The sequence below is a fragment of the Chitinophaga rhizophila genome, from assembly GCF_019492185.1.
Lineage (GTDB): Bacteria > Bacteroidota > Bacteroidia > Chitinophagales > Chitinophagaceae > Chitinophaga > Chitinophaga rhizophila.
Genome location: NZ_JAICCF010000003.1, coordinates 115,344 through 346,029 on the forward strand (window position 1 = coordinate 115,344; position 230,686 = coordinate 346,029).

The window sequence follows — 230,686 nt, forward strand, 5'->3', positions numbered from 1 at the left end:
AATACCTACGCAGCAGCTGCGCTTGAGAAAGGGGCTGCGTTTGCTGTAGTGGATGAGGAGGCGTATTATACGCAGCCGGACAAAATGATGCTGACCAATGATGTGCTGGAGACGCTGCAACAGCTGGCACTTTATCACAGACAGCGCATGAATATTCCAATCCTGGCTATTACTGGCACTAACGGTAAAACAACCACGAAGGAACTTGTAAGCACTGTGTTATCATCTGCTTTTAAAACAACAGCTACAACGGGCAATCTTAACAACCACATAGGGGTACCGCTTACAATACTTCGTATTCCTGCTGATGCAGAAATAGCAGTGATAGAGATGGGAGCTAATCATGAACGTGAAATAGCCGCTTATTGCCAGGTAGCCCTTCCTACGCACGGAATTATTACTAATATAGGTAAGGCCCACCTGGAAGGCTTCGGAAGTCCGGAAGGTGTGCGCCGGGCTAAGGGAGAACTATACGATTTTCTGCGAAGTACCAATGGGACTGTATTCGTATGTAACGAATATGATTATTTACTGGATATGAGTAAAGGTATCCAGACTGTTATTACCTATGGTCAACGGTCGGCAGATTATACTGGTCAGCCGTTGGCAGACAGCGCGTTGCTGAGTGTTAAAGTGACTTCGCACGAAGAAATCGGGCAGATTGATAGTCAGTTGGTAGGTGCGTACAATTTCCCTAATGTGATGGCAGCGGTTGCTGTGGGATTGCATTTTGGAGTACCTGCAGATAAGATCCGTCAGGCAATTGATGCATATACGCCCTCGAACAACCGTTCACAGGTAATCAGGCAGGACAGTAATACAATCATCATGGATGCATATAATGCAAATCCGTCGAGTATGAAAGCCGCTGTCGAAAACTTTGCCGGCATCGTTGCTGAGAAAAAGGTATTACTATTGGGCGCTATGATGGAGTTGGGCGAAGATAGTATCAAGGAACACCAAGCCTTGATAGACCTGTTGGAACGTACTCACTGGCATGCCGTAGTACTGGTAGGAGGCGACTTTATAAAAACAACACATCCATACATCTATCTGGAAAATGCAGCTGCAGCAACAGCATGGCTGAAGCAACAGCAATTTACAAATACACACTTGCTGATTAAAGGTTCGAGAAGTATGGGTATGGAGAAGGTAATTGCCTAGTAATTGAGACAAAATATTATCGGAATATAGTAAGGGGCTTCTTTATGGAGCCTCTTGTTATTTAAGATTGTCTTAATAAGATGCACATATCAGAGATATGACGATTATCAGAAAGAGAAGAAAGTTGTCTATCTACCTGGTATGAGCTTAAGAAGAGCAAATAAAGAGGAAGGTTTACATACTAAGTATGAAAACAAGGCGTTTTATCTACTCATTCTTTCCATGTAAGCTGACCAACTTTATAAAAAAAAAGAGACCTGCAAGCTGGAAAGCCCGCAGGTGTTCATAACCTATGCCAACTTTAGAGTATCTTATAAAGAAGTTTTATCAGTTACGTCTTTTTGAAATTATATGTATGTGTAATGATTGTTATTATAGTGATGATTTAGTTTTTATAAGGCATATGAGACTATTGGCGTCAAATTATTCGCTCAAGAGGCATACTGATCTTTGAGTTTTGAGGGCAATTGTCCAGGGTAAAGCTTTGGTTTAATAAGATAATATAAGGTATATCATATTGCTGCTAATACACTTGATAACACTTTCGCGCTCTCTATACCAACAACTTGTGCGTCTATTTGTTTAAAATCTATAGTTATTCTGATTGATATTTCTCCTAACGTGTCTGTCTACATGTGTCTGAAATATATCTACGAAGACTATAATCTTCTGGATTTCGTTATTTGAAAAAAATGTCAGATTTCCTGGCAAAGCTCCACCAGTACGCCATTTGTACCTTTGGGATGTAGGAAACAAACCAACTTATTATCTGCTCCTTTTTTAGGTTCAGTCTGCAATAATGTAAACCCTTCTCGAGATAACCTTTCCATCTCAGCGTAGATATCTGATACTTCAAATGCTATATGATGCATGCCCTCCCCCTTTTTGTCCACAAATTTCGCAATAGTACTGTCGGGATTGGTAGCTTCCAGCAGCTCGATTTTCGTCTCTCCTTTTTGGAAAAAAGCGGTCTGTACCGATTCGCTTTCCACAGTTTCTTTTTTGTAGCAATCGCTGTTCAGCAGCTTCTGAAAGAGGGGTATTGAGGTTTCCAATGACTTGACGGCTATACCGATGTGTTCAATTTTGAGCATATAGCAATATAGCATTATTCGTACAAATAAACGTTGTCTATGCGCTTATCATCACTTACAATGATCGTGGTAGGGAAGCAAAGCAATTAAGCATTAAATTTGTATAGGACGAATCGACATTTACAACTAAAGACTAACAGATATGCTAAAGTTGCCTGTTTACCTGGACTATAATGCTACTACCCCCTGTGACCAGCGCGTTGTAGAAGCCATGCTTCCCTATTTTTCAGAGACGTTTGGTAATGCATCCAGCCGTAACCATTCATTTGGATGGGCAGCTGAAGCTGCAGTTGATCTTGCCCGTGAGCAGGTAGCTGCATTGATTGGCGCAGATCCGAAGGAAATCATTTTCACTTCGGGGGCGACAGAAGCTGATAACCTTGCCATGAAAGGTGTATTTGAGATGTATGCGGACAAGGGTAATCACATTATTACGACAGAAATTGAGCATAAAGCTGTACTAGATACCTGCAAGCACCTGGAAAAGCTTGGTGCGGATATCACCTATCTGAAGGTGAACAGTGACGGCTTTCCTGATCTGAAAGAACTTGAATCTGCCATTACAGCAAAGACCATACTGGTATCTATCATGTATGCGAATAATGAAATAGGTGTCATCAATCCAATAAGAGAGATCAGTGCTATAGCTAAAAAGCATGGTGTACTGATGATGAGCGATATCTCCCAGGCTGCCGGCAAGGTACCTGTGGACGTAAACCATGATGGTATTGATCTGGCAGCATTTAGCGCTCATAAGCTATATGGACCAAAGGGAGTAGGCGCTCTTTATGTACGCCGTAAATCACCTCGGGTGAAAGTCACCGCCCAGCTGGACGGTGGCGGGCATGAGAGAGGGATGCGCTCGGGCACATTAAACGTACCTGGCATCGTTGCTTTTGGTAAAGCTTGCGAAATATGTCAACAAGAGATGGAAACAGAAGGAAAGAGACTTGCTGTACTACGTGACAAACTTGAAAATGCATTATTGCAGCTTGAAGAGACTTCCGTCAACGGATCAAGAACCAACCGTTTACCGCATGCCACTAACATTTCCTTCCGTTATGTGGAAGGAGAAGCCCTGATGATGGGATTTAACAAGAATCTTGCGCTATCATCCGGTTCTGCCTGTACCTCAGCCTCTCCGGAACCCAGTTACGTATTGAAGGGTCTGGGCCTCAGCGATGATATGGCCCATTCGTCTATCCGATTTGCACTGGGACGCTTTACAACTGAAGAAGAGATCGACTATGCGATTCAAACCGTTATTGATACGGTGAATAAACTTAGGGAAATAAGTCCACTATGGGAGATGTTTAAAGAAGGCGCAGACATGGGCTCAATAGAGTGGTCCCGTCTTTGATACAGTGAACATATTGGGGACAATTATTGAAATCTTTTATACTTATGCTTATGGCTTACGCTGAAAGAGTTCTAGATTATTACAACAATCCAAGAAATGCAGGGACGCTGGATAAGTCCAGTCTGCAGGTGGGTACGGGGCTGATACATGTGCCGGAGTACATCGAGGTGGTAAGGATGCAGATTGAAGTGAGTCCCAAAAGGCATGTTATTATGGATGCGCGCTTTAAGACCTTTGGGTGCGGCGCAGCCATCGCAGCTACCTCCATTACTACGGAGTGGCTAAAAGGGAAAACCATAGAGGAGGCCGCAAGGCTTGATCACATGGACATTGTTGAAGCCCTGAGTCTTCCTCCCGCCAAGATTCATTGTACCATACTTATTGAAGATGCAGTAAAAGCAGCTATCAATGATTATCGATTCAAAAATGGGATGGAAGCACTCAGTGAAGAGGAAACAGAGGAAGAGGAAGAAGAGCTGGAGTTTGGGAATTAACAGGTAACTATCCTCAATAAGATATTGTTTTAACAGGTAGCCCAGCCGGGCCTGCCCGTATAAGAAATATTGTGCTTTAATGTACAATAGTAAGCTGTATCAGTTAACTGATACAGCTTTTTTTATTACTACAGTCAATAAAAAACCTTGATTAGCGTTAACACCTATTCCATTCAAATTACTAATCCTTAATTCCTAATTGATCATTTTTAATTATATATATTTGTGCTTTCTGTCGCACTATGCTAGCAATTTATAAAAAGGAAATACACCAGTTTTTCAGCAGCATAACCGGATATGTCGCCATCATCCTATTTCTGCTGGCCAACGGCCTGCTGTTATTCGTTTTTCCCGATACCAGCCTGCTGGATTACGGATATGCCAACCTCGACCCGCTTTTTGAGCTGGCACCGATGATCTATTTACTACTGATTCCAGCTATTACCATGCGCAGCTTTGCGGATGAATTTAAGAATGGCACAATGGAACTGGTAAGTACAAAACCATTGACCTGGTGGCAGGTCGTGATGGGTAAGTTCAGTGCCGGACTATCCGTAGTACTGATTTCCTTGTTACCGACACTTGTATACTACATTGCTGTCAGACAATTGAGTGCAGATCCGGCTAATCTGGATAATGGTGGTATGGCCGGGTCCTATGTTGGGCTGTTCCTGCTTGGGGCTGTATTTACTGCCATAGGTGTGTGGTCGTCATCACTGACTACTAACTCTGTAGTGGCGTTTCTTGTAGCCATATTTACCTGCTACATATTCTATAATGGTTTTGATGCATTAAGCAAAGTGCCTGCATTTAGTGGCAGCGCAGATTATTACCTGCGTATGGCGGGTATCAAGTTTCACTACACTTCCATCAGTCGTGGTGTGATCGATAGCCGGGATGTTATTTATTTTCTGAGTGTGATAGGATTGATGCTTTACCTGACAAGATTGTCATTACAGCGCAGAATCTGGGACTAAAAGTGTCCGGAATAATACATGACCGGCTAAAAGGGCATGTTTCCAGGCCTAACAATCATCCTGATGCTTAATTGCTAAACAATTAATTTCTCTAAATTATCTCTTGTGGCTATCAATAGAAGAAAAAAGTACTTACAACGGGCTATTCTTGTGGTGGGCGTTCTCATAGGGATCAATATACTGGCTGCTTATTTCCATACCCGCTGGGACCTAACGGCGGAAAAAAGATATACACTTACTCCGGCTACCAAGAACCTGCTTCGCGGATTAGATAGCACAGTTACTATAGAGGTTTTCCTGAAAGGCGACTACCCGGCCAGCTTCCGGCAGCTGGCACAATCAAGCCAGGAACTGCTGGAAGAATTTAGAGAATATGGCGGCAATCGCATACAGTTCTCGTTCCAGAATCCGGGCCAGGGATTGCCTGATTCTGCCCGTATGGCATTTCAGCAATCACTGGTAGAACGTGGTATTATGCCATTCAATATGCAAGTACAGGAAGATGCTAATCAGGGGTATTCCGAAAAGCTGATCTTTCCAGGTGCACTCGTACACTATGGATCTAAAACTGTAGGCATTAATCTGCTGAAAAATCAGGGAGGACTGAATCCGGACGCTGCTATGAACAGCTCTGAATCCCTGCTGGAGTATCAATTTGCCAATGCGATATTTCAACTGCAACAAAAAGAGCCTCCACTGGTAGGCTATATGCTTGGTAACGGCGAGCAATTGGGTGTGGAAGTCTACGACGCACTCACCACACTACAGAACAATTATCTGCTGGATACGCTTACCCTTCAGTACATCTCTTTTATTCCGAAAGAATTTGATGCAATCATCTTTGCAAAGCCTGCTACCCGCTTCTCTGATGAAGACAAGCTGAAAATTGACCAATATGTTATGAATGGTGGCAAGGTGCTTTGGTTTGTGGATGAACTGAATGCATCAATTGATAGTCTTGCACATCAGGAAAGCTTTGTAGCATTTGATAAAGACCTGAACCTGGAAGACATCCTCTTCAGATATGGCGTACGTATCAATCAGGACCTTGTACAGGACATGCAAAGCGATTTTGTACCGCAGGTAGTAGACCGTACAGGCCAGATGCAGCCACTGGCATTTCCATACTTCCCTCTGCTGGTGCCAACAGGCGCACATCCTATTGTAAAGAATATGGATCTGGTACTAAGCCATTTTGCCAGTTCCATTGATACGGTTAAAGGTGGTAATATTACTAAAACAGTGCTGCTGACCACGTCCAGCAATAGCCGTAATGTAAGCTCGCCTGTTGAAGTAACATGGAACAGCCTGCGGGTGAAGCCTAACCGACGCGATTTCAATAAGAAGTTCCTGCCGGTAGCAGTATTGCTGGAAGGACAATTTACGTCACTGTTCCGTAACCGGCTCGATCAGCCGGCACAACAGGCTATTCAGCGTGTTTCGGGGCTTCCATTTAAGAATAACAGCGACACTATCAATAAAATGATTGTTGTGAGTGATGCTGATATTATAACCAACTCATTCTCCCAGAAAAGCGGTCCCCTGCAGATGGGAGTGAACCTATACGATCAATCCATGGTATATGCCAACCGCGAGTTCCTCCTAAACTCCCTCGGATATCTTACCAACAACACGGGCATACTGGATGCACGCAACAAAGAATTAACGCTGCGCCTGCTGAATCCTCAGAAAGTCAAGACTGACAAGTTCAAATGGCAGGTGATTTGTTTTGCTGTTCCTATCGGACTGATCCTATTATTCGCCTATATCTTCTATGAAATAAGAAAAAGGAAATTCGAAGTATAACCGTTAACCTTTCCCAGTCTGGATCACAGCAGATGAGTCTTACCCATACTAAAGGTACATTGCCTGTAAATAATTGATTTATAGACAATACACAATCAGTACCCGGCGTTGGAAAGGTATGACAATACCATGTAACGATCACAGCTGCGGACGATCCCGGATAGCCGGCAGGTACATATTGAAAACGGGGATGTATAGACGGAAGTCTATCGACTATGGACTATTCCGACTATATTTGCCCAACGATACATTTAAAAGCGACTACTTGAACCCCTGAAATAGAAGAGTCAACTTTTAAATAAATAGTACCCGGTATACCCGGAATCATTAAGGGAAGCAGTGAAACGCAAACACGCTTTTCACATCAAAATTTAACCACACGTGTACAACGCAGAAAGTATCAGCAAAGTGCTGAAAGGTGAACTATTGCAGCAGACGGGTAACCCGGAGATTGAACACATTTTGCTGGACAGCCGGAAACTCAGCTTTCCTGAAACATCTCTTTTTATACCACTGGTAAGCAGCAGGCGCAACGCGCATCAGTATATACCAGAGTTATACGAAAAAGGTGTTTCCAATTTTATAGTTAGTGAACCTGTGCCAGAAGGGAAGTACCCTAAAGCCAACATCATACTGGTAAAAGACACTATGCAGGCGCTGCATTCACTGGTAGCCTGGCACCGGCAGCAGTTCCATATTCCTGTTATCGGGATCACGGGTAGTAATGGTAAGACCATTGTAAAAGAATGGCTTTATCAGCTGCTGGAGAAAGACTATAACATCATTCGCAGTCCTAAGAGCTACAACTCACAGATAGGCGTCCCGTTGTCTGTATGGCCTACAAAGCAGGAGCATACACTGGCAATCTTTGAGGCTGGCATCTCCCAACCTGGGGAAATGGAGCACCTGGAAAAGATCATCCGCCCTACTGTCGGCATCTTTACGAACATCGGAGAAGCACACAATGAAGGTTTTCTGAATATACGTCAGAAGATCAATGAAAAGCTGGTATTGTTTTCAAAGAGCGAATTACTGATCTATTGTAAAGATTATCTTGCCCTGAATGAATGTGTACTGAACTTCCACAACCTGGTGGGCAAGAAAGATAGTCATGAAAGCGGCTTACAGTTGTTTTCCTGGTCCCGCAAAACAGAAGCTGATCTGCGTATTACCAGTGTAGATAAAAGTGAGCATGATTCACGGATCAATGCGCTATACCAGACCACACCTATCCACATAACTATTCCTTTTGTAGACGAAGGTTCTGTAGAAAATGCGATCCATTGCTGGGCGCTGATGCTGCACCTGGGTATGTCCCAGTCAGTGATACAGCAACGCATGGACCAACTGGGCAATATTGCCATGCGCCTGGAACTGAAGCAGGGTATTAATAACTGCTCAGTAATCAATGATAGCTATAATTCTGACCTGGGGTCCCTGACTATTGCACTCGAGTTCCTGCAACAACAGCAGCAACATCCTTCGCGTACGGTAATTCTCAGTGATATACTGCAGAGCGGCAAAAGTGATGCTTCCTTGTATGAGGAGGTGGCCAGCCTGTTACTGCAGAAAGGTATTAACAAAGTCATCGGAATAGGTAAAAATATTACCAGGGAGAAGAAGTCCTTTCAGCAGATCACCGGTCTGAAAAGCAGCTTTTTCCTGACAACAGAGGAATTTATCCAGCAGTTTAATCAGCAGGACTTCCAACATGAGACCATCCTGCTGAAAGGAGCCCGCGTGTTTGAGTTTGAGCGTATTGGCAAGCTACTGGAACAAAAGGTTCATCAGACTATCCTGGAGATCAATCTGAGTGCGGTAGCCCATAACGTAAAGCATTATCAATCCCTTCTGAAACCGGCCACCAAACTGATGGCAATGGTCAAAGCATTCTCCTATGGAAGCGGAAGTTTTGAAATTGCAAATCTGCTGCAGTTCCATGGTGTAGATTACCTGGCTGTTGCTTATGCCGACGAAGGTGTAGAACTAAGGAGAACAGGTATCACCATGCCAATCATGGTGATGAACCCCGAACCAGCCTCTTTTGACGCTATTCTGCAATGGAACCTGGAGCCGGAGATATACTCTCTGCAATTACTTAAGCTGTTTTCAGAGGAAGTACAGCTGGCAGGCAAAACCGGTTTCCCGGTGCATATTAAGCTGGATACCGGTATGCACAGGCTCGGTTTTGAGAAAAAGGACATTCCTGAGCTGGCCCGTATACTTAGCGAAAGCAGTCTGCTGAAGGTCAATTCAGTATTCAGTCACCTGGCGGCAAGCGAGGATCCGGCGATGGACCATCTCACTAAGCAACAAGGGCAACTGTTTTTCGAGATGAGCCATGAATTGCAGAAGGCATTAGGTTATGCGGTCATCAGGCACATTGCCAATAGTGCTGCCATCGAGCGACATCCTGACCTGCAGCTGGATATGGTGCGACTGGGCATCGGAATGTATGGAATAGACAGTGCCAATACGATACAAGACCAGCTGCGCCCTGTAAGTACGCTCAAAACTACAGTGGCACAGGTAAAACACCTCGCCGCCGGAGATACTGTAGGTTATGGCGCAAAATGGGTGGCAAAAGGCCCTTCGGTAACCGCTACGGTTCGTATCGGGTATGCAGATGGGTACCCCAGAAGGCTGAGCAACGGGCAGGGAAAGATGCTTGTACGCGGCCAACTTGCCCCGGTTGCGGGAATTGTAGCGATGGACATGGTAATGCTGGATGTAACACATATTCCTGACGTTACAGAAGGCGACGAGGTAATAGTCTTCGGCGATACCCTGCCGGTACAACAGCTGGCTGTATGGGCAGACACTATTCCTTACGAAATATTAACAGGAATTTCGCAACGTGTGAAACGAGTATATTTCGAGGAATAACCAGAAATTCCGATTTTGCACATTATTATTATTTTTGATAAAATTTTAAACCTTGAAATATCGTCACGTAATCTGGATTGTTGCATTGGTGCTGGTGGTGGACCAGGCATTGAAATTCTGGATAAAAACCCACATGAACTTCAGCCAGGAATTTATCATCTTCCCTAACTGGTTCCGTATTCACTTTACAGAAAACCCCGGTATGGCCTACGGGCTGGAACTGGGAGGCGAATGGGGCAAGGTAATTCTGACACTTTTCCGTCTTGCTGCCGTAGTTATCGGCTTCAAGTATATGAGAACCCTGGTGAAGCAACAGCACCATACAGGCCTGCTGATCTGCGGCGCACTGATACTGGCAGGTGCTGCCGGCAATCTCATAGACAGTATGTTTTACGGACTGATCTTTTCAGAGACTAATTTCTACGACGTCGCTACCTTCATGCCTAAAAACGGAGGTTATGCTCCTTTCCTGCATGGGAAAGTGGTAGATATGCTGTATTTCCCGGTTTACCGTGGATATCTGCCTAACTGGATACCGTTCAAAGGAGGCGATTACTTCGTTTTCTTCAATCCTATCTTCAATATAGCAGATGCGGCTATCTCCGTCGGAGTAATCACAATACTTTTATTCCAGAAACGTTTCTTTCACAAGCATCTGGCGAAAGAAAACGCTGACAAAGAAGCAGTTGCAGCTACTAAGTAAGGCTGTCACTATACATTATCAGCGGTCCTGTCTATGACGGGACCGCTTTTTTTTGCCCTTTTCTTTGAAAAATTGAATCACCGTATTACATTTGTCCACAATTCCGATAGACTAATAGAGGTTGATAAGGGCTAAAAGTAGTATTCACCACCAATTCAATACAAGATGAACACTTCGTTACGATGTTGTTACTGACTCCTCATCTTTATACACTGACCGCCTGGTCAGCGTATTTCCCCATCATTTCACATACAAGACCAATTTCACATATAATCAAACTATAGTTATGTCCGCAAGAAGACGCACTATTCGTATCTCATACTTATGGATGCTGCTATTATTATTACCCGTCCTGGCCCAGGCACAGCTGAACGGCTCCTATATCATTGCCGGAAAGATATCCGGAGATGGGGGAGAAGCCCTTCCAGGTGCCAGTGTTCAAATTAAAGGCACTTCCTTCGGAGCTACCACTGACAGCTCTGGCAAGTTTGAAATTACAGCTAATACCAAATTCCCTTTCAAATTACAGGTGCGCCTACTGGGATATCAGCCACAGGAGTTTGATGTAAAAAATACCAACAGCCGGCTGCAATTCCAGCTGGTAACTCAGTCCCTGCTGGTCAATGAGGTAGTTGTATCGGCTTCGCGGCAGCAGGAAAAGCTGATGCGCTCTCCGGTTGCCATTGAAAAACTGGATGTAAGAGCCCTGAAAGAAACGCCCGCAGCTTCTTTTTATGATGCTATCGGTAATCTGAAAGGCGTACAAATGACAACTGCCGGCCTGACCTTTAAAGTATTTAATACACGCGGATTCAATGTACCTAACAACTTTCGCTTCATGCAGCTGATAGATGGTGTGGATAACCAGGCTGCCTCTCTCGGCGTGCCACTTGGTAACGCGATCGGGCCAACAGAACTGGATATCCTCAGTATAGAAGTAACTCCCGGCGCATCCTCTGCACTATATGGTATGAATGCACTGAATGGCATGTCCAACCTGATCACCAAAAACCCTTTCCAATACCAGGGACTGAGCGTCTATCAGAAGGTAGCTGCCAACCATTTCGGCGGTAGTGCCGGTTCTCCCAAGCCCATCACAGAAAGTGCTATCCGCTATGCGCAGGCCCTGAACAAGAAACTGGCTTTTAAGGTGAACTTCTCCTATATGGAAGGTACTGACTGGTATGCCGACAGCCATAATGATTTCAACCCTGGCAGCAAGGCCAATCCTGATTTTCCGCAGCTGACCGGCGCTGATAATACGGCTAATGATGCGTGGAATAAGTATGCAGACCAGAGCAGTTTCCCTATTACAGACAAAAACGGCAAATCTTACAATGTATCCCGCACGGGGTACTGGGAGAAAGACCTGGTAGGCGACTATAAAGTAAGGAATATCAAGTTTGATGGTGCACTGCACTACAAGATAACGCCGAAGATTGAAGCCTCTTATACCTACCGGGTAGGCAAGATGGACGGCTTCTTCCAGCGTGGCAACCGTATCGGATTGAAGAATGTAGTAGTACAGAACCATAAAGTAGAGGTAGTAGGAGAAGACTTTACCTTCCGCTCCTATATGTCACTGGAAAACACCGGCGACTCCTACAATATGAACCCGCTGGCAGATAACCTGGAAAAGTCTTTCAAGACGGACAAACAATGGCAGGCAGACTATAAGACCGCGCTGGATGCCGCGTTAGACGCCACCGGCAGTAACGTTGCTGCCGCCCACAGGGCCGCCCGCACAGCTGCCGATCAAGGCCGGTGGACGCCCGGTACTGCCGCTTTTAATCAGCAGTTAGCCAAAATCAAAGGCATCAATGACTGGGATATCTACCCGGTATCAAAAGATAGTACCAACAAAAGCGGTGGGGCCGCCCTGCTGCAAATGAGCCATTTCTATCATGCGGAAGGTACCTGGAATCTCAGGAAGTATATTCATTTCATGGATGTACTGATAGGCGCTGACTACCGCACCTACGAAATTATTCCTGATGGCAATAACTTTGTTGATCTGACAAAGCCGCTGGATAAACGGAATACGCCCGGTGGTAAAAATATCTGGTATGGTAAAGCAGGTGGTTTCATACAAGGCAGCAAGCTATTCCTGCACGACCAGCTGAAACTTACCGCGTCACTGCGTTTTGATAAAAGTGAATACTTCGCTGGTAAATTCAACCCACGTATTGCCGCTGTATATACTACTCCTAACCAACGCCATAACTTCCGCGCCTCCTGGCAGAACGGCTTCCGCTTCCCCTCCTTATTTGAAGCATATTCTTTCGTGAATAACGGCGGAGTAAGACGTGTAGGCGGACTGGCATTCATAGAAGAAGGCCTGGGCTATTTCCAGAACTCTTACCTGACTTCCAGTGCTACAGCTTTCACCACGGCCGTTAACAAGGCTACCAATGCCGATCCTACACTCAGCCGTGCAGAAGCCGAAGTACGTCATGCCAACGTGTTGAAAGTGGCTAATTTAGAAGCCATTAAACCTGAGCAGATACAGTCATTTGAAGTGGGTTATAAGAGCGTACTTTTTGACAACAAGGTGTTCATTGATATAGACGGATATTATAACACCTACAATCACTTTATCGGGCAGGTAGAAGTAGCAGTTCCTAAAACGGGTAGTGTAAACAATCCTACCCAGGAAGTGCTGAACCAGATGTATGATAAACAATTCCAGAACCGTTACCGCGTATGGACAAACAGCAAATCCACCGTTCAGAACTATGGTTTTGCAGTAGGAGTGACCTATAAATTCCTGAAGACATATACCATCAGTGGTAATGCGAACTATAATACGCTGGCGCAGGATAAAACCAAAGATGATGCGCTGATCCCAGGCTTTAACACACCGAAATGGTTCACCAATGTAAGCTTTGGCAACAGGCAGGTAATACGCAACCTGGGCTTCAACGTGGTATGGCACTGGCAGGATAATTTCTACTGGCAGAACCTCTTTGGTAACGGAGACGTGCCTGCTTATAATACAGTCGATGCACAGCTGACCTATACCTTGCCTAAACTACATACTTCCATCAAAGTGGGAGGGTCTAACATCTTCAATACTTCTTATTTTCAGTATGTTGGCGGACCAACCATCAAGGGCCTGTATTATATGGCATTCACCTACGATCTGCCCTTTAAAAAGAAATAATTACTACAGATAGAAAATGCAACCCGCCGGCAGCCACGGTTGTCAGGCGGGTTTATCCCCGCTTTTTTCATCACATTTTAATCTCTCTTATTTGGATATACCACCATTTCCCCCTACCTTAGTCTAGCATATCTATAGACTATATAACTAGTTAATACATGACTCATAACGAGGAGATAGACCAACTTGAAAAGAAGTATGCTACGGTAGAACGTCAGGAGATGTTGATTGACCTTGTGAACGAGGAAAACCGTCACCGCCCGTTCCTCTGGCTACTGATAGGCCTTATCAGTGTGGCGGTACTGGCCGGTATTGGTATTCTTACCTATTATGGTACGTCTACGGCTACGCATACAAAGGTTTTTGAGTTTACACAATCTCTTTTCACCCGGGAATTACTGTTTTACGTGCTGGTAGGATTGGCTGCGCAGACAGTAGACGGTGCGTTGGGTATGGCTTACGGTGCTACTTCTTCTTCGCTGTTACTGGGAATGGGCGTTCCGCCATCTATTGCCAGTGCAAGTGTACATGTTGCAGAAGTATTTACCACAGGGGCTTCCGGTATCTCGCACTTCCGGTTCGGCAATGTCAATAAGAAGCTATTCCTCTATCTGCTGGTACCTGGTATACTAGGAGCAATTGCAGGATCCTTCCTGATTTCCAATATGAATGCTATTGCTGAAGCGATTCCTTTCTTTTCCTACTTTACTGAAGATAATGTAAAACCGTTCATCAGTGCATATCTGCTGGTACTGGGCACAATTGTACTGAGGAAAGCATTTCTGCCTAAAAAAGCCAAAAGCAAAACCAAACGCCTGGGATCACTGGCTTTCTTTGGCGGCTTTATGGACTCTTTTGGCGGCGGAGGATGGGGACCAATTGTAACGTCTACCTTGTTGAGTAAAGGCCGCTCTGCACATTATACTATCGGTTCAGTCAATGCAGCAGAGTTTTTCATATCTCTTTCCAGTGCCGGCACCTTCCTTATTTTCGGGGCTATTGCCGGTTGGCCGGTGATTGTAGGACTGATTATAGGCGGTGTAATTGCATCTCCTTTTGCTGCGCTGCTGGTGCGGAGGTTCAAACGTAAACCACTGATGATCATGGTCGGTTCACTCATTATCCTGCTGAGTCTTCGCACAATTATTCTGACACTCCTGCATTAATATAGACCGGTTAACCGGTAAAAGCAAAGGGGTACCTGTACTAACAGATACCCCTTTATTATTATAAAGTGTTTGTAATCACTTATTTGATATCACCCACCATGTTGATCGGGTTTACCCACTCGTCAAATTCCTCTGGTTTAACGTAGCCCAGTTTAACCGCCATCTCTTTCAGGGTAGTACCTTCTTTATGGGCAGTCTGCGCAATCTCTGCTGCTTTATAGTAACCTATTTTAGTATTCAGTGCAGTTACCAGCATCAGGGAGTTATCTACGTGCTTTTTGATATTTGCCTCTATTGGTTCCAGACCTTCTGCGCATTTATCATTGAAGCTTACGCAACCATCACCGATCAGGCGTGCGGAGTGCAGGAAGTTATAGATCATTACCGGCTTGAACACGTTCAGTTCAAAGTGGCCGGTAGCGCCACCAATGTTGATAGCCACATCATTACCCAATACCTGTGCAGCTATCATGGTGAGGGCCTCACACTGCGTAGGGTTTACTTTACCTGGCATGATGGAAGAACCTGGCTCATTATCAGGGATATGCAATTCACCGATACCGGAGCGTGGACCGGAGCTGAGCATACGGATATCGTTAGCGATCTTCATCAGGCTAACAGCTACAGTTTTCAGTGCACCATGAGCTTCTACGATTGCATCGTGTGCAGCCAGGGCCTCAAACTTGTTTTCAGCGGTGATGAAAGGCAGTCCTGTCAGATTAGCAATATGTTTAGCTACATTCTCAGAATAACCTTTGGGAGTATTGATACCGGTACCTACTGCTGTACCACCCAGTGCAAGTTCACTCAGATGTTCCAGGGTATTTTTGATAGCTTTCAGGCCGTGGTTCAGCTGGGATACGTATCCGCTGATTTCCTGTCCGAGTGTGAGCGGCGTAGCATCCATGAAGTGAGTACGGCCGATTTTCACAATATTTTTAAACTTCTCAGCTTTAGCAGCCAGTGTATCCCTCAGCTTTTCGATACCCGGAATGGTTGTTTCGATCAGCATTTTGTATGCAGCGATGTGCATAGCAGTCGGGAAGGTATCATTTGATGACTGTGATTTGTTCACATCATCATTAGGGTGTATAACTTTATCTTTATCAGTCAGTTTACCACCGCTGATTACGTGTGCGCGGTAGGCAACCACCTCGTTTACGTTCATGTTTGACTGCGTACCGGAGCCGGTCTGCCAAACTACCAGCGGAAACTGATCATCCAGTTTGCCGGCCAGTATTTCTTCACAAGCCTGTGCGATTAAATTTGCTTTCTCCTGCGTCAGCACACCCGCATCGAGGTTAGTCAGCGCGGCTGCCTTTTTCAGGTAAGCGAATGCCTGGATAATTTCCTTTGGCATTTTATTGATATCCTGAGCAATCCTGAAATTGTCGATAGAACGTTGAGTTTGAGCACCATAGTAAGCATCTACAGGTACTTTAACTTCGCCCATCGTGTCTTTCTCTATTCTATATTCCATATGCTTGATTTTTTGCGGTACAAACCTACACAACTATTGGGAATTAGGTATTACGAATTAAGAATTGGTGAGCCTGATTATAGAAAAAATCCGTTTCTTCTTAATTCCCGGTGAACTGCGCCGGTCTTTTCTGGATAAAGGCCTCTGCACCTTCCTGCATGTCTTTGGTACCAAAGCAGGCTCCAAATTCGTTCAGTTCTGTCTCGTAGCCGTCTATATCTTTATCCAGGGCGGCATTAGCGCATTTAATGACCCGGGCAATGGCCAGGGGTGCCTTAGCATGTATCTTCTGCAGTAGTTCAGTGGCTTTCAGCAGCAGATCGCCGGGTGCTACCACATGATTAACAAGGCCCCACTGGAGGGCTTCTTCGGCGGTGATAATATCTCCTGTCATCATCAGTTCCATAGCTTTCCCTTTGCCGATCAGGGCTGTAAGCCGTTGCGTACCGCCATAACCAGGAATCAGGCCAAGATTGACTTCCGGCTGTCCGAATTTAGCATTGGTAGCCGCTATTCTGAAGTGGCAGGCCATCGCCAGCTCACATCCACCACCCAGGGCGAAGCCATTCACCGCAGCGATAATAGGTTTTGGACAATCTTCTATATGCTTGAAAATAACGTGTCCTTTTTTAGCCAGGTCAGTACCCTGTTCTGTAGAGAGGGTCAGAAATTCAGAGATATCTGCCCCTGCTACGAAGGCTTTTTCGCCTTTACCTGTAATTACTGCACTTTTGATCTCTTTATTAGAGTACACCTCATCAATGGCGAGCGCCAGTTCAGACATTACCTCCTGATTCAGAGCATTCAGTTTATCGGGGCGGTTAATGTAGATAAAGAGCGTATTATCAGTAAGTTCTGTTTTGATAGTATGATACATGGAACTCTGGGTTTTGTTGGATAGCTAATTTAAGGTTTTAATTATTGTCTTGGGTAAACATCAATACTGATACTATTTTCACATAGCGCCTGGATATTTCTTGTTCGTCGCTTCTTCGCCGCTAATTCGTCCTTAGTTCGTCCCTTGTTCGTTCCGGGTATACGGGTAAAATAACAACATCATTACAAAGCAGGGCGTTGCGGAGAGAACCGGTGGGAGGTATAGAAAGAGGAATGACGGTAAATGGAGGCTGTGAAGCTCATTTACCGTCATTTCCCGGAAGTATATTCGCAGATAAGAAAACCGCAATATTTAATCAGGATAGTGTTGTGGCAGGCAGGCGCTAGAAGTTTTTCTCTATCCGGCGGTGGAAGCGGGAATGCCGTTTCTGTGCATGCTTATGGTAGTAATGGCCGCGAAATTCGCAGGTAAAACTAACAAAGAACAGTTGTGCGTCCAGGTTCTGGTAGGGGTAAGCGCTACCACCACTGTTGCCTGTTTCTTTATATTCTTTGTTAAAGAAGTTGTTGGGATAGTACTGTACTTTGACACCAAAACCCGGTGACATTCTGAGACCGGCAAAGAGGGAAGGCATCAGGAGGGGCGTGCGGTCACTGAACCACTCATTGAATTTTTCCTTTTTATCTCCGTTGATGAACTTTTTCTCTTTGTAGTTGAATGCCAGGTCATACGATCCGCCGGCGAAGAAATAAAAGCCTCTTCTGAGATCGCCTATTTTGAATCCGAGGGGTACACCCAGGGTATACACACGGCGTTTCAGCTTTACAGAATCGATATCATCTTTGGTAATCATCCCAATGTTTTTCAGGTTGATGCCAGTGAACATACCCACATTTCTGCCAAAATCATAGTTCCAGTTAGTTCCTATATTGAAAAAGAAGGTAAAACGCGGGATGCTGCGGACATGGTTGCCGGATTCCCGGATATCGTTAGGGAATGACAGTAGCGGACCATCGCCACCCCAGCTGGTATAGGATCTGCTTTTCCGTTTTTTAACTTGCGTAATAGTGATGTCATCTTTTGTCTTCCCGGTACTATCCGTCTTATTATCCTGGGAGAATGCGGGTAACTGCAACAAACAAAGTAGCAGTGGAATCAGGTAAAGCTTACGTTTCATAATAGTCAGTCTGTTTTGAATCGGATTGTTTATATAGGAAAGACGCATGGCATCAGGAAAAGTTTCATAAAATCAGATTTTTCTAAAAATTTCTGTGTGCAGCGACCCAATCGGTGATGTAAACTGCGATATCTTCTGTTCTGGTGCCGGGGGGAAATAGTTTACCGACGCCTATATCGTTAAGTGCGGACATATCCGTTTCCGGTATGATGCCTCCGCCGGTGAGCAGTACATCATCCATCCCTTTTTCTTTCATAAGGGCCATAATCCGTGGAAAAACTGTCATGTGTGCGCCGGAGAGGATACTTACGCCAATGGCGTCAACATCTTCCTGGAGGGCTGCGCTAACGACCATTTCGGGGGTTTGGCGCAGGCCGGTATAAATCACTTCCATACCGGCGTCTCTGAGGGCTGCCGCGATAACTTTAGCGCCGCGGTCATGTCCGTCAAGTCCCACCTTGGCCACCAGCACACGCACAGGACGTTGCAGGGGGTTGATCATAATAGTGGATTGTTAAGTTTGTAAATATAGGTTTTTTGGTTTGTCTGTGGCAGCCTGATGGCATAGACTACTATCTGAAAGGGTCTGTAGACTTTTTACTACCTTTGCCGTCCGAAATATAATAAACCTTATGAGTGAAGAAAGGACCCTCAATTTTCTGGAACAGATCATAGAAGAGGACATTGCCAACGGCGTAAATGGCGGCAGGGTGCTTACACGCTTCCCTCCTGAACCAAATGGCTACCTGCACATCGGGCATGCCAAATCCATCTGTCTTAACTTCGGCATCGCCCAGAAGTACAATGGTAAAACCAACCTCCGCTTTGACGATACCAATCCCGTTACGGAGGATACTGAATATGTGGATTCCATTAAGGCCGACATACAATGGCTGGGCTTCCAATGGGCGCAGGAACTGTATGCTTCAGATTATTTCGAGCAGATATACAACTTCGCAGTACAACTGATTAATAAAGGACTGGCTTACGTAGATGATTCTACCGCTGAAGAGATTGCGGTATCAAAAGGTACGCCTACCGAACCGGGTAAAGGTACCCCTTACCGGAACCGCAGTGTGGAAGAGAACCTCGACCTGTTTGCCCGTATGCGTGCAGGAGAGTTCAAGGACGGAGAAAAGGTATTACGTGCAAAAGGCGACCTGGCGTCTCCGAATATGCACATGCGCGATCCTATCATTTATCGTATTAAACATGCGCATCACCACCGTACGGGTGACAAGTGGTGTATCTATCCGATGTATGACTTTGCCCACGGACAGAGCGACAGCATCGAGCAGATTACCCATTCCATTTGTACACTGGAGTTTATTCCTCACCGTCCGCTGTATAACTGGTTTATTGAGCAACTGGAAATATTCCCTTCCCGTCAGTATGAGTTTGCCCGTCTGAATCTTACCTATACGGTAATGAGCAAACGTAAGCTGTTGCAGCTGGTGAATGAGAAACATGTATCTGGCTGGGATGACCCGCGTATGCCGACTATCAGTGGTCTGCGCCGTCGTGGTTATACACCTGCTAGTATCCGCGCATTCTGTGAGCGTATTGGCATTCAGAAGCGTGATAACATGATTGATGTAAGTCTGCTGGAATTTTGCATCCGCGAAGAGCTGAACAAAACAGCCAATCGTGTATTTGCAGTAATGGATCCGGTGAAGCTGGTGATCACCAACTATCCTGCAGATCAGGTAGAGGAAATGACGGCGGAAAATAACCCGGAAGATCCGAACAGTGGCACACGTATCCTGCCATTTAGCAATACACTGTACATTGAGCGGGAAGACTTTATGGAAGAGCCTCCGAAGAAATTCTTCCGTCTGGGCCCCGGGCTGGTAGTGAGACTGAAAAATGCATACATCATTAAGGGCGAAAGCTTTGAGAAAGATGCAGATGGCAATATCACAACTATTTATGCTACTTATTTCCCTGAGAGCAAGAGCGGTGGAGACTCCACAGGTTTGAACGTAAAAGGAACCATTCACTGGGTAAGTGCAGCGCATGCAGCTACGGCTGAGGTAAGACTGTACGACCGCCTGTTCAAGGTGGAAGATCCGGGCAACGAGGAAGGTGATTTTAAATCTTACATCAACCCGGATTCCCTGCAAGTTATTTCAAAGGCCTATATTGAACCTAGTCTGCTGAATGCAAAACCGGGTGAGCGCTTCCAGTTCCTGCGTAAGGGCTATTTCTCTGTTGATAGCGACAGCACCGCAGAGAAAGTAGTGTTCAACCGTACGGTAACATTGAAAGATGCGTGGGCGAAGGAAGCCAAGAAAGGATAAAAGTATTTATCTGTATAAAACGGAAAGGAGAAGGCGCTTGCTTTCTCCTTTTTCATTTGAAGTAAAGCATATATATATTTGTCTATTATTAATTTGTTACCCGAATATCTATTAAAAAGCAAGTATTTACATTGGGCCTGGTAGTAGCCGGCGTACTGAGTTTGTTTTCCTGTTCTTCCGCGCACCGATAGATACTGTTGGTCTGATGCTGTACTTTGAGGACCATATTACTGGCTGGGCTAGTGATTAAAGAGAAGATAATCACAATTACTCTGTTGATATGCAATTGGGAGCAAAATTACCTGCAAGTGCAGGCACATATGAAATGGAGCAGATGGATTTGAGCGGTGTAAATGAATCCTGGAAGGGAAAGAACGTTAAATATACAATTACAAGGCATCCATCAGCATTCAATGATACGATTGAATTATCGTTCACTGGCATACTGAAACAGGTATTACCGGCAGATAAGAATGACTCTGCGGTGATTACAGGAAAGATGCGGGCGGTATATGTATCTGTACCATAAAGCGGGTATGCATATAAAAGAGGAAAGGCCTTGTCAGGTAGACAAGGCCTTTCCTCTTTTATATGCATTAGCAGGATACTAATAATTGTCAGTCTGGGCTTTCGGAAGCGTAGGTTACGCGTTGATAGCATCCAGTCCTTTCATGATCCTGGCGATAGTTTCGTGTTTGCCGAGGGTTTCAGCGATATTGAACACCGGAGGGCCGAACTTTCCGCCACACAGCATGATACGGAATGGCAGCTGTAGTTCACCTGGTTTGATGTTACGGGAGCTGGCCAGCGTCTTGAAGCTTTCTTCGAGAGCGGTCGCTGAGAAATCGGACAGATCTTCTACGATACCGGCCCAGTCACGGAAGAACTGTGTTTTATCGTCATTCCATTTAGGCTTTACGGCAGCGACGTCAAAGTTGTCAGGTGCCTGGAAGAAGAAGAACGCGTGATCCCATATATCGTTCACGAAATCGCAGCGTTCTTTAACGAGGCCTGCGATGGTTGCTACGTATTCAATAGAGGCATTGACATCCTTTTCTTTGAGTACGGGCATGAAGAGTTCTGCCAGCCGGTTATTATCGGCATGCAGCAGGTATTGGTGGTTGAACCATTTGGCCTTTTCAAAGTCGAATTTAGCACCGGCTTTGTGTACCCTGTCGAGGGAGAAGCGGGCGATCAGTTCGTCCATCGTAAAGATTTCCTGTCCGGAGCCGTCATTCCATCCCAGCATAGCCAGCATATTGATGAAAGCTTCTGGCAGGAAGCCTTTTTCGCGGAAGCCGGTGGTCATTTCACCTGATTTAGGATCAGCCCAGTTCATGGCGTATACGGGGAATCCGAGGCGGTCGCCATCGCGTTTGCTCAGTTTACCGTTACCATCTGGTTTGAGGATAAGTGGCAGGTGAGCCCATTGAGGCATCTGTGCTTCCCAGCCCAGGTATTTCCAGAGCAGAAGGTGTACAGGAGCTGATGGCAGCCATTCTTCTCCGCGGAAGGCGTGGGTGATTTTCATCAGATAGTCGTCTACAACTACTGCGAGGTGATAGGTAGGCATACCATCTGCTTTGAGCAGTACTTTATCGTCTACAGTGCTGGTATTGAATTGTACATGTCCGCGGATCATATCGGTGAAACCGACGTCTTCGCCTTGCGGCATTTTGATACGGATAACATGTGGTGTTCCTTTCTCCAGGAGTGCAGCAGTTTCTTCAGCAGAGAGGCTGATGGAGTTACGCATCTGGGCGCGGGCAGCAGCGTTGTACTGAGGAGAAGGGTTTTGTTCCGTCTTCAGTTTAGCGCGCATTTCTTCCAGTTCTTCCGGTGTATCGAAGGCGTAATAAGCGTAACCATCTTTCACCAGTTGTTCTGCATACTGGCGATATTGAGGTTTACGTTCACTCTGGCGATAGGGGGCATAGGGGCCGCCTACATGCGGACCTTCATCCGCATTAAGTCCGCACCAGCGCAGACATTCTATAATATATTCTTCCGCGCCCGGCACATAGCGGGTCTGGTCAGTATCTTCTATTCTAAGCACAAATTCACCATTGTGCTGCTTTGCAAATAAATAATTGAACAAAACCGTGCGTACACCTCCGAGGTGCAGGCCACCTGTTGGACTGGGTGCAAAGCGGACCCTTACTTTCTGATGTTGCATGGCGCAAAGGTAAAGAAAGATTTAGCTACCTTTATTTTTCAATCGCTACATCCATGTTTTATCTTACGAAAACACCCGGGCTGCTGAAGGCGCTGTATAAAAGTTGTACCTGGAACTTTTCTCCGGCCCGTCCTACTGTATACCTCACTTTTGATGATGGCCCTCATCCGGTGGCTACACCATTTGTGCTGGAACAGCTTCGTAAATATGAGGCGAAGGCGACGTTTTTCTGTATAGGGAAAAACGTTATTGAGCATCCTGAGATCTATCAGCGTATACTGGAAGAGGGGCATCATACCGGCAATCATACGCATAATCATCTGAATGGCTGGAAGACGGGGACGGATAAGTATATCGAGAATATCCTGGAAGCGCGCAAGTATATTGATTCTCCATTGTTTCGTCCGCCGTACGGCAGAATCACCCCTTTCCAGGTGAAGCACCTGAAGAAAGTAGTTCCTAATGCACAGGTGATCATGTGGGATGTATTAAGTGCAGATTTTGATACGGAGAAGGATGGAGAAGCGTGTGTACAGAATGTAGTATTTAAGGCGAAGGCGGGGTCTATTATTGTATTTCATGACAGTACCAAGGCCTGGGACAGGCTGGAATATGCCTTACCGCGAGTACTGGAATATTTCCGCAAGCAGAAGCTGGCGATGGAGGCTATACCTTATTAAAAAACAAAAGCCCGGATTACTCGTCCGGGCTTTCTGATGAATTATTATGCTTATTTAGGCAGTTTAATGCTTTTCACTTTATCACCCAGATCGATAGATACTGAGTCATCGCAGATACCGTTACCGTAGTTTACGTTTGCGGTGAGGTTACCTACAGTTACCAGCGCTTTACCTTTGCTGAACCATGGGCATTCTATTCTTCTTTCCAGGGCATCAGCTTCACCTACTACGATGGCAGCAGCAGTTCCATTCGGGTAGAGCAGAGAATCAGTACCATAAATGCTGAAAACGTCATCTGTTACGTCAGTGAGCGTAGAGAGGCCGTCAGTCTGAGTAATAGTAGCGTTGCTTTTATAGTTGACAGTAACAGTATCCAGTTTCAGTACACCGTCGTTCATTACAGCGCTGTATTTGTAGATGCTGTTGGTGCTCAGGTTAGTGATCACTTTAGTACCCTGTACAGCAATACCGTTAACCGTATAGCTCAGCGGTTTGATAGTGATAACAGCGCCTGGGTAGTAGAAGTAGTTAGTATAAGTAACCTGGATATTACCAGCGCGTACACGACCGGTGAGGTCAGCGCAACCAGCGCCGAATTTAATCAGCATAGTTTTAGGCCACTGACCCTGCGATACGTCGTCAATTTCGGGAATTGCGCAGGATCCGAGTTTACCACCCAGTTCTGAAGCCTTGCGGCCAGCCTGGTTCATACCTTCTTTGGAACCTATTTCAAGAGCAATACCGAACAGGTCATCATATATTCCGCTAACAATTGCCTGATCGGCAGCAGCATTAATAGTAATATTATCAGCCTGGTTAGCATCCGGTTTAGCAGTTTCGGTAGCTTTGGAGCAGGCAAAGAAGAAAGTGGCCATGAGGAGCAGGACTACGACACCTGCAAGGATACGGTTAAAGCAAAAATAGCTTTTCATAGAAATAGTATAGTTTTAAATGAGGTCTTTCGCTGTACTTTTGCACAGCCCTTGCTGAAATATAAATATTATACAAATGTAATATTTTTACTAATTGAATAAAAAAATTTAATATAATAGAGATGAACTGGATTGATACACATGCCCATTTGTACGGAGAGGAGTTTGCGGCAGACAGGACGGCAGTTGTAGAGCGGGCGTTAGCGGCGGGCGTGTCACAACTATACTTGCCAAATATCGACAGTAATTCGATCGGGGGCATGCTGGAGCTGGAGGAGCAGTTTCCTGGGCATTGTTTCCCAATGATGGGGGTACATCCGTGTTATGTGAATGAGAATGTAGACCAGGAGCTGGCAATAGTAACTGACTGGTTATCTAAGCGGGCATTCAAGGCGATAGGAGAGATCGGACTGGACTTTTACTGGGACAAGACACATGTTGAGCAGCAATACAAAGCTTTCCGCAGGCAGCTGGAGCTGGCACGTGAATACAGTATACCTGTCGCTATTCACAGCAGGGAGAGTACCCGCGAGTGTATTGACGAGGTGAAGGCATTACAGGACGGCCGTTTGTCAGGCGTGTTCCATTGCTTTTCCGGCACGCTGGAGGAAGCGAAAGAGATCATTGACCTCGGCTTCTACCTGGGCATCGGGGGAGTGGTGACATTCAAGAAATCGGGATTGGATAAGATACTGGAAGACATCGACCTGCAATATGTGGTATTGGAGACAGATGCGCCATATCTGGCACCGGTATCCTATCGTGGAAAAAGGAATGAGAGCGCCTATATACCATTGATCGGCGAGAAGATTGCAGATGTAAAAAATCTAAAAATTGCGGATGTAGCTGCAATTACGACGAACAACGCGCTGAAATTATTCAAAACCCTTTAACCTTTTAGGCGGTACATTTGCAGGCAATTTGGAACAGCAGTATCAATGAGTAAAATCCTGATTATTTATACAGGGGGCACCGTTGGGATGATCTATGATGAGAAAACCAAAGCCTTGCGTCCTATCGGTTTTAATGAAATACGTAACAATCTTCCGGAGTTGTACCGCATGGGGATTGACTTTTACGTGTACGCTTTTAATCCGCCTATCGATTCTTCCGACATGCAGCCCGAGATATGGGTGGAACTGGCGTCTATTATTGAAGACCGCTACGACCGGTATGACGGATTTGTGATTTTACATGGTTCAGATACCATGTCTTTTACTGCTTCAGCATTAAGTTTCATGCTGGAGAACCTTTCAAAGCCGGTAATTCTGACCGGTTCCCAACTTCCGATCGGCAAGATCCGTACAGATGCAAAGGAGAACATCATCACTGCTATGGAGATAGCTGCTACTCGTCACAATGGGCAGGTAGTAGTGCCGGAAGTGTGTATCTATTTCGACTTTGCCCTCTTCAGAGGCAACCGTTCCAAGAAGTATAATGCTGAGAAGTTTGAAGCGTTTTACTCCATGAATTATCCACCGCTGGCAGAAGCAGGCATTGATATCAAGTATAAGACGCAGTTTATATTACCTTGTCCGGAGAAGCCGCTGAAGGTACATAAGCAGATGGACGAGAATGTGACGGTGTTGAAGATGTTCCCGGGTATCACACGCAAGGTGGTGGAAGCCATATTAGGCGTTAATGGCCTTCGCGGGGTCATTATGGAGACTTTTGGCAGTGGAAATACTAATACCCAGCCCTGGTTTATAGAGTGCCTAAAAAAGGCTATTGACAGGGGTGTAGTCATAGTAGACATAACGCAGTGTGACGGTGGTTCTGTAGAATTGGGTAAATATGAGACCAGCTCGGCGCTGCAGCAGATAGGCGTGATCAGTGGTCATGACATGACTTTTGAGGCCGCTATTACTAAGTTGATGTTCGTGTTGGGGCAGAATTTAGATGCGGCATCTACTAAAGAGATGATTGAGACGTCATTAAGAGGTGAGCTTACAGCAAACACGAATGACTGGGAGGCGATATAAATATTTATTTTGGTAATCCCGGATAAAGGGCTACCTTTGCCATCCTGAAATAAAAATTCAACCGGAGAAGTGCAGGAGTGGTTGAACTGGCACGCCTGGAAAGTGTGTAAACTCGAAAGGGTTTCAAGGGTTCGAATCCCTTCTTCTCCGCAAAACAAAAAGCCCTGATGACTTAATAGTTGTCAGGTTTTTTTCATTTTGGGGATAAAGGTTGTTACTGGTAAAACAGGATCAAGTTGAAAACTTGGGGGATTGTCATTAGGCATATAGTTTAACAAGCCTAAAAAGAAATAAGTTCACGTCCCTGACTCCTCTCATAGCGTTCCTAAATGATTTTACCTTCGCATTAAATGATTCTGCGGCCGCATTGGTGGCTCGGTTGTTAAAGAAGTTCAGGATACCCAGGTAATGATTTTGCACAGTCCTGGACAGGGTTTTGAAGGATTGTATTCCTGAAGTGTCTACATCATTGTACCATAGTGCGAGCCTTTTAAAGGCTTGTTCTTTGCTAGTGCATATTCTGAACACGTCTCCTAAGCCCAACGATAGTTGATAGGCTTTTTGGATAACAGGATATCTGGTAAATAATAGTTCTGCCCGTTGCTGCTGCTCTCTGGTCCATAATCGTGGCTGTTTGAACAGTAAGTATCTGCTTCGGGCTAGAAGCTGTTTGACAGTATCTCCATTATGCAGCACTTCTGGCTGATAGGCAATTTTCTGCTTTCTAGCTTGTTCATAGGCCTTATTCTCTTCCTCAAGGGCTTCCCATCTATATTTTATACGGGTTTCCTGTACCGCATCGAAGGCCAGTTGTTGAACATGAAAACGGTCAATTACACGGTCTGCATTAGGGAAGCACCGCTTAATAGCCAGGTTTAGGCTTGCAGACATATCGATCGTTACTTCCAATACTGTCCTGCGAAGCCGTTTGGGGATCTTGTTCAAAATATTAATCAGATAGTCCGCCTGTGTTCCTTTAATCATTGCTACAATAGAGCCCCTGCGGCCTTTTGCAGCCTTATTCGTCACTATCGTATACAGTTCTCCACTGGAAAATGCTGTTTCATCAATGCTTAAATAGGGGCCGATATTTTGCTCAAAGACCATCCAGTGTTCAGCATGGTCCTTCTGCTTCCATTGATGATAATCGCTTAAATGATTCTTGTATTGTTGTTGTAATTGTTTGCCATCCACCTGAAAAAAGTGGCCTAGTTGTACGGGACTGATGGGATAATTATCCAAATATCCCTTTTAAAAAAAGCCCGAACTCTGTTGTCATTCGTGCTCCTGCTCTTACTAGCGTCCAGTCTCTGGTTACTATTTCTCCTGTCGATTGCACCTCCCAGCGTCTGCGTTTGATGCATAGGGCAACCTTATGCCCCCTAATAGGAAAGTCCTGTACTTGTATTTCTGGTAGAAAACCTTTGGAGTGAAGTAATTGATCTTTGTATTCCTCTGGGACAATATTTTTCTCTTCCAGGAAGATATTAATTCCTTTAGAATCCTTTGTGGTATTGGTTAACTCGAAGTATTCCAAAATGCCTGCTGGAAGCATTAATTCTATTAACTGACGGTAATTCTGATCCAAAATGTCGATTTATACAGCAAAACAACAGCTTTTGATCTAATCCCCCAAGTTTTCAACTTGATCCGTAAAACAGCTAAATAAACAGACCAGTTTCGCAGAATAAAAAAGCCTCCAGATTTCACATCTAGAGGCTTTTTTTATTTGAGACAGAATTAGGCCATTTTTTTGCAACGGTTATTATGTTGCGAAATACTTAATAGAAATATACACAGTTCCTAATTTATTATTTCCTAAATATACTGTCTATGTATATTTGACAATTCTACCATCCACACACCTGGGTCTTTAAAATAGTTAATATAGGCAACACGATGACCTGGTATCAGATAGAACCAGATGCATTTCCCATCTGCTCTTTTAATAACCAAATATGGTGGATCTTTTTTCATGGAATAATCCACATCAATAAGCTTAGCCCTGGGAGCATAAGGTTTATTTGTTATAAGCATAGAATTGTAAATAATACTATCATCTAACATCACCATAATACTATCATTGAATTCCTTTTCAAAAATCAGGCGTATACTTTTTTTTAAAGTATCTGTATAGTCCATCTCCCCTGATTCTGCTTCCCTAAAAGCTTCAATAAAAGGTTTGATTTCTCTATCGCAACAACTATGTTGCTGCCCTGATAACTTGAGAAAATAAAAAAGTAAGGCAAAGATTAAAAGTACTCTCCTATTTCGTTTATTGCTCATCGATATCTATTTGATTAATAATTTGAAGTACCTGTCCTGGACTTACCTTACTTCGATCAAATTTATTGGGTACATATTCGCTTATTTTTTTCCCTTCAAGCTTAATACCAGGATAGCTCATTATGTTATGTATTATTAAATCCAAACTGGCTCCAGGAGCAATCTTTCTGTCTACTCTTATCAGGGATCCGTCGAGAGCCATGATAGGTGTTGCGATTATTTGAATATCTGTGGCCTGATTTACGTCATCTGTGTGATTTGGTCCTGCAGTATGAATTAATTCATGAAGTATATCTCGTGCTACAGTGGCTGCGTCACGAGGAGTATTAGGAGCTACGCCACTTCTGGAATCATATGGATTAACGGTGTTCGCATTAACTTTTGTATTTATAAAAGTTGTCAATCCTCCTCCAGGTGTGTTTGGATCGTCAACAAGAGCTGTTCCAAAATCTACACCCTTCCTCAGTTCATCTACAAATTCAACGCTAATGGAAGCAGAATAGGTAGTATTACCGTCTCTTACATCTTTGAACACACCTGGAAACTGTTTAATTATTTCATTACGCAATCCTTCTAAATCCTTAAAAACTTCAGACTCGTTCTTAAGTTTCAACTTTACCTGAAAATCCACGTTAGTAATACCAGATTTAGGATCATAAGTCTTTGACTTGTACCATTCCAATCCATCAAGATCAATTCCATCTAATGGCCTGTTACTGGCGAACTGATAAGGTGTTAACTCTGGAAATTTAGTGGTAAGAGGATCTACAGAAAGAAAACGTAAGATATCCCTGCTTGAAATGTTTGTTTGACTGAGGACGATTGAATCTCTGCTATAAAGTCGCACTTCTCCCTTTTCAACATCAATTACCATTCTGGAGGTACTATCGGTGGCATCCTTATTTTCAATTACATAACCCGGAGCGGTAGATATATACTTATTCCGAGGTACATATCCAAAATCATTGTACGGGTTAAGTACCTGTCCTTTCGCTATGGCAATTGAGGTATTATATAATATCAGGAATGATAGCAATTTATTCATAAGTTATTATTTCTTTACTATTTTTTGTTTGTCATTTTCGTGTACCCATTCTTCATACTCTTTTTGAGATGGCTCTTTATACCCTAACTCCCCTAACTTTTGCTCAATATCCGCCATTTGCTTTTTAAAGGTTGCTTCTGATTCAGGCTGTTGCAGTTTTCGTGCTTTTAATAATTTTATACGATAATGCTCAAATTTCACCAGATACAGGTGTATGCCATTCGGATAATAGTGCAGACCGGTGTTGATTATCCTTTCGTCAAATTCAACTGCGCCAAATTGCATTTGATAATTCGCAGCCAGATCTTTTAATATAAGCGATAAGGATTGCTTTTGAGATAGCGCATTCATATATATTCCCGAACTAATCTGCTCTACAGTTACGCCTGTTTGTTGTATGATCCAGGCATCCCTCGCAAAACTACCACTTGTCATTTCAAGATTTACCCAATTACCTTTTTCATCTTTGTGCTTTATGAAACAATGAAAAGGAGCCAGAGCAAGAGACGCAGCTCCTCCACATTCCTCCACTAATAGTTTATAAAGAAAAGGAAGTGAGTTACAATTTCCTTTTCTTGTTTTTAGCAACTTTGAAACAAAACCTACTTTGGGATCATTACTGGATATGAAATGCTGAAAATCATAAGCATATGGATGATAATCATTTGAAGCAACGGAATCGACCATATAGGTAAATACAGCCCAATTAGCAGCAGTTCGGTAACCTTCAAGATTTCTCTCTTTAATCAGGGTGCGCAATTTTGTAGCAATAGTAACAATTTCATTATTAAACTGATTATAATTCAGTGTATTATTCAAATAGGCATTTTCCATCAGGAATATCGCCCGTTTAAACTGTAGGGTCGATTTTCCTTCAAGCATCTGATTAATTTCATTGAAAGCCTTTATATATAGGATTCTATGCTGTTCATTTGACTGGCCTAAGAGAGGGATTGAAAAAAAACATACATACAAAATAGAAAAGAATAAAATTTTAAATTGACTACTATTACGAACAAACCATCTCCAACAAATCTTTGACAACTTTAATCAGATTTAAGGACTCAAAAATAAGCTTTTTAAGACATGGAAGGAATTTAAATATCAATCATAAATTATCACTATTGCCCATTAAAACAGAGCGTAAATAATTTCTCCTGTAGCTCCATTACGCAATGCTGTTCCTGGTAATTTACGTATACCTGCATTATTCTCTTCCAGCTTTTGTCGAATACTGACAATTGAGTTGGTGTTTAAAAATCCTTTCTGCCTGATAAAACTGAATCCATATCAAGCTGCTTCCCGATAGCGAAGCACCTCCTTCGTTGCCGGATCAATTAAGGATGTATCACCAGATAATGCCTGATAAAGTTTATCCTGAGTGGTAATAACATTTTCAATCTCTGAACTGGCAATTGCTTCTTTTAATATAACTGCATTGAGCAAAATATTGGGGTTGGGTAAAATATTGACCAATCCTTTTAATTCAGCCAAAGCCACTGACGAATTAACCAATTGCCTTAATATAGGCAGAGTTTCTATCATCGCTTTTTTGTGAAGGCAATGGAATAAAATCATTATATGGTTTATCAAGTTTCATACATAGAAATTATACATGAGGCATTTGTCATGTAAAGTTTAATCACTTTTTATACATGACAAGTATTAAATAAAGAAAATTACGTTTTAATAATTCATTATCAATAATATAAAAATATTATCAGATGTAGATATAGCGTAGCCAGTCGCTGATTCTTGGAAGGTGTTTGGTAACACTGATGTTTCGATATCAAACCAAGTATAGCCCTAAGATGTAAATGAAATTTGATCGTTATCTGGCTTTCAACAGATTTTTAATTTCATTTCACCAATAAAGTTGTGAATTGCAGATAAATCTTCCATAAACTGGTTCGAAAGTTGTTCCCTCCAGCCCGCAGGCAAAAATTTAAAGAAAGGGTTGCTCGGAATCGAGCAACCCTTTCTATTTGATTGTCAATGTACCAAAGTCAAGGCCGCTGTTAATTTGAGGTGCTCTAAACATATATCCTGAATAGGTCTTTTTGCTCATCATAATTTTTCAGCAGAGTATCTTAACTTTGATTGATAATGACCCAAGCCGCTACAATTCCATCCTCAGATAACGGTTCAGTTTCCATCCTCCGTTACCGCACCGGTCAGCCTGCTGCCCGTGCACGCATTGTACTACAGCAGAATCTTTTTACGTTTCTCCTCAGTGGCGAGAAAACGGTTCACTTTGCAGGGGAATGGGTGTCCGTACTGCCTAACCAATTCGTGATGCTCACAGCCGGGAACTGCCTGATGACTGAAAAAGTTGTTTCGCCTGAAGCTGACTATCACAGCATTCTGTTGTTTTTCGATAGCAGTTTCCTGAATGATTTTTTTAATCGGCATATACATTTATTCTCGAGGCAGCCTGACCCTGTTAGCGCCCGTCCATACCTTTTACTGAAAAAAGATGCCTTCCTCGAAACATTTGTACGTTCCCTTGACAGTATGCTGGTAGGGGATGAACCGGTATTTAACGATCTGCAAAGACTTAAACTGGAAGAGTTGCTACTTTATCTAGCCGCTAAGTTCCCGGACAAGTTACAGGAAATCAGGAATACCAGCATTCAAGCTAATGATGAACTACTGGTGCGGCAGGTGGTAAGCTCACATCTAAATAGCCGGGTCACTGTTGAGGAGTTAGCGTTTTTGTGTAACATGAGCCTATCTACTTTTAAACGTCGGTTTGCGGTTATCTACGGTAAAAGCCCTAATAAATGGTTGCTTGAAAAGCGGCTCGAACAGGCTGTTAAAATGCTCATACAAAGCGATAGAAAAGCCAGTGAAATATATTATGAGTTAGGCTATGAAAACCTGTCAAGCTTTATTCAATCCTTTAAACGACAGTACGGGTTGACGCCCAAGCAATATCAACTTTCCCGATTGGACGTTTAGCCATACTTTTTGGACGAGCACCCTTCCTTCCTATCCTGCTACCCGGCTTACCTTTGAGCTATGAAATAGCAAAAGGACAAATCATGAAATCATATTTTTTAAAGCTTGCACAGTACAATCTTTGGGCAAATAGTAAAATATTTGCATGGTTAGATCAGATTGACGACACACAATGGGAAACAAAGATTACCAGCAGTTTCAGCAGCATCCGGGAGACCGCTACCCACATTGCCAGCGCTGAAAAGATCTGGGTTGATTTTTGGACGAAGGCAATGAAGCCGGTTTATCTGTCAGCACAATTCAGCGGGTCCAAAACGGAACTGATTTATATATGGCAACAGGCATCAAACGATCTTAAAAGTTTTATAGAAAATTATCAGGAAAGCGAGTTAGAGCGACCGGTGTCTTTCATATATCCAAATGGCACGGAAGGGCAAATGAAGTTCTGGCAGACTTTTTCTCATATCATCAACCACTCAACTTATCATCGCGGACAATTAGTTACTTTGCTACGGTCGTCAGGTTTTACTGGTCTATCATCACTCGACTTAGCTACATATTACCTCACTTGTGGCAATTTAGAAGAAGTATAATGATTTCTTCCATAAAGAACAGAGCTTGGTTAATAATTAGCCAGGCTTTTTTATTTCAGCGGTTCCAGCCCTCTTATACCGTTCCAACATTCGGCAGCTTCAATACATTTTGCATAAATAGCCCACTCCTTCCTCGCGGCCTTGTTGCCTGCCATTTTGCAGTTCTAAGGTATTCACCTTATCTCTGCAAGTGTAAAAGGACTTCAGGTCGATAGAGTTAAAGGCATTTTTGTTTATTATCAGTGAGTGGTGGACTAAACATCCAGATAGCAAAATGCCTTAGTAAACTAAGAGTCTGCTCATCTTTAATGCGATGAAAGCGGAACTTAAGATTTAAGCGAATGTGTTCTTTCATTAATTGCAGGTACTTAGCAATTCCTTGGGTGTAACCATCTCATTGGTAATCTATTCTTGTTTCAGCTCATCTTTCAAAGTAACGAACATGAAGCCTAAGTAGTTGAACTGTTCCTATAGAACTACCAATTCTCCAATGCGTATTTTACCCCTTCTGGCAGTCTTGCATTATTAGCAAAGCTGGAAAAGGCATCCAATCACTACATATGCTGTAAGTTTTGATTGGCAACATCACATTAACTATTTAATTATACCTTATTCGGCATCACCCACTACCTCTTCTTTCTCCTCTTCTACACTCCTTCCATAGCACTTCACCCACTTCTTTAACCGCTTAATAATCTTCTCGCTAAAAGCGCCTTTCTCCATACGCCATGTCCAGTTATTACTTGGAGTGGCGGGAATATTCATCCGTGCGGAACCTGGTAAAGCCAATATATCCTGCATAGGGAGAATGACAGTATTTGCAACAGAAGCATAAGCCAGTTGACTTAATATACGCGGTGCAGTACGGGCAGTAACTTCTTGCCCGGTATAAGCACGAACGTTCTTCCTGGTTTTCTTATCAGCTTCCTCTTTGAACCATCCCCTCGTTGTATTATTATCGTGTGTACCGGTCAGCAGTACTGTATTACGTTCCAATTGGTGTAGTATATGTTCTGAGGTAGGCATATCGTCTCCAAAAGCGAACTGTAACACGCGCATACAGGGAATGTCATAGTCATCCCGGAGCTTACGCACATCATCATCGATCAGGCCCAGATCTTCTGCTACAAAAGGCAGGTCCGGGAAGGCCGACTGAAGCGCATCAAATAGATCATTAGCAGGTCCAGATACCCATTCTCCCTCAATAGCATCCGGGGCATTGGCAGGTACCTTCCAATAGGCAGAAAAAGCCCTGAAGTGATCCAGTCTGATGACATCAAACCATTCCAGGTTTCTTTTGATACGTTGTATCCACCAGTCATAGTTCCTTTCCTTCAACAGCTGCCAGTTATAGATAGGCATGTTCCATAATTGCCCTTTTTCATTGAAGTAATCCGGAGGCACCCCAGCTACTTCCTTCATCTGCCCTTGCTCATCCACCTCAAACAGATCCGGATGTGCCCATATGTCGGCAGCGGTTGATGATATATAAATAGGAAGATCTCCAAACAATTGTACTCCCAACTGATTACAATGCGCTTTTAAGGCCTTCCATTGCTCATCAAACAGGAACTGCCACCATTTCTCTTTTAGCATAGCCTGCTGTTGTGTAGGGTTTAAGGTGCAGTTCTTGTAACAATGTCCCTTGTCCCATTCTGGCCAAGGCTTATTATCGTAATGAGCACATAAGACCCTGTATGTAGCATAGTCATTCAACCAATAGCCAGCCTCCTCAGTATACTGCCGGAATGCCTTTTGATAAGGATGATCAGGCTGCTTCTGGAATGATGCGTAAGCCATTTCCAGTAACGCCGACTTCGCATTTTCCGCATGTTGATAGTCTACCTTTTCTGATGCATCAGTAATGTATTCATTGATCTGTTGCTCTGTCAGCAAACCTTCTGTGACAAGCAGCTCCGGACTTATAAACTGTATATTACCTGCCATGCTGCTAAGAGCGCTGTAAGGTGAATGATCTGAGCCGGAGACAGGATTTACAGGCAGTAACTGCCAGTAACGCTGACCGGATGCTGCTAATTGTTCCGCAAACTTGTAAGCCTCGGGACCAATATCTCCTATTCCAAATGGTCCAGGTAAAGATGTAATATGCAGTAATACCCCTGCGGATCTTTCTTTTCTCATGCTAATTGTCATTCTTACAGAGCTACTACCAGTATCATACCGTTAACGTTACTACTTATTTCAGCGCTTATGCAGCCTGTATGGGGTCAGCGATAAACACTCTACCAAAACTGCCGGGAATAAAAAGCCTCACTCGCCGGTGCGGCAGGAAATATGATGGGCCTACAAAAGCTCTTAAAGCAACAAGCCTTCGTGTCTATGGTGCGAAGGCTTGTTATTATATCAAAAGGTAAGTACCACGTCAAGGGTTGTGCTAATATCTCACTCTCTGAGTATACTCACTCCTAGAGCGTCCTGGTGAAATGTCAGCCGGGCTGTATAGCCAGGATGTATGGTATAGCAGGGTTTACTATTAACGGGGAATCTGAATGACCGTACTATATACCTGTTTCTCCGCTTACATTACCCTCTATATACATTACCGCAGAGTCTTCAATATACCTGGCCGGATTAAAGGACTTACCAAACTTATCCTTCACCAGCTCTAAAGTCTTGCTAAGTTCCAGTACTTTCATGGTAAATGTAGGAGGGAAGATCGTGCTATCTGAGTAGTCAGTGATCAGCTCATTATACCGGCTGATGTTGATCATCATTCTGGCTGTCAACTGACCAAAGCGCATACGCAACGACTGCACTTTATACATGAATGTCTCTATCTGACCAGGCCACTTGCCTTTTGTCAGCGTATCTGCCTCCATCGCCAGTATCTTCCTGGAAATAGCCAGTCTGCATTCATTCTTATAAGCCTCTCTTCTGGAATCCAGAGTAGCCAGAAAGTAGTCTTTCCGGTACTTGGCGGTATCCAGTCCGTAGTAGGCCAGCTGCTGACTTAACAGTTCCTGGTTCTCATGCTGGAGTTGATTAAGCTCGTTGGTAATAGCATCCCACTCATGATCTATCACCGATTTCTGTTGCTCGAACTGACTGGCTATATTAAGAATACGCAGCATAGAAGGTGTTCTGGACTTCAGATCCCTGTTTTGACTACCTACAGACATGATCAAGGTATTTACGCCGGAAGACACTGTCTGCACCACTGAGCCATACAAAGGCACCTTGTTAGCCACATTGCTGACCAGCGACAGGGATGAGTTCAGGAACTCAAACATCTGATCGCCTGATCCTTTTTTAGAGTACCACTTATCATACTCTGCCTTCCAGTCACTGAACTCCTTGTATTGCTGAATGTTACTGATATTACCAAGCTGAGAAAAGAACTGCTGGGATATCAGGAAAAGGTCTGCCGGCTGCACGTCCCGCTGTATGCTTAACAACTCGGTAAATGCCAGCTGCCCATTGAGGCCAACCCTGATCTTAGGCGTTTTCTCAAGGATTGCCAGCCTGCTGTCTAATGCAACCTGCAGGTTCTCCATTGCCATCATCTTCTTCTTTGTTTCGTTGGTATTGATTCCGATAAGTTCTGACTTAAGGTTCCTGATCTCGTCTTCATTCTGTTTAAGTTTGTCATTCAACTCCTTTAACTGGTGATCCCTTTCCAGTTTAATCTTATCGACTACCGTAGAATCCTGTTGAGCAAAAGAGGTGGCTGTGACAGAAATGCCGATTAAAAAAAGTAGAATTGCTCTTTTCATGCGTATTATTTAAAGGTATAGGTTGTATGGGATAATGGCGGAACTTTAGCTGACAATACTATATCAATTAAGATCAAATATATACAAACGGAAGATAATATACCATACGCTACCTAAGTGTCTGACTACTAACTCAGCCACTTTCTCAATGCAACAGACTTCTCCCGGCTTACTACCACCTCTTCCGCAGGCGGATAAAGATCCAACTTTAGTTTACCATTGAACGTCTGATGGATTTTACGGATGGCTACGGCTGACACAATGTACTGACGGGTAGCTCTGAAGAACTCCCTCGGGTTCAGTTCCTGCTCCAACTCTTCCAATGTCTGGTCAATAGCATAGCGGTCGCCCTGGTTAGTAACCAGATATACCAGCTTATGCTCCGAAAAGAAGTAAGCGATATTGTTGACCATCACCGGAATAAACATATCCCTGTATGATACCAGGAAACGCGTTCTATATACATCCTCCCGCTGCTGCATCTTCCTGATCACCTCCAATAAATCGGTATTACTGGCTTTGTTCACCAATGTCTTGATACGGGTAATACTCTTTTCCAGCTGTGTTTCGTCCAGTGGTTTCAGTAGATAATCTATACCATTCACTTCAAAGGCTTTCAATGCGTATTCGTCGTAGGCCGTGATGAATATCACATGCGAACGCACCTCTACATGATCAAATATCTCAAAACTAAGTCCGTCGGTAAGTTTGATATCCATACAGATAATATCCGGATGGTTGTTGGCCTGCAACCAGGCAATGGCACCCTCTACCGTCTGTATGTCGCCCACTATTTCTATGTTCCTGTCTATCTGAAGCAGCAGTTTCTTCAAACGTGCGGCATTCGGCAATTCATCTTCAATAATCAATATGCTTAACATCATCTTTCGTGTTTGTTTTCAGCAATGGTATCTTCACTTCAAAGTAGTCCGGGCCGTCGTCAATCAGCGGTTTTTGACCACATAATAAGACATACCGCTGGGTAATATTCTTCAGTCCTAGCTGTGCCCCTGGTTCTTTAGTACGTTTAGGTTTTTTGTTATTCCTTACTACCAGCCATGTATTCTCTTCCAGATAGATATTAATTGTCAGCGGGGCATCGCCGGAGAACTGGTTATGCTTGATAGCATTCTCTATTAACAATTGCAAGGTCAGCGGCGCTATCTCACCTTGCAGGTCTTCAACAGCTGCTGCGATATTCACCTGGATCGCCTGTCCGTATCTTGTCTGATGAAGAAATAGTATGTTTTTTATGAAGTCCAGTTCTACCGCTACAGCAATAGTATTTTGTGTGCGGTTGTTCATCATATAACGGTAAATAGAAGAGAGTTTCACCACATAATTGACAGACAGGGACTGGTTTTCTTCTATCAATGAAGTCAGGGTACTCAAATTATTAAAAAGAAAGTGCGGGTCCAATTGTAGCTTCAGTGCGTCCAGCTGCGCCTGTACGGCCAGTTCATTCAGCTTAGCGGCCTCAATTCTGGCATTATTGAGGCGGAACACCAGGTATTCAGCGGCAAAGATAGAGGTGATCACCAGGCAGAATATCATGCCTGTAATGGACGACTGACGGTACAACAACTGGTTAAAGGCAAACTTATCCGGGAATGGGATCAGAAAGAAGAGGTTTAGGATCAGCAGTACGATACCCATATGAACGATCAGCTGCACTATAAAGCGTGTTTTCATATTCCGCTTCCAATGCAGGCGCTTATTCAGGAGATACGTCAGCCATATACCTGTCTCTATCACCGCCAGGGGAAAAAGCAGCGAAATCAGGGTGTTGATAAAGAAATCCAATACGGTGAACTGCCTCCAGGCGTTGAAGGTGCGTTCGTAAGGATTGATCAGAAAGAAGATCAGGTTTGTCAGCAGGCAAAAGATAGGATATCCATATAATCTCAGAAACTTATAATTGGATGCAGCCATAGTGTATACTCGGACTTATCTGCCTACCCGGCTGCGCTATCTTTTAAATGGTTAACCAACAGTAACACGGTGATGTGCCGGTCTTGTCAGTAACTCCCATACCAGATAAAGTGTGCCTAATGATACGACAGACAGTACTACTTTAACGATTTTCAGCAATTTAGCTATTTTATAAAGCTGGGAGACGTATTGAATCTTTTTAGTCATAATCTTTCCGTTATATGTTGATAAAGGCAATTTGCCTCAATTGCCACATATCTGCCGGACCAATCTGACTGAACTAACTAAATTGGCTACCCAACTTAAAATAAGCGCTACTGAAATATTCGACCGTTAACCTACCTGTCAGCAAAATAGGGAATGCCCCTCCGCCAACATCTACGGTCTGGTGGAGGGGTCTGTGGGAAGATACCTGATCTATATGGGATAAGGACCGTCTTCAAATATCTCTTCGTGGTAACCTTTCGCGCCCACGTCTAGCGTTAGCGGACTTCTAAAATCCTTGCCAGCTTTCAGCAATTCTATGATATAACTGAAATCGTATCTGGGTTGCCAGCCTAGTTCCTGCCTTGCTTTCTCATTAACATACACTCTATCTATTTCACCGAACATGCGCCAGTCCCTGTGTTGATATTCAGTCAGATATGCAGGTATCAGCTCATTGACCACCCCTATGGCGTTATTCCGAAGCAACTGCATATGTGCCTGACGGAATGGGGTTGTCGCACTGATGATATATTTACCGAAACCAATCTCTTTTGCCCGTTTAGCTGCCAGTATATGCGCTTCTACGACATCTTCCAGATCTACCCGGCGGCAGAGGAACTCATTGATTTTCAGATTGTCATCCGCGTAAGCACCTCTTCTTGCCCTGTTATCATCCTCTTCGGGAAAGAACCGGGAGGTACGGAGTACGATGCAGGGCAATCCGTGATTACGGAAAAATAACTGGCACAGGTCTTCAGCAGCAGTCTTTGTCACACCGTAAATGTTCTTAGGTACGGGGGTCACAGCCTCGGTGATCCATGCTGCTGGCATACCCGCCGGGGGTATCAGGGCATCACCAAATACGCTCGTGGTACTGGTAAATACGAACGCTTCCACACCAGCAGCTACAGATGCCTCCAGTAGATTGAGCGTACCTGTAATATTAGTGTCTATAAACTCCTGCTTACTATGTGTGGCAACATGCGGTTTATGCAAGGTAGCGGTATGGATGACTGCCTGTATACCATCCAGGCAGCTTTCTACAAACTCGCGGTCGGCTATCGAACCCACACGGGTCGTAAACAGGGATGTTTTAATGTCTATGCCTATGACATCGTACTGACGTGCTTTCAGGGTACGTACCAACCCTTCACCGAGATGTCCGGCACTACCGGTAACTAAAACTTTCATATGTTAGTATTATCTTCAGTTTGTACACCGAAGTTAAATGGTGGAAATCCAATTTTCGGGACATTTGTCCTATTTACAGCTATGATCAAGACAAATTTGGCGCTCTTACAGCTGATGGAGAAGTTGTCTGCAGACAACAATACCAAAGGTGCCATTACACTGAGAAACCTCTCTGTCAGACAGCAACTGATCCAACAGGACCAGTCCCTGCAGCATGTCTATGTGATCCGGTCAGGAGTAATCAAATGTTTTATGACTGAGGAGAATGAGAAAGACTATATACTGGACTTCCTGGGAGAAGGCGAACTACTGGGTGAGATTGAGGCTATCAGGCGCATGCCCGCCTCCTGTACGGTAGAAGCTATTACGCCGTTGACAGTTTATGTGATCAGTAATACGCAATTCAGGCATTTCCTGGAAACGGTGCCTGCTTTCAATGCAGCGATCATGGAACTGCTGGTTAACAGGGTAATGAGGATCTCAGAAAAAGCTTCCAGGCAGCAGTTATATACCCTGGCAGAGATACTTCCGCAGTTACTGCATACATTACAATCCCAGCATATCACTTTTACAAAACAGGACCTATCGGAGTACCTGGGCATATCTGTGCGCAGCCTGAACAGAATGCTTAAAGATATTGGTCAGACAGCTATCTGAAGCGTGACAGTATCTTCCTGGTTGCTTCGGGGTACACGGTGATCAGGTGTGTACGCATAGAGTCTGGCGTAGGACTTGCCTGTCCATCGGTTAGGAGGGTAATCTTCCCGGAGGGTGATACGGGCATATGGCAATCAATACAATTTGCTGCCAGCTTAGCAGCATTAGCATCTTTCAGTTTACAGAAGGTATGGTTCTCCTGTTGGTGGCAATTCATGCAGCGCCGGGAAAGCAGCTCCAGCTGATCCCGTTCATTCCTGTGGGGATTATGACAGGAAGAGCAGTTCATATTGTTGCTTTTCACGAAGCACTTACTGGCAGTAAACAGCTGGTATTGCTTGCCATGTACATCTACTTCTGCCGCCCTTACAGGACGGGTATAGTCAGGAAAGAAATAATCAGACAGCGCATCTCCTGGTCTATAGTCAAAAGCAGACTTTTGCGGCGTTCCTAATCCTGAATGACACAATGCACACATATCCAGCCGTTGTTGGTTTTTTAGGCCTCCTATACGCGTTATATGCATAGCATTCTTCTCCGCAGGATGGCTGGTATGAAATACTACGTGATCAGCCGCCGGACCATGACATCTTTCGCAGTCAATACCATATACCAGCTGATTTTTTTCAAATTCCTCTGACAGGCGCATGCCTTCCATCTGTACGTCTCTGATACCTACCGCAGCGCTGTGACAACCGAAACAGGTACCAGGTATTATTCTGTCAAATTTGGGGTAAGCAGGGGGAAAACCGGGGCTGTTAGCCCAGCTATGTACGGGAACGAAGTAAGAAAGTGGTAACTGGTAATATTTGCCGTCCTTCCATGATAAAAAGGATTGCGCTTTCCGGCCGGATCCCATAACAATATCAAAACGGTGAGCGGCCTGTAAGGCACTGCCCTTGTATTCCACCTGAAACAAGCCACTATCCCTCGACTCCATTATCACATGAGAACCATTAGTATATGAAAAGGTATTATGGTCAGGCGCAAAGCTGCCTTTAACCGTCTTCGCAGTAGCAGGAGCAGAGGTATTAAAATGGCCGGTTGAGGCGTAGGTATCGTAAACTTGCTTATGACAACTGATACAGCTGCTTGACCCGGCAAACTGTTCTCCCCGGATATCCGTGTTGTCCTTTATGGACGATTGACGGAAACATTGGGAAAAGATGAAGATACTGGAAAGTATAAGAAAGGATACATAGAACTGGCGCTTATTCATAACAGTGGAATCTGACGGCAAGATATAAATTCATTGTTCTTTTCACAAAATGAAGCGGCACACTTGAAGCAATAGTGCTTGGCCGTCGCTTGTTCGTCGCTTGGACTACCCTTAGACTACCCTTGGACTACCCTTGCAGTATTCAAGTCCACCTCTTGGCCGTCGCTTGGACTACCCTTGGACTACTCTTGAAGTATTCAAGTCCACCTTCTCGCCGTCGCTTGGACTACCCTTGGACTACTCTTGAAGTATTCAAGTCCACCGCTTGGCCGCTGCTTGTTTCTCCCGTCTTTAGGCCAGGGATATCAGAAAACTATAAATACAATTACCCCGGAGGGTGGTGGAAATATTAGAACCAGGGGTAAAGACCCGACCATCTGCAGCAGCGAGGAAGGAGGACACAAGAGGGCCGACCATTCCGGCCAGCCCTCTTATCGTACTGTTTTCAGTAGAAAAACATTGATATTTGGTTCCTTCGGGATGCTAATTATATCAGGCTGATAAACAATAGCAGCAGTCCCGGCAGGGCTACCGTCCACAGGCCAAAGTGAGCGGCCAGGAAAGCACCGGCTACGCAGCCGATCAGGAAGCCTCCGATGATGATAAACTGCTTACCAAACGCGGGACGTTTGTCACTGTTCCATACCCCAGGCATCAGTATCTTGGCAATGTCGAGCGTCAACTGTGTCACATTGCCGGTCATCATGGTGGTAGGAGCATAGGCAGCGGTAGCAAACAAGCGTCCGAAAGCATTCTGGATACCCATCGCCAGCACCACTACATAGGGTAAAACGGCAGACCAGGTAGTACCAGGCCTGTCGAATGCTATATCGAAGGCTCCCGCAGATAGCAGGATGACCCCTTCGATAAAAAGGAGGGTATAACCACTTTTCAGCTTTGGCGCATACCAGCCGGCACTTACAACTGCCAGGGTGAATACCGGGAAAGACAATAGCTTTAACCAGGACTCAGTTTCCGCCCCACGGATCAGATCATATGCAAAAACCACAAAGTTACCCGTTACATGCGCAGAGAATAACTCTTCTGCTGCCGTAAAAGTTGCCGCATCGCAGAAACCGGCTGAGAAAGCAAGTATCAGGCTGACGTAGGCAATATTTTTTTTCTCATCCATATCCGTTATCTTAAATGTGCTCTTAACATCCACGCCATCTTCTCGTGTGTTTCCATCAAACCGGTGATGTAGTCACTGGTACCTGCATCATGCCACTCATTAGCGAAACGGTTAACGTTTTCACGCAGGTGGATGATGATGCTTTCATGATCTGCAAGCAATTCACCGATAAAACCAGTACCATCATTTGCGGCACGGCTTTTTTCTGTCAGGTGTGTCAGCGCAAGATATTCTTTCAGCGTAGCAGGAGAGTAGTGACCGATAGAACGGATACGTTCAGCGACACTATCCATGATCTCGTCCAGTTGTTCATATTGCGCTTCAAAGAATACGTGTTTGGAGTGAAAATCCGGTCCTTCCACATTCCAGTGAGCATTACGTGTTTTGGTGTATAGTACAAATTCGTCTGCCAGGATCTTAGTCAGTTCATGTGCTACTGAAGAAAGATGTTCTTTTTTAATACCGATATTTGGTTCCATCTGCAAATAGTTTTATTGTGTAAGTAGTGAGTAAATGTAATGGTCTGCGGAGAGCGTTCCCGCTCCTATACAGAGAAGAAAGAGAAAACAAAGCGTGTACATGAATGGCACATCCCGCACTTCGGCGTTATCATGGCGGTGCACTACAAAATATCCCACGGCAGTCACACCAATGATGGGTAATACAACCAATCTTGTAGCGATACCGATTATGACCAGGAAAGGTGCTACGATATCTGCCAATGTTGCCATCATCCCATTTATTCTTTCAGGAAGATGCAGTGGATTGGGCACATGTTCACGTTCTCCGTTCACTACGCGGAATTTCTTTAATCCGTGTACCCTGAATAATTGTACAGCCAGCAAAATTCTGAATAGTAACAATACCCAGTTATTGAAATCACTGCCTGCATCTGTATATAGCAATTGTGTAATTATCTCGACCATTCTCTTGTTATTGGATTAAAAAGCAAAGCAGGAACAACCCAGTGCACCCCAGAATGCTGTATAGTTATTAACAGGCACCTCACTCATACGAGCTTTATCATGATCATGTCCATGTACGCCACAACTGCCGATGCACTGATGCACAAAGGCGCTGATATCTGCAGCAGGTGCAGCGCCGGTTTTGGCAACAGGCGTTTTAGCGCTTAACTTATTAGCGTTGTAGTAGCCATTATATATGGCAGTAGGAGACCAGTCAGGCAACACTGGTATAGCGGGAGGGGCCCATTGCTGGAAATCGTCTTTTGCATATACGATACGTCCGTCTACTATGGTCAGCGCTGCTTCTATTGATTTGATGTCTTCTTCTTCAACAGTGAAATAGTCTTTATCAAGTACAGTCAGATCAGCCAGCATACCTGTTTTCACCGCACCTTTTTTCTGTTGTTCATTAGAGAACCATGCACTGCCACGGGTATAAAGTTCCAGTGCTGTTTCTCTGCTCAGGCGTTGCTGATCATTATAGAGTTCCAATCCGCCGACAGTTCTTCCTGCACTCAGCCAGTACAAGCCAATCCAGGGATTATAACTTGATACGCGCGTAGCATCTGTACCAGCGCCAACCGGCACTTCCATTTCCAGCATTCTTTTCACGGGTGGTGTTTGTGAGGCAGCGGCCTTTCCATATCTATCAGTAAAATATTCCCCCTGAAAGGCCATTCGGCTTTGCACAGCAATACCGCCGCCCAGTTTCTTTACCCTTTCAATATTTTTCTCGTCAATGGTTTCCGCATGATCAAATATCCAGGGCAAACCATCAAAGGGTATGTCACGGTTGACCTTCTCAAATACATTGAGGAAGCGGGTAATGCTTTCGTTATATGTAGCATGCAGGCGGAAAGGCCAGCGGTTGCTTACCAATAGTCTTACAACCCTTTCCAGTTCCTGTTCCATCACTGCTGGCAGATCAGGACGAGGATTCATAAAGGATTCAAAGTCTGCAGCAGAAAACACCAACATTTCACCAGCGCCGTTATGCCGGTACATATCATCACCCTGATATAGTTTCACTGATTTCACCCAGCTGTCAAAATCTTCTTCTTCATGCTTAGGACGCTGGGTGAACAGGTTATAGGCGATACGTACTGTTAACTCGCCATTTTTGTGCAGTTCATCAATGACTTTATAATCATCAGGGAAGTTCTGAAATCCGCCTCCGGCGTCAATCACGCTGGTAATACCCAGGCGGTTCATCTCGCGCATATAGTGACGTGAAGAGTTCAGCTGATATTCGTAGGAAAGCTTAGGACCTTTTGCCAGTGTAGCATACAGTATGGCAGCACTTGGAGAGGCCAGCAACAGACCTGTAGGCTCGCCGCTGATAGTGCGCTGTATTTTACCACCGGGAGGATCAGGCGTATCTTTGGTATAGCCTACCGCTTTTAATGCAGCTCTGTTCAATAACGCACTATTATACAGATGCATGATAAACACCGGTGTATCGGGAGCCGCGTCATTGATTTCTTCAAGTGTAGGCATTCTTTTTTCAGCGAACTGAAACTCACTCCATCCACCGATGATCCGCACCCACTGTGGCGTAGGAGTACGGGCTGCCTGTTCTTTCAGCATCCTCATAGCATCGGCTAGTGAGGGCACACCATCCCAGCGTAACTCAAGATTATAATTCAGACCGCCGCGTATCAGGTGCGTATGAGAATCGTTGATACCGGGAATAGCACGTTGGCGCTTCAGATCAATTATCTTAGTTTCATCCCCGGCCAACTTCATCACGGTGCTATCGGCACCTACGGCTACAAATTTGCCATCTTTAATGGCAACAGCTGTTGCAGTAGGATTTTCCCGATCAACTGTATGAATATTCCCATTATAAAGTATTAAGTCTGCTATCATGATCTTGTATTTGAACGACCACTGTTTTATTAAAACCTGGAATTAGTGGGGCATCAAGACGATGGATCTGTGAAGGAGAGGCACATATACTGCGCCTCTCTCACAGATAATGAAAGGCCCTGTCCTGTTGTGATGTATGCAGCGAAGCGCTGCTATAAAGATGGCTGTTAGTGTTTCAGCATATTGTGTGCATAGTGAATACCGATACCGTAACCACCGGAATGTTTCTTCATCAGGGTAGTAACTGCTTCATAGGTACCTGTTCTTGCCCAGTCGCGTTGCAGTTCCAGTACATATTGTACAGAAGTTACCGGAATAGCACCCGCCTGAATCATACGTTGTACAGATCTTTCATGCGCTTCGGTAGTCACGTCGCCGCAGGCATCAGTGATGATGTATACTTCATAACCTTCAGCGATGGCTGATAATGCAGGACCTACTATACATACACCTGTCCACAGACCACCCAGCACAAGTTTTTTCTTTCCTTTACCAACGATTGCTCTGTAGGCATTAATATCTTCCCATGTGTTCATAGATGTTCTGTCAATGTAACCGGAAGTAGCTTTAGGGTATGCTTCTTCCAGTTCCATAAATACCGGACCACTGAAGCTATCTTCGGCTACGGTGGTTACAACTGTAGGAACATTGAAGATCTTTGAGCCACCGGCTACCAGTGCTACGTTCTGACGCAGCTCAATAAGATCAATGCTTTTGGTAGCAAAACCCATTTGTCCTTCGTAGTCGATCAGTACGAGTGTGTGGTTATCTGGAGACAGCAGTGCCGGAGATGGTTGAGCTTCTTTTTCGGTGTGTTTAGTCGCAATAGACATGATGTATAATTTAGTTAGTGAATTATTACATCAAAGGTATTTATGCGGCGAGAGGGGGGCAATTGCCATATGCCCTGAAATGTTGTATAAATTATCGAAGGGGTAAATCAGGTTTTTTTTAAAAGGTAGTGCGTGTTTCTGCCACTGAGTGGTGCTTTTTCCAGCATACCTTTTTCAACAAGGTATTGTATGTCGCGCAGTGCTGTATCCTGGGAGCATTTTGAGAACAGCCTGCTCTTGTAAGGGTACACCGAGCATCTCCATTTGTCCCAATATCTTTCCCTGCCGGTGCCTTACAGCTCCCAGCTTAACCGTAAGCTGGTCGTTCTTCCAGGTAAAGTTAGGCCATTCATTAAGCTCGTGTATATAAGTGAACATTCTCCGCAAATTATGCGGTGAATTTACAGATTCTACAGTAACCAACCTTATTCACCGCATAATTTGCGGAGAATAAGCGTGTTATTCACCGCACATGTCCTTCTTTAAAATTATTCTTAAAATCCATTACAGACTTGTTATTTTTACTATCAAACCTGATTAATCGAATGATTGTCAATTAACTCAACATAATAGAATCTTATCAACAGGTCCAATGAACATGAAAAAATTCGCCGGAACCCGTAGCTATGTCATGCTTTGCATAGCTGTATTCGGATTAGGCACTCAGGCCTTCGGGCAAGCCAGTAAGACGAAAGCCAACACGATTATTTACAAAAATCCAGCTGCTCCGGTCGAGTCCAGGGTGAAAGACTTGCTGAAAAGAATGACGCTTGAGGAGAAGGCAGGCCAGATATGCACCTTGCTGGGATGGGAGATGTACGAGAAGAACGGTGATTCTGTCGGTATTAGCGAGACGTTTAAGTCGGTGATGGATAAAAGACATATTGGTAGTTTCTGGGCGACGCTAAGAGCTGACCCATGGACTAAAAAGACGTTAGTAACGGGGTTATCGCCGAAGCAGGCTGCTATCGCCACTAATGCTATGCAGCGGTATATGATGGAAAATACCCGCCTGGGGATTCCGCTGTTACTGGCTGAAGAATGTCCTCATGGGCATATGGCGATAGGTACTACAGTATTCTCTACCTCCATCGGGCAGGCCAGTACCTGGGATCCTGCACTGATCCAGGAGATGGCAGGCGCTATTGCAAAAGAAGCGCGTGTACAGGGCGCTCATATCGGTTATGGTCCTGTATTGGACCTGGTACGTGAGCCCCGTTGGTCAAGGCTGGAGGAAACTTACGGAGAAGATCCTTATCTGATCAGTCAGATGGGTATATCTATGGTGAAAGGCTTCCAGGGGAATAACCTTCGTAGCGGCAGCAATGTGGTTTCTACGCTTAAGCACTTTACAGCTTATGGCTCTCCTGAGGGAGGTCATAATGGCGGCATTGCATTGACCGGCGTACGTGACCTCTATTCTTCTTACCTGCCCCCTTTCCAGGCAGCAATTAAAGCCGGCGCGCAATCCATCATGGCTTCCTACAACTCCATTGACGGGGTGCCGTGCAGCGCTAACAGCTTCCTGCTCAAAGACGTACTCGTAAAGCAATGGGGCTTCCGTGGTTTCTCAGTATCTGATCTTGGCGGCATTCCAGGTGTACGCTCTACCCACCGTGTGGCGGCCACTATGGAAGAAGCAGCAGCAATGGCTATTAACGCCGGACTGGATGCAGATCTTGGTGGAGAAGCATACGGCGATGCGCTGATCAAAGCTGTAAATAATAAGAAGGTGGCTATGGCTACATTGGATTCCGCTGTTGCACATGTACTGAGACTGAAGTTCAACATGGGACTGTTTGAAAATCCTTATGTTGATCCGGCAGCTGCTGAGAAAGCAGTGGGTACCGAGACAACCAAGGCACTTTCCAGGCGTGTAGCGGCAGCTTCTATCGTGTTGATGAAGAATGAGCAGGAACTGCTGCCATTGAAGAAGACAATTAAAAATCTGGCTGTAATAGGCCCTAATGCCGACAATATCTATAACCAGCTGGGGGACTATACCGCGCCTCAACCAGATGAGAAGATTGTTACTGTTTTAGAGGGTATTAAAGCAAAGGTATCTCCTGACACCAAAGTTACTTATGTAAAAGGTTGTGCTATCCGTGATACGGCACATGCTAATATCAGCGAAGCGGTTGCTGCTGCTGAACAGGCAGATGCAGTTGTTATAGTACTGGGAGGTTCCAGTGCACGTGATTTCGGTACTACCTTTCAGAGTACCGGCGCTGCGGAAGTGAAAGCATCAGAAGTAGCAGTCAGCGATATGGAAAGTGGCGAAGGGTATGATAGGGTAAGCCTGGATCTGATGGGATTACAGAATCAGTTGCTGCAGCGTATTGCTGCTACCGGCAAACCGGTAGTGCTGGTACTGATAGAAGGACGCCCACTGAATATTAACTGGGCTGCACAAAACGTACCTGCTATTATAAATGCATGGTATCCTGGTCAGGAAGGTGGTCATGCGGTAGCTGATGTACTGTTTGGCGATTACAATCCTGCAGGCCGTCTCCCGATATCAATTCCTAAATCTGTTGGCCAATTGCCTGTATATTATAACTATAAGCATGCTTCCAGACATGACTATGTTGAGATGGACGCCAAACCTTTATATAGTTTCGGCCATGGTCTGAGCTACGCTAAGTTTGATTATCAGGATCTGAAAACAAACGTACAGGCTTCCGGCAATAATCTGAAGGTAAGTATCAGCTTTAAATTAAAGAACACGAGCAAAGTAGCTGGTGATGAGGTGGCACAATTGTACATCCGTGATGATGCAGGAACTGTTGTTACAGCGGTAAAGCAACTGAAGAAGTTTCAGCGTATCCACCTGGCACCAGGAGAGGAGCAACAAGTCACTTTTGAGCTGTTGCCCGATGATCTCAGGCTGCTGAATATTGATATGAAATGGGTAGTAGAACCGGGTACATTCAGTGTGATGGTAGGCGCTTCTTCCGAAGATATCCGCCTAAACGGAAGTTTTGAGGTAAAACAAGAAGTAGTGTGTAAATACTGATCTATCGTATTATAACAAGAGCGGCCATCTCAACTGAGATGGCCGCTCTTGTTATAATGAGTTTGATGTTTATTCCATTAGCGTCAAATTCGCCGGTTTAGCCTGTTTTTCAGGTAGTCCGATAATAAAGGTTGACCCATTATCTATCTTACTGGTTGCGGTAATGAACCCATTATGCTGCTCCATGATCTTCTTACATATAGATAGTCCTATTCCGGTACCTTCTATCTCGTGATAGCTATGCAGGCGTTTGAACACAACGAAGATGTCATTCACGTACTGGCTCTCAAAGCCGATACCGTTATCCACTACAAAGATCTTGTAGTAGTTACCATCAGGCCGCTCTTTTATCTGCGGATCAGGGGATGTTACACTTTCTGCATATATGCGTACTTCAGGCGCTATTTCCTTTCTGCGGAACTTCAATGCATTACTGATCAGGTTATAAAACACCTGCCGCATTAATGTCGGTATAACCTGTATAGACGGTAGCTTTTCAATCCTGATGCTGGCATTATATTGCTGCACCTTAATTTCCAGTTCTGTTAAAGCGTCTTTTACCAGTTCATTCAGATCACATACGGTAAAATCGCCACCCTGTATGGAATGACGGGAGAAGCGTAAGAGATCACTTACCAGTTGCTGCATACGGATTGTTGCGTTGGTGATCTTCTCCACATATTTGTCTACATCACCTACGGCACTTTTCTTTTGCAGGATGATATCGCTGAATACCCTGATCTTGCGGAGTGGTTCCTGGAGGTCATGAGAGGCGATATAGGCAAAGCGATCCAACTCTTCATTGACGGCTTTCAGGTGAATATTGTTCTGTATCAGTTGTCTGTTCAGCTCCCGGACTTTCAGTTCGGAAGCCTCTCTTTCCTCAATCTCCCGCTGCAGGGAAGCATTAGCCGTCAACAGCTTCTGTTCCTGTGCAATGAGGGATTGTGTTTTACGATACAATTCAACAAACAAGCCTACTTTGACACGCAGTAGTTCCGGATTGATAGGTTTGTAGATAAAATCTACCGCACCAACCTTATATCCTTTGAAGATAGCTTCTTCCTCATGACTGTGTGCCGTAATAAATATGATCGGAATATCCTTGAGCTTATCCCGCTGATAGATCAGTGCAGCTGTTTCAAATCCGTTCATATCCGGCATCTGCACATCCATCAGTATTAATGAAAAATCAAATTCCTTCAACAGGATTTTAAGCGCGGCCCTACCTGAATTTGCTTTTACGATCGTATAGCTCTCCCTTTCCAGTATGGACTCAATAGATAACAAATTGTCCAGCCGGTCATCAACAACTAATATTTTAATTAAGTCCTGTTCCTGCAAAATCATTTAATTTTTCAATTGAATACTTTATACATTATCTATACAACCAAACACGCATCAACGATAACAACTGATCAATTTTTAATGGTTTAGTAATGTAATCTGAAGCACCCGCTTCCAGGCATTTCTCCCTGTCACCTTTCATAGCCTTAGCTGTAACAGCTATGATTGGCAGTGCGCTGTTCTTATGCTCTCTTCTTATTTTCTGCATCGTTTCATATCCATCCATTTCCGGCATCATAATATCCATGAGTACAATGTCGATATCATTGTTCTCACTCAGGATATTCATAGCTTCCTTGCCACTTTCTGCTGTAATAGTGTTAATATGGAAACGCTCAAAGGCGGTAGTTAAAGCAAACAGGTTACGCACATCATCATCCACCACCAGGACATTTTTATGAATCAGCACGTCTTTTTGTGAACGCAGATCTTCTATTAACTTCTTTTTTTCCGGCTGTAGGGATCCATGATTGATATGCAGCTGCATGATAGTTTCTTCAAGCAGCAGGTCCAATGAATTAACGCCTTTGAGTAGTATTTTATTGGCATACTGCTTCAATTTGGACTTCTCAGTGGTCGTGAAGTCTTTTGCGGAGTACACGATCACTGGTGTAGTACTATATCTGTTTACAGTATTCAGACTGGCTACAAATTCAGCTCCGTCAATATCCGGCAGCATATAGTCAGCGATGATACAATCATACACGGTACTGCTGATTCTATCAATAGCAGCGCGCCCGTTCTCAACAAAGTCCATGTCTATCAGATCTCCGTTGTCAAGTATCCTGGCTATCTGAGATGCATCCGGTTCATTGTCTTCCACGACAAGTATCTTCTTGGTTTTACGGCTGTCGTGTTCTACGATACTGGTAAACAATACATTGAGCGCTTCTGCTTTTAATGGCTTCAGGCTAAAACTCCGCGCGCCTCTGTGCATAGCCAGCAGGCGATTCTCCTCTCCGGATATGAGGTGAATAGGAATATGCCTCAGGTTAATGTCATTCTTGAACAGGTCAAGCACGCGCCATCCGCTGGCATCCGGCAGTTTTACATCCAGTGTTACTGCTATCGGATTGTATTTATTAGTAAGATCGAATACATCGCCGAAGCTGGTAGCTACAACTACCTTCAATCCCATCTCGTGGGCTTTCTCCAGCATGATCTTCGCGAACCGTACGTCATCTTCTACGATCAGTACTACCTTATCAGAGTCGATGATATGTGTTCTATCATCGCCTATTTCGTTGATGATCTCATTCAGTCCTTCCAGATCTTTTGTCTCAGGCAGTTTTACCGGCGGCTGATGCTGTTGTATCAATGTCGTTTCGTAGCCTTCAGGCAACTGGTACTGTCCTACTGTCAGACTGCTCTGCTTCTCTTTCTTAATGGCAGCCGGATTGTAATGTAGTGGGAGATAGAGTGTAAATACGCTACCTCTTCCTACCTCGCTTTCCAGTTGAATAGAACCACCTAACAGATCGGCCAGTCCACGGCTGATGGACAATCCCAGACCAGTACCTCCGTACTTACGGCTGGTAGACCCTTCGGCCTGCTGGAAGGCTTCAAAGATAATATTCTGCTTGTCTTTAGAAATACCAATCCCAGTATCTCTGATTTCAAAGGCTACTACTCTGTCTGCGCTGTCAAGGCTTCCATTCAGCAGACGCCAGTTGCGTTTCGCTTCGTAGATACGCAGCTTCACTTCTCCTTTCTCTGTAAACTTGAAGGCGTTGGACAACAGGTTCTTCAGGATCTGGTTCAGACGCTGTACGTCAGTTTCCAGCGACTGAGGCAGCTGTTCATCCATCTCAATACGGAAGCGCAGATTTTTACTTTCTGAGATATGTTTAAACGTAGTTTCCACAAAGGATACCACTTCATTGAAACGTACCTTGATAAAGTCAGTAGAGATATAGCCTGACTCGATCTTGGACAGATCAAGAATGTCATTAATCAACTGTATCAGGTCATCACCACAGCTATGGATGGTCTTCGCATAACGTACCTGTTTCTCATTCAGGTTGCCATCATGGTTTTCATATAGTTGTTGTGCAAGAATCAGTAATGAGTTGAGCGGCGTACGTAGCTCGTGCGACATATTCGCCAGGAACTCTGATTTATACTTGGAAGTAAGCTGTAGCTGTTCGGCTTTTTCCTCAAGTGATCTTCTTGCCTCTTCCACCTCTTTGTTCTTCTCTTCTACCTCTTCTTTCTGTTTCACCAGCAGGTGGGCTTTGTCCTGCAGCTCTTCATTTGTTCTTCTCAGCTCGTCGGCGAGGGACTGCGACTGTTCCAGCAGATCTTCCGTTCTTGAGTTAGCCTCGATAGTATTCAGTACGATACCGATACTTTCCGTCAGCTGGCTCAGGAAGTCAAGGTGTGTCTGGCTAAAGGTATCAAAGGAAGCCAGTTCGATAACCGCTTTAATTTCGGTCTCAAACAATACCGGCAGTACGATAAGGTTCACCGGCGTAGCTTCTCCCAGTCCGGAGCTGATCTTGATATAATTAGACGGTACGTTGGTGAGCAGTATACGTTCTTTCTCAACAGCACACTGTCCTACGAGGCCTTGTCCGAGTGCAAACTCGCGGGATACGCTTACCTCATTACCATAGGCGTATGCAGCAAATAATTTCAGTTTTGGATTCAGCAGGTTCTCTTCCTGTTCCAGGATGTAGAACATACCTTTCTGTGCGTTTACTACCTGTGCCAGTTCTGACAGGATACGGCGGGTTACCGTATTAAGATCCTTTTGCCCCTGCAACATCTGAGTAAACTTGGCCAGGTTGGATTTCAGCCAGTCCTGTTCCTGGTTACGTAATGTTGTTTGTTTCAGGTTGGCAATCATCTGGTTGATGGTATCTTTCAGTTCTTCCACCTCACCTTTCGCTTCTACTCTGATCATCTGGGTCAGGTCACCTTTGGTTACCGCAGATGCCACCGCAGAGATGGCACGTACCTGGGTAGTGAGGTTTTCCGCCAGCTGGTTCACGTTTTCTGTCAGGTTTTTCCAGATACCGGATGCACCTGGTACACTTGCCTGGCCGCCCAGTCTACCTTCCACACCTACCTCCCGGGCTACTGTCGTTACCTGATCAGCGAAGAGGGCCAGGGTATCGATCATTTCATTAATCGTTTCTGTCAGCTGAGCAACCTCGCCTCTGGATACGATGGATAATTTCTGTTTAAGGTTACCGGTTGCCACCGCCGTTACTACTTTGGCGATACCACGCACCTGGTTTGTCAGGTTAGAGGCCATCATATTCACGGAATCTGTCAGATCTTTCCAGGTACCACCAACGCCCTGTACTTCCGCCTGACCTCCCAGCTTACCTTCTGTACCTACTTCACGGGCCACACGGGTTACCTCAAAGGCGAAAGAGTTCAGCTGGTCCACCATGGTATTGATGGTGTTTTTCAGATCGAGGATCTCGCCTTTTACGTCAATGGTTACTTTTTTAGACAGGTCACCGGATGCTACCGCCTTGGTTACTTCGGCGATATTACGCACCTGGGATGTCAGGTTACCGGTCATCTGGTTTACGGAGTCTGTCAGGTCTTTCCAGGTACCTGCTACACCAGGTACGAAAGCCTGTCCACCCAGTTTACCGTCAGTACCTACCTCACGGGCCACACGCGTAACCTCAGAGGCAAATGCACGCAGCTGGTCCACCATGGTATTCAGGGTTTCTTTCAGCTGCAGGATCTCTCCGCGTACGTCTACCGTAATCTTGCGGGACATATCTCCGTTGGCCACGGCAATTGCCACATCCGCGATATTACGTACCTGTGCTGTCAGGTTACCGGCCATCTGGTTCACGGAGTCTGTCAGGTCTTTCCAGGTACCACCGACACCTGGTACAAATGCCTGACCACCCAGCTTACCGTCAGTACCTACCTCACGGGCCACACGCGTTACCTCAGAGGCAAATGCGCGCAGCTGTTCCACCATGGTGTTGATGGTATTTTTCAGTTCAAGGATCTCTCCTTTAACGTCTACTTCAATTTTACGGGACAAGTCACCGTTGGCCACCGCTGTGGTCACCTCGGCAATATTACGTACCTGTGATGTCAGATTGGAGGCCATGATATTCACAGAGTCTGTCAGATCTTTCCACAGACCTTCCACACCAGGTACATCTGCCTGTCCACCCAGTTTACCTTCAGATCCCACCTCACGGGCCACACGGAATACTTCAGAACCAAAGGAGTTCAACTGATCCACCATGGTATTGATGGTGTTTTTCAGTTCAAGGATCTCTCCTTTTACATCCACCGTAATCTTACGGGAGAGGTCTCCTTTTGCCACCGCGGTAGTTACCTCGGCAATATTCCGCACCTGAGCGGTCAGGTTGGATCCCATCTGGTTTACTGACTCTGTCAGATCCTTCCAGGTACCACCTACGCCCTGTACTTTAGCCTGGCCTCCCAGCTTACCCTCTGTACCTACCTCGAGTGCCACACGGGTTACCTCAGAGGCGAATGAGTTCAGCTGATCCACCATGGTATTGATGGTCTTTTTCAGTTCAAGGATCTCACCTTCCACATTTACGGTAATCTTTTTGGAAAGGTCACCGTTTGCCACCGCTGTTGTTACCTCAGCGATGTTTCGTACCTGGGCTGTCAGGTTGGATCCCATCTGGTTTACAGAGTCGGTGAGGTCTTTCCAGGTACCTCCTACACCCTGTACTTTTGCCTGGCCACCCAGCTTACCTTCTGTACCTACTTCCAACGCCACACGGGTTACTTCGGAAGCGAAGGAGTTCAGCTGGTCCACCATGGTATTAATCGTATTCTTGAGCTCCAGGATCTCACCTTTTACATCCACCGTAATCTTACGGGAAAGGTCTCCTTTTGCCACCGCTGTAGTTACATCGGCGATATTACGCACCTGGGCTGTCAGGTTACCTGCCATCTGGTTTACAGAGTCTGTCAGGTCTTTCCATACCCCACCTACACCTTTTACAGTTGCCTGTCCGCCGAGCTTACCTTCAGAACCTACCTCACGGGCCACACGCGTTACCTCGACAGAGAAAGAGTTTAGCTGGTCCACCATGGTATTCATGGTATTTTTCAGCTCCAGGATTTCCCCGCGTACATCCACGGTGATCTTACGGGAGAGGTCGCCTCGGGCTACTGCTGTGGTTACCTCAGCAATGTTACGCACCTGGCCAGTCAGGTTAGACGCCATCTGGTTTACAGAGTCGGTCAGATCCTTCCAGGTACCTGCCACTCCTTTTACCTCGGCCTGACCACCCAGTTTACCATCTGTACCTACCTCACGGGCCACACGGGTCACCTCTGAGGAGAAGGAGTTCAGCTGGTCCACCATGGTGTTGATCGTATCTTTCAGTTCAAGGATCTCTCCCTGCACATCTACTGTAATCTTCTTCGACAGGTCTCCTTTTGCCACCGCAGTCGTTACATCTGCGATGTTACGCACCTGGGCTGTCAGGTTACCTGCCATCTGGTTTACGGAGTCTGTCAGGTCTTTCCATACCCCTGCTACATCTTTTACTTTTGCCTGTCCGCCCAGCTTACCTTCAGAACCCACCTCTCGGGCTACACGGGTTACCTCACGGGAGAAGAGGTTCAGCTGTTTTACCATGCCGTTCACTTCCGTAGCAATACGCGCAAATTCTCCCTGCAGTACGTGATCTTCGATCTGTAACGGCATTTCCTGCGAGAGGTTACCCTTGGCTACAGAGCTGATTACGTGTGCTATTTCGATTGTCGGGTGAACCAGGTCAGATATTAATGTGTTGATAGAAACAACGGCTGTATCCCACGAGCCTCTCGCAGTACGTGGCATCACTACACGGTGGTTCAGGCGTCCCATTTTACCAATGGTGTTCCTGGCCAGTGTAAGCTCTTCTACCAGCGTTTCATTGAGCGAAATGATCTCATTGAGGGTATCACAGATCTTACCGCTCAGACCGATATTATCGGCGGGCATCCTTGCAGAGAAGTTACCGCTTCTGACCTCTGAAAGTACCTGCAATAGTTGTCGCAAATCCAGTTCATCGGCTACAGGCTCGTATACTTGCTTGGTTTCTTTCTTGCGCTTGGTTGTGGAAACTTGTGGAGTCTTTTCCACATCTGTTTCGGACAAGGCAGTATTATCGGGATTTTTTCTCCGCGTGTTCATGTTGAAGGTGTTAGGCTAAGACCTTATATAAGTGAGTTAGAATTTTCTTTAAGTTGTGTCTATCAATCGATACGGATCTTTTGACTATCGCATATAGATGTTATGTATTATGTGGTTTGAGTTGATTATTTTTGTTTCTTTAAAAACAACTTAACAGATGCAACTTTCAGGCCATTCGAAGAGGCTGATCCTGTTGGCAGAAGATGATATAGATGATCAGGAGCTGTTGGAAAACGCTATAGAAGAAATTGATCCCACCTGGCAACTGGTGTGCATCCCTAATGGCAGAAAATTCGTTAAATATCTGGACAGCATGGGCGAAGGAGATGTTCCTGCACTCATGATCCTGGACTATAACATTCCTGAATTAACCGGTGTTGAAGTAGTAAAAGAACTGAATGACCAGGGACGATTTATCGATATTCCAAAGATTATCTGGAGCACATCAACGTCTCCTGTATTCAAAGCCCGAAGCATTGAGCTTGGCGTAAAAGACTATATCACAAAACCTAATGATCTTGCTTCTTTCCTGACCACCGCACGGTATATGCTTTCTTTTGTCAAAGAATGATCGGAACTTGCACCAGACATGGTGAATCATTCTTTTTATACTGAGCAGTATTATTCCCTCGATGCCGATACCCGCATCGTGACAGACGTATTGTCCATATACCTCTACCCACTGGAGCGTTATACCTTCATTGATGCGGTGAACCGCGTGCAGGAAATGCCGCAGGACAGGATACTGGACATACTGGAATTACTCAAAGAAAAAGGACTGGGCTATTACAACCCTGCTGGTAACTACGCACTCATTCCTGAACTCGGCTTTCTGCTGTTTCCCGTAAACATCAGAAAGCCGGTATATCTCCGGCTACTGGATCATGCCAAACCATACTCATTCTACAGTACCAGCGCACGCCTGCAGGAACTGCAACAATTACTCACTGCTTTCTTTACCGGAGACAGGTCTTTGCTGCTGCAACCTGTCAGGAAGATCAGCTTTGAACTGGCTGAGTATTTTCCCTATCTCTGCTACCTCTTATATTACCCGGAATATGAAGGATTGGTCCAGCTATTTGATACAGATAGTGTTATCAGTATCTATCACGCAGCAGTAAAGCAACACCTGCTGGCAATGAGTGCCCCGGAGGCATTACAGGCATTACAATTACGGGTTGCCAGCCTGATAAAAACGGATCCTGCCACATTGGCTCAGGCTGAAGTGACACTACATACCGGGAATATCAGGGAAGAAATTACCGGCACAGACGCCATCTATGCACAGGCTGTCATCCATCTATATGAAGGCGCTCCAGCAAAGGCCCTGACCACATTTGAACAGGGTATCAAACAGCAAAGGCAACAAGATAAGAAACATACCATTCCAACCTCGCCACTGTTTGCATTCCTATACGCATATACGCTGACTGTTTCTCCGGAAGAAAAGTCCTATCCTGTGATCAATAAAGTGGTCGCCGCATACGATAAGAAACTCTTCCAGGATATCACACCTGCTATTGCCTTGCTGCATTTCCATAATGGCCGGAAGGAAAAAGCAGAACACATCCTGCAGATACTGCTGGAAACTACGTCCCGGCAACCGGAGAAATACTTGCTCTCCTTTCTGTCGCTGATCTGTCTTCAGCTATTCTACCCCAAAAGCAAACTGCTGAAAAACTATGCGCCTTTCCTGAAGGTCGTGCTGCATCATGGCATCCAACGCCGGTACCGACTGCTTACCTACGAATTGCTGTACCTGTTCCGTGATCAGGCGTACCTGAATAATGAAAAGACTTTCCGGGAATTATCCGCATATATATCCAAAGAACCGGTCTTCGCACGTACGCAACCTGTACCCGATTGGGAGCGGCTGTTAAATGTGCTGATCCTTCCGGAAACGTTGAAACCGCAAAAAGAAAAAGTACCTGTCATCACCCGCCTGGCCTACCTGGTAGATATTATCAAATCAGAGATCGTACCTGTTGTACAAAGCCAGTCAGATACCGGTTGGAGTAGGGGCAGGACAGTAGAACTACGCAAGCTGAAAGACGCACAGATAGAAAACATGACCGACCAGGATATCAGGATAGGCGGCTGTGTTGTGAAGGAAAGTTATCATACCTATGGCACTGAAACCTATGCCTTCGGAGAGAACGTATGGCATGAGCTGAGCGGCCATCCCTATATATTCATGATGGATAGTCCCGAGATCCCGATAGAGATCCTTAAAGGACAACCCGAACTGGTGGTCAATAAAACAGGGAAGGGGTATGTATTCAGTACCAATATAGACGACTATAGCAATGAAACGATACTCGTCAAAGAATCGGCTACCCGGCTGAAAGTGATCAGGCTTACTTCGCAGCAGCGATCTGTCCTGCTGACTTTACGGCAGATAGAAACCGTGCCGGCAGAAGGAAAAGATAAGTTGCTACAGGCATTGCGCAATATCGGTGCACACATCACTGTGCATTCCAATCTGGATGACACCGCGGTCTTAAATATCCGGCAACGTGCCGGCGATGCCCGTATACGCGTACAATTGCAGCCGACAGGAGATGCGCTGAAAGCCTCATTCTTTGTGAAACCATTTGTCAATGACCCTCCTTACTGCAAACCAGGAGAAGGGGCCCGGCATCTGATCGGTGTGACCAATGGAGAGAGATGTCAGGTTACCCGCGATCTGGAGGCAGAAAAGCAACATCTGGCCCAGCTGATGATACACATACAGGAATCTGTCGTACAAGAGATAGTAGATGATACTATCATTTTCGACGATCCGCTGGATTGCCTTCATTTGCTGGAAGTCATACAGCGACACCCGGAACTGGCTACTGCAGAATGGCCTGAAGGCCAGCGGCTACAGGTACGTACAATAGAACATCAGACGCAGTTACGGGTTAACATCAGAAAGGTAGATGGCAAATGGTTTGCCGCTAACGGAGACCTGCGAGTAGATGAAACGACTGTACTATCTCTCAAAGACCTGCTGGATGCGGTCAAAAACAGCCATTCCCGCTTTATAACTATCGGGAAAGGCGAGTACCTGTCTCTAACCGGCAAACTATACCGGCAGCTGAATGAACTGGCTACCGTGGCCATAGAAGAACAGCAGCAACTCAGAATACAACCTCTCGCAGCACATATGCTGGACGAACTGCTGGAATATGCCGGCAGCGTAGAAGCAGACGAACACTGGAAGGCCTTACGTGCCAGACAGGCAGCTGCTGCAACGATACATGCCGACATACCTGCTACTTTGCAAACGCAGTTACGCCCCTACCAGGAAGAGGGCTTCCGGTGGATGGTGCGACTGGCCGCATGGGGTGCAGGGGCCTGTCTCGCTGACGATATGGGTCTTGGTAAAACTGTACAGGCTATCGCACTATTACTGCATAGGGCACAGGAAGGACCTGCCCTGGTAGTATGTCCGGCATCCGTATTGCCCAACTGGACCAACGAACTATACAAATTTGCACCCTCCCTGCAGGTACGGCAGATAAGCAATACCAAAAGGCATACAATGCTGAAAACAGCCGGCCCGTTTGACGTAATACTGATCACATACGGCATATTACAGTCTGAAGGTAAGCTGCTGGCAGGTATACCCTGGCATACAGTTGTACTGGATGAAGCGCATACCATTAAAAATTATCAGACAAAAACATCCAAAGCGGCTATGTCTTTACAGGCCGATTTCAGGCTGATACTGACGGGTACTCCGGTACAAAATCATCTGACAGAGATCTGGAACCTGTTCAATTTCATCAATCCAGGCTTGCTGGGCAACCTGCCTTATTTCAACAAGCAATTTACCACACCTGTCATCTACAATGCAGAAAGCAGTGTTACAAAACACCTGCGTAAGTTGATCAGCCCATTCATGCTGCGCCGTACGAAAACCGCAGTGTTGGATGAATTGCCTGAAAAAACAGAGATTGTAAAAATGATATCTCTTTCTCCGGATGAAGCCTCCTTCTATGAAGCTTTACGCCTGAAGGCTGTCGAGAATATCAAAAAGTATAGTCAGGATAAGAATAGTAAGCATAATCTGAATACGCTCACGGAAATAGGGAAGTTGCGCATGGCTGCCTGTAATACTCAGATGATAGACCCTGAGATACGGATACCATCTTCTAAACTGGCAGTATTCCTCGAAATTGTACGGGAACTTATCGACAACAATCACCGTGCGCTTGTATTCAGCCAATATGTACGGCACCTGGACCTGGTAAGGACTGCGCTCGATGAGATGAACGTGTCCTACTGCTACCTGGATGGCAGTACACCTATTCCGGTAAGAGAAAAGGTAGTACAGCAGTTCCAGTCAGGCGCCGGCTCATTATTCCTTATCAGCCTGAAAGCCGGTGGTACAGGGCTGAACCTCACCGCGGCGGATTATGTAATACATCTTGATCCCTGGTGGAACCCGGCAGTAGAGGAACAGGCGTCTGACAGGGCTTATCGTATCGGACAAACCAGGCCGGTAACCATCTATAGACTGGTCACAAAACATACGATAGAAGAGAAAATTATTGCCCTGCACAATAGTAAAAGAGACCTGGCTGACAGGCTGCTGGAAGGGACAGATATCAGCGGGAAATTATCTACTGAGGAGCTACTGTCACTTATTTCAAGGGCAGATAAATAATCATTTCAGGCTGTATATCCACAGCAATACTGATAGTTATGCTGCAGGCTGGCATCCTTGCTTCAAATGTGACAACGCATTTTTCATCATTTTAATATTAATTATTTTAAAAAGAGAAGAAATAATTACCTGATATCAAAATTTGATTATCTTTAGCGTGTACTATTATCCTATGAAACACTTTTCTACTTCGGCTCGGATCCCGCTATAGCGAGGCATTTGAGCCGAAGCATTGCTCTCCCCAAATCTTACTTTTTTACTATCCTTTGAAACGCCTGCTTTCATAAAAAAGGCAGCGGGAAAACTGTGTTTTCTTCTCACTGATTTGTCCATTTATTCCCCGGATAATACACCCACCATCCGAGGTAATCTTTCACAAATTGAAAAAAAGCCGATAGCTACAAAATCGTTTCCCGGAGTTTCGATTAGCAGTCTGCTGTCAGGTTTTGCCCATTTCTTCCCCGGATAATACACCCACTATCCGAGGTAATCTTTCACAAATTGACAAAAATCCGATAGCTACAAAATCGTTTCCCGGAGTTTCGGTTAGCAGTCTGCTGTCAGGTTTTGCCCATTTCTTCCCCGGATAATACCCCCACCATCCGAGGGAATCTTTCACAAATTGAAAAAAAGCCGATAGCTACAAAATCGTTTCCTGGAGTTCCTGTTAGCAGCCAGCTGTCAGGTTTTGCCCATTTTTTCCCAGGATAATACACCCACCATCCGAGGCAATCTTTCACAAATTGAAAAAAAGCCGATAGCTACAAAATCGGTTCCCGGAGTTTCGGTTAACAGTCTGCTGTCAGGTAAGGCTTCAATATTCATATTGTAGGTATATCAATAGGTCACTTAAAGGGCACCTCAATATCCCCGGGATATTGAAGTGCCCTTTAAGTGACCTATTGGTGACGGGATGAAATGAAATATTAAGCGATATTTAGCAGGGAAATGTGCCTATGTCATGCAAAAAATCATCATTTATTCTACCACATGACCTCATTTTACCTGAATGATAAGATGGAAAATGCCAATTAACCCTGGTTTAAGGTTATATTTGGGTCCGGTGGATGGATAGCTTTTACCGGCTCCATACATTTTCTTGATAGCATGGTGGCCTAAGAAAACGGAAAAAGTATGTCAGTAAAGGTGACTTTTGATGCGGTGATAATGCAACATAACGGCATGAATGCAGGTTATGTAGTGTTTCCTTATGACGTACAGGAGCTGTTTGGAGTAAAGGGCCAGGTCAAAGTGAAAGCACTGATTGATGGGAAAGTTTCCTACCGGGGCAGTCTGGCCCGGATGTCTATGCCCTGCCATACCCTGGGTATTACGCAGGCGGTCAGGAAAGAACTGGGGAAAGATTTGGGTGATACTATCCATATTGAACTTGAACAGGATCTTACACCACGGGAAGTACCCTTAACAGATGAGGTAATTGCTTTATTTATCCAATATCCGGAAGCAGAGAATTTTTATAATAAATTATCCTATACTGATAAGAAAGAGTACATGGTCTGGATCACTTCTGCAAAAAAAGAGGAGACCAAGCAAAACAGACTTAAACTCATGATAGAGAAGCTGCTAGGCGGCAAGAAAGTGACGGAGAAATAATTATTCAGTAGCATTTTTTTAACTTGTACCTTCACAGGACTGCCAGTGAATCATGAGTGAAATTACAAAACCCAATCCTTCTATCCCGCGGGACCAGGAACTTCAGATAAGATTTGCATTACATGCCGCCGGGATCGGCACATGGGATGTAGATATGAGCAGCAGGCAGGTAATACTGGATGAACGTTGCACAGCACTATTCAGACTGGATGCAAAAGAAGTACCTACCTTTGAAAACATCTTTCAGCATATCCATCATGCTGACCAGGGCGCCATCCTGCAGGCAGTAAGACAGGCATTACAACCTGACTCAGATCCTCAGTTCAGTGTTATTTTCAGATGTATTACCGAAGAAGGAAAAGATACCCGCTGGCTGAATATAAAAGGACAGGCGTATTTTAATAACGAGGGTAAAGCGGTCCGTCTGTCGGGCATCGGGCAGGATATTACCACGGAAATGGCTGCTAACGAGAAAGCCGAAGCGGCAGAACGGCTCGCTGCACTGGCGATAGAAGGCTCTGACGCGGGTATTTTCACCGTCGATCTCAGCACCGACCACGTTGATTTCTCGGCCAATCTTCATTACATCATGACTGGTGTGAGAGAAGCGGTTGTCAGAGACAGGAATGCTTTGGTAAGTCATATACACCCTGATGATCTTACCATCAGAACACAGGCTTACGCGCTGGCAGCACATACCGGCAGCCTTAATTACGAAGCCCGTTTTATCTGGAACGACGGCTCTGTACATTGGGCAAAGATTCGCGGTAAGTATTACTACGATATCAATGGTACACCGGTTTCATTGTCAGGTATATGCCTGGACATTACTGCTCAGAAAGAACAAGACAGACTACTGAAAGAGGTCGAACAACGTTTCGCACTTTCTTTTAATAATGCCGCTATTGGCATGGCCTTCATCGACAACCAGGGAAGGTTCAATATGACCAATAAATCGTTTGCCGGCCTGCTGGGTTGTACCGCAGAAGAATTGAACGGACAACGGTATATTGACATTGTACATACTGAACACCAGGTGGAAAACACGTTGCTGTTTGAAGAACTGATGCAGGGAAAACGCGATGTATTCAATCAGGTAAAGCGTTACCGGATAAAGGATGGGGCAGAAAGGTGGGTACAGGTGAATACCGCCCGCATTATCAGCCACGACGATCACCAGGAGAATATCATGGTGATTGCTTTTGATATCAGCAACGAAGTGGCCGCCCGCCAGGAACAGCAGAAACTACTCACACTGGTCGAAAACAGCAGTGACCTTATCGCTGTTGCTAACCTGGATGGTACCATTACTTACGTGAATGACGCAGGTATGAAACTGCTGGGCCTCGGACGTAAGACTTCCGCCATTACCCGCAATATCAGGGATCTGTTTACCCTGGAACACCTTGTACATCTTGAAAAGAATATACTTCCTGCCGTACTGAATGATGGTAAATGGATAGGAAGGCAGTATTATTCACAACAGGAAACAGGCGAGCTGGTTCCGTTTCATACCAATGCATTCAGGCTGGATAGCTCCATGCATGGAGAACCGATTGCCTTTGCGTGTGTGGCCAGAGACCTGAGAGCAGAGCTGGATGTGCAGCAGGCCTTACTGGAAAGTGAATACCGTTTCCGCTCACTGGTAGAGGAAGCGCCGGTAGCTACTGCCCTTTTTGTGGGCCGGAACCTGGTCATTGAAGTGGCCAATGAACCTATGATTGAGATCTGGGGTAAAGGGCATGCCGTACTTGGAAAAGAACTGGGCGCGGCTGTGCCGGAACTGAGAGATCAACCCTACCTTCAGCTGCTGGATAAGGTATTTACAACCGGAGTGGCGCATCACGAGAAGGAAGCAGAAGCTATGCTGGTCATCAATGGCGTACCCAAGACGTTTTACTTCAACTTTACCTATAAACCTATCATGAATGCTGCCGGTGAAGTCTATGCTATTGTGGATATGGCTATAGATGTAACCGCACAGGTGATGGCACGTAATAAACTGCTGGAGCACCAGAGCATCCTGGAAATGGAAGTAGCAGAGCGCACAGAAGAACTGGCCGCCTCTAACGAGGAGCTGGCTGCAATGAACGAAGAGTTGCAGGATGCTAATATGAGCCTGATAAGATCTAATCAGGAACTGGAACAATATGCGTACGTGGCAAGCCATGACCTGCAGGAACCTTTACGTAAGATCCGTATCTATGCCGATCTGCTGAACCGTCATGAAGACCTGCCGGCACAGCATCAGAAGCTGATTGAGAAAATTAATCAGTCGTCAGAACGCATGTCCATGCTGATCAAAGATCTGCTGGACTTCTCCCGTTTGCTGGAGAAAGGTAATATGATGCGGCCGATTGATCTGACATTCGTGATTCAGAATGTGATCAGTGACTTTGAACTGATCATTGAAGAAAAAGAGGCAGAAGTAATTGTAAGTCAGTTGCCCAATATTCCAGGTATACCACTGCAGATCAATCAGCTGTTTTATAACCTGATGAGTAATGCATTGAAATTCACTCAACCCGATGTACGTCCACGTATTGAGATCAGTGCCAGCATGATTACGCGGGAGGTAGCAGGGAAATATATCGGGAAATCAGATCCATACAAAGATTACTTCCAGATTTCCTTCCGGGATAATGGAATTGGTTTTGAGCAGAAATATGCCGACCAGATATTTGAGGTATTCAAGCGCCTGCATAACCGTTCTGTGTACCCGGGTTCAGGTATAGGGCTGGCCCTTTGCAGACGCATAGTTGCTAATCATGCAGGCCATCTGTATGTGGAGTCTGAAGCAGGTAAGGGAACGACATTCCATATTATCATGGCTGGCTTATAAAAGAGGAAAGCAGGAATCAGGAAGTAGTAACACCGCCTGATTCCCGTTCATAGATTAGTTTGTGCTTATCCTGTTCACTCTCAGGTTATCATAGTAAATATAGCCGTCTGTACCTGACTGCCAGTAGGTTTGACTACCGCCTCGGAAGGTATGAAAGGTAAGTCCTCTGATCAGGCGCTTACTATCATTGGTGGTCCAGCGGATGGGCTGATCCAGTACAACCGTGTTGTCAATCACATACTGAATGTGCCCGTTGGTATTGCTACCCGTGTTACTTTTCACATACAGGTGAACATGGTAGGTCTGCCCTTTGTTGAGACTGCCTGAAGAAGGATAGGATTTACCAAAGGTTTCTCCATACTGACCTGACTGATCCTTAAAATACACATATGGCTGGAAGAATACTCTGCCGGCATCTGTCTGATACCACATCAGACGGGCAGTACCACCATTGCCATCCCAGCCGGGATCACCACCGGTATTCCCATCACCGATGGAGAAGCCGAAGCCCAGTTTTCCGCCTCTGCTCCAGTCAAACTGGCTATGGAATCTGACATCATAGTCTACCTCATAGGCAGTACCGTCAGAGATGTCGATGTTGGCGACTACGCCGCCAGCGCCGGATAAGGCATTCTTTAAGAGGGTGATACGGAGGTTTCCGTTGGAGATCATAGCCCGGCTGTCTACCCAGCCGGTTACATTACCAAAATCTGTAGCGCCATTATTGGCGGAGTAGGTAACGCCATGGGCATAATTATCCCAGTTGACGTTCCAGCTATTCAGAATAACGTTGCCCACTGCCTGGGCTTCCAGGCTACTGCCTGCGGCAAGACGTTCTTCCTGAATAACACTTTCTTTTGCACATGCAGACAGCAATACGCTAATGGAGAGGGCTGCGGCCCTGGTTACTTTGACAAGGTTTTGTCTGTTCATTGTAGAATCGGTTTTTTAAGAGGGAGTGAAAAAAGATAACGGGCTTTCTACTAATCAGTTAGAAGATTAGCATACTTAAACAATCGATTGCATCTATACTGAAGCAGTTAACGTGGATCCGGACTGTAGGTCTTGACAGGTGTCGGATGAAGGAGCAACTGGTACCATCTGAAAATAAAAAAAGTGGCAGCCTCCTTTTCGGGAGACTGCCACCTGGCATAACAGCCAATAATATGGATTAGCGTGAGGTGGTATTATTTACCACAAACTTCTGCTTATGAATGATCTGGTTATTATCAGTCACCGTAAGAATATATACGCCATCAGGCAGGGAGGAGATGTCGAGTTGGTTATAGTTGCCTCTGATACGCTGAGAGAGTCGTTTTACACCACCGATATTGTATATATCCACCGCATATACCTGGGCAGCATCCGGCAGGGACAGGTTTAATGTCTGACTGGCAGGGTTAGGCCATATATTCAGCACAGCAGCCTTCTTTTCTGCTACTGCCGCTACCGTACGCGCTAACAGCGGCTGCGGATAGGTAAATGGAAAATCTATCTGGGCCTGTCTGAACTGCATTTCCAGCTCTTTATCCCAGCCAAACGCAGTATCTGCCTGCTGTTCCAGGCTGAATTGTACAGCGCCGCTCCAGAAGTGAACAAACTCACCAAGGTTAAGGTCGCGGGTATAGCCACCGTTATGTTGCGGGAAGTATTCTGATAACAGCTGGAAATAACGGTTCAGTGCAGCACTGGAATCTCCTTTTTCATAGATAGGCATGAACCAGTCACGGAACCAGTAAGTATCGTGTCTTGGGAAACCTTCCGATTTCACAATGAAGTCATTATAAGCCTGTTGCGCATCAGCTTCCCAGCCGAGGCGTTTCATCACATCATAAATGAAGATTTCACACCACTTGCTATCACCCCAGATAGGGAACGATGGCGAGTGATGTACACCTTTACCACCACCTTCTACAATGTGACCTACTTCATGAATAGAGGCATGCAGGTTCCATCCTTCCCTTGCAGCCCAGCTGCCACCGAGGTCGCCTGCATTTGTGAAATCGTGATCACTGTCAAATACAGTAGCAGGGTGGCCGCCTGAGTAACCAGGTTTACCATGGAATACCATGTTCAGCTTAGGATCGCTGAAAGAGCCATAGTTCTGTTTTACATATTCCCATACCTGTGTAAAATCCTGGTTCATCCAGCTGATAGAAGGGTCTACCGCAGCATCAAAATAGATGTTCACACTGCTATTTGAGTAATTCAGCGACAGTGATTCAACATGATTGTGCCAGTGTTCCTGCCAAGGTACTCTTGGAGCGGCAGTCAGCGTTGTATTGCTACCGGTTACCCAGGCAGATGCGCCATTGGCATTCTCTGCTCTGAGGCGGTAGTAATACCTGGTTAACGGAGAAAGGTTCAATGAATAGAAATGAGTCGTATTAGGAGCCAGTTCAAAGGAAGTATTCCAGTTCAGCGTATCAGTTGTTCGTTCCAGGCGGTAGTTTGTTTCTGTAGATGTATTATCCTGCCAATCAAGCTGTATCTGGTTGCCCGATACCGCCTGTGTGGTAAAGCCTGTAGGCGCAGCAGGAATACCGTTATTTATCACCCCATTACCGGTACCGGTTATTTCCAGTTCGGCCAGTTGTGTGATACCTGCACCATTATTCGCAGTAATATTTAACCTGTAATACTGATAAGATGTAGTATTTGGAAATACGTAAGTACGTTTCTTAAAACGGGTCGTGAATAACTGGTTAGTCTGTACCTGAAGATTTACCCAGTTAGTACTATCGTTGGAGCCCTGGAATGCCCAGTCTTTCGGGTCTCTGTCAGCAGCATCATTTGCAGCAGTGATGCTATACTGTGTAGCTACAGCGCCACCTGGGAAGGACGCGCCAATAGCAGTTACCGGGTTCCAGGCAAGGTATTTACTATAGATATTATTGTCTGTTACTTTTGCAAGACCTTCGGCTCCGGTAGTATTGTAAGGGTCATTGAACCTCGCATTCTGATAGTTGGTAAGGTCGAAGCCACCAGGAGCAGCGCCGGTTTTGATAGCAGCAGAGGTATCAGCAATGGAGAAACCAGCTGCATTCACTGCACGTACGCGGTATACCAGACTAGTAGCAGCACTCAACGCAGTATCGGTAAAGCTGGTAACATTAGCGCCCACCGTACCACGGGAAATGAAGGTGATAGCATCCAGTGAGCTTTCGATACGGTAGTTTGTCTCATTGGTTGCATTATCAGACCAGGAGACGCTGGCTTTATAGCCTGGCAATACCGTTACCGAAACATTGGTAGGCCGGGAAGGCGTTGCAGGGAAAGAACCGGTTAATTTCCACTCTGAGAACTGAATAGCGTTTGCACCGTTGTTAGCAGTAATATTCAGCCGGTAAAAGAGATAGGAGGTTGTGTTGGTGAAGGAATAGGTTTTTGTCAGGAAGCGTGTAGCAAATGTCTGGTTAGTCTGTACGTCCAGGCTGGTCCAGGTCTTGCCATCATTAGAACCTTGCAGGTTCCAGCTTTTAGGGTCTCTGGTTGCGAAGTCGTTCGCAGAAGTAAGGGAGTACTGGTTAACAACCGCAGATCTGGTAGCTTCAAACTGTATCCAGAGAGATGTTCTGTCTTTGTAGTACTTGGTACTAGTGTTGTTGTCAATCAGTTTAGGGAAGTTTTCAGCAGCATCAGCATTTGCATACTGAGCAGTCAGCAGACCCGCTGTCGATGTGATATCAGTCTGCGCTAGTGCCGGTATGGTACCGCATAGCAATGCTGTATACAAAGATAGCTTTGTAAAATTACGCATAGTAATTGCTCATTTAAGGTTTATGAATAAGAGATACCTGAGTTTTTAGGCATCATAGATCATAGGTTGACATATTGTTTTTCAAAGTGGGTGTGCTTTTTTGGTTGATGTGTAATGAATCGCTCACGAAACGGGTAACACAAAGGCGATATACGATTCTACTAATATCGTATTTAGACAGCTGCAAAGCTGTCAACAGATCTCAAACGGAATGTTAACAAATATTAAACCTGGCAGGCTACAGGCGGATGCCGAAAACGTCTTTCAGGGCTTTCTTTGCCGCGTGGTATCCGCACATTCCATGTATACCGCCACCAGGAGGTGTGGAAGAGGAACATACATAAATACCTTTTGCTGGAGTAGTATAGGGCGACCAGCGCATAGCAGGACGTGTGTACAACTGTGTAATATCGAGAATACCTCCGTTAATATCTCCGCCGATATAATTAGGGTTATAGGCTTCTACATCCGCCGTATTCATCACATGCCGGTCTATGATCAGATCTTTGAATCCGGGAGCAAAACGTTCTACCTGGTTTTCTATTGCCGCCGTCATATCTTTTGTAGAACCGTTGGGCACGTGGCAATATCCCCAGGCTGTATGTTTACCCTCAGGGGCGCGTGTTGAGTCAAATATGCTATGCTGTACAAAAAGAGTATAGGGATTATCAGGATGATGGCCGTTAGCAGTATGTTGCTCATTCGCAGCTATCTCTTCAATGGTATTACCGAGGTGAATAGTTCCGGCTTCTCTGCATCCGGCCGCTGTAAAAGGCACAGGTCCATCCAGTGCCCAGTCTACTTTGAATACGCCCATACCATAGCGGTAGCGTTGTAGCTGCCATTTATAGAAGGAAGTAAACCGCTCTCCGGCTATCTGTAATAATTGTTTGGGCGTCACGTCTAATAGTACTGCTTTGGAGTCGGGCAGTTCTTTTAGGCTCTTTATGTATGTACCTGTTACAATATGCCCGCCAAGAGATTTGAAATAAGCGGCTAATGCTTCTGCAAGTCCTTTTGCACCACCTTTTGGTGCAGGCCATCCGCCGGCATGGCTATTCAGGATCAGCACTAAACCTATAGCTGCCGTAGCAATATTGGTTAGTGGCTGAATAGCATGAGCGGCGACTCCGCCAAACAGCCCTCTGGCTTCTTTGGTATGGAAGCGTTTAGCCAGTTGCATGGCAGAAGGCAGCGCTTTTAAGCCGAATTTGGCCATTGTAAGCGGATGCTTTGGTATTTGCAGAGGACCAAGTATATCTTCCGTCAGCCCTTTAAAATCGTCCAGTAAGGGCTTAAAAAGCGATTCATAGGCCTTCCGGTCGCTGCCTAGTAACGCAGCAGTCTTTTCCAGTGATGGATATAGTACAGCCGCCGTACCATCATCAAATGGGTGAGCTGCATCAGCCACGGGGTATACGTAAGATAGTCCAAACTGTTCCAATGGCAGCTGACTATAGAAAGGAGAGGTTACTGCCATCGGGTGGATAGCAGAGCAGATATCATGCATAAATCCCGGCCTGGTTAGTTCTTTAGACCGCAAGCCGCCACCAATTTCATCACGCCCTTCTATTAACAGAACTGACAACCCCTGTTGCTGCATAGCAATGGCTGCTGCCAGACCATTAGGACCAGAACCGATGACGATTGAATCATAAGATGAATTCATGCAAAGAAATTAGGATTTAGGAATGAGGGTTGTAACAGGATCTACAATTTACCAAAATACATGTTTTAACGTAAACTATATAAAGATCCTGGTTTAAAATTCCACTGCCACAAGCTGGATACTGTAGACATATGATGGTCCCTGATTCCTGGTCTCTTGTCAGTATTGACCTGCAGACAGTTTACCTGGAGATAGCAGGTACTCTTTTTCTACCTTATCCAGGACGACGTAGATAGAGTCTTTGTTTTCGTTAAGACCTGAAAGGATGATACGTCCGGGAGAAGGTCTGTCATAATGTAATACGTATGGCGGATCTTTCTTCAGGCTGGTATTCGGACGATCAGTTGCATTACGACGCTGCCGTTCCCTTCCCTGGTTAGCAGGATTTCTGTTTTTATCCCGTAGAGAGAGTTCCTGTCTGACAGTATCTGCTTCGTAGTAGAAGAATCTACGTCCACCGGCTACACCAGCCAGTTCAAAGTTCCGGTCTACATCATTTTTAGGCGAGCCGCCGCCATTACTGAGATCCAGCCATACAGGCTTATTAACCTGATAAGTAATAGTAGACCACTTCTCAAATGTCACATTCTGCCAACGTACGGTATCAAGCGGAGAATAAGGAATGACCTGGTTGTTCAGTCTGAACTCGGTAACATTGTAGTATCCCTTAGTATCTGCAATACCTTTGTGTACAGGTTGCTTATATGGATCATAGAGATAGTTCCACATCTGCAGATAGAACAGGATGACTACAAATAAGAGGATAGCGCTGGTTTTAAGACCATATCGTACATATCGCTGCCATTTCTCCTTAAAGGAAGGGTAGTAATGTACAGGCACCGTATACTTTTCTAATACCAGCAACCGGTATATTTTCGGGATATCATATGCCAGTATAAACAACCCCAGTAATACGAAGTAGGCGCTGTATACATGTACACCGCCATCGTAAGCAAAGTTCACAAAGGTGATATTAGCCAGTGCGCCCGCCAGCAATACAGCACCAATAGCAGCCGTACCCCGGAAGAACAATAATACGCCAGCAGCTACTTCTACAACACCTGCAAATACCTGGTACCAGGGCACAATACCTATAGACAGCCAGTATATCTTCTGCGCAGTGAAGTCACCGAAGTTGGTGTGCAGGTTCGAGATAGACGGATAAGGCATCTGAACCGGAAAGAGCTTGGTATATCCGAAACCAATGATACCAATACCAGCACGATATCTTACAATAACACGCAACCAGTAATACAGGATGTTATACTCCTTACGGCGATCTATCAGGCTCCATATTACAGCGCCTGCAACAGCAATACCAAGGGCAGCCAACCAGCTGGCATAACTGGCAATACCCCATCGTCCGCTTTCAGAGGTTATGTTCCAGAGATTAGGCTGGAAGCGGGCAATATCATATACATCCCTGTACTTCAGGTGTACCCAGTCCATGGTGAACAGGTGCGTGTACCAATTCCAGCTGGTAGGAATGCTCATAATCACAAAGAAGATAAAGGCTATACGGAAGGCCACTCGCTGGTAAACAGGCCAGGGCCTTACAGGCGAGGCCGTATGTTGCTGCGCGCTAACAGGAGGTGCGGATGGCTTGACAATAGTGGAATGAAGTATCTCTGCCATAAGGTTAATTTTAAAGTTGAAGCGGTTTACGCCGACCAATTATCAGCGGATATTTCTTATCAATTTTATCGAGCACTACATACAAAGTGTCGTGTCTTTCATTACTGCCTGAAAGGATAATACGATTACTGTCAGGCCGTGTATATTGTAATACCAGCTTTTCCTGCTGATGGTACTTATTCTTATTATACATGACGAGCAGCTGCCTGGAGGTATCAATATTATAGCTGTAGTAATGCCTGCTCACAGATCCTGCTAGCTCGTAGTTCCTGTCTGGATCATTGGTAAAGATCTCTTCGGTATTAGCCAGATCCGGATGTACGTAGCGGTTTGCACGTATACTGATAGTCGCCCATGTTTCAAATACTACATCTTTCCAGCGTACACTATCTGTCAGTGAGTAAGGCAGCTCCTGGTTGTTGATGCGGAATGTGGTTACGTTATAGATGCCGGCAGCCTCTTTTAGACCAGGTGTATGCGGATATTGATACCCTAGTTGCCGGTAGCTGGCATAGGTCTTATATCCATACAACCCGAAAAAGAAGAATATGAATAATGCTTTGACTGCCAGCTTTGCTGCACGGTGCCATGGATGTGGGAGATAGGGGCGTATATTACCAGGCGCTGTAGGGCGCTCAAGCGTCAGCAGGTTGATAATCCGGAGTATATCATAAGACAGCAGGAACAGGGCGAGTATTACAAGATAGAAGCTATAGACATATTCACCGCCTTCGTATGCCAGATTAGACATAAACACATTACCTGTAAATGTAATAATGATACCAGCACCGATAGTTGCAGTTCTTCTGCTTAGCAGCAACAAACCGGCAATAGTTTCTACCAACCCCAGGAATGTTTCCATAGAAGGTACAACACCTGTACTCATGGCAAAGATTTTCCAGGCAGAAAGGTCGCCGTAATGCGTGTTCAGCTGACTGATAGAAGGGTAGGGTAATTGCTGAGGAAAGAGTTTCAAAAGGCCATAGGCAATTACCCCTATAGCCAACCGGTATCTGACAATAGCGCGCAGCCAGTAATAGAGTTGATTGTATTCCTTACGCTGTCTGTCAAGATATGTCCATACCAGCGTGCCTGTTAAAGCAATAAACGCCGCTATACCCCAGTCAGTAAAACTACCAAATGCCCCCTCACCAGGTATAAAACGCGGCGTATACCGTGTCAGGTAGAAGATGTCTCTGAAGCTCAGTTCCGTCCATTGAATGTGCAGTAAGTCTGTATAGTATCGGATATCCAATGGTACACACTGGATAACAAAATAGATGAAGAAAAAGCGGAAAAGCACCTTCCAGGATGCTTTCCACGTTTGCGGAGGTAATAAATTGGCCGGATGTGTCATACCTGCAGGGTTTATAATAGAAGATAGATTAGTATTTAATAACCAGGATTAGGTTCCAGTGCATCATCTGCACTTAGCTCAATAGCCGGAATGGGCATTACATATCTTTTCTCGTCTGTCAGACCAAGTACAGCAGCCGCTCTTTTAGTTCTGACCAGATCGTACCAGCGATGTGGTTCAAAGGCAAATTCCAGTCTGCGTTCATGCTCTATGGCCAGTAGTATTTCGTTAGCCGAAACTGCTGTACTACCTGTAAGTCCAGCCCTGTCTCTGACAGCATCCAGATCCTGTAGAGCGCCTTCAAGATTACCTTGGTGGGCACGTGCCTCAGCACGGATCAGGTATTGTTCTGCAATGCGGAGTATATAAGCTGGGTCCGTTGCCGGACTGCGATAATAGAAGTTGCCGTACCATAGTCCCTGATTGGTGATAGCGACAGCACTACTACGGTTACCGCCAATTAAAGGATTATTGATCAGTGCAATGAATGCGTCATTAGGTGCCCACTGGCGGGTACCGTTATTGGCCGGCGGCTGCCAGTAACCACGATGAGCGTTGGTATTGTTAGCACTGTAAGCAATCTCCAGTATGGATTCTTCTGTAGCTACAACGTTGTTGGCAAAGAATGCGCTATAGGGCTTTATAAGGCGATACCGGCTGTCTGTTATCAGCCTGGACGCTGAGGCCTCCGCTTGTGTCCAATTGCCCTGATAGAGGTAAAAACGGGCTAATAACGCCCATACTGTTTTACGGGTAGCCCGGTAACGGTTTGTTGTTTCGGGTAACAGCGGTTCTGCTGTTTGCAGGTCTTTCAGTACCTGCGCGTATGTCTGTTCAAGTGTACTGCGTTGTAGGCCTTTGGTATCGCTGATGTTGGTAGCAGCTTTTACCACTAATTGTACACCGCCCCAGGTGCGGGCAAGATCAAAGTAAGCCAGCGCGCGTATGAAGTAAGCCTCACCAAGAAGTGCATTTTTCTCATCAGCACTCAGCGTAGCATCGTTCACCGCAGGTAATTTATCAATTACCTGGTTAGCCCTGTTAATAGTAGCGTATATACCTGACCATACAGTGGCCACATTGGCATTATCACCTTTCACAGCATGTGAGATAAACTGTTGAATTACAGACTGAGAGCCTGTCCATTGGATATTGTCGCCTGAAAGGTATCCAATGGTCTGGAACAATGCACCGTAATAATCATCATCACCCAGCTGTCTGTAGATTCCCCGTACGGCGGTTTGTGCAGAAGCTTTGTCATTAATTGTTGTTTCATCTGACACAGCATCTTTAGGCGCTACGTCGAGGAAGTCGCTGCACGATGTCAGCAAATATACTATTGGTAATATGCGGATAAACAATTTCATAGCTCTTGATTATTAGATCATAATTCCTGATTCACATTCCGGCTGCTCGGTTGAATGCTTCATTGCAGGTACTTGGCTCTTGAACTTTTTAGCGTTTACAATGTGACATTCAGTCCAAACTGTAACATTCTTGACTGTGGTGGCGTACCCAGATCAATACCTTGTACCGTCTGTGATGCAGTCACATTTGCTTCCGGATCTGGCCCTGTATATTTGGTCAGCAGCCATAGATTATTCCCTGCGAAGTATATCCGTAATGCATCTATATTCCAACGGCTGGTAAGGGCTTTAGGTAACGTATACCCTACAGTCAGCGCCTGAAGGCGCAGGAATGATCCATTTTCGATAAAGCGGCTGTTTTGTTCAAGCGTGTAGTTGTTGCCTGCTTTGGTTAACCGTGGTACATCTGTCAGATCACCTTCCTTTTGCCAGCGCTTGAGCTGACTTGCGAATAATATTCTGTTAGCATCACGTGTACCACCACCTTCTCCGAAGAATCTGTTCAGGTTTAATACCTTATTGCCGTATTGAAAATTGAACTGCACCGATGCATCAAATGATTTCCATGAAAAGCTGTTGTTTATACCACCAAAGAACTTGGGCAACGCATTACCTACTATCTGTCTGTCAGCTACTGTGATACTACCATCTCCATTGACGTCTTCAAATATGGCATTACCCGTCTTCGGATCTACTGAGAGCTGCTTATACATCCAGAAAGAGTACATAGCATACCCCTGTTGCATCCTGATCCAGTCCCGGTTGTATTGCGTGATTGGTACAGGTAGTTTCTCGACGCGGTTCCTGTTTCCGGAAATACTGAAAGAAGTGTTCCAGGTAAAATTGCTACGTTTGATGTTTTCTGACCGGACAGCGACTTCATAGCCTTTATTACTGATTTCTCCGGCATTGGAGTAGTAAGTGCTATAACCGGTATTGGAAGGTACAGGCAGCTGTAACAGTACGTCAGAGGTTTTCTTTGAATAGACGTTCACTTCTAATGTTAAGCGACCATCCAGGAAGACAGCATCCAGCCCTATATTAGCCTGTTTTGTCTTCTCCCAGCGCAGGTCCGGATTAGATAACTGGAGAGGTGCTGTAGCTGGTTTATCTCCACCGGTTTCACTATCAGGATAACCGCTGGCTCCTGTCCACAGACCACGTGCGGCAAAATCATTGATACCGCTCTGGTTACCTGTTATACCATAGCTTGCTCTGAGTTTCAGGTCACTGAATAGTCGTACATCTTTCAGGAACTGCTCTTCTTTTAACCTCCATGCAGCGCCGACAGCAGGAAAGTACCCCCAACGGTGGTTACTACCGAAACGGGAGGAGCCGTCTGCCCGGAAGCTGACTTCGAGGTAGTACTTGCTGTTATAGTTATAGTCAAGACGGGAAAAGAAGGATGCTAATGTAGCCTGCGTCCAGGTTTGTCCGGAGGTACGGTTGGAGGCAGAGGAAATATCCTCATAAGAGTTATTCGGGAAACCCGTACCCTGTGCAAAAGTTCGCTTCAGGGTATTTTGTTGTATAGTATTACCAGCAACAGCGCCTAATGTATGTCCCTGTCCCAGCTGCTTGCGATAAGACAAGGTTTGTTCATTAATCCAGGTGCTGTTTTGTGTTATGGACGATGTGGCCAGTCCGTAGGTAGGCGCAGCTCCCAACTGAGTTTTATCATTCCAGTATTCTGACTCATCATAGTTGTTATAGTCGGCACTCCAGCTGGTACGAAACTTCAGATCAGGCAGTATTTCAGCTTCAGCATACAGATTACCTATATAACGCAGGCTGACAGTATTGACATCGTAGTTGTCCAGTAACACCTGCAGGTTGTCAAAACCGGCCCAGCGTGCAGGAGTACCATCGGGATTAGTTTCTGGCAGATAAGTAGGCGTGTGCAAAGCCGATTGCAGTAATCCTCCCTGCGGACCATCACCTGCACGCGCCTGATTCCTGTAAGAACGGGTGATACCATTACTTACGCCTACCTGTACGCGGTCGCTGATCCTGTGGTCTATGTTTAGTTTAAGACTAGCTCTTTCAAAGAAGACCGGGCGGATATTTGCCTCCTGTTTGGTATAGCCAGCGCCTATATAGAACTTAGTTTTATCAGAACCGCCATTCAATGACAGGTCATAGTTGGATAACTGGCCGGTACGGAATAGCTTACCCAGCCTGTCGTATGTTTGTTGTTCTTCAGGCAGGCCGCGTCCACCTTCACTTACCGGCCGGAAAGGCCTGTTAGCAAATGTCTGATTAGACGCAGGATTGTCTATACCAGTATTGATCCAGTATTCATTGATCAAAGCGGCATGTTCAGCACCAGTGGTCAGGTCCCACAGTTCAGGCGCTGTTGCAATACCATGGGAGGCATTAACATTTACCTTTGTTTTCTGGCTGTAATTACCTCGTTTAGTAGTTACGATTACCACACCATTTGCACCACGTGAACCGTAGATAGCCGTGGCACTAGCATCCTTCAATACCTCTATACTGGCAATATCGCCTGGATTAATATCAGCAATAGGAGAAGTAGCACGGCCACCAGTACTAACTGACTGAAGACTGGTATTATTTACAAATACGCCATCAACAACATACAGCGGATCATTTCCTGCATTGATGGAAGTTGTACCACGTACCCGTACAAATACTCCATCACCAGGTACACCAGTATTTGAGTTGATCTGCAAACCGGCAGCCTTGCCTTGTAGTTGGGCATCAAAGCCAGCTACGGGAATATTCTTTGTTTCTGAAGTATTGATAGTTGATACAGAGCTGGTGAGGTTACGACGTTCCTGTATACCATAACCTACCACAACTACTTCACTAAGTTTCTTATCATCTGTTTCCAGTTGTACACGCAGCTGAGAAGTACTACTGATTTTCACTTCCTGTGATTTGTATCCGAGATAAGTAAAAATGAGTATTGCATCTGGGGGAGCACTTAATTCAAAGGAGCCGTCAATACGGGTAAGGGCACCACGTTTAGAGCCTTTCACAACCACACTTACACCTGGCAATTGCTGGCCATTGCTATCAGTAACTTTTCCTTTGACAGGGATATCTGCGGGGAATCTGTCTGTAAAAGCAGGTAGGGGAGGGGAGGTAGTAATTGACGCATGCACACCCGGACTACCAAGTACAGCGGGTATCAGCAGGAAGCCGGCATTTCTTGCAAGTCTGCGCATAACAGGGTATTGAGCTTGATCAAAGATTGACATAATGCTGATTGGTTTTATACTAATGATGTTATTTCCACTGTTCAGGTTTGTATACAACTTGTCCGTCCCGTTTTACCAGCCATGCTGTAACAGGGTTAAGATGATAACCCGTTCCAATACCGCGGGCTTTGATCAGTTGTTCCAGGGATGGTTGTATATAACCTGTTTCATCAATGGCTCTGCTCATGATTTCGGTTGTGTCTCCATTCCATTGCCATAGGTATCTGAAATAAGTATGAGCTTTGTCCAGAACAGGTTCCTGTAATTGAGCGATGTTCCATGTTTTACCTGCATTGGTACTGATTTCTACACGAGCTATTTTCCCACGGCCACTCCAGGCAAGTCCTCTTATTTCGACCCATCCTTTCTGCACCTGTACGGGGTAAGCGGGATACGTGATAATAGAGCGCGCATCCATGGTAAAGCTGAACTGACGAATCTTACCATCCTTTACTGGCTCAGTGTATTTTGAAGTCTCTTCTCTGGTCATAAATGGGCCATCAGACAGTTCAATGCGGCGTAACCATTTAATGCTGGTATTGCCTTCCCACCCCGGGAGAAGCAGTCGGGCCGGGTATCCTTGTTGTGGGCGAATGGCTTCCCCATTTTGTGCATAAACAATCATAGCCTCTTCCCATCCTTTACTAACAGGAATACTGCGGGTCATTACAGCAGCGTCTGATCCCTCGGCCAGAAACCAGGTAGCTTTAGGCTTGACGCCTACCTCCCTGAACAGAGTGGATAACATGACACCTGTCCATTCACTTTGGCTGGTGAGTCCGCAGATATCTTGTGGAGTAATACTTTCCTTATCCGGCTTTCTGAAATTACCCGAGCATTCCACAAAACATATCCTCGATACTGAGGGAAAGCGTTTGAGATCTGAGAGCGAGAATATAGTAGGTCGGTCTACCATACCGTGTATCAGTAATTCATAGGTATTGGGATCAATAGCGGGCACACCAGCATGATGACGTTCAAAGTGTAAATCCGATGGCGTGATAATACCATATAAGTCCTGCAGGGGAGTCTGCGAGGAGGTAAGTGTTGCTTTTCGCTGAGGATGTTCAAATGGGGATCTTGTACCTAAGGCGCTAGGCAATGGTCCTACATGTTTAGTAGGATCTAAAGCAGCTTCAGGAATACCAGTCTGCACCATTTTGCCAAAGGAGGTCTTTACTATTGCGACAGCAGCAGTAGCAGCACCTCCAAGCAAAAGGCGACGACGCGTCATCTTTTGACTCATAGTAAAATTGAATTATGAATTACAGTTTCAAGCGACACATATGTTATTCGTATGGTCCGTTCCCGCCTTTCCTGTTATCTGTGACATAGTACTTTCTTGCCGGCATGACAATAGCCGGTAGTGTTTTTGCATTGATAATAGTCGTAGTATCTATAAGTTTGTTTGCATACAATAGCCAGGCTGTGACGCTATACACTTCTTCATCTGACAATGACCCAGGTGCGTTATAAGGCATAGCCCGACGTACGTAATCAAATACAGTCGTGGCATAAGGCCAGTAGTTACCGATTGACTTCACACGTTTTGGCGCACGGTCAAATGGTATAGCATTCGCTGTATCCGGAGCAACAAGTATGTTAAAAGGACCTTCAACACCGGTTACTCCATGACAGGCTGCACATTTGGAAGCATATACCACAGCGCCTTGCTGAACAGTTCCATTACCAGGAGGCAGACCTATTCCGCTGGGAGGAATAGCAATTGCTTTACCGGCAATTTCATTAGCAGTAGCAGCACGACCATAACCAAAATGTATAGGCACTGCATCGGCACGCTGTTCACATGAACTCATAGCGATGCCTGCAACGCAGGCCCAATAAGGCATTCGTAGCTTAAACATCAGATACTTGAGACTTGGATTATTTGGTTGATTACAATGCGCAGAGTGTAGCTGTTTAAGCTACTGCATTCGTCTCTTGGTGGGAGCACAATAATAATCTGGTGCAAATATATACTGTAGAAATTTAAAAGTCTACTATTTATGTAGACTTTTATTTGGGTAGTATTTTTTTGCCTTCTTTAGTGGTAATTATAGGCAAACCGAATCAATGTTCCATCATATCGAGGATGTCTGTCCAGATGATACGGGCGATCTGCTCGCTTTCTATAGTTCTGACACGTTCTTCGGCAGTAATCATGCGGTCTTCCTGCCAGTCTATGTCTTCGGGCATGAAGTCCCTTAGTACATTTCCACTGGTGATCACTTCGTAGGTAGTCTCCTGAGCCACGTCATCAACAGTAATGGCAAGCTGATAGGATCTTCCTTCAATATAAACTGTAATTGTACGCCTTTCCATAACAAACAATTAAAGGAGTGCTACTACGGGATATTCCGCAGCAGATAATGTTGAAGAGATACGATGATATATTGCTATCGGCTGTTAACTGCCTTGGGGGAGTAGTGATTGTCACTGTTCGATAAAGAATCTGCTTTTGCTTCCTCAGCTCCTCTTTTCGCCGTCTCTTTACCCCTGTTTGAATACTTCTTCATAATCTCACATTTTTAATGGGTTAGTTAAAAGCTGACATACTGAATAGAACAAATTATTTGCCAGTATGTTGCTCATTCTCAGTCATGCGATAATTCTCCCCAACTCCTAACCAAAAGTGTGTAAATCCCGGTAAATAATTGCCATATATACTTGACCAATAGTAAAAAAACAGACTCTAAATATTGACAATCAATAGATAACAGAAAACTAGGCATAACTAATCATTGATTTATAGTCTACTTATTACTTGATGGAGCAACAAATTCCTTAAACTGCCGGCTTAGCACTGACTTATTGTGGTAATATCAGCTATGTGATCATTTTCCACCTTCAGACGCTTTCAGGAATTAGTACAAGTTCAGGTAATACTTGCGGTGATATTATTCCTACCGGAATCTTGGGGAATGGATTGCGGATAATGATAGACAGAATAGTTGTAGATAGCAACATTAACGCTAAAAGAGCGTATCTGCCGAAATGCTCAAACAAAGTGAATAGCATTCCACTTAAAACTGCTTCATATTAATAAAAACAGCCTGCACCCGTATCACCGGTGCAGGCTGTAATACAATAGTTTACCCTCTCAAGGTATCTATGCAAAAGCTAATAAACAATATTCGGGAAGTTCTGCCTCGCTTGCTGAAACTGTGTTTCCCAGGCGGCAGGCCAGCCAAAGGCGATAGTCGCCTGCGCTTTTAGGTTTACACCTGCAGCTCCGCTCCAGAAATGTACGAACTCTCCCCAATTCATATTACGGGCATAATCAGTTCCATTTTTAGGAAAATGCTGTGCAAGCAGGGTAAAGAACCTGTTAAGTGTAGCAGTGCCGCCATATTGGCTATAAATAGGGTAGAACCAGTTCCTGAACCAGCGGGTATTGGCAACCGGGAAATTATCCACCTTATTCCACATACTATTATACCAGGCATTAGCGACAGTAGTCCAGCCCAGTGATTTGTAGACATCATATTGGTAGATTTCCATCCACTTACTGTCTCTCCATAGCGAGAATGCGGGGGAGTTATGATAACCTTTGGATGCCAGTTCTACGATATGTCCTACTTCATGTGCTGTAATATGAAGAGGTTGACCAGTACTGTCTGCCCAGGAGCCGGTCAATCCGACGTCAATTACATTGCGGTTATCGTGGCTGGCATCAAAATAAGTTGAAGGATGTCCGCCACTATACTTATTTTCATGCAGGATTACGAACAGGCGTTTATCCGTACCAAAATCACCGTATACTCTTTTTGTATAGCGCCAGATGCTGTCAAGGCGCCGGTAAGGCCATGTCACATTAGTGGGCATGTCATTATCATAATATACAGCAATATGATCATTGTAGTAAACACGCTTCAGGAGTTGTACGTGTTCAAACCAATGTTCCTGCCAGGTAGCAGGCGGTATTTCTGCCGCTGCTTCTTCGGTTACAGGTTTCTTAGTATTTGGAAGGGCATTGTCTTTTTTACAACCTTCCACAAACAATACGGATGCCATCAGGCATAACAAAATGATTAGTTGAGGGCTCTTTTTCATTGGAGTCTGGAATTAGGGTTTATGAAGTGAATTAAGATAAACAAGCTACAAGCCGCACAGGACGTACGGCCTGTAGTTTGTTACTTTTTTCTCAATAGATAGCTGAGTATGTGATCGTGGTAATTAGCACAAAGGTCTGGGACGCTTTGCTGTGACAGTTAAACAATTTGGCTGATAATACTATTCTAAAAAATGGATGACCGACAATCGAAATTAAAAAAGCAGGTGCAGAAAAGTTGCAAATGGAAAGCAAACAAAGTGTAAACAATCTTAAACGAATTGTGAACGAAAATTAAATTTCCGATATTTAAATATGATCAGAAAAGTATGGAGTTTGCTAAAACTGCCGGTTGAAAGGATATATTTGTTCTTCAGGAATTTTTTCATGAAGCATCCTTTTAAGATCTATATCACCACATCTGTCATTTGCTTTCTAGTCCTGGCACTGGTACAGTTTATCCTGGTATATAACACCTATGACCTGCTGAACCGCCGCTTTTATTATGACAAGAAAAGTAAGATCAATGAGGAGTATTCAAAGGCAATTACAAACGATAAACTCTTCCCCGGCGGACAAGCCATAGTAGATTCAATACTGATGCCGCAGCTGCGAAAGCTGGAAGAAATATATCAGGCTGATACTACAAAGTTTAAAGCATATTCACAAGAGTTATTAAACGATGTATTTCATAAGCTGATCAGGCAGGAAACTGCTGATAGCCTTATGCATGTAATCCGGCAGCGGAATAATATTACAGACTCCCTGCGATACGCACTGACTATTACCAGGATAGATATCATGACTGGTGACAGGAGATATATCAATATCTATAACAACCGACGAAAATATGAGCTGATAGATGATTCACTGCAATGGTCGGACGGCATACGTATCTTCGGCGATCTGAAAGATCCTGATGACCGCAGCCAGGTGCTTGGACTCAATGTCAGTACCCCCGTACCTTATACCTACGCAATGGCGTTTACCCTGCATGCCGAGCCCTACAACCGCAGACAGATGGTATTCCGGCAAATGAGGCTCATGCTGACTATGTCCCTTTTGTCAATGTTTGCGATAATTATATTATTTTTCATCACGATGCGGAACTGGATTAAGCAGAAACACCTTTCGGATGTAAAGACTGACTTTATTAATAACATTACGCATGAATTTCATACGCCATTATCAGCCATTATGGTGGCTAATAAAAATATTCAGAATGAAAAGATCCTGGATAATAAAATGGCCATACGCTCTTTGTCAGAAATTATTGACCGGCAGTCACACCGGTTGAAGCTATTGTTCGGACAGGTACTCGACCTCGCAACAGTCGAGAAGTTATTCGTTCAGAAAAAACCTCACCACCTGAATATGCTGGTAAGTGAAATACTGACCGATTTTAGTATCAAATTTTCCACATCTAACGTTCAGATAGACTTCCAACCGGCAGATACTGACCTGATTGTAGAACTGGACAGCTTTCATTTCACTACATTGATGCTCAATATACTGGACAATGCCGTGAAATATAATGTGCAGCAGGTGAAAGACCTGATAGTCGCCATAACCACTGATAATGAGCAGATCTGCATTACAGTTGCCGATTCTGGCATCGGCATGTCAAGAGAAACATTGAAACACATTTTTGAGAAATTCTACAGGTATCAGAAAGACCTGACACAAAATACTAAGGGACTGGGACTTGGGCTGCACTATGTAAAGCAGTGCATCGACGCCCATAAATGGAAACTGAAAGTAGATAGCGAAGTAGGAAAAGGGACTACATTTGTAATCGTAATTCCTAATTGACAATAGTGAACTATTAACGTAAACAGGTCGCCCGCTTCAAACTAAAAATTGTAGCTATGAGACACCGAATTTTATTGGTCGAAGATGAAGCAGATCTAGGTAATGTTGTAAAGCAATACCTGGAACTAATGGACTTTGAAGTAAACTGGCAGCAAAGTGGAAGCGATGCGCTGGAAGATTTTAAAAACGCTCCTGAATCTTACCATATTCTGCTGATAGATGTGAATCTTCCGGGTATGGACGGATTTGAACTGGCAGAACATGTAGTAAAGATTAACAGCCATGTTCCTTTTCTTTTCCTGACTGCACGTGGTGAAAAAACTGATCGTCTCAACGGTTTAAAGATAGGTGCAGATGACTATGTTGTAAAACCTTTCGATATAGATGAACTGGTCCTGCGTATCAGGAATATTATCAAACGTAAGCAGCCGGCTACTAATCCCGACGCTGTAAAAGCAAAAAATGTCATTACTATAGGCAATACACAACTGTTTGTGGATTCGCTTAAACTGGTAACAGAACAAGGAGAAGAAATTGTACTCACTCCCCGCGAATGCGACCTTCTGGTGCTCTTCTTCCATAATGTGAACCGGGTTATTAAACGGGAAGAGATCCTTACCAAGGTATGGGGGTCTAACGACTACTTTGTAGGACGTAGCCTTGATGTATTTATTTCCCGGTTCAGAAAATACTTCCAGCAAAATCCAGGTATCAGCATCAAAAATGTATACGGAATCGGATTTGTCTTTAATGTAAAATAGTATATCGTATCAGATGGTTGGCTGCCTCCTGCTGACTAACCGGCGGCAGAATCAGCTAACCATCCGATACAGTTATAATATCCTTCCTACTGCTCTTTCTGCACGTCTATGAGCAGTCTTCATCTTATAATCAAACCATTTCCTGCCCAATATCTTCCTCATTGCATCATCAAAACGACGGGTGATAAAGATATTTCTTACACCAACTGCCCTTTTCAGCATAGATACTGGAAGTGCCCTGTAAGCCACTGAATACCCTGCCGTTTCATACTGTATATAATGCCAGTATCCTGAAGGAATGAACAATGTTTCCCCAAAATGTAATGTACACTCCCATCCGTCCAGCTGACTCAATGCCGGAAAAGCTGCATAGTCAGGATTTCGCAAGTCTGCTATACCGTGAAAGTTCCAGGGCAACCGATATAACAGGTCAGACTGTTCATTAGGGAATAACCATACCTTCTTTACTCCCTGAAACTGGGACAGAAATACATGTGACATATCGATATCGTAATGGTACCTGACAGAAGAACCTTCTCCACCAAAGAACAGGAATGGCAGCCAGGTAAGAAGGTTGTCTGCAATCTTACGTACCGCTAGTTCCTTCTTAATATCAGGCCTCTCCCGCAGCAGATTAAACAGGAATAGCCGCCTCACGGTCGGCTGTGATTCTATCAGGTTAAGATAGTCTCCAAACTTCATCTTCTCTGCCGGTTGACTGGTAGCCTTGTCAAGATGCGCGTTTTCCTCGCTGTGTACTTCTACCATTACATCACCAGCTTGCTGCCGGAAATAGTCATAGTCCCATTTCTTCAATGCCTCGCAATCCGGATCAATGAAATCTTTGATAAGCACCGGAATGCCAGTTTCCAGATATTCCGCGGCAAACTGCTCACGGTTGTAACCACTGATGGCTTTTACAGGTTTCAGATGCATGATTTATTCTGTTGTTAGTTTGCAAAAGTTCTTATTGATAGCAACTCCTGTCGCCGCTTTCTGATACTCCATGCAGAAATACTGTATCAGCCTTATCTGCTTCAAGCGACACATCGGCAAATACTTCCTAATCTTTTGACGATGGCGTCTGACCTGCCGAAACCTGTATCACACGCTAGAAGTATCTACAGGTACTTCTACAAACGGGCTCCAATGACCTGGCCTCGAGGCTATCATCTGTGAGCACCGAGCTACTGCCAAGGCCGTACTCTTCGTTGTCAAACAATTTTTTGCGCTTCGCCACTCTGTTGCAACAATACCTGTACCGCAGGTATATCAGGTGCGAGATGCAAAAGTCTGGATACCGATATTACCACTCAGCACACCCACAATAGTAGACGCTATCATTCCCTAATACGGTCACCAGTATAACTACCCAATGCCTTGAACGCATTATTCAATCCAAGCAATACCCGCGTCTGCAGCATAATATGGTATCCTGCCGAACTACCAGTTACCCATATTACAGGAAGCCGCTGAAGGAAGGGGAAAGATAGCATTTAACGCTGTTGCCGTAATTACAGTGCCAAAATAAACTGTGTGTAACAACACGCCCCATTTCCGAGTCTAATAGACGCCCTAAAGGGTGATTTTCTGCTGTGGTTTATTCATAATTATCCCGGCTCTTTCTGATGCTCAAAAGGTGGTATAGTGACATAATTACAATTAGCCCCTGTCGGAAAGGATATTGGCTCTTTATGCAACAATACCTTAAGACCGTCTTTACACTCAATACCCCGAGCGAGGATACTGAAGACAATAAAGAAGTACTTGGTTTGCATCGCAGCTGTCTGTAGCTCCAAACTCCTGATAGCCTCTGGCATATTGCCAACAGTCCAGTCTATAAATAATCCGGGATCAACGAATAGCTTTTCCCCGAGGGTTACCGCCTAAGCGGTTTTTTTGAATGAAAGACCGGCTATAAAACAACTGGCAATTACATACCTATAATAGCTCTCCTTTTTTCTTACTGCGCGTTAGCAACAAGTATAATATCCAGATCAAAGTCGTCATAAATTGCCTTATCCCCCAGATTCTCAAAGTAATGCTTAGAGCGGTATTTGATATCATACTTTGTCCTGTCTACGCTGACCTTTGCCTGGGCAGTCAGTTTACTCTTATCCATGGTTACGGTAGCTGGGAAAGCGATATTATTGGTAATTCCTTTAATGGTTAATGTACCAGTCACCTCATACTGATTAGTGCTATGAGGCTTGATACCGGTGATGAGGAAATCTGCTGATGGGTATTTTTCTACTGCAAAGAAGTCATCACCTTTCAGGTGACCGGTCAGTTTGGCGTTACCTTCCGCATCTTTGATATCAGTGACGGTAATACTACGTGTATCCAGTTTAAAACTGCCACTTTTCAGGGAATTGCTTTCGACATTCAAGGTTCCGCTACTAATAGCGATAGTACCGGTGTGCGTCCCTGTTACTTTACGGGCTGTCCATACCAGTTTGCTGTTTTTACTATCAATCTGGAAAGCGATCACGTTATGAGTAGCTGCTGATACCGGCGTAATGGTTATCGGCAGGGCAGATGATGTACTATTGACCTGAATAGTAAAAGCTGTAATCACAGCGATAACACCTACAGATGCAAAGGAGGCAGCGTGCTGTAAAAGTTTCATTGGTAGTGTGTTTTAAAAGACCTGCAGGGCCGGGCCGGCCGACCCCACAGGTCTGACAACAGAGAACAACAAATAGCAGGTAACGTATGTCACTATTATGCGCAGCTAACTAGTTGATGATAGCGACTTATGTCGCCATTAAGATCTATCGTGATGGTTGTAGGGAATGCCATCATACGGTTGAGTGACGGAAGTGTTTCCGAAACCACTTTCTTATCAGCAATGCTACCAAAAGGAATATCATATTCAATACTGTATTTATCTTTTAAATTTCTAAGTGTATAACGGGCATATTCAACCTCTTCTTTCTGCTCAAAACCAGTGGCAATCACCTCGACGCCATGTGCTTTGTTCTTCCTGAACCTGGGAGCAAGAGAGGCGGTATGGTATATACAATTAAGATACCAGGCGCTTGTAACCTCCTCATTAACTGCTTGACCTTTACACAGCGCATCACTTAATGATATCTGCCCACCATTCAGATCAGGTAGGGGAAAGTCAGGTTCCTTATTGCCTTCTTTGAGATAAGTCAGCTTGTTGAGATCAGGCAGTTCCGCATAAGGGTTTTTATTACCGTCCAGCTTTACATTGTTATCTGTCCCCAGACTCAGCTCCCCCGTAAAGGACTTGTCATTATTAATATGCCCTTTTATGTATATAGGACTAGGACCTGTAAAGCCTGAAAGCTCAAACTCATTTCCCTGCACTGTTCCTTCCAGTTCCCGGCTATCACCCAGAACAGACATAATCACACCTGTCAGCTTATTACCGTTCTGCTTCAATAGCCCTATGCGGTTAGGAATCGGTTCTTTACCATAGATTTGTAACTCCCACTTACCTGATAAATCAGCACCGGGCTTTACATCTTTTCCCGGTTCAGTAAACCGATACTTTTTGCCTGCTTCTGCAACAAAGGGCAGTGCGTTTTCTCTGAAATCCGGCGTCAGCTTTCTGTATTCACCAGTAATACGTCCATCAGATTCTATCCTGGCAAACAAAGCGGCATCATAGGTATTCATTTTTATAAATAGTGAGTCATCTGCAATACGCTTTACCATAAAGTCGTCGCGGCGGGAGCCCGTGATAAGCGAGAATACTACATGCTCAGGATCTTTACCTTTAAACTCAAAATTGAAAGGCACACTGGCTTCATTTACAGTAAAGACGCCACGCCATACCCCTTCTCTTACAAACAGGGGTTTTCTCTCAGTCGCAAATACAGCACTACCGAACAGTACAGTGATCAACAGGCCTTTCGCTACAATGCGGGTTATCGTGTTCATGAGCGTAAGTTTGATTTGGGTGGTTGATAGTTTAAGGCATAGCTTTCTCCTTCCGGTTACCGGTCATTTAACAGAACAGATATGATCATAGAAGAAGATATAGCCTTGATAAGGCAGATTAGCCACAACAAGAAGGCATACAGCCGGAAGAACGAAGAAACTTGTTCATGTTCAAAAGTGTTAGTTAATTTTTATAAATCAACTAATTAATGGTGGCTTAATTAGGGTGGTAATAACAAAGATAGAAGAGCCCATCTGAATTTCCAAATAATAGTCCATTAATTTTATGGACTATTTACCGAATACATACAACTGATTGTTACTGAATAACATTATGCGCAGGAGGATTTGCGATGTATTCAGTACAAAGACACGTATTCATATAACTCAGGGGGTTACCTTATGCGTGGCGCTTATAGCTGCTCATTGTTCTCCTTCCAGTTGACGCTTGTCTTGTGACCGTAGAATCTATTCACCAAAATAAACATAACTGTAATGCTCGCAATGATAACGTAATGTAAAACGATTGACGGCATGATAATAAAAGCTGATAAAGTACTATTGATAACTGTTGTTACTGTTGTTATTGAGCTAAATCTACATAAAACAGGTTGAAAATATACAGCAGTCTCTCCAAATAGAAGGCATACTGATAAATTCATCAACAAAAGTTAACACAGCTTTGCGACTCTGACAATACCACGATCGTTTAATATAGGTCTAAACACGCTACCACAAAGAAAAAATCCCCCGTTAGGAACGGGGGATTTGTAATAAAGTATCTGTCTGTAAAGGCTTCCCAAACACAGGCCAGCCCGCTTCATCCCAGCGAAACCGCTGTATCCGTGGCGATCTTTTATTTCCACACCCATCACCCGGATGGTCATTCGCGTGATATAAAATCCAATGTTCCTTCCCGTCAGGAGACGTAAAAAAAGAATTATGCCCCGGCCCATACACCTTATTCTCAGGCGATTGCCTGAAAACAGGCTCTGCTCTTTTCTTCCAGGATGACGGATCCAGCAGATCACTGTCTTCAGCTGCTACCAATATTCCCAATGCATAATCGTCTGTCCAGCAGGCAGATCCTGAATATACAATAAAAAGCTGCTTACCATATTTCAGCATCTGCGGCCCCTCATTCACATCCAGATGCTTCAAATTTGGATCTCTTAGGTCCCCCTTGGTTTCCCAGGTATACTGCGGCGACGATATCTTTACCCTTTTCCCCTGAATAGTAAGCGGATCTTTCATGGCCGCGATATAGATATCCTGACGGCCATTCTTGTCACCTTCCCATCCCGACCAGGTCATATAGAGCTTACCACGGTGTTCAAATACACTCGCATCTATCGCCCATTTATCTTCTATGTCCGCCACCTTACCCTTAAACTCCCACACGCCAAGCATCGGGTCGGGTGAACTGTTCTCCAACGCATAAATCCTGTGATACTGATTGTCACCATTATCTGCTGCAAAATAAACGTACCATTTACCCTTTATAAAGTGTATCTCCGGTGCCCATATCTCTTTGGAAAATGCACCTGAAGCAGGAGGTGTCCAGATCGTTTTATGCGGTGCATCTTTCAGAAAAGCAATGTTCTTCGTCTTCCACAACTCCAGCCGGTTACCCATCGTATGCATATAGTAGTAATGCCCGTCCTTATAAGTACACCACGGGTCGGGGCCTCCCGGCAACACCGGATTACGGAAAGTATCCTGTGCCTGTACGGCAGATGTCAGGAATACCAGCAAGCAAATAAGTGATCTTAACATATCTATTTCAGGTTAATCTGTTGTACCTCCGAAAATAACAGATCTTCTACTCCGCTAATTTTCACACCAACACGGGCAAATACATAATCCTGATTACCAGTGGCTCCATTACCGGAGATCACATCAGGTATATTCACCTGCATACTAATATTGGCCGGATCTGTAATATTGCCGCCATCAAGTACAGTACGGGCAATGTAGTTAGTACCATCCACAAACTGCGTCTGGTTCAGGTATAAAAATACTGATTCAATATTTCTCTCATCAGGCCCTGTCAATATCTTCTCCAGCCGGAAATTACCCGTCACTACATCAGTTCCACTCAACGCCAGTTTAGCCTCCCTCACCATATAGTAAGGCATTACCTCAATATTCATCTCCTGGTTACCACGGATGGTTAACAACATGGTATCTGTCTTTGTCTCTGCATCTGTAATGGAGCGGAACGGGCCCTGAGAAGGAGGAATGATCAGCTTATAATTACCATCAAACAATAACGCCGAAAAGGAACCATCCTCTTTTACGTTGACTGTAATCGCGCCGTTCTTACCCCATCCAGGCTCCCATAACTCGAACGTTACATCTTTTGAACTGACGTTCACCGGTACTCCTTTATAAGTAATAAAACCAGAAAATGTAGACGATGGCGGATCATAATTGTCTTTCTTGCATGAAAACGCTGTCAGCGCCAATGCTATATATGCGAATATCTTTTTCATGTGGCATGTTTTACAAATAAGTACTATTGATTCGGGTTCTTCACCAGTCTGGGATTGTTACTGAGGATATCTGAGCCGATCAGTGAATAATAATTGCCCAGGTTAAAACGATGTGCTGCGGTAACATTAGAAGGCTTCACTATCCTGTATACCCACTTACCATCATTCACATTACCAGGGTGATAGACTTTGTACCCCCACAGCCCGTAAATCATGGTACTCACCTTGTCTGCTTTACCAAGATTGCTCACCAGGTCTGTAGCAGAGATCGTTTCCCCGTTCCATACTCTGTGGGCCAGTCTCCAACGCTTGTAGTCAAACAACTGATGTCCTTCAAAAGCCAGTTCTACTCGTCTTTCGTGTACTATTCTGTCAAAAGTGATCTGTGCAGCGGTAAGCTGGGTTGTAAAGCCTGCACGATCGCGTACCTGGTTAATATAATCGGATGAAAGACCGGGATTTCCCAGCTCAAAAGCAGCTTCTGCTGCATTCAGCAATACTTCTGCATAACGAAAACGTACCCACCATACATCACTACGGGTACCTATTTGACCGGAGCCTACTGCGGGATCCATAAACTTGCGTACATAGAAACCTGTCTGTGCGCTATATTGCAAACCATCTACCGGACCGTCTGTACCTACTACCTGGGAGCTTTTTGGCGCGCCAGCTACCGGAATACTATCCCTGTCGCCAAAGTTATCACCAGTAATAATATTGTATTTACCATCCTTCCAATACATCACACCTGCCCATATATCCAGCGGCACTCCTTTAAATCGGGTACCTGGCAACATGATAGTGCCTCCCAGCCGCGCGTCTCTTCCGGCAAAGATGTCTCCGGGATTATCATAATACACATAGTCATTGCCATTGTTAGTCGCAAAAGGACTCAATGTATTATCCAGCTTTTCATATTGCAGTGCCAGATTCAAAGACGGATTCACTCTACCTCCCTGCTGCTCTTCTGCCGATGACCAGGGCTGATTAGCAATCGTCCATTCCTGCGTCTTGCCAGACTTCAGCTTAAAATCCAGTGCAAAGATGACCTCGGGGTTATTCGATTTATCATAAAAAAGAGAAGCAAAATTCTCCTGCAAATCTTCTGGCTTCTTCCTGTAAAGCGAATACTTCCCTCCGGTGATTAACGCCTGTGCTGCTTCCAGCGACTTGGTATAATAAGCGGTTGCCTTATCGGCAGGTATACCTACTTCCCATCCCGGCAGTTTTACTGCAGGTGTACCTGCGCCATACTTGGCAATAGAAGCTGCATACAAAGCGGCTCTTGCCTGCATAGCCAATGCCAGTCCCCTTGTTGCTCTAGCTTTGATATTAGCATCATCCGGCAGAATACTCTTTATAGTATCCAGCTCTGCGATCACGAAATCATAAATATCAGATTCTTTCGCACGCGGATGCCGCAGATAAGTAGGATCTCCACTGAAGTCGTATTCCATCGGCTCCAGTATCAACGGTACTCCTCCCACACGTTTCACTTCTTCAAAGTAAATAGCTGCCCGCAGGAAACGTGCTTCTGACAGAAAGCGTGCCTGCACATCCGGAGCCAGCTCAGTGGCTGCCTTACACTTCTGCACAAATAAGTTCAGATCACGGATATAACCGTAATCCCACAGTCCCCACCAGTCTACAGGATAGTCCACCTGTTTCGTTCTCCAATACTGGCCTGCTTCGGAAGGAAATGCTTCATCAAAGTTGGTAAACTCAGCCCAGTTGGTAATCGTCTGCTGGTCAGGATACCGGTTATACAGATCTGCCAGTACGGATAAAACCAGATCAGGACTTTTCCATACTTCTTCGTCAGGTAATACATTGGTAGGATCCGTCGTCAGAAATTCATCATCCTTTACACATCCTGTTATTATTGTAACTGCTGTTGCCAGTATCAGCAAATATTTTTTCATGCTGCATGTAATTAAAAGATCAGAGAGAGATTTCAAAGCCCACGTTTACGAATTTGCTCTGCGGATAAGTCAGACCGTTATCATCAACGATCTCTGCATCTATACCCACATTCTTCATGTTATCGATAGAGAAAAGGTTAGACGCATTGATGTAAAAACGCGCTCTTTCTATCTTTGCACGACCAAGCAAATTCTTGGGAACACTATATCCAAGCTCCATTGTTCTTGCACGGATATATTTAACATTTATCAGCCAGAAATCTGAATTTCTGCCAAAGCTGCTATGACCACCATCATTGAAACGTAATGCAGGATATCTGCCAGGAATCCAGCGGCTGTTCAGATCCAGCGGATTCTCCCTGTGCCAGCGGTCTTCATACAGATCTGCCATCAGGTTACCGCCGTTCTGAAAAGGATTACGCATTTCCCAGTTACGGTTAAATGAATAACCTGCACCTCCTGAAAAATCAATGCGTGCATCAAAACCTTTCCAGTTGGCTGAGAAACTAAAGCCAAAATTCAGTATAGGATTTCTGCCGGTACCATAACCAATCGGACGTTCATCCAGGTTGTTGATAATACCATCATTATTGATGTCTTTGTAAATAAGATCTCCCGGCAATAATGTCTTGTTACCTGTACCATCTATATTCACACCATACTTGTTGATCTCTTCCTGCGATTGAAACTGACCAACTACCTCATATCCCCAGAAAGCATTCACATAACGCTCTTCACTTGAGTTGCGATAGTGATCAAGCGAGTTGTTGAACACAGGTTTATACGTATGTAAAGTCCTGGCTCTGGCTACAGAAAAGTTACCGCCAATATTGAAGCTCACTTCGCGAACCTTACCTGAATAAGCAATGGAACCTTCTATACCGGCTACCTGATCGCTATTCACATTTTCCGAAGGCAAACGATAACCCAGCTCATTAGGTACCAGGATATCATATTTAGCGCCTAACAGGCCTGTCCTTCTCCTGTTGAATACATCGATGGCTCCTGTGATCTTATCGTTCAGCAAGCCATAATCCAGCCCGATATCAATCGTTCTGCTGATGAACCAGGATATATTTCTTACCGGCACTCCCTTATTACTGGAACCAATTACCGGATTGCCATCCAGTATTACAGTGGATGAATTATAGTTATATCCTGCCAGATAATCATACGCTCCAATTCCTACATCATCATCTCCCAGTTTACCATAAGATGCTCTCAGTTTCAACTCGCTTACTGCTTTCTTGCTCACAGCACTGAAAAATGCTTCCTCACTCAGTCTCCATCCACCGGAAACTGAAGGGAATGTACCCCATCTTTTGTTGGGCGCAAACTTCCATGAGGCATCGCGGCGTGCTGACATTTCTATGTAATACTTACCTCCATAGTTATAGTTCAACCTGCCGATATAACCCAGGCGGGCCTCTGTTCCATCGCCGTCATTGTAGGTATCCATTGTAGAGAAATAGATCAGCGGTAACTGGTTCAGTGTAGGAACGGAATGCACATAAGAACTGATATCTCTTCTCTTAATCCTCTCTGCTACTAAAGTTGCACCTACTGTATGCTTACCAAAGGTTTTGTTATAATTCAGCTGCACCTGTACTGTTGGTGTCAGGATAGTTCTGTTACGTCTTTCACGATACGGATTGGAACTACCGCCAGTGACGTTGTACTTGTCATTTACAGGATCGTAAGTATACACTTTATAAGTATACTCGTGACCATTCATGATCTCATTCGCATAATAATAGGAGAAGAGCCCTTTTGCCGTCAGCCCTTCCAGCGGAAACTGATATTCTGCTGTGAGGTTGGATTGCAACACTCTCCAGTCGCTGCGCCAGTAACCAGACAGTTTCTTATTCTGCAATGCCCAGTTCTCCGTATTATGACCGATATCATTCGGATAGTCAGGATTGTCATTAGCATAAGGACGTTCTGTAGGTCTGTTACGCAACAAAGCAAAACGTGCGCCCCAGTAATCATCAGTACCTGGCACACCTGGCTGATCGCGTGTCTCTATACGACCATTGATCTGCGCACCAATCTTGAAGCGGTCTGATACACGTGCTTCAATATTGCTTTGCACATTGGTTCTTTCAAATGTAAACTCTCTGCCAAGTACAGAGTTTTGATTGAGGTGTGTGGCAGACACGTAATAGTTAATTCTTTCTGAACCACCGGTAAAATTGAGGTTAGCCTGTGTAAGCGGAGAGTTTCCCTTTACAATAAACTTATACCAGTCAAAACTTTTGTAACCGTCTTCTGTACCTTGTTGCCATTTATCCAGTTCTTCCTGTGTGATATTGGTCCTGCCTGACTGGTTCATATCAGCATCGGCTTTACCTACCATCCACTCGTAAGCATTAACTGTTTTCGGGAAACGGGTCCAGTTCTGCCATCCTCTGTAAACGTTTACATTGATGGTATTACGACTTCCCAGCTTACCGCGCTTAGTGGTTACCACTACCACACCATTCGCAGCCCGCATACCATATATAGCGGCAGAAGCGTCTTTCAGAACAGTGATACTTTCAATATCAGTTGGCGCGATGTTGTTAAACTGGCCTTCATCCTGCTGTATACCATCAATCACATATAAGGGGTTACCCATATTCCTGATCTGTATAGATGCACTGGCACCAGGGCGGCCATCAGAGAAACGAAAAGACACGCCGGCTATCTTACCTGCCAGTCCTGCACTTACAGTAGAACCGGCATGTACACCATTGAGATCTTTACTGGTGACAGATGATATAGCACCGGTGAGAGACTCTTTCCGCTGTGAACCATAACCTACCACTACGACATCTCCCAGTGAGGTGGAAGAAGATTCCAGGGCGGCATTGACCGTATGCTTCCCATTGATCTCAATCTCTTTGTTAGCATAACCTACATAGGTAAATATGAGAATACCACTAAGAGCAGGCACATTAAAACCATAAGCACCGTTAGCATCTGTGGTGGCCCCTGTAGAGGTACCTTTCAGCTTAACGCTTACACCAGGCAACGGTGTGCCTTTATCATCGGTTACCTGCCCGCTGATCCTTACAGGTTGCTGGCCTGCCTCGGTTACAGCGCGTAATCGATTAAGTACAATTTGCCGCCCTGATACATGATATTGCAGCTGCATCGGATGGAGTAATTGATCCAGGATGATGGCTAATGTTTCGTTATCTGCCACCACATCTACTTTGCGGTCAGCCTGTATAAGAGAGGAACTATAGAGGAATTTCACATCTACCAGTTTCTCAATCTGGCTGAGGATCTTCCCTATTGGTTGTTGTTTTGCTTCCAGTGAAATCTTTTGCTGGAGCACTTCCTGGGCGTTGCCGGGCGTGGCAAATGCAATGGTTGTAAACGACAGGGCTATCAGCAGCTGATAGGCGCAAGTACGCATAACGTGGAAGATTAAATCACGGATTCGTAATCTTTTTTTCATAACTTGGATTGTGTTCCTTATTAAATAATGGGAAATGGAATGGCTGTCTTATCCCAGTGGAGCGGGCATAAGGCAATTGTGATCTTGGTTGTAGCCAGTGGTACGGCCATACCGCTGGCTATTTTCATTAAGTACTACTGGTCATGAGTAATAATCGTGGTTTAGTTTTCAATAACATTCGGGTGACATCCTTTGGCTGTCAGCGTGATTTCATCTCCTTCGATAATACATCCCGCTTCCAGGGCCTTACATATAAGGCGCATTTTCTCGTATAATGGTTCGTCTGTCAATGATGCAGTTAACCGGCAACCGGATAACAAGGCTTTGTCATAGCGGATATGCACACCATAGGTTTGCGATATTGCAGCCATAACACTATCTACCGGCGCATCATCAAATTCAAATGAGTAACTCATTACATCGTCCGTTTTCTGCGTACTGACTTTCGGCAGGTGCCGCAATACGGCTACAGACAGGGTATTTCTTTTCAATACAGCCTGCTGGTTGGCAGAAAGATTAGCTAGTACATTAGTGCCCAGCGGTTTTGCTGACACTGCTATTTTACCTGTTTTAACGTGAACTTCTATGAGACTATCCGCTTCATACGCTTTCACATGAAAGCTGGTCCCGAGTACATTAATCACCATTTCATTAGCATATACTACAAACGGCTGTAACGTGTTTCGTGATACTTCAAAGAAAGCCTCGCCGGATAGATATACTTCTCTTTTACTATTGCGGTCCAGCGTAGCAGGATAACTGATCCTTGCGCCTGGTTGCAATATAATAGAACTGCCATCAGGCATACTGACTGTCTTCGGACGTGCCGCAGTATTGATCTCTTCGATACGCTTGTTACCCTCCAGGTGGGCTTCTTCCAGCAGACGAACATATGCAGCGGGCGCTTTTTCAGTACGCATCCACCAGAGCGCTGCACCAGCAGCAACACATAGTAATGCGGCTGCCCAGTACCATACTTTGAACCGCGACACAGTTACGGGCTTAGCCTCTTTCGGGTCCATCAGCAACTGAATGTCGTTCCACAGATCCTGTTCATCTTTTTCTTTCAGCTGAAATGCAGGTAACTGTGCGGCAGCCATGATGATAGCCCTGGCTTGCTGCATAGCTTCTCTTTGAGCCGGATACCTGGCAATGACCTGTTCCCAGTAATCGCTGTCCTTTCCTTCTTTTACCCATGCCACAAAAGCGTCATTACAGATAAAATCTGCTGTATCGTATAGTGAATAATCCATAACGGTATGTGCCTTCCGACAGTAGTTATAATGATAAAGGCAGGTACTTGCTGTTTTAACTCACTTCACAGCAAATAAATTTTCAGGAGCAGGTATTATTTCCAGTTTTCCCTCATTTTGACAACGGCTCTTTGTACGAGGTTACGAACAGATTGTTCATTAATCTGCAGGATACCGGCTATCTCTTCCCAACTGAAGTTATCGTAGAAACGCAGCCTGATTACTTCCTGCTGTCGTTCGGGTAAGCGGGACATGGATAGTTGCAGACGTTGCATCAGCAGGGTATATTCTTCCGTCCTGATCTTGAGGTCTTCGATAGATTCTGTTTGTGAGGGGGTGATATAGGGAATGGGTTTGATATCTGCCAGCCTGTACAACCTGCGGCGTAGCGAGCGGAATAGGTAGTATTTGACAGAGCTGGTTTCAGAAAGATTATTTCGGGTGCGCCAGAGATCGGCAAAGAGGTCCTGCATGGCATCTTTTACGAGGGAGGTATCGGGTAGGAGGTGGTAGCCATAGTTATACAAGGCGCCTGCATGACGCCGGTACATTTCGTTGAAAGCTGACACATTCCCCTGTTTGAAAGCCGTCCATAGCTCGTGGTCCGCTATGGCCTTCTGGTTGATGATATTTTCGGACCCCGCCAATTTACCTCGTTTAAAGCTATTGCCTTTAAACTACAAGCTATAAAATTTATATGAGAAGGTATAGAAAATAAAAGGGGCCTGATGAAAATCAGGCCCTCCCCAAATTAACCATTAAAAAAACTCATTTGAATTTTGCTGTATCAAAAATAGGAGGATTCCCCCGCTCATCTGTTAATCATAAGTTAATGATTGCAAATAATTTTTGATAATAGCGGGTCAGTTTGATTGTCTGGAGTCCGTTAAGATTCGGTCAATGTCTTATACCGTTGGGCTACCAATTCGTCACTTCAAGGGCACCTGGATATCCCCGGGATATTGAGATGCCCTTGAAGTGACGAATTGGTGTGGGGTAAATATGGAGTTCTAAGCGAAACTGGGCAAAAGGTGGATGAACACAAAACCGATAATTATTTTATATAATCTGAGAGATGAGGCGGGTGCTGTTGGAAATGCTTCGCGATATCAGGAATGGCCTGGTCAGGCTATGAGGGCAAAAATGTTGGGCGTTTATGTGGAATGGCCTGGAGCCGCTCAACTGAAGGTCTGAATTACGATGAGGTTAGCGTAAAATGACTGCTGGGAAAGGACAAAAAAAGGCCCCCGCAAGAAATTGCAGGGGCTTACCATTTAACCTATATTCTGTACTGTAGCATCAAATTTTCAAATATTCTCCAGGGTATATCAACATTTTAGACTTGTCTATATTCACTTATATCTATCACTAAAGTGTCTCCCTCAAATATTTACTGTATCTAAGACTGCAGTTTATAACGGAAGTTTAATCGGGGTCAGAAAATTTTTTCAATTTTATTCTAACTTGCTCCAACTATGAACAGGATAGACCGACTTTCTGCCATTCTGATACAGTTACAGGGCAAAAAAATTGTGAAAGCAGCTGAAATAGCAGAACGCTTTGACATCAGCCTGCGTACTGTATACCGGGATGTCAGGGCACTGCAGGAAGCTGGTGTGCCGATAGGTGCAGAAGCAGGTACCGGCTATTATCTGGTAGAAGGATATCACCTGCCGCCGGTTATGTTCAGCAGGGAAGAGGCCGCTGCCCTGCTGACTGGGGAGAAACTGATGGCTAACCTGAGCGATCATTCCAATAAGAAGGAGTTTAGCAATGCCATGCAGAAGATCAAAGCAGTATTGCGAGGAAGCGAGAAAGACTTCCTGGAATCACTCGAAGACAATATTGCTGTGGTAAGTCGCCGGCCACCGGTAGGGGATGAATTTCCTAACCGGTTCCTTTCAGATATCCAGCATGCATTGGGTAAGCAGCTGATCATGGAGCTGGACTACTTTGCACTTCATAATGAGACGCTGACCAAAAGATCGGTAGAACCGATTGGTATCATTTATATGAGTGGCTATTGGCACTTGATTGCCTGGTGCCGCCTGCGGCATGGATACCGGGATTTCCGGATGGACCGCATTAAAAATGTGGCAGTGTCAGCAGACCCGTACGATAAGACCCGTCATATTACCCTGAAAGAGTACACTGACCGTTATGGCGACTATGAATCAAAAGCTCATGTAGTTAAAATACGTTTCCCCAAAGCCTTCGGCCGTCGTATTGGTGATCAGAAGTTTTACTATGGATTGGTGGAAGAGCAGACGGTAGGAGAATGCCTCGAAATGACCTTTCTGGCTCCCTGCCTGGAATGGTTTGGCCGCTGGCTATTACTTTGGGGAGCAGCGCCGGAGATAGTTACCCCTGTCGAACTGACCGAGAAAATGCAATTGCTCGCTACAGAAATAAAACAACACTATTTGTAATTCCCTACTGACATAAGGCTGTCACTTCCCCTTATTTACTTTGTATCAGTAACAATAAATGATTACTGAATGAAGCTACACCTGTGGGGCCATTGGCTATTACTGATCGTCGGCATTGTGCACCAGTTTACAATGTCAGATCCGGGAGGCATTGCCACGCATAAGCGTAAACGTATTTCTGATACATGCCATACTAAACTATCTGTTATGTCAAAAACCGATCTCACCAAAGTACACAAGGAACTGTATACAGCAAAAGCGCAACCGGCACTGATCTTTGTGCCTGCAGGACATTATGTGGCTATTACAGGGAAGGGCGATCCCAACGGACAACTGTTTGCAGACAGTACACAGGCCTTGTATACGGCAGCATATACTATCAAGCAGGCTTATAAGCAACTGGAGCAGGACTTTGTGGTCAGCAAACTGGAAGGCACATGGTGGGTAGAGCAGGAGGGATATCCTTTGGATGTACCGCGGGAAGAGTGGTGCTGGCAGTTACTGATCCGTATGCCGGACTATGTAATGAGAACGATTGTTCAGCAGTCGCTGGATGCAGCCTTTACAAGGAAGCAGTTGCCTTTGTTACGTCAGGTATCGCTCATTACATTGGCAGAGGGAAAGAGTGTGCAGATATTACATAACGGTCCGTATTCGGAAGAACCGGCTACGTTGAAAGTCATGGAAGCATTCATTACCGGGCAGGGGCTGACCTATAATGGGCGGCACCATGAGATCTACCTGTCAGATCCGCGCAAGACAGCGCCCGCCAGGATGAAGACCATTCTGCGGCAGCCGGTAAAGTAAGTAAGAGAGATTATTTTTCGCCGAGTCCCAGCAGGTCTATGGCCTGCTGTGCAGCGATCTGGCTGGCATCTTTTTTATTGAATGCCTTGCCGCTACAGATTAGTTCACCATCTACGACAGCTCCTACAGTAAAGATGCGACGGCCATTATCCATCTGTTCTTCCAGCAGGTCGAACTCGAGGGTTTTACCATGTTTATTCGCCCAGCCGTACAGTTTGTTCTTATGGTTCATCTCTACATTTTCGAGTTGTTCAAGGTCAATGTAGGGAACGATGAGACGTTGGTGTACGAACTGTTTGGTTCTGTTATAGCCTTTATCAAGGTATACAGCGCCAACGAGTGCCTCCAGAGTGTTACCGAAGATCTGGCTGATTTTGAGGAAGCTGTTGTATTTATCGTAGATAGTCAGTTTACGCAGGCCCATTTTGATAGCGATATCATTGAGCTGCTGACGGTTAACGATTTTGGACCGCATTTCGGTCAGGTATCCTTCAGTTTTATAAGGATACTTTTTGAAGAGGTAATCTCCTATGATAGCGCCAAGGATTGCGTCGCCCAGATACTCCAGGCGTTCATTGCTTTCAAGGAACTTCTCTTTGCTGGAGCGATGGCTTAACGCCACCTCATACAATGAGAAGTTGCCTGGGGCAAATCCCAGCAAATTGTAGAGGTCCTTGTAAAGGCCTCTCTTTTTCGGAACGAATCGATATAAAAATCCTGGCAGTAATTTCACACAATCAAGCAACAAATTTTTTGAAAATAACAGAAGCATTATGGCCTCCGAAACCGAAGGTATTACTCAATGCAGCGTTGATTTCTCTACGTTGTGCGACGTTAAAGGTAAAATTTAATCCCGGATCCAGATCGGGATCCTTTGTGAAATGATTGATTGTAGGAGGTACAATACCATGTATTACGGACATAATCGCAGCGATGGCTTCAATTGCTCCAGCGGCGCCCAGAAGGTGCCCGGTCATAGATTTCGTGGAACTGATGTTCATTTTGTAAGCATGTTCCCCAAATACCTGCTGTATAGCTTTTACTTCCGCGACATCACCGAGTGGTGTGGAAGTGCCGTGCACATTAATATAATCAATATCATGGGGTTGCAGTCCCGCATCTGATAAGGCCAGTCTCATTACGTTCATAGCGCCGAGTCCTTCCGGATGTGGTGCAGTAAGGTGATAGGCATCTGCAGTTGCGCCGCCTCCGGCCAATTCAGCATAAATTTTGGCTCCTCTTGCCGTCGCATGTTCATAGGATTCTAACACCAGCCCGCCAGCGCCTTCCCCCATAACAAAGCCATCTCTGTCAAGATCGAAGGGACGGGATGCTGTAGCCGGGTCATCATTTCTTTCGGACAGGGCTTTCATTGCGTTAAAACCACCTATGCAGGCTTCGTTTATAACGTTTTCTGATCCTCCGGTGATCATCACATCTGCTTTGCCGTACTGAATATAGTGCATAGCTTCAATAATAGCATTTGTTGCAGAAGCGCAGGCAGAGACTACTGAGAAGTTAGGGCCTCGGAAGCCGTGACGGATAGAGATATGCCCCGCGGCAATATCAAGGATTAACCGGGGAATCAGGAAAGGGCTGAAACGAGGAGTTCCATCACCCTGGCCAAATTCTTTCATTTCCTGGCAGAAATTGATCATTCCGCCTATACCAGACGCCCAAATAACCCCAACCCTGTCCATATTGACAGTATTGCGGTCAATTCCGGCATCTTGTACTGCCTGGTCAGCAGCAATGACAGCTGTCTGGGTAAAAGGATCCATTTTACGGGCATCCTTTTTGTCCAGATAATTGGTAGCGTCAAAGTTCTTCAGTTCGCAAGCAAAACGGGTCTTGAACTTGGCAGCATCAAAATGTGTAATAGGGCCGGCACCGGATACACCGTCCGTCAACCCCTTCCAGAAATCGGATACGGAATTGCCGAGCGGTGTAAGTGCGCCTAAACCTGTAACGACTACTCGTCTTGGTTGCATTAAAACAAATCTGATTAAGTAGGATTATTTCACATGTTCTTCCAGGTAAGCAACTGCCTGGCCAACAGTAGTAATAGTTTCAGCTTGTTCGTCAGGAATGGAGATGTTGAATTCTTTTTCGAATTCCATGATCAGTTCTACCGTATCCAAAGAGTCAGCGCCCAGGTCGTTGGTAAAGCTGGCTTCAGGAGTTACCTCGGCTTCGTCAACGCCCAATTTGTCAATAATGATCTTTTTAACTCTTGATGCAATGTCTGACATAATTTTAAGTGTTTTTGGTTTAAAACTTGAGTGCAAAAATATAATTTTTATTGAATTGACAACAAAGCACACAAATTTTAGCCCTTATACTTTAGTTGTATACGCTCAAGATGCCCGACAGCAAAGGATCTAGCCACTAATTAATAATAACAGCAATCACTGGTTTCACCCCTAAAATGCATATTATGACACTTTTATACACCTTTATATATGCAACATCTGCTCAAACAGCGGCATGTTGCCACTCAACAGCCTAATCAGCCATCTATATACCTGAACAACACAATTAACTTTAATTAACACTGCAGCTATCGCCGCAGCAATCCCATTTATTAAATTTGCCCGGATTTATCCCTACTATATTAAATTAACATAAGCTCATGGCCGGCAATAAGAAGATCCTGAAAATGGTTTTATTCGTGATAGTGGCAGCCGTCATTATCGGTTTTATTATTAACAAAGCAACAGCTCCGGGGAAAAAATCGGAAAGTGCTCCTAAAAAACCTGCTGCCAAAGGCGGCAGTAATGCTAAGAATCTCCTCGTGGATTACTATGTTATTAAGACTACCTCTCTCAACGAAACCATTGAAGCGAGCGGTACCCTGCAAAGTAATGAAGAAGTACAGGTACAGGCAGAAATAACCGGTCGCGTTACAGGCCTCTTTTTCAAAGAAGGTACACAGGTAGCCAAAGGTGCTTTGCTGGTGAAAATCTTCGATGAAGATCTTAAAGCTCAACTGCAAAAACTCGAACTGCAGCGTGAACTGGCTAAGACTACTCTCGAAAGACAGGAGAACCTCCTGAAGATTAATGGTATCAGCCGCCAGGATGTAGACGTAACCCGTAACCAGGTGAGCGCCTTCGGTGCTGATATCGAATTTACCCGTACACAGCTGCAAAAAACTGAACTACGTGCGCCTTTCTCCGGACGTCTTGGGCTTCGTAACATCAGTCTCGGCGCTATCGTTACGCCTGCAACTATTATAACTACCCTGCAACAGATAGATCCGCTGAAAGTGGATTTCTCAGTTCCTGAAAAATACCGTACCGCTATCAGCCAGGGTGATGCGGTAGACTTTAAAGTAGCAGGAGATAAACAAATGTATAAGGGCACCATCTACGCTATTGATCCGAAAATAGACCTTTCCACCCGCACCATCAGGATCAGAGCTATCGTACCTAATGCTGGTAAACTATTGCCAGGTGCCTTCGCCAGTGTAATGATTGCATTGAAAAATATGCCCGATGCTATCATGATACCAACCCAGGCAGTAATACCTGGCACCCGCGATAAAAAGGTAGCTATTGCCGACAGCGGAAAAGCGAAATTTGTAGTAGTAGAAACTGGTATCCGTGATGCAAGTAACGTACAGATAATAAGCGGACTCAACGTCGGTGATACTGTTATCACCAGTGGTATTATGCAGCTGAAGCCAGGAATGGTACTTAAATACAATGGCGTTAAATAGCCCGGACAATTAAAGCATTTAGATCATGAGTCTCCCTTCACTATCTCTTAAACGTCCTGTATTTGCCATCGTGATGAATATCATAATCGTGATATTCGGCCTGGTGGGATTTAACTTTCTCGGGGTAAGGGACTTCCCCGCTATTGACCCGCCTATCGTGAATGTGCGAACATCCTACGCAGGCGCTAACTCTGATATCATCGAAACCCAGATCACCGAACCATTGGAGAAATCCATTAATGGTATCGCGGGTATCAAAAATATATCCTCCAGCAGCAGTCAGGGGAGTAGTAATATTACTGTTGAGTTTGAGCTCAGCATTGACCTCGAAGCTGCGGCCAATGACGTACGTGACAAAGTATCACAGGCATTACGTAACCTGCCCCCCGATATTGATGCTCCTCCTGTTGTCTCAAAAGAAGATGCTAACTCTGACTATATCCTGTCTATGACAGTGCAGAGTAATATCCGTAACCAGCTTGAAGTAACCGAATATGCCAACAACGTATTACTGGAAAGACTGCAAACTATTCCGGGTGTCAGCTCAATCCGTATCCTCGGTGAAAAGAAATTTGCCATGCGCCTCTGGATGGATCCTGCACGCCTCTCTGCGTACAGCCTTACTCCGACAGATGTACAGGCTGCATTAGCCAGAGAAAACGTAGAGCTTCCCTCCGGTAAGATTGCCGGTAACGCAACGGAACTTACAGTGCGTACTTTCGGCAGACTGAACACAGAGGAAGATTTTAATAACCTTATCATCAAAAATGACAACGGAAGGGTTATCCACCTCCGGGATATCGGACAAGCAGTACTAGGGCCGGAAAATGAGGAGACTATCCTGAAAGAGTCAGGCGTTCCAATGATTGCTCTGGCCCTTACGCCCCAACCAGGCTCTAACTATGTAGCCATCACTGATGAGTTTTACAAACGTTACGAACAACTCAAGAGGGATCTCCCTGATGATATCATCACCAATATTGCAATTGATAATACCAAATTTATCCGTAAGTCTATTGAGGAAGTAGAAGAGACCCTCATCATTGCACTCGGACTGGTAATCATTATCATCTACCTCTTCTTCCGTGACTGGCTGATGGCATTCCGCCCACTGGTGGATATACCTGTATCACTGATCGCGGCATTCTTTATTATGTACGTCTGCGGCTTTACCATCAACATCCTTACATTACTGGCCATTGTACTGGCAACAGGTCTTGTGGTGGATGACGGTATTGTCGTTACAGAAAATATATACAAGAAGATCGAAGCAGGGATGCCGCGTATGAAAGCGGCGAAGGAAGGATCTGAAGAGATCTTCTTTGCGGTAATCGCAACGTCTATCACACTTGCCTTTGTATTTCTTCCTATTGTTTTCCTGCAGGGCTTCGTGGGAAGACTATTCCGGGAATTTGGTATTGTCGTGGCAGGCGCAGTATTGATATCTGCGTTTGTATCATTGACCCTGACGCCGGTGCTTAACGTAAAATTGGGACGCAAAACACATAAGCACTCCTGGTTCTATGAGAAAACGGAACCATTCTTTACCGGAATGGAAACAGGTTACCAACGCGCATTAGAAGCATTTATGAAGATCCGCTGGATGGCTACGCTGATAGTACTGGCTTGTCTTGCAATGATCTATTTAGTCTTCCAGAACCTTAAGTCTGAACTGGCCCCAATTGAAGATCGTAGTCAGTTCCGTTTATCCATCTCTGCTCCGGAAGGTACTGCCTTTGACTATATGGAAACATACATGAACAGCCTGACTGACTTCATGAATGACTCCATTCCTGAAAAGAAAATACTGATATCTGTTACATCACCCGGCTTCGGTGGTGGCGCGGTGAACTCCGGCTTTGCCAATGTTGTACTGACTGAGCCTAATGAACGTGAGCGCTCACAGAAACAAATCGTGGACATGGTCAACCGCAACATGTACCGCTTCCCGGAGGGTAAAGTATTTGCTATTGAACAACAAACTATCCAGGTGGGACGCCGTGGTGGTCTGCCGGTATCGTTTGTATTACAGCATATCAACTTTGATAGCCTTTCTACTGTACTGCCTAAGTTCCTGGAAGAAGCTAATAACAATCCTACTTTCGGGGCAGTAGACGTAGACCTGAAATTCAACAAGCCAGAATTACGCATCCAGATCAATCGTGCAAAAGCAAGTGAACTGGGCGTATCTGTAGATGATATCTCCCAAACCTTACAGCTGGCATTGAGTAACCTTCGTTATGGTTATTTCATCCGTAATGGTAAACAGTACCAGGTAATGGGACAGGTATACCGCGGCGCACGTGATAAGCCAACTGACCTGCAGAATATCTATGTGCGTAACAGCCGGGGTGAAGCGATTCAGCTGGACAACGTAGTATCGATAGAAGAGGAGACTAGTCCGCCAATCATCTATCATTACAACCGTTATAAATCTGCTACCGTATCTGCGAGCCTTGCTCCAGGTAAAACTATCGGTGATGGTATCGAGGCTATGTACGGCATTTACGATAAGCTAAAAGAACAAGGTGTTCTTAACGATAACTATGTATCCGCACTGGCTGGTTCTTCCCGTGATTACGCAGAAAGTGGTTCTAATACTATGTTTGCACTCATACTTGCACTCGTACTGATTTATCTGGTACTAGCCGCTCAGTTTGAGAGCTGGGTCGATCCTTTTATCATTATGCTGACGGTACCGCTGGCATTTGCCGGAGCATTATTGTCACTATGGATATTCGGACAAACCTGGAACATCTTCTCACAGATCGGTGTAATTATGCTGATAGGGCTTGTTACAAAGAACGGTATCCTTATCGTGGAATTTGCCAATCACAAACGTGATGAAGGCATGTCTAAAGCGCACGCAGCTATCGAAGCATCCGCTATGCGTCTGCGCCCCATCCTGATGACAAGCCTTGCAATGGCGCTGGGTGCATTACCTATTGCGATGTCACTTGGTGCTGCTGCTACCAGCCGTATTCCACTTGGTATTGTGATTGTGGGTGGTATCGTGTTCTCACTGGTACTGACACTATTTGTAATTCCAGCCATGTACACCTTCCTGTCCAGACGTAAACCTTTGGCAGAGAGAACTAATGAAGAAGAAGAGGAGATGGCTACTGTGCACGCATAAATTATCAGCAACTACATGAAACGAACACTTTTATATTTCTCTTTGCTGCTAGGTACTGCTGCACACGCACAGCAGATACTGACGCCCGATCAGGCTATAGACGTCGCACTGAAGAACAACTATGATATCCGTCTGGCAAAAAACGACGCTGCCATCACGGCCAACGACTTCGCTTACGCTAACCTGGCTTTTGCGCCCAGGGTGAGCGGAGCGGTTAATAAAGTATGGAATACTACACAAACCAAACAGGAGTTTGTTAATGGTAACAAGCGCGATACGAGTGGTATTCGTCAAACTTCTCTAAGCGGAAACGTAACACTTTCATGGACACTGTTTGACGGTCTGAAGATGTTCGCTACACGTCAGAAACTGGAGTCTCTCCGCGATCTGGGTGAGATGGCTGTAAAAGACCAGGTAGTGAATACCGTTGCCAATATCATTGCCGGCTATTACAATGTTGTACAACAGAAACAACAGCTCCGCAATATCTCTGAACAGCTGTCTATTTCTGAAGAAAGAGTGAAATTGTCTGATGCTAAGTTCCAGACCGGCCTTGGACCAAAGACAGACTGGCTGCAATCAAAAGTAGACTACAACGCGCTAAAGGCATCTTATCTGCGTCAGCAAACACTGATAGAACAGAGTAAAGCAACGCTGAACCAACTGATGGCGATAGAAGCCGGTAACACGCAATACGACGTTTTGGATACTATTCCACTGAACCTGGAACTGTCATACGGCGGATTAAGGCAACAGGCATTACAGGAGAATACGGGCATTAAAGTGGCAGAGCAAAGCCTGAAAGTGTCCCAGCTGCAGCTGAAGGAAAGTAAAGGCGACTTCTTTCCTATCATTAACTTCAACTCAGGCTATAACTATAACCGCATCAATTCAAATGCGGCTACCAACTCTTTTAGTCCGGTGTATAACCAGAATGGAGTGCTGAACTATGGATTTTCTGCAACTGTACCCATCTTCAATGGATTGAATGTAAGGAGACAGGTGAATGCGGCCAGACTGAATGTCGGCTTCCAGCGATTGTCCCTGGAAAACACCCGTACATTGGTAGATCTCTCACTGACTACAGCCTTTAAAGATTACGAGTATTATAAGACAGCTGTAACACTGGAAGAAGAAAACCTTGGTCTGGCAAGAGAGAATGTAATGGTGGCGATGGAACGCTTCCGGCAGGGAGTTAGTACCGTAATTGAAATGAAAGAGGCACAACAAAGCCTGGAAGATGCATTTAACCGCCTGATCAATGCCCGCTACAATATCAAGCTGGCAGAGACAGAACTGCTCCGGTTGAATGGCATGCTGGTTAAATAAGGAAAATGTAAAGGTTCAACATCAATCAACACAGGTGTTTACGCCTGTCTGGATATACAAAAAAGCGGCTGTTTCAGATAGTATGAAACAGCCGCTTTTTTGTATATCGTGTAGCAGTAATCACTCATCAGGTTTTCTTGCAGGTGGTGCAATTGCCCGTTCCTGCTGATAGTGCTTAAAGCTTTCTTTGATGAACAACATCAGGTCATAATCCGTGGCATCCTGCAGGAACTGATACCCTGGTCTGTATCGCAGCATAAAGGTATCCAGTTCATCGCCGCTCAGCTTTGTCATTCGTTCTACCAGTTCAGGATTATATCGGTTGTCTATATATTTTTCCTTTTCCCAGTATACCAGCTGCTCCTGGAAATGCTCCTTACGCTTTCGCGTTTTGCTGGGTACGAGATACGTCAGGGCTGTGATGGGGTTGGAGGGTAGTGTTTTTAACACATCCATAGCGCCTGGTTTATGATAGTTAAAATACCTGCCGTATTCCTGACGGGTAGCAAGAGAGTCCTGTTTATAGTCTTTACCTACTACATTTACCTGTGTCAGTCCGATTACCTGGCGGGTCAGGTATACGTTGATGAACATGGAAGTGGTAGGTACTGCAAGATCTTTTTTGTAATAGCCCAGCATCGAAAATTCCAGTGTGTCGCCGGGCATTGCATCTATGGCAAATCGGCCGCTTTCATTACTCACCACACCCGAACGTGTAGACTTATTAACGATAGTAACACCCGGTACGCCCGTTCTGTTATCTGCTTCAGCAACCATACCCGACACTCTCACTTGCGCGCTGGCATGCTGCAGAAAGAATAACAGGTATAATAATAGTACTCCGATGCAACCGGAAAGTTGTATAAATCGTCTAGGCATCGCTCAAATTTAGTTTTCCCAGCGCAAATGAAAAGTTAAAAAATAGTTCTCTGACGACAGACTACAGTCTATAGCTTATAGGAAACAAGCAATAAACTTAGGATTTTTATTTCTAATTAACGGACTCTTCCCGGTCAACTACAAATAAATTGCGCTCTTCCACTGTCAATCGTCGGTATCTACTAACTATATTATTATCTTTATTCCTTATTCCAAAGACTATGCCTCACAGGATTTTATTTGCAACACAACGGTATCAGTATCTGAAAAACAGATTGTTAGCGCTTGCTCCGGATTGGGAAGAAGGTGTGCTGGACATCCGAGATTTCCCGGATGGAGAACACTATCACAGAATAAAATCCAGCGTAACAAATAAAGACGTGATCTTACTGGGAGGTACTATTGACGATAAGGAAACATTAGAACTTTTTGATATTGCGCACGGCTGCATACAGGAAGGTGCCTGCGCCGTTAATATCGTTATACCGTTCTTCGGTTACTCTACCATGGAACGAGCAGTGAAATCAGGAGAGATTGTCAAGGCAAAAACGCGGGCTATTCTGTTTTCAACATTGCCACCTACAACAGCGGGGAATAAAATTCTGATGGTGGACCTTCATGTAGACGGTATTACTTACTATTTTGAGAATAGCATCCGTCCTGTACATATCTATGGCAAAGACCTGGTTAAAGAAGCAGCACTGGAAATAGCCGGCAACAGAGAATTTGTACTAGCCAGCACAGATGCAGGTCGCGCCAAATGGGTCGAATCACTGGCCAATGATCTCCATGTATCCGCAGCCTTTGTATTCAAAAAACGCCTCTCCGGAGAGGAAACGCATATCACTGCTATCAGCGCAGATGTTCAGGATAAACTGGTCATTATCTATGATGATATGATCCGTACCGGCGGATCATTGATAAACGCAGCAGCAGCCTATCTGCAAGCCGGCGCTTCGGAAATAGCAGTCATTACCACACACGGAATTTTTGCAGGAAACGGGTTTCATAAGATCAAAGAAAGCGGCATTATCAGCCGGGTGGTCTGCACCGATACCCATCCCAATGCACTTACCATCAATGATGAAATGCTCACAATAAAATCAGTGGATAAGATTATAGCCGACTACTTCAATTAGCAATACTCACTACCAGTCTGCATTTTTAGAGTAAGCCATTGGCAAGATGTTTGATATACAGCGCAATAGAAGGGATTGCTGTGTAGAGGGATAATAATGCCCGGGCGTTTCATACTACCAACAAACGGGGAAGGACAATATTTTAATGGCTGTTGCATCCTTCTTTCATCTAAGCTAAATAATTATAATACCATTAGTGCCGAGTGGCTGTCCATACGCAATTCAGGCATGGATTTGTAGTGCCAACTGGTGAATATTCAGTGCCTTACATCACAATGAAGCAGAAATAATAAGGCACAGGCTCATTGTGAAGCGCGATTAGATTGTATTATAAGAGTTAGCGAAGACGATTATCTAAGTATCATAAACATATAGATAGAAGCAGGGACCTGCTTCAAAAAAATTTGTAACCAAATCTTACTATAATAAGATGAGAAGCCATGTACTCAACTGGTTGTGGCTGTGCTTTGCCTTTTTCTGTAGTGTAAGACCCGTTAAAGCAGGCACACGCGTTAACCACCCCTTTTTAGAGACCAGCGCTGAGTTAACCAGACATCAGCCCACAATTACAGCCGCTGTTAACTTTCAACAGAAAGACACCACTGTAAAACCCACTGCCAGCCCGGTAGTTATCACACCATCAACTGCTCCGAAAGATACTTCGGGTAAAAAGACAGGCGATACTACCAAACCCGCTGCTGCATCTCCAGTAGTCATCACACCAAACAATGCTGCGAAAGACTCCTCCGGCAAACAGGCAAAAGATACCAGCGCTCCCGCAACGGCATCTCCTGTAGTGATCACTCCCAATGCAGATACCAGCAAACCCAAAACTGACTCCTCCACAGCCACACGTACTGATAGTACACGTGCAACTACAGCGAGAGACACAACCGCAAAACCTGCAAGCGATACAGCGCTGATTCTGCCTGCTGACTCCAATACACTGAAACAGGAAATGGGTCAGTTCAGCTTGAAAGGCACTGTAAAAGAATCAGGCGGTACGCCCGTTCCAGGCGCACAGGTAGTTAACCTGAGCACCAAACAAGGTGTTGCTGCAGGCCCCGATGGTACATTTACTTTAAAGGCTTCTCTGCAGGATACCATCAAGATCTCAGCGCCGACTTTTGCAGAGCAATCGATTCCGCTTGACTCTAAAGAGCCATTGGCAGTAAGTCTTACACCTGCCTCTGCCGGTAAAAAAGAACTTAAGGAAGTGGTCGTAACCGCTCTCGGTATACAAAAGAATACACGTGCCGTTGGTTACGCTGTTGAAGAAGTAAATGGTAACGCGGTGCAGGAGGCAAAAGAAGTAAATTTCGTTAATGCCCTGACAGGTAAGGTGCCTGGTTTACAGGTTAATACCAACACCGGTTCCATGGGCGGTTCTACCAAGATCACTATCCGTGGCGTAAAATCCATCCTGGGCGATAACAACGCATTTGTGGTAGTAGATGGTACCCCATTCATTAACAACAATACTAACCAGGCAGGACAGCTGAATGGTGGTGGTGGTTATGACTTCGGTAGCTCTCTGCAAGATATAAATCCGGAAGATATTGACAACATCTCTATCCTGAAAGGCGCTGCTTCTACTGCATTGTATGGTAGCCGTGGTGCAAACGGTGTGATGCTGATCACCACCAAGAAACGTCCTGAAACATCCGGCGGCATTGGTGTTACTTACAGCATCAACGCACAGTTAGACCAGGTATATGTGCTGCCAAACTACCAGAACCAATATGGTGGTGGTACCGGTGGCCAATTTGATAGACTCTATTACAATGAGCACCCAGAAGCATTTCTCAACGAAGCTGCTGCTACCTACGATGACAATGATGGTAAAGGCCGTTATGACTTGTTGGTAAGATATTATGACGATGCCTCCTGGGGTCCTAAATTGGATGGTCGCCAGGTACGCCACTACTGGTCATGGGACAAGGAGAAAGGTAATCCGGACTTTGGTAAAACAGCTCCATGGACAGCTAATCCTAACAATGTGAGGGATTTCTACAGAACGGGGTTAACGCTCACCAACAATATTGCCATGTCTGGTAATAACGATAAAGGTTATTTCAGACTTTCTTATGGTAATATGTCACAAAAATTTGTACTGCCGAATGCTGATCTTAACCGTAATAACTTATCATTCAATGGGGGTTACGAGGTAGCACCAGGTTTAAAGGGTGTAGCCTCCATCAACTATAGCGCAACAAGCGCAAATGCACGTCCGGGCACCGGTTTTACTGGTCCTAACCCTGCGTTGCAATTCACAATGTATGGTCAGCGCCAGCTGGATATGGAACGTCAGAAACAATATCAGTATGCTGATGGATCACAGATCACCTGGAACCGTAAATCATGGAATGACCCAGCTGTAGCCTCCAGTAATGGTCCATACTGGAACCGTTATATGGACTACGAGACTGACAGCCGTAACCGTCTGTTTGGTAACGCTGGTCTTGACTGGGATGTATCAAAATGGCTGAGCATCAGCGGTAGAGTTTTCATGGATGATTATAATACACTGGAAGAAGAACGATCCGCTAAAGATTATCTGATCGGTGGTTACATCAAACGTGTACGTACATCCAGAGAAATGAACTATCAGTTAACTGCTAATATCAACAAAGACTTCGGTAAAGACTTTAAATTGAATGCAGTAGTTGGTGGTAACATTATGCATCGTAAATGGACAACTACCGGCGGTAGCACTGTAGGTGGTCTGATCCTGCCGGGTGTATATAACCTGAGTAACTCTCTGCAAACAGCACAGCCAATTGATGAATACTTTGAAAAACAGATCAACTCCGGATTTGCAACAGCAACACTTGGGTATAAAAACTTCCTGTTCCTTGAACTAACAGGACGTGCTGACTGGAGCTCTGCACTTTTCAGTGAATCTAACCCGTACTTCTATCCATCAGCTTCTGGTTCCTTTGTGTTTTCAGATTTGATTAAAGACTGGAAATGGCTGAGCTTTGGTAAACTACGTGCCAGTGCGGCACAGGTAGGTAGCGATACTGATCCTTACCGCATTTATGATACTTACCAGTTCATTCCACCATTCGGCAACTTCCCATCTACAGCTTTGGCGCCGGTGAAATACAACAAAACACTCAAACCCGAGCGTACAACAGAATATGAAGCAGGTGTCTCTCTGAAATTTCTCGATGATCGTATTGGCGTAGATTTCACTTACTATGACAGAACATCCAGAGACCAGATTATATCACTGCCTATCTCTACTGCCAGTGGTTTCACCTCGGCAGTCGTTAATGGTGGTTCAGTGCAGAACCGTGGTGTGGAAATTGGTTTAAACCTGAATCCTATCCGACTGAAAAACGGCTTCCGATGGGATATCAACGCTAACCTGGCGCGTAACCGTAACAAGTTGCTAAACCTTGACATTCCACAGTACAATACATCACTGCCAGTGTTGCTGATCGGTACAGATCGCAGAACAACAAAGGTATCTGTAGCCGCAAATGTAGGAAGTGCATTAGGTACCATCCTTGGTACTGACTATGTATACGATGCACAGGGCCGCAAGATCGTAGGTGCAGATGGTTTGTACAAAATAACTGACAATCCGGTTCCTATCGGTAACGCCTATCCCGACTTTGTAGGTGGCGTAACCAACAGCTTCACGTTTAAAGGTATATATCTGTCTGCGCTGGTAGACTTCCAGAGCGGTGGCGACTTCTTCTCCTACACCAACATGTATGGTAAGGGTTCAGGGCTGTTGGATGTTACTGCCGACAATGGTGTTAGAGAGAATGGTATTATTGCCGAAGGTGTAACTGAAGATGGTAAACCGAACGAAGTAGTACTCGATGCAGCCACCCACTTCCAGAATAACGAAGGAAGAAATCTGAGCCGTGCGAATCTGTACGATGCCAGCTACATCTATCTGCGTGAGGTAAAATTAGGATACAATCTGCCAGAAGCATGGTTCAAAAAAGTACGTGCACAGAGCGCACGCTTGTCATTGTACGGACGTAACCTGTGGCTGATCAAATCTAACGCACCTAACGTAGACCCTTCAAACATTATCAACTCTTCCTCTAATATCCAGGGGATTGAAGGTGGTGCGTTACCATCACTGCGTTCGTTTGGTGTTAACCTGAATATTTCATTCTAAAATTGAGATCAATGTTGAAAAGATTTTTAATAGGTACGTTGCCGTTATTATTCATCTTTGTGATGATGACAGGTTGTAAAGATCTGGATGAAATGAATAATGACCCTACCCGACCTACCACGACAGAACCGCCGTTCTTGCTGACAGGCGCTGAGAAAAATGCGATGGATTTCCTTTATAGCTCTTTACAAAATGGCTACATAGGCATGCACTACGCACAATACTGGTCTGCTAATTCCAGGGTGAATGACAGCCAGTACGCCATTGATGAAAATAATAATACTGCTTTCTGGAATGCTTTGTATAACTCATTGCACAGCCTCGACAGATTAATTTACATCAACAACTCAAGAGGTACTAACCCTGCGGCTAAAAATCAGAATGCGATAGCAGGCATTTTGAAAGTATGGTTGTATCAGATACTTACAGATAGTTATGTAAATGTACCTTTTACAGAAGCACTGAAAGAAGGTGAAAATATTACGCCGGCATATGATGATCAAAGTAAAATTTATGCTTCGCTGATCGATACGTTGAATGCACAGATTACAGCATTGGATCCCGCGCAACCGACCTTTGATGGTGGAGACGTGATCTATAATGGTGATGTAGCAAAATGGAAAACATTGGGACATTCACTGATGCTGCGACTGGCTATCCGTATGGCTGATGCTGAGCCGCAAAGAGCAAGGACTGTGATTGAGGCTAACTATGCAGCAGCTATGAAAGGTAACGCAGACAATGCTGAATTTGCGTACATCAATGCCGCTCCGAATAAGTTTCCCCTGAATGATTCTGAGCGTGAGGTACTGGACTTCTTTGTCAGCACTACGTTAGTTGATTATATGAGGAGCACCAATGATCCACGTCTGACAGTCTATGCACGACCACCGCAAGATGGCGGCGAAATCAAAGGTTTGGAATACGGCAGAAGTGCCAATGATTCGACCAGGCTGCCACAGCGAAAATATTCTTATCCAGGTACAAGAATCTATTCAGCTACTATGCCGGGCATTCTGATGACGTATCCAGAAGTAGCGTTTATACTTGCAGAAGCAGCAGCGAGAAATTGGAATGTAGGAGAAGCTGCTCCGGCACTGTATGAAAAAGGTATCCGTGCTTCTATGGAATACTGGAATGTGACAGATAGTGTAGAAGAATACATTGCCTCAGTACCATATAATGCGGGCAACTGGAAAAATGTGATCGGCACACAAAAATGGCTGGCATTATACCCACAGGGTTTCCAGGCATGGTTTGAGCGTTTGCGCCTCGATTTCCAAAAACCATCAGGCGACTCGCTGTTCATTGCTCCTTATTCAGGTTCACTCGACCAGAATGTGGCTTATGTACCTGCCCGTCTGACTTATCCACTGGCAGAGCGGTCACAAAATGCGGCAGCTTACCAGAAGGCGGCAGAGGCTATTGGTGGAGATACCAAGGCCAGCAAAAACTGGTGGGACAAATTCTAAGGACACAACTATCCTCCATAAACTCCGCTGTCAGGGATGACAGCATCAGCCCCGGTGATATGCCGGGGCTTTTTTATTGCCCGCAATACAGGATGTTAATAAAGTATCATTTTGAAAAGCCCCGGAAATTAGCCCCTTGACAGTAGCGGCTTTCAGCGGCTGGACGAACAAGGTTCGAACAAGCGACGAAGAAGCGACGAACAAGGGACGAAGAAGCGACGTCCAGAGACCGGTGATTGATAGTTAAAATCGATACTATTTTACCAGATCCAGGTTTGTAATATTTGACGAACGACAGGGGAAAGTGAATATTAGGTGTATTTGTAACCCGACAGCACGGGAGCGGTGAGAGGCTTGCTGGGAGAGGGGAGGGTTAAGCTCCCGGCAGCTCATGGTGGTAATGACCTGGCAATATAGATACAGCAGGCTGATAACGACCAGCCGGAAGAGAAAGGATCAGATGAATACTGATAGTAGTAAGGCTGTTAGTTGATGTTATTATTGGCCAGGCGGCTAAATTCCTGTTGTGCATCAGGAGTTTTGAATGCGCTGGTAGGTACCAGGAAGAAGTTCTTTTTACCCCTGTAGAGGAAGAAGAAGTTCTTGGCTTCAACTACTTTAGTAAAGGTATTCCAGGAGAGCAGCCGTTGTTGTTCGCTATTGCGGGTTGAGATGGTGATACCTTCTTCTGAATATTTCAGGTGGATATCGTCTTTAAAGGTGGCAGCTTTATTATAGATGGAAACGGGCAGCAGGAACCAGAACACCATTATGATGAGTACAATCATAGCGACTATTCCTATAAGGGCGCCGGTGGTAACGATTTTGAAAGCGAATCCGGCCATTGTGAAGGCCAGCAGGATGAAGAGAGTGTTGCGAAATACTTTTATTTCTCCGAGCTGCAGAAAATGATAGCGTAATGCATTCAATACCTCCTCCTTATTGTAACTAAACTCCAAATGCATTATGGCAAGGCAATCTTTTTTATTTATTAACAGGGAGGGTCATCTGACTCTCCATATCATCTCTACGGCTGACAGGTGCGTATTTTTTACGGTTTGCAACTGGCTTTTTAACAGCGGAGGCAGGATCTGAGAGATCGTCCTCACTTAAGCCCGGAAAGTTATTTTTTACGAACTGAAAGTACTGTTGCAGCGTTTTTGGATCGACTTTGAACGGAAAGGCCAGCTCATTGCCGGTCATTTTCAGCAGTTCATTGTTATTAATCCGGGATTCATTCTGAAGGTACCATTTATACAGATCTACGATACCTTTCTTCAACTCCTCCTCGTACATTTTATCACCATCCTGATCTTTGGGTAACATCCATGCGTATTCCTCTACCCTCGCAGGGCGGGATACTTTGTTTAATGTTACCGACTTATCATCGCAATTAGCATTCTTATTTCCGGCCTTTTCGCCTTCTTTTTCCTTCTCTTTCTCTTTATTGGCCTTGGTTTTATCCTCGTCCTTCCATTTTTCGCTATTTGCGCTTGCTGATGCGGCTGAGGTTAAAGATACCAGCAGCAGGAACAACAGCTTTTTCATAGTGTAAAAAATTTGTAAGACTAAAAATACAAAATCATAATTATAAATCCCAAACTAAATGTCTAACGTAGGGTAGGATCAGGGCGCTAAAAACAAAAGCAATGGATAAACCATTGCTTTCGAGAGTCATTTTACATCGCATGATGATTCACGCCTGTAGTAATATCTGGTTTCTCATAGGACAGTAACCATAATTAAATTAATACAATAACAAATATAATAAATATTAATCTCAGCAACAGGAGGCTACTGAATATTTGAAATCCTTCAATTCGAGATAGCTAATATTAAAAAGTGGAAAAAAAAGAGAATTGTTTCTTAGAAATCCAAAAGCGTACTTTTTACGGATATATTCAAATAAATCAGCATAGCCCCTATTGCATTGTATGGGATATTAGCATAACATGACCAAGCCAACTGTGAATTGTATGATGAAAACCGACTGTAAATGTGTTAAAGCAACCAGGTAGAGGAAGAAATTAAAATCTTAGATAAGAAGGGTAGCGAGAGCGACCCGGGTAAAAACAGTAAGGGCACCTGGAAAGGCGCCCTCAATTTGTTACTATCCTATGAAAACCCTATTTGAATACAAATGTAAGGGCATGTTATTTTTCTTTGAAATTTTAAAGGCACAATAACAAATCGTTAACAAAGGAAGAGGTCGGGCCTTCCCCCAAGGCCTTTACAGTATTGATTTCAGCTTATTCGTACTTTTTTGCTAAATTCGTTAAAGAAGCCTCGAACATAATTGCTGGGTTTGTCTGAGAAAGCATCATTTTGTCTGTACAATTGTCACCATTATCTATTATCCGGGAATTGCACAATCGCTCATTTAAGTACTTGACTGCAGGGTTAAAAAAGTATAATTTTATTTGATATGATACTGATTTAATCTTTTTACTTTCATAGCATTACGAAGAAGAAATGGCCTGAAGATTGCTTTAAAATCGGACACAACCCTTACTGGACGGGAATTTGGTCGAATAGAAAATGAATAATATGCATATTCATTTAACAATGTGACTTATTACCGAAAAATTTATACATTTGCGACAACCGGAACAATGCTATTTTAATGCACAATAAAATATACAATTCTTTTATCGATAGGAAAGCGAAGGGCATCAAGTCATTCGCAGTTCTGATTGATCCGGATAAGGTAACTCCTGCTGACATAGCAGACCTTGCGGCGAAATGTACAGCAGCAAAGGTGGATTATATCTTCCTGGGCGGTAGTCTTGTGATCACCAACCACCTCGATGAATGCGTACAACAGTTTAAAACACTCTGCGATATTCCTGTAGTGTTATTTCCTGGCAGTCCTTCGCAGGTCTCCCGTTATGCTGATGCATTACTTTACCTGTCCGTGATATCCGGACGTAACCCCGAGTTGCTGATAGGCCAACATGTGCTGTCTGCCCCGGCTGTGAAGAAAAGCGGCCTGGAAGTTATATCTACCGGTTATGTCTTAATAGATGGTGGTGCACCTACTACTGTGTCCTACATCAGTAATACAACGCCTATTCCTTCAGATAAAGACGATATTGCCATGTGTACAGCAATGGCAGGCGAGATGCTGGGAATGAAGGTAGTGTTTATGGATGCCGGCAGCGGTGCCCGTAAGCCTATTACCGAGAGCATGATCTCTCGCGTAGCAAGTCAGGTAGCTGCTCCGATTATTGTGGGCGGGGGTATCCGTGATGCCGAAAAAGCTTATCTGAACTGTAAAGCAGGCGCAGATATCATAGTGGTAGGTAATGCCATTGAAAAGGAAACTTCACTGATAAAAGAGATCGCTGATGCAGTACATGCTGCTGCGCCAGTCCTGAAATAATTTCTGCTTAAAAGAAGAAACGCTGATCATCGTAGCAATTACGGTAATCAGCGTTTCTCTTTTAATTGTATGATAGCCTCAGAGACTCATCATTTCTTTGAATTTTACGGCCTGTCTGCGGCTTACTTCTATCTTTTCTCCTCCACGCATTTCCAGCAGCAATCCACCATTAAAATAGGTGTCAATTTTCTCGATCATCCGCAGGTTGACGATATGCTTCCGGTTAGCCCTGAAGAATGTACGCTCATCCAACCGTTCTTCTAATGCGTTCAATGACTTCAGGATCAGCGGCTTATTACCCTCAAAATATACTCTTGCATAGTTGCCTACGCTTTCAAACAGGCGGATTTCCTGTAGCTTGACAAACCAGCATCGATCCCCGTCTTTTACAAAGACCTGGTCATTTTCAGATAAGATAGTGCGAATAGCGCCCGCCTCTGCCTGTCTTTCCTTTTCCTCCAGCTGGTGCAGCTTATGAATGGCATCAGCCAGTCTTTTCGGCTCTACAGGCTTTAACAGATAATCCAGGGCATTGTACTCAAATGCTTTTAATGCATGCTCATCATAAGCAGTGGTGAAGATCACCTGTGGCGCTTTTTCCAGTTCTGCCAGCAAGTCGAATCCTGTCTTATCCGGCATTTGTATATCCAGGAAAAGCAGGTCCGGATGCAGCGTTTCAATTTTTTCCAGTCCGTCCTTTGCATTTACGGCTTCCCCCACTATAACTATCTCTGGGTGGTCTGCCAGTAATTTCTTCAGCTCGCTTCTGGCCAGGCGTTCGTCATCGATTATCAATGCTTTTTTCATGAGCAACTACTTTTAAACTTGGCGCGAAATACTACATTTAAAATAACGGCATCAGCACTTTGGCTTCTACCGTCTCCTCATTTTTATTATAGATATTAAATGATGCTTTATTTCCATACAACAGGCTCAGACGCGTCCTGGTGCTTTGCAGGCCGAAACCATGACCTGTTGAAGCCTCTCCGCCGATCTGCCCTGTATTTTCAATAGTAATCTCGTGGTGCGTCTCCCTTATATGAGAGCCTATTGTCACTGTTCCTCCGCTGATAGTCCTGGAAATACCGTGTTTTATAGCATTCTCCACCAATGTCTGCAACATCATAGGAGGAATAGGTAGTTCCAGCGTCTCAGGATCAATGTCATACTGCACTTTCAGTCGTTCCTCAAACCTGATATTCTCCAGTGCAAGGTAATCTTTTACTATATCCAACTCGTTTTCCAGGTTCACAGTTTCTGCTTTTTCTACCTGCATGGAGCTCCTGAGAATATTAGAAAGCTCTGTGATAGCCGTTCTGGCCCGCTGAGGGTTCTCATCTACCAACGCCCGGATACTGTTCAGTGCATTAAAAATAAAGTGAGGATTCAGCTGAGATTTGATTGTTTTCAGCTCCAGTTCCTTCACGGTACTTTCCAGTTTCAACTTATCTACCTGGCTGTTCCGGCTCCGTTCAATATAGTGCCACACGAAGTAAATCAGCCACCAGATGGAGGTGATCAGAAATATCGGTAACAGGAATGTCAATGTCGCCTGGTCTGTTAAGGCTCTTTGCTGCCAGGAATACCGGTATAGGTTACCAGCAATTGTATTCCCCACATATATAATAACGCCTGAACTGACGGTTAGTGCGAAAAAAAGCAGCATCTGGCTCTCAAAACTATACTGGAACCAGTTCAGTCGCTTGATAATGCTGCGTAGCAGATGCGTGGCCAGCATTCCAAAAAACATGATCAGCAGCAGGTTTATCAGGAAATAAGAGCCCAGAGAGCCGGCAAAGGAATAGGCAAAAAACAGATTGACTACTGCGTATGCCGTCCAGCCCAGGATCTGACACCACCAATATCTTGATATTCGTTTAAACATCTATCTGAAAATTAGTAAACTACTGCTATATTTCAAAAATACCGATGTGCTTAGCCCACCCGGGGCTAATTGTTATGAATGGGTGCCTTACATGTCAGAACGCCTAAATGTGCTGATGTATGGAATAGCTGTACATTAGCACATTATTTGTACTTTTGTTTACTTAAATCCTGCATCAAGAAGTATGAATATTACGCCGGGCCCTCTTTTGGGCAAGATCGAAACCCCTGCTGATCTGCGGAATCTCAGTAAAGAGCAACTGCACGAAGTAAGTGAAGAACTCCGCCAGTTCATTATTGATGTTGTCAGTGTGCATGGAGGCCATTTCGCGGCCAGTCTGGGAGTGGTAGAACTAACTGTCGCATTACATTATGTGTTTAATACGCCCTATGACCAGCTGGTATGGGACGTAGGTCACCAGGCGTATGGTCATAAGATCCTTACCGGTAGAAGAAGTGTTTTCCATACAAACAGAAAATATCACGGCATCAGCGGTTTTCCGAAAAGGGAAGAAAGTGAGTATGACACCTTCGGCGTAGGTCACTCCTCTACTTCCATCTCAGCAGCCCTGGGTATGGCAATCGCTTCCAAATATAAAGGCGAAACTGATCGTCAGCACATTGCTGTAATAGGCGATGGAGCCATGACAGCGGGTATGGCCTTCGAGGCGCTGAATCATGCCGGCGTGGCCAATGCAAATGTTCTGGTTATTCTCAATGACAACTGTATGTCTATTGACCCGAACGTAGGCGCGCTTAAAGAGTACCTTACCGATATTACTACTTCTCCGACTTATAATAAACTGCGCGACGATGTGTGGAATCTGCTGGGCAAATTGCCCGTAGGTAAACGCTTCACCCGTGATATGGCCTCCAAACTGGAAGCTGGTCTTAAGGGGGTCGTTTCCAGTTCAAGTAACCTGTTTGAGTCTCTCAAGATGCGCTACTTTGGTCCGATTGATGGCCATAATATCGTAAAACTGGTAGATACTCTTCAGGATCTGAAAGATATTCCCGGACCAAAACTGCTGCATATCGTTACTACAAAAGGTAAAGGGTACGCACTGGCAGAAAAAGATCAGACTACCTGGCATGCGCCAGGCCTGTTCGACAAGATTACCGGAGAGATCTTCAAGAAATTACCTGATAAACCACAGCCGCCTAAATACCAGGACGTATTCGGCCATACCATTATCGAACTGGCAGAAATGAACAAGAACATTATGGGTATTACCCCTGCAATGCCTTCTGGTTCCTCCCTGAAGTTCATGATGGAGAAAATGCCTGACCGTGCCTTCGACGTAGGTATCTGTGAGCAGCATGCCGTTACCCTGTCTGCCGGTCTGGCAACCCAGGGTATGCGCGTATTCTGTAACATATATTCCTCCTTCTTCCAGCGCGCCTATGACCAGGCTTTACATGATGTAGCCATCCAGAAATTGCCTGTTACTTTCTGCCTCGACCGTGCCGGTCTGGTAGGAGAGGATGGACCTACCCACCATGGCGCTTATGATATCGCTTACATGCGTTGCGTACCAAACGTAATCATCAGTTCTCCGATGAACGAAGAGGAACTCCGCAACCTGATGTATACCTCCCAGCTGCCTACCCAGGAGTATCCTTTCGTGATCCGCTATCCGAGAGGACAAGGTGTAATGCCTGACTGGAAGCAGCCGTTTAAAGAAATTGAAGTGGGTACCGGCCGTAAACTGCGTAGCGGTAAAGACGTCGCTATCCTGTCCCTGGGCCCAGTAGGAAACTTCGTATCAGAAGCCTGCAAAGAACTCCTGACAGATGATCTGCAACCCGCCCATTATGATATGCGTTTCGTAAAACCACTGGACGAAGCCCTGCTGCATGAAATCTTCAGCCAATTTGACAAGATTGTTACAGTAGAAGATGCCGCCATCACAGGTGGCTTCGGCAGCGCTGTACTTGAGTTTATGGCTGCACACGGCTATAAAGCTGAAGTACGCATCCTGGGTATCCCAGACCGTATCGTTGAACATGGTAAACCGGAAGAACTACACCGCGAATGTGGTTACGATGCCGCCGGTATCGCCGCCGCCGCACGCGCTATGCTCAGAGAAAAAATAACTGTCACCGCCTGATAACAGGTTGTTACAGCAACATAACAGAAAGCCACCGGATATGACCATTGTTCATACAGGTGGCTTTCCTATTTTTATCACATGGATGAATTGTACATATACCTCCGCATAAAAGAGGTTATAGCAGAAACAGCAGATACAAGGACTTACAGGCTGGAGACAGTTAATGGAGAAGCATTGACTTATCTGGCAGGCCAATTCATTACATTTCTCATTCATCTTCATGGTATAGAATACCGACGGTCATATTCCCTCAGTTCCGCCCCTGGTATAGACCCTTACCTTGCAGTAACGATCAGGGAACAACAGAATGGAGAGATCTCCCGGCATATATTGCGCAGCTGGAAGGCAGGAGATCATCTCACAGCATTATTACCGTCTGGCCGTTTCACATTACCCGGTTACAGTACATCTCCCAGAGATATATTCCTGTTGGGGGCGGGAAGTGGTATTACACCGCTATATGCAATATTGAAGGATATCCTTCATCATGAGCCTTCTGCTCATATAAAACTTGTCTATAGTAGTCCTTCGGAACAACGGACTATCTTTCATAAACAACTGCAGGAGCTGGCCTTAAGTTACCCCGACCAGTTGCATATCATCTATCTCTATAGTAGCGAATCGCCTGACCATATGATCCGGCGGTTAAGTAACCTCACGCTCGAGCCAATGGTACTACAGCACCTGCGCTATAATAAGCAGGATGCACAATTCTTTGTATGCGGCCCACCCGAATACATGCGTATGGCGCTCTTAACGCTCAATTTTATGGGGTTTGAAGAGGAACAGCTACATAAGGAGAACTTTGTCGTAAATACAGCTCCGCAGCTGGCTAGAATAGGCATACCGGAGGATGCGTCCTTAAAGGACGTGGAACTACATTTCCGCGGAAATGTGCATAAGCTGACCATCCCTGGCAATCACAACATACTGGCTGCTGCGCTCGCAGAGGGCATTAGTATCCCATATAGCTGTAAAGGAGGAGTATGTGGTTCCTGCACGGCGCATTGCACAAAGGGAAAGGTGTGGATGGCCCTGAACAATGTATTAACGGACAAAGAGATAGCTCAGGGCTTTGTCCTCACATGCACCGGTTATGCTGCCAGCGCAGAGGTAGTGATAGAGATCTGACTACCTGGATGCAGGTCTAGGAGAACGATTTAAAATTCTCAAATTCGTCCTGCAGTTCATTGTATAACTTTCTGAAAGTGTCCATGCGGTCCTGCATTACATCAAAGTCGTCAATTGGACGATCGTCATGTAATATAGCCGGCTGACCGTTGTTGGATATCTTTTTAGCAGATTGCTTCAGATCATGACGTAACTCATCTGCTTTTTCTTCCTGGCAGATAAACTGGTTTTGGAAATGCTCGATTTGAGCCAGGGTTTCATCATCTGTTTTTTGGCGGGAAAGCAGTTCTAACTGACTGCGCATTGACCGGATAGACTCCCTGGATGCAATCACTTCGTCTCTCCAGTTACTGATCTGTTCGATGTCTGAGGTTTGTGCGGAAACTTCCATGTGTATTGATTTTAACGTGAAATAATTAAGCAATACAATATTCGTCCGTTACTCATTTCTAAGGTACAAACCTTTTTTCAATTAGGCATCACCTATTAAATATGGCGCTACAGGCAGCTAATGCACCTATTTTTAGAAAACTGCGACGTTCGTTATAGGACCAATTCTCAATAGTAATGCTGCCTCATTACTGATGGACAATTGGTTATATTCCTATGCAGAAATGCGATGGCAGCGGTATTTTACATTAGAAAAACAGCTATCTTTCTATCAGGCTTTAATGTGCCTTACATACATGCTGGTACAGGATATCCACTGCTTCCAATCTGTGCAGAACATGCTATCTGAATATTTTTTATAGATAGAAATCGAAAAGAAATTAGGTTAGTATATAATAAATCCTATCTTTGCACCCTCATTGTGAGGTAGAGCAGTGGTAGCTCGTCGGGCTCATAACCCGAAGGTCAGAGGTTCGAATCCTCTCCTCGCTACAAAAGCAAAAAGAGCCGAAGTTAATTCGGCTCTTTTTATTTATGGTCATCTTTGCAAGTAAGTATTCAGGTCAATGCTTAGTATCACTTTGCCTAGATATAAGCAACCAGTAAGCAGTCTTTTCTTATCCCCCAATCGGCCTGAATGTTACCCGACAGTTTCCTTTGCTACTCACCGTAAGTCCACATTACTAATAAGCTGCACAGTAAAACAGCAAAGCTGCCATACAGAACTATCGCTCTATACAGCAGCCTTGTAATTATCTTAATCAAGTATTGTCTACTAGATCAGTTATTTCCGATTCAACAAACCTGATTACTTCAGGTATGCATTATACATCCAGACCATTTTCTCTTGCTCACGGATATAAGTAGTGATCAGGTCATTGGTACCATCGTCACCTACTTCATTGCTCAATGCAGATACCTCTCTTTCTATCTCGATCAGCGTCTGTAAACCGGAGAGTACATGTTGTACACAGGCTACATCTTTACTTTCATGTTTTACTTCAGTAATGATTGACTGTTCTATATAGTCAGTAAATGCATGTGTTGGTGTAAATCCAAGCGTCAATATTCTCTCTGCCAGTTCGTCTATTTTCGTCAGTGCATCTGTATATAATTCTTCAAATTTCACATGCAGTGTAAAGAACTTATCACCACGGATATTCCAGTGAAACCCTCTAACGTTCATATAGAACAACTGGTAGGTAGCCAGCAGTACATTCAGCTTTTCAGCAAGCTCTTTGGATGTCTTCTTTTCAAGACCGATATTGGTAGTTGCGGAACTCATATCATATTTTTTTAGGGTAATGGTAATCAAATCATTGGTACATCAATCAACAAAAAGTCTGCCGCTTTGAGTGTTCTGATTGTCGCACTTTCGTAATTACTCAGGCCTATAGCATCGCGCCGTTTCAGTGTTTCACCTGCTATTTCAACTTCTCCGTCCAGTACAAAAAGATACGTACCATGGTGCTGCATTTTCGGCGCTATCTCCACACTTTGTCCCTCGTCAAAATGGCCGAGTGAGAACCACGCATCCTGATTGATCAATAAGGCATTACTATCAGCCTCGGGAGATACAACAACCTGCAATTTATTATGCCGGTCAGCAATATCAAATGCCTGCTGTTGGTATCGTGGTGTTATGTTTTTAAGTTTAGGGAATACCCATATCTGCAGAAAGTTAACAGGATCTGTTTTAGACGCATTGAACTCTGAGTGAGCTATTCCGCTTCCGGCGCTCATGATCTGCACTTCGTTATTACGAATGATCTCATGCCGGCCTGTGTTATCTTTATGTTCCAATGCACCGGTCAGTGGTATAGATACAATCTCCATATTATCATGCGGATGAGTGCCGAACCCCATACCACCTTTTACTATATCGTCATTGAGTACACGTAATGCGCCAAAGTGTATACGTTCCGGATTATAATAACCTGCGAAGCTGAATGTATGATAACTCTGCAACCAGCCATGATTGGAAAAGCTACGGGAATCTGCCCTGTGAATGATTTTTTCCATATTGTGTTCCTTTTACAATACAAATATCCTCATTCAGCAAGGCCTGGAAAATGGATAGGTTGATGAAAAGGGTGTACTATTTATATCAAAAGAAAAGTCCCGTGCTGTATTCACTAGCACGGGACTTTTCTTTTGATATACTTTGATGATTACGCCAGTGATGCATCCAGTGTAATCTCAGTGTTCAGCAGTTTGGAAATAGGACAATTGGTTCTTGCCTCTTCTGCCAGTTCCAGGAATTTAGCCTGATCAATACCAGGAACAGTTGCTTTCAGCTCCAGATGGCTGCTGGTGATAGCGCCATTGTCAAGTGTGATTGTTGCCTTTGTATCAATGTTCTCAGGAGTAAAACCAGCGCCGGAAAGTAAAAAGCTGAGCTTCATAGTAAAACAACCTGAATGCGCAGCTGCTATCAGCTCTTCAGGATTGGTGCCAGTACCTTCTTCAAAACGGCTCTTATAGGAGTATGCTGTATTGTCCAGTACACCAGACTGTGAACTTACTGTACCTTTTCCATCTTTACCTGTACCTTTCCAGTTAGCGGATGCAGATCTTTTCATAATAAATGCGTTTGATTAAATGATTGAATTATGTGAATGATTGAGGTTATATCAACTACCTGAAATTACTATTCTTTTTCTTTCGGAACATGTAATTACACGTAGATTTTTCTCTACATATCATTACACAACAAAAAGCCGGATGAATTACTTCATCCGGCTTACACTGTTACTGGCAATCATCCTCAAAAAAACATCTTTCAACACGCCATTGCCCCCCGCTGTTTTCCCTATGTCTGTATATCCTTATTCCAAGCTATTCACAATAAATATCGCAATGGTCGATTGCCAGTATTACACGCACTAAGCCTGTTTCACTAATTGTACGCTGGCCTGCAACTTTACTTCTTCACCAAGCATTACACCACCATTGTCAGTCACCGCGTTAAATGAAACTCCGAAATCCTTTCTGTTAACTTTTCCTTTTATTTCAAAACCAGCTTTGGTCTGGCCATATGGATCTTTTACGATACCACTAAATTCTACAGCCAATTCCACTGGTTTGGTAACGCCACGCATAGTCAGGTCACCAATTATTTTGTAGTTCTCATCGTCCACTTTCTTCACACCGGTAGATACAAAGGAGATCTTCGGATACTGTGCAGCATGAAAGAAGTCTTCTGCCAGCAAGTGCTGATCACGCTGTTCATTCTTTGTAGTAATGCTATTAACATCAGCTTCAAAAGAGATCTTCGCATCGGTAAAATCATCACTGCTGCTTTCAGCTGTACCTTCATACTTTCCGAAGTATCCGGTTACGTTAGTGATCATCAGGTGTCTGATCTTAAATTCTACATCGCTGTGAGTTGGGTCGATTTTCCAGATTGCCATAACTTTAAGTGTTTTAGTTTAATGTTTTTTTAAGTACGTTTTTTCTGTTGATGATGTCTTCTGCCAGCTTATGAACAACCGCCGGGTATCCGGGTCTCTTCCATCTCACTACCTTCTTTCTGCTCATCTGTCGTTGTCATATCCGTTTCATTAAGACAGTACAAAGTTATATGTTGCAACAAATGTTAGGAATGGATTAAAAGACATTATTGGTGGACTTTTTTCTGTTGAGATTGACAAGCTAGTAGGAGATATATAGGAATTAAGGGGCATCAAGCTGTCAATAAGAATTGAAAACCAGTCAGTTCTACTAATAAGTAGGTACTCTTGCCTAGAATATCAGGCTTTAATCCTTCGCCGGCTCATTGGCGCGTGAGGCATCTTTAAACTCGGACGGTGTCTGGCTGGTGTATTTTTTAAAGAAACGGCTGAAATAGTGGGGGTCCTCAAAGCCGAGTTTATACGCTATCTCTTTAGCGGAAAGGTCTGTATTATATAAATATCTCTGCGCTTCCAGGATCACCCGGTTGCGGATATGCTCTCCGGCAGTAATACCAGACAGCTGTTTACTTATTTCATTGAGTAGTACCGGCTTAATATGCAGAATACCGGCATAATCTGATACATTCTTAAGTTCTGTGTACTTTTCCTCGATCAGGTTCTTAAACTGCAGGAAAAGTGAGCTATTGTGTGTGGCATGCTGCTCCGGAGCCGCCAACATGCTACTTCCTTTAATACGGGAAGCCATTACCAGAAAATAACGCAGCAGGCCATGGAAAGCGGTCTCATATTCAGCCTCCTGCTGCTGCACTTCCTTCATCATCATATGCACGACCATCTCAAAATCCTTCTCCTGCTCTGCCGTAAGGGTAATGACACTACTAAACTGATTATTAAAAAAGAGGGACGAATTGATACCCATCAGGGTAGCCGCCTGGTCCTTTAGACACATAAACGCATCCTGAAAGGCAATCATGTATCCTTCGACCTTGTCACTGAAATCCATTTTGTGCACCTGTCCCGGAGCAAGAAAGAAAAGGGTGTTCTTCTTTACCGCATAGGTAACTGTATCAATAGTATTGATCAGCTGTCCTTCCTTGATCCAATATATTGTATAGAAATCATGTCTGTGGGCAACGCCATTACTGGAAAAAAAACCATCACCCAGTTCACACAGTCCCGACACAACAAATTTTGGGTCTGTCTGTGCATACCGCGGTAAAGACACTAGTTCTATATGTGCACGTTTTTCACTCATTCCAAGGTACCGGCAACTTCTACCTCCCGGTCTTCAGGTTCAATATAGTCAATGATAAAATTATTCCGGCCTTCTCCCACCATGATTCCCAGGTATTTCATCTGTACCAGCTCTAGCATGCTAAGGAAAAGAAAAATAGCATGTACTCTGTCCCGGCACAGGTCAAAGATTTTCTCGAAGGAGAGCGTCTTTTCATCCCGGGCGAGGTCTATCATGTACTCACGGGAGCCTTCCATTGTATATTCATACTTATAAACAACGTGTTGCGGCTTGTTTTCCCGTTGCTTTACCCGCTGCATGATCTTTTCAAAGGTCTGTGTCAGCTTAAATAAGGTAAGTGTCTGTATTTCAGTGCCTTCACTAGTAGCTTCTCCGATGCTCGCCAGCTCTTTGGCTATATTTCCGCGTTTAATCTGCAGCATTCTCTCCGCTTCCCGTTCTGCCAGCTCCGCCGCTGCCTGCTTATAACGCTTATATTCCAATATTTTATCAATCAACTCCTGACGAGGATCTATCTCTACCCCCTGCTCATCTAACTCCTTCCGTGGTAACAACATCTTTGCCTTAATACGCATTAATGTAGATACGAACAGAATGAACTCGCTGGCCAGCTCAATATTGAGTGACTCCAGGTGATGAATATAATCAAGAAAATCGTTGGTAATTGTGGTAATCGGGATGTTATAGATGTCCAGCTCATCTCTCTCAATGAAAAAGAGCAGCAGGTCAAATGGCCCCTCAAACTGGGGTAATTTTATCTTATAGGAGTTGTCATTCATGTTGTTATGTATGGCTTTCACTTCAGTTTCCAGTAGCTTAGCCGCAACCGGAGCACAAGTGAAAGCCATCAAAATTAACGAAAATTCCCGCTCATCAGAATTTGGCAGTAAATCCTACCCCGATCACCTGTTTAACCTGTAATCTAGGCCCTAATACGCCTGTTTTCTCATTTTCAAATACACGGACATCATCATCATAGATCATATCTACAGAAACATTCGCTGTAATATATTTATTAACCTGCAGGTTCAGGCTGTTGGTCCAGAAAAGGTCTACGTTCTGCGGATTGTGTTTATAATCAGAGAACAGATCAAGCCTGGTTTTGTATACAATATTCTTTGCGAGCGTCTTTACCCAATTCACCGTCAGGTAAGCACCTAATTCGTTTTTCACATGTCTGCCACTGTCTACTCCAAATGCCCCCTGCGCTGCCAGACGGTCATCCATTACAATGACATAACGGGCAGTAACAGGAGAGAAAAATACTGACAACTGATCACTTGGTTTATAGTCAAGACCCGGAGACATCAATACATAGGCAGGAGAAAAAAAGCGGGATACCAATGTCGGTTTAACTGAATCAACTGTTGAATACAGGTAACCATCTGTAAACTGCGTACGCAAATCGAGCAGGGCGCTTAAATATAGATTTCTGCCGATCTCATATCCATATTTCGTAGTAACTCCAATACGGTCATCGCTTTTACGACCGCCAAGGCTGGTAGTATTAACATAACCGTATGCCAGGTCCAGGACGTTATCCCAGTTATTTTTTCCCTTTTTATAAAATGCGTAAGCATTCAGATTGGATGCTACCGAGAAGGAGAACTTATCACCACCCGCAGCCCAGTTGGTCAGGCTTCCCTGGTTAATATTCAGGTTAAAGGTCCCACCTTTCTTCCACAGAGAGGGAACTGTGTCGCTGGCATCTTTCTTTATTCTTCCGCTGGCTTCTTCTCTGGATGTTTTCATCCAGTCACTCTGTGCATATAGCGCCTGAAAACATAATAATAAGCCAATAATAGTCAGGACGGATCTTCTCATCAGTGTAAATAGTTAATGCTATGGATAATTTTGCCGTTATATGGACGATACGAACATACCACGTTGTGACAACGTGGCCGCAAAAATAAAAAACTAAAAGGGAAATTTGAGGCAAGGGAGTAAGCAGCCGGATGCGGGGATACACAATCCGGCTACCAGCGTATGTCTATTTATTTTTCAGCGCATCACGGATCTCCATGAGCAGCTTTTCTTGTGTTGTTGGCGCTGGTGGCGCTGCAGGAGCAGCTTCTTTCTTCTTACGCATGCTGTTCATAAATTTAACCAGCAGGAAGATGCAGAAGGCTATCAATATAAAGTCAATAACACTCTGTACAAATGCGCCATAGGCAAATATGGGTGCTCCGGCTTCCTTTGCCTTTTCCAATGAAGGAAAGTCTGTGCCCTTGCTTGTATTAAGCAACCAGAACTTATCTTTAAAATTAATACCTCCGGTTACGATACCTAGTACCGGCATAAAAATGTTATCAACCAACGATGTTACAATCTTCTGGAAAGCACCACCGATGATCACACCGACAGCAAGATCCATTACATTGCCACGCGTGGCAAACTCTCTAAATTCTTTGAAGAAAGACATAATACAGCTTTTTTTAAGGGTGAAGACAATCTGTCGCTAAGATAGTTATTATTATAAGTTATAACATATACTCTCAGCTGGTTTTTACTGTTTCAGCGGAGGATACTGCATTTCAAACGAACGAAGTGTATCCCTCAACGTTTGTGCCACCACATGTTCCTTATACCAGTTCTTATCCGCCGGTATGATGTTCCAGGGTACATCACTGCAATGTTCAAAGGCATCTTCGTACATCCTTCTATACTCTTTCCAACGTTTTGCTTCGGCTGAATCAGACTTATTGTATTTCCACATCTTACGCGGATCTTCCAGTCTTTCCTGCAGGCGTTTTGCCTGCTCTTCCTGTGATATATGCAGGTAGAATTTAAGTATGGTTGTATTATTATCTTCATTCAACAGCTTCTCAAAATCATTGATTGCCTGCATCCTTTTTTTTGCAGTATCGTCATCTATCCATTTGTGTACACGCTGTATCAGAATATCTTCATAATGAGAACGATTGAACACCTGAATCATACCTTTCGCCGGTACATGCCGATGGATACGCCAGAGAAAATCATGCTCCTTTTCCTCATCTGTAGGTGTCTTAAATGACTTCACATTAACGCCCTGCGGATTCATATTCCCTAATACTTTCCGGATCAGCCCATCTTTTCCACTGGCATCCATCCCCTGTAATACGATCAATACAGCATGTTGATGCTGCGCATATAAAAGGTTCTGGAGTTCATCCAATTCTTTTACAATTTCTTTGGTCATTAACTTGACTGCTTCTTTTTCCAGTCCTTCGGGTGGGGTAGTACTAATTTCTGTTAATCTTATCTTACTCATGCTAAAAGGGTTAATGCTTGTATCTGTAACAAATTACACTCCGAAGTGTTGCGGTACAACGAAATTCTACTTATCTGTGTAGTAAAATATTCGGACCTTGCATCCTTAAATCAACCAATTGTGAACAACCGTGCTATTCACTGGAGTATTTTCCTTCTTTTATCATTAACCTGGGGTAGTTCCTTCATCCTGATGAAGGTCGGTATGGAAGCCCTTTCCCCATATCAGGTAGCCAGTCTGCGCCTACTGAGTGCCGGTTTAGCCTTGCTTCCTTTCTTCTTTAAATTTATCCGCAAGACTCCTGTCTCCAAAATACCTATGATCATTCTTTCGGGTATTCTGGGTAACCTGCTGCCGGCATACCTGTTTTGTATTGCTGAAACACGTATAGATAGTTCGCTGGCTGGCATATTAAACAGTCTAGTTCCGCTGATGGCTTTACTGGCTGGCTTCTTCCTGTTCCGGGCACCGATTGTAAAGCAACAGCTGCTGGGTATATGTGTAGGATTGCTTGGCGTTGTAATGTTATTTGCGGTAAAGGGACTTGATGCCGGTTATTGGTACTATGGCTTATGGATAGTACTTGCAACTGTGTGCTATGGAGTGAATATCTCCCTGGTACACCATCACCTGAAGGGATACAGTTCTTTACAACTGGGATCAATTGCCCTGTTCTTCTGTGCGTTGTTTGCGCTGCCCGTACTATGGCTGACCAATTTCACTGAGGTATTGTCAGGACCGGCAATTCCCTGGAGATCGCTTGCGGCAAGTGTAACATTAGGGGTGCTGGGTAGTGGGATAGCTTCTGTATTATTTTATATTCTGATCAACAAGGCAGGGGCGATGTTTGCCTCGATGGTTACGTATGCGTTACCGGTTGTGGCGATAGGGTGGGGGCTGCTGGCAGGTGAGCAGATATCTGTTCTGCAGATTCTCTGCCTGATGATCATTCTGGCAAGTGTATATACCGTCAATAAAGCAAAACGCTGATCTTTCGATCAGCGTTTTGGATAACTTTCAATCTGTATGTTCGATGTATTAGATAACCATAATTTCCTTCTCTTTCTGAGCAGTATGTTTATCTACCAGTTCAATATATTTGTTGGTCAGGTTCTGTACATCTGCTTCAGCATCCTTCGCAGTGTCTTCGCTTAAACCGTCTTTCTGCAATTTTTTGATACCTTCGATCGCATCTCTGCGGATATTTCTGATCGCAATTTTTGCCTGTTCACCTTCACCTAATGCACGTTTTACAAATTCTTTCCTTCTTTCTTCGGTCAATGGCGGCAGGAACATACGGATGATTTGTCCGTCGTTTTGCGGGTTAATTCCGATGTTGGAGGCGATGATAGCCCTTTCAATTGGCTGCAGCATGTTCCTTTCCCATGGCTGTACAGTCAGGGTACGGGCGTCAGCAACGGCGATATTAGCTACCTGCGCCAGAGGAGTGGGCGCACCATAGTAGTCTACCGTAATTCCATCCAGAATCTGCGGAGTGGCTTTACCGGCTCTGATCTTGGTAAGTTCCGATTCCAGGTGGCCGATTGCCTTGCGCATGGTTGCGGTGGCATCTTCTATAATTAACGTTAGATCATCTTGCATAGCAAAAAATAATTAAGTGCCTGCAAACCTACAGGATTTATCTGAATTTGGAAAGTTGTAACAAAGGGGAGGTCCCGGTTCAGGATGACCGGGCCTGTAGCTATTTATCCTGAAGAATACCTTTCTTGTTCACACGGAGAATCTTCGGATGACTGATAGCAGCCTGTGCCTCATTGGCAGCATCACTGATTGCAGCAACTGCGATAGCGCGCAGTATAGCTTCTTTCCTTTTCTTCATCTGATACAGGATGCCGGTTAGTAACAACGCAGATCCAAGAATCACACTTAACAGGTAGGCCGAGCCTATATCCTGCAAGGCAAATGCCAGCGCAATATAACCAGCATTAATCGATACTATCACTACAGTAGTCTGCCGGTGGTTCAGTCCTAGCTCCAGCAGATAGTGATGTATATGATTGCGGTCAGCAGAGAACGGAGACCTTCCCTGCATCATACGGATAGCAAAAACACGAAGTGTATCAAAAAGCGGCATCACCAGGATAGCAATCGCCACTATAGGAACAGCATTTACCGGTAGTTTACCAGCCGGATTACCAGCTACCTCAATGAATTTAATCACCAGGATAGCATTCACCAGTCCTACCATCAGAGATCCGGTATCTCCCATAAAAATACGTGCTGGAGATATGTTATATATCAGGAATGCAGCCAGGCCACCTGCCATAGCAAATCCCATCACCGCATACAGGAGTTCGCCTGTATACAGAAAATAAGTACCCATTACACCAGCTACCAGCATACCAATACTACCTGCCAGACCATCTACGCCATCAATCAGATTAAAAGCATTGATAATCACAAGGAAAGTAAAGTAGGTAAGTAACAAGCTAAAATGAGGAGGCAGGGCATCTATACCCAGAATGCCATACATGCTGCTGATCTGTAAATTACCGAGATATATTACTGCAAAGGACGCCATTAGCTGTCCTACCAATTTCTTAAGCGGGGAAAGACCAACAATATCATCCTTCATGCCCACCATGAAGATAACAATAAAAGCAGCGACCATGTACTGAAATGGAGAATCGGCAAAAGCAGGTACGCATACCGCAGATGCCATCACAAATCCAGAAAAGAAACCGATACCCCCTAAGGTTGGTATACGAGCTTTGTGAGATTTCCGTTCGTCCGGTTCGTCATAAAGGTGCTTCAACTCTGCAACCCTTATTAATACAGGGATTGCAAAATAGGTTATAACAAAACTCAGGACAGTCGCAATTAAAACATTCTCCATGTTGGGAGGGGCTTGATTATTACAAAGATATTAATTTCAACCAAATGTGTATCATAAAAATAGGAAATTAAAAAGAATTGAGCCTTAATCACTAAAATCTATTAGCTTAGGGACTAATTATGCCAGATTCTATCTAAATTCTATTAATTTAGCAATCTCAAAATTTGCAATTATCATGCCTCAGTTGAAAGACATAGCAACACAAATAAGACGGGATATAGTTCGTATGGTGCATGGCTGCCAAAGCGGCCATCCAGGCGGTTCTTTAGGATGTGCAGATTTCTTTACTGCCCTCTATTTCAAAGTGATGCAGCACAAGCCGCAGCCTTTTGAAATGGATGGTTTAGATCAGGACCTGTTTTTCCTTTCCAACGGGCACATTTCTCCAGTATTCTACAGCACTTTAGCCCACGCAGGCTATTTTGACAAGTCAGAACTGGCCACTTTCCGTAAACTTAACTCCCGCCTCCAGGGTCACCCTACTACACACGAACACCTGCCAGGTGTAAGGGTAGCTTCCGGTTCCCTTGGCCAGGGTATGAGCGTAGCCATCGGTGCTGCTCTCTCTAAGAAATTAAATAATGACGATCGGCTGGTATTCTCCCTCCATGGTGATGGTGAACTGGAAGAAGGTCAGAACTGGGAAGCGATCATGTTCGCTCCTCACCATAAAGTTGACAACCTGATCGTAACAATCGACTGGAACGGTCAGCAGATAGATGGTACAGTGGAAGATGTTGCCGGTCTCGGAGACCTGGAACCTAAATTTGCTGCTTTCGGCTGGAAAGTACTGCACATGGATGGTAACAACATGGATGAAGTAGTAGCAACACTCGAAAAAGCAGTTAGCCTGACAGGTCAGGGCCAACCAATCGTGATCCTGATGAAAACAGTAATGGGTCAAGGCGTTGACTTTATGGAAGGTCACCACGAATGGCACGGTATCGCTCCAAGCGATGAGCAACTGGCTAAAGCACTGGCTCAGTTACCAGAAACACTGGGCGACTACTAGTAGTCTGAGAATCTGGCAATTACTTAGAAAAATCAATCGCAGTAATACAATACTGTGTACAATATCTATAAAATATTCAGCAAGAGGCAGTTTCTGATAAAGGAACTGCCTCTTTGCTATTTATATGCTACCACCCTCGTCTCTTACTACTGCTCATTTAATTAACCAGCTGATTATCAATATTATTATCTTATATACTATTCCTGCCATCATAAGAAAAAATCAGCTGATCACCGGACGAACAAGCGACGAACTAGCGACGAACAAGCGACGAACAAGAGATCTGCCTGAACACTTCTCCTCATAAATAAAGGACGAGCTAGCCATATCCTTGTAAAATCACATGCCCGATTATTCCAGTTACAATAAAAAAGCCCCCGGAAACCGGAGGCCCATACTATATATCTTAACTATAAACTCAGGTCGCTTTTAAAGCTATCTGCTCCCGGCCGGCCCTTCTTGCCGGATACCAGCTGGCCGCTCCACCTATCACAACAATCGTTACACACACCAGCACGAAATCTGAAAACTGCATACTGACCGGATAAGCATTTACCAGAAAAGATTCCTCCTCCAGCCTTATCAACCCGAAATGCTGCTGCAACAAACAGAACGTAATACTAATCCCAAAGCCAATCAATGTTCCCAGTCCGGCGATAATCATTCCCTCTGCCAGGAATATACGTGTAATCAACTGCGGACGCGCACCCATTGCTTTCAGAATAGTAATATCCTTCTGCTTCTCCATTACCAGCATATACAAACTGCCAATCATATTGAAAGCAGCAATGACAAGAATGAAGCTCATAATGACATATACCGCCCATCGCTCCGTCTGCATAATAGCATACAATGCCTGGTTCTGCTCATAACGGGTCTGAATTGTATACTGCGGCCCCAATACTTGCCCGAGCCGGCGCTTCAGCACTTTATCATCCAGGCCTGGCGTGCCTTTTACCTCTAATGCAGACATCTCATCTTCGCCCATGCCCAGCAGTCCGCGCATAAAAGCGATATTGGTCAGTACATACTTACTGTTAAACTCCTGCTGGATATTAAATGAGCCCGCCGGATACAATATACCGCTACTGAGCGCATCTTCCGGTGTAGTAACACTCGATACATTTCTGCGTGGCAGATATACGCTAATAGGAGTAAGATCCCGTTGTACGTCAACCCCCAGCGCCATTTCCAGTTCCAATCCCAGAATAGCGTTGTATCCCTGACTCTCCTCACCGGTATCAAACTTTCCTCTGGACATGCTTTTGTCCACAGCCGCTACTTTGTTATAGTTGCTGTCCACGCCCTTGAGGATAGCAATAGTCTGATCTCCCTGGCCGTAACGCAGTACCGCTTTCTCTTCTACTACCTCTGTCATAAAGGCTACACCTTTAACACCAGCAATCTGTTTTAGCTGAGCCGGTGTAAGCACAATGCTTTTTCCACTTACTGCACTGACTTTGACAGAAGGATAGAAAGTAGAATATAAGGATTTCACCAGGCCTTCAAATCCATTGAATACACTGAGTATGATAATCAGCGCTCCTGCTCCTACCGCAATTGCTGAAACACTCACCCAGGCAATGATATTGATGGCATTGGTACTTTTTTTTGCCCTGAAATAACGGGATGCGAACTGCCAGATCAATTTTTAAACTGTTTTATTTGTTTTCCCTCCCTGCGTCGTCTTCCTTGATCTTCTTAAACAGTTCTTCCATCTTGAAGATATATTCCAGTGTATCGTCCAGGAACAATGTCAGTTCCGGAATACGACGTAGCTGCTTTCCTACACGGTTACCCAGTTCTTTTTTGATCTCACCCATTCTTTCCTTGATCCTGTTCACCATCTCATGGCTATCTGCTATCTTGAACATACTCAGATACACCCTGGCTTCCAGCAGATCGGGAGTTACCTTTACGGAAGAGATGGAAATCATTCCACCATCTATCACATTGAATCCCATACGCTGAAATATTCCACTCAGTTCCTGTTGTAACAACTGTCCTATTTGTTTCTGTCTTTTGCTTTCCTGCATAATGTTTAAAGATTTGAGATTGTATTAACTTGCACCCTTAATTCAATCTTCTCCGGCAAAGATAAGGAAACAGGCATGTGCTGACAGATATAAATCGGTTCCTGCCCCGGAAAAGCTAAACAGATAAGATAAATAATCGTAAGATGAAGACTTTTATTAGGTTGCTGAGTTTGTCGAGGCCCTATCACCACTACATTCCGGAATATATCGTATACATCTTCCTGTATACATTATTCAGTCTGATGAATTTCACCCTGCTGATTCCTTTACTGGATGCACTGTTTAACACAGGTACATATGATGTAGTGGAGCAGTTGCCAGCTTTTACTCTCTCAATGTCCTATTTTAAAGACCTCTTCTATTATTATCTGAATGAATTACTGGTCATGTACAACGGCAATAAGTTCGCCATACTCGTCTACGTATGTGTCATTCTGTTTATCACTGTACTACTGAAGAATTTATTCAACTTCCTGGGTCAGCGCGTACTTACCCGTGTAAGGGTAGAAATGGTAAGAAAAATGAGGGAGAAGGCCTTTTATCAATATAGTAATCAATCACTTAGCTTCTTTCAGAATGAGCGCAAAGGAGATTTGTTGTCTGTGATCAGCAGTGATGTGGTAGAGGTGGAAAACTCTGTCGTGACGTCCATGCAAACCATCCTAAGAGATCCATTGGTAATTATTTCTACATTTATTACGCTCTTCTACATATCTAAAGAGCTTACCTTCTTCACCATACTCTTTTTCCCTTTATCTGGCCTGGTGCTAAGCTCTGTATCTAAGAAGCTTAAGAAGCAATCCACCGTTAGCCATGGGTTACTGGGTAAACTGTTGAATATCAGTGAGGAAACGCTTTCCGGTATCCGTATTATTAAAGCCTTCAATGCCGAGAAATTCATCAATAAGAAGTTTGAAGAAGATAACAGAGCCTATGCACGCACTGCCAGAAGCATACAGGAGCAACGTGAAGCTGCTTCTCCGGTATCCGAAGTACTAGGTGTGCTTGTGGTTATTATCATTATGCTGTATGGCGGTCGTCTCATTCTTTCAGGAGCGAGCGACGCACTGACCGGTACTACCTTCATCGCATACCTGGGCTTCTACTTCCAGATCCTTGCACCGGCTAAATCTATCGGTACTGCATTTACAGCGCTGCCTAAGGGTATTGCGGCCGGCGAACGTCTGCTACGTATCATCGATGCTCCTATTCCTATTACGGATAAAGAGAACCCGGCTGATTTGAATGGCTTTGAAAAGAACATTGAATTTAAAAACGTCTCTTTTGCTTACCAGGATAAACCTGTGCTGCAAAACGTAGAACTAACAATAGATAAAGGCCGTATGATTGCATTGGTAGGAAAGAGTGGGGCCGGCAAGTCTACTATGGCAGACCTGATCCCTCGTTTTTACGATGTCACTACTGGTTCCATACTCATAGATGGTAAAGATATACGCGATGTTAAAATGAGCGATCTGCGCAATTTAACAGGCATTGTATCACAGGAAGCTATTCTCTTCAACGATACTGTATTCAATAATATCGCTTTTGGTCTTGAGAATGCTGACAGAGAAAAGGTCATACAGGCTGCTAAAATTGCCAATGCACACGAGTTTATTATTCAACTGGAAAACGGATATGATACTTTCATCGGTGACCGTGGTATGAAACTCAGCGGCGGACAACGTCAGCGTCTTACCATTGCACGCGCCATCTTCAAAAATCCACCTATCCTGATTCTCGATGAAGCAACATCAGCGCTTGATACAGAATCAGAGAAACTGGTACAGGATGCACTGGACAAGCTGATGAAGAATCGTACTACCATCGTTATTGCTCACCGGTTGTCTACTATCCAGCACGCAAATGAGATCATAGTGCTCGATCAGGGTGAAATCAAAGAGCGCGGTACGCATGATGTGCTGATAACACAGGATGGTATATACAGAAAGCTGGTAGAAATGCAAGAATTTAAATAAATGGGGAGCGGGGCATTTCATTGATGGAAGTGCCCCGTACTCTTTCATAAAGATTTAATTATACAATAACATACCCTGTCTCCCCTTACGGAACGTTACCCCTACCTTGTTTGTAACTATCAACATGGCACTCTGATGCTCCATTAACCTGCCATCTCCTCTGCCGTGGCTGCTATGGTACCATTTTTGTGGCCTACTGCGCCTATGTCCATGTGGTCTGTGGTATTTTTACTATAGACCGATTATTCACATTAAACAAGCATTCACCTATGATTTCCATTATCATTCCGGTTCTGAATGAAGGGGCTACATTACGTCAGGTAATCAAAACCATCAAAAAGACAACAAGAAAAATTGAGATCATTGTGGTAGATGATAATTCCAATGACAATTCTGTCGAGGAAGCATTGAAAGAAAACGTGCGTGTCATTACCAGCAGTCAAAGGGGTAAGGGAATTTCCATGAGAGAGGGTATGATGGCAGCCAAAAATGATATTGTCATGTATGTGGATGGCGACATCCTGACCTATCCGGATAACATAGTGGAATTACTGACCGATCCTATTGTTGAGGGAAAGGCAGACTTTGTCAAGTCATACTTTGAGCGGCAAGCCGGCAGAGTTACCCAACTGGTAGCTAAACCATTGCTGAGCATCCTTTTCCCGGAACTGGCTACTTTCAATCAACCCCTTAGCGGAATGATCGCTGCCAGAAAATCACTCCTATCAAATGTGCAGTTTGAAAATGACTATGGCGTTGACATTGGCATTTTGATAGATCTGCATGTGCAAGGTGCCAAGATCACGGAGGTTAATATCGGCCGTGTGGAAAACGCTATGCAAACCTGGGAACAGCTCAGCAAAATGTCAAGAGAGGTATCACGCACCATTCTCCGTAAAGCGGAAAACATACCACAGGAAAACCTGGAAACACTGGGGAATATCAATATTATCCGCGAGCAGATGGAGTATTCCATCCTGGAATCGATAGATAAACTTCACAAGATGGTTATCTTCAACCTGGACGAAGCAATCCTTCGTGAAGACTACCTTATGGCTGCTGCCACCGAGTTTGGTTTTGAAGGAACGCTCAGGCAGATCAGGGAACATTTTACAGATCCGGCCACGGTAATAGAACATACTGCTACCTTATTCCAGGATAGAAATCTGGCTGAACTACTGGAAGTAGCAGACGAGGTATCAATGGTTCCGGATATCAAGGCAGTAATACGGGAATTGAAGAAAAGAGGTTATACCTGTGGACTGATCACTGACGGATTTGAATGTGTAGCTCGTCATATCAGAAATAAACTGGGCATGGACTTCGTTTTTGCCAATAAGCTGCATCTCTTTAACAGCGTAGCAACAGGAGAGGTTACCATTCCGGAGTATTTCCTTTGTACAGATAAAAATGTTCCTGCACAGCCACCTGTGTATTGCAAGAGCAATATATTAACCTATATTGCAGACAAATACCATGTTGCACCACAAAATATCATATATGTTGGCAGCGGCGCAGATGGTAATACACTACTGGAAGGCGCAGGTATCGGCGTCGCATTTGATGCAGTAAACCCCATAGCAGAGAAAGTCGCAGATAAAATTATTCCCGGCCCATGGATGGAACCTTTGTTGCAGATTGCACAGGCTAGTCCCGAGAAGTTCAAGCTTCGACTACCCGCAATCAGCAAGAAACAAGCTAGACGTATAGGCGTAGGCAGCCTTATCGGACTCGCGTCCGCAGGGCTGGTTTACCTGGCGGCCAGGCAACTTACGAAAAGCAAAAAACAAGAGGTTTCATAAAGACAGTCTCCTTGAACCCCCTGTTTATTTACACTGGCGTTCCTTCTTCCAAGAAGGGACGCTTTTTTTTGGACATACGTACCCAATAAAAAAAACCTGATCTTTCCTCCGCAGCGACTTTCTGGCATTGCCATACTGTGCTTAACGGATTATAGATCAGGACTTTTATCCTATGACCGGATGGGTAGTTCTTTTATTTGCTTTTCGCCAGTTTCGCTTCGATGCTCAGCGTTGCGTGCGGTACGGCGCGCAGTCTGGCTTTATCGATCAGCTTACCGGTTACACGACAGATACCGTAGGTTTTGTTTTCGATACGTACGAGTGCTTTCTCGAGGTGATCGATGAACTGGATCTGGCGGCTGGCCATCTGGTTAAGCTGTTCTCTTTCCTGAGAACCGCTACCATCTTCCATGCTCATGTATTTGTTTTCAGTATCATCGGTGCCCGCTTCATCCTTACGGGTGATCAGGCCCTGCAGATAAACCAGTTCCTTTTTAGCTGCTTCCAGCTTTTTCAGGATCAGTTCTTTAAATTCCTGCAGATCGGTGTCACTATAACGGTAAACAGGACCGGACGGCTGTTCTGGCTGATCCAGAACAGACTTAGTAAACTCTGGCTGGTAGGTTACTAATGTGGCTGCTTTGGAACCGCCTTTTTTGTCAGCTTTGTCAGTACGGTCAGCCGAGAGCTTTTCTGCTTTTGCAGGAGCCTTCTCAACTTTCTGTACTTTATCCGCTGTCTTTTTAACGGCGTCTTTAGCAACTACTTTTTCTTTATCGTCTTTTTTATTTACTGGCATTATTACTTCTTTTTCTTCTGGCTTGGAAATTAGTTTTTCTTTATCTGCAGTAACGCTTGGCGTCACCACTTTCTTAGTATCAGGCACTTTCGCGGTATCTGCAGGCTTAGCAGGAGCCACAGCTTTTTTTACTTCAGATTGAAGCACCGCCGGTGCTGCTACGGGTGCTTTCTTTACTACAGATTTACTTGACGAAGCCGTCTGGGTAACTGCTGATTTTTTGGCAACAACTGTCTCCGTTGTAGTAGGCTTGACTTGCTTAGTGGCGACCTTCGGCGCTGCTATCTTTGCTGCTGGTTTAGCTGATGTTACTTCTGCTTTCTTAACCGTTGGCTTTGCTGCCGTGGTGCTTTTTACAGAAGATATCTGCTTTACCGATGCCTTTTTTGCCGGCGCAGCTGTCTTTTGGGCCTGTTTACTAGCAACTTTCTTACTTGTTGCCATGGGATTAGCTTTTTTTGTTAACTAATACGTTGAATGTCAGATCATTTACTTCAATTTCAATTCCATCCTGTAATTCCGGCACTAATTCCAGACTGTCTGCCAAAATTTCCGTGCAAATATAGTCATTATAGTTAATAATCGCCGATTTCAGGCTATCGATTACTGCCACTTTTACCTGTATTCTGTCAGTTAGTTCAAAGTCATTGTCCTTCCTGATCTTCTGAATACGGTTGACTAATTCACGTGCGTTACCTTCATCAAGCAGCTCTGGTGTAATAGTAATATCAAGCGCTACAGTGAGTGCGCCCTTGTTGGCTACTGTCCAGCCGGGAATATCTTCTGAGATGATCTCTACGTCAGATAAATGTATAGGCAGTTGTTCATCGTCAATCTGAAGGATAAATTCTCCGTTACGTTCGAGGGATGCGATATCGGTAGCCGAGAATGCACTGATCGCAGCAGCTACTGCTTTCATCTTTGCCCCCATTTTGCCACCCAGGGATTTGTAGTTGGGCTTGATCTTTTTCTTGATAAAACCCTCCGTTTCCGTAAGATAGTCAATACCTTTCACATTCACTTCACTTTTTATCAGATCTTCAATTTTTTCGACCTGATCCTTTATATGAACGTTCTGTACTGGTATCAGGATCTTTTGTAACGGCTGACGTACCTTGATATTTACCTTCTTCCGGAGAGAAAGTACCAGCGAGGATATATCCTGCGCCAGCTGCATCCTTTCCTCAAGATCTGCATCAATCGCTGCAGTAACAACGGATGGGAAATTCATATGATGAACTGAAGCCTCCCCATGGCGACCACTTACGCTGTTAAGGTTGCCAAATAACCAATCTGCAAAGAACGGTGACACTGGTGCCATTAAACGGGCCAATGTTTCGAGGCACTCATACAAGGTCTGATAAGCAGAAATCTTGTCCTGAGCATATTCACCTTTCCAGAAACGGCGACGGCACAAACGTACATACCAGTTACTCAAATGCTCATCCACAAACGTTTGTATTGCTCTGCCGGCCTGGGTAGGCTCGTAATCTTCCAAATATCCTGTAACGTCTTTCACCAGTGTATTCAGCAGGGATATTATCCAGCGGTCTATCTCCGGGCGTTCCTCCAGTTTGACATATGCCTCCTTAAATGAGAAGTTATCCAGGTTGGCATACATCGCAAAGAAATTATACGTATTGTACAGGGTCGAGAACAGTTTACGTTGAACCTCCCGAATCCCTTCAGTATCAAATTTCATGCTATCCCAGGGAGATGCATTGGTAATAAGGTACCAACGGGTTGCGTCCGCCCCAAACTGTTCCAGTGTAGCGAACGGATCCACAACATTACCCACACTCTTACTCATCTTGTTGCCGTTCTTGTCAAGTACCAGGCCGTTTGATACTACTGTTTTGTAGGCAACACTGTCAAATAACATCGTACCGAGCGCATGCAGTGTATAGAACCAACCTCTTGTCTGGTCAACACCTTCTGCAATGAAGTCAGCAGGGAAATTCTGAGCAAATGTCTCCTTATTTTCAAATGGATAATGCCACTGTGCATAAGGCATAGCTCCACTGTCAAACCATACATCTACCAGATCCGGCTCACGATACATCAGCTGACCTTCATGATCAAAGATGAGATTGTCAACCATAGGTTTATGCATATCAATATCTGCTACTGACTCTTCAGTTACAGGTATACAATACCCACTCACCAGCTCAGTCAGGCTGAAATTGGCTAGACCTAAATCTACCAGCGTTACCTCTTCAGTAGCGATCTTCTTTCTGATCTTATCAATATTGATGATATTCTTCTCCTGCTCTTCCTTAGTGGCACCATCAAACTGTGCATTGTGTGCTGCCACACGTTTGCTCAATTCGCTGTTTTCATTCAATACATCCGTCTTAAACTCATCTTTCTTCACAAACAGCAGTGCGCCGATCAGTTCCTTTTTTGCACTGAGACATTTTTGTACAGCGCCTTCCGGACTATCTTCTTTCACTGCCACAGTTCTCCATACAGGAAGCGGGGTTCCCCAGAAGCGACTACGGCTAAGGTTCCAGTCCACAAGGTTCTCTAACCAGTTACCAAAACGGCCAGTACCTGTAGTGGCCGGTTTCCAGTTGATAGTCTTATTAAGCTCTACCATCTTTTCCTTCGCAGCAGTTGTACGGATAAACCAGGCATCCAGCGGATAATATAATACCGGTTTATTGGTACGCCAGCAGTGAGGATAAGTATGCTCGTATTTTTCAACTTTGAATGCACGGTTCTCTCTCTTCAGCTTTACCGCAATATCAACGTCTACATCTTTATATTCCGGATCGTTCTTATAATTCTTTACATAGCGGCCACCAAATTCACCAACGTCGTCCAGGAATTTACCCTGCCGGTCAACCAGTGTCATGATACCAATATTGTATTTCTGTCCCACACGATAGTCATCCGCACCAAAGGCAGGCGCGGTATGTACTATACCTGTACCGTCTTCTGTAGTAACGAAATCACCCAGGATAACACGGAAAGGATCGCCGGTTTCAGGCTGTACATATGGCAACAGCTGCTCATAACGGATGTTCTCCAGCTGGCTTCCTTTAAATACTGACAGGATCTGCCATGGAATCACTTTATCGCCTTCTTTATAAGCGGCAAAATCACCATCTTCCCCTTCCTGCTTGAAATATTTTCCCAGCAGATCTTTCGCCATTATAATAAACTGCGGAAGATGAGTATATGGATTGAAAGTGCGTACCAGCGTATATTCTATATTCCCACCAACGGTAAGACCAAGGTTAGAAGGGAGTGTCCAGGGGGTAGTGGTCCAGGCCATGAAAAATACTTCAGCAGCTGCGTCCACTTTCCTTGCAGCCTCAAACAGGAAAGCCGATTTATCAGACTCAACTGCTTTAAACTGTGCTACTACAGTAGTATCTTTTACTTCTTTGTAACAACCTGGCATGTTCAATTCATGAGAACTGAGACCCGTACCGGCAGCCGGAGAATATGGCTGGATACTTACACTTTTATATAACAGGTTCTTCTTATAGAGTTCACTCAGACACCACCACAGACTTTCAATATAGTTATTGTCAAAGGTGATATATGGAGAATTGAGGTCAACCCAATAACCCATCTTTCGGGTCAGGTCATCCCATTTATCTTTGAATTTTAATACTTCAGTGCGGCAGGCCTTATTATAATCTTCAATAGAAATTGTTTTACCGATCGCTTCTTTAGTGATCCCGAGCATTTTTTCTACACCCAGTTCCACAGGCAAACCATGGGTATCCCATCCACCTTTACGTTTCACCTGGAAACCGCTCATTGTTTTGTAGCGGCAAACAAGATCTTTCAGGGTACGGGAAATAACGTGGTGAATGCCGGGCATACCATTCGCACTTGGCGGACCTTCATAAAATACGAAAGGAGTAGCGCCTTCGCGTATGGATACGCTTTTCTCGAAGGCCTGGATTTTTTCCCAGTGCGCCAATATATCCTTTTCTATCTGCGGTAAGTTCAGCTGATTATATTCCTGATATTTGCTGGCCATAAAACAATTCTCCGCCCTTTGACGTTATTAAAAATAGTTGATTAAAATTCTGCAAAGTTACGGATTTTACAGCAGCCTTAGAAGAGACCGTGTCACGAAAAAGATGGTTTTGGCTTTTAATTGTGGATTTTTTTAGTATTTTTACACAGCATTAGTTCGTTGTTTACTTTTTGGCATTGTTTTGGTAATTACGACGGAAGAATAAAGTTGAAAGACTCAACCCAATTGAAAAACCATATCTGATTATTTATGAAAAAGTTAGTATTAATCATTTGTGTGGCACTCATATCTTCCGGCACAACTTTTGCACAAAAGAAATCAGCAAAAAAAACAAAGAAGGCAGTTGCGAAGAAAGAGGTAGTAGCTCCAGTAGTTGTTAAGGATGCTTTTCAGCAGAACTTCTCAGGTACTGACGCGAAGTGGTCAAAGAATTTCAGTGGGCATTGGGTTGCAAACTTTACGAAAGAAGATGTAAAGACTGCGGCAGAGTATGACGCTGATGGTAAGTGGATAGCAACTCGCAGTACATATGCAGCAGACAGGTTACCAGAAACGGTAGCTACGTCGCTTCGATCTAAATATCCGACCGCTACTATAAAAGACGGCTCGAAAATTGAAAGATCAGATGTCGCTGCATATTACAAAGTTAATATTCAGGATAACGGTGTAGAGAAATCAGTGTTGGTGAATGAAGGTGGTACCGTTACAGAATAATTAACTCATTAATTACGTATTTCATAGGTATAGGGATAAATAGGACAGACCCTGCTCTTTTGGGCGGGGTTTTCTTTTTTTACAAAGTGTCAGTCATCATTACATAATGGCAGCACCAACGACTATGTGACGCATGTGCTGTCACTCTACACTTCAGGCTGGTGGCATACCCAACTTCCCCACTTTTCTACAATCGCCCCCTCCAGTCATCTACATAATAAGCGTCAAACAACTTTCTCTAACATACATTTCTTCCTTCAGGCAGATTATTTTAGTATAATAATACATGCGTGCAATGATAATCCTACGCTGGTATTACATCTCCCCAATATTACATGATATCTTCAACCGACTTACAGTACATGATTTACCCTTATGCCACTTATACTCCTGATTGGATAATTCCCAGGAAAGGATCTCATTGTTATAGGCCATAATTTACTTCTCATTTAATCTGATATACATAAATATCCCACCTAATAAATGCTAGTCTCTAATCCATAGCAAACAATGGCAGGCACCTGCTTAACCATCCATAGCACTCAGTTTATTTCGCTTACATAGACATAATTTGTAGTATTTAATAATGATACTATTAGCGGCTATACCTAAGCACCCTCTTCACAACACATTCTGGATAATTCCTTCGCGTACACATAAAGCGAGCTGTTCTAGCTGTAGTGGGTTTATTAGGACTCGGTTAATGTCTTATACCATCCTGCCTAAAAAAGGGCACTTCAAGGTCACCTCAATATCCCGGGGATATTGAGGTGACCTTGAAGTGCCCTTTTGGTGCCGGTAAAATGTGAAAACTAAAGCGGGAATATATCAGGAAAAGTTCAATGCTGATAACGAAGGAAAAAACGCGGATCGGAAGTGGTGGAAAAACAAAAACCGTCTCGTGAGACGAGACGGTTTTTATGTAATTACGGTAGAAAACTTACTTGTCAAAAATGCACTTTTCCAAAAGGTCAAAATTGGTGTTTGATGAGGTGCAAAAATTGATGGCTTTACTAATTTTTTTGCCAAGTAAGCTTTCCCCATGGTCAAATCTGATAAGGAAGCTTATAAAGAAGATCAGGATAGATATCTGCCGATCGTGATACAAAGAAACGCCAATAATCCGGGTAGTGTTTTTGTATTCGGGAAAAGTAATGATCAAATCGGGAAAAGAAATAAATCAGGTAATATTCAACGAGGAAACTTATCAGATAGCATTTGATTATCAATCAATTATATAAATTACCAATCACAAAAAAGCCTGATCGGGAAAGACCAGGCTAATAATTATTTTAAGGAAGAATATACTAATAAGAAGTGTTATCTCAGCAGCAGTTCACATGGCTTCAGACCTGTGTGTTTTTTAAACGCTGTAGAGAAGTGAGAAATACAGGAATATCCCATCAGGATCGCTACTTCAGAGACCGACATACCTCGCTCATACAAAAGGCTTTTTGCCTTCTCCATTCTTTCCTTCTGGAAGTAATCGTAGATGGTAGTACCATACATAGCTTTGAAACCCTTCTTCAGGTAACATTCATTCATTGCTATACGGCGTGCAAGATCCCGGATAGTGATAGGTGCATCGAGCTGCTCCAGCAATATATCTCTGGCTTTTTCTATCTTTTCACGATCTTCCAGCTGTGTCAGGAAGCGGCAACCATAACGGTCATCAGTATCATTCTGAACAAACTGATCAGAGCTGAACAACAGCAGTTCCAACGCCTTACTTTGCAGGAAGATATTTTTGAGGGCACCATCGTAATTATGATGTACCATCTGATCCAGCACTTCCTTTGATTTGGTACTTGGCTGGATAGTCTTAACAAACGGCTTGCGGGACTGCATATCAAAAAGGGTAGAAGTAGTAGACCCTTTCTGCAGTGATTGTATGAAAGAAGGTTGAAACCGAACGGTGATTATGTCGATGGAAGGCGACTTCTGTATACAGTTGTCTCTATGACCATCTGCACAAACCTGGTCAGTACATCCAGGATTCTGACAATATTTATTACCAGCTACACAGTAACGCAACTCGATGGCAGCAGTCTGACCTCGTTTGGCCGGCTGATATACCACCATAGCAACATCTTCCACCGGTAACGGACGATCGTACGTAAACCGTTGTAAGGTAAAATCCAGGCAGTCCGGCACCGCAACGGAGTCGTTCTCTGCCAGCTGCAGCTGATCGCTCATAGCGGGCTGTCTGATAGCTAATGATAATATGTCCTGTACCTCTTTCACGCCATTCTTTTGTTAAATCCGTCACAAAAATAGGCATTCAATATTTATTCAGAAACGTTTTGACACACAGGTTACAATCCTCTGAGTGTCAAAACACTGTTTACAAATACCTAATAAACTATAACCCAGTAACTTGTAATTCATTGATAAATTTCAATATTTTTTACAAGCGGTAGAAAAGAGACACTCACTTTCTATTTTCTACCATCCCCGTATAGGGAACTATGGTATGAATTTCGTTTAATTGTATATGATGCAAAAGAAATCATTCTTCCAACAGCTATGGGTCAAAATACTATTGACCTTCTTCATATTGATATTCCTGATACTGGGCGCAGCCTGGTTTATCGGTCAGCGCTGGAATCGTCAGATCCAATGGCAGCTGCGGTCTTACATCCAGGAGATGTCAGATAGTCTGTATACCCTCCGGTATGCCGATATGGACCTGAACCCTATTACGGGTAGCCTGTCACTGGAAAAGGTAAGCCTGATCAGGGACGAAAAGGTGTATAAGCAATTACAGGAGCAGCAGAAAGCACCTAAGCTTATTTACAGTTTTACGGCCGACAGGATCTCTCTGAGCTACTTCAGGGTGTGGCGATATTTTATGAAAAAAGAGCTGAGCGCAGGTTCTCTGTCATTTGACAATCCTGTTGTATTACTGGAATACAATACTACCAACAAGGATACTACTGCACCTAAGAATGCCTATCAGAATATATCTTCCAAGATAAAATCCCTGTCACTCGGTACACTCCGGCTGGATCATACCAACCTGAAATACACGGTAATTAAACCTGATAGTGGGCTGGTAATGACACACCTTGAGGATATGCGCATACAGGTGAAGGACTTTCTCATCGATTCTGTAGCGCTGGAAGACCCTAGCAGGTTCCTGTATGCCCGTAATTATGAATTTGGGCTAAAAGAATATCGCTACCGTACGCCCGACAGCCTGTACTGGATGCATGTAAAAGATGTGGAATACAGTGCTGGCGAGCAGACGTTACGTATTGGTCAGTTTGCCGTTGAGCCGCGTTATGCAAGAGCCCAGTTTGACATTAAGGCTAAAACACAGCGCGACCGGTTTGATGTACATTTAAACGATATCGAACTAACTGATTTACAGCCACGTTTGCTGCTAGAACAGCAGGTTATCTGGGCTAGAAAGCTGACCATTAACAGTGCTAACCTGGATATTTACCATAACCGTAAGCTACCGGATGGCCCGGGTAATAAATTGGGAGGGTATCCTAACCAGATGTTCAAAAGGCTGGCGGTACCTATATATATAGATACACTGATAGGCAAAAAAACGGATTTGCTGTATACGGAGATCAGTCCGAAGTCAGATGAAGCCGGTAAGTTAAGTTTCAAACATGTACACGGCACCTTTAGGAATGTGACTAATATTGACAGTATGATTGCGAAGAACGGTCATATCACGGCTGATCTGAATGCTATATTAATGAATAGTGGTAAGCTGAAGGCTCATTTTGACTTCTCAATGGTAGACTCTTCCGGTGCCTTTGCCGTATCCGGGCAACTTAAAAATATGGATGGCAGGGAATTGAACCCGGTATTAAAGCCATTAGGGATGGTAGAAGTTAAGTCCTGCCAGATCGAGGATTTGACATTTAGTATGCAAGGGAATGAACGCAGAGCTTCAGGGGAGGTTAAGTTTTTATACAATAACCTGAAAGTCAATATATTGAAAAAGGAAGATGGTACGCATGAGTTCAAAAAGAAGGGTTTGATGAGTTTCCTGGCGAATGCGCTTGTTATCAAAGATGCTAATCCGGATGGAGGGGAAACGAGGCTGGCGCACCCGAAGTTTGAGCGGGATATCACGAAGTCTTTCTTTAATCTGGTGTGGAAGACATTATTTACAGGTATTAAGGAGACTGCCCTGGGAGAAAACTCGCCTATCTAATTTTCGCAGTAGAAAATGTGGATATCAACGATTCAAAAACCACGTGTTAAATATGGAAATAAGGCTCAATTTTCGTATTTTTGCACAATTCACGAGGATTCAAATCTAAACACATTTTACACCCAAATATGAGCGAAGAATTAGTGCAAGCACCTACCCCTGCCAGCAGTGGCTATGATGCGGGTAGCATACAGGTATTAGAAGGCCTGGAAGCGGTGCGCAAGCGCCCGGCCATGTATATAGGCGACATTGGTATCAAAGGGCTGCATCACCTTGTATATGAGGTGGTAGATAACTCCATCGATGAAGCCCTCGCCGGTTACTGTAAGAATATCAGTGTAACGATCTGTGAAGATAACTCTATCATGGTAACGGATGACGGTCGTGGTATCCCGACCGGCATGCACCCTAAGGAAGGCCGTTCTGCGTTGGAGGTGGTAATGACTGTTCTACATGCTGGTGGTAAATTTGACAAAAACACATATAAAGTATCCGGTGGTCTGCACGGTGTTGGTGTGAGCTGCGTAAATGCGCTCAGTGACAAACTGCATGTAACTGTGCGCCGTGAGGGTAAGTTATTTGAGCAGGAGTATGAGCGTGGTGTTCCACAGTATGCGGTTCGCGAGATCGGTACTGCTGACATTACCGGTACTACCGTTCACTTCAAGCCTGACAACGAGATCTTTAAAGATACTGTTTACAATCGCGAGATCCTGGCAGGACGTCTGCGTGAACTGGCTTACCTGAACCGTAAGATTAAGATTACGCTGACTGACGACCGTGAGAAGGACGAAGCAGGTAATGCTATTACCGAGACGTTCTACAGCGAAGGCGGTATCATTGAATTTGTTCAGATGCTGGATCGTAACGGCCGTCGTAACGGACTGCTGCCTGATCCGATTTTTATAGAATCACACGATGCTGCCAGTAATGTAGCTGTTGAAGTAGCAGTGATCTATAACGACTCTTTCAGTGAGAACATTTTCTCTTACGTTAACAATATTAACACCATTGAAGGCGGTACACACGTAGCAGGCTTCCGTCGTGCTATTACCCGTGTATTTAAAAGCTATGGTGATAAGAACAAACTGTTTGAAAAGACCAAAATTGAAGTTACCGGTGATGACTTCCGTGAAGGTCTGAGTGCTATCATCAGTGTAAAAGTACCTGAACCTCAGTTTGAAGGTCAGACTAAGACCAAACTCGGTAACTCCGACGTAATGGGTGTAGTTGACAGTTCTGTTGCTGAAGTACTGGGTGCATACCTGGAGGAACATCCGCGTGAAGCCAAGATCATCATTAATAAGGTGGTACTGGCAGCACAGGCACGTGAAGCAGCGCGTAAAGCGCGTCAGATGGTACAGCGTAAGAGCGTATTGAGTGGCAGCGGCTTACCGGGTAAACTGGCTGACTGTTCTGAGAACGATCCTCAAAAATGTGAACTGTACCTGGTAGAGGGTGACTCCGCAGGTGGTACGGCTAAACAGGGACGTAACCGTAGCTTCCAGGCTATCCTGCCGCTGAGGGGTAAAATCCTGAACGTGGAGAAGGCAATGGAGCACAAAATATATGAGAATGAGGAGATTAAAAACATCTTTACTGCACTGGGTGTAACTATCGGTACCGAAGAAGATGATAAAGCCCTCAACCTCTCCAAACTGCGCTATCATAAGCTGATCATCATGACGGATGCTGATGTGGATGGTAGTCACATTGCTACCCTGATCCTGACCTTTATATTCCGTTATATGAAGGCAATGGTTGAACAGGGATATGTTTACATTGCGCAGCCACCACTGTATCTTGTTAAGAAAAGCAAGGAACAGATCTATGCATGGACAGAGGAAGATCGTAAAGCCGCTATTGCGAAAATTGCAGGCGGTAAAGAAGACAGCGTAACCATCCAGCGTTATAAAGGTCTTGGTGAAATGAACGCAGAACAGCTGTGGGAAACTACTATGAACCCTGACAACCGTACACTGAAGCAGGTAACTATTGAAAGTGCTGCTGAAGCAGATCGCGTGTTCAGTATGTTAATGGGTGATGAAGTTCCTCCAAGAAGAGAATTTATTGAATCACATGCCAAATATGCTAAGATCGATGCGTAAGCATTGTGCTGGCAACAAGGAGTGGGTAATATATGGATGATTGCTCTTTATATCTTCCAGATGGCCTGATTCCCATGTGATAGTTAGATAATTAATCAGTTTAGCTGATACCAGATAAGGGTGCCGCAATAAATGCAGCACCCTTATTTATTACAGGCAACTTCCCTGTTACCTCCCACATCATTTTCGGTACATAATCTTTAGCAGCAATACTCAAACACTCAATGGTTGCTAAGTAATACATGATGGCTACTAACTCTTTCTAAGTCAGACAGTTCCTTCCGTATTGCATCATAGAAGTTAAAAAACTTATAAATATTTTATCTAATTCATTAGAATTGGAGTAATTTGCAGTCCTATTTATCACTATACCTTAAGAAACGACCTATCCTATGAAACTCTATTCCCTACTGGGGTTCCTGTGCCTCTGCCTCGTAACCTTCACTGCATGTGAAAAGGATAAAGCAGTATTGGCATCAGGTTCCTGCGACTTCAAGTTTGATGGCAGATCATATTCTGCCAACACCGCATATGGTGAAGCATTTGACACTACAGTGATTGGCAAAAAGGTATTATTAATACAAGGTGTAACCAGCAACATGAACAGTGCTATCATGATGATGGTGGTATTCCCTGACACGCTGGCGACAGGTACATATTCTGCTGCAGATCATGCAAGCCTTGTATTTACACCATCTCTGGTTAGTTCTGATGCATTTGAAACTAAAACAGCGACGATAAAAATTACAAGCATAAATAGTAAGTACGCCGAAGGTACATTCGACGGCATTTTAATCAATGGTGACACAGAAAAGCCATTAACGGACGGAAAATTTAAAGTAAACATTAATTGATCATCGTTTTTTTGAAATCTTTTTCCATTATGTCCTGCCTTTCAAGGCGGGACTTTTTTTTGGTTAATATCCGTCTATAGATAGTCAAGAATCATAAAAAGGTTAGCCCCCTTCCAATATTACATTTGGGTACACATCTATATAAGTCATTTGCGCAGATGACGGGATCAGTTATTTAGAGGGGAAATCACAAAAACCAATATCTAATCTCGTTGTATGAAAAGAAACGTATCTAACCTGCTGGCGTTGCTCGCGGGACTGCTGATCTATTCCTCTGCCTTTGCTCAGACCAGGGGAATAGAAGGGACAGTGACCGACGAAAAGAAACAACCCGTCAGCTTTGCTTCTGTTATTATCAAAGGAACAACCAAAGGAACAACTACTGCGCAGAATGGCTCATTTAAATTGGAAGTACCCCCTAATGCCATATTGGTTATACGCGCCGTAGGCTACACAGTAAGGGAAGTTCCCATTGGCAGTGAACAACAATTTACTATCACGCTGACAGAAAACGCCAGCGACCTCAATGAAGTAGTAGTCACCGCATTAGGCGTGAGAAAAGAAAAAAGAAATCTCACCTTTAGCGCACAGGAAGTAAAGAGCGATGAAATATTACGTGCAAAAGAACCCAATGTACTGAATACGCTGACCGGTAAAGTAGCCGGTGTACAAATCACAAGCTCGTCTGGTATGCCGGGCAGCTCAGCGCGTATAGTCATTCGCGGTATTACTTCTATCTCCGGAGAAAACCAGGCATTGTTTGTAATGGACGGTGTACCTATCAACAATGATGAAAGTGGTGGCACCTACAATGGTGGTTCTGGTACCAACCGGCTGGCCGACATAGATCCTGCTACCATAGAAAGCGTCAATGTGCTGAAAGGTGCTGCGGCCACCGCATTGTATGGCTCTGCCGGCGCACGTGGCGTAGTGCTCATCACTACCAAAAAAGGAACAGGCAGTCGTAAACCAACCGTAACACTATCTTCCGGCCTTTCATTTGAAAAGACAATTTATCCTGACCGGCAATACCTGTATGCACAGGGAGATAAAGGTGTGTTCTTCGACGGAGAAACACAGAAAAGCAGTACCTCCTGGGGACCACGTATGGATACACTTACCCGTAATGGAGAGAAAGTACCGGCACATCACCCGCTGGATGAATTTTTCCAGACAGGCGTTACTTCAAACAGCACCATCAGTGTGTCAGGAGGAGGGCCGGTATCCAACTACTTCATGTCATACTCCTATTTCGATCAGAAAGGCACTATTCCGGTCACTTCTTATGCGCGGCATAGTACATTTGCCAAATACAGCACACAGATCCTGGATAAGCTCAATGCGACCTTTCAGCTCACTTACTCCAGCGCCAATAATAAGAAAGTGCCGGAAGGCTATGGATTGGAATCACCATTATGGACGGTATTTACTGCACCTGTGTCATACAACCTTAAACCGTACCTCAACGATGATGGAACACAACGCCTGTACCGCTACAGCCGTAACAACCCCTACTGGGTATTGGATAATATCCTGAATACAACCGTAGTAAACAGATTCCTGCCAGTATTCACATTAGTATACAGTCCGTTTGAATGGCTCTCAATTACAGAAAGAGCTGGCGCAGATATCTATACCGACCAGCAAACGTATCATGTGAACATGAATGACATCACGTATGCAACAGGGCTGACTTATAATGCCAATAAGAATTTCCGACAGTTCAACCACGACTTCATTGTACAGCTCAGAAAGCAGTTTAATAAAACAAACGTAAGTCTGATGCTTGGTAACAATGTGTATTCAGAACACGGAGACTTTATGACCGTATTGGGTCTCGGACTGGCAAAGCCAGGCTATTACAACATGGCCAGTGCCTCAGCTATCACCTACACCGGCACCGAATACCTGCGTAGGAAGGTAGGCTTCTATGCCCAGGCAGAATTAGACTATAACCGCATGCTTGTATTATCACTTACCGGCAGATATGATGGCAGCTCTGTATTATCCAAAGAAAACAACTATTATCCTTATGGATCAGTAGCAGGCGGATTTATCTTCTCTGAACTATTCCAGCATGAAGGACTGAAAAAAGCTATCAACTTCGGTAAGATAAGAGCTTCTTATGCTACCGTGGGTAATGACAACGTAAAAACATATGCAACAACCACTCCTTACTACCAGGCTATTATCTATGGTGATGCCAGCAGTAATCTTACCTTCCCTTACAATGGCAGAAACGGCTTCCTGATCAGTAGTTCTCTTGGTAACCCTAACCTGAGAAACGAACTACAGAAAGAGTATGAACTGGGACTTGAAATGAAATTGTTGAACAGCAGAATCGGCATCGAAGCGTCCTATTTCAACAGACGTATGTCACAGGGTATTGTTGAAAACATCTCACTGGCTAATTCTACCGGCTATGCAAGTACAACTATCAACTCTGCAAGAATGTCCACCAAAGGAATAGAAGTATTATTGAACCTGTCACCAGTCAGAATGAAAGACTTCGGATGGGATGTCACTGTTAACTATACCAGGCTGAGACAACGTGTGGAGGAGATTGGCGGCAACCTGCAGCAAACAAGTATAGGAGGAATTTACGCTAAAAACGGAGAACCATGGGGACTGTTGTTTGGTACTAAATATGCGCGCACCGCCGATGGACAGTTACGTATTAATGACGCAGGTCTGCCATATGCTTCCGGAGAATTTGAAGCAGTAGGTAATATTACGCCCGACTGGATTGGTGGTATTACTAATCAGCTACGTTACAAACAGTTTAATCTGAGCTTCTTCTTTGATACCAAGCAGGGCGGATACGTACTCAATTCTGATGACGGCTATGGCTTATACTACGGATCTTCCAAACAGACTGAAAAGAGAGAAGACAGGGTGGTAGCAGGTGTGAGCGATGCGACCGGAGCACCTAACAAACAGGTAGTAACCGGACAGGCATATTTTCAACAGATCAGTGGTATTACAGAAGCATTTATTCAGAACGCCTCTTATATCAAACTACGTAACGTAAGTCTTTCCTACACCTTCAGGAAAGGGGCTTCTAACCGCATTCCCTTCAAAGATGCATCCATTGTACTCACGGGACGTAATCTCTGGATACATAAAGATGCATCATTCACAGGAGGCGACCCTGAAGTTAACTCCTGGGGCGCTGGCAACGGCGGGTTAGGTGTGTACACCTTCTCTGCACCAACAGCACGCTCTTTTGACTGCACGCTAAAATTCACGTTCTAGTAAACTCATTTATTATGAAAAGACCATTCATCATCATAGCTATGCTGACAGCTTTCACACTGTCTGCATGCAGCAAGTTCCTTGATGTGAACGACAATCCAAACGTACCTTCAGATGTATCTGAAGCGTTACTGCTGGCTCCACTGGAAGCAGGCGTCTCGCAATATATTGCAGCTGGCAATGCTGCTACACTGGTCAACCAATGGATGCAGAACTGTGTACCAAATCAACCCATGCCTAACACGGCCAATTATATGGTGACCAGTTCAACCTTTGATGACTACTGGAACTCTATGTACGTAGTTGTGCTCAATAACCTGAGTATACTTGACAAACAGGCTACTGCAAATGGTAATCCTAAATACGCAGGCGTTGCGAAAGTATTAACCGCTTACACTCTCGGCACAGCCACTGCACTATGGGGAGATATACCGTACTCTCAAGGCTTTACCGGCACCGGCAATACAACGCCTACCTACGATAAACAGGAGGATATTTACAAAAGTATTCAGGCGCTGCTGGATGCTGCTATTCCTCTGTTACAGTCAGATCAGGGGAATACACCTGGTTCCGATGACTATTACTATGCAGGAGACATGAATAAGTGGGTAAAAGTAGCTTATACACTAAAGGCCCGTTACTATATGCATCTTACCAAAGCACCAGGATATAATGCAGCAGCACAGGCTGATCTTGCCTTAACCGCTCTTACCAATGGTATGAGCAGCAATGATGATGACTGTGCATTCAGCTATAATGGTACGTCTACTTCTTCCAACGCCTGGTACCTGCACTTCTATAATACATCTACGTTGGTGCTCTCGTCCCGTTATGTAGATTCATTGTTAATGCATGCGGATCCAAGGTTGCCGTATCTTGTCAGCAAAGCTGAAAATACCGGTAAATACAATGGGAATACCATTGGATCAGGCGCTGGCGCATTGCAGGACTACTCTGTAGCCGGCAGCTTTTATGGCGGCATCGCTTCCAAAGTATATATACTGAATGCTGCTGAAGCCTTATTCCTAAAAGCCGAAGCCACTTATATCACCGCAGGATATACGGCTGCGCAACCTGTATTCAGACAAGCTGTTGCAGGCAACCTGGTAAAACTCGGCGTTGATACCAACAGCGCAGCCGCACAAACATTTCTGGCAAAAAGAGGGGTACTTACGGCTGCCAATGCCTTACAACTGATTATTGAAGAAAAGGCAACAGCCAACTTCCTGTCTATAGAAAACTATACAGACTGGAGACGTACAGGTTTCCCGCTTCTACAGATGATCCCTAACAATACAGTTACCAGTCTGCCACGCAGATTCCTGTATCCGCTGAACGAGATTACTGCAAACCCACAGGCGTTACAGACAGCAAAATTAACAGATAGGGTATGGTGGGACCGGAGTAACTAGCAGCGAAGCCTGTAAGCGCTATGCAAAGAAAACATGCTGGCGCGGGACAGCAAATGATAAGAGTGACCACTAATAAAAAAGGGAGCAGACATAGCCTGCTCCCTTACTATTATACGATAGTGAAAAACTATTTGATGAAGAACACCGCTCTTACTTCAGCGCGAACTTTAATCTTCTTGAATGCAGAAGGATTAGGTGCTGCATCAGTTGCTGCTACACGGGCAAAGGAATTTACTGCCATCATTTCAGGCTGTACATCTGCGTAGTTGTCTGTGTTGATTTCCTGTACTTCCAGTACACCGTCAATTGAACTACCGATTGCTTCCAGCATGTAAGTAGCTTTTGCTTTTGCAGCCTGTAAAGCCTTTGTTTTTACCTGTTTGCGGTAATCTTCCATTTTGCTGTGTGTGTAGCTGCTGATATTTACACTTTCAATACCTTCATCGTCAACAGCACCCAGGATGCTGTTCACTTTATCCAGATTACTCAGTTTCAGACGGTACTGCTTACGTGCCATGAAATCAGGATCTTTCTTCTTTTTGCTCCACCACTGGTCATAATTGGTACCAAACACATTGGAAATAGTCAGATCTCCTGCAGGTATACCCGCCTCTTTTACTGCTTTCTGCAATTGTGCTTCCAGTGTACCTATCTCTACCTTGGTAGTTTTATTTTTAAATTCACGCAGAGAAATGTCCAGATAGATCTCATCAGGAGTGATCTCGATTTCTGCAGAACCTGTTACTTCAATCTTCTTAACCGGAGGTTTATTATCAGTTTGTTGTGCCTGTGTTAAAGAAGCTACGAATAAGCCGGCCAGTAAAAACATTACCTTTTTCATACTGTTGTGATTTGTTGTTAAAATGAATATTTGTTTCCGTATTTGCCTATATGATGCGATAAAATATACTGATTCCATAAAGGCATAAAAAAATATTTTCCCAGTATACCAGCCCTCAACACTTGACGATTAAAGATATATGGGATATCTGCCTTTAACGTATCAATCTCCGATATGTTACACTGATTATTTTTTTTATTTTACTGACATAGTATAACGCCTATGACCCGGTTATTGTTGGTTTTAACAGGATTGTCATGGCTTCTATTCTTATCCTATACACCAGCAACCGCTCAGCTACAAACGCCATATATACTAAACGGGGCAGCCACTCAACGTACCTGCAACTGTTATGTACTTACTGAAGATCAGCTCACATCAAGCGGTACTGTATGGAATAAAAATAAAGTCAGCCTGAATAACTCATTTGATTACTTTTTTGATGTCAATCTTGGCTGTAAAGACCAGGACGGTGCCGATGGCATAGGCTTTATTCTCCAAACGCAAGGTACTAACCTGGGTGCCACTGGTCAGGGCGTAGGCTTTCAGAACATCCGTCCTTCTCTCGGGGTCATTATTGATACCTGGCAGAACACAGATGACGGCGATCCCTATTATGACCATGTATCTGTCCAGATCAATGGCGACATCTCTCACAGTAGTGCCAACAACCTGGCTGGCCCGGTCACTGCCCTGGCTAACAGTGATAATATTGAAGACTGTAACTGGCACATCTTCCGCATCAAATGGGATGCGGTTACCAAACAACTTACCGTCAGTATTGACGACTCTATCCGTTTAAGCATACAAAAAGACCTTGTTGCCGACGTATTCAGCGGAGACCCAATGGTATACTGGGGCTTTGGCGCTGCTACGGGCGGCTTCTCCAACAAACAACAGTTCTGCGCAGCCCTTCGTCCTGAACTACAGTTTGACAATAACCAGCTGTTCTGTGACGGCTCACCCATCGTATTTGCTGATGACTCCCGCTCATTTGGTACCATTACACGCTGGCGCTGGGACTTTGGAGATGGATCTACCTCCGCCTTAGCTGATCCTCCGCCACACCAATATCCACGGCCAGGCAAGTACCAGGTTAAACTGGTGATCGAAGACAACAGCGGATGCATATCTGATACTATGAAACAGGATCTGACGATTAGCAGCTATCCAATACCCGATTTCAGCTATGACTCCCTCTGCACTGACCGTGCTATAACCATAAAGGACAACACGCAGGTAGACTTTGGCACTATCACCCAATGGAACTGGGACCTTGGCAACGGTACAACCGATCAGTCATCCACTCCGGCCGCCAATTACACCAGTACCGGCACTTACACCATACAACTACAAGTGATGACTGCCGAAGGCTGTGGCGCTGATACCGCTAAAACTGCAAATGTATATCCAACCCCTGCAATCGCAGCAACAGGAGAAAATGTCTGCATCGGAGAACCGATCGCCTTCTCAGGCACTGACATTACTCCAGCCATCCCATTGTCCGGATGGTACTGGAACTTCGGCAATGGTCAGCTGCAAACTGGCCAGCACGCCGACTATATCTATCCGGAAGGCGGCGACTATCGGACGGGGGTACATGCTGTCAGCAATAAAGGCTGTTTCAGCGACACGGTATATGTGCCAGTGACTGTCACGGATATTAATCTCTTTGCTGGCAATGATACGCTCATTGCCCGTGGTCAACCATTACAACTTAACGCTGTTACTACCGGTAACAATCTCCAATTCAGCTGGACACCCGACATAGGTCTTACTGATCCCTACGCACCTGCCCCGGTAGCAATGCTTACCCGCGACCAGACATACCATCTTACTGTAACTTCCCCCCAGGGCTGCATCGCTTTAGATACCGTAAATGTGAAAGTTTATGCTGGCCCGGACTTCTATGTACCTTCAGCATTTTCGCCCAATAATGATGGCTTAAATGACGTTTTCCGGGCTATCTCACCCGGTGTATCCCAACTGGATTTCTTCTGCGTATGGAACAGATGGGGCCAGGAACTATTCCGCACACAATCTCTCTCCGGCACATGGGATGGTACCTACAAAGGCCAACCTATGCCTGCAGGCTCCTATGTATGGATGATAAGCGGGAAGGATTACCTGGGAAGAGCATTCAGCAGACAGGGAACTGTAACCATTGTAAGGTAAGCATAAACGCTGCCGGCAGCAGAAAGAACTGCTAGGTACGACAGTAAACTGATTAACTATTACCAGATGATCGGAGGTACAGTCGGATTAGGTATCTTAATGCCGGTATACCTGCACTTCTTCCCCGTTGCCAGGCTTGTACCCGATATGAAAGACACTATCTACCTGTTACTACTATCACTACGCTGCACTGTAGCGTTATACGTCATATTCGCAGAAACACTGAAGAAGTTATCAGCATTCACTGTCAACCTAAGCTTCAACCTGGAGCCAATTTATGCGATCGTCATCGCCTTTATTTTCTTTGCTGAGGGCAAAGAGGTAAATGCATCCTTCTATGTGGGCCTGCTGTTTGTAGCTGCGTCGGTAGTACTACAAGCCATTATATCCGGAAGGAAAAACTAACACGGTATGTTGGCCTTGAATAATTAACACGAACAGATCTTCAATATAAAAAAAGCAGTCGTATGCTGATCATACGACTGCTTCTCTATTTAAACCGGAATGTCTAATACCATTACGTGTAAAGGCTATTTACACCTATCGCTGACCTGCGCTCCATATCGCTCTTCACATACCGATCCCGGAACTATACATCCTAGTTGTTCCTTGCATCTTCCATATTCTTCAGGAAGTCATACAAATCACTCATCGACTTTATCCTGTCTACCGCCAGAATAAAATTCTTACCTACCTGTTTCAGTTTTGCATTGTTTACTCTGGTTTGCAGATATGTGAGAATATGATTAAAAGTAGGCGATTCAAAATAAGGTGAATCAGGATTGTTGATGAAATAACAACGAAGCTTCTCATCCTTGAGCATCATTTTCTCAAAGCCCAGTTTAATGGCCATCCAACGACAACGGATCATACAGAACAGGTCTTTTACCGGTTCAGGCACAGGGCCGAAACGATCCTGCAGCTGCGTCTCAAAATCCTGCAGTTTACTTTCCAGCATGATGTTATCTAACTCCTGGTACAGATTCAGACGCTCCTGAATACTTTCCACATAACTATCCGGGATAAGTATTTCCATATCTGTATCGATGGTACAGTCGCTGACAAAGTCCTTCTTCTCTTCCAGCTGCTCCTTAAAGAGATCCCGAAACTCGTTCTGCTTGAGTTCACGGATAGCCTCATCCAATATCTTCTGATACATATCAAAGCCTATCTCTGCCATGAATCCGCTTTGCTCTCCACCTAACAGATTACCGGCTCCGCGGATATCAAGATCGCGCATTGCTATCTGGAAACCACTCCCTAGCTCACTATGCTGTTCCAGTGTCTGTAACCGTTTGCGGCTGTCGCCCGGTAACGTACTGATAGGCGGCGCTAACAGGTAACAGAATGCCTTTTTATTACTACGTCCTACACGGCCACGCAACTGATGCAGATCACTTAATCCGAAGTGGTGTGCATTGTTGATGATGATAGTATTGGCATTCGGAATGTCCACACCACTTTCGACAATGTTGGTACACACCAGTACGTCGTATTTACGATCGATAAAGTCAAGTATTACTTCTTCCAGCTGATGACCTTCCATCTGGCCATGCGCGGTAGCAATAGAAAGATCAGGACACAGTCCTTTGATCAGACTACTCATTTCTCCAAGCCCTTTCACCCGGTTGTATACAAAGTACACCTGCCCGCCACGCTCTGTTTCATAGTATATCGCATCGCGTATCAGGTCATGATCAAAGACATGTACTTCTGTTTCTATCGGCTGCCTGTTAGGCGGTGGCGTATTGATTACTGAAAGGTCTCTGGCTCCCATTAATGAGAACTGTAAAGTTCTCGGTATAGGTGTTGCCGTTAGCGTAAGTGTATCAACGTTTACTTTCAGTTGCTTCAGCTTTTCTTTAGCAGATACCCCAAATTTCTGTTCTTCGTCCACTACCAGTACACCAAGGTCTTTAAACTTCACTTCTTTACCTAACAGTGCATGTGTACCGATAATGATATCTATCTTTCCTTCAGCCAGTCTTTGCAGTGTTTCTTTTTTCTCTTTGGCTGATTTAAAACGGTTCAGATAGTCAACAGTGCACGGGAAGTCTTTCAGACGATCAGCAAAAGTCTTGAAGTGCTGGAATGCAAGAATAGTAGTAGGTACAAGTACTGCAGCCTGCTTACCATCTACGATGGATTTAAAGGCAGCGCGTATTGCAATCTCTGTCTTACCAAAGCCCACATCACCACACACCAGGCGGTCCATTGGTGCAGGTGACTGCATATCTCTTTTTACATCAGCAGTAGCCTTACTCTGGTCAGGCGTATCTTCATACAGGAATGATGCTTCCAGTTCCGTTTGCAGATAGGTATCTACAGAGTGCGCAAACCCTTCCTGTGCTTTACGTGCTGCATACAGTTTGATCAGATCTTTTGCAATATCCTTTACCTGTGTCTTTGCTTTCTCTTTCAGCTTATCCCAGGCATCACTACCAAGCTTATTCACACGGGGCTCTACACCCTCTTTACCGGAATATTTACTGATCTTATGCAGGGAGTTAATATTCACATACAAGAGGTCATTGTTCTTGTAGATAATACGGATAGCTTCCTGCATCTTTCCGCCTACTTCAATCTTCTGTAACCCACTATATACCCCTACGCCATGATCAATGTGCGTTACAAAGTCGCCTGCCTGTAACTCACGCAGGGTCTTCATGGTAATTGCCTTATTCTTGTTGTACGCCTGCTTGACCTTATATTTATGATAACGCTGAAATATCTGGTGGTCTGTATAACATACCAGCTTCAGCGAATGATCAATAAAACCATGGCTGACAGGCGAAGGGATAGGGTAGAAGGTGAAATCTGCTTTCAGATCTTCAAAGATGCTACGCAACCTTTCCAGCTGACGTGCATTTTCTGCGAAGATAAACAGCGTATATTTGTTCTTGTTATGCGTATCCAGATCTTTGATGAGCATATCAAACTGCCTGTTAAAAACAGGCTGTTCCTGCGTTTCAAAGTTGAGCGGCGTAAAAGACCTGTTAGTATCCTGCCACCACTGACGGCTGCCGAATAATATACAATGTCTACGCAGCAACTCCTGCATCAGAGGATGCGCCTTTATAAAGTCTTCTTCCGTAAGTGTGATGGTTTCGTCATCACCCGTCTTTACCGGCTGACCGGTCTGCAGAAATGAATCCAGCCGCTCTTCCATCTGCAGGATTACGTCCTGTACATATCCGGGATCTTTCATCCACACGACTGTATTGGCAGGAAGAAACTCCAACAGAGAAGCCTTCTGATGCTTCACTCCCTGCGTATCCATATTGGCAATAAGCGTTACCTGCGTCAGTTTACGCTCACTGAGCTGACTCTCCGGATCAAAGAGGCGGATAGAGTCAATATCTTCCCCAAAAAGCTCAATACGATAGGGCTTTTCGTTACCAAAAGAGTAAATATCAAGGATACCTCCGCGTAATGCATACTGTCCCGGCTCATACACGAAGTCGGTGTACTCAAAACCCCAGCTAACAAGTTTATCCAGTAGTTCATCCACTTTCAGTACATCGCCTACCTTCAGTTGCACCATGTTGGTCGTAAAGGCAACAGATGCCGCTACTTTCTCCCAAAGTGCTTCCGGATAGGTAATCAGTACTTTCTTATGCACGGTATCGCCGGAGAACTTCATGAGTGCTTCCGTACGCAGCATGCTATGGCTACTGTTGATCTCGTTGAAATAGCCGGCCTTCTTGAAAGAGTCCGGAAAGTAGAAGATATCCAGCGCCTGCGTCAACGACTCCAGGTCGTTATGGAAATAGGCAGCCTCTTCTCTATCGTTGAGAATAAAAAGATGGTTAACGGAATTGGCCAGCTCCCAAGCTCCCGCAGCTACGAACGTAGTGGCACTTCCTGTTAAACCTGTTAATTGAAAATACTGTGGATCGGACAAATGTATCCCTTTCACCAGCTGTTGCAGGCGGGAATCTCGCTGGTACAGTTGTAAAACAGCCTGTATATTCATGAGGGTTGCAAAGATACGTAATTAGTGTTATCCCTCCGTCAACACCACTCGCTAATGCGGTAAACTGTTTCCGGACGAAAATGGTTATATTTAGTATAACTAAATTCCACTCAAATGGCGGACCAATGGTATAAGGGGCTGGTGACCCGTATCGTACAGGAAACCCATAACACACGCCGGTTCTGGATACAGCTACCGGAGATGGAGCGCTTCAGTTTCAAAGCAGGGCAGTTTGTCACCCTCGATCTTCCCATACATGAGCAAAAGAATAAACGCTGGCGTAGCTACTCAATCGCATCGCCACCTGATGACAGTAACGTCATTGAGCTGGTCATTGTATTATTGGAAGGAGGCGCAGGTACCAATTACCTGTTTAACCATATAGGGGAGGGGAGTGAACTTATACTGAAAGGGCCCCTGGGCCATTTTACCCTGCCCGATCAGCTGGACAAAGACCTTTTCCTGATCTGTACCGGTACCGGCATTGCTCCCTTCCGGGCAATGGCGCAGTATATCAAAGCGCATGACCTGCCACACCCGCCTATTCACCTCATATACGGCTGCCGCCAGCAATGTGACCTCCTTTACGCTTCGGAAATGTGGCAGCTGGAAAAAGAGTTGAAAGATTTTCATTATATGCCCACGCTATCCCGGGATGATAACGGATGGCAGGGCCGTAAGGGATATGTTCACCTGATTTATGAAGAGCTGGTGCATCGTCAGCCTGCACATTTCTTCCTCTGCGGTTGGAAAAATATGATTGATGAAGCTAAACACCGCATACTGGCCCTTGGATATGATAAACACGACATCCACCAGGAGCTATATGGATGAGTCTGGGTTATTTCCTGCCATAAAGTCGCCTATGGCCCGGACGAACAAGCTTCGAACAAGCTTCGAACTAGCGACGGCCGAGCGACGAACAAGCAACTATCTAATTAAACTGCCATCCTGGCATAAAAAAAGGCCACATCCGAGATGCGGCCTTTTTAAGATATAAGTTGAACAACTATTCGTTGATCTTATTGAGTACAAGTTCTTTCACCTTATCCATTGGAATCCTTTCCTGCTCCATACTATCGCGGTGGCGAATAGTGACAGTACCGTCTTCTTTGGTCTGGTGATCGATCGTTACGCAGAATGGAGTACCAATGGCATCCTGACGGCGGTAACGTTTACCAATCGCATCTTTTTCTTCGTAGAAGCAATGGAATGCCGGTTTACATTTATCCATCAGTTCTTTGGCTAATTCCGGCAGGCCGTCCTTTTTAGTCAGCGGGAATATGGCCAGCTTCACAGGCGCGATCTTAGCCGGGAATCTCATTACCACACGGCTGTCTTCTTTGCCATCCTTGGTAAGATCTTCTTCTGCATATGCATCACAGATGGTTAACAGAAACATACGATCCAGACCGATAGACGTTTCTATTACGTATGGAATATAGTTCTGGTTAATTTCTGTATCGAAGTACTGCATTTTCTTTCTGCTGAACTCCTGATGTCTGCCCAGGTCATGGTCAGTACGGCTGTGAATACCTTCTACTTCTTTGAAGCCTATCGGGAAGTTATATTCAATATCCTCTGCTGCATCTGCATAGAAGGCCAGCTTGTCGTGTACATGGAACCTGTATTTGTTTGGATCAACACCCAGGCTCTTATGCCATTTCAGACGTTCTTCTTTCCAGTAGGCGAACCATTCTTTCTGTGTGCCAGGACGTACAAAGAACTGCATTTCCATCTGTTCAAACTCACGCATACGGAAGATGAACTGACGGGCAACGATTTCATTACGGAAAGCCTTACCTACCTGTGCGATACCAAACGGAATCTTCATACGGCCCGTTTTCTGTACGTTCAGGAAGTTTACAAAGATACCCTGTGCAGTTTCAGGACGCAGATAGATTTCACTGGCTTCATCTGTCACACTACCCAACTGTGTAGAGAACATCAGGTTAAACTGACGAACATCTGTCCAGTTAGTTGTACCACTTACTGCACATTTGATATTATAAGTTTCGATCAGCGTTTTCAGTCCGGCCAGATCATCTGCAGCCAGCAGCTCATTCATTTTGCGGATCAGCTCATCCCCATTGCCTTCAGGCAAGGTCTCTGCATGCGCTTCAATCAAATGGTCTACACGATACCTTTTTTTGCTATCCTTGTTGTCGATCATCGGATCACTGAATCCGTCAACGTGACCGGAAGCTTTCCAGATGGTAGGATGCATAAATATAGCGGAGTCTATCCCCACAATGTTTTCATGCATCTGGGTCATACTTTTCCACCAGTAATCGCGGATATTTTTCTTTAACTGTGCTCCGTTCTGGCCATAGTCATATACGGCGCTTAAGCCGTCATATATTTCACTGGACGGGAATACGAAGCCGTATTCTTTACAATGCGAGATTATCGCCTGGAATTGGTTCTGATCTGTAGCCATAGTGGCGCAAATATAATAAGGGTTTTCGGAATTAAAGGAAGCAGTTAACTACCTTTTTTCTTTGTCCACAGGGGTAGTTACCGGCAATTCGTCTGTTTCTACCGGCACTTCCTTCACATACACAGCGTATTCGTTAGGTCTGATCTTACCTCCGAAGTGCTGTACATATACCTGGGTAAATTCGGCCCCAAAATACAGGATTATAGCTGAATAATACACCCACAGCAGGATAATAACGATAGATCCTGCGGCCCCGTAGGCAGTACCCACCTTACTGGAACCCAGGTACATGCCTATACCAAACTTACCAATCATAAACAGAATGGCGGTAGTAACCGCGCCCACAATAACGTGCTTCCACTTCACTTTGGCGTCGGGCAATACCTTGAAGATGATAGCAAACAGGAAACTGATAATAAGGAACGTCAACGCCAGGTTAACGATATATACCAGTACCATGGTGACCTGTGGGAATAACCTTGCCAGCTGCTGGCTGAATAACTCGATAATACCGTTCATAGCCAGCGATACCATCAGAATGAACCCCAGACTGACCACCATAGAGAAGGATAGTAAACGGTTCAGCAGCATTTTAACCAGGCCATTTTTGGGCTTGGCCTTTAACTGCCAGATGAAGTTAATAGAGTCTTGTATTTCACCGAATACACTCGTGGCACCGATTAACAGAGTGACGATACCGATGATGGTTGCCCAGGTGGAATCGCCGGATAAAGCAGCATTTTTGATCATCTGCTGTATCTGGAGGGCGGCTTCATCTCCGACCATGTCATTGATCTGCCCATATACGCTGCCTTCTATGGCTTCTTTCCCTAGAAATACATCACACAGTGTAATAATCACTATGAGCATGGGAGCGATGGAAAAGATGGTGTAATAAGATAAAGCTGCGCTCAGCTTAAGCACCTTATCTTCCATAAAGTCATTGACAGTCTGCTTCAGAATCTGCCAGTAGGTTTTGATAGTTGCCGGGATCTTCATATGAATCGTTTAACAAAAAACTTGCCTTTATTGAAGCTTCTCATTGTCTTTGTGACGGTTAGCATCCCGGATATTCTTTTTCTCGAAGTTCTTTTCAAGGGCTGCGGTCATATCTATACCTGTCTGATTAGCAATGCATAGCAATACCCACATCACATCTGCCAGCTCATCAGCCAGTTCTTTCTTTTTGTCAGATTCCTTAGAAGATTGTTCTCCATATTGACGAGCCATGATGCGCGCTACTTCCCCGACTTCCTCTGTCAGGATAGCCATATTGGTCAGTTCGCTGAAATACCTTACTCCAACGGTTTTGATCCAACCGTCGATTTGTTCCTGTGCTTCTTTGATAGTCATAATGCAGATTATTCTTTTGCTTTTGTATCGATAATGATGGTAACGGGGCCGTCATTGAGGAGCTCAACCTTCATATCTGCGCCAAATATCCCCGTAGGGATAGTCTTGCCCAGGTCCTGTCCCAACTGGCTGATCATCTGTTCATATAACGGTATGGCTATATCAGGCTTACTTGCCCGGATATAGGAGGGTCGGTTTCCTTTTTTGGTAGCAGCATGCAGGGTGAACTGGCTTACCAGCAGGATATCGCCATTGACTTCTTTTACTGAGCGGTTCATTACACCTTCCTCATCATTGAAGATACGGAGGTTGACAATCTTATTACTCAGCCATATGATATCCTCGGTATCATCAGCGTCTTCAATACCTAGTAATACTAGTAGTCCGGTGCCAATACTTCCGGTAATGGTACCATCAACAGTCACGGATGCCCGGGACGCACGTTGTATAACTGCACGCATATGTGTAACAGGTTAATTATTGGGCCGGGAAATTAGGCTATTTATGCCGTATGTGTGTAAATATCGGTTGTATCCGGTTGTCTGATTTCGAGCGTATCTTCAATTTCGAGTTTAGGACTAAACAGTTCCAGCAGCAGGTAGTAATACAGGTAAAGCGCAGCAAGTACCAGGATCAGATGTGCGCTGCCGGCAAATAAGACAGTGAATACATTCAGCAGCATAACAGCCATCACAGCACTCTTACCCAGTCTTAAGCGGGTATAGGTATATATCTTCAGTAAATAGAGCGCACCAAGTAGTCCGATAGCGGGTAGACGCAGCCCGGTAGGCTGTGTTAGCAACATATACAGGTTAAATACCGTTACCAGTATACCGGCTACGATCATGGTATATTGAGCTAGCCTTCTGTTCTGCTGCATATAAGTTGCCGCATGTGCCGCCGCAGTGGCAGGTTTATCAGCAGAGAAGAACAGGTGCGCCATGGCTGCTATATTCACTACAGGGATAAAATGGAGGAGTAAGACCCACCATGAATACTTCCCAACGGTTAATGCACGGCTGGTTATAACATTACGCAACAGACCTGCTCCGGTATATAGCAGCAGGATCATGCCCAGGGTGGAAAACAGTATATAACCCGCAACAGGTACCGGCTGGGGCCCTTCTTCAAAGAAGAGGTAAATATTGGTATCCAATACACCGATAGCGCCGGCATAGACGAAACATACAGACAGGAAAAGGAAGAAATATTCCCATCTGGTCAGCAGCTGTACACGGGACTGTAGCAGTAGTCTGAAATGCTGCCACCTGTAGGTATTTTCAAGCAGGTATACCAATACATAATAGCTGATGAAAGCGCAGTATGCAGCTGGCAAAGTCAGTATATAAGAGACGGAAGAAGGTATTAACGCATATATCTGCTGATCGCGTACCAATTGGAGGCTATTCAGCGGCACACCATGCAGTGGCAGCACAAAGTAGATTAATGCAGCCAGGAAGCCAGCTACTAGTTTATCACCCATTCCCGAGCAATAAAACCTTGTTATAAACACGATCAGAAACCCCGCAAATACATTGATCTTTTCGATCAGGAAGGCCATGTCCTGGTCTGTTTTTTCATGCAGCACACCTTTCAGCACCTGCTGGAGGGCAGCTACCAGTACTATAACAAAGGAGAGGACAGCCACATTTTTCCACTCTTTCCTGACCAGCATTTCCCATACAGCGGTAGTCAGTAAAGGCAGTAGAAAAGCCATGTTTAACCTGTCAGTGACGGTGGTGAAGTGAGATGGGAACATACCGGAAGCAATACCGGCAGAAAGTAGCCATATTATCAGCACAGGGATCCAGCTTGTTTTCAGAACGCGTAATTGTAACGGAGTAAAGAGAGTCATATAACACAGGATTAATAAGGATGGGTGGCCAATAAAAAGATTTACCTTTATTAAATTACGATAAACAATTATAAAGAAACGTTAATTAAATGAACTTAGATCTTTCCGCCGAAATCACTTTCCGTACAGCCAGAAGCGGAGGGAAAGGCGGACAAAATGTAAACAAGGTAGAGACAATGGTCGAAGGCTACTTCGACGTTGCTGCATCCTTATTGCTGACCCAGGAGCAGAAGGCGAGGGTATCTGAAAAGCTTGGTCATCGCATCAATACAGAGGGGTTATTACAGGTACGTTCCCAGGAAGAGCGTACACAGCTGGGTAACAAGCAGTTGGTGATAAAGAAGATGAACGAACTGGTGAATAAAGCACTGATCATTCCCAGGAAGAGGATTGCCACAAAGCCTTCAAAAGCAGTAAAGGAGAAGAGGATACAGTTCAAGAAGCGGCTGTCAGAGAAAAAACAGCTACGCCGGAAAGGGCTGGAATAGTTAATTTTGGTTAAAAATTCAGGGCATTGAGTATAAAATCACTGGCAGGACAAACGATCTATTACGGCTTTAGTAACATTGCGAGTAAGCTGCTTAACTACTTCCTTACCCCCCTCTATCTGGAGCTGATGACGCAGGCTTCATACGGGGAGATGTCTACGGTATATGCCTATGTCCCTTTCATGAATATTATTCTTACCTACGGGATGGAGACAGCCTTCTTCAGGTTTGCCAAAAAGGAGAACAGCCAGACCGTACTAAGTACCTCGACTATTTCGCTGTTGTTTTCTACTATCAGCTTCACCATACTGTTATTGCTATTCAGAGGTCCCATTACTGATTCCTATATTGGTGAATTGGGAGGCCTGGGAGGGCATTCCGGCTTCTTTACCTACCTGGTATTGATCATGGCTTTTGATGCCCTGACAGCTATTCCCTTTGCGCAGCTGCGAATGGAGAATAAGCCGGTACGGTATGCATTTATAAGACTGACAGGTATTATCACTACTATCTCCTTCAATATCTTCTTCCTGGTTATAGTGCCCAAGCTGTATGCTTCGGGTATGACCTGGCTGCCAGAGATACGTGCAGGCGGTAATCAACTGGGATATGTATACCTGAGTAATATGCTGGGAAGCGGAGTGACGCTACTGTTATTCCTGCCGCAGTTTCTGCGTATCAGGTGGAACTTTGATACTACCTTATGGAAACAGATGCTGAACTACGCAGTACCCCTGATCTTTTTTGGTATGGCGGGAATGGTGAATGAGACCTTTGACAGAGCGTGGTTCCTGCCTGAATTTCTGCCGGGCGATAACCTGAACGAGAAAAAGCAGCTGATCGGTATCTATGCTGCTAACTATAAGCTGGCTATACTTATTACGATGTTCATACAGGCATTTAAGTTAGGAGCGGAGCCATTCTTTTTTAAACAGGCCGAAGGCAAAGATCCGCAGAAGATGTATGCCCGTATTATGAAGCTGTTTGTAGTATTGCTCTGTATGATGTTCCTGTTTGTGAGCCTGTATCTCAATGTATGGAAGATATTCCTGCGTAAACCGGAGTATTATCCGGGTATGGTGATTGTGCCGGTACTCTTGCTGGGTAATATGTTCCTGGGAATATACTACAACCTGACCATCTGGTTCAAGCTGACTGACCGTACTAAAACCGGGGCAATGATTACAATTGTGACGGCAGTACTGGCATTTCTGCTGAATTGGTGGTGGATACCCAAACTGGGCTATTTCGGGGCCGCACTGGCTACTATGGCCTGCTATTTTGTGCAGATGGCCATTTGTTATGTATTGGGCCAGAAGTATTATCCGGTACCCTACCACTTGCCACGTATACTGACATACATCGGTGGTGCAGTAGCAACCTTTTATGCCTATGACCTGCTGAACAGGACCCTGCTTTCTCCTAAGGATATCTACGCACTTAAACCATTGTCACTGGCAGTGGCAACAGTCTTTTTCGGTGCCTATATCTGGTTTCTCCTGAAGATGGAGAAGAAAGAGTTTTCCAGGCTCCCGTTCATTGGCAGGTATGTAGCAAAAATATAATTTGTCCGTTCTATTGCAGGAACGGGTTATGTTGCTTTTCAAAGCCGATGGTAGTGGATTGTCCATGTCCCGGGTAAACTGTTACCTCGTCGGGCAATACGAACAATTTCTCCCGTATGCTGTTTAATAAAGTTTGATGACTGCCACCGGGAAGATCGGTACGACCGATGCTTTGGTAGAACAGTACATCACCGCCAATGAGGAATTGTCCGGCAGCGGAATAGAAGCATACACTTCCAGGTGAGTGACCGGGGGTGAGCAGCACTTCCAGTTCATCACCGCCGAAAAGTATCTTTTCTCCGTCTTCCAGGAAACGGACGGGTTCGGGAGAAGGTTCAAAAGGGATATTATACATTTTACCTATTTCTGGAGATCGATCCAGTACGATTTTATCCAGGGAATGCATTTCGAGACCTACGCCATACGTTTGAGAGATTAACCTGTTGCCGAAAATATGATCTATATGGCAATGTGTATTCAGCAGGCGTGTAACTTTCAGTCCCTCTTTTTCGATATAAGTCAGTAATTGTTTCCTTTCTTCTTCAAAATAACAGCCCGGATCTATAATTATACATTCCTTTTTTTCGTTAATGAGTAAATAGGTATTTTCCTGAAACGGATTAAAGGTGAAATGTTGTATTTCCATCATTGTTGCCGATTTTTGCTATTTTTAATTCAGAACGCAATATTATCAATACTTTCTGTATGAACCGACTTACTACCAGGTTATTAATTACCGGTACCCTATTACTTGGCTCGTTTCTCACCCAGGCACAGACCAATACCGTGGAATTTGGCCAGAACCGCATACAGCATAAGAATTTTAAATGGCGTTATTATCAAACCCGTCATTTTAATACTTACTTCAGCCAGAATGGTCTGGAACTGGGTAAATACGTGGCACAGGTTGCAGAAAAGGAATTGCCGCAGCTGGAACAGTTCATGGAGTTTACCTTCCGCCAACGCGTGAATATTGTCGTGTATAACACCTTCGGTGAAATGAAGCAGTCAAATATAGGCATTGGCGTTGACTGGCAGAATACAGGTGGTATCACCAAGCTGGTGGGTAATAAGCTGCTGGTTTACTTTGATGGGGATCACGAGAACCTGCAACGTCAGATTCGTCAGGGTATTGCGCGTGTAATGCTGGACAACCTGCTGTTTGGAGAAGATATTGGAGAGTTTGCAGGTAATACGATACTCATCGATTTCCCTAAATGGTTCACCGACGGATTTGTGGCATATGCAGCTGAGAACTGGAATACTAAACTGGATGACGAACTGAAAGACGCTATACAGTCAGGAAGATACAAAGACTTTTACCAACTGGCCTACGAGAAACCTGTACTGGCCGGACATGCGTTCTGGTATTATGTCGAAAGTAAATTTGGTAAAGATGCAGTTCCTTACCTGATGTATATCTCCCGCATCAACCGCGGACTGAAAAAAGGGTTTGAGCAGGTATTGAGCCAAAAGCCTAAGAACGCCCTGAAAGATTTCATGGTATTCAATGCCAAACGTTATCAGGATGACAACCGACGTCGCCGTCAGAGTACCCGTGGCGCACGTACTGTAGTATCCAGAGAGTTAAAGAAATCAGACTTCTATCGCTTCCAGGCCAACCCGAAAAGTAAATACTATGCAGTAGTTGAATTTTCCAAAGGCCTGTATAAAGTACAGATCCAGCTTGCTGACATGAAGCCTAAAGTATTGTTACGCAGTGGAGTAAGAATGCAGGCCAGCCAGCTGGACCCTAACTACCCATTACTGGCATGGAACCAGAAAGGTAACAGGCTGGCAATTGTATACGAGCACGAAGGTGTTACCAAACTCATGGTATATGACCTGATTACACGTACTACTACAAAACAGGACCTTCCAAGGTTTGACCGGATTATCGATATGAAGTATTTCTTCGAGTACGATAACTCCCTGTTGCTATCTGCTGTGAAAAATGGACATACAGACATCTACACATACAGTATCAATAAAAAGACCGCCGAGCAGATTACCAATGACGTGTACGACGACCTTGATCCGTCATTTGTGTCTTTCCCTGGCAAAAGTGGTATCATATATTCATCTAACAGACCATCGCCTACCGCGAAAAGCGGAGATACGGTATTGCCCGCAGGCCACTACAATATCTTCCTGATCGACAACTTCAACAAAAGCGCCGATAAACAGATATCTCAGCTTACAGATATGAAGTATGGTAATGCACGTTCACCGCTTCAGTATAATACCACCCACTTCACATTTGTGTCAGATGTGAATGGTATCCGTAACCGTTATGCGGGCTTCTTTAAAACAGAAAGAACAGGTGTGGATTCACTCTTCTTTATAGGCGCTGAAATACTCCACAACCCTGAAAAGGCTGACCTGGATTCTGCCCTGGCAGAATATGGCGCTACTGCTCCTGACTCTGTAATGGCAGTATCGCTGACCAAAGACTCTACCTATACTTTCCCGATGTCCAACTACGCTTATGGTATAAAAGAATCCAGGGGCGCAGGCGACCAGTCGGAAGTATCTCAGGTAATCCAGCAATATGGATTTAAAACACTCCAGAAATTAAGGATTGATACCGTTACATTGCGTAAGCGTAATGTAAACAGCCGGCCTACTACCTTCAGAGCAAGACAGATGCATGAAGACAGTATCCGCCTGGGCTTACCTACTTACCATGACAAGGTCAGGACAGATACTGTACAGCATGGCGACTTCTTCCAGAGCGAGTTTGCACAGGAAGAACCGGATAGTGCAGTTATTGCAGAAGAGCAGGCCGCAAGGATTCCTCTGCTGGAGCCAGTACTCAAAAAGGCCAAGCTGCTGCCATATAAATGGAAGTTCTCATCTGACTACCTCATTGTACAACTGGATAACTCTATATTAATCAATAGATACCAGCCATTCACTGGTCCTCCGACAGGCCCTATCAGACTGGCAGATCCTCTGAATGGACTGATCCGCATAGGCGTTAGCGATCTGATGGAAGATGTGAAGATCAATGGCGGTTTCAGATTCCCTTCCAGCCTGGATGGTACTGAGTACTTTATCTCTGCGGCTTACCTGAAAAAGCGGTTTGACTATAAGTTCACTTACTACCGCAGGGTAGACAGGTACGGCGGGGTATCGTCTTCCGGTATTGATATTCCGGCTAAATTGAAGACAAACCTCTTCCAGTTCGATATTCGCTATCCGTTTGATCAGGCCAGAAGCATCCGCTTGCAGACAGGGTTCCGTAATGACAAGTTCGTAATTGCAGCATCTGATGAAACGACTTCCAAGCTGAAAGACTTCGCTGATAACTATGCGTTATTACGCCTGGAGTATGTGTACGACAATACGATCAACCCTGCTACCAACATCTGGCACGGTACACGTTATAAGATCTATGGTGATATGAACGCACAGATCAACGGAGACCTGAATGATGTTTTCGACCAGGGTGCTGCCGCAGGTAAGGGTAAGTTTACTTACAACATGGGTATTGATGTAAGACACTACCATTCTATCTACCGCAACTTTATCTGGGCGACCCGTTTCTCTGCAGATATGTCATGGGGTACGCGCAAGCTACTTTATTACCTGGGTGGTTCTGATAACTGGCTGATTCCTAAGATCAATACCACTACACCAGTAAATATGAACGCTAATTACGCGTATCAGACACTGGCAACACCACTGCGTGGGTACAGGCAGAATGCCCGTAATGGTAATAATGTAATGGTACTGAATACGGAATTACGCTTGCCGGTATTTGCGACATTCATGAACCGTCCGATTAACTCTGCCATCATTCGTAACTTCCAGGTTGTCAGCTTTATCGATATCGGTACCGCGTGGAATGAGAAGTTGAATTTCAAAGATGCTAACTACACTTATTATACAGGCAATGATGGAACAATAACGGTGAAAGTGAAAGAAGGCTTCCTGGGACCATTTGTAGGGGGGTATGGCTTTGGTGCACGTACGACTATTGCAGGTTATTTCCTGAGAATAGATGCAGGCTGGCCGGCAGTAGCGTTCTTCCGTGGCAAACCAATCTGGCACTTCGGAATGGGAGTTGACTTCTAATAATAAGATTACAGATAATAGGCAGGGGCTCGTTGAATAACGAGCCCCTTTTTTTTAGTATAGGATAGGGATAAAAATTACAGCTCCGGTTATAACGGCAATCAAAGCGGCAACAAGGACTGCCCCGGCAGCTACATCTTTGATCCATTTGACACGGGGGTGGTAGTCCGGCGACAAATGATCCATGATCTTCTCAACAACAGTATTTAACATCTCGGTAATCCACACCATTCCAATGACGATCAGTATGGCAATCCATTGGTTGGCTGACAATCTGAAATAGAAACCGGCCGTTACCACCAGTAGAGTTGCAAGCGCATGTATACGTGCGTGGGGTTCACTGCGTAGAAAGGCAGTTATTCCCTGTATGGCGTATTTAAAACTACGAATGCGTTGCTGCAGATAACGACCGGTTTGCATGAGTATATTATTTTACAGGATTATAGTTCTCCCCATTTAATTCTCCGGCTAAAGTACATCACAATAGCTAGTATTATGAATAACCCGAGACTACCCATCAGCAATGACTGGTCTTCCGAGCGTATAATGACATATATAAAGCCGTACAATATGGACAGCGCCCCACCAATCATCAGGGCCAGCCGGTTACTTTTCAGTACACTGGCTGTATATACGGAAACAAGGCCAATGGTAAGTACGGCAGCTATCAGATAAGCAATACTGAAATTAAGCTGTTCGGCCAGTGCGATTAAGAGCGTATAGAAGACGCACAGCGCAATACCTATCAATATATATTGTAATGGATGAACAGGAGAGCGTTGCAGCAGCTCTACGAAATAATAAACAAGGAATGTAAGACCGATAATCAGGATAGCATATTTAACAGCGCGGGTTGACTGTTGATAGGTATCTACCGGCAGGAGCAGTTTTACGCCAAAGTCTGCGGAATGCAGGTTCGTTTGGTTACCTGTCCAGATCTGCGGGAAGTTGCGATTGAGGTTAGATACCTGCCAGGCAGCGTTGAAGCCTTTGTCATTCACATTGTGGCTGTTAGGGAGGAAGGAGCCGGCAAAACTAGGATTATTCCAATTAGAAGACAGTTCGACAACGGTAGTTTTACCAACGGGAGAGAAGTATAGCTGGCCTGAGCCCTTAAGGTCAAGGTTTACCGCAAAACTGCCACCGGTAATACCACTGTCAGATGCTACCAGGGGTACTTTTACCTGCATACCATTAGGAAATAGTTCTGATGCAGGAACCCCAGGATTGAAGTAGAAGGTTTGGCCGTTCCATTGCACGCCCGCCTGATTGCTGATACCACGCATGTCATTGATACCGACTGCCAGGTAAGCGTCTTTAAGCAATACCTGCTCTGGCGAGAGGTTTAAATTCATCAGGTCCAGTTTTGAGAAGGACCCGCTGATTTCCAGATTAGAGGTATATACAGCTACTTCATAAATTCCACGTCTACGGATTTCAGGTAGTAGTTTACCATTGACTTTCAGTCTGTCAGGAAGGAAGAAGGCATTAGAAACAACACCTGGTTTTACGATATAGGGGATTACGAGTACCGGCCCGGTGATGGTCTGAGAGTCGCCCCATTTACCGCTGACTTCACCTTTGGCTTCAAACTGGCGCTGTTCTCTTTCGGAGATTAGTTCCATAGTCATGCTGGCCGGTATAAGCAGTAAGAGAACCAGTATACCTATCAAGATCGCCTTTACACCATAGGCATGCCGCTCAAAAAAGGATCGTTTTGGGTCTATACCTGACGGTTGGACAGAGCGATTATAGTAGTTCTGAGGCTGGGAAGCGCCTTCATTAACGTTGGTAGTTTCCATGTTCGGATATATTTAAAAGTGCTTTGAATTACAAAGTTTATAGGCAAAAAAAATTCACTCCATAGAGCGGATCATATTTTCGAGAGCGGCCAGATGGCCTTTGAATGCTTTTTCACCAGCTTTAGTGATAGAATAGGTAGTATTGGTCTTACGACCTACAAACCCTTTATGTACTTTCAGATAGCCGTTTTCTTCCAGCGTACTGAGGTGGGAGGCAAGGTTGCCATCCGTTAGTTCGAGCATCTGTTTCAGGTCATTGAAGCTCACTTCCTCATTTACCATCAGTATGCTCATGACCCCCAGCCGGATACGGCTGTCGAATATTTTGTTTAAGTTACCTATGGGATTGATCACGAGTTCTTCTTTTATTCAACAATTTGATACCTGACAACACCGGCTCATTCTTCTGAAGTACGGCGCTCATATTTCCACCACATCAGGAGGCCGTAGAATATGTGCATAAATCCGAAACCCAGCGCCCAAAAGTAAAGCCCTCTGCGCAAAAAGAAAACATTTAATATCCCCAGAGCAATTTCTGAAATACCGAGGTACCTGATATCCGGCAGTGTATACTTACTGGCGTTAAGTAGAGCCATACCATAGAATACCAGGCAGGATGGGGCTACAAGTACATCCAGGTTATTATATATCAGCCCCAGGATGAAGGCACCTCCTGCCAGCATAGGGATCAGTGCATTGATAATTACTTTCTTTGAGGTGGCGTCGAACACCGGCAAATTGTTCTTTTTAGCACGCCTCCAGGTAAAGTAATGACCACCGGCTGCTGCCAGGAACATCACTGCAAAACCGAGTATAATTAGCTGTAACCGGAATTGTGCAAAGTCAGCATCATCGTAATGGCCTCTGGCCACCCATCGGTCATAGTAAGCACGGAACATAAACAGGGCTACCCCAGCGCCTGCGAGTGCAGATATTCCTGCAAAGACGGCACTCAACCCACTCAAAGAACGAAAGCGGCTGCTACGTTCCATTATGCGCTTGATATCACTTAAGGTGGTTTCGAGATTTTGCTGCTCTGTCATACTTAAAGTACTTTGTAAATCAAAGTTACATATTTACCTGGTATTACAAAATATATTTTCCTGATATGAGTGTAGACTAAGGTAATCGCCATTGATATATCTTTGGCCAACATGTTATAAACGCCACAAGTAACTTCATGAATACTAGTAAAAAGATTTATTCCCAAAAGGTAAAACCGGGAGCCTATGAGTATATGATCAAGGTGCTCAAATATCCGGAACAGGTAGACCCTCGGATGGACGGAAAGGTCTGCAGAATAACAGTAACCGACTATAAATTGGAGCCAAGTATTCAAGCCAAAGACATACCTGCCCACATAAATGACCGGCTGTTTCAGGTGGAAGTACATGGAATTGACGACCGGGAATATCTGATATTAGCGAGCCAACTCGAGTATGCCGGACAGGACCTGGTAGTGGTGGAGTCTAATACCAAAGGGTAATAACTAGCTGGTAATCAGGTACCCACCATTGAAAATGCTGATCTCGAATGCTTCATGTGTCAATTTATACAGTGGTACACTTGTTATATAAAAGAAGGGGATAACAAAGCGTTATCCCCCTCTTTTAGTAAGTTTCTCCTTTAACCATTTACAACTTCCTCTATTGCTTGCAGGATAATATCACATGCGTGCCTGATCTCTTCCTTACTAATGATCAAAGGTGGCGCAATCCGCAGGCATTCTGGTGCAAATAGAAACCAGTCGGTCAGCACTCCTTTATCTATACAACGGTCTATCACTTTCTTATTTATAGCGAAGCTTTCAAACTCTACGGCCATCATCAGTCCCAGCGACCTGATTGCCTTAATTGCGGGGTGCTTCAGGTACTGATGGAACAATTCACCTTTAGCTTTCACCTGATCAACTAATTGCTCTTCCAGTAGTACTTTAAAACCTGCCATACCTGCGGCACAGATTACAGGGTGCCCGCCAAAAGTAGTCATATGTCCGAGTACCGGATTATTAGTAAGCACCCACATTATCTCCTTATCAGCGATAAAAGCCCCCATAGGCATACCTCCACCCAGGGCTTTGCCAAGTAGCAGGATATCCGGAACAACGCCCGCTTGTTCAAAGGCCCACAATGTGCCATTTCGTCCAAGTCCGCACTGTATCTCATCCAACACCATCAATGTTCCGGTTGCAGTACATTTATCACGTATAGCCTGCAGCCATTCTTTATCTGGCACCTGAACCCCTGCCTCTGCCTGTACCGTTTCAAGGATAATGCAGGCCGTCCGGTCAGTAATTAGCTCTACTGCAGCCGGACTATTATAGTCAAGATGTTGTATATCAGGCAATAAAGGTCTATATGCATTCCGCCATGCTTCATCACCCATTATGCTCATAGCTCCCTGGGTGGAACCATGATAGCTCCTTTCAAAAGCCAGGATCTCCGACCTGCCTGTATACCGTTTCGCCAGTTTCATAGCTCCCTCTACCGCTTCAGCCCCTGAATTGGTGAAATAGACACTGTTCAGTGAGGGTGGCAGATGTTGTGTCAGGAGAGTAGCAAAACCTACCTGAGGCGTCTGGATCAGTTCTCCATATACCAATAGGTGCATATATTGCTCTGCCTGTTCTTTAATGGCGTTTACTACAGCAGGGTGGGAGTGCCCTACATTGCATACGCTGATACCTGCAATCAGATCCAGGATCTTTTTGCCTTCCGCATCCCACATATACATGCCGGAAGCTTTTGTTATTTCAAGTGCCATAGGGGCGTCAGATAACTGAGCCACGTGGCGTAAAAATAGTTGTCTGTTATTCATGCTGACACAAAAATACGCTATACGATTTTATTTACTTTTGCGTTAAATTTTACTATATGCCTGTCATCCTACCGGTTAAAGGAATACTGCCAGAAATGGGAAATGATTGTTTTGTCGCTCCAAATGCTACAATAGTCGGCGATGTAATAATGGGAGACCAGTGCAGCGTTTGGTTCAATGCAGTTATCCGTGGAGATGTAAACAGCATCCGGATGGGCAATAAAGTTAATGTGCAGGACGGCGCAGTCATACATTGTACCTACGAAAAGACTAAGGCTATTATTGGTAATAATGTCTCTATCGGACATAACGCTATCGTGCATGGCTGCACAGTTGAAGATAACGTATTGATAGGCATGGGTGCCATCGTAATGGATAATGCGCACATCGGTAGTAATTCAATCATTGCAGCAGGAGCAGTTGTACTCGAAAATACCAAGGTAGAACCAGGCTCCATCTATGCTGGGGTACCTGCTAAAAAGGTGAAAGATATCAGCCAGTCCCTGATCAGTGGTGAAATAGACCGCATTGCTAACAACTATCTTATGTACTCAGGGTGGTTTAAAGACGATGCCACCGGCAAGTGACATATTTTAATTATCTTGCATTTATTAATATCCTTACCCTATGAAAAAGCTCCTATTCCTGTTAGCGGTGTGTGGCATCTTTGCCATTGGCTGCAAAACAGAGCGCACAGGCTGTGCTAGTAATAACTACTATTCTACCAAGAATGGTAAGCAAAACAGGTCATCCGCCAGACAGATGAACGGAAGAGTATTCTAATCAACATACAACCCTATGCGCAAACTTATACTCTTCGCAGTGATTGTGTCCCTCACAGGACTCTCATCTTGCCGTTCCCGGAAAACCGGCTGTCCTACACCCCGTAAAAACTGGGGAGCAGAAAAATTGCTGGATGAAATGAGCGCTCCTAAGAAAAAGAAGCGTCGTTGACCCAGGCAATTATTAAAACGAATTGCTGATTACTATAATTTGACTTAGGCAGGCATTCCGGAAGAAAGCCTTATCAGGAAACGATTGCCCTGATAAAGAGTACCCGATGCCTAGTATTGCTCTTCCTGTATCGACTCCAGGATACTTGCATAACTGACATAACGCTCTGCATCAATATCTCCTTCATTGACTGCGGCTTTAACCGCACATCCAGGTTCATTGATATGCAGACAGTTATTGAACTGACATTCAGTAATATAGGGCTGCATTTCCAGGAAATAATGCGAGAGCTCCGGCTTAGCGATGTCCACAATACCAAATTCCCGCACACCTGGCGTATCAATTAACTGACCGCCACCGGGCAGGTCGTACATTTCTGCATACGTTGTTGTATGTAGGCCTTTACCACTCCATCCACTTACTGCCTTTGTACGCAAGTCAAGCCCCGGCAATAACCGGTTAATAAGGGAGGATTTACCTACACCAGAGTGCCCTGACATCAACGTCGTTTTATCTTTCATTTCGGCTTCCAATACATCTATCCCTTCAGAGGTTTCTGCAGATACCAGCAGTACTCTATACCCTATTTCTTCATAAAGGACCTTCAGGTCAATAAACCTGTCCAGGTCTTTTTCTTTATAGATGTCCTTCTTATTGAACACAAGCGTCACAGGTATATGGTACGCCGCCGCAGTAACCAGGAATCTATCCATAAATCCATTGGAGGTTCTTGGCTCCTTTACTGTACAGATCAGCATCGCCTGATCAATATTGGCAGCTACAATGTGCTTCTGATTCTTTTTATGCGGAGAGCTCCGCACGATATAATTCCTTCTTGTGCCTATCTGCGTGATCATAGCATTATTGGCGGTAGCATCTCCATCCTCCCGTACAATCTCTACCATATCTCCTACTGCAATAGGGTTTGTAGAGGTAATATCTTCATCAATCTTCAATACACCTTTGATACGGGCCTGAAATATTTCGCCCTCAGCCGTTTTAGCTGTATACCAACTACCGGTAGATCTGTAAATAGTTGCCTGCAAACAGTTAGATTTTAAGTGGTAAAGGTAGGACGTTTTTTAATTAGGTATATGTAATTCGGCATCAGCAACCAGAATGCATAGTATAGACCAGCCCCCTCTACCAATAAGCTTCCTTCTATCCCACCAGACCTGCTGTCTATATTATATGTCCTAGGCAGTAAGTTATAAATGGGTTGTTGTAACCCGGATGAGCTATCTATGTCAGATGAATCATCCGGCCCAGGGAGATCAGGCCTCCTTACATAATAACGAAGGGTGTCTCAATACTGAGACACCCTTCGTTATTATCTTTATTATACCTATCAGTTGTTGCAATTATACCCTTAGCAACCTGCATATGGCTATGGCAGACTTCTAAAAACTGTATACCGTAGTACAACTTCCAATAGCATACAAGCCAACGCCAGTATTGCAAGCGGGAAGAAGTGCTCCGCAAAACGCTTATAGGAAGTGATCTCTACCTTTGTTTTTTCCAGTTTATCGATCTCACCGTAAATATTCTCTAGTTCTTTATTATTAGTAGCCCTGAAGTATTTACCACCGGTTTCTGCCGAGATCTTCTTCATGAGCGGTTCATCCAGCTGGACGTCCTGCATTTGCATCTGGATAGAACCATCTGGCATAGTCATCGGGAATGGTGCTTTACCAACTGTTCCCACCCCAATTGTATACACGCGGATCTTAAACGCTTTACTGATGTCCAAAGCTGTAAGCGGATCTATCAGGCCAGTATTGTTCACACCATCCGTTAGCAGAATGATGACCTTACTTTTAGCCTTGCTGGTACGCAGACGGTCTACGGAAGTGGCAAGCCCCATCCCTATAGCGGTACCATCCTGTAGCATACCACTTTTCACCTGAGCAATCTGGTTTTTCAGTACTGCATGGTCTGTCGTGATCGGACATTGTGTAAAGCTTTCTCCGGAGAATATCACCAGACCAATACGGTCGCTGATACGGGTATCCACAAAGTTCATGGCTACCTTCTTGGCAGCTTCCAGCCTGTCTGGCTGTAAGTCCTGCGCAAGCATACTACCGGATATATCGATGGCCATTACAATATCAATACCTTCACTATCGATACTCTCAGAAGTATTGCTTGTTTGCGGACGAGCCAATGCTACTACCAATGCCGTAAATGCGAGTAAACGCAATACTAGCAATACCGGACGCATGGTCACCTTCCAGGATACGGGCAAACCCTTCAGCCCCTGCAGGGAAGACATTTCCATAGCAACCTGCCGCCGCTGCTGCCTGGCGATATACCAATAAATCATAACTGGTATCAGCGCCAGCAGTCCGAAGAAGGCTGGATGGGCAAATTCAATATTTTTCCAGATCGAAAAATCCATTTATTAATAATAATTTCTCTTTTCAAGGAGCGACCTACTTAGCAGGCTGCTTTATTTCTTCTTTCCCGTTGTCTGCAGTTGCTGCTTTATTTGCCGCAGGCTTCGTCCACTCAACAATCTCCTGTGCATGCTGCATTGCGCCCTCATGTTCTTCCGGAGAAGGCATCAGTTTCGCAAACTTAGCAAGATCTGCCAGACTTAACAGCGCACGCAGTTTATCGCGTTGCTGATTCAGAATGGTAACAGGTTTAATATGCTGTAACAACTCTTCTGTTGTCTGCTCAAGCGCAGGAATATTGAACTGGTTCTCGAAGTAGCTACGCAGGATATCGGTAAGGCGGGTATAATACTGTTTGCTATCACCTTGTTGCCATACCTTTTCCGCCTTCAGTTGCTGTAATTGCTGCAGGGCGATCTCGTAAGGAGGCACTACTGCTACTACAGGTACAGGTGCCTGTTTCTTAGGACGGCTACGAAGGTATACAAAGAGGCCTATGCCGATCAGGGCTACAGTTATACCTATTGCAAAGTACAGCCAGTAATCCCAGAAGCTCCAGGCTACCGTGCGTAAGCCTTTAATGGGCTTAAATGCCTGGGTGGTATCAACAGAGACCGTATTTACATCAATAAACAACGGTGCGGTAAATGCAGAATCAGTAACATTACCACCGCTTGCCAGGTCGAAACGCAGTGCCGGTATATCCCATCGGCCAGAATCAAAACTGGTCAATACGATAGTTTGTCCGAGTACCTTAGTATTACCTGCTGCGGTAGTATCGAGCTGAGAGCGGCGTACTACTTCAAAATGACCGAAGGAATCCGGTATCTGCGGGAATACGATATCCATACCCTGTGGGGGCATAGTAGCCGAAAGACGCAACTGGATCTGTTCTCCGAGGCGGATGCTCTGCGTATCTACCGAAGCCTTTACTTCCCCCTGCTGCTGTGCGAAGGATGCGATAGGTGCCAGGATAAATCCAAGCAGGAAAAATAGAATAAAATGTTTAACTATAATCAGTTTAGCCATGTTAATACTTGCTCAGCTTTTGACTATCACCTGTTTACGAAAAAGTTCTGCAAGGCTCTCACATAATCTTCATCAGTACGGATACTGACAAGACTTGCGCCGCTTTTCTTAAATGCATTACTGCAATACTGCACATGCTGGTTGAACTGATGGGTATAGTATTGCTGGACCTTTTTATCAGAAGAATCCACCCACTGACGCTCGCCTGTTTCCAGGTCATTCATCTGGATCAACCCTACTGAAGGCAGTTCCTTGTCGCGCTGGTCATATACGTGTATACCGACCATGTCATGCCTTTTAGAGGCAATATTCAACGCGTCCTGATAATTGCCGGTCAGGAAGTCACTCATCAGAAATACGATACTTCTCTTTTTAGCGGCATTATTGAAGAAACGAAGGGTTTCTTTAATATTAGTGCCTTTACGCTTAGGCTCAAAAGAGATCAGTTCGCGGATAATGAACAGGATATGCGATTTACCTTTCTTAGGCGGGATGTATTTCTCAACGCCATCACTAAAGAAGATAACGCCTACTTTGTCATTGTTGTTAATAGCGGAAAACGCCAATACGGCACATAATTCAGTAATCATGTTCCGTTTGTTCTGTTTGGAGGTGCCAAAGATGGAGCTTTCACTCACATCTACCATGAGCATCACAGTGAGTTCGCGTTCTTCTTCAAATACCTTCACAAACGGGTGATTGAAACGCGCAGTCACATTCCAGTCGATAGACCGGATATCATCTCCAAACTGATATTCTCTTACTTCACTGAACGACATACCACGCCCTTTGAAGGCACTATGGTACTCACCTGAGAAGATGTGGTTGGAGAGGCCCCTGGTTTTGATTTCCAACCTCCTTACCCTTTTTAATATTTCTGCAGTATCCACCGGTAATGATTAATATGAATAATGAGTACTACTCCTGATCCCTATAACGATCAAGGTACTTCAACTGCATTCAGGATCTCGCTGAGGATGTTCTCGCTGGTTACATTTTCTGCCTCCGCTTCGTAGGTAAGACCTACACGGTGACGCATAACATCAAAGCAGATGCTGCGTACATCTTCAGGAATCACATAACCTCTGCGTTTTGTAAATGCATACGCTTTTGCGGCCAGTGCAAGACTGATACTCGCCCTTGGCGAACCACCATATGCAATCAATGGCTTCAGCTTCTGGAGCTTGTAATCTTCAGGGTTACGGGTAGCAAATACGATATCAATGATGTAGCGCTCAATTTTCTCATCCATGTATACCTCACGCACCAGCTTACGCGCCTCCATAATATCAGAAGGCTGTACAACAGGATTGATTGACACTGCCGCCTGCGGATTCAGGTTCTGACGGATGATATGACGCTCTTCATCTTTAGTAGGATACCCGATGGTTACTTTCAGCATGAAACGGTCTACTTGTGCTTCCGGAAGCATATAAGTACCTTCCTGTTCTATCGGGTTCTGAGTAGCCAGTACCAGGAACGGATCGTCCAGCTTGAAAGTAGTATCCCCAATAGTAATCTGCCTTTCCTGCATCGCTTCCAGCAGCGCACTCTGCACCTTGGCCGGGGCACGGTTGATCTCATCCGCCAGGATAAAGTTGGCGAAGATAGGACCGCGGCGCACCACAAACTCATTCTTCTGCTGGTTAAATAACATAGTACCTATCACGTCGGCAGGCAGCAGGTCCGGGGTGAACTGAATACGGCTGAATTTAGCGTTAATTGCTGATGACAGGGATTTGATGGACAACGTCTTTGCCAGACCAGGTACCCCTTCCAGCAACACGTGACCACCTGCCAGCAGGCCGATAAGCAACCTTTCTACCATGTAACGCTGACCAACGATCACCTTACTCAGTTCCAGGTTCAGCAGGTCCACAAATGCGCTGGCCTGATGAATCTTTTCGTTCAATTGACGGATATCATACGATGTATTCTCCATGCTTATATATTATTTACAAGTTTGCTAAAGTAAACATTCCGCAGGTAATACCCCGCGCCCGGCGCAGGAATAGCCCGTTAAAATGCTGTTAATAATAACATTATAAATGACAAATTACGAATTAACGTCCATGATTATCAGGGTACTCAGGTTTTTCCAGGTGTGCCTATATCAGAAAATGGTCATTCATAAGTTGCACTATACTATGCGACCAAATTAATAAAGGCCGCGCATATTTATATCATCTTTTTTTATAACGTACATTTGCTCCTGAAACTTCTCCATACGGAGCTCATAATTAAATATTTAGAAGATGCAGGATGATTTTGCGCAGCAATGGAAACGGGTAGAAGAGATGCTTACCGAGCGTTTCGGCAAGAAGCCAAACATGGAAGCCATCCTTTTTTTGATCGGTATCCAGGAGCTGAACCATATAAAAAAGAAATTTACTAAAGAACAGAAACAGGACCTCATGCACGTGGCCACCTGTACCCTGTTGAGTCAAAGCGGCTACTATGAAGTAGAAGGCCGTGACAAAGATGGCTGGCCCCATTTTAAGGAAGTACAACCCGTTCCTAAAATGAGCATGCCGGAACAGGAAAGATTTTTACAGGAGCATATCATTGCTTACTTTGACGATCTTGAGGGGCGCTAACCAGCGCTCCTCCTCTTCAGAGGTTATAAACCCAAGGCAATAACCCGACCTTAGCTGATTCCCCAAGGCCCAGACTTCCCGTTAATCCGGAAGACCTTGCTTTTTTTTTACATGATAAGCCGACACGCTTACCTGCTAATAACTGTTAACCTGGTAACAGGTTACTCCGGGCAGTAGCTTAGATATTCCGGAACATATTGATAAGGGAATGCGTTTTGTATGAGACAACAGGATCATAACAATTTGCTGAAAACCGGCTCAGGAAAAAATATTTATAATATACCCGCATGAAAAAACAGTTACTACTGCTATTATTGCTACTCTCCTTTGGTACTACTCTTATGGCTAAAAACCGGAAAGTAAAGATTATTACGCCTTATGGCACTATGATTATAAAGCTGTATGATCAAACGCCGCAGCACAGAGATAACTTCATAAAACTGGTAAAAGCCCACTTTTATGACAGCACACTTTTTCACCGCGTTATCAACACCTTCATGATTCAAGGTGGTGATCCTGAGTCAAAACATGCACAACCCGGCGCTATGCTGGGTAACGGCGATACTGACTATACCATACCGGCTGAATTTCAACTGGATCTCTTTCATGCAAAAGGCGCACTGGCTGCCGCACGCGATGACAATCCGACGAAAGCAAGCTCCGGCTGCCAGTTCTATATTGTGCACGGAAAGAAATGGACAGACGAACAACTTGATAAACTCGAAAAAACACGACTCGGTGGTCGGAAGATACCTGTCGATCAAAGGGAATACTATAAGCAATACGGTGGTACGCCACAGCTAGACCAAAGCTATACCGTTTTCGGACAGGTAGTTAAAGGACTTGATGTGATCGATAAAATCGCCACACTTAAAACAGATAGTCATGATCGTCCTGTTACAGACGTGCCTATGAAGATCAGAATCATACACAAGTTCCTTTTCTTCTAGGCTACTATTCAACGGGAATTTCATTAATTTTACCGCTTAAAATCAAACTTGCCATGAATTTTCCATCAAACCTGCGTTACACCAAAGACCATGAATGGGTATTACTGGAAGGTAATACAGCAACTATCGGCATCACTGAATTTGCACAGCGCGAATTAGGCGATATCGTTTTTGTAGACATTCCAACCGTAGGTAAATCACTGGAAGCCGAAGATGTATTCGGTACAGTAGAAGCCGTGAAAACCGTTTCTGACCTGTTCCTGCCAGTTGCTGGTACTATCAACGAAATCAACCCCGAACTGGATGGTTCTCCGGAGTTGGTAAACCAGGAACCATATGGCGATGGCTGGATGGTTAAAATGACCGTTAACAATCCTGCTGATGTAGCAAACCTGCTCAGTGCTGAAGCTTATCAGGCACTTGTTGGCGAATAATCTGCTTACTCTCCACACGATACTTTAATAAAAGGTTAAAAAGGGTATACCCTTACAAAGTTTAAGGTTATAAGGTTGGTAACAACTTTATAACCTTATAACTTTACAGACTAAATGTTTTTGACAGTGCCAGCAATGAGAATTATTCGATATTACCTGCCAGCGACGATCTGGATTTTATTGGTACTGTATTTATGTACAATTCCAGGAGAAAAGCTGCCATCAGATCCTTTCTTTGAAAAGATCCATATGGACAAGCTCGTACATGTAGCCTTATTCGGTGGTACAGTGTTTTTCCTGTGCCTTGGTGTATATCTTCAGAAGAGAGTCATCTCTAAGTTCACCCTCACTATTATCGCTATTTCAGCAGCATTCTATGGCCTGATCATAGAATACATCCAGAAATACCTTGCCGTACATCGCAGCTTTGATATGAGTGATGTTGCCGCTGATACAGTAGGCGCTGTTGCTGGTATCATCGCATTCAATCTGGTCAGGAAATGGTGGCTTAAATAGCTCCCTTATCCGGCTCGGGCTGTATAATAATGAAATGTATAAGCGGATAAGCAGTCATAATCTGCTGCCTGATTCGTACAATCGCTTCATTGATACTTTCTGTTGCCAGTTCTTCCCTGAATGTTACCATTAGTAGCAACATCACCTCTTCAGGCGACTGATAAGTAGAAAATATATGCTGCATCTTCAGTATCGCCGGGTCGCTTTCTACCAGCTTCCTGATATGCTGCTGGGTAGATGGCGCAATACCTTCTCCCATCAGCAGACTTCTACTTTCCCTCGCCAGCAATACTGACACAATAGTCAGGATAATACCCACTATTACTGAGGCGACTCCGTCCAGATACGGATTGTTGTAATAGTGCCCCAGGTATACCATCATTGCTACCACCAACAAGCCAATCACCGCAGCGCCATCTTCAAAAAGCACAATAAAGCTGGCCGGATCTTTACTCCGGTGAATAGCTGTCCACCATGACAGGTCACCCCGTACCTTATCAAACTCCTTAATCGCTACAACCAGCGAAGCGCCTTCAAATATCAATGAAAATGCAAGTACAACATAATTCCAGGTAGGATCCTCCAGGGGAGGGGGATGCTTGATATGTATCACGCCCTGGTAAAAAGAGATACAACCGCCAATACCAAAGATCAGTATCGAGACAATGAATGACCAGAAGTACACTTCCTTACCATACCCGAAAGGACGGCGCTCATCCGGAGATCGTTTGCTGCGCCTGATTCCAAATAACAGCAATACCTGGTTGGTAGTATCGACCAGGGAATGAACGCCTTCAGATATCATAGCGGAACTGCTGGTCGCAGCGCCTGATATAAATTTAATGACTGCTATCAGCAGATTGGCCGCCAGCGCGGTATAGATAGTTTTATTATTAGCCGCCATAAGTGCTGACAATGGCCGCAAAATCGTGCCAACCAACCACAAAAAGAAGCGCCCCTGCTGTTGCAGAGGCGCCCGAATATATCTGTATAAGTTAAATACCTGTTATTGACCAGACTCTTTCTGTGCGTCAGACTTCATCTTCTCATTAGCGAAGATAGAGAACTCTACACGACGGTTTTTAGCTTTATTAGCATCAGAGTTGTTTGGCACCAGTGGCTGTCTTGCACCATACCAGTAAGTCTGTACACGGTTTGAAGCAACTCCCTGAGATTTCAGGTAAGTAGCTACAGAGTTTGCACGTCTTTCGGACAGACCCATATTATAAGCATCTGTACCTGTAGTATCTGTATGACCTTCTACACGTACATAAGTGTCAGGATACTTATTCAGAATGGTAGCCAGTTCCTTGATATTCTGCTGTGCCTGTGAAGTCAGGTCTGATTTATCGAAACCAAACAGTACTCCTGAAGCAAAGGTCACATTGATACCTTCACCTACACGCTCAACTGTTGCATTAGGTACTTCATTCTTGATTTCCTGTGCCTGTTTATCCATTTTCTTACCGATCAGTACACCTGCACCACCACCCACAGCGGCACCAATGATAGCACCCAGGGCAGTATTACCTGCTGCCTTACCGATAATAGCACCGGTTGCAGCACCACCACCTACACCAATTACAGCACCTTTCTTGGTGTTATCCATGCCTTGCCATGTTTTACAACCAAACAACAGGGAGGCAGAAAGTAAAATAGCCACAATAGGATATAACCTTTTCATCTTTTTTGAGTTTAAACGTTCTATGAATTTGCTAATAGTTATAAGCGAAATACCTTAGACAAATATGCTGCCAGATTTTCAAACAGGCAGCATACCAGTTAACTAGATATTAAGAGCGGCGCAAATGTAAGACATATAATTATTATGAAATAACATATATATCCGCTATCTGGCTACTTATTAACTACCCATCTTCATTTTCTCCGCGTTCTCTGCAAACTGTAACGCCTGTACCATCTCCTGGATGTCACCGTTCATAAATGCGTCCAGATTGTACATAGTCATACCTATACGATGATCTGTTACACGACCCTGCGGATAGTTATAAGTTCTGATCTTAGCAGAACGGTCTCCGGTTGATACAAGGCTCTTACGCTGAGAAGCAATGGCTTCCTCATGCTTACGTACTGCTGCCTCATAGATACGGCTACGCAGCATCTTCATGGCTATATCCCTGTTGGAGTGCTGACTACGTCCTTCCTGACATTCCACTACCACGCCGGTAGGGATGTGCGTCAGACGTACCGCAGATTCAGTTTTGTTTACGTGCTGACCACCTGCACCAGATGAACGGAATGTATCCATCTTGATGTCAGCCTCTCTTACATCCACATCCACCTCTTCTGCTTCCGGCAGAATGGCAACCGTCGCTGCAGATGTATGTACGCGGCCCTGAGTTTCTGTAGCCGGTACACGCTGTACGCGGTGTACGCCGGATTCAAATTTCAGGGTACCATATACATCATCTCCTGTTACTTCCACTACTACCTCTTTATAACCACCCACAGCGCCGGGCGTTTCACTCATGATCGAAGTGCTCCAGCCTTTGGTCTCACAATAACGCAGGTACATACGCAGCAGGTCTCCGGCAAAAAGGCTCGCCTCATCGCCACCCGTACCTCCGCGGATCTCCAGCATCGCGTTTTTCTCATCCTGCGGATCTTTAGGGATCAGCAGGTTACGGATGTCTGCTTCCTGCTCTTCCTTCAGTAGCTGCAACGCTTCCGTTTCTTCCTTGGCCAGCTCCCTCATTTCCTCATCCCCGCTTTCCAGGACCTCTTTATTGAAAGCGATGTTGTCCAGCGTCTTCATATAAGCCTCATGGGCCTTTACGATCTTTTCAAGCTGACGGTACTCTTTACTCAGCTTGCTGAACTGTTTATTGTCACTAACTACTTCTGGATTCGTTAATGCCAGCGATACCTGCTCAAAACGGCCTCTTATCGCGTCAAGTTTATCTATCATAATTATCTTTGTTGGGGAGGAAATGGATGGGCCTGCGGCTGACATTTCCCCGGACTGGGCGCAAAATTAATATAATTACTACATGTCTGAACAGCTGAAATTTAAGGGAACGGCATTATTTACCGGACGGCAGTTACTGCCCGGCAGTATGGTACTCATTTTATCTGATAAAGGCGTGGTACTGGACATTGTCCATGAAAGCCAGGCAGGAGAGGACGTCCGCATACTGAACGGCCTCCTTAGCCCCGGATTCGTCAATACTCACTGCCACCTGGAATTGTCCCATATGGCCGGGGTCATCCCGGAAGGAACAGGTTTACCCGCTTTTCTGACCAGCGTAATGGAAAAAAGAGGCCAGCAAGACGCCGCCGTACAGGAAAAGGCCATGCAACAGGCAGCCCAGGCAATGTGGGAAAGCGGAGTTGCTGCTGTAGGCGATATCTGTAACAGTACAGCTACTCTCTCACTAAAAAAGGACAGCCCGGTGTACTATCACTCATTTATTGAGACCATGGGGTTCGTACCCGGCTTCGCACAGCAACGCTACGACTATAGCCTGGGTGTACTGGAGCAATTCCGGACTATTGACGGTCCCAGGCATACCAGCTCCATCGTACCACACGCGCCGTACTCTGTCAGCGAAGCCCTTTTTGCCCTGCTGGCAACTACTCCCAATAATACCCCTATCACTATCCACAACCAGGAGTGTGAAGCAGAAAACATGCTGTACAAGGACAAATCCGGGGCCTTCCTCGACTTTTACCGGCATTTTAACATGGATGCCACCGCATTTCAGCCCACAGGTGCCAATAGTCTGCCTGCCTGGCTGCCCTGGTTTAAGCACCTGCCTGTCATTCTCGTACATAACACCTATACAACAGCTGCAGATATTGCCTTCACCCGCGAGCACGCTCCCGAGGCATATTGGTGCCTCTGCCCGCAGGCAAACCTGTATATAGAAAAGCGCATCCCCGATGTACCACTGCTGCGTAGTCAGGGTTGTACCATTACCCTGGGCACAGACAGCCTGGCATCCAATCATAACCTTTCTATCTGGCAGGAAATTCAGGTGATCCGTCAGCACTACTCAACCATTGCGCTGGAGGAAATTCTGCAATGGGCGACGCTTAATGGCGCTATGGCACTAGGTATAGCTGATAAATATGGCAGCTTTGAAACCGGCAGGCAACCCGGCGTACTACTAATAGATGAGCTGGAAAGTCACAGGATTCTATAATTTCGCGGCATTAGAAGAATGCAATCATATACTATGAATAGTCTCTTAGACCAGGTTATACTTGGCAACCCTATCCAAAACTACTTTATACTGGCAATTATATTGCTGTTTGTTTCCATGATCAAACGTTATCTCTCCACAGGATTGGCAAAACTCCTGTACAAAGAGGTAAGGCGCTGGGCACCAGAGATCGGGCAACATGAATTTTCACACCTGCTGCTGGTGCCATTGGAGTACTTCCTGCTGCTGGTCACCTTTATGCTCACCATTGATCACCTCAACTTCCCGCCAGAGCTGAATGTACCCGTATATAATGGCTACACGGTCAAGATGTTGCTCAATACAATTATGGATCTTGCCCTGACCATCTCCATTATCTGGATCGTACTGCGGGTAATTGATTTCGTATCACTGATGATCAGCAAAAGCGCAGACCATTCACACGATCATACTGATAATCAGTTCATCGTATTCTTCCGGGACTTCTTCAAAGCTATCGTCTTCATTTTCGGCGCTATCGCTTTCATACGTATACTCTTTGGCGCTGTACTGGTCAATAAGATCATCGCAGGTTTAGGTATCGGTGCGGCGGCACTTGCACTCGCTGCCAAAGAAAGTATTGAGAACCTCATCTGTTCCTTCATTATCTTTTTTGACAAACCATTCAGGGTAGGAGATGCAGTGAAAGTAGATGCCTTTCAGGGAAATGTGGAAAAGATCGGTTTACGCAGTACGCGTGTACGCACGCTGGACAAAACCTTCGTTACAGTGCCCAATAAGAAAATGGTGGATAGTGTACTGGATAATCTTTCCCTGCGTACCCATCAGCGTGCCGTATTGCGCCTGGAAATAGCAGGTGATACTCCGGCAGACAATATTATGCTGGTATTGCAGGATGTGAGACAATTGCTGACTTCCAATGAACGGGTACAGGAAGGCTTTATTGTGAACCTCAATGAGTTTACGAAAGACACTTACGTGATTCAGATTATTTACCTGTCACAGGTCATCGAAGGGGTCCAGTTCAATGCGCTGAAGAATGAGATCAACCTGGCCATTGTAGCTATACTTGACAAGAGAGATGCCAGGCTGGCCAGCAATAAGATAGAGATACATGAGCGATAAACGCTTGCTTTAAAACAATAAAAGATCCCCGGACGAACTGCCGGGGATCTTTCTTTTTATACGTCAGGGCGTAATTAGTCGTTCTCTTTCTTATTGGCTTTCAGCAGGATCTTTGCCATATCACTTTCCAGCGATTCTCCCACATCACCGCTGATACGACCTATTTCCTTTCCTTCACGAAGCAGGATGAAAGTAGGCAGTTTCTTCACTTTATAATCCTGCGGGGTGCTGGTCTGCAATTTTTCGTCTACACCATAGGTCACTACCTGCTCATCAGGGCTACCACCCAGAATCATGATTTTATATAGTTCAGGGAGGCGAAGGCGGCTCTGGTCTTCCCAGGTACCTACTACTGCTACGACGTTAAATCTACCGCGATTGTTTTTGATGTAATTCAGCATGTTATCATTAGGCTGATAATTGTTTACCCCGGTGTAAAACCACGCAAAAGCGCTGTCATTCATCAGGGTCTGCATATCTATTTTACCTTTTAATACCTTTTTGCCGTTTGAAGCTTTACTTGCTGTGGTTTGTGCAAATGTCAATGTTGACAGCAACAGGCTGCCAACCAGTAATAATGATCTCAATCGCATAATGTATTTTTATAATTGTTCCTTCAGTTCAGTAAGAAAACCCCTAACCTTTAGCAAAGCTTGTACCATTTCGAAGCTGCGGGCCGCCAGTTTACGGTCTTCCTTCAATTTTTGTTTAGCACCTTCAATGGTATATTTCCTTTCTCTTAGCAGATGATAGATAAGTTTCAGGTGCTGAATATCTTCCTGGCGGAATAACCGGTCGCCTTTCCGGTTCTTTTTAGGCTGTAGTACGTCAAACTCATTTTCCCAGTAGCGGATCAACGAGGTATTCACGCGGAACATAGTTGCTACTTCACTGATTGAGTAATACTGCTTATCCAGCGGAATAGCATCCAGTGCTTTTATCAGGTCCGGATCGTCTGCCACCTCTTTCAATGATTTCCGGCCCCGCTTTTTCTGTGGGGGCTGCGTAGCGGTCACAGACGCCCCCTTACCGGTAAACGGTACGGGTGGTAAGTTGTCTGATGGCATCTGTACCTGGATCTTCACTGGTATTTCGACCTGCTGCACTGGTTTAAGCGGCTGTTTTACAACCGTAACTTCCTCCTGTGCCGGTGCTGGCGCATCGACAGAAGGCTTCGGTTCTGATGAAGAAAACAGATCCAGTTGTTGCATGATAGCACCAAATTACAAAATTCCCCACTATTGAAAGTTCAGCATTAATAAGTTAGTCAAATGATTGGTTACCTGAGCGGGCAATCTTCAGCATACGGTCAAATTCCTCTGGAGAAAGGTCATTGAAGAAGAAGTATACCGGGTCAACTTTCTCGCCATTCTTAACAACCTCATAGTGGCAGTGAGGACCGGTAGATTTACCTGTACTACCTACCCATCCTATCACCTCTCCGCGTTTAATGGCCTGTCCGGCCTTCACCTTCATCTTCAGCATATGGCCGTACAGTGTCTTGTACCCATATCCATGATTGATCATCACGTGGTTACCATAGCCTACGTCGCTAAGACTGGCATCTTCTACCACACCATCACCGGTAGCATAGATAGGAGTGCCGGAAGGGGCGGCGAAGTCAAGTCCGGAGTGGTATTTTACAGTTTTGTATATGGGGTCAATACGATATCCGAAACCGGAAGCAATACGTTTCAGGTCTTTATTGGCCACTGGCTGGATAGCCGGGATAGAGGCCAGCATTTTCTGCTTATTCTTTACCAGGTCATCAATCTTCTCATATGATTTGGCCTGGACGGTAATACGATGTAAAAGCTCCTGCAGCAATGCGCCGGTACTGGCTATAATCTCACTGCTGGAAAAAGATTGTAACTGAGTTAACTCCTCCTCCCGCTCTGCACTGCCGGCACGTGTACTATCCGGAATAGGAGAAGCTTCAAAGATCACCCTGTAAATATCGTTATCGCGGCGCTCCAGTTCTGTTATCTGAGACTTTACATCATTCATGCGGTCTTCCATCGCCTCATATCTCTCATTCATCACCTCCAGCTCGCGGCGTAACCGCTTTTCCTTAGGAGAATCTAATATACGGTATGATACGGACAGGAAGATAAACCCTGTTACAATGGCAGCTGAAACAAATCCCAGTATCCTCAGCAGTTTCACACGGAGCGAAACAACCAGCTTCTCGTATTTTAGTGTTTGTGTATTATAAAAGTATTTAACCTTCTTCATGTACCGGGCTTAAGCATTTAAGCAGAACCTACATTCCCAATGGAAGTCCTTGGATTACTTTTAACAGGGTTATACAGATATGGATGAGAGGGTATATAGACTTTTTCAATATTTTTGCACACCTTTCCGCAAAATACGGCAGGGTGTGCAAACCTAAGGGAATTAGACTAAAAGGGCAATCTTTTGAGTGTCAATTTTCTAAATACCGCTAGTTGGCTTAAAATACAAATTAAAGCCATTTAGGTGACACAAAATTATAATACATACCAATTATTTCAAATACTTATGACAGCTCCTGAGATTCGTCAGCAATTCCTGGACTTTTTTGCGTCCAAAGGCCACCATATAGTGCCTTCTGCTCCTATTGTAGTGAAAAACGACCCTACCCTGCTGTTTACCAACGCGGGTATGAACCAGTTTAAGGACTACTTCCTGGGCAACAGGGCACCGGCCTGGAAAAGGGTGGCGGATACCCAGAAATGCCTTCGCGTAAGTGGTAAACACAATGACCTCGAAGAAGTAGGTATCGATACCTACCATCATACCATGTTCGAGATGCTGGGCAACTGGAGCTTCGGCGACTACTTCAAGAAAGACGCTATTGACTGGAGCTGGGAACTACTCACTTCAGTATATAAACTCCCTAAAGACCGTCTCTATGTCACTGTCTTCCAGGGAGATGCAGCCGAAAACCTGGAAAAAGACCAGGAAGCTTTCGACCTCTGGAAACAACACGTTCCGGAAGATCGCATCCTCATGGGTAACAAAAAAGATAACTTCTGGGAAATGGGAGACACCGGCCCCTGCGGTCCATGCTCCGAAATTCACGTTGACTGCCGCCCTGACAACGAAAGAGCTCAGGTAGACGGTAAAACCCTGGTGAATGCCGACGACCCTCAGGTAATCGAAATCTGGAACAATGTATTCATGCAGTTCAACCGCCTGAAAGACCGCTCCCTGGAACCTCTGCCTGCCAAACACGTGGATACCGGTATGGGCTTCGAACGCCTGGTACGCGTAATGCAGGGCAAAACCTCCAACTATGACACCGACGTATTCTCCGGCACTATAGAAAGCACCGAAAAGCTTACCGGAATGACATACGGTCGTACAGACAGTAAACAGGATGTTGCCTTCCGCGTTATTGCCGACCATATCCGCGCTATCTGCTTCGCAATCGCTGACGGACAACTGCCATCCAACAACGGCGCTGGTTATGTTATCCGCCGTATCCTGCGTCGTGCAGTAAGGTATTATTTCTCCTTCCTGAACCAGAAGAAACCTTTGCTTCACGACCTCGTGCCCATACTGGCACAACAGTTTGCCACCGTATTCCCTGAACTGCTGCAACAGGTAGACTTTGTACAGAAAGTAGTATTTGAAGAAGAAAACAACTTCCTCCGTACCCTGGATAGCGGTATCCGCAGAATAGAAGAATTTATGGGCGCTGCCAAAGCAAAAGCTATCGACGGCAAAACCGCCTTTGAACTATATGACACCTACGGCTTCCCGTTTGACCTGACTGGGCTGATCGCTTCCGAAAACGGCTTCCAGGTCGATGAAAAAGGATTTAAAGCTGCCATGCAGGAACAGAAAGACCGTTCCCGCGCTGCTACAGAACTGGATATGGGCGACTGGACCGTACTGAATGAAAACCCGGCATCCGTATTCGTAGGTTATCAAATGGCCGAAGCAGAAACTGCTGTAACCAAATACCGCAAGATCAAGGCTAAAGGCAAAGAACAATACCAGCTGGTATTGTCACAGACACCTTTCTATGCAGAAAGCGGCGGACAGGTAGGTGATACCGGCACCCTGACTTTCAATGGAGAAACTATCCAGGTGACTGACACCAAAAAAGAGAATAACCTGATCGTTCATTTCGTAGATAAACTGCCTGCTGATATCACCACAACAGCCAAAGCAGTAATCAATAAAAATAACAGGCTCAGTACTACCATGAACCACTCTGCCACCCACCTGCTGCACGCCGCACTGCGTGAAGTGTTAGGCACCCACGTGGCTCAGAAAGGTTCCCTGGTTAATCCTGAATACCTGCGTTTCGACTTCTCTCACTTTGCAAAAGTATCTGACGAAGAACTGGCAAAGATTGAAGATATCGTTAACGCAAAAATCCGCGCTAACATCCCGGTAGTTATCCAGGAACTGCCAAAAGACGAAGCCCTTAAACTGGGTGCGATGGCCCTGTTCGGTGAAAAATACGGCGATGTGGTACGTGTAGTGATCATGGATCCTGCATATTCTGTAGAACTGTGTGGCGGTACCCACGTGGGCGCTACCGGCGAACTGGGTATCTTCAAATTCACCTCCGAAGGCGCTGTAGCTGCTGGTGTACGCCGTATCGAAGCAGTAACCGGCGGTAATGCAGTTGCATTCGTAAATGCACAGTTGCAACAGCTGAAAGACGTTAAAGCAGCCCTGAAAAATCCGAAAGATGTAGTCGTAGCAGTAGAAGGACTGGTGAATGAAAAAGCATCCCTGGAAAAACGTGTAGAAGCCCTGGAACTGGAAAAAGTACGCCAGCTGTCAGCAGGCCTGCAGAACGAGATTGAAAACGTAAACGGGATCAACTTCCTCGGTAAGATCGTTGATGTTAACAATGCAGAAGCCCTGAAACAACTGTGCTTTACCCTCAAAACGCAAGTCGAAAATCATGTATTCCTGCTGGCTGCCAACATCGGCGGTAAGGCTAACGTTGCGCTGATGATTGCTGATAACCTGGTAGCAGAAAAAGGACTGGAAGCACCTAAGATTATCAAGGAAAAGATTGCACCGATCATCAAAGGCGGCGGCGGCGGACAAAAATCTTTCGCTACAGCTGGTGGTCAGGAAGCTGGTCAGCTGGAGCAAGTGATTGCTCAGGTGAAATCGATGCTGTAAACACTATAGATATTTTGATAAGAAAGGCTGTTTCGTAAGAGACAGCCTTCTTTTTTTGCCGAAAACAAACTGCTCTCGTATAGGTAACAATCAGCATTTATCAAAAGGAATGTTAATACTTCACCGATATGTCCACTGGTATCCCGGCGTCGCCTATTTTAACTTTTCCTTTATGGTAACCCCGCCTAAATTTGCTGTTATTGATAAGATAAAAACTATACAAAAAGGAACAGATTATGAGCAAGCTATTGCAAACCTTTACATTGGCAAGCATTACCTGCTTTGCGTTCAGCTCCGCCACCATGGCCCAGGATAAAAATGCTGGGAAAAGTGATAAGCTGGGTGAATATGATGAGATAGTAATTAAGCGAAACAGTAACAAGGATGGAAAGGTGACCATCGAGATAAAGGATGGTCATGTTCTGGTTGACGGAGAAAAAATGGATGCTTATAAAGACGGCGATATATCCGTATATAGACGCCGTATCCGTCCCGTGGACGGAAATACTTTCAATTTTGCCATGCCTCGTGGTGGTGGCGGTATGCAGTTTTTTAATGATGATGATGAAGATGCCGATAGTGGTGCCCCTATTATCAGACCTGGTAAAGCTGTATTAGGTGTATTCACTGAAAAGAAAGAAGCGGCCGGTGTTACTGTGAAAGAGGTAGCTACAGGCTCTCCTGCTGAAAAAGCAGGCATCAAAGCAGGGGATGTGATTACCGGCGTGGATGCGGATAAGATAGCCGAGCCGAGGGAGCTTTTTGAAAAAATCGGCGTACATGATCCGGGAGATAAAGTAACGATCACCTACCTGCGTGATAAAAAAGAGACAAAAGTGACGGTAACACTGGATGAGCGCAAGGGCGAAGGCACACTTGAACTGTTTCCGCGCGGACGTGAGTTTCGTCGTGCCCCACGCGGTAGTTTCAACTTCGGAGATGGAGCGCCCGGCTTCAGACGTGAGTTCCCTGGATTCTCTGAAAGCAACGAAGTGAAATTAGGCTTGTCTGTTCAGGATACAGAGGACGGAAAAGGAGCACAGGTACTCAGCGTAGCACCGGGTTCTGCGGCAGAGAAAGCTGGCTTCAAAGCCGATGATATTATTACGGATATTGCCGGCACCACTGTGAGCTCTACCCGCGATGTAGCCAGCGCTTACCGTGCTAATAAAGACAAAGGAACCTTCTCTGCGAAGGTGAAAAGAGGTAGTCAGCAGAAAACGCTGGAGATAAAAGTGCCTAAAAAGCTGCACAAAGTAGATTTGTAATCGTAAGCCTTCATACAAATAAAAAGGGAGCTTCTGTGATGGAAGCTCCTTTTTGTATAATATACTACGTGTGAGAACCTGATACTTTTTTGACAGGAGGATTTATAAAATATCCATTTTACAACTTATTGCAAATCAATCAATATCGAATTTTCCCCACAAATCACAGCCTCAGATCCCAATCTCCAATGAACGAACAAGGGACGAACTAGCGGCGAAGAAGCGACGAACAAGCGACGAAGACACGCACAAGAAGGTTAAAATATCATTACTTTAGTATCCATCGGATCAGTCCCAGTTTATTTTTAAAAGGGGGGTACTTCATAGCAATATCTATCCAGGTACCCGTTTTCATGATACTCTTAGGATGGGTAAAGGTGTCAAAACTGTATTTCCCATGATATTGCCCCATTCCGCTATTACCTACTCCCCCAAAAGGAAGTTCAGGATTTGTAAAATGTCCCAGCGTATTGTTGATGCATCCACCGCCAAAGCGCAGCTGTTCAATGATCAGTTTCTCGGTAGCGGCTTTGTTGGTAAACAGGTATAACGATAGCGGATATGGCTGCTTTTTTACCGGGCGCACAGCCTCTTCCAGCGTAGTAAAACTAACTACCGGCAATATTGGCCCGAATATCTCATCCTGCATCACTGAATTATTCCAGGACACGCCATCCAGCAGGGTAGGGGCGATATAAAGGCTGCCCTCATCCGTAGCGCCTCCATGTGCTATCTGCCCCTGTGAAAGATAGTTCTTCAGCGTCTGAAAGCGGTTGTCATTGATGATACGTGCATAATCAGGACTGCCCGCAGGGTTCTCTCCAAAGAAGCGTACGATAGCCTTTTTCATCGCTGCTATCAGTTCATCCTTCACCTTGGCATGTACGAGTATATAATCGGGCGCGATACAGGTTTGTCCGGCGTTCCAGAATTTACCCCACACTATTCTTTTGGCTGCTACCCCGATATTGGCCGTTTCGTCTACTATACAAGGTGACTTTCCGCCTAACTCCAGCGTTACCGGCGTCAGGTGCGGAGTAGCCATTTCCATGATTTTCCTGCCTATGCCAGGCCCTCCGGTAAAGAATACGTGGTCAAATCGGTGCTGCATCATATCCGGGATGACGGTGCTGCCATCACCCTCAATGGTCGTGACATAAGCGGGATCAAAAGTATCTTTTATAAGTGCTGCGATGACTGCGGAAGTGCGCGGTGCGAGCTCTGATGGCTTTACGACGGCACAGTTCCCTCCGGCAATTGCGCCTACTAATGGGGCCATCACCAGTAAAAATGGGTAGTTCCAGGGAGCAATGATAAATACCTGGCCCAGTGGAACGCGGTATATCCGGCTTTTACTGGGGTACATAACAAAAGGACTGGTTACCTTTTCCGGTTTCATCCAGTCTTTCAGATTACTGAGCAGGTGCCGGATTTCGACATATAAAGTACCAATTTCGCTACTGTAAGCCTCTACCGGGTGCTTATGCAGGTCGGCCTTTAAAGCGGCCAGAATATCCTTTTCGCGCTTTTTAATAGCAGTTTTCAGCAACCGGAGCTGCTGTCTGCGAAATTTATAGGGCAGTGTTTTCCCTGACGCGAAGAATTGTTGTTGTACGTTATAGATCTCCTGGGTGTTCATACACCCTGAAAGGTACTGAAAATGACTAATGTGGAACGAGGGGTAGCCGATGCTTGTACAAAGAAAACAGTATATAGGTTAAATGGCGGTGTATCCGGTTACAGGTGTGGTAATTGAGGCAGATATGGCTTATCAGTACTACTGATACAGTATACAGGCTAAATAGCACATGAACGGGAAAGTGTTTACAGAATAGGATGGTGAAGGACTAAATCAGTGTTCAGAATATAGGTTGAATGGTTCTGCACCACAAGAATACTAAAATTTTGTTAAATTCCAATAGAAATCTCAGATTTCCGCTGCCGAAGGACTCTTTATGCCAGGGAAAATACCTATTCTGTTCAAAATACTATACATACTGGCTACCAGTGCAGCTTTGCCGTCATTTTGCCCGTCTGGCGGCAGTGAGCAGCGCAATCTGTACTACCTTTCTACCCTTCATTGTATATATTTGTGCTAATAGCAGAAGATCACCATGAGCGTAGCCATCGATTCAGACAAATATGAAGTAGTTATTGGCCTGGAAGTACATGCCCAGCTACTGACAGAAAGTAAGTTATTTTGCGGAGACAGTGCAGCTTTCGGGGGCGCTCCCAATACCCATATTAGCCCAATTACCCTGGGGCATCCGGGTACTCTTCCCAAACTGAACCGTAAAGCGGTGGAATATGCCATCCGTCTCGGCCTGGCCTGTAACAGCCGGATAGAGAAGGATAACTATTTTGCCCGTAAGAACTATTTCTACCCTGACCTTCCTAAAGGTTATCAGATATCCCAGCATACAGCGCCTATCTGTGATGGCGGCCGTGTTAGTATTCCTGTACCTGGCGGACAGCGGGATATTCCCCTGAACCGTATTCATCTGGAAGAAGACGCGGGGAAATCCATGCATGACCAGGATCCATCGTTTACGATGGTTGACTATAACCGTGCAGGCGTACCATTAGTAGAGATAGTAACAGAACCGGCCTTACACAGCAGCGATGAAGTATATGCTTTCCTCACCACCCTCCGCAGGCTGGTACGCTGGCTGGACGTGTGCGATGGAAATATGGAAGAAGGTAGTATGCGTTGTGATGCCAATATTTCTATCCGCCTGAAAGGCGAAACCAGGCTCGGTACGAAAGTAGAAGTGAAAAATCTGAACTCTATCCGTAACGTAAAACGTGCGGTAGAAGGAGAAATAAAACGCCAGATTTCTATTGTCGAAGAGGGTGGTACCATCATGCAGGAAACCAGGAGTTTTGATGCCGGCAACGGAACCTCTTTCTCCCTGCGCTCCAAAGAAGAAGCCAATGATTATCGCTATTTTCCTGAGCCGGACCTGGCACCTTTCCTGTTGACAGATGAGTACCTCAACTCCCTGCAGCAGGCATTGCCCGAGCTGCCGGAAGCAATGGTACAACGTTACGTCAGTCAGTTCGGGCTACCCGACTATGATGCACGCGTACTATGTGATGATAAAGCAACCGCCGATTATTATGAGCAGGTAGTGACTATCATTCCTAAACATAAAGCAGTCGCTAACTGGTTATTAGGACCGGTAAAATCTACCCTCAATGAACAGGGCGCTGCAATGACAGAATTTCCATTGTCAGCCGCAGCACTGGCAGGATTGATTCAGCTGGTGGAAGATGGAAAAGTGAGTTTTTCCATTGCCTCTTCCCGTATATTCCCTGAGCTGCTGAATAACCCTGCGGAAAAGCCGCTTGATATTGCTACCAGATTAAACCTGTTGCAGGACAATGATGCAGGCAGCATTGCACCGATTATTGATGAAGTACTGGCTAAATATCCGGATAAAGTAGCTGAATTTCGTAGTGGCAAAAAGGGGTTAATGGGACTGTTTGTCGGAGAGGTAATGAAGCTTTCAAAGGGTAAGGCTGATCCGAAATTAACCAATCAGCTGCTGGCTGAAAAACTTAAATAATTTTAACTGTAGAATATGACGAAACTTGCTTTATGGGTAGCGGCAGGAATGATCCTGACTGGCTGCGCACAACAAACGGAGAAAGGCGACTTTACCATCAACGCACATATAGATAACGCTCCATTAGGTACTATCTACCTGGAAGAGCTGACAACAGAAGAAGTGAAAGTAGTGGATACAGCTGTTATCAAAGATGCCAGCGGAAAATTCACACTGAAAGGTATGTTACCTGAACAGGCATTATACCGTATCCGCTTCGGAGAGGGTAACCGCTTCATTCCTCTTGGACTGGACGCTGGTACAATGAGCATTACCGGCGATTATAACCGCCTGGATCAGCTGAAGATTGACAACTCGGAAGCTACTTCTGAAATTCAGGAACTGCTGAATGAAGCCAGCGCAAAGGACAAAATATTATCCGCCGAAGTAGCAGCATTGGATAGCCTTGGCGCTACTAAACCATCAGATAGTCTGATGCAGGCGAAAGTTGCTGCATTTCAGGCTAAACAGAATGACTTCAAACAGTTCATTCTTAAAGCAGCTACCGGCACCAAATATCCGGCAGTAGCAGCATTTGCAATGAGTATCGCAGGCCCGCAGGTACTGCTGGAAGATCCAAAGGTACTAGACGATATCAAAAAGCACTTCCCTGAAAACACCCTGATTGCCAGTTTCACAGACAAGCTGAAACAAGGCGCAGCGCAAACCGCAGCCCAAGCTGGCGGAGAGGAGGAAGATGCTAATATGACAACAGTGAAAGTAGGACAGACACCCCCTGACTTCACACTACCTGATCTGTCAGGTAAATCAGTAAGTCTGAGTTCCTTCAAGGGCAAGTATGTACTGGTTGATTTCTGGGCTAGCTGGTGTAAACCCTGCCGTATGGAAAACCCTACAGTTGTAGAGGCTTACAATAAGTTTAAGAATAAGAACTTTACCGTTGTTGGTGTATCACTTGATAAATCAAAGAATGCCTGGGCTAAAGCTGTGGCAGATGATGGTTTGACCTGGACGCATGTAAGCGATCTTAAGTTCTGGGATTCACAGGTAGTACCGTTATATGGTATCAGCTCTATTCCTTCCAACATGTTGCTGGACCCACAGGGTAAAGTATTGGCGGTTGGTCTCAGAGGCCCTGCACTGGAAGCTAAGTTGCAGGAAGTGATTAAGTAATTACTATAGTAATAAATAAAAAAAGCGTTCTGCTGCAGCAGAACGCTTTTTTTATTTATTGATCGACCACGGTTATTTCTTATAGCCTTCGTTCTGTTCGATATTGAGATTCACATCCATCTCACGCTGCGGGATCGGGAAGATAGCAGTAGGAGAGGTAGCTTCAATCGTACATTTCGGCGTATTCAGCTGCAATGCACTGTTACAGGTAGTACGTACTACATTCAGTTTGTTCCTGAGCAGGTCAAAGTAACGGTGCCCTTCAAACATAAATTCAATACGTTTTTCTTTCAGCACAGCAGCAAGTACGTTTGCGTCAGCAACGCCTGTCAGGGCAGGTAAAGACCGGTGTGCACGTATCTCGTTAACATCGTCAAGCGCAGCTGCGTAGTTGCTGGACTTAGCGTAAGCTTCCGCACGGATCAGGTATTGCTCAGAGATACGTAAAACCTTTGCGCTATGTAAGCCGGAAATACCGTCCTGACCACTGAACTTGTTGTTCTGGAACTCGGTAGGGCTGCCGGTGAATGTCGTTACGAAGACATTTCTTGCATCGCCTGCCTCCAGTATATTTTTCAGATCCGGCGATACGCGGATATCGCCATAGCCAGGTTTCAGGTACATTCTACCCAGGTTATCAGCACCAGCTGTTTCATTACTGAGGATGCGTACGGTGAAGATATCTTCAGAGGTACCTGGTGTATTATAGAAGTTAGTAAGATCGTCAGCGTCGGCGATCTCATAGCCAGCGTTAATCACCCTGGTAGCTTCTGTGATGGCAGATGCGTTTTCACCTTTATAAAGGTATACCCTGGCCAGCAATGCGGAGGCAGCATAAGAGTTTGCTTTATACGGCTCGCTTTTGTCGGTAGGCAGGATTTCCCTGGCAGAAATAAGGTCAGCGATGATCTGTGTATATACTTCTTCAACAGTATTTCTCTTTGGAGAACCTACTTCAAACTTGGTCATCAACGGTACACCAGGAGTAGCTCCGCCGCCAATAGCATATGGTGTTGAAAACACGCGCAGCAGGTCAAAGTGTCCGAGCGCTCTTACAAACAGTGCCTGGCCTAATGCGGTATTCTTTTCTTCAGTGGTACCATCCTGTAAATTCGGAATACTGTTCACAATGTTGTTAGCTCGTAAGATGGCCGCGTAGATCCTGTTCCAGATACCAGTAACATCCCCATCGGCTACCAGCCAGCTTACACGCCAGCTGGAAAGGAAACGGTTACTGTTACTGAGAGAAAGATATACGTTATCTGCGGCAATTTCCGGTATTATCAGGTAGTTTCTGCCGTAGTAGTCTGTTGATCGTAGTCCTTCATACATACCATTTACAGCGGCAGTTACACCATTGATATCAAGTAATGCTTCGGAGGTTGGTAATTTATCTGCCGGATAAAGGTCCAGTTCTTTATTACAGCCCTGGCTGCCTACCAGCAGGCTTACGACGAATAGTGATAAAAGAATCTTTTTCATATCTGATCAATTGCCTGAATTAGAAGTTAATGTTTGCGCCGAATGTGATGCTTTTAGCAGGAGGATATCTGAAGAACTCCATTGCACTGATGTCCTGTTCAGGATCCCATCCTGTATAACCAGTCCAGGTAGCGATGTTAGCAGCCTGCGCATAGAGTTTCACACTGCTAAGCTTTGCAGCTTTTACCCACTTGGCGGGCAGGGTATAACTCAGGTTGACATTTTTCAGGCGAAGGAAAGATCCGTCTTCCAGGTAACGGGTAGAGACAGCAGAGTTTGCGTTCTTGTTACCACCAGGAATAGGCTTAGGTCTTTCAGCGTTGTCACCTTGTTTTTTCCAGTAGTTCTGAGCGCTGAGCTTATCATATCCATAACCGAAATAAGCACCGTCGGAATCTCCGAGTATTCTTGTTCTGTTCAGGATTTTATTGCCGGTTACACCATAGAAGAATACAGACAAGCCAATACCTTTATACTCAAAAGTGTTAGTCAGACCACCGGTGAATTTAGGCTGGCTGTTACCCATGATTCTTCTTTCAGCAAGGTTGATATTGTTGGTAGTTTTTCCATCAGCAGTATACCATAATGGATCGCCGTTTTCAGGGTCAACACCAGCCCATTCATTGAGATACCAGCTTTGTACTGGCTGGCCTTCTCTGTGCAGCTGTGTACTATTGGCACCAGCTACATCGCGGCCCATGAACAGAGAGGTTACTTTGTTTCTGTTCATTCCCATATTAAATTCTGTTCTCCAGCTGAAACCATCGCTGTTATCAAAGTTTCTGGTGGTAATCAGCGCTTCAATACCTTTATTCTCCAGGGATCCGATGTTAGTCATCTGACTGGTAAAACCGCTGGTAGAAGAAACAGGTGTATTCAGCAAAAGACCATCGGTATTACGTTTGTACACATCAATAGTAGCGGAGATGGCACCATCCAGGAATGCTGCATCTACACCAATGTTGAAGGACTTGTTCTTTTCCCATGTCAGGTCTACGTTACCGATGGTATTAGGCGCATTACCCGGAGCTCCGTTATAAGAAGTACCGTAGTCGTATAATGCACGGGCAACGAAGTTGTCAATACTACCAAAATCAGCGTTACCCGTCTGACCGTAGCTGGCTCTTAATTTCAGATCAGATATTACCTTCTGAGACCGCAGGAAGTCTTCTTCTATCAGTCTCCAGGAACCACCTACAGAGAAAAAGGTACCGAAGCGGTTGTTAGCCCCGAAGCGGGAAGAACCGTCGGTCCTTATACCTAAGCTCAGGTTGTATTTCCTTCTGAAAGAGTAGTTCAGTTGTCCCATGTAAGACAGGAAGGTGTATTCGGTAGCATTACCACCAACGGATTGAGGCGTAGCCGTAATGTCAAGTACTTTCAGTTTACTACCGATGATACCAATACCTTCAGCGTTGAATGATCTTGATTTGAATCTGTTGTACTCAGTGAGTGCGAGGTAGTCTATCTGGTGGTCTTCCCCGATATTGAAGTCCCCGCTGAGTGACAACTGGTTGGTCAGGGTAGAATTTCTGACATTCTGATTGTAGACGCTACCGCTTTTCAATGGATCAGCAGCATTGTAGCCATCACCGGTAGTAGGATCGTAGAAGAGGTTAGCTTCGCTGTTTACCATATCTATATTAGCTTTTTCCTGGATTTTCAGCCAGTTGAAAATGCGGTAGGAAACAGTTACACTACCTAGTCCGCGGAGGTTAGTAAGTCCTTTATCATTTCTGTATACAGAGTAAAGGAAGTTGTCTCCGCTGGCAGCGTTGAAGTCTGGTTCAAGGCCGGTATAGAGTGAGCCATCAGGCTTGTAAGGGCTTTGGAACGGAGATACGAAGAATGCGCCTAATAATGGGCTGGAATAGAAGTTACCACCCATTGCACTACTGGAATTGGTCTGGGAGAGGTTGAGGTTCATGGCTACATCCAGCCTGTCATTTACCTTCTGAGAGATGTTAGAGATAACGGTATAACGCTTCAGACCAGAGTTGATAAGCGTACCTTCCTGATCATTATAACCAGCAGAGAGGTAGAGTTTTGTCTTTTCATTACCACCGGAAGCAGAGATACCATAGTCCTGCATATGAGCAGTACGGAAGCCTGCATCACGCCAGTTAAAGCCGGTAGCCAGTAAGGAAGCAGGAAATTCTTCGTCTATTTCAGCAGGAGTATATCCATTGATAGCCAATACATCGCGGTTATAAGCGTAGCTTTCTGCCGGCGACAATAACCCGGATTTACCGAAGCTTGGTTTATAAGAGCCGTATTGGGCGCGCGCACCGAAAGTGGTCACACCAGCTTTACCTTTCTTTGTAGTGATAACGATTACACCATTAGCACCTCTTGAACCATACATAGCGGTAGCGGAAGCATCTTTCAGTACGTTAATGCTTTCAACATCATTGGGGTTCAGGTTAGCAAGGAGGTCGTTGGATTGCAATGAGAGGTTGCCGGTATTCTGTACGTCGCGGCCATCTACGATGATACCGTCTATTACATACAGCGGAGCCGCATTGGCACTGATTGAACCGATACCGCGGATACGTACGTTCTGTATCGCACCTGGCTGACCGGAAGCGCCGCCTACGAATACGCCGGCAGCTTGTCCCTGTAAGGCCTGGTTAATATCAACGAACGGCGTGTTCGCCAGTTTTTCTGCTGATACCTCGGCAACGGCACTTACCTTTTTCACCCTGCTGGTATTTACATAACCAGTAGCGATGTATTCTGTAAGTGTGTTGTCAGGACTGAGCGCTACAGTCACGGAGCCGCTTTCGTCGGGTTTAACCGACTTGGAAGCGAAGCCTACAGAGGAGATAACAATAGTCTGACCGGAACTGATTTCGATACTGAAGTTTCCGTTCCGGTCAGTGGCAGTACCTTTGTTGGTACCGTTAATTCTGATGGTAGCATAAGGCACAGCTGCACCATCTTTTGAGTCGGTTACTTTCCCGGTGATCGTTCGGGTCTGGGCAAGCGCGGGCACAACGCTAATGGCCATCAGTAGCCACAGGAGTAAAGTGTGTTTCATAAGCGATTTTGATTGATAAAAAACGTCCGGATATTTACTTCATAGTTAAAGTTTAGGATAACGAAATGCCGGAGCCTGTAGGTACCACAATAAGTGTGTACATACGGCTTACCACCCGACGGTCAACGTGTGGGAACGGGATACATGTTACCTTATGGGCAATTATACATCACCCCCCAATGTCAGGTAGTTCAGCGATCAATGTGTTAGTTTCTGATGTCAGTCAGTAATTCCTTTCTCTACAGCTATAAGTTGGTGGATCGGGCTCTCTCTAAGGAATCTTTAATTTAGATTTTGGTTCAACGGTACTCACAATAAGTCTACTGCAATATAGTTATTTCAATGTAAATTATCTTGTACATTTTCATAGAGATAAAACATTTTTTTAATTATGAGTATGTAAAGCCTTCACTATCTGAAGGGGAGGAGGAAGGTTTCTGGAGACATAATCAGGTACACTGAGATGCTTGCATAATGTAGCATGGGGGCTGGTGTCAGGCAGACATGGATATAAATAAAAAAGCATTACATGTTTTCAATAACATGTAATGCTTTTTTATTCTGTTAGTTTATAGTCAGAATCAGTATCCTGGATTCTGATGTCCTTTTAAGGCCGGACTTACATCAAGCTCCCTTTGCGGAATAGGTAGAATCACTCTTTCAGCACCTGCTATCCTTTCAGGATCGTTTTCCCGCAGCGATAATCCTTTTCTCAGCTGATCCATCCTACGGTGTCCTTCAAAGCATAGTTCCTTACGGCGTTCATTCAGGATGGCAGTTAGAAACGCATCTTTTGTCTGGAAAGTCGTAAGCGTCCATTCCGAAAGTCCCGCGCGTCTTCTTAATGCATTCATCAGTTCAAGAGCGTCCTGGTTGACACCGTTTAATGCAGTCAGTGCTTCCGCCCTGTTGAGGTACATTTCAGTTACCCTGATCAGGGGTGCATTATCTTTAAAGGTGATTACATTAGGGAATTTCAATGTAAAACGACGCTTCTGATTATTGCCGGCAGTCCCTTCATCACTCATAGCGAAACGCTTATCATTTGCTTCCTGTGCGAATGCAGTTTCAAGAGAAGCAGAGAACGGGCAGTATCCACCCGACTGACCCGCAGCCAGCGGCCTGTAATAGAAAGCCCAGCCCTGGCTACCGCCCGGACCATCATTTTCTGTATTCTGGATAGAGAAGACATCTTCCATGGTATTTCCGTCATAGAAGGAATAGTCGGCAGCCAGCTTATATGGCGCACCATTCAATACGCTGTCAGCATATTGTGCAGCCTTATCCCATTGTTCGCGGTACAGGTATAACCTGGACAGCAGCGCATATGCAGCTCCCTTAGTAGCGCGTCCTCGTGCCAGTACCGGATCAGGGAAGGTAGTGGCCAGGTCAGGGATGGACTCCAGCAGATCTTTTTCTATCTGCGCATGGGCCTCATTTACTGTACCCCTGGAAGGATAATTGATAGTACCATCGAAGGCGGTGGTGACTATAGGAATACCCGGCATACCGCCTTGTTGTACCTGGTATGGCTGGGAGAAGAGATTCAGCAGCTGGAAATACAGGATTGATCTCATGAATTTGGCCTCAGCTACATACATTTTACGCTCTGTGGCAGTAAACGTCGGATCCTGCACAGCGGGCACTTTTTCAATGACCATATTAGCTCCCATAATCGCATCAAAGTGAATACGCCACATTTCGCTGATGATGGGGCTGGCGGCAGTGGCAGTAAATGTGCTGATCTCTCCGAAATAGACAGTACCGTAACAATCGGCATTATCTGCCATATAATCGCCTATAATCTGCGGTTGACCCCCAAATACTTCCGGGCGCTGGGAACGGCTATATACCCCGTATAATGCGCTTAAAGAGGTAGGGCCGGAGGTGAACACATCGTCAGTAGGAATTGCCTGCTCAGGATCCTGTTGCAGATCTTTACTGCAGGAAAACAGGCCGGTACAGGTAACGCCTGCCAGTAGCCATATCCATATCTTATTTTTCCGGTTCATGTTGGCTGGTTTCATTAGTTAAAATATCAGATTCGCACCTACTGTAATTGATTTTGGCTGAGGCAGCGAGTAGTAGGACTCCCCGGCCACCTGTGCATTCGTTCCATATTGTGATACTTCCGGATCAGCGCCGCGGAAATGCTTGCTCTTTACCGTCCAGAGGTTCTGTCCCATCACATATAAGCGGGCACCGCTCAGTATATGTGTATTATTCAATAAGCCAGCAGGTACATTATATCCCAGACTAAGTGTTTTTAGCCGCAGGAAAGAGCCGTCAAACAATTGCGCTGTTGATTGTTGTGCGAAACTGTTTCCATTTTTCCAGGAAGCGCTAGTTGCTGAAGGTGCAAATGCCTGATCGCCCGGCTTCTGCCAGTAGTTCAGCAGATCTCTGCTCACATTGGTTGCAACATTTTTATACACATTATCCAGTTCCTTAAACTCTGTCAGCATCACCTTATTCCCATAGGAGAAATAAAAGTTCACGCCGAGATCAAACTGTTTATAACGCACGGTATTATTAAATCCGCCGGTCCATTTCGGCATAGCGCTACCGGCAATCGTCTGGTCTTTCGCAGCCGGAGTACTGGTAGTTTTTCCGTCTTTGGTATACCATTCAGGATCGCCAGTCTCTGGGTTGATACCCTTATACCTTAAAAGGTAGAATGTATTGAGAGAGTGCCCCTGCAATACGCGCTGACCATTATAGGAGCTGAGTATATAATTCCGCCCTTCGTCATCTCTATTATCCGGTGGCAGCGACAATACTTTATTGTTTAAATAACCGAGGTTCAAGGTAGTAGTCCACTGCAGATCTCTGGTCTTTACCGGCACACCGGTGATCTGCAGGTCAACACCCCTGTTTCTCATTTCGCCTGCATTACGCGTGGCAAAACCAAAGCCGGTAGTAGAAGGAACCACTACGTACAGCAGCAGGTTTTCAGAGTGCTTGCTATAGTAGTTAACCGCTACCTGCAACCTGTTATCCAGTACATGTACAGCTAAACCCAGGTCCATCTGCCTGCTTTCTTCCCAGCTTAGTTTCGGATTTCTGATCTGCGTTGGTCTGAGGCCAGCATTGCCGCCATAGTTAGCGTCAACACCAGCGGTGTATAATCCCATATAGTCATAGTACCCTATACGGTCATTACCGGTTACACCATAACTGGCAGTTACTTTCATATAATCAATGAAACCCAGATCGCGGATAAATTGCTCCTCCGACATGATCCATCCGCCAGACACCGCCCAGAAGTTGCCATATCGATTATTTCCGTCGAAACGGGAGGAGCCGTCACGGCGAAGGGTACCTTCAAAGAGATACTTGTCCTTATAGCGGTAATTACCCCTGAAGATATAAGATTCCAGGCCCCAGGCCTTACCGGTAGCATTACCTGTATTGGTAGCTGCCGACCCTACGTTAGGCAGCAGATCGCTGATGAAGCCAGTACCTGTCACTCTAATATCATCATACCTGGCAGTTTCATAACTGTGAGCAGCCAATAATGATACATAATGTGTTTCAGCGAAGCGCTTTTCAAAATTGACGCTATTGGTAGTGAGCCATTTGTAATCTTGCCAGATAGCGCGTCCTGCAGTACCCGTACTTCCTAGTTTGGAAGACCTGCGATATCTTTCTTCCGTTTCCAGCAGATCCATGCCCCAATCCGTCTTCAACCACAGGTAGTCGGTTATATTCAGCTTTGCATATGCATTACCAGTATTACGACGGGTATAGTATTTATTGGTACTCAGGTTGATGTTTGCCAGTACATTGTTAGTAGGGGTGGCATATTGACCATCTGCTGTATAAGCAGGCGTAACAGGCGTATTCTGCAGCCCTCTGGTATAAGGCGCAAGAGTACCACTTTCCACAGTAATGCGGTCCATATTGGTATACGCCGTGGTGAAGTTAACGCCAATACGTAGGTGTTTATTTGCGGTATGTTCCAGGTTGATCCTGCCCGATAGCTTCTGTAAGTTGTTACCAATTACAAAGCTCTCATCATTAGCATAGTTACCTCCAATATAGAAACGTGTTTTTTCGTTACCTCCACTAGCCGATAAGGCATAGTTATTATTCCTACCAGTACGTGTAACCAGGGATGGCCAGTCAGTGGTCTGTGCCGGCGGAGTGATAGGAGCCGCACCAGTCACTTTCGTTATATAGTTATTAAAGAAGCCGACATATTCTTCTCCATTCATGACATCTATCTTACCAGCAGGGCTTACCCAACCGGTAGCATAGTCCAGTTTAATCTGTGTTTTCTGCCTGTAACCGCCCTTTTTTGTAGCAATCAGCACAACCCCGTTAGAACCTCTGGAACCGTAAATAGCCGCAGCTGCTGCGTCTTTAAGTACTGTCATTGATTCGATGTCTTCAGGGTTTATCTCTAACAAAGGGTTTAGAGAGGCGCCCCCGCCATAAGCTGTGTTATAAGAGCCATCGTTCAATGGAACGCCATCCACGATAAACAGAGGCTGTGTACCAGCTGTAATAGATGCCGTACCCCTTACTCTCAGGAGGGAGGCATTACCTAACAAGCCGGAAGAATTGGTCATGCTGACACCAGCTACCTGGCCCTGTAAGAGTTGTTGAGGCGTCACAGCCGGAACATTGGAGAAATCAGCAGCCTTCACCACCGACACTGCCTGGGTAGTATACTGCTGGGATTGTTCACCATACCCCACGACTACTACTTCAGACAATTTACTGGAAAGGGATTGCAGTTTAACGTCAAGCCGTGTCATTGCCGGTCCGACTTTTAATTCTCGGGATGAATAGCCCACCATAGAGAACAATAGCTCTGGTGTTCCATCAACATTCATAGAATAGGTTCCATCAGGATTTGTTGCTACACGATAAGTGGAGCCTTTAAGATGGATCGTAACGCCGGGCAGGGGTGCACCGCTGCTATCGGCTGTAACAGTGCCTGTAAGTGTTCTCATCTGCGCGAATGCTGGAAGCACAGATATTAATGAAAACAGATACAGGAATACTCCTTTTTTCATCAATACAGATTTTAAATTAATGCAGGAAGTCAGGCATTGTGATATATAGTACCAAGATTGAGATTCGCATCTGTGGTTAAATGCGATTATTTGTCCCCCGTGTCTTTATTATTTTGATCTTCATACAATCAAAAAAGCAACACAAGATATAAAAATTCTTCAAAAGATATAGGTAAGTAGATGGATAGAGAGGGCACTACTAAAATAAGGAGGATAGGGGTTAAAAAGAAGAGGGCCCGCTTTAAAAGCGAGCCCTCTGTGAATATATACATATCCGTTATTGCTTAGTTAGCGTCCCACCACATTTTCTCAGTTACGAGTTTCGCACCTGGGAAACTAGGGTTTCTGGTTACTTCCTGGTTTGGATACAGGAAGCGTACAGGCCATTGTCCTGCACCAAGTACGGAGGAAACAGATTGAACGAAGAATGAAGGGTAACCGGTACGGCGCCATTCAGTCCACGCTTCAAAGTTCTGGTTACCACACATTGCAAAGTATTTCTGCGTGATGATAGCCTGGATCTGTGCTTCTTCAGTAGCAGGGAATGCTGCAACTGTGTTGGTAATAAAAGTACCAGGAGCAACATCGTAAGCTTCAAAGCTTGCAGTAATACCTGCCTGATAAAGATTTCTTGCATTTGCACCTGGTAACCAACCACGTGCAGCAGCTTCAGCCTGCAGGAAATAGCTTTCAGCAGCAGACATAAACTTAACAGGAGCGGTAGCAGATGCAGCCTCCCTTGCAGAAGCACCTACAACTGAAGATGGAATGGAAAAGTTATAAGTCCATTTAATCCTGAAGCTACCCTGTGGAATACCTGTTATACCAGTAGTATCCGTATCAGGTTTGTAAAACACACTTACACGAGGATCGCCTGCGGCATTCATCTGATCAGTAGCAGTTTTACTTGCCACCAGGTTCTGGGTGAAATTCAGACCCAGGATTTCAGCATACAGTGGATTGTTATTACCACCTGCTGCCACGTAGTCGATCTTTGCATCTTCAGTCAGGAATGAAGCTCCGCTGAGAGCAGCTATACCATTGCTTGCTCTGGTCGGATCGATCTCAGAAAGCCTCATATAAGCACGCAGTTTCAGCGTGTTACCAAAAGCAATCCATTTGTTCATATCACCGCCAAAGATCAGGTCATCTTCACCAGGACCGGCAGTTGAAGCCGGATCGATGTTTTCCAGACCTCTGTCTATCATAGCAAAGATGCTATCATAAACTACTTTCTGCGCATCATACTTAGGTGCAATTACGTTATCTGAGAATGCCTTAACCGCATCAGCAACTGGTACGTCTCCGAATGCATCGGTAAGTACCTGAAACTGATAAGCCTTCAGCAACTCTGCAATCGCAGCATATTGGGCCAACCTGGTAGAGTTTGCATTATTAACGATTACCTGCAGATCCTGTAGTGCGCCGGCATATGAAATCAGCCATGGTCTGTCAAAATCAGTTGCCTGAACATTGTACTGATCTGTAGTAGTATACTGGGAGTTAGATACACCCTGCGTCCAGTATTGCGCCCATATACCACCGGTTATCTGAAAGCTACCACCTACTACCATTGCTGTTGCCGCCTGTGCCGATGGCAGCAGATAAGCCGGGTCAAGGTCATCTACTTTTGTTGGATCATCATTTATGTCCAGATATTTGCTACAACCCGCCAGCGACAGTGCTACGACTGCAAGCATGCCTGCTGTGGATCTGATTATGCTTTTTTTCATCTTTGTGTACAACGTTTAAACATTAAAAGGTTACCCTAACATTGAAACCGAAGTTTCTGAGAGATGGCTGAGCAGTGTAGTCAAAACCTTGCTCATTACCAGCGCCACCTGAGTTAACCTCTGGGTCAGCATACTGGTTTTTAGCCCACAGTGCCAGGTTGTTACCAAACAGACCAAGCGTCAGATCACCAAATGGAGTTCTGTTTAACACGCTTCTTGGAATACGATAGGTCAGGCTTGCTTCACGCAGTCTGATATAAGACGCATCCAGTACCTGCTGGCCAGCCGGCTGATATGGCACATAATCCTGGGCAACATATTTAACTGATGTATTAGGTACAAATTTACCAGTACCATCGTCAACAACTGAATTAGGGTAGATATCTCCGTTACGATCCATTGATGCAGAGTAAGCGGATGTTCCTACGAAGTCAGTGATTGTCTTGGTACGGGAGAAGAATTTACCACCCTGTTTGGTATCAAACAGCATGCTGAAGTTAAATCCTTTGTAACCTGCATTAACTCCCCAGGAAGCCTGGTATTTTGGATTGTATGAACCCAGATAAATTGCCTGTGTAGAGTTTAAAGGAATACCTGTTCTTGGATTCACTATTACACGGCCCTGGTCATCACGACGCAGGTCTGTAGCGTAGAAGGTACCATAAGGCAGGCCCTTTGCAGCTACGATACTCATACCACTGTAACCACCAATTACTATCTGGTTAGCTATATCTAGGTCAACAACTTCGTTGACGTTCCTGGTGAAGGTACCAAACAGTTCCAATGAAAAACCGGAAGCAGTTCTGATTGGCGTTCCTCTTACACCAACTTCCACACCTTTGTTCTCTACTACGCCTGTGTTCAGTGTTTTCTGAGTAGAACCAGTAGATGGTGCTAAAGGCACGTTAATAATCTGGTTTTTTGACTTGTTGATATAGTAAGAGAAGTCTATTGACAATCTGTTATCCAGGAAGTTCAATTCAGTACCTACTTCAAATGCAGTAGTAATCTCCGGCTGCAGATTAGCGTTACCAATCAGGTTAGATAAAGTATAACCGTTAATACTGTTGAAAGGGAAAGTAGTTGAACCGAATCCACCGTTGATAATAGTTCTTTCGTAGTAAGTCTGTAACAGGTATGGATCGGCATCGTTACCCACTTTCGCCCAGCTGGAACGTAATTTACCATAGCTGAGGATACGGCCTAACTGTGAATCCTTGAACAGTTCAGAGAATACAAATGAACCGTTCACACTTGGATAGAAGAAAGAGTTGTTCTGTTTAGGCAGTGTGGAAGACCAGTCGTTACGCGCAGTGGCACCAACATACAAGATGTTTTTGTAAGACAGGTTTAATTCACTGTATACACCTACCAGACGACGTCTTGACAGACGATCATTCTGTATAATCGGTCCATCACTGTTATCGAAGCTATACCAACCTGGAATTACCAGACCGTTATCATTCGTTTTTAACTCTGTTGTATTGAGTCTACGCTGACGGATGTTATTACCTACCATCAAAGACGCTTTGAAGTCAGGACCGAAGTCTTTCTTCGCAGTCACCATGAAGTCATGTACTACCTCAGCCAGGTCATACTGATCCTTACCATAAGTACCTACGCTTGTCTGCGGATTTGAACTTGCGTAGAACTGCTCAGGACTATCATCAATCGGGTTGTAAGAGAACTTAGGTTGTTTGTATGTACGACGATCAGAATATACGTCAGCACCAACCCTCTCCAACAGGTCTAACCATGGGAGCGGCTTGTACTCTAAGGTGAAAGCACCTGTCAGCCTGTCCACATCATTCTGGTTGTTGAAGTTTTTCAGTGTGAAGTACGGGTTATATGAATAAACGCCGTAGTATCCATAGTAAGGAACTCCGTTTTCATCCTGCAGATTACCGAAGCTATTATAAGGATTGTTAAGGTCGCCCATTTTATCCAGAGGAATATCACGTGGTGTCTGCAATACCTGATCGTATACAGATCCATCTGCCTGACCACCCTGGATCATGCGTGCGCTGATCTTATTATAATTGAAGGAAACTGAGCTCGTAATCTTATTGCTCAGCTCTGCGGTACCATTGAAACGTACACCATATTTGTTGTACTTATCATAGTTACCAGGCATCACTCCGTCAGAGTTCAGGCTGTTAAGTGACAAGTAATAAGTAGTCTTCTCACCAGCACCGGATAAAGCCAGATTTGTATTTGCTGCTTTTCCAAGCTCAAAGAAGTCTCTTACGTTATTTTTAGCGGCAGAGTAAGGTTTAATTTGTCTTACGCCATTGATAGACTGACCCCATGGCGTTGGCGTACCTGTAAATGCAGGGCCCCAGCTCCAGTTCTCAATCGGATCATTATAGTACTCGTTATCGTCAATTCTATAACCCTGGCCATACTGATTCTGGAAATCAGGCAGTTTAGCCACGTTAGAGAACGTCACAGCAGAACTCAGCGTTACTTCGTTCTTTTTATTAGCATTTTGCTTACCTCTTTTGGTAGTGATAATCAACGCACCGTTGGACGCACGTGAACCGTACAGCGCAGCAGCAGCAGGGCCCTTCAGCACAGTTACAGACTCAATGTCATCCGGGTTAAGGTCGTTACCACGGTTACCAAAGTCTACGTTGGTCAGGCTGCTTTCGCCACCAGTGATACTTGAGTTATCAATTGGAATACCATCTACTACCATCAGTGCCTGGTTGTTACCAGTGATGGAAGAACCACCTCTCAATACGATCCTGGAAGAGCTTCCCGGAGCATTGGCACTGGTGCTGATATTTACACCCGCAACTTTACCTGCAAGGGCGTTCAGCGGGCTGGAACTTTGACCTTTGGTCAGTTCGTCATTCTTTAAAGTTGGAGCTGCGTAACCCAGGGATGATTTGTCACGACGGATCGCGTTAGCGGTTACTACAGTTTCAGTCAGTTTGGTTACATCAGGGTAGAGAACCACATTGTGCTTAGCGCCCGAACCCAGCTTTATTTCCTGGTCCTTCATACCCACAAATTTCACAATCAGGGCATTCGCACCTTCCGGCACCTGAATGGTGTAGTCACCACTCACATTTGTTACTGTACCGGTCGTTGTACCTTTAACGATTATCGTAGCGCCGATCACCGGGCTTCCATCATCAGAGGAAGTAACCTTCCCTGTAATGGGGCGAGTCTGCGCAACCACCTGTCCAACTACCACGATAGAGGGCAGGAGGAAAAATAAACTTTTCCTCATAAGCTTTGTTGTTTCTGGTTGTTTAGTTTAAATATTCAATGAATAGAAAACACTTCTCTCAGGAAACCGACCACTGGCTCTGAAATAATAGCTGTCTTACGTTGATAAAACCTTATTGATAAAAATTACATCTACTGGTTCCCCGTTAATCGTCTGTCACGATAATATTGTCCTGGAAATCCTTCAAATAAATACATAGAGGGTGAGAAGCCAATTATGGCATTTTCTCATAAGCAATTACCCCGTCTCTTATTGTTTAACTTAATTTTAACGTTCAAATATAAATTAATTAACAGTATTTATTGCGAAATCCGGCTAACAAATTATATGTTACAACATTCCTTTAACGGTTTTTTAACATAACTAGAAAAATAGTATTTGTAATTGTTAGAATCTCTTATACATACTGGTTACAAACCTCACGGGTTCAAGGGATCTACCTCCTACGGGTAACACTTTCCATTTAATAGGCAGGTGATAGGAATACCACCTGCGCGCTCATCAACCAAAATCTAAATCCGGGTTTTATCCAGATCTAAATAAAATCTATACTGCATCACTGCAGCAATATCTTGTAGGAAAACGTTCATCAGGAAAGACTCAAAGGTTGTGTTTTAAGCAACTCCAACAGCGTCTCATATATGTCCTCATTCCTGTTATTATACCGAAACTCACATTCCTTTAAATGCAGGTATACTGTACTCCGGTTCAGCCCCTTAAACTTGGCCAAACGGTGCTTTGTAAGCCCCCAGAATGCGTCCACATCGTCTGCAACGCTTACAGTACCTTCGTTTTCCAGGTTATACAACCTATACTGCCCCAGGTCAACCACATTACTGAACCGGCGAATCCTTTCTGCAGCACCCTGCATCTCGAGAATAGATCGACTGCTCCGTACCACAGAATGTATCATCGATCTGCTCACATCCGGCAATATCTCAGTATGCAACCGGTCAGACGACCTGTATATACCAAAAACTACCGGCTTAACAGTACGGCTTACTTCTGTTTTAACGGAAATGTCTCCCTCATCTGCTGAAGACGATGTGTGGCTGATGCTACGTACAGGAGCTACAGAACGGTTGTGATTGTCGGAAGGCGATAGAGACTCGCAGTAACGGGCGATCTGCTGGCGGATCTTTTTGAGATAACTATTTACGGTTACCCGGCTTACTCCACTAATGTTGGCAATCTGAGTGGCTGTAAGATCTTCGGCAAATAGCCGTAGTATCTCCTTAAATTTACGCTCAGAAAGGTGAGCGCCCTTTAAGTATTTGTTTTTCATGAACTAAAAGAGGTTAGAATGGCATTATAAACCTCTCACTTTTTACCGGGTATCTAAGGGCCTTTTATACAAGCGGCGAATAAGGGATGATGAATGTAGCCCACTAGATTATTTGGCTATAATAAAAACGCTCAATACTGATAATCATGTATTGAGCGTTTTACAAATATATCTAAAGAAAGCCTCTTTAATCCTCTTTCTCCCTCTCGTTTAGCCCCAATTCAGACATCTCCAGATCCTTCTCTTCATCAAGCGTATTCCACAACTGTTTCTTCTTCGCCTTCTTCAGCAGGCTCTTCTCCATCCACAATAACAAAGCTGGTAAAATAGTCAGGTTAGTAATCATTGCCATTAACAGTGTTAAGGATGTTAACCAGCCTAATGCCTTCGTTCCTCCAAATTCTGAGAAACTGAAGATCATAAATCCAGCCAGCAAAATCAGGGATGTATAGATGATACTCAGACCGGTCTCATGAATCGTCTGCTTCACCGTTTCTGAAATGTCCAGGTTATGATGTGGCAACTCCTGTTTGAAGTTCACCAGGAAGCGGATAGTAACATCTATCGCTATACCCAGCGCCACACTAAATACCAATACTGTCGATGGCTTTAAAGGTATATCCAGCCATCCCATTACGCCGGCTGTTACTGCCAACGGAATAATATTCGGTATCAGTGATATAATCAGCATTCTCCAGGAACGGAACAGGTACAACATACAAAATATGATCAGTACAAATGCCAGCAGTATACTTTCCGTCAACCCGTTAATAATAAACCGGCTACCCTCCAGGAAGATAACACTGGTACCTGTAAAACTTACCTGATACTGCGCAGTATCAAAAATAGCATCCACCTGCGGACGTAACGAATCCAGTAACACTGGAAGCTTCGCAGAGCCTACATCGGCCATATTAACACTTACGCGCGCTACCTGCCTGGTACTATCCATAAATGATGATACCAGCTTTGTAAAAGCAGTCGCATTTCCTGCTGCATTGTTACCTCCCTTCATACGCAGGTATGGAGCCAGGAAGCCAATGTCAAACTGGTTAGGAACTGAGTAGTTAGAGCTGTCGCCGTTATAGTAAGCCTGCTTCGCAAACTTAATCCCTTCTGCTACCGACAATGGCCGGGCAAAGTCAGGCTGCTCCGCAATCAATTTAGACAGCTGATCCAGTTTCTCCAGCGTTTTAAGATTCACCACGCCGTTCTTCTTCCTCGTATCTACCGCTATCTCCAATGGCATAACGCCCTTGAAGTTCTGCTCGAAAAACTTCAGATCTGTATATAACTTGTCACTTGTAGGAATGTCATCCAGCATATGTGCTTCTGACTTCAGTTTCAACATACCTCCAATAGCACCAATTACCATAACAATGGTCACGCCATATACCCATGGACGATACTTGAATACTAATGCAGTCAAACCGTCCAGTAAGGCCCTGAATGTACGGTTGTTCATGTAGTCAGTATGCTTCGTCTTCGGAGCCGGCAGATAACTCAATACCGATGGCAGGAATACAAATGAGATAGCAAAGATCAACATGATGTTCAAACCTGCTACTACGCCAAACTCTTTCAGTAACTCACTCTTCGTAAAGCAGAATACACCGAAACCAATGGCTGCTGTAAGGTTGGTAAACAAGGTAACAATACCCATGCGCTGTATCATATGTACCAGCGCTCTGGTCTTATTATTATCCTTTGCATACTCAGTATGATACTTATTCAGGAAGTACACGCAGTTAGGTATACCAATCACCACGATCAATGGTGGTATAAGCCCCGTCAGCAATGTGATCTTATATCCAAACAATACAATTGTTGCTACTGACCATATCACACCTATAGCTACCACGATCATTGACATCAATACAGAACTCAATGACCGGAAGAATATCAGTAATATTATTGCTGTCAGCACAAACGATAATTTCAGGAACAGATCCAGTTCCTTCTTTACCTTGTCAGCCATTAATGTACGTATCAACGGCAATCCGCTCATACGTACCTCAGTATGATGCGCTTCTCCGAATGCAGCGCCCAGTTTCATTACATTTTGTACTACTTCTGTACGGCGGGGCGTCATCATTACTCCCTTCCGGATGTTAATCATCATCAGGTAGGCATGTGTCTGCGGATTATACAGTAAGCCCTTATAGAAAGGCAGATTTGCCAGCGTACCAGCCAGGCTATCCAGCACCGCCTGTTGCTGAAGATCTCCACGGAACAGGGGCTCCGCTGCGAGTTTTCGTGTACTGTCATTCTTTACCAGGTTAATGGCAAATGGTATACTCAATACATTCTCTACAAATTCGACCTTCTTCAGATCCTCATTCAGTTTTACATAATCCTGAAAGAAGTCTTTCTGGAAAAAACTGTCTGTCTGGATCCCTATCACCATCATGTTGCCATCCTCTCCAAACAATTCACGGAATTTCACATATTCCTTGTATTTCTCATTATCCAGCGGTATAGATTTGTTGGCCTCATAGGAGAGTTCCACTTTGCTGGCGAAATAGGTCATCACTGCAGTGCTCAACAGTAATAAGACCAGGAGTGGTAACCGAAATTTCAATACGAATCCTGCTAAGCGTTGCCACATACGCGTCCTTATAATTTTAGTAGGGCGTAAAGGTAATCAAAGTAATAACATATAACTATTTTTGATGCATGGACCGTTTTCTTACATCACTTTATGCCATTCTGTGCCTGTCCTTCCTGAACTCTTTGCCGGCAAGCGCTCAACAGTCTTCCGGCAACACTGCTATCGGCCAGTGGAGCGATCATCTGCCCTGGCGACCAGCTATCGCTGTAGCCTCCAAAGGTGACCGTATATACTGCGCGGCCTCACAAGGCCTGACTGCTGTCATCAGTGCTCCCGATGGTAGTACTGAAGTAGCACAATATGGTAAGGCAAACGGACTACACGACGTTGGTATCAATACGCTTGCTGCCAATGAGGAAGTGGTGCTGATTGCTTATACTAACAGCAATATTGATATCCTCAGCGGAAATACTATATACAACATTCCGGATCTGATGCGCAAACAGGTTCCTGCTGATAAATCAATCTTCCGCATATTCTTTCGTAACAATAAAGCATACCTTTCTACTGGTCTGGGCATCCTTGTATTGAATACTGCCATTCCGGAAGTAGAAGCTACCTACGTCATTGGAAGTACAGGTGCCTACCTGCCGGTATATGCTGTTACAATAGCAGGCAATGCACTTTTCGCTGCTACGCCGGAAGGGGTCAGAACCGCTCCGCTGAATAGCAACAATCTTTCAGACTTCCGCAACTGGTCTTCTCTATCTGAAGGTCTTGCCGGCGACACCGTTCAGGACATTATTTCCTTCCGTAACCAGCTGATTTGCCGCCAGCATAATCAACTGTTCGTACTTACCAATAACCGCTGGACGCCCTGGTACACTTCCGATCATAGTATCGGGAATATGACTGTATATGACAACCAGCTATTTCTCTGCGAATCCTTCCCTGGCAACGCCCGCATTCTTGCCTTGGATAACAGCGGTACCGTTATGAATACCTATCAGGATGCATTAATGAAAGCCCCTCAACAGATAGCAGGTACTCAGAATGCACTATGGATTGCCGACTCGCTGTCAGGCCTTATCTCTTACAATAAACAGCGCGGCATTTATAGTGCTGTTAACCCGGACGCTCCTGCCGGTATCATAACCGGCGACATGGTATTCTCCGGCGCTACCTTGTTTGCCGCCCCGGGGCATGTTACCAATGACTGGAAACCTGGTGGCAATACTGATGGTTACTACACTGCCACCCATGGTGAATGGCACTCAAGACTCAACTGGCCTGACTCTCTTCATGATATTAACTCAATAGCTATTGACAGAGAAGCTGTTTACCTCGGCTCCTTTGGCGGCGGCCTAGCCTGTGTTGCTGGTGATAAATTAACGGTATTTAAACAAGGCGTGCTGCCCGCCGCCGCAAATGATCCTGCTGCATTCAATGT

Annotated in this window: 171 protein-coding genes, 2 tRNA genes and 1 pseudogene (2 of these 174 only partly in view); 68 read left to right on the top strand and 106 right to left on the bottom strand. The window is 44.8% G+C overall.

Going from position 1 to position 230,686, the window contains the following annotated elements; genetic code table 11:
* On the top strand, positions 1-1,164 hold the 3' portion of the coding sequence (locus tag K1Y79_RS15050; protein WP_236059648.1) for a UDP-N-acetylmuramoyl-tripeptide--D-alanyl-D-alanine ligase. Its footprint begins 117 nt before the window's first position; 1,164 of the gene's 1,281 nt are visible here — the last part of the coding sequence; its start codon lies beyond the left edge, outside the window; it ends in the stop codon at positions 1,162-1,164.
* Positions 1,165-1,859: 695 nt separating this feature from the next.
* Here the strand turns inward: K1Y79_RS15050 and mce are convergent.
* Positions 1,860-2,258, bottom strand: coding sequence for a methylmalonyl-CoA epimerase (gene mce, locus K1Y79_RS15055; protein WP_220250997.1), 399 nt, complete (start codon positions 2,256-2,258; stop codon positions 1,860-1,862).
* A gap of 142 nt (positions 2,259-2,400) precedes the next feature.
* Here mce and K1Y79_RS15060 point away from each other — a divergent pair, with 142 nt between their 5' ends.
* The 8 genes from K1Y79_RS15060 to K1Y79_RS15095 all read left to right on the top strand — a co-directional run bounded on the left by K1Y79_RS15060 (position 2,401) and on the right by K1Y79_RS15095 (position 14,813).
* Positions 2,401-3,618 (top strand): IscS subfamily cysteine desulfurase, encoded by a 1,218-nt coding sequence (locus tag K1Y79_RS15060; RefSeq protein WP_220250998.1) that lies wholly within the window; start codon positions 2,401-2,403, stop codon positions 3,616-3,618.
* 44 nt (positions 3,619-3,662) lie between these two features.
* Positions 3,663-4,112 (top strand): iron-sulfur cluster assembly scaffold protein, encoded by a 450-nt coding sequence (locus K1Y79_RS15065; RefSeq protein WP_449508531.1) that lies wholly within the window; start codon positions 3,663-3,665, stop codon positions 4,110-4,112.
* A gap of 242 nt (positions 4,113-4,354) precedes the next feature.
* Positions 4,355-5,089, top strand: a complete 735-nt coding sequence (gene gldF / locus K1Y79_RS15070; protein ID WP_220250999.1) for a gliding motility-associated ABC transporter permease subunit GldF — start codon at positions 4,355-4,357, stop codon at positions 5,087-5,089.
* A gap of 105 nt (positions 5,090-5,194) precedes the next feature.
* On the top strand, positions 5,195-6,895 hold the full coding sequence (gldG, locus tag K1Y79_RS15075; protein ID WP_220251000.1) for a gliding motility-associated ABC transporter substrate-binding protein GldG: 1,701 nt from the start codon (positions 5,195-5,197) through the stop codon (positions 6,893-6,895).
* 381 nt (positions 6,896-7,276) lie between these two features.
* Positions 7,277-9,781: a bifunctional UDP-N-acetylmuramoyl-tripeptide:D-alanyl-D-alanine ligase/alanine racemase gene (locus tag K1Y79_RS15080; protein ID WP_220251001.1), complete on the top strand. Its 2,505-nt coding sequence runs from the start codon at positions 7,277-7,279 to the stop codon at positions 9,779-9,781.
* A gap of 52 nt (positions 9,782-9,833) precedes the next feature.
* On the top strand, positions 9,834-10,484 hold the full coding sequence (locus tag K1Y79_RS15085; protein WP_220251002.1) for a lipoprotein signal peptidase: 651 nt from the start codon (positions 9,834-9,836) through the stop codon (positions 10,482-10,484).
* A gap of 286 nt (positions 10,485-10,770) precedes the next feature.
* Positions 10,771-13,647, top strand: coding sequence for a TonB-dependent receptor (locus K1Y79_RS15090; RefSeq protein WP_220251003.1), 2,877 nt, complete (start codon positions 10,771-10,773; stop codon positions 13,645-13,647).
* Between the two features lie 158 nt (positions 13,648-13,805).
* Positions 13,806-14,813, top strand: a complete 1,008-nt coding sequence (locus K1Y79_RS15095) for a sulfite exporter TauE/SafE family protein (protein WP_220251004.1) — start codon at positions 13,806-13,808, stop codon at positions 14,811-14,813.
* Between the two features lie 82 nt (positions 14,814-14,895).
* Here the strand turns inward: K1Y79_RS15095 and fumC are convergent, their stop codons facing one another.
* The 4 genes from fumC to K1Y79_RS15115 form a co-directional block, all read right to left on the bottom strand.
* Positions 14,896-16,296: a class II fumarate hydratase gene (fumC, locus tag K1Y79_RS15100; protein WP_220251006.1), complete on the bottom strand. Its 1,401-nt coding sequence runs from the start codon at positions 16,294-16,296 to the stop codon at positions 14,896-14,898.
* A 100-nt stretch (positions 16,297-16,396) separates the two neighbouring features.
* Positions 16,397-17,173, bottom strand: coding sequence for an enoyl-CoA hydratase/isomerase family protein (locus K1Y79_RS15105; RefSeq protein WP_220251008.1), 777 nt, complete (start codon positions 17,171-17,173; stop codon positions 16,397-16,399).
* A gap of 343 nt (positions 17,174-17,516) precedes the next feature.
* The gene (locus K1Y79_RS15110) at positions 17,517-18,311 is read right to left on the bottom strand and encodes a hypothetical protein (protein WP_220251009.1); all 795 of its coding nucleotides are present in this window, start codon (positions 18,309-18,311) and stop codon (positions 17,517-17,519) included.
* Positions 18,312-18,393: 82 nt separating this feature from the next.
* A complete protein-coding gene (locus tag K1Y79_RS15115) occupies positions 18,394-18,813 on the bottom strand; it encodes a cobalamin B12-binding domain-containing protein (protein WP_220251010.1) in 420 nt (139 codons plus the stop codon).
* Between the two features lie 130 nt (positions 18,814-18,943).
* Between K1Y79_RS15115 and K1Y79_RS15120 the strand changes: the two genes are divergently transcribed.
* Positions 18,944-20,611, top strand: a complete 1,668-nt coding sequence (locus K1Y79_RS15120) for a glutamine--tRNA ligase/YqeY domain fusion protein (protein ID WP_220251011.1) — start codon at positions 18,944-18,946, stop codon at positions 20,609-20,611.
* Positions 20,612-20,891: 280 nt separating this feature from the next.
* The gene (locus K1Y79_RS15125) at positions 20,892-21,140 is read left to right on the top strand and encodes a hypothetical protein (RefSeq protein ID WP_220251012.1); all 249 of its coding nucleotides are present in this window, start codon (positions 20,892-20,894) and stop codon (positions 21,138-21,140) included.
* A 114-nt stretch (positions 21,141-21,254) separates the two neighbouring features.
* Here K1Y79_RS15125 and gltX read toward each other — a convergent pair whose 3' ends face one another.
* Entirely contained in the window at positions 21,255-22,787 is a 1,533-nt protein-coding gene (gltX, locus tag K1Y79_RS15130) for a glutamate--tRNA ligase (RefSeq protein ID WP_220251013.1), read from the bottom strand.
* 53 nt (positions 22,788-22,840) lie between these two features.
* Between gltX and K1Y79_RS15135 the strand changes: the two genes are divergently transcribed.
* A complete protein-coding gene (locus tag K1Y79_RS15135) occupies positions 22,841-23,467 on the top strand; it encodes a polysaccharide deacetylase family protein (RefSeq protein ID WP_220251014.1) in 627 nt (208 codons plus the stop codon).
* 50 nt (positions 23,468-23,517) lie between these two features.
* On the opposite strand, the gene K1Y79_RS15140 is transcribed toward K1Y79_RS15135, so the two are convergent.
* Positions 23,518-24,399, bottom strand: coding sequence for a hypothetical protein (locus tag K1Y79_RS15140; RefSeq protein WP_220251015.1), 882 nt, complete (start codon positions 24,397-24,399; stop codon positions 23,518-23,520).
* A 122-nt stretch (positions 24,400-24,521) separates the two neighbouring features.
* Here K1Y79_RS15140 and K1Y79_RS15145 point away from each other — a divergent pair, with 122 nt between their 5' ends.
* The 3 genes from K1Y79_RS15145 to K1Y79_RS15155 all read left to right on the top strand — a co-directional run bounded on the left by K1Y79_RS15145 (position 24,522) and on the right by K1Y79_RS15155 (position 26,531).
* Complete coding sequence (locus tag K1Y79_RS15145; RefSeq protein ID WP_220251016.1) at positions 24,522-25,292, top strand: TatD family hydrolase; 771 nt, start codon at positions 24,522-24,524, stop codon at positions 25,290-25,292.
* Between the two features lie 45 nt (positions 25,293-25,337).
* The gene (locus tag K1Y79_RS15150) at positions 25,338-26,381 is read left to right on the top strand and encodes an asparaginase (RefSeq protein WP_220251017.1); all 1,044 of its coding nucleotides are present in this window, start codon (positions 25,338-25,340) and stop codon (positions 26,379-26,381) included.
* A 63-nt stretch (positions 26,382-26,444) separates the two neighbouring features.
* A tRNA-Ser gene (locus tag K1Y79_RS15155) sits at positions 26,445-26,531 on the top strand.
* A 108-nt stretch (positions 26,532-26,639) separates the two neighbouring features.
* Here K1Y79_RS15155 and K1Y79_RS15160 read toward each other — a convergent pair.
* The 6 genes from K1Y79_RS15160 to K1Y79_RS15185 all read right to left on the bottom strand — a co-directional run bounded on the left by K1Y79_RS15160 (position 26,640) and on the right by K1Y79_RS15185 (position 31,290).
* The gene (locus K1Y79_RS15160) at positions 26,640-27,623 is read right to left on the bottom strand and encodes an ISAon1 family transposase (RefSeq protein WP_236059649.1); all 984 of its coding nucleotides are present in this window, start codon (positions 27,621-27,623) and stop codon (positions 26,640-26,642) included.
* Positions 27,616-27,969, bottom strand: a complete 354-nt coding sequence (locus K1Y79_RS15165) for an ISAon1 family transposase N-terminal region protein (RefSeq protein ID WP_236059462.1) — start codon at positions 27,967-27,969, stop codon at positions 27,616-27,618. The genes K1Y79_RS15160 and K1Y79_RS15165 overlap by 8 nt, the downstream gene beginning before the upstream one ends.
* A gap of 230 nt (positions 27,970-28,199) precedes the next feature.
* Complete coding sequence (locus K1Y79_RS15170) at positions 28,200-28,667, bottom strand: hypothetical protein (protein WP_220251018.1); 468 nt, start codon at positions 28,665-28,667, stop codon at positions 28,200-28,202.
* Positions 28,657-29,712, bottom strand: coding sequence for a hypothetical protein (locus K1Y79_RS15175; RefSeq protein ID WP_220251019.1), 1,056 nt, complete (start codon positions 29,710-29,712; stop codon positions 28,657-28,659). Before K1Y79_RS15175 ends, K1Y79_RS15170 begins: the two co-directional genes overlap by 11 nt.
* A 6-nt stretch (positions 29,713-29,718) precedes the next feature.
* Entirely contained in the window at positions 29,719-30,594 is an 876-nt protein-coding gene (locus tag K1Y79_RS15180) for a hypothetical protein (protein WP_220251020.1), read from the bottom strand.
* A 408-nt stretch (positions 30,595-31,002) separates the two neighbouring features.
* Entirely contained in the window at positions 31,003-31,290 is a 288-nt protein-coding gene (locus tag K1Y79_RS15185) for a Fic/DOC family N-terminal domain-containing protein (protein ID WP_220251021.1), read from the bottom strand.
* A gap of 528 nt (positions 31,291-31,818) precedes the next feature.
* Between K1Y79_RS15185 and K1Y79_RS15190 the strand changes: the two genes are divergently transcribed.
* Together K1Y79_RS15190 and K1Y79_RS15195 are read left to right on the top strand one after the other, a co-directional pair.
* The gene (locus tag K1Y79_RS15190) at positions 31,819-32,673 is read left to right on the top strand and encodes a helix-turn-helix domain-containing protein (protein ID WP_220251022.1); all 855 of its coding nucleotides are present in this window, start codon (positions 31,819-31,821) and stop codon (positions 32,671-32,673) included.
* 83 nt (positions 32,674-32,756) lie between these two features.
* Positions 32,757-33,266 (top strand): DinB family protein, encoded by a 510-nt coding sequence (locus tag K1Y79_RS15195; RefSeq protein WP_220251023.1) that lies wholly within the window; start codon positions 32,757-32,759, stop codon positions 33,264-33,266.
* Between the two features lie 609 nt (positions 33,267-33,875).
* Here the strand turns inward: K1Y79_RS15195 and malQ are convergent.
* The 6 genes from malQ to K1Y79_RS15225 form a co-directional block, all read right to left on the bottom strand.
* Positions 33,876-35,408, bottom strand: a complete 1,533-nt coding sequence (gene malQ, locus K1Y79_RS15200; RefSeq protein WP_220251024.1) for a 4-alpha-glucanotransferase — start codon at positions 35,406-35,408, stop codon at positions 33,876-33,878.
* A 377-nt stretch (positions 35,409-35,785) separates the two neighbouring features.
* Positions 35,786-37,000, bottom strand: a complete 1,215-nt coding sequence (locus K1Y79_RS15205; RefSeq protein WP_220251025.1) for a hypothetical protein — start codon at positions 36,998-37,000, stop codon at positions 35,786-35,788.
* 128 nt (positions 37,001-37,128) lie between these two features.
* A complete protein-coding gene (locus tag K1Y79_RS15210; protein ID WP_220251026.1) occupies positions 37,129-37,881 on the bottom strand; it encodes a LytR/AlgR family response regulator transcription factor in 753 nt (250 codons plus the stop codon).
* Positions 37,859-38,932 (bottom strand): sensor histidine kinase, encoded by a 1,074-nt coding sequence (locus tag K1Y79_RS15215; protein ID WP_220251027.1) that lies wholly within the window; start codon positions 38,930-38,932, stop codon positions 37,859-37,861. The genes K1Y79_RS15210 and K1Y79_RS15215 overlap by 23 nt, the downstream gene beginning before the upstream one ends.
* A gap of 51 nt (positions 38,933-38,983) precedes the next feature.
* Complete coding sequence (locus K1Y79_RS15220) at positions 38,984-39,139, bottom strand: hypothetical protein (RefSeq protein WP_220251028.1); 156 nt, start codon at positions 39,137-39,139, stop codon at positions 38,984-38,986.
* A 210-nt stretch (positions 39,140-39,349) separates the two neighbouring features.
* A complete protein-coding gene (locus tag K1Y79_RS15225; RefSeq protein ID WP_220251029.1) occupies positions 39,350-40,330 on the bottom strand; it encodes an NAD-dependent epimerase/dehydratase family protein in 981 nt (326 codons plus the stop codon).
* A gap of 81 nt (positions 40,331-40,411) precedes the next feature.
* Here K1Y79_RS15225 and K1Y79_RS15230 point away from each other — a divergent pair, with 81 nt between their 5' ends.
* Positions 40,412-40,987 carry a Crp/Fnr family transcriptional regulator gene (locus tag K1Y79_RS15230; RefSeq protein ID WP_220251030.1) on the top strand — a complete coding sequence of 192 codons (576 nt, stop codon included), beginning with the start codon at positions 40,412-40,414 and terminating at the stop codon, positions 40,985-40,987.
* Here the strand turns inward: K1Y79_RS15230 and K1Y79_RS15235 are convergent.
* From K1Y79_RS15235 to K1Y79_RS15265, 7 genes are all read right to left on the bottom strand, one after another.
* On the bottom strand, positions 40,980-42,206 hold the full coding sequence (locus K1Y79_RS15235) for a multiheme c-type cytochrome (RefSeq protein WP_220251031.1): 1,227 nt from the start codon (positions 42,204-42,206) through the stop codon (positions 40,980-40,982). The two genes, K1Y79_RS15230 and K1Y79_RS15235, sit on opposite strands and share 8 nt — an antisense overlap.
* Before the next feature lie 487 nt (positions 42,207-42,693).
* Positions 42,694-43,338, bottom strand: a complete 645-nt coding sequence (locus K1Y79_RS15240) for a YoaK family protein (RefSeq protein ID WP_220251032.1) — start codon at positions 43,336-43,338, stop codon at positions 42,694-42,696.
* Between the two features lie 5 nt (positions 43,339-43,343).
* Positions 43,344-43,817 carry a Dps family protein gene (locus K1Y79_RS15245; protein WP_220251033.1) on the bottom strand — a complete coding sequence of 158 codons (474 nt, stop codon included), beginning with the start codon at positions 43,815-43,817 and terminating at the stop codon, positions 43,344-43,346.
* 12 nt (positions 43,818-43,829) lie between these two features.
* Positions 43,830-44,264 (bottom strand): DoxX family protein, encoded by a 435-nt coding sequence (locus K1Y79_RS15250; protein ID WP_220251034.1) that lies wholly within the window; start codon positions 44,262-44,264, stop codon positions 43,830-43,832.
* Positions 44,265-44,279: 15 nt separating this feature from the next.
* A complete protein-coding gene (locus K1Y79_RS15255; protein WP_220251035.1) occupies positions 44,280-46,172 on the bottom strand; it encodes an amidohydrolase in 1,893 nt (630 codons plus the stop codon).
* A gap of 167 nt (positions 46,173-46,339) precedes the next feature.
* Positions 46,340-47,005 carry an isochorismatase family protein gene (locus K1Y79_RS15260; protein ID WP_220251036.1) on the bottom strand — a complete coding sequence of 222 codons (666 nt, stop codon included), beginning with the start codon at positions 47,003-47,005 and terminating at the stop codon, positions 46,340-46,342.
* A 174-nt stretch (positions 47,006-47,179) separates the two neighbouring features.
* Positions 47,180-47,383, bottom strand: coding sequence for a DUF4172 domain-containing protein (locus K1Y79_RS15265; protein WP_220251037.1), 204 nt, complete (start codon positions 47,381-47,383; stop codon positions 47,180-47,182).
* 220 nt (positions 47,384-47,603) lie between these two features.
* Between K1Y79_RS15265 and K1Y79_RS15270 the strand changes: the two genes are divergently transcribed.
* Positions 47,604-50,021 carry a glycoside hydrolase family 3 N-terminal domain-containing protein gene (locus tag K1Y79_RS15270; protein ID WP_236059650.1) on the top strand — a complete coding sequence of 806 codons (2,418 nt, stop codon included), beginning with the start codon at positions 47,604-47,606 and terminating at the stop codon, positions 50,019-50,021.
* Between the two features lie 69 nt (positions 50,022-50,090).
* Here the strand turns inward: K1Y79_RS15270 and K1Y79_RS15275 are convergent, their stop codons facing one another.
* Together K1Y79_RS15275 and K1Y79_RS15280 are read right to left on the bottom strand one after the other, a co-directional pair.
* A complete protein-coding gene (locus K1Y79_RS15275) occupies positions 50,091-51,371 on the bottom strand; it encodes a sensor histidine kinase (RefSeq protein WP_236059651.1) in 1,281 nt (426 codons plus the stop codon).
* Positions 51,372-51,399: 28 nt separating this feature from the next.
* Positions 51,400-57,516 carry a HAMP domain-containing protein gene (locus tag K1Y79_RS15280; RefSeq protein ID WP_220251039.1) on the bottom strand — a complete coding sequence of 2,039 codons (6,117 nt, stop codon included), beginning with the start codon at positions 57,514-57,516 and terminating at the stop codon, positions 51,400-51,402.
* A gap of 157 nt (positions 57,517-57,673) precedes the next feature.
* Between K1Y79_RS15280 and K1Y79_RS15285 the strand changes: the two genes are divergently transcribed.
* The 4 genes from K1Y79_RS15285 (at position 57,674) to K1Y79_RS15300 (ending at position 66,626) form a co-directional block, all read left to right on the top strand.
* The gene (locus K1Y79_RS15285) at positions 57,674-58,087 is read left to right on the top strand and encodes a response regulator (RefSeq protein ID WP_220251040.1); all 414 of its coding nucleotides are present in this window, start codon (positions 57,674-57,676) and stop codon (positions 58,085-58,087) included.
* A gap of 18 nt (positions 58,088-58,105) precedes the next feature.
* The gene (locus tag K1Y79_RS15290; protein ID WP_220251041.1) at positions 58,106-62,170 is read left to right on the top strand and encodes a DEAD/DEAH box helicase; all 4,065 of its coding nucleotides are present in this window, start codon (positions 58,106-58,108) and stop codon (positions 62,168-62,170) included.
* A 1,134-nt stretch (positions 62,171-63,304) separates the two neighbouring features.
* The gene (locus K1Y79_RS15295; protein ID WP_220251042.1) at positions 63,305-63,784 is read left to right on the top strand and encodes a YdeI/OmpD-associated family protein; all 480 of its coding nucleotides are present in this window, start codon (positions 63,305-63,307) and stop codon (positions 63,782-63,784) included.
* A gap of 52 nt (positions 63,785-63,836) precedes the next feature.
* Entirely contained in the window at positions 63,837-66,626 is a 2,790-nt protein-coding gene (locus tag K1Y79_RS15300; RefSeq protein ID WP_220251043.1) for a PAS domain S-box protein, read from the top strand.
* 54 nt (positions 66,627-66,680) lie between these two features.
* On the opposite strand, the gene K1Y79_RS15305 is transcribed toward K1Y79_RS15300, so the two are convergent.
* The 11 genes from K1Y79_RS15305 to K1Y79_RS15355 all read right to left on the bottom strand — a co-directional run bounded on the left by K1Y79_RS15305 (position 66,681) and on the right by K1Y79_RS15355 (position 83,694).
* The gene (locus K1Y79_RS15305) at positions 66,681-67,559 is read right to left on the bottom strand and encodes a polysaccharide lyase (protein ID WP_220251044.1); all 879 of its coding nucleotides are present in this window, start codon (positions 67,557-67,559) and stop codon (positions 66,681-66,683) included.
* Between the two features lie 238 nt (positions 67,560-67,797).
* Entirely contained in the window at positions 67,798-70,386 is a 2,589-nt protein-coding gene (locus K1Y79_RS15310) for a T9SS type A sorting domain-containing protein (protein WP_220251045.1), read from the bottom strand.
* A gap of 238 nt (positions 70,387-70,624) precedes the next feature.
* A complete protein-coding gene (locus K1Y79_RS15315; RefSeq protein ID WP_220251046.1) occupies positions 70,625-72,055 on the bottom strand; it encodes a phytoene desaturase family protein in 1,431 nt (476 codons plus the stop codon).
* A gap of 159 nt (positions 72,056-72,214) precedes the next feature.
* On the bottom strand, positions 72,215-73,690 hold the full coding sequence (locus tag K1Y79_RS15320; RefSeq protein ID WP_220251047.1) for a hypothetical protein: 1,476 nt from the start codon (positions 73,688-73,690) through the stop codon (positions 72,215-72,217).
* A 10-nt stretch (positions 73,691-73,700) separates the two neighbouring features.
* The gene (locus tag K1Y79_RS15325; protein ID WP_220251048.1) at positions 73,701-75,047 is read right to left on the bottom strand and encodes a DoxX family protein; all 1,347 of its coding nucleotides are present in this window, start codon (positions 75,045-75,047) and stop codon (positions 73,701-73,703) included.
* A 35-nt stretch (positions 75,048-75,082) separates the two neighbouring features.
* A complete protein-coding gene (locus K1Y79_RS15330; protein ID WP_220251049.1) occupies positions 75,083-76,414 on the bottom strand; it encodes a RagB/SusD family nutrient uptake outer membrane protein in 1,332 nt (443 codons plus the stop codon).
* A 95-nt stretch (positions 76,415-76,509) separates the two neighbouring features.
* On the bottom strand, positions 76,510-79,608 hold the full coding sequence (locus K1Y79_RS15335) for a SusC/RagA family TonB-linked outer membrane protein (protein WP_236059652.1): 3,099 nt from the start codon (positions 79,606-79,608) through the stop codon (positions 76,510-76,512).
* A gap of 61 nt (positions 79,609-79,669) precedes the next feature.
* Complete coding sequence (gene soxC, locus K1Y79_RS15340) at positions 79,670-80,887, bottom strand: sulfite dehydrogenase (RefSeq protein ID WP_220251051.1); 1,218 nt, start codon at positions 80,885-80,887, stop codon at positions 79,670-79,672.
* A 43-nt stretch (positions 80,888-80,930) separates the two neighbouring features.
* The gene (locus K1Y79_RS15345; RefSeq protein WP_236059653.1) at positions 80,931-81,506 is read right to left on the bottom strand and encodes a c-type cytochrome; all 576 of its coding nucleotides are present in this window, start codon (positions 81,504-81,506) and stop codon (positions 80,931-80,933) included.
* A gap of 205 nt (positions 81,507-81,711) precedes the next feature.
* Positions 81,712-81,963 (bottom strand): hypothetical protein, encoded by a 252-nt coding sequence (locus K1Y79_RS15350; protein ID WP_220251052.1) that lies wholly within the window; start codon positions 81,961-81,963, stop codon positions 81,712-81,714.
* A 798-nt stretch (positions 81,964-82,761) separates the two neighbouring features.
* A complete protein-coding gene (locus K1Y79_RS15355) occupies positions 82,762-83,694 on the bottom strand; it encodes a hypothetical protein (protein ID WP_220251053.1) in 933 nt (310 codons plus the stop codon).
* Between the two features lie 313 nt (positions 83,695-84,007).
* Here K1Y79_RS15355 and K1Y79_RS15360 point away from each other — a divergent pair, with 313 nt between their 5' ends.
* Both K1Y79_RS15360 and K1Y79_RS15365 read left to right on the top strand, forming a co-directional pair.
* Entirely contained in the window at positions 84,008-85,504 is a 1,497-nt protein-coding gene (locus K1Y79_RS15360) for a sensor histidine kinase (protein WP_220251054.1), read from the top strand.
* A gap of 56 nt (positions 85,505-85,560) precedes the next feature.
* A complete protein-coding gene (locus tag K1Y79_RS15365) occupies positions 85,561-86,265 on the top strand; it encodes a response regulator transcription factor (protein WP_220251055.1) in 705 nt (234 codons plus the stop codon).
* A gap of 72 nt (positions 86,266-86,337) precedes the next feature.
* On the opposite strand, the gene K1Y79_RS15370 is transcribed toward K1Y79_RS15365, so the two are convergent.
* The 9 genes from K1Y79_RS15370 to K1Y79_RS15410 form a co-directional block, all read right to left on the bottom strand.
* Entirely contained in the window at positions 86,338-87,201 is an 864-nt protein-coding gene (locus tag K1Y79_RS15370) for a cupin-like domain-containing protein (protein ID WP_220251056.1), read from the bottom strand.
* Between the two features lie 1,027 nt (positions 87,202-88,228).
* Positions 88,229-88,894, bottom strand: a complete 666-nt coding sequence (locus tag K1Y79_RS15375; protein WP_220251057.1) for a YceI family protein — start codon at positions 88,892-88,894, stop codon at positions 88,229-88,231.
* Between the two features lie 95 nt (positions 88,895-88,989).
* Positions 88,990-90,177 carry a peroxiredoxin family protein gene (locus tag K1Y79_RS15380; protein ID WP_220251058.1) on the bottom strand — a complete coding sequence of 396 codons (1,188 nt, stop codon included), beginning with the start codon at positions 90,175-90,177 and terminating at the stop codon, positions 88,990-88,992.
* Positions 90,178-90,930: 753 nt separating this feature from the next.
* Positions 90,931-91,953 carry a glycoside hydrolase family 43 protein gene (locus K1Y79_RS15385; protein WP_220251059.1) on the bottom strand — a complete coding sequence of 341 codons (1,023 nt, stop codon included), beginning with the start codon at positions 91,951-91,953 and terminating at the stop codon, positions 90,931-90,933.
* A 2-nt stretch (positions 91,954-91,955) separates the two neighbouring features.
* On the bottom strand, positions 91,956-92,672 hold the full coding sequence (locus tag K1Y79_RS15390; RefSeq protein ID WP_220251060.1) for a DUF3823 domain-containing protein: 717 nt from the start codon (positions 92,670-92,672) through the stop codon (positions 91,956-91,958).
* A 23-nt stretch (positions 92,673-92,695) separates the two neighbouring features.
* Complete coding sequence (locus K1Y79_RS15395) at positions 92,696-94,594, bottom strand: RagB/SusD family nutrient uptake outer membrane protein (RefSeq protein WP_220251061.1); 1,899 nt, start codon at positions 94,592-94,594, stop codon at positions 92,696-92,698.
* A gap of 19 nt (positions 94,595-94,613) precedes the next feature.
* On the bottom strand, positions 94,614-97,997 hold the full coding sequence (locus K1Y79_RS15400) for a TonB-dependent receptor (protein ID WP_220251062.1): 3,384 nt from the start codon (positions 97,995-97,997) through the stop codon (positions 94,614-94,616).
* Between the two features lie 203 nt (positions 97,998-98,200).
* A complete protein-coding gene (locus K1Y79_RS15405; RefSeq protein WP_220251063.1) occupies positions 98,201-99,292 on the bottom strand; it encodes a FecR family protein in 1,092 nt (363 codons plus the stop codon).
* A gap of 95 nt (positions 99,293-99,387) precedes the next feature.
* Positions 99,388-99,939: an RNA polymerase sigma factor gene (locus K1Y79_RS15410; RefSeq protein ID WP_220251064.1), complete on the bottom strand. Its 552-nt coding sequence runs from the start codon at positions 99,937-99,939 to the stop codon at positions 99,388-99,390.
* Positions 99,940-100,767: 828 nt separating this feature from the next.
* Between K1Y79_RS15410 and K1Y79_RS15415 the strand changes: the two genes are divergently transcribed.
* Entirely contained in the window at positions 100,768-101,721 is a 954-nt protein-coding gene (locus K1Y79_RS15415) for a helix-turn-helix transcriptional regulator (protein ID WP_220251065.1), read from the top strand.
* A 69-nt stretch (positions 101,722-101,790) separates the two neighbouring features.
* Positions 101,791-102,528 (top strand): GyrI-like domain-containing protein, encoded by a 738-nt coding sequence (locus tag K1Y79_RS15420; RefSeq protein ID WP_236059654.1) that lies wholly within the window; start codon positions 101,791-101,793, stop codon positions 102,526-102,528.
* 10 nt (positions 102,529-102,538) lie between these two features.
* Here the strand turns inward: K1Y79_RS15420 and rnc are convergent, their stop codons facing one another.
* The 3 genes from rnc to K1Y79_RS15435 are packed head-to-tail and all read right to left on the bottom strand — an operon-like array spanning position 102,539 to position 104,780.
* The gene (gene rnc / locus K1Y79_RS15425; protein WP_317197488.1) at positions 102,539-103,261 is read right to left on the bottom strand and encodes a ribonuclease III; all 723 of its coding nucleotides are present in this window, start codon (positions 103,259-103,261) and stop codon (positions 102,539-102,541) included.
* 4 nt (positions 103,262-103,265) lie between these two features.
* On the bottom strand, positions 103,266-104,519 hold the full coding sequence (gene fabF / locus K1Y79_RS15430; protein ID WP_220251067.1) for a beta-ketoacyl-ACP synthase II: 1,254 nt from the start codon (positions 104,517-104,519) through the stop codon (positions 103,266-103,268).
* Positions 104,520-104,543: 24 nt separating this feature from the next.
* On the bottom strand, positions 104,544-104,780 hold the full coding sequence (locus tag K1Y79_RS15435; protein ID WP_012788038.1) for an acyl carrier protein: 237 nt from the start codon (positions 104,778-104,780) through the stop codon (positions 104,544-104,546).
* A gap of 380 nt (positions 104,781-105,160) precedes the next feature.
* On the opposite strand from K1Y79_RS15435, the gene K1Y79_RS15440 reads away from it, so the two are divergent.
* Genes K1Y79_RS15440 through K1Y79_RS15450 form a run of 3 tightly spaced genes read left to right on the top strand, consistent with a single transcriptional unit; the run spans position 105,161 to position 110,714 of the window.
* A complete protein-coding gene (locus K1Y79_RS15440) occupies positions 105,161-106,249 on the top strand; it encodes an efflux RND transporter periplasmic adaptor subunit (RefSeq protein ID WP_220251068.1) in 1,089 nt (362 codons plus the stop codon).
* Between the two features lie 25 nt (positions 106,250-106,274).
* Entirely contained in the window at positions 106,275-109,385 is a 3,111-nt protein-coding gene (locus tag K1Y79_RS15445; RefSeq protein WP_220251069.1) for an efflux RND transporter permease subunit, read from the top strand.
* Between the two features lie 15 nt (positions 109,386-109,400).
* Positions 109,401-110,714, top strand: coding sequence for a TolC family protein (locus tag K1Y79_RS15450; RefSeq protein WP_220251070.1), 1,314 nt, complete (start codon positions 109,401-109,403; stop codon positions 110,712-110,714).
* A gap of 120 nt (positions 110,715-110,834) precedes the next feature.
* Here the strand turns inward: K1Y79_RS15450 and K1Y79_RS15455 are convergent, their stop codons facing one another.
* Entirely contained in the window at positions 110,835-111,593 is a 759-nt protein-coding gene (locus K1Y79_RS15455) for a carboxypeptidase-like regulatory domain-containing protein (protein ID WP_220251071.1), read from the bottom strand.
* Positions 111,594-111,814: 221 nt separating this feature from the next.
* On the opposite strand from K1Y79_RS15455, the gene prs reads away from it, so the two are divergent.
* From prs to K1Y79_RS15470, 3 genes are all read left to right on the top strand, one after another.
* The gene (prs, locus tag K1Y79_RS15460) at positions 111,815-112,732 is read left to right on the top strand and encodes a ribose-phosphate diphosphokinase (RefSeq protein ID WP_220251072.1); all 918 of its coding nucleotides are present in this window, start codon (positions 111,815-111,817) and stop codon (positions 112,730-112,732) included.
* Between the two features lie 430 nt (positions 112,733-113,162).
* Entirely contained in the window at positions 113,163-116,876 is a 3,714-nt protein-coding gene (locus tag K1Y79_RS15465) for a SusC/RagA family TonB-linked outer membrane protein (RefSeq protein ID WP_220251073.1), read from the top strand.
* 11 nt (positions 116,877-116,887) lie between these two features.
* On the top strand, positions 116,888-118,348 hold the full coding sequence (locus tag K1Y79_RS15470) for a SusD/RagB family nutrient-binding outer membrane lipoprotein (protein ID WP_220251074.1): 1,461 nt from the start codon (positions 116,888-116,890) through the stop codon (positions 118,346-118,348).
* A 485-nt stretch (positions 118,349-118,833) separates the two neighbouring features.
* Here K1Y79_RS15470 and K1Y79_RS15475 read toward each other — a convergent pair whose 3' ends face one another.
* Together K1Y79_RS15475 and K1Y79_RS15480 are read right to left on the bottom strand one after the other, a co-directional pair.
* A complete protein-coding gene (locus K1Y79_RS15475; protein ID WP_220251075.1) occupies positions 118,834-119,313 on the bottom strand; it encodes a YcxB family protein in 480 nt (159 codons plus the stop codon).
* A gap of 19 nt (positions 119,314-119,332) precedes the next feature.
* A complete protein-coding gene (locus K1Y79_RS15480; protein WP_220251076.1) occupies positions 119,333-119,896 on the bottom strand; it encodes a hypothetical protein in 564 nt (187 codons plus the stop codon).
* Between the two features lie 1,075 nt (positions 119,897-120,971).
* On the opposite strand from K1Y79_RS15480, the gene K1Y79_RS15485 reads away from it, so the two are divergent.
* A complete protein-coding gene (locus K1Y79_RS15485; protein ID WP_220251077.1) occupies positions 120,972-121,730 on the top strand; it encodes a geranylgeranylglyceryl/heptaprenylglyceryl phosphate synthase in 759 nt (252 codons plus the stop codon).
* Between the two features lie 78 nt (positions 121,731-121,808).
* Here K1Y79_RS15485 and K1Y79_RS15490 read toward each other — a convergent pair whose 3' ends face one another.
* Both K1Y79_RS15490 and K1Y79_RS15495 read right to left on the bottom strand, forming a co-directional pair.
* Entirely contained in the window at positions 121,809-122,537 is a 729-nt protein-coding gene (locus K1Y79_RS15490) for a LytR/AlgR family response regulator transcription factor (protein ID WP_220251078.1), read from the bottom strand.
* Between the two features lie 37 nt (positions 122,538-122,574).
* On the bottom strand, positions 122,575-123,615 hold the full coding sequence (locus K1Y79_RS15495) for a sensor histidine kinase (protein WP_220251079.1): 1,041 nt from the start codon (positions 123,613-123,615) through the stop codon (positions 122,575-122,577).
* Positions 123,616-123,799: 184 nt separating this feature from the next.
* On the opposite strand from K1Y79_RS15495, the gene dxs reads away from it, so the two are divergent.
* On the top strand, positions 123,800-125,725 hold the full coding sequence (gene dxs, locus K1Y79_RS15500; RefSeq protein WP_220251080.1) for a 1-deoxy-D-xylulose-5-phosphate synthase: 1,926 nt from the start codon (positions 123,800-123,802) through the stop codon (positions 125,723-125,725).
* 81 nt (positions 125,726-125,806) lie between these two features.
* Positions 125,807-126,859: a ferredoxin--NADP reductase gene (locus tag K1Y79_RS15505; RefSeq protein ID WP_220251081.1), complete on the top strand. Its 1,053-nt coding sequence runs from the start codon at positions 125,807-125,809 to the stop codon at positions 126,857-126,859.
* Positions 126,860-126,875: 16 nt separating this feature from the next.
* Here the strand turns inward: K1Y79_RS15505 and K1Y79_RS15510 are convergent, their stop codons facing one another.
* A complete protein-coding gene (locus K1Y79_RS15510; RefSeq protein ID WP_220251082.1) occupies positions 126,876-127,250 on the bottom strand; it encodes a hypothetical protein in 375 nt (124 codons plus the stop codon).
* Positions 127,251-127,669: 419 nt separating this feature from the next.
* Here K1Y79_RS15510 and K1Y79_RS15515 point away from each other — a divergent pair.
* Positions 127,670-127,741, top strand: a tRNA-Met gene (locus K1Y79_RS15515).
* Positions 127,742-128,057: 316 nt separating this feature from the next.
* On the opposite strand, the gene K1Y79_RS15520 is transcribed toward K1Y79_RS15515, so the two are convergent.
* The 9 genes from K1Y79_RS15520 to K1Y79_RS15560 form a co-directional block, all read right to left on the bottom strand.
* Positions 128,058-128,534, bottom strand: a complete 477-nt coding sequence (locus K1Y79_RS15520) for a Dps family protein (protein ID WP_220251083.1) — start codon at positions 128,532-128,534, stop codon at positions 128,058-128,060.
* A gap of 26 nt (positions 128,535-128,560) precedes the next feature.
* Positions 128,561-129,271: a pirin family protein gene (locus tag K1Y79_RS15525; protein WP_220251084.1), complete on the bottom strand. Its 711-nt coding sequence runs from the start codon at positions 129,269-129,271 to the stop codon at positions 128,561-128,563.
* Positions 129,272-129,420: 149 nt separating this feature from the next.
* Positions 129,421-129,831 (bottom strand): OsmC family protein, encoded by a 411-nt coding sequence (locus K1Y79_RS15530; RefSeq protein WP_220251085.1) that lies wholly within the window; start codon positions 129,829-129,831, stop codon positions 129,421-129,423.
* Positions 129,832-130,134: 303 nt separating this feature from the next.
* Positions 130,135-130,662, bottom strand: a complete 528-nt coding sequence (locus tag K1Y79_RS15535) for a YceI family protein (protein WP_220251086.1) — start codon at positions 130,660-130,662, stop codon at positions 130,135-130,137.
* A gap of 346 nt (positions 130,663-131,008) precedes the next feature.
* Positions 131,009-131,920, bottom strand: coding sequence for a helix-turn-helix domain-containing protein (locus tag K1Y79_RS15540; RefSeq protein WP_220251087.1), 912 nt, complete (start codon positions 131,918-131,920; stop codon positions 131,009-131,011).
* Positions 131,917-132,768 carry a segregation and condensation protein A gene (locus tag K1Y79_RS15545; RefSeq protein WP_236059655.1) on the bottom strand — a complete coding sequence of 284 codons (852 nt, stop codon included), beginning with the start codon at positions 132,766-132,768 and terminating at the stop codon, positions 131,917-131,919. Before K1Y79_RS15545 ends, K1Y79_RS15540 begins: the two co-directional genes overlap by 4 nt.
* Before the next feature lie 25 nt (positions 132,769-132,793).
* The gene (locus tag K1Y79_RS15550) at positions 132,794-133,744 is read right to left on the bottom strand and encodes a DUF3078 domain-containing protein (RefSeq protein ID WP_220251088.1); all 951 of its coding nucleotides are present in this window, start codon (positions 133,742-133,744) and stop codon (positions 132,794-132,796) included.
* A gap of 166 nt (positions 133,745-133,910) precedes the next feature.
* Positions 133,911-134,342, bottom strand: coding sequence for a large conductance mechanosensitive channel protein MscL (mscL, locus tag K1Y79_RS15555; protein WP_220251089.1), 432 nt, complete (start codon positions 134,340-134,342; stop codon positions 133,911-133,913).
* A gap of 84 nt (positions 134,343-134,426) precedes the next feature.
* Entirely contained in the window at positions 134,427-135,173 is a 747-nt protein-coding gene (locus tag K1Y79_RS15560; RefSeq protein WP_220251090.1) for a PPK2 family polyphosphate kinase, read from the bottom strand.
* Positions 135,174-135,293: 120 nt separating this feature from the next.
* Between K1Y79_RS15560 and K1Y79_RS15565 the strand changes: the two genes are divergently transcribed.
* A complete protein-coding gene (locus tag K1Y79_RS15565; protein WP_220251091.1) occupies positions 135,294-136,163 on the top strand; it encodes a DMT family transporter in 870 nt (289 codons plus the stop codon).
* 48 nt (positions 136,164-136,211) lie between these two features.
* Here the strand turns inward: K1Y79_RS15565 and frr are convergent, their stop codons facing one another.
* Positions 136,212-136,775, bottom strand: coding sequence for a ribosome recycling factor (gene frr, locus K1Y79_RS15570; protein ID WP_220251092.1), 564 nt, complete (start codon positions 136,773-136,775; stop codon positions 136,212-136,214).
* A 100-nt stretch (positions 136,776-136,875) separates the two neighbouring features.
* Positions 136,876-138,030, bottom strand: coding sequence for a glycosyltransferase family 4 protein (locus K1Y79_RS15575; protein WP_220251093.1), 1,155 nt, complete (start codon positions 138,028-138,030; stop codon positions 136,876-136,878).
* A gap of 175 nt (positions 138,031-138,205) precedes the next feature.
* Between K1Y79_RS15575 and K1Y79_RS15580 the strand changes: the two genes are divergently transcribed.
* A complete protein-coding gene (locus K1Y79_RS15580; RefSeq protein ID WP_220251094.1) occupies positions 138,206-139,042 on the top strand; it encodes a transketolase in 837 nt (278 codons plus the stop codon).
* A 418-nt stretch (positions 139,043-139,460) separates the two neighbouring features.
* Here the strand turns inward: K1Y79_RS15580 and K1Y79_RS15585 are convergent, their stop codons facing one another.
* The gene (locus tag K1Y79_RS15585) at positions 139,461-140,690 is read right to left on the bottom strand and encodes an FtsX-like permease family protein (RefSeq protein WP_220251095.1); all 1,230 of its coding nucleotides are present in this window, start codon (positions 140,688-140,690) and stop codon (positions 139,461-139,463) included.
* 13 nt (positions 140,691-140,703) lie between these two features.
* Positions 140,704-141,078, bottom strand: coding sequence for a 30S ribosome-binding factor RbfA (rbfA, locus tag K1Y79_RS15590; protein WP_220251096.1), 375 nt, complete (start codon positions 141,076-141,078; stop codon positions 140,704-140,706).
* A gap of 143 nt (positions 141,079-141,221) precedes the next feature.
* Between rbfA and K1Y79_RS15595 the strand changes: the two genes are divergently transcribed.
* Together K1Y79_RS15595 and K1Y79_RS15600 are read left to right on the top strand one after the other, a co-directional pair.
* A complete protein-coding gene (locus K1Y79_RS15595; protein WP_220251097.1) occupies positions 141,222-143,057 on the top strand; it encodes an ABC transporter ATP-binding protein in 1,836 nt (611 codons plus the stop codon).
* 269 nt (positions 143,058-143,326) lie between these two features.
* Positions 143,327-144,859: a glycosyltransferase gene (locus K1Y79_RS15600; RefSeq protein ID WP_220251098.1), complete on the top strand. Its 1,533-nt coding sequence runs from the start codon at positions 143,327-143,329 to the stop codon at positions 144,857-144,859.
* A 193-nt stretch (positions 144,860-145,052) separates the two neighbouring features.
* On the opposite strand, the gene K1Y79_RS15605 is transcribed toward K1Y79_RS15600, so the two are convergent.
* Both K1Y79_RS15605 and ileS read right to left on the bottom strand, forming a co-directional pair.
* Positions 145,053-146,102: a TraR/DksA C4-type zinc finger protein gene (locus tag K1Y79_RS15605; RefSeq protein ID WP_220251099.1), complete on the bottom strand. Its 1,050-nt coding sequence runs from the start codon at positions 146,100-146,102 to the stop codon at positions 145,053-145,055.
* Between the two features lie 4 nt (positions 146,103-146,106).
* Complete coding sequence (gene ileS, locus K1Y79_RS15610; RefSeq protein WP_220251100.1) at positions 146,107-149,658, bottom strand: isoleucine--tRNA ligase; 3,552 nt, start codon at positions 149,656-149,658, stop codon at positions 146,107-146,109.
* 249 nt (positions 149,659-149,907) lie between these two features.
* Here ileS and K1Y79_RS15615 point away from each other — a divergent pair, with 249 nt between their 5' ends.
* Entirely contained in the window at positions 149,908-150,372 is a 465-nt protein-coding gene (locus K1Y79_RS15615) for a PepSY-like domain-containing protein (protein ID WP_220251101.1), read from the top strand.
* A gap of 1,320 nt (positions 150,373-151,692) precedes the next feature.
* On the opposite strand, the gene K1Y79_RS29410 is transcribed toward K1Y79_RS15615, so the two are convergent.
* Positions 151,693-152,616 (bottom strand): helix-turn-helix domain-containing protein, encoded by a 924-nt coding sequence (locus K1Y79_RS29410; protein ID WP_220251102.1) that lies wholly within the window; start codon positions 152,614-152,616, stop codon positions 151,693-151,695.
* Positions 152,617-152,869: 253 nt separating this feature from the next.
* Here K1Y79_RS29410 and K1Y79_RS15625 point away from each other — a divergent pair, with 253 nt between their 5' ends.
* The 5 genes from K1Y79_RS15625 (at position 152,870) to K1Y79_RS15645 (ending at position 162,178) form a co-directional block, all read left to right on the top strand.
* Positions 152,870-154,549 (top strand): AsmA family protein, encoded by a 1,680-nt coding sequence (locus tag K1Y79_RS15625; protein WP_220251103.1) that lies wholly within the window; start codon positions 152,870-152,872, stop codon positions 154,547-154,549.
* Positions 154,550-154,677: 128 nt separating this feature from the next.
* Positions 154,678-156,657, top strand: a complete 1,980-nt coding sequence (gene gyrB, locus K1Y79_RS15630; protein ID WP_220251104.1) for a DNA topoisomerase (ATP-hydrolyzing) subunit B — start codon at positions 154,678-154,680, stop codon at positions 156,655-156,657.
* Positions 156,658-157,049: 392 nt separating this feature from the next.
* Positions 157,050-157,511 carry a hypothetical protein gene (locus K1Y79_RS15635; protein WP_220251105.1) on the top strand — a complete coding sequence of 154 codons (462 nt, stop codon included), beginning with the start codon at positions 157,050-157,052 and terminating at the stop codon, positions 157,509-157,511.
* 216 nt (positions 157,512-157,727) lie between these two features.
* Positions 157,728-160,766 carry a SusC/RagA family TonB-linked outer membrane protein gene (locus K1Y79_RS15640; protein ID WP_220251106.1) on the top strand — a complete coding sequence of 1,013 codons (3,039 nt, stop codon included), beginning with the start codon at positions 157,728-157,730 and terminating at the stop codon, positions 160,764-160,766.
* Between the two features lie 14 nt (positions 160,767-160,780).
* Complete coding sequence (locus K1Y79_RS15645; protein WP_220251107.1) at positions 160,781-162,178, top strand: SusD/RagB family nutrient-binding outer membrane lipoprotein; 1,398 nt, start codon at positions 160,781-160,783, stop codon at positions 162,176-162,178.
* Positions 162,179-162,305: 127 nt separating this feature from the next.
* Here K1Y79_RS15645 and K1Y79_RS15650 read toward each other — a convergent pair whose 3' ends face one another.
* Positions 162,306-163,019 carry an SIMPL domain-containing protein gene (locus K1Y79_RS15650; protein ID WP_220251108.1) on the bottom strand — a complete coding sequence of 238 codons (714 nt, stop codon included), beginning with the start codon at positions 163,017-163,019 and terminating at the stop codon, positions 162,306-162,308.
* Positions 163,020-163,241: 222 nt separating this feature from the next.
* Between K1Y79_RS15650 and K1Y79_RS15655 the strand changes: the two genes are divergently transcribed.
* Together K1Y79_RS15655 and K1Y79_RS15660 are read left to right on the top strand one after the other, a co-directional pair.
* Entirely contained in the window at positions 163,242-165,194 is a 1,953-nt protein-coding gene (locus K1Y79_RS15655) for a lectin-like domain-containing protein (RefSeq protein ID WP_220251109.1), read from the top strand.
* Positions 165,195-165,203: 9 nt separating this feature from the next.
* Entirely contained in the window at positions 165,204-165,599 is a 396-nt protein-coding gene (locus tag K1Y79_RS15660) for a DMT family transporter (protein WP_262903175.1), read from the top strand.
* Positions 165,600-165,792: 193 nt separating this feature from the next.
* Here the strand turns inward: K1Y79_RS15660 and mfd are convergent, their stop codons facing one another.
* Complete coding sequence (gene mfd / locus K1Y79_RS15665) at positions 165,793-169,170, bottom strand: transcription-repair coupling factor (protein ID WP_220251111.1); 3,378 nt, start codon at positions 169,168-169,170, stop codon at positions 165,793-165,795.
* Between the two features lie 114 nt (positions 169,171-169,284).
* Here mfd and K1Y79_RS15670 point away from each other — a divergent pair, with 114 nt between their 5' ends.
* A complete protein-coding gene (locus K1Y79_RS15670; protein WP_220251112.1) occupies positions 169,285-170,004 on the top strand; it encodes a ferredoxin--NADP reductase in 720 nt (239 codons plus the stop codon).
* 175 nt (positions 170,005-170,179) lie between these two features.
* Here K1Y79_RS15670 and K1Y79_RS15675 read toward each other — a convergent pair whose 3' ends face one another.
* The 5 genes from K1Y79_RS15675 to K1Y79_RS15695 are packed head-to-tail and all read right to left on the bottom strand — an operon-like array spanning position 170,180 to position 174,818.
* Positions 170,180-171,610, bottom strand: a complete 1,431-nt coding sequence (locus K1Y79_RS15675; RefSeq protein WP_220251113.1) for a glycine--tRNA ligase — start codon at positions 171,608-171,610, stop codon at positions 170,180-170,182.
* A 48-nt stretch (positions 171,611-171,658) separates the two neighbouring features.
* Complete coding sequence (locus K1Y79_RS15680) at positions 171,659-172,609, bottom strand: YihY/virulence factor BrkB family protein (RefSeq protein WP_220251114.1); 951 nt, start codon at positions 172,607-172,609, stop codon at positions 171,659-171,661.
* Between the two features lie 27 nt (positions 172,610-172,636).
* Positions 172,637-172,963 (bottom strand): nucleotide pyrophosphohydrolase, encoded by a 327-nt coding sequence (locus K1Y79_RS15685; RefSeq protein WP_220251115.1) that lies wholly within the window; start codon positions 172,961-172,963, stop codon positions 172,637-172,639.
* Positions 172,964-172,971: 8 nt separating this feature from the next.
* Entirely contained in the window at positions 172,972-173,424 is a 453-nt protein-coding gene (dtd, locus tag K1Y79_RS15690; protein ID WP_220251116.1) for a D-aminoacyl-tRNA deacylase, read from the bottom strand.
* A gap of 41 nt (positions 173,425-173,465) precedes the next feature.
* Positions 173,466-174,818, bottom strand: coding sequence for a hypothetical protein (locus K1Y79_RS15695; RefSeq protein WP_220251117.1), 1,353 nt, complete (start codon positions 174,816-174,818; stop codon positions 173,466-173,468).
* 107 nt (positions 174,819-174,925) lie between these two features.
* Here K1Y79_RS15695 and arfB point away from each other — a divergent pair.
* A pseudogene (gene arfB / locus K1Y79_RS15700) lies at positions 174,926-175,306 on the top strand (alternative ribosome rescue aminoacyl-tRNA hydrolase ArfB); the annotation flags it as partial.
* Positions 175,307-175,332: 26 nt separating this feature from the next.
* Positions 175,333-176,871, top strand: coding sequence for an oligosaccharide flippase family protein (locus tag K1Y79_RS15705; RefSeq protein ID WP_220251119.1), 1,539 nt, complete (start codon positions 175,333-175,335; stop codon positions 176,869-176,871).
* A gap of 10 nt (positions 176,872-176,881) precedes the next feature.
* Here the strand turns inward: K1Y79_RS15705 and K1Y79_RS15710 are convergent, their stop codons facing one another.
* A complete protein-coding gene (locus K1Y79_RS15710; protein WP_220251120.1) occupies positions 176,882-177,520 on the bottom strand; it encodes an MBL fold metallo-hydrolase in 639 nt (212 codons plus the stop codon).
* A gap of 56 nt (positions 177,521-177,576) precedes the next feature.
* On the opposite strand from K1Y79_RS15710, the gene K1Y79_RS15715 reads away from it, so the two are divergent.
* Positions 177,577-180,951 (top strand): TolB-like translocation protein, encoded by a 3,375-nt coding sequence (locus K1Y79_RS15715; protein ID WP_236059656.1) that lies wholly within the window; start codon positions 177,577-177,579, stop codon positions 180,949-180,951.
* Positions 180,952-181,005: 54 nt separating this feature from the next.
* On the opposite strand, the gene K1Y79_RS15720 is transcribed toward K1Y79_RS15715, so the two are convergent.
* From K1Y79_RS15720 to K1Y79_RS15735, 4 genes are read right to left on the bottom strand one after another with little or no spacing between them, the layout of a single operon-like run.
* Positions 181,006-181,371 (bottom strand): diacylglycerol kinase family protein, encoded by a 366-nt coding sequence (locus tag K1Y79_RS15720; protein WP_220251121.1) that lies wholly within the window; start codon positions 181,369-181,371, stop codon positions 181,006-181,008.
* Between the two features lie 20 nt (positions 181,372-181,391).
* Entirely contained in the window at positions 181,392-182,753 is a 1,362-nt protein-coding gene (creD, locus tag K1Y79_RS15725; protein WP_220251122.1) for a cell envelope integrity protein CreD, read from the bottom strand.
* Between the two features lie 54 nt (positions 182,754-182,807).
* A complete protein-coding gene (locus K1Y79_RS15730) occupies positions 182,808-183,107 on the bottom strand; it encodes a winged helix-turn-helix domain-containing protein (RefSeq protein ID WP_220251123.1) in 300 nt (99 codons plus the stop codon).
* A gap of 44 nt (positions 183,108-183,151) precedes the next feature.
* Positions 183,152-183,796, bottom strand: coding sequence for a hypothetical protein (locus K1Y79_RS15735; protein WP_220251124.1), 645 nt, complete (start codon positions 183,794-183,796; stop codon positions 183,152-183,154).
* 137 nt (positions 183,797-183,933) lie between these two features.
* Here K1Y79_RS15735 and K1Y79_RS15740 point away from each other — a divergent pair, with 137 nt between their 5' ends.
* Complete coding sequence (locus K1Y79_RS15740) at positions 183,934-184,239, top strand: hypothetical protein (protein WP_220251125.1); 306 nt, start codon at positions 183,934-183,936, stop codon at positions 184,237-184,239.
* A gap of 140 nt (positions 184,240-184,379) precedes the next feature.
* Here the strand turns inward: K1Y79_RS15740 and K1Y79_RS15745 are convergent, their stop codons facing one another.
* Entirely contained in the window at positions 184,380-185,516 is a 1,137-nt protein-coding gene (locus tag K1Y79_RS15745) for an aspartate aminotransferase family protein (RefSeq protein ID WP_236059657.1), read from the bottom strand.
* A gap of 110 nt (positions 185,517-185,626) precedes the next feature.
* Here K1Y79_RS15745 and K1Y79_RS15750 point away from each other — a divergent pair, with 110 nt between their 5' ends.
* From K1Y79_RS15750 to K1Y79_RS15760, 3 genes are read left to right on the top strand one after another with little or no spacing between them, the layout of a single operon-like run.
* Positions 185,627-186,157: a gamma carbonic anhydrase family protein gene (locus K1Y79_RS15750; protein ID WP_220251127.1), complete on the top strand. Its 531-nt coding sequence runs from the start codon at positions 185,627-185,629 to the stop codon at positions 186,155-186,157.
* A 40-nt stretch (positions 186,158-186,197) separates the two neighbouring features.
* Positions 186,198-186,353: a hypothetical protein gene (locus K1Y79_RS15755; protein WP_220251128.1), complete on the top strand. Its 156-nt coding sequence runs from the start codon at positions 186,198-186,200 to the stop codon at positions 186,351-186,353.
* Positions 186,354-186,368: 15 nt separating this feature from the next.
* Positions 186,369-186,524, top strand: coding sequence for a hypothetical protein (locus K1Y79_RS15760; RefSeq protein WP_220251129.1), 156 nt, complete (start codon positions 186,369-186,371; stop codon positions 186,522-186,524).
* 110 nt (positions 186,525-186,634) lie between these two features.
* On the opposite strand, the gene rsgA is transcribed toward K1Y79_RS15760, so the two are convergent.
* The 5 genes from rsgA to K1Y79_RS15785 form a co-directional block, all read right to left on the bottom strand.
* The gene (gene rsgA / locus K1Y79_RS15765; RefSeq protein ID WP_220251130.1) at positions 186,635-187,570 is read right to left on the bottom strand and encodes a ribosome small subunit-dependent GTPase A; all 936 of its coding nucleotides are present in this window, start codon (positions 187,568-187,570) and stop codon (positions 186,635-186,637) included.
* 341 nt (positions 187,571-187,911) lie between these two features.
* Positions 187,912-188,922, bottom strand: coding sequence for a vWA domain-containing protein (locus K1Y79_RS15770; RefSeq protein WP_220251131.1), 1,011 nt, complete (start codon positions 188,920-188,922; stop codon positions 187,912-187,914).
* Between the two features lie 34 nt (positions 188,923-188,956).
* Positions 188,957-189,949 (bottom strand): BatD family protein, encoded by a 993-nt coding sequence (locus K1Y79_RS15775; protein WP_220251132.1) that lies wholly within the window; start codon positions 189,947-189,949, stop codon positions 188,957-188,959.
* Positions 189,950-189,975: 26 nt separating this feature from the next.
* Positions 189,976-190,803, bottom strand: a complete 828-nt coding sequence (locus K1Y79_RS15780; protein ID WP_236059658.1) for a DUF58 domain-containing protein — start codon at positions 190,801-190,803, stop codon at positions 189,976-189,978.
* Positions 190,804-190,889: 86 nt separating this feature from the next.
* Entirely contained in the window at positions 190,890-191,891 is a 1,002-nt protein-coding gene (locus tag K1Y79_RS15785) for an AAA family ATPase (protein WP_220251134.1), read from the bottom strand.
* A gap of 313 nt (positions 191,892-192,204) precedes the next feature.
* On the opposite strand from K1Y79_RS15785, the gene K1Y79_RS15790 reads away from it, so the two are divergent.
* From K1Y79_RS15790 to K1Y79_RS15805, 4 genes are all read left to right on the top strand, one after another.
* On the top strand, positions 192,205-192,546 hold the full coding sequence (locus tag K1Y79_RS15790; RefSeq protein WP_220251135.1) for a hypothetical protein: 342 nt from the start codon (positions 192,205-192,207) through the stop codon (positions 192,544-192,546).
* Between the two features lie 287 nt (positions 192,547-192,833).
* A complete protein-coding gene (locus tag K1Y79_RS15795; RefSeq protein ID WP_220251136.1) occupies positions 192,834-193,496 on the top strand; it encodes a peptidylprolyl isomerase in 663 nt (220 codons plus the stop codon).
* Between the two features lie 53 nt (positions 193,497-193,549).
* Entirely contained in the window at positions 193,550-193,930 is a 381-nt protein-coding gene (gene gcvH, locus K1Y79_RS15800) for a glycine cleavage system protein GcvH (protein WP_220251137.1), read from the top strand.
* A 135-nt stretch (positions 193,931-194,065) separates the two neighbouring features.
* Positions 194,066-194,446 (top strand): VanZ family protein, encoded by a 381-nt coding sequence (locus tag K1Y79_RS15805; RefSeq protein WP_220251138.1) that lies wholly within the window; start codon positions 194,066-194,068, stop codon positions 194,444-194,446.
* On the opposite strand, the gene K1Y79_RS15810 is transcribed toward K1Y79_RS15805, so the two are convergent.
* The 3 genes from K1Y79_RS15810 to prfA form a co-directional block, all read right to left on the bottom strand.
* On the bottom strand, positions 194,439-195,350 hold the full coding sequence (locus K1Y79_RS15810) for a cation diffusion facilitator family transporter (RefSeq protein WP_220251139.1): 912 nt from the start codon (positions 195,348-195,350) through the stop codon (positions 194,439-194,441). The genes K1Y79_RS15805 and K1Y79_RS15810 overlap by 8 nt on opposite strands.
* Before the next feature lie 102 nt (positions 195,351-195,452).
* Entirely contained in the window at positions 195,453-196,130 is a 678-nt protein-coding gene (locus tag K1Y79_RS15815) for an OmpA family protein (protein ID WP_220251140.1), read from the bottom strand.
* A 180-nt stretch (positions 196,131-196,310) separates the two neighbouring features.
* The gene (gene prfA, locus K1Y79_RS15820) at positions 196,311-197,375 is read right to left on the bottom strand and encodes a peptide chain release factor 1 (protein WP_220251141.1); all 1,065 of its coding nucleotides are present in this window, start codon (positions 197,373-197,375) and stop codon (positions 196,311-196,313) included.
* Between the two features lie 82 nt (positions 197,376-197,457).
* Between prfA and K1Y79_RS15825 the strand changes: the two genes are divergently transcribed.
* Positions 197,458-198,612: an amidohydrolase family protein gene (locus K1Y79_RS15825; RefSeq protein ID WP_220251142.1), complete on the top strand. Its 1,155-nt coding sequence runs from the start codon at positions 197,458-197,460 to the stop codon at positions 198,610-198,612.
* A gap of 33 nt (positions 198,613-198,645) precedes the next feature.
* Positions 198,646-199,737, top strand: a complete 1,092-nt coding sequence (locus K1Y79_RS15830) for a mechanosensitive ion channel family protein (protein WP_220251143.1) — start codon at positions 198,646-198,648, stop codon at positions 199,735-199,737.
* A 74-nt stretch (positions 199,738-199,811) separates the two neighbouring features.
* Here the strand turns inward: K1Y79_RS15830 and K1Y79_RS15835 are convergent, their stop codons facing one another.
* The 3 genes from K1Y79_RS15835 to K1Y79_RS15845 are packed head-to-tail and all read right to left on the bottom strand — an operon-like array spanning position 199,812 to position 201,972.
* Complete coding sequence (locus K1Y79_RS15835; RefSeq protein WP_220251144.1) at positions 199,812-200,330, bottom strand: thioredoxin family protein; 519 nt, start codon at positions 200,328-200,330, stop codon at positions 199,812-199,814.
* Between the two features lie 9 nt (positions 200,331-200,339).
* Positions 200,340-200,948, bottom strand: coding sequence for a MerR family transcriptional regulator (locus K1Y79_RS15840; protein WP_236059659.1), 609 nt, complete (start codon positions 200,946-200,948; stop codon positions 200,340-200,342).
* Between the two features lie 52 nt (positions 200,949-201,000).
* Complete coding sequence (locus K1Y79_RS15845; protein ID WP_220251145.1) at positions 201,001-201,972, bottom strand: M23 family metallopeptidase; 972 nt, start codon at positions 201,970-201,972, stop codon at positions 201,001-201,003.
* A 285-nt stretch (positions 201,973-202,257) separates the two neighbouring features.
* Here K1Y79_RS15845 and alaS point away from each other — a divergent pair, with 285 nt between their 5' ends.
* Both alaS and K1Y79_RS15855 read left to right on the top strand, forming a co-directional pair.
* The gene (gene alaS / locus K1Y79_RS15850; RefSeq protein WP_220251146.1) at positions 202,258-204,873 is read left to right on the top strand and encodes an alanine--tRNA ligase; all 2,616 of its coding nucleotides are present in this window, start codon (positions 202,258-202,260) and stop codon (positions 204,871-204,873) included.
* Positions 204,874-205,109: 236 nt separating this feature from the next.
* On the top strand, positions 205,110-206,141 hold the full coding sequence (locus tag K1Y79_RS15855) for a PDZ domain-containing protein (protein ID WP_220251147.1): 1,032 nt from the start codon (positions 205,110-205,112) through the stop codon (positions 206,139-206,141).
* Positions 206,142-206,409: 268 nt separating this feature from the next.
* Here the strand turns inward: K1Y79_RS15855 and K1Y79_RS15860 are convergent, their stop codons facing one another.
* A complete protein-coding gene (locus K1Y79_RS15860) occupies positions 206,410-207,780 on the bottom strand; it encodes an aldehyde dehydrogenase (protein WP_220251148.1) in 1,371 nt (456 codons plus the stop codon).
* A gap of 475 nt (positions 207,781-208,255) precedes the next feature.
* Between K1Y79_RS15860 and gatB the strand changes: the two genes are divergently transcribed.
* Entirely contained in the window at positions 208,256-209,710 is a 1,455-nt protein-coding gene (gene gatB, locus K1Y79_RS15865; RefSeq protein ID WP_220251149.1) for an Asp-tRNA(Asn)/Glu-tRNA(Gln) amidotransferase subunit GatB, read from the top strand.
* 15 nt (positions 209,711-209,725) lie between these two features.
* Entirely contained in the window at positions 209,726-210,883 is a 1,158-nt protein-coding gene (locus K1Y79_RS15870) for a TlpA disulfide reductase family protein (protein ID WP_236059660.1), read from the top strand.
* A 72-nt stretch (positions 210,884-210,955) separates the two neighbouring features.
* On the opposite strand, the gene K1Y79_RS15875 is transcribed toward K1Y79_RS15870, so the two are convergent.
* The 8 genes from K1Y79_RS15875 to K1Y79_RS15910 form a co-directional block, all read right to left on the bottom strand.
* On the bottom strand, positions 210,956-212,365 hold the full coding sequence (locus K1Y79_RS15875) for a RagB/SusD family nutrient uptake outer membrane protein (protein WP_220251150.1): 1,410 nt from the start codon (positions 212,363-212,365) through the stop codon (positions 210,956-210,958).
* Between the two features lie 19 nt (positions 212,366-212,384).
* Entirely contained in the window at positions 212,385-215,405 is a 3,021-nt protein-coding gene (locus K1Y79_RS15880; RefSeq protein ID WP_220251151.1) for a SusC/RagA family TonB-linked outer membrane protein, read from the bottom strand.
* A 581-nt stretch (positions 215,406-215,986) separates the two neighbouring features.
* Positions 215,987-217,417 carry a RagB/SusD family nutrient uptake outer membrane protein gene (locus tag K1Y79_RS15885; RefSeq protein ID WP_220251152.1) on the bottom strand — a complete coding sequence of 477 codons (1,431 nt, stop codon included), beginning with the start codon at positions 217,415-217,417 and terminating at the stop codon, positions 215,987-215,989.
* 18 nt (positions 217,418-217,435) lie between these two features.
* On the bottom strand, positions 217,436-220,429 hold the full coding sequence (locus K1Y79_RS15890) for a SusC/RagA family TonB-linked outer membrane protein (protein WP_220251153.1): 2,994 nt from the start codon (positions 220,427-220,429) through the stop codon (positions 217,436-217,438).
* 284 nt (positions 220,430-220,713) lie between these two features.
* Positions 220,714-222,162 carry a SusD/RagB family nutrient-binding outer membrane lipoprotein gene (locus K1Y79_RS15895; RefSeq protein WP_220251154.1) on the bottom strand — a complete coding sequence of 483 codons (1,449 nt, stop codon included), beginning with the start codon at positions 222,160-222,162 and terminating at the stop codon, positions 220,714-220,716.
* Between the two features lie 22 nt (positions 222,163-222,184).
* A complete protein-coding gene (locus K1Y79_RS15900; RefSeq protein WP_220251155.1) occupies positions 222,185-225,400 on the bottom strand; it encodes a SusC/RagA family TonB-linked outer membrane protein in 3,216 nt (1,071 codons plus the stop codon).
* Between the two features lie 589 nt (positions 225,401-225,989).
* Complete coding sequence (locus K1Y79_RS15905; RefSeq protein ID WP_220251156.1) at positions 225,990-226,685, bottom strand: LuxR C-terminal-related transcriptional regulator; 696 nt, start codon at positions 226,683-226,685, stop codon at positions 225,990-225,992.
* 187 nt (positions 226,686-226,872) lie between these two features.
* A complete protein-coding gene (locus K1Y79_RS15910) occupies positions 226,873-229,293 on the bottom strand; it encodes an efflux RND transporter permease subunit (RefSeq protein ID WP_220251157.1) in 2,421 nt (806 codons plus the stop codon).
* Between the two features lie 68 nt (positions 229,294-229,361).
* On the opposite strand from K1Y79_RS15910, the gene porZ reads away from it, so the two are divergent.
* Positions 229,362-230,686, top strand: partial view of a type IX secretion system anionic LPS delivery protein PorZ gene (gene porZ, locus K1Y79_RS15915; protein WP_220251158.1) — the 5' portion only. The gene runs 973 nt beyond the window's last position; 1,325 of the gene's 2,298 nt are visible here — the first part of the coding sequence; the start codon lies at positions 229,362-229,364; its stop codon lies off the right edge, out of view.

Coding starts and splice junctions, on each gene's coding strand:
- mce (WP_220250997.1), bottom strand. CDS start 2,258: ATGCTCAAAATTGAACACATCGGTATAGCCGTCAAGTCATTGGAAACC.
- K1Y79_RS15060 (WP_220250998.1), top strand. CDS start 2,401: ATGCTAAAGTTGCCTGTTTACCTGGACTATAATGCTACTACCCCCTGT.
- K1Y79_RS15065 (WP_449508531.1), top strand. CDS start 3,663: ATGCTTATGGCTTACGCTGAAAGAGTTCTAGATTATTACAACAATCCA.
- gldF (WP_220250999.1), top strand. CDS start 4,355: ATGCTAGCAATTTATAAAAAGGAAATACACCAGTTTTTCAGCAGCATA.
- K1Y79_RS15090 (WP_220251003.1), top strand. CDS start 10,771: ATGTCCGCAAGAAGACGCACTATTCGTATCTCATACTTATGGATGCTG.
- K1Y79_RS15095 (WP_220251004.1), top strand. CDS start 13,806: ATGACTCATAACGAGGAGATAGACCAACTTGAAAAGAAGTATGCTACG.
- fumC (WP_220251006.1), bottom strand. CDS start 16,296: ATGGAATATAGAATAGAGAAAGACACGATGGGCGAAGTTAAAGTACCT.
- K1Y79_RS15105 (WP_220251008.1), bottom strand. CDS start 17,173: ATGTATCATACTATCAAAACAGAACTTACTGATAATACGCTCTTTATC.
- K1Y79_RS15110 (WP_220251009.1), bottom strand. CDS start 18,311: ATGAAACGTAAGCTTTACCTGATTCCACTGCTACTTTGTTTGTTGCAG.
- K1Y79_RS15115 (WP_220251010.1), bottom strand. CDS start 18,813: ATGATCAACCCCCTGCAACGTCCTGTGCGTGTGCTGGTGGCCAAGGTG.
- K1Y79_RS15120 (WP_220251011.1), top strand. CDS start 18,944: ATGAGTGAAGAAAGGACCCTCAATTTTCTGGAACAGATCATAGAAGAG.
- K1Y79_RS15125 (WP_220251012.1), top strand. CDS start 20,892: ATGCAATTGGGAGCAAAATTACCTGCAAGTGCAGGCACATATGAAATG.
- gltX (WP_220251013.1), bottom strand. CDS start 22,787: ATGCAACATCAGAAAGTAAGGGTCCGCTTTGCACCCAGTCCAACAGGT.
- K1Y79_RS15135 (WP_220251014.1), top strand. CDS start 22,841: ATGTTTTATCTTACGAAAACACCCGGGCTGCTGAAGGCGCTGTATAAA.
- K1Y79_RS15140 (WP_220251015.1), bottom strand. CDS start 24,399: ATGAAAAGCTATTTTTGCTTTAACCGTATCCTTGCAGGTGTCGTAGTC.
- K1Y79_RS15145 (WP_220251016.1), top strand. CDS start 24,522: ATGAACTGGATTGATACACATGCCCATTTGTACGGAGAGGAGTTTGCG.
- K1Y79_RS15150 (WP_220251017.1), top strand. CDS start 25,338: ATGAGTAAAATCCTGATTATTTATACAGGGGGCACCGTTGGGATGATC.
- K1Y79_RS15170 (WP_220251018.1), bottom strand. CDS start 28,667: ATGAGCAATAAACGAAATAGGAGAGTACTTTTAATCTTTGCCTTACTT.
- K1Y79_RS15175 (WP_220251019.1), bottom strand. CDS start 29,712: ATGAATAAATTGCTATCATTCCTGATATTATATAATACCTCAATTGCC.
- K1Y79_RS15180 (WP_220251020.1), bottom strand. CDS start 30,594: ATGCTTGAAGGAAAATCGACCCTACAGTTTAAACGGGCGATATTCCTG.
- K1Y79_RS15185 (WP_220251021.1), bottom strand. CDS start 31,290: ATGATTTTATTCCATTGCCTTCACAAAAAAGCGATGATAGAAACTCTG.
- K1Y79_RS15190 (WP_220251022.1), top strand. CDS start 31,819: ATGACCCAAGCCGCTACAATTCCATCCTCAGATAACGGTTCAGTTTCC.
- K1Y79_RS15195 (WP_220251023.1), top strand. CDS start 32,757: ATGAAATCATATTTTTTAAAGCTTGCACAGTACAATCTTTGGGCAAAT.
- malQ (WP_220251024.1), bottom strand. CDS start 35,408: ATGAGAAAAGAAAGATCCGCAGGGGTATTACTGCATATTACATCTTTA.
- K1Y79_RS15205 (WP_220251025.1), bottom strand. CDS start 37,000: ATGAAAAGAGCAATTCTACTTTTTTTAATCGGCATTTCTGTCACAGCC.
- K1Y79_RS15210 (WP_220251026.1), bottom strand. CDS start 37,881: ATGTTAAGCATATTGATTATTGAAGATGAATTGCCGAATGCCGCACGT.
- K1Y79_RS15215 (WP_220251027.1), bottom strand. CDS start 38,932: ATGGCTGCATCCAATTATAAGTTTCTGAGATTATATGGATATCCTATC.
- K1Y79_RS15220 (WP_220251028.1), bottom strand. CDS start 39,139: ATGACTAAAAAGATTCAATACGTCTCCCAGCTTTATAAAATAGCTAAA.
- K1Y79_RS15225 (WP_220251029.1), bottom strand. CDS start 40,330: ATGAAAGTTTTAGTTACCGGTAGTGCCGGACATCTCGGTGAAGGGTTG.
- K1Y79_RS15230 (WP_220251030.1), top strand. CDS start 40,412: ATGATCAAGACAAATTTGGCGCTCTTACAGCTGATGGAGAAGTTGTCT.
- K1Y79_RS15235 (WP_220251031.1), bottom strand. CDS start 42,206: ATGAATAAGCGCCAGTTCTATGTATCCTTTCTTATACTTTCCAGTATC.
- K1Y79_RS15240 (WP_220251032.1), bottom strand. CDS start 43,338: ATGGATGAGAAAAAAAATATTGCCTACGTCAGCCTGATACTTGCTTTC.
- K1Y79_RS15245 (WP_220251033.1), bottom strand. CDS start 43,817: ATGGAACCAAATATCGGTATTAAAAAAGAACATCTTTCTTCAGTAGCA.
- K1Y79_RS15250 (WP_220251034.1), bottom strand. CDS start 44,264: ATGGTCGAGATAATTACACAATTGCTATATACAGATGCAGGCAGTGAT.
- K1Y79_RS15255 (WP_220251035.1), bottom strand. CDS start 46,172: ATGATAGCAGACTTAATACTTTATAATGGGAATATTCATACAGTTGAT.
- K1Y79_RS15260 (WP_220251036.1), bottom strand. CDS start 47,005: ATGTCTATTGCGACTAAACACACCGAAAAAGAAGCTCAACCATCTCCG.
- K1Y79_RS15265 (WP_220251037.1), bottom strand. CDS start 47,383: ATGTTCACTTATATACACGAGCTTAATGAATGGCCTAACTTTACCTGG.
- K1Y79_RS15270 (WP_236059650.1), top strand. CDS start 47,604: ATGAAAAAATTCGCCGGAACCCGTAGCTATGTCATGCTTTGCATAGCT.
- K1Y79_RS15275 (WP_236059651.1), bottom strand. CDS start 51,371: ATGATTTTGCAGGAACAGGACTTAATTAAAATATTAGTTGTTGATGAC.
- K1Y79_RS15280 (WP_220251039.1), bottom strand. CDS start 57,516: ATGAACACGCGGAGAAAAAATCCCGATAATACTGCCTTGTCCGAAACA.
- K1Y79_RS15285 (WP_220251040.1), top strand. CDS start 57,674: ATGCAACTTTCAGGCCATTCGAAGAGGCTGATCCTGTTGGCAGAAGAT.
- K1Y79_RS15290 (WP_220251041.1), top strand. CDS start 58,106: ATGGTGAATCATTCTTTTTATACTGAGCAGTATTATTCCCTCGATGCC.
- K1Y79_RS15295 (WP_220251042.1), top strand. CDS start 63,305: ATGTCAGTAAAGGTGACTTTTGATGCGGTGATAATGCAACATAACGGC.
- K1Y79_RS15300 (WP_220251043.1), top strand. CDS start 63,837: ATGAGTGAAATTACAAAACCCAATCCTTCTATCCCGCGGGACCAGGAA.
- K1Y79_RS15305 (WP_220251044.1), bottom strand. CDS start 67,559: ATGAACAGACAAAACCTTGTCAAAGTAACCAGGGCCGCAGCCCTCTCC.
- K1Y79_RS15310 (WP_220251045.1), bottom strand. CDS start 70,386: ATGCGTAATTTTACAAAGCTATCTTTGTATACAGCATTGCTATGCGGT.
- K1Y79_RS15315 (WP_220251046.1), bottom strand. CDS start 72,055: ATGAATTCATCTTATGATTCAATCGTCATCGGTTCTGGTCCTAATGGT.
- K1Y79_RS15320 (WP_220251047.1), bottom strand. CDS start 73,690: ATGGCAGAGATACTTCATTCCACTATTGTCAAGCCATCCGCACCTCCT.
- K1Y79_RS15325 (WP_220251048.1), bottom strand. CDS start 75,047: ATGACACATCCGGCCAATTTATTACCTCCGCAAACGTGGAAAGCATCC.
- K1Y79_RS15330 (WP_220251049.1), bottom strand. CDS start 76,414: ATGAAATTGTTTATCCGCATATTACCAATAGTATATTTGCTGACATCG.
- K1Y79_RS15335 (WP_236059652.1), bottom strand. CDS start 79,608: ATGCGCAGACTTGCAAGAAATGCCGGCTTCCTGCTGATACCCGCTGTA.
- soxC (WP_220251051.1), bottom strand. CDS start 80,887: ATGAGTCAAAAGATGACGCGTCGTCGCCTTTTGCTTGGAGGTGCTGCT.
- K1Y79_RS15345 (WP_236059653.1), bottom strand. CDS start 81,506: ATGTTTAAGCTACGAATGCCTTATTGGGCCTGCGTTGCAGGCATCGCT.
- K1Y79_RS15350 (WP_220251052.1), bottom strand. CDS start 81,963: ATGGAAAGGCGTACAATTACAGTTTATATTGAAGGAAGATCCTATCAG.
- K1Y79_RS15355 (WP_220251053.1), bottom strand. CDS start 83,694: ATGAAAAAGAGCCCTCAACTAATCATTTTGTTATGCCTGATGGCATCC.
- K1Y79_RS15360 (WP_220251054.1), top strand. CDS start 84,008: ATGATCAGAAAAGTATGGAGTTTGCTAAAACTGCCGGTTGAAAGGATA.
- K1Y79_RS15365 (WP_220251055.1), top strand. CDS start 85,561: ATGAGACACCGAATTTTATTGGTCGAAGATGAAGCAGATCTAGGTAAT.
- K1Y79_RS15370 (WP_220251056.1), bottom strand. CDS start 87,201: ATGCATCTGAAACCTGTAAAAGCCATCAGTGGTTACAACCGTGAGCAG.
- K1Y79_RS15375 (WP_220251057.1), bottom strand. CDS start 88,894: ATGAAACTTTTACAGCACGCTGCCTCCTTTGCATCTGTAGGTGTTATC.
- K1Y79_RS15380 (WP_220251058.1), bottom strand. CDS start 90,177: ATGAACACGATAACCCGCATTGTAGCGAAAGGCCTGTTGATCACTGTA.
- K1Y79_RS15385 (WP_220251059.1), bottom strand. CDS start 91,953: ATGTTAAGATCACTTATTTGCTTGCTGGTATTCCTGACATCTGCCGTA.
- K1Y79_RS15390 (WP_220251060.1), bottom strand. CDS start 92,672: ATGAAAAAGATATTCGCATATATAGCATTGGCGCTGACAGCGTTTTCA.
- K1Y79_RS15395 (WP_220251061.1), bottom strand. CDS start 94,594: ATGAAAAAATATTTGCTGATACTGGCAACAGCAGTTACAATAATAACA.
- K1Y79_RS15400 (WP_220251062.1), bottom strand. CDS start 97,997: ATGCGTACTTGCGCCTATCAGCTGCTGATAGCCCTGTCGTTTACAACC.
- K1Y79_RS15405 (WP_220251063.1), bottom strand. CDS start 99,292: ATGGATTATTCACTATACGATACAGCAGATTTTATCTGTAATGACGCT.
- K1Y79_RS15415 (WP_220251065.1), top strand. CDS start 100,768: ATGAACAGGATAGACCGACTTTCTGCCATTCTGATACAGTTACAGGGC.
- K1Y79_RS15420 (WP_236059654.1), top strand. CDS start 101,791: ATGAAGCTACACCTGTGGGGCCATTGGCTATTACTGATCGTCGGCATT.
- fabF (WP_220251067.1), bottom strand. CDS start 104,519: ATGCAACCAAGACGAGTAGTCGTTACAGGTTTAGGCGCACTTACACCG.
- K1Y79_RS15435 (WP_012788038.1), bottom strand. CDS start 104,780: ATGTCAGACATTGCATCAAGAGTTAAAAAGATCATTATTGACAAATTG.
- K1Y79_RS15440 (WP_220251068.1), top strand. CDS start 105,161: ATGGCCGGCAATAAGAAGATCCTGAAAATGGTTTTATTCGTGATAGTG.
- K1Y79_RS15445 (WP_220251069.1), top strand. CDS start 106,275: ATGAGTCTCCCTTCACTATCTCTTAAACGTCCTGTATTTGCCATCGTG.
- K1Y79_RS15450 (WP_220251070.1), top strand. CDS start 109,401: ATGAAACGAACACTTTTATATTTCTCTTTGCTGCTAGGTACTGCTGCA.
- K1Y79_RS15455 (WP_220251071.1), bottom strand. CDS start 111,593: ATGCCTAGACGATTTATACAACTTTCCGGTTGCATCGGAGTACTATTA.
- prs (WP_220251072.1), top strand. CDS start 111,815: ATGCCTCACAGGATTTTATTTGCAACACAACGGTATCAGTATCTGAAA.
- K1Y79_RS15465 (WP_220251073.1), top strand. CDS start 113,163: ATGAGAAGCCATGTACTCAACTGGTTGTGGCTGTGCTTTGCCTTTTTC.
- K1Y79_RS15470 (WP_220251074.1), top strand. CDS start 116,888: ATGTTGAAAAGATTTTTAATAGGTACGTTGCCGTTATTATTCATCTTT.
- K1Y79_RS15475 (WP_220251075.1), bottom strand. CDS start 119,313: ATGCATTTGGAGTTTAGTTACAATAAGGAGGAGGTATTGAATGCATTA.
- K1Y79_RS15480 (WP_220251076.1), bottom strand. CDS start 119,896: ATGAAAAAGCTGTTGTTCCTGCTGCTGGTATCTTTAACCTCAGCCGCA.
- K1Y79_RS15485 (WP_220251077.1), top strand. CDS start 120,972: ATGCACAATAAAATATACAATTCTTTTATCGATAGGAAAGCGAAGGGC.
- K1Y79_RS15490 (WP_220251078.1), bottom strand. CDS start 122,537: ATGAAAAAAGCATTGATAATCGATGACGAACGCCTGGCCAGAAGCGAG.
- K1Y79_RS15495 (WP_220251079.1), bottom strand. CDS start 123,615: ATGTTTAAACGAATATCAAGATATTGGTGGTGTCAGATCCTGGGCTGG.
- dxs (WP_220251080.1), top strand. CDS start 123,800: ATGAATATTACGCCGGGCCCTCTTTTGGGCAAGATCGAAACCCCTGCT.
- K1Y79_RS15505 (WP_220251081.1), top strand. CDS start 125,807: ATGGATGAATTGTACATATACCTCCGCATAAAAGAGGTTATAGCAGAA.
- K1Y79_RS15510 (WP_220251082.1), bottom strand. CDS start 127,250: ATGGAAGTTTCCGCACAAACCTCAGACATCGAACAGATCAGTAACTGG.
- K1Y79_RS15520 (WP_220251083.1), bottom strand. CDS start 128,534: ATGAGTTCCGCAACTACCAATATCGGTCTTGAAAAGAAGACATCCAAA.
- K1Y79_RS15525 (WP_220251084.1), bottom strand. CDS start 129,271: ATGGAAAAAATCATTCACAGGGCAGATTCCCGTAGCTTTTCCAATCAT.
- K1Y79_RS15530 (WP_220251085.1), bottom strand. CDS start 129,831: ATGAAAAGATCTGCATCCGCTAACTGGAAAGGTACAGGTAAAGATGGA.
- K1Y79_RS15535 (WP_220251086.1), bottom strand. CDS start 130,662: ATGGCAATCTGGAAAATCGACCCAACTCACAGCGATGTAGAATTTAAG.
- K1Y79_RS15540 (WP_220251087.1), bottom strand. CDS start 131,920: ATGAGTGAAAAACGTGCACATATAGAACTAGTGTCTTTACCGCGGTAT.
- K1Y79_RS15545 (WP_236059655.1), bottom strand. CDS start 132,768: ATGGCTTTCACTTGTGCTCCGGTTGCGGCTAAGCTACTGGAAACTGAA.
- K1Y79_RS15550 (WP_220251088.1), bottom strand. CDS start 133,744: ATGAGAAGATCCGTCCTGACTATTATTGGCTTATTATTATGTTTTCAG.
- mscL (WP_220251089.1), bottom strand. CDS start 134,342: ATGTCTTTCTTCAAAGAATTTAGAGAGTTTGCCACGCGTGGCAATGTA.
- K1Y79_RS15560 (WP_220251090.1), bottom strand. CDS start 135,173: ATGAGTAAGATAAGATTAACAGAAATTAGTACTACCCCACCCGAAGGA.
- frr (WP_220251092.1), bottom strand. CDS start 136,775: ATGCAAGATGATCTAACGTTAATTATAGAAGATGCCACCGCAACCATG.
- K1Y79_RS15575 (WP_220251093.1), bottom strand. CDS start 138,030: ATGGAGAATGTTTTAATTGCGACTGTCCTGAGTTTTGTTATAACCTAT.
- K1Y79_RS15580 (WP_220251094.1), top strand. CDS start 138,206: ATGCCTCAGTTGAAAGACATAGCAACACAAATAAGACGGGATATAGTT.
- rbfA (WP_220251096.1), bottom strand. CDS start 141,078: ATGCAGGAAAGCAAAAGACAGAAACAAATAGGACAGTTGTTACAACAG.
- K1Y79_RS15595 (WP_220251097.1), top strand. CDS start 141,222: ATGAAGACTTTTATTAGGTTGCTGAGTTTGTCGAGGCCCTATCACCAC.
- K1Y79_RS15600 (WP_220251098.1), top strand. CDS start 143,327: ATGATTTCCATTATCATTCCGGTTCTGAATGAAGGGGCTACATTACGT.
- K1Y79_RS15605 (WP_220251099.1), bottom strand. CDS start 146,102: ATGGCAACAAGTAAGAAAGTTGCTAGTAAACAGGCCCAAAAGACAGCT.
- ileS (WP_220251100.1), bottom strand. CDS start 149,658: ATGGCCAGCAAATATCAGGAATATAATCAGCTGAACTTACCGCAGATA.
- K1Y79_RS15615 (WP_220251101.1), top strand. CDS start 149,908: ATGAAAAAGTTAGTATTAATCATTTGTGTGGCACTCATATCTTCCGGC.
- K1Y79_RS15625 (WP_220251103.1), top strand. CDS start 152,870: ATGCAAAAGAAATCATTCTTCCAACAGCTATGGGTCAAAATACTATTG.
- gyrB (WP_220251104.1), top strand. CDS start 154,678: ATGAGCGAAGAATTAGTGCAAGCACCTACCCCTGCCAGCAGTGGCTAT.
- K1Y79_RS15635 (WP_220251105.1), top strand. CDS start 157,050: ATGAAACTCTATTCCCTACTGGGGTTCCTGTGCCTCTGCCTCGTAACC.
- K1Y79_RS15640 (WP_220251106.1), top strand. CDS start 157,728: ATGAAAAGAAACGTATCTAACCTGCTGGCGTTGCTCGCGGGACTGCTG.
- K1Y79_RS15645 (WP_220251107.1), top strand. CDS start 160,781: ATGAAAAGACCATTCATCATCATAGCTATGCTGACAGCTTTCACACTG.
- K1Y79_RS15650 (WP_220251108.1), bottom strand. CDS start 163,019: ATGAAAAAGGTAATGTTTTTACTGGCCGGCTTATTCGTAGCTTCTTTA.
- K1Y79_RS15655 (WP_220251109.1), top strand. CDS start 163,242: ATGACCCGGTTATTGTTGGTTTTAACAGGATTGTCATGGCTTCTATTC.
- mfd (WP_220251111.1), bottom strand. CDS start 169,170: ATGAATATACAGGCTGTTTTACAACTGTACCAGCGAGATTCCCGCCTG.
- K1Y79_RS15670 (WP_220251112.1), top strand. CDS start 169,285: ATGGCGGACCAATGGTATAAGGGGCTGGTGACCCGTATCGTACAGGAA.
- K1Y79_RS15675 (WP_220251113.1), bottom strand. CDS start 171,610: ATGGCTACAGATCAGAACCAATTCCAGGCGATAATCTCGCATTGTAAA.
- K1Y79_RS15680 (WP_220251114.1), bottom strand. CDS start 172,609: ATGAAGATCCCGGCAACTATCAAAACCTACTGGCAGATTCTGAAGCAG.
- K1Y79_RS15685 (WP_220251115.1), bottom strand. CDS start 172,963: ATGACTATCAAAGAAGCACAGGAACAAATCGACGGTTGGATCAAAACC.
- dtd (WP_220251116.1), bottom strand. CDS start 173,424: ATGCGTGCAGTTATACAACGTGCGTCCCGGGCATCCGTGACTGTTGAT.
- K1Y79_RS15695 (WP_220251117.1), bottom strand. CDS start 174,818: ATGACTCTCTTTACTCCGTTACAATTACGCGTTCTGAAAACAAGCTGG.
- K1Y79_RS15710 (WP_220251120.1), bottom strand. CDS start 177,520: ATGATGGAAATACAACATTTCACCTTTAATCCGTTTCAGGAAAATACC.
- K1Y79_RS15715 (WP_236059656.1), top strand. CDS start 177,577: ATGAACCGACTTACTACCAGGTTATTAATTACCGGTACCCTATTACTT.
- K1Y79_RS15720 (WP_220251121.1), bottom strand. CDS start 181,371: ATGCAAACCGGTCGTTATCTGCAGCAACGCATTCGTAGTTTTAAATAC.
- creD (WP_220251122.1), bottom strand. CDS start 182,753: ATGGAAACTACCAACGTTAATGAAGGCGCTTCCCAGCCTCAGAACTAC.
- K1Y79_RS15735 (WP_220251124.1), bottom strand. CDS start 183,796: ATGACAGAGCAGCAAAATCTCGAAACCACCTTAAGTGATATCAAGCGC.
- K1Y79_RS15740 (WP_220251125.1), top strand. CDS start 183,934: ATGAATACTAGTAAAAAGATTTATTCCCAAAAGGTAAAACCGGGAGCC.
- K1Y79_RS15745 (WP_236059657.1), bottom strand. CDS start 185,516: ATGGCACTTGAAATAACAAAAGCTTCCGGCATGTATATGTGGGATGCG.
- K1Y79_RS15750 (WP_220251127.1), top strand. CDS start 185,627: ATGCCTGTCATCCTACCGGTTAAAGGAATACTGCCAGAAATGGGAAAT.
- K1Y79_RS15755 (WP_220251128.1), top strand. CDS start 186,198: ATGAAAAAGCTCCTATTCCTGTTAGCGGTGTGTGGCATCTTTGCCATT.
- K1Y79_RS15760 (WP_220251129.1), top strand. CDS start 186,369: ATGCGCAAACTTATACTCTTCGCAGTGATTGTGTCCCTCACAGGACTC.
- K1Y79_RS15770 (WP_220251131.1), bottom strand. CDS start 188,922: ATGGATTTTTCGATCTGGAAAAATATTGAATTTGCCCATCCAGCCTTC.
- K1Y79_RS15775 (WP_220251132.1), bottom strand. CDS start 189,949: ATGGCTAAACTGATTATAGTTAAACATTTTATTCTATTTTTCCTGCTT.
- K1Y79_RS15785 (WP_220251134.1), bottom strand. CDS start 191,891: ATGGAGAATACATCGTATGATATCCGTCAATTGAACGAAAAGATTCAT.
- K1Y79_RS15790 (WP_220251135.1), top strand. CDS start 192,205: ATGCAGGATGATTTTGCGCAGCAATGGAAACGGGTAGAAGAGATGCTT.
- K1Y79_RS15795 (WP_220251136.1), top strand. CDS start 192,834: ATGAAAAAACAGTTACTACTGCTATTATTGCTACTCTCCTTTGGTACT.
- gcvH (WP_220251137.1), top strand. CDS start 193,550: ATGAATTTTCCATCAAACCTGCGTTACACCAAAGACCATGAATGGGTA.
- K1Y79_RS15805 (WP_220251138.1), top strand. CDS start 194,066: ATGAGAATTATTCGATATTACCTGCCAGCGACGATCTGGATTTTATTG.
- K1Y79_RS15810 (WP_220251139.1), bottom strand. CDS start 195,350: ATGGCGGCTAATAATAAAACTATCTATACCGCGCTGGCGGCCAATCTG.
- K1Y79_RS15815 (WP_220251140.1), bottom strand. CDS start 196,130: ATGAAAAGGTTATATCCTATTGTGGCTATTTTACTTTCTGCCTCCCTG.
- prfA (WP_220251141.1), bottom strand. CDS start 197,375: ATGATAGATAAACTTGACGCGATAAGAGGCCGTTTTGAGCAGGTATCG.
- K1Y79_RS15825 (WP_220251142.1), top strand. CDS start 197,458: ATGTCTGAACAGCTGAAATTTAAGGGAACGGCATTATTTACCGGACGG.
- K1Y79_RS15830 (WP_220251143.1), top strand. CDS start 198,646: ATGAATAGTCTCTTAGACCAGGTTATACTTGGCAACCCTATCCAAAAC.
- K1Y79_RS15835 (WP_220251144.1), bottom strand. CDS start 200,330: ATGCGATTGAGATCATTATTACTGGTTGGCAGCCTGTTGCTGTCAACA.
- K1Y79_RS15840 (WP_236059659.1), bottom strand. CDS start 200,948: ATGCAACAACTGGATCTGTTTTCTTCATCAGAACCGAAGCCTTCTGTC.
- K1Y79_RS15845 (WP_220251145.1), bottom strand. CDS start 201,972: ATGAAGAAGGTTAAATACTTTTATAATACACAAACACTAAAATACGAG.
- alaS (WP_220251146.1), top strand. CDS start 202,258: ATGACAGCTCCTGAGATTCGTCAGCAATTCCTGGACTTTTTTGCGTCC.
- K1Y79_RS15855 (WP_220251147.1), top strand. CDS start 205,110: ATGAGCAAGCTATTGCAAACCTTTACATTGGCAAGCATTACCTGCTTT.
- K1Y79_RS15860 (WP_220251148.1), bottom strand. CDS start 207,780: ATGAACACCCAGGAGATCTATAACGTACAACAACAATTCTTCGCGTCA.
- gatB (WP_220251149.1), top strand. CDS start 208,256: ATGAGCGTAGCCATCGATTCAGACAAATATGAAGTAGTTATTGGCCTG.
- K1Y79_RS15870 (WP_236059660.1), top strand. CDS start 209,726: ATGACGAAACTTGCTTTATGGGTAGCGGCAGGAATGATCCTGACTGGC.
- K1Y79_RS15875 (WP_220251150.1), bottom strand. CDS start 212,365: ATGAAAAAGATTCTTTTATCACTATTCGTCGTAAGCCTGCTGGTAGGC.
- K1Y79_RS15880 (WP_220251151.1), bottom strand. CDS start 215,405: ATGAAACACACTTTACTCCTGTGGCTACTGATGGCCATTAGCGTTGTG.
- K1Y79_RS15885 (WP_220251152.1), bottom strand. CDS start 217,417: ATGAACCGGAAAAATAAGATATGGATATGGCTACTGGCAGGCGTTACC.
- K1Y79_RS15890 (WP_220251153.1), bottom strand. CDS start 220,429: ATGAAAAAAGGAGTATTCCTGTATCTGTTTTCATTAATATCTGTGCTT.
- K1Y79_RS15895 (WP_220251154.1), bottom strand. CDS start 222,162: ATGAAAAAAAGCATAATCAGATCCACAGCAGGCATGCTTGCAGTCGTA.
- K1Y79_RS15900 (WP_220251155.1), bottom strand. CDS start 225,400: ATGAGGAAAAGTTTATTTTTCCTCCTGCCCTCTATCGTGGTAGTTGGA.
- K1Y79_RS15905 (WP_220251156.1), bottom strand. CDS start 226,685: ATGAAAAACAAATACTTAAAGGGCGCTCACCTTTCTGAGCGTAAATTT.
- K1Y79_RS15910 (WP_220251157.1), bottom strand. CDS start 229,293: ATGTGGCAACGCTTAGCAGGATTCGTATTGAAATTTCGGTTACCACTC.